The organism is Streptomyces sp. NPDC127197, from assembly GCF_042672405.1.
GTDB classification, from domain to species: Bacteria; Actinomycetota; Actinomycetes; order Streptomycetales; family Streptomycetaceae; genus Streptomyces; species Streptomyces flavusporus.
In genome coordinates this window covers 340,193-541,179 of the sequence record NZ_JBHXVG010000002.1, presented here as the reverse complement: position 1 = coordinate 541,179, position 200,987 = coordinate 340,193, and the positions used below count along the sequence as shown (strand labels likewise).

Here is a 200,987-nt window from a genome sequence, read left to right as displayed (position 1 = left end):
CTTTTTTTAATAACATACCGGCCTTTTGTTTAAAAAAAAAACCCCTTGGTAATGCGGCGGCGTAATTGTTTTATATATCAACGGGGGGGGCGCGCCACCCGATCGGGGCCGCCCCCACCCGTTTCTTCGTCTGGCTGCACGCTGCCTATTTGTCGTTGCTCCGCAGCGCGTCCATTGCGCGCTTGGTGACTTCGTCCACCTTGCCGAGGGCCGAGATCGTCACTACCAGACCCTGAGCCTTGTAGTAGTCGATGATCGGCTCGGTTTGCGTGTGGTAGACCTCCAGCCGCTTGCGGACAGTCTCCTCGGAGTCGTCGTCCCGCTGGTACAGCTGGCCACCACAGACGTCGCACACGCCCTCCGTCTGCGGCCGGCTGTACGTCATGTGGAAGACGTGGCTGGAGTCCTTGCGGCAGATCCGCCGCCCGGCGATCCGCTTGACCACTTCTTCCTCGGGGACCTCGAGGTCCAGCACCGCGTCCAGCTTCATGCTCTCGGACTGGAGCATCTCGTCGAGCGCCTCGGCCTGGGAGACATTGCGCGGAAAGCCGTCCAGCAGGAAGCCGTTCTCGGCGTCCGGCTTCTCCATGCGGTCCTTGGCCATCCCGATGGTGACCTCATCCGGTACCAGGTTGCCCGCGTCCATGTAGGACTTCGCGAGTTTCCCGAGCTCCGTCTGCTGGCTGATGTTGGCTCGGAACAGGTCGCCCGTGGAGATGTGCGGGATCGACAGGTTCTTGGCCAGGAACGCGGCCTGCGTTCCCTTCCCGGCACCCGGCGGTCCGACGAGGACGATTCGCATCAGCGGAGGAACCCTTCGTAATTGCGCTGCTGGAGCTGGCTCTCGATCTGCTTCACCGTCTCCAGGCCCACACCCACGATGATCAGGATGCTGGTCCCGCCGAACGGGAAGTTCTGGTTTGCCCCAAAACCAGCCAACGCCATCGTCGGCACGAGAGCGATCAGACCCAAGTACAGCGAGCCCGGCCAGGTGATCCGGTTGAGCACGTAGGAAAGGTACTCAGCGGTCGGTCGGCCAGCCCGGATGCCCGGGATGAAGCCACCATACTTCTTCATGTTGTCCGCGACTTCCTCGGGGTTGAACGAGATGGCCACGTAGAAGAAGGCGAAGAAAATGATCAGGACGAAGTAGAGGACAATGTGCGTCGGGGCGCCCGGATCCGCGAGATTCCTTTCGATCCAGGTCTTCCAGCCGGAGGTTCCACCGGCGAACTGCGCGATCAGCGCCGGGATGTAGAGCAGCGACGAGGCAAAGATCACAGGGATGATGCCCGCCTGGTTGACCTTCAGCGGAATGTACGTCGACGTACCGCCGTAGGACCGACGGCCGATCATGCGCTTCGCGTACTGGACCGGAATACGGCGCTGAGCCTGCTCGACGAAGACCACCAGGCCGATCACGACCAGGCCGACGGCGATGACGGTGCCGAACTCGATCCAGCCGTCGGCCAGGGAGCCCTGCTGCTTGATGGCCCACAGCGCGGACGGGAAGGTCGCGGCGATCGAGATGAACATCAGGATCGACATGCCGTTGCCGATGCCGCGGTCGGTGATGAGCTCACCGAGCCACATGACGACGGCCGTACCGGCGGTCATGGTGATGACCATGGTGATGGTGATGAAGATCGACTGGTCGGGCACGATCTGGTTGGCGACCTGGCAGTTCTGGAAAAGCGCGCCGCTTCGGGCGGTGGCCACCAGGCCGGTGCCCTGGAGGATGGCGAGCGCCACGGTCAGGTAGCGGGTGTACTGAGTGATTTTCGCAGTACCGGCCTGTCCCTCCTTCTTGAGGGCTTCCAGGCGGGGAATGACCACGGTCAGCAACTGCAGAATGATGCTCGCCGTGATGTACGGCATGATGCCGAGCGCGAAGATCGTGATCTGAAGCAGCGCGCCGCCACTGAACATGTTGACCAGACCGAACAGGCCTTGGCTGGCGTTCGCCTGGTCGATGCAGGTCTGGACGTTCCTGTAGTCGACACCCGGGATCGGAATGTGCGTACCGACCCGGTACACCACGATGATGCCGAGCGTGAAGAGCAGCTTCTTGCGCAGGTCGGGCGTCTTGAACGCCCGGGCGAACGCGGTGAGCACGGTGCCTCCTGCGACCCCCGCGCTACTGCGCCAGAGGTGACGGTCTGAGGTTCGACGAGTACATATCGGTCAAAGGCTGCCTGGTGTGCTCTGAATGCACGCCAGGCAGAAGTTAACAGTGAGAGCCACCTTACCGGCGAGGACGCTTCCCTCGGAACGACCGGCCATGGATGGCCCTCCATGCCGTGACCGTGCCCTCAACGCGCCGGGTGCGTAGACGCCGTGAGGCGTCCCCGGCAGTCACGGCTGTACGGGCTCTTGGGGCTCCACAACTTGCCGCAGGGCCGCGTCTGACGTAGGGATCCATGCTCCCGGATGTTGCTTTGCCCCCATGTGATCCCATGGCCAGGGCGCAGTGGCCTTATCGTGGAGGCGGACTCTCGCTCGTTCGTAGTAACCAAGCTCCAAACTGCTGGTCAAGAAAGGCCCCCGTCCCCATGGTGCAGATCAAGTCCCCCGAGCAGATCGCCAAGATGCGTGAGGCGGGGCTGGTCGTCGCCGCCATTCACGCGGCCACGCGCGAGGCCGCGGTGCCCGGGGCCAGCACCAAGGATCTGGACGAGGTCGCCCGCAAGGTGCTCGCGGAGCACGGAGCCAAGTCGAACTTCCTCGGCTACGGCGGTTTCCCCGCGACGATCTGCACCTCGGTGAACGACGTCGTCGTCCACGGCATCCCGTCCGAGGACGTCGTCCTCAAGGACGGCGACATCATCTCCATCGACTGCGGCGCGATCATCGACGGCTGGCACGGCGACGCCGCCTACACCGCCTTCGTGGGCTCCGGTCACGCTCCGGAGCTGATCGAGCTGTCGCGGGTGACCGAGGAGTCCATGTGGGCCGGCATCGCCGCGATGAAGCAGGGGAACCGGCTCGTCGACATCTCGCGGGCCATCGAGACGTACATCCGCCGCCAGCCGAAGCCCGGCGGGGGCCGCTACGGGATCATCGAGGACTACGGCGGTCACGGCATCGGCTCCGAGATGCACATGGACCCGCACCTGTTGAACTATGTCGAGCGGCGCCGGGGCAAGGGCCCGAAGCTGGTGCCGGGCTTCTGCCTCGCGATCGAGCCGATGGTCTCGCTGGGCACCCCGAAGACGGAGGTTCTCTCGGACGACTGGACGGTGATCACGACCGACGGTACGTGGTCGTCCCACTGGGAGCACTCGGTTGCGCTGACCGAGCAGGGGCCGCTGGTGCTGACGTCTCCCGACGGGGGTAAGGCGAAGCTGGCGGAGTACGGGGTTGTGGCTGCGCCGGATCCGCTGGCCTGAGCGCCTTCCAGGGGGCGGTCCTGCCGGCTGGCGGCTGCGGGCTCCTGGGGGCTGGTCGCGTCCATGCGGCGGAGCCGCATGCCGACAGAGCCCCGCGCCCCTTTGGGGCGCTTAATGATCTGCCTGCTGGGCAGACTTCCCCGATTCGTCTTTCCGGTTGCGCTGACGTAGACTGACTCGTCGGCTCTTGTGCACCCGCATGTCTGCATGCGCCCCGTAAGGGAAAGTGCAGGGGTCGATCAAGGTAGTCGATTCCGAAGGGCGAAGCGTGGCCAAGAAGCAAGGTGCCATCGAGATCGAGGGCACTGTCGTCGAGTCTCTGCCGAACGCCATGTTCAAGGTCGAGCTCCAGAACGGCCACCAGGTCCTGGCACACATCAGCGGCAAGATGCGTATGCACTACATCCGCATCCTCCCTGACGACCGGGTCGTGGTGGAGCTGTCTCCGTACGACCTGACGCGTGGCCGGATCGTCTACCGGTACAAGTAGATCTTGCCCCACGTCCCGCGTTCCCCGCGGGGCCGCCGGCAACTGACCCGGAGAACCTCACATCCCATGAAGGTCAAGCCGAGCGTCAAGAAGATCTGCGACAAGTGCAGGGTGATCCGCCGTCACGGTCGGGTCATGGTGATCTGCGAGAACCCGCGCCACAAGCAGCGCCAGGGCTGATCGCAGGCCATTTCCCTCTGCATGCGCAGAGATTCGCGCGACGCGAGCTGAATATGTTCATACGCAGGGCCCGAGCCCTACGGCTCGACACCCCCGGTTCGGAGGCCGGGGACCCAGTTCGTACCTCGTACGGCGGCTGGGAGTCGGTTCTGCGGAAGACCTCCGAAGATCAACTGGAGCCATTGAATGGCACGCGTTTCCGGTGTTGACATCCCGCGCGAAAAGCGCGTGGAGGTCGCCCTCACCTACGTGTTCGGCATCGGCCGGACCCTTTCGCAGCAGACGCTGGCAGCCACCGGCGTCGACCCGAACACCCGCGTCCGCGACCTCTCCGAGGAGCAGCTCGTCGCGATCCGCGAGTACGTCGACAACAACATCAAGACCGAGGGTGACCTCCGTCGCGAGATCCAGGCCGACATCCGCCGCAAGGTCGAGATCGGCTGCTACCAGGGTCTGCGGCACCGCCGCGGTCTGCCCGTCCGCGGTCAGCGCACCAGCACCAACGCCCGCACCCGCAAGGGCCCGCGTCGCGCCATCGCCGGCAAGAAGAAGCCGGGCAAGAAGTAGTCCGCAGCGGACCAAGTCCACGGTCTTCGCTGTAGGACCGACCACCTCCCGTAGGAGTTAAGAGATGCCCCCCAAGGGACGTCAGGGCGCTGCCAAGAAGGTGCGCCGCAAGGAAAAGAAGAACGTCGCTCACGGCCACGCGCACATCAAGAGCACGTTCAACAACACGATCGTCTCCATCACGGACCCGTCCGGCAACGTGATCTCCTGGGCCTCCGCCGGCCACGTCGGCTTCAAGGGCTCCCGGAAGTCCACGCCGTTCGCCGCGCAGATGGCCGCCGAGTCGGCTGCCCGCCGCGCTCAGGAGCACGGCATGCGCAAGGTCGACGTGTTCGTCAAGGGCCCGGGCTCCGGTCGTGAGACCGCGATCCGCTCCCTGCAGGCCACGGGCCTCGAGGTCGGCTCCATCCAGGACGTCACCCCGACCCCGCACAACGGCTGCCGTCCGCCGAAGCGCCGCCGCGTCTGAGGCTCGGCTGCTTTCAGGATTCGGGCGGTACGGCTCCCTTCCCCGCGCAAGCGGAGTGAACCGGGGCCGTATCGCCCGTACCCTTGCAGTACCCGCCCCTTTTTGCCGGGGGCGGTTCCGTCGGGCGTCATATAGCGGGCGCCCACGACTGAAGGATCTGATCCACACATGCTGATCGCTCAGCGTCCCTCGTTGACCGAAGAGGTCGTCGACGAATTCCGCTCCCGGTTCGTGATCGAGCCGCTGGAGCCGGGCTTCGGCTACACCCTCGGCAACTCCCTGCGTCGTACGCTCCTGTCGTCGATCCCCGGTGCGGCTGTCACCAGCATCCGGATCGACGGTGTCCTGCACGAGTTCACCACCGTGCCGGGCGTCAAGGAGGACGTCACCGACCTGATCCTCAACATCAAGCAGCTGGTCGTCTCCTCGGAGCACGACGAGCCGGTCGTGATGTACCTGCGCAAGCAGGGCCCGGGTCTGGTCACCGCCGCCGACATCGCGCCTCCGGCCGGTGTCGAGGTGCACAACCCCGACCTCGTCCTCGCCACGCTCAACGGCAAGGGCAAGCTGGAGATGGAGCTCACGGTCGAGCGTGGCCGTGGTTACGTCTCCGCCGTGCAGAACAAGCAGGTGGGCCAGGAGATCGGTCGTATCCCGGTCGACTCCATCTACTCGCCGGTTCTGAAGGTCACGTACAAGGTCGAGGCCACGCGTGTCGAGCAGCGCACCGACTTCGACAAGCTGATCGTCGACGTCGAGACCAAGCAGGCGATGCGTCCGCGTGACGCCATGGCCTCCGCCGGTAAGACGCTGGTCGAGCTGTTCGGTCTCGCCCGCGAGCTCAACATCGACGCCGAGGGCATCGACATGGGCCCGTCCCCGACGGACGCGGCCCTTGCCGCCGATCTGGCGCTGCCGATCGAGGAGCTGGAGCTCACCGTTCGGTCGTACAACTGCCTCAAGCGTGAGGGCATCCACTCCGTGGGTGAGCTGGTCGCCCGCTCCGAGGCCGACCTGCTCGACATCCGCAACTTCGGTGCGAAGTCGATCGACGAGGTCAAGGCGAAGCTGGCGGGTATGGGGCTGGCGCTCAAGGACAGCCCGCCTGGATTCGACCCGACCGCTGCGGCGGACGCGTTCGGCGCGGACGACGACGCGGATGCGGGCTTCGTCGAGACCGAGCAGTACTAAGAGCTCGGGTCAGACGGTCCCTTTTCGGGCGCGGGTGCGCTGTGCTTGATCGCGCAGTTCCCCGCGCCCCTTCCGGACGAGCCCCTTCGGGGCTCTGTCCGGATCTCCGACAGGCGACCGCCTGCTCGGATACTGACCCCGGTACCTGACACGGCCGGGGCAGACACCTAGGAGAAACACAATGCCGAAGCCCACCAAGGGTGCCCGTATGGGCGGCAGCGCCGCGCACGAGAAGCTGCTTCTTGCGAACCTCGCGAAGTCGCTGTTCGAGCACGGTCGTATCACCACCACCGAGGCGAAGGCCCGCCGGCTGCGGCCGTACGCCGAGCGTCTGATCACCAAGGCGAAGAAGGGTGACCTTCACAACCGCCGTCAGGTGCTTCAGGTGATCACGGACAAGAGCATCGTCCACACGCTCTTCACCGAGATCGGCCCGCGCTACGAGAACCGTCCGGGTGGCTACACCCGTATCACCAAGATCGGTAACCGTCGTGGCGACAACGCGCCCATGGCTGTCATCGAGCTGGTCGAGGCGCTGACGGTCGCGCAGGAGGCCACGGGTGAGGCCGAGGCCGCCACCAAGCGTGCGGTCAAGGAGGCCGAGGAGGCCAAGGCCGAGGAGACCAAGGTCGACGTCACCAAGGATGTCGCCGAGGCTCCGGCCGAGGAGTCCAAGGACGCCTGAGGCTGAGCTCTCGCTGAGCGGGCCCGCCCTTGACGGGGCGGGCCCGCTTTCGCGTACCTGAGAGGATCAAGGAGTGAGTGACGAAGTACAGCCCGGGTTCGTACGCCTACGGCTCGATCTGTCCTATGACGGCACCGACTTCTCCGGCTGGGCCAAGCAGGCCGGCGGGCGGCGGACCGTGCAGGGGGAGGTCGAGGACGCGCTGCGTACCGTCACGCGGTCGCGGGACACGTACGAGCTGACCGTCGCCGGACGGACCGACGCCGGGGTGCATGCGCGCGGGCAGGTGGCGCACGTGGATCTGCCGGAGGCTGTCTGGCGTGAGCATCACGAGAAGCTGCTCAAGCGGCTCGCCGGGCGGCTGCCCAGGGACGTGCGGGTGTGGGCCCTCAGGGATGCGCCCAGTGGGTTCAATGCTCGGTTCTCGGCTGTCTGGCGGCGGTATGCGTATCGCGTCACCGACAATCCCGGCGGTGTCGACCCGCTGCTGCGCAATCACGTCCTCTGGCACGACTGGCCCCTCGACGTCGACGCCATGAACGAGGCGGCGCGAGGGCTACTCGGGGAGCATGACTTCGCCGCCTACTGCAAGAAGCGGGAGGGGGCCACCACGATTCGTACGCTGCAGGAGCTGAGCCTGGAGAAGGGCGACGACGGGATCATCACCGCCACCGTTCGCGCCGACGCCTTCTGCCACAACATGGTGCGGTCGCTCATCGGGGCGCTGTTGTTCGTGGGGGACGGACATCGGCCCGCCGACTGGCCCGGGAAGGTGCTTGCCGCCGGTGTGCGGGACTCCGCCGTGCATGTCGTACGGCCGCATGGGCTGACGCTGGAGGAAGTCGGGTATCCCGCCGACGAGTTGCTGGCGGCGCGGAACAAGGAGGCGCGCAACAAGCGGTCGTTGCCGCCGAGCGCGGGGTGCTGCGGCTGACGGCCTGTCCGGTGGGAGAGCCCGCCGGACAGGCCGGGTGGCGTCAGGACTTCAGGGACGCGGCCAACTGCTCCTCCAGCCACGGGGCGACGAACCGGAGGCCGGCCTTGGAGAGGTGGACGTCGTCACCCTGGGGGTAGAGGCGTGCGCCGTCGTCCGTGGTCTGGCGACAGCCCTTGGTGTCGCACAACAGCCCGTCGAGGTCCACCAGATGCACCTTGGTCTTGGAGGACTCGGCGAACTCGGCGACGACCTCGTTGAAGCAGGTTCCCCAGTCGGACGTGATCGCGCCGTTGTAGTTCCGCTCGTTCATGAGCAGGATCTCGGTGTCGGGCGACTCCGTGTGGATCAGCTTCACGGCCTTGCCGAGCTGCTTGACGTAGCGGGCCTTGTAGGCGGGGCTGCAGGCGCTCAGCCACTTGCCGTCGATCTTCTGTTCCGCCGCGTCCCAACCCAGGTGGATGAGTGTCGCATCGGGCTGGGAGCCCTCGAGTTGGTCGGTCCAGAACTCCTCCCACTTGAGACAAGAGTCCCAGTTCTCGAAGACCTCGTCGGTACGGTCGCGGACCGCCTGGGGTGTCATGACACCGCAGCCGCGCTGGCCGCCGTCGACCACGGCGTACTTGTCACCGTGGTCGGCCAGCGCCGTCGCGAAGTCCTCCGCCATCGAGTCGCCCAGGGTCAGCACCAGCGGCTTGCCGTCGGGGCGCATCGAGTCGGCGATGTAGGTGGGCAGGTACCAGGAGCCGAAGCCGATGACCAGCGAGGCCGCGGTGAACAGGGGGACCGCCTTGGCGGGGCGCCAGTCGCGGACCCGGTACTGCTCGATCGTGTAGTGCATGACCATCGACAGCAGCCAGGTCAGCCCGGTGCCCAGCAGGAACAGGGCGTACGGCTTCATGTCGGGGTAGACCATCAGCAGCAGCCAGTACACCGGCAGGTGGAGCAGGTAGAGGCTGTAGGAGATCTGGCCGATCTCCATGAGCGGCTTGAGCTGAAGGGCTCGGGCCAGCGGGCCGCGGTCCGTGCTGAGGCAGGCCGCGGTGAGCGCGATCAGGAACGCCACGGCCGCCAGGCCGCCCTGGTACAGGAGAGGCTCGTGGTAGGTGCTCACTTTGATGCTGAGGTAGACCACCGCGGCCAGGGAGAGGATCCCGGTCACCGTCGCCAGGTGGTACCCGGCACTGCTCTCGCTGTCGCGGCGCGCCGCCCGGCGCTGCACCAGGTGCACCACGAACGCGGCGGCCCCGCCCGCCATGAAGGCCACGGCACGCGTCTGCGTCGCCAGGTACAGGAAGTCGGTGTCGTGGTTGCCGCCTCGCCACAGCACAGGCGCGACCAGCGCCGACACGCCGAACAGCAGCACCGTGAGCACGGCGACCGGCAGCACGCGCCGGCGGAAGGCGGCGAAGGCGACGACGAGGACCAGCGGCCACACCACGTAGAACTGTTCGGTGATGCTCAGCGACCACATGGCCGACAGCGGCTGGATGGCCCCGAAGTGGTCCCAGTAGGCGTCACCGCGGGCGATCTGGGCCCAGTTGCCGATCTGCAGCAGCGCGCCGAGTGCCTGTTCGGAGACCGTGTTGGCCTCCTTCAGCGGGCTGGTGAGATAGGAGATCCCGACCACCAGGGCGAGCGTCACCATCAGGCCGGGCAGCAGGCGCTTGAAACGGCGGCGGTAGAAGCGTCCGATGCGGATACGGCCGGTGCGCTCGACCTCGCGGATCAGCAGCAGTGTGGTGAGGAAGCCGGACAGCACGAAGAAGGCGTCCACGCCGAACAGGCCGTTGCTGAACCAGTTGGTGTGGTACAGCAGCACCGACAGGATGGCGATGCCGCGCAGACCGTCGACTGCCTGGAAGCGGGAGCGCAGCGGGGCCGGCTTGGACTCCGGCTCGGGTGCCAGTTCGGGCTCCGGCTTCGCGACGGGTTCCGGCGCCCGCTCCGGGGTCGCGATCAATGTGTCGTACGGGGGGTATGACTGGTCCAGCTCCGGCTCCGGCTGCTGGGGGATGTGGGGTACGACGTACTGCTGCGGGACGGGCGGGCGGCCGTACTGGTCGCCGCCGTACTGCTGGGCGTAGCCCTGCTGCCCGCCGGGGTGGGGCTGCTGGCCGTAGCCCTGTTGCCCGTATCCCTGCTGCTGGTAGCCCAGGTACCCCTGCTGACCTTGGCCGTCCGGGACCGGAGGGTCAGTGGGCGGCTGACGATGCATGGGGTACTCCAGAGTGAGCGATGCCCTGCGCGGTGCAGGGAACGGGGGAGGCGGAGATGCGCACACCGTGGGCGGGCAGGTGGGCTCCGCAGGCGATGCGCAGGCCGGGCGGGAGTTCGTTGCCCTCGGCCACCCGGGCGGCGTCGCCGATGACCACGGAGTCCAGGACGCAGCCCTCGCCGACACGGGCGTGCCGTCCGACCACGGAGCGGTGCAGGCTGGCCCGGGGGGCGATCTCGGCGCCGGCCAGCAGCACGCTGCCCTCGACGACGGCGCCCTCGCCGACCAAGGCACCGGCGGCCACGACCGTGCCGCCGCTGAGCACGGCGCTGGGATGCACCCGGGCGCCGGGCAGGACCAGGGCGTCGCCCACCGGGCCGGGCAGCGCCGGGGACGTGACCTTGCCGCGGACCAGGTCGGCCGAGCCCTGGACGAAGGCGGCCGGGGTGCCGAGGTCGAGCCAGTAGGCGTCGTCGACGACGCCGCGGACGTGCGCGCCGGAGGCGAGCAGCTCGGGGAACGTCTCGCGTTCCACGGAGACGACCCGGCCGGCCGGGATGCGGTCGAGCACGGAGCGGGTGAAGACGTAGCAGCCCGCGTTGATCTGGTCGGTGGTGATCTCCTCCGGCGTCTGGGGCTTCTCCAGGAACGCCTGGACCCGGCCCTCGGCGTCGGTGGGCACCAGTCCGAAGGCGCGGGGGTCGGCCACCCGCTTGAGATGCAGGGTGACATCGGCCCCGGAGGCGCGGTGGCCGTCGCGCAGGGCGGCGATGTCCACGCCGGAGAGGATGTCGCCGTTGAAGACCAGCACCGGCTCGCCGGGGGCGCTGCGCAGCCGCTCGGTGGCGTTGCGGATGGCGCCGCCGGTGCCGAGGGCGGTCTCCTCGACGACGTACTCCAGCTCCAGGCCGAGGCGGCTGCCGTCGCCGAACTCCTCCTCGAAGAGTTCCGCCAGGTAGGAGGTGGCGAAAACGATCCGGGTGACCCCCGCGGCGGCCGCGCGCGCCAGTTGGTGCGTGAGGAACGGCACCCCGGCGACGGGGAGCAGCGGCTTGGGGATGTGGCTGGTCAGGGGCCGGAGTCTGGTGCCCTGACCGCCCACGAGAAGGATCGCTTCAGTCATGTGGTGTCCGCCTTGGGTTGCGGGGACGGGTGATGGAGGCGTGGGGGGATCTCCAGTGCTGGTTGTTATTGGGCTGCGTTGCCCGGACCTGCGTAGTCGGAGGTAAAGCAGGACTTGATGGCCTTCTCGCTCTGCGGGCGGCCGGCGAAGTCCAGACGGGACGCGGTCTTGTCGTCCGGAGGGGTGTTCGGGTCGTCGTCGAACCAGATCGACCACCAGTAGACGCCCTGCATACGGCGTTCCTGGACGACCTGACAGACGGCCGTGTACCAGGTGGCCTGCACCTTCGGGTTGACGGCGTTCTTGTTGTAGAAGTCGCCGGGTGCGTGGTAGGCGCCGTCCATGGCGCCGATGCCGGCCTCGGCGATCGTGACGTTGGGCAGGTCGCCAGTGGCCTTCCTGTCCAGCCAGTCGTTCCAGCCCTCGACCAGCCGGTCGACGGAGGCGGTGTCGGGCACCTTGACGGGGAAGTAGGCGTCCACGCCGAGGTGGCTGACCGGCATGTTGATGCGCCGGGCGACGTAGTTGTCCCAGTTGGCGTCGTAGGCCACCTCGCCGGAGAAGGTCTTCTCCGCGGAGGCGACCAGTGCGTCCCAACCGGGGTCGCCCTCCATGGAGTTGAGCTCGGTGCCGATGACGAACGTGTTCACCTTCGTCTGCTCGGCGACCTTCAGATACGGCGTGAGGAAGTCCTCGTAGGAGCCGAACCAGGCGGAACGGGAGGCGGGTTCGATGCTGCCGCGCCAGCCGGTGGGCGGGTTCAGGGCCGCCTCGTCCATGATCGGGCGGATGCTGGTGCGGAAGCCGGCGTCCTCGAACACCTTCAGGACCCGCTGCAGTCGCTGCGGGGACGGGGTCTTGTCCTCGGCTGAGATCTCGTTGGACGTGAGGCCCCCGGTGAAGAAGGGGAAGGAGACGGATACCGAGTTCGCGCCCAGGCCGACGAGGTACTCGGCGTGTTTACGGGCCTGGTTCGCGATGAAGGTGTCAGAACGTTTCTTCTTCTCTTCCTCCCAATAGATCTGGACCCCCCACTGCGGCATGCCGGGCTTCCAGGCCTTGGTGACCTGAAGGGCCTGGCCGTCGGAGGAGTCGGCGGAGGAACCGGGGGACGTCGTACCGGAGGAGCCGCCGGAGGGGTTGTCGGATTCGGCGGAGCCGTCCCTGACGATCCGGGGCAGGGCGGAGCCCGACTCCCAGCGCACCGGGTGGTCGCCGAGGACGAAGGGAGCGCCCAGCACCAGGCTGAGGACGGTCACCGGGAAGATGGCGAGAAGGGGCAGTCGTGAACGCATATCAGTCGTCTTCCGGGCGGTCAGGCGGGCTTGGCGATCACGACGAACTTGTTCTCCTCGCGGCGGACGAACTTCAGGAAGCCCTTGAAGCCGCCGAGTCCCTCCAGGACCGAGAAGACGGGGATGAGCGCGACCACGACGATCGGTTCCCACCACTTGCGCCGGCCGCTGACCGACGCCAGAGCGTTGAGCCGCAGCCCCTCCCAGTAGGTCCAGATCACGTAGGCGAAGTTGAGGGCCCAGAGGATGACGACGGACTGGGTGACGGGGGAGGTGTTCATGTCGCCGACGAGGAGACCGATGCAGAGCACCGCGACGATGTGCTGGAGCGGGCCCAGGATCCAGGTGGTCACACAGATCGACAGGAACCAGCGGTAGCGCCAGGGGACGGCCTTGTTGAAGCAGAGGGCGACCAGGCCCCAGGCCCAGCGGTCGCGCTGCTTGACGAAGTCACGGGCGTTCGCCGGGGAGGCGCCGTAGCAGCGGCCGTTGAACCAGTCGCTGCGGCCGGGGTACTTGCGGCAGAAGGTGAGGGCGAGGCGGGCGTCCTCGACGATCTCCTTGGGGCCGAAGTCCCAGCCGATGGTGGCCTCGATGGACGCGCGGATGACCAGCAGCTCGCCGTGCACGCCGGCGGCCGGGGTGCCCAGTCCGGTCAGCGCGCGGAAGCGGGCGATGTCGTCGGCGGGGCGTACCGCGTCGGCGAGCCAGGTGAAGAGGCTGACCGCGTTCTCGCGGGGGTAGGTCAGGATGCCCTGCGCCATGTGCTTGGCCTCGTCGGGGTGGGCACGGCGCTGGCGGTTGATGAACTGGGCGAGCGAGGAGGCGGTGTCGGGGCCGACGCCGGTGTCGTCGTCCATGTGCAGCACCCAGACGTGGTCGAGGGCCTCGCCCTCCTCGATGCGCAGCTCGTGGGCGTAGTGGTTGGCGCGGGCCTTGAATCGGGTGCCGTTCGCTGGCACATAGGCCTTGGGGACGGTGATCACCCGGATCAGCGGGTGGGAGGCGGCGAGCCGGTCGATGGCCTCCGCCGCCTCACAGCCCTCCTCGGTGAGGATGTCGACGCGCATGTATGGAAACCACTCCGGCATGTGCTCGACGTAGGAAAGGACCGAGCGCTCCAGGGCCGGGTAGGTGTCGTGCCGCCCGATGGTCGGGCACAGGACGATCAGGAAGTCCTGGTCGGCCGGCGCGGGCGGGATCATCCGGTCGCTCTGGCGCACCCGGCGGCGGATGAGCAGGGCGCCCTGGATGCCGACCAGCACGCCGACGACCGGCAGGGACCAGACGACTGTCAGAGCCCAGCTCAGCGGAGAGGAACTGGGGCGGTAGGACCAGAGCCCGAAGGCGACCAGCAGCACGAAGGGCAGCAGGAAGGGCAGAATGCCCGGTTTCCAGGACGCTGTGCGCTTGGCCAGCTTCGCGTTGTGCCGCGAATGCGGCATACCCCCGTCGACCAGTGTCGATGCCATGACGACTGCGGAACTCCCGTGAGATCGATAGTGCGTTGAGGCAACAGATCTCGGTCATGGCACGGCGCAGCGCACCGCGACAGACTTGCTCCGGGTTTCTGCCCCCCGACGCCACCCTTGGCGTACGGCACGCGCCGCTCAGATGCCCCCCCAGGCGCCCAGAACTACGTGCCAAACAGGTGCACGATCCTGGCATGTGCGGACGGACATGTGAACACCTGTGAGGGAGATGTGTTCAAAAGTTAACCAAGTGAGGTCTGACGTGGTGATCTGATGTCGAATCCGCCGGTCTGTGTCGCCCCACCCTTGATCACCCGGCTCGAGCCGTACGTGCGCTTCACATCGGCGCCGGTGTTCTTGCCCCGTGGCTCGGAGACGTTGTCGTACGTGAGGGCCTGGCCCCACACCGTCCACAGCACCCACGGAGTTCTGGCCAGGGTGCTCGGCTGGGCCGCGTTGAGCGGGACGTGGAAGGACTCGGTGACGGCACGGGGTTTGCCGTACGGCTCCAGCCCCCGGTGCCAGACCTCGGTCCAGCCCTCGCCGCGGAACGGCCGGGCGGGGGTGTCGCTGTAGTCGTCGACACCGACGACATCGACGTAGCGGTCGCCCGGGTAGTAGGGCCGGGGCTCCTTGCCGTAGCGGCCGTCCCAGGAGTTCGGCGCCCACACGAAGATCAGGTTGTGCAGTCCGCGGCGGCCCACGAGGTAGTCGTACGTCAGACGCCACAGTCTCCGGAACGCGTCCGGGTCCTGGCCCGCCCACCAGAAGCCCCGACCCGGCGCCGTGTTCATCTCGTGGTACGGCCGCAGCAGCACCGGCACCCCGCGGTCGGCGAGGTAGCCCAGGTGGTCGGCGAGGAAGCCGAGGTCGTGGAGCAGCGCCCCGTGCTCGGCGGTGCCCGGGGTGACGACCCGGGCGAACCAGCCGGGATCCCGTGCGCCGGGGGAGTTGCGGTGCTTGGTCTGCTCGAAGCCCTTGACCGGGCTGCCCGGGTACGGCTGGTGGAAGGAGAAGCCGACCAGACCCGACGGACCGCCGCCGTTGTGCGGCAGGGACACTTCGGCGCCGGAGGCGCAGTCCGTGTGCGTGCCCGAGGGGCGGTGGGAGCCGTCGGCCGGCCGGGGCAGGCCCGCCCACACGCCGACCGCCAGGTCGACGGCGTCGTCGACGTATCCCCAGTACCGGCGGCAGCCCGGCCATGCGCTGGAGTAGGAGCGGGTCCGGCCCACCGCCCAGCCGGGCTGGCCGTAGCCCGGGCCGAGGTCCAGCTCGACGAAGCCCGGCAGCCGGCCGGTGATGTCCCGGACCTTGCGGTAGTAGTAGCCCGGCTGCTTGGTGCCCCGGTAGTCGCCGTACGCCGGGTTGTACCGCTCGTTGTGCAGCTCCACGTGCTGGCCGATCACCGTGCGGCTCGGCCGGCCTCGGCGCGCGTCGTTCTCCAGGCTCGCCAGCAGGGCGTACACCCGGCGCGCGGCAGGGGTGGCGTGCGGGTCCCGTTTCCGCAGGTCGGTGGGCACCGGCCGGTCGTTGTCGCCGCCCGGTTCCCCGTCCGGCCAGGCTGCCCATATCCCGAGCGGCGCGAGCAGTGCCGCGCCGGCCCCGGCGCCGATCAGCCCGAGACGTCCGCGCATCCGCATCGCGTCACGTACCGGAGTGGGTGCGCGGGCTGGTGGGACGCGTCACTCGTTGGCCGCCGCCGACGCCTGGGCCTCGCCGCGGCGGCGGATCTGGCGGAACGTGAACTCGGCCAGGTCGTCGCCGGCGGAGAAGACTTCCGTGTTCTTCGGCGTCACGTCGTTGCCGTTGGTGTAGCCGGCGATCGTGAAGTAGGCGTAGCGGCCGTAGGAGTTGGTCGTCGTGCGGCAGACCGCGGCGTTGCAGAAGTCCTTGATCCCGCCGCCGGACAGGGACTTGACTCTGCTCTTGCTGTCGGCCTCGTCCTTGGCCTTGGCCGCCTGGGCCTCGGTGTCGAAGACGGCCACGCCGACCGTCACCGCGACACCGCCCTTGGTGTAGGTGACACGGAGCAGACGGGTGCAGTCGTTCGCGTCGAGGACCTTCGGCAGTGTCCCGCTGGCCGCGTTGGCGCAGCTCTTCGTGTCGGCCGTCGGGCCCTTCTTGTACACGGTCTCGCCCATGGTCAGCTGGGTGCCCGGGAAGAGCCGGTCCGCGCTGAGCGGGGCCTTGTCCTTGTTCTTGCTGGAGACGAAGTCCTTCGGGTCCAGCGGCGGCGGGGCGCTGGTCGGCGCGAACGACGGGGCCGTGGCGGACTCGCTCGGGAGGTCGGCGGTGGCCGGCAGCTGGGAGCTCGGCCGGTTCGAGGCCTGGCTGTCGCCGTTCGCCGAGACGACGGCCACGGCGACGGCAGCACCTATCGCGACGGTGGCGAGTGCTCCGCCGCCGATGAGCAGCAGTCTGCGGCGCTTGTTGCGCGCTTCGGACGCCTCGGCGAGGGCAGCCCAGTCCGGGCTCTGGCCACCGGCGTCGTTCCAGGGCTGCTGCGAATGCGGTTTCCAGGGATCCCACTGGGACTGGGGTCCCCCCTGCCCAAAGCTCATGGGGCGCATCTTAGACGGGCCGAGGGGTGTGCTGGTCCGTCTCAACCGGCCCTGGAGCCCCTAGCGTTCGCTCCATGAGGACGGGCAAATGCGGCATCTCCGGGTGGTTGGGGCGAAGGGCTTCGTGGCTGGCGCGTGCGGTGCTCGTCGACGTCGTGGTGGGGGTGCTGCTCTCCGGGTTCCCGGCGGCCTGCTCGTCGTACGGCTACTGCGTCCCGTTGGTGTCCCGCTGCTGGTCGCCGGGGTTGCGCAGGCGCCTGAGGCGGGCGGTCACGTTCTGTGTTGCGGCGATCGCGGTCCCGGGTGCGGGTGCGAGGCCCTAAACTGGGGGGTCGAGCAGGCTGCCGGGCGGTGTCGACCCGTTTTGACCGGGTGGGCGCGCCGCAGGTATCCTGCATGTTCGTTGTGTATTGGCTTGCTCATTCTCACGGGACGGGCCCTTACACCGGTCCACCGGGCCGATGACCAGCGACCCCACGTACGCGGTTTGCGTCGCCGCCGTGCGGTCCAGGCTGTCGTGATCGTTTCGGTGACCTTGTTTAGGACCATTCACTCGAAGCGAAGGCTACGAACCGTGCGTACGTACAGCCCCAAGCCCGGCGATGTGACGCGCCAGTGGCACGTCATTGACGCTCAGGACGTCGTCCTGGGCCGTCTCGCCACCACTGCCGCCACCCTTCTCCGGGGCAAGCACAAGCCGATCTACGCGCCGCACGTCGACGCTGGTGACTTCGTCATCATCATCAACGCCGACAAGGTGCACCTCTCCGGCAACAAGCGGACCCAGAAGATGGCGTACCGCCACTCCGGCTACCCGGGTGGTCTGCGCTCCGTCCGCTACGACGAGCTGCTCGAGAAGAACCCCGAGAAGGCCATCGAGAAGGCCGTCAAGGGCATGCTCCCGAAGAACACCCTGGGCCGTCAGATGCTCTCGAAGCTGAAGGTCTACCGCGGCGAGAACCACCCCCACGCTGCTCAGCAGCCGGTTCCGTTCGAGATCACCCAGGTCGCGCAGTAAGTCCGGCCACCCCCTAAGACCGAAGAGAATCTGAGGAGAATCGTGGCCGAGACCACTGCCGAGCAGCCGCTCGAAGAGCTTGACATCGACAGCTACACCACCGAGTCCGAGGTCCCCGTCGAGGGCGAGTACACCTCGGAGTCCATGGCCTCCCGCTTCGGCGAGCCCCAGCCGGCCGCCGGCCTGGGCCGCCGTAAGAACGCCATTGCCCGCGTCCGGATCGTTCCGGGCTCCGGCAAGTGGAAGATCAACGGTCGCACCCTCGAGGACTACTTCCCGAACAAGGTGCACCAGCAGGAAGTCAACGAGCCCTTCAAGGTGCTCGAGCTCGAGGGCCGCTACGACGTCATCGCCCGGATCGCCGGTGGCGGTGTCTCCGGTCAGGCCGGTGCGCTCCGTCTCGGTGTCGCCCGTGCGCTGAACGAGGCCGACGTCGACAACAACCGTGGCCCGCTCAAGAAGGCCGGCTTCCTCCGCCGCGACGACCGTGCGGTCGAGCGCAAGAAGGCCGGTCTGAAGAAGGCCCGCAAGGCTCCGCAGTACAGCAAGCGCTAAGCTTCGCTGCCTGCTGGTACGTACCCCGTACGTACTCCGAACGCCCCGGCGGCACGCCACTGTGCCGCCGGGGCGTTCGTTTATCACAGCCCACAGGCGTATAACGGCACAAGACGCTCAAAGGCTGGTGTGATCGGATGGCCAGGCATCGAATGCCTGGGACACGGGAGCCATGTGCGCGGGCCGCACCCGCACGGCGACCGGAACTGACGCTTCCTCAGGAGGACAAGTGGGACGACTCTTCGGCACGGACGGCGTGCGCGGTGTCGCCAACGCGGATCTGACGGCCGAGATGGCGCTCGGTCTGTCGGTCGCGGCGGCCCACGTGCTGGCCGAGGCGGGCACCTTCGCAGGCCACCGGCCCACGGCGGTGGTCGGGCGTGACCCGCGCGCGTCCGGGGAGTTCCTGGAGGCCGCCGTGGTCGCGGGCCTCGCCAGCGCCGGTGTGGACGTGCTGCGCGTCGGCGTGCTGCCGACACCGGCCGTGGCGTATCTGACGGGTGCGCTGGGGGCCGACCTGGGTGTCATGCTCTCCGCCAGCCACAACGCCATGCCGGACAACGGCATCAAGTTCTTCGCCCGCGGCGGGCACAAGCTCGCCGACGAGCTCGAGGACAAGATCGAGGCCGTGTACGAGGCGCACCGGCACGGTGAGCCATGGGAGCGGCCCACCGGGGCCGGTGTCGGGCGTGTCCGGTCGTACGAGGAGGGCTTCGGCCAGTACGTCGGCCACCTGCTCGACGTACTGCCGAACCGGCTGGACGGGCTGAAGATCGTCCTGGACGAAGCGCACGGCGCGGCCTCGGGGGTCTCGCCGGAGGCGTTCGCGCGGGCCGGTGCCGAGGTCGTCACGATCGGAGCCGAGCCGGACGGGCTCAACATCAACGACGGGTGCGGGTCGACGCACCTGGGGCAGCTCAAGGCCGCGGTCGTCGAGTACGGGGCCGATCTCGGTATCGCGCACGACGGTGACGCGGACCGGTGCCTCGCCGTGGACCACACCGGTGAGGAAGTCGACGGCGACCAGATCCTGGCCGTGCTCGCGCTGGCGATGCGGGAACGCTCCGCTCTGCGGGCCGAGACCGTGGTGGCGACCGTGATGTCCAACCTCGGCTTCAAGCTGGCCATGGAGCGTGAGGGTATCGCGCTGGTGCAGACCGCGGTCGGTGACCGGTATGTGCTGGAGGAGATGAAGGAGCACGGCTTCGCGCTCGGTGGTGAGCAGTCCGGGCACGTGATCATCCTGGATCACGCGACGACGGGTGACGGCACGCTGACCGGGCTGCTGCTGGCCGCGCGGGTCGCCGAGACCGGTCGTACGTTGCGCGAGCTGGCGGGCGTGATGGAGCGGCTGCCGCAGGTGCTGATCAATGTGCCGGATGTGGACAAGTCCCGGGTCGGGAGCTCGGCCGACCTCGCTGCTGCCGTTGCTGAGGCGGAGCGGGAGCTGGGGTCCACCGGGCGGGTGCTGTTGCGGCCGTCGGGGACGGAGCCGCTGGTGCGGGTGATGGTTGAGGCGGCGGATATTGATCAGGCCCGGTCTGTGGCGGGGCGGTTGGCTGATGCGGTGAAGTCGGCGCTGGGGTAGTTGCTGGTTCCGGGTTCAGGGTGGGGGTTCTGTGCGCGGCGGGCTTGCGGGTTCGTTGTGGCTGGTCGCGCAGTTCCCCGCGCCCCTAGGGCGTTGCCCCTAAGCGGTGTTCTTGCGCTGACGTTGTTTGGACCAGAGCCACTTCTGGGTCAGCAGCGTGAGCGTTCCCGCCAAGATGATGCCGAGCAGGTTCAGCAGGAGTTGCTCCGTGGAGCCCCAGGTCTGCTTGGTGTCGCCGTAGCTGAGGGCCACTGCGGCATTGGCAGCCGCCGGTACCGTCGTCACCGAGATGGCGACGCCGACCAGCGCGCCCGACTTGGCGGACGTCAGGGAAAGGGTGCCGGCGGCACCGGCGAGGACCGCGACGACGAAGGAGAACCAGTCGGGGGCGTAGACGAAGCCGGTCTGCGGCCGTTCGCCCTCCAGTTGCTCCTTGGTGAACAGGCCGACGGCGTCCATGAAGAGGCTGAAGCCCACCGTCACCGCCATCGCCACCGCGAAGCCCACGAGCAGCGCGATCAGTGAGCGCAGGGCCAGGTGCGGCCTGCGCTGCACCACCGCGGTGGAGATGCCCGCCAGCGGGCCGAACTCCGGGCCGACCGCCATCGCGCCCACGATCAGGATCGCGTTGTCGAGCACCACACCGCAGGCCGCGATCATCGTGGCCAGGGTGATGAACGCGAGATACGTGACCGACAGCGTCGACTCCTCGTGCGTCGCCTCCGTCAGGTGCTCCCACAGCACGGCGTCCGCGGCCTCGCCCGGGGCCTCCGCCTCGGCCTTCTCGGCGCGCTTGGACAGGGAGAGGTCGATGTTCTCGACGGCGATGGAGCCGGTGTCGTCGAGGCCTATCTGCTGCAGTTCGGTGAGCAGCTCGTCGCCCGCCTCACGCGCCACGTCGCACAGGACGACGTCCCCCGCGGGGTTGCGGGCGGCGCCCGGCATCACGACCAGGTGCGTGGTGCCGACCGTCTTCTCGATCAGGCGGATCACGTCCCCGGTCTTCTCGGGCGGCGTGATCAGGCGCAGATGCAGCATGGCGGCAGCGTAACCGTCAGAGCTTGCGCAGGCTCAGGCGCTGCACCTTGTGGTCCGGGCCCTTGCGGATGATGAGGGTGGCGCGGCCGCGGGTGGGAGCGACGTTCTCGACGAGGTTGGGGCGGTTGATCGTGCGCCAGGTGGTGCGGGCGTAGTCGAGCGCCTCCTCCTCGGAGACCTGGGTGTACTTGCGGAAGTACGAGGACGGGTTCTGGAAGGCGGTCGCGCGCAGTTTCCTGAACCGGTTGAGGTACCAGCTCTCGATGTCCTCGGTGCGGGCGTCGACGTACACGCTGAAGTCGAAGTAGTCGGCGAGGCCGACCCGGGTGCGGCCGTCCTTGCCGGGGAGGGCGGGCTGGAGGACGTTCAGGCCCTCGACGATCAGGATGTCCGGGCGGCGGACCACGAGTCGCTCGCCGGGGACGATGTCGTAGATGAGGTGCGAGTAGACGGGGGCCGTCACCTCGTCCTTGCCGGCCTTGATGTCGGCGACGAAGCGGGTCAGGGCACGGCGGTCGTACGACTCGGGGAAACCTTTCCGCGACATCAGGCCGCGGGCCTGGAGCTCCTTGGTGGGCAGCAGGAAGCCGTCCGTCGTCACCAGCTCCACGCGCGGGTGCTCGGGCCAGCGGGAGAGCAGGGCCTGCAGGAGGCGGGCGACCGTGGACTTGCCCACGGCCACCGAGCCGGCGACGCCTATGACGAAGGGGGTGCCCGACTGCGAGCCCTGTTCGCCGAGGAAGGTGTTGAGCGCGCCTCTGAGGCCGTCCGTGGCGCCGACGTAGAGGTTGAGGAGCCGCGACAGCGGGAGGTAGATGTCCCGCACCTCGTCGAGGTCGATGACATCGCCGAGACCGCGCAGCTTCTCGACCTCCTCCGCGGTGAGCGGCAGCGGCGTCTTGTCCCGCAGCGCGCTCCACTCCGAGCGGGTGAGGTCGACGTAGGGAGTCGCCTCCGGCCTGGGCCGGTGGGCGCTCCGGGGCATCGAGGAGACCGGAGAGATCACAGTCCATTGTTACGGGAGTACGAACGGACGGTGGGGTGGGATCCGTCACGCCGCTCCAGGGTGCTGCTCGGCGGGTCGGCCCCGTTGCGGTGTTCGTACCGGCGTGGGAATTTCCGAATTCGGGCACGCTACGACCGGTTCGGCGCCGAAAGCGATCGTAGGCTGCCGGTCATGTGCGGAATCGTGGGATACGTGGGAGCGCAGTCGGCGCTCGATGTCGTGACGGCCGGGCTGAAGCGGCTGGAGTACCGGGGATACGACTCGGCGGGCGTCGCCGTGCTCGCGGACGGCGGGCTGGCGGCGGCGAAGAAGGCCGGGAAGCTGGTCAACCTGGAGAAGGAACTGGCGGACCGGCCGCTGCCGACGGGCACGACGGGGATCGGGCACACGCGGTGGGCCACGCACGGCGGGCCGACGGACGCGAACGCGCATCCGCATCTCGACAACGCCGGGCGGGTCGCCGTCGTGCACAACGGGATCATCGAGAACTTCGCCTGTCTGCGGGCGGAGTTGGAGGAGCGCGGGCACTCGCTGACGTCCGAGACCGACACCGAGGTCGTCGCGCATCTGCTGGCCGAGGAGTTCTCGTCGTGCGCGGATCTCGCGGAGGCGATGCGACTGGTGTGCCGGCGGCTGGAGGGGGCGTTCACGCTGGTCGCGGTGCATGCCGACGAGCCGGATGTGGTGGTGGGGGCGCGGCGGAACTCGCCGCTGGTGGTGGGCGTTGGAGAGGGCGAGGCCTTTCTCGCCTCGGACGTCGCCGCGTTCATCGCCCACACGCGGTCGGCGATCGAGCTGGGTCAGGACCAGGTGGTGGAGCTGCGCCGGGACGGGGTGACGGTGACCGGCTTCGACGGCCGGCCGGCGGAGGTCCGGTCGTACCACGTCGACTGGGACGCGTCGGCCGCGGAAAAGGGGGGCTATGACTACTTCATGCTCAAGGAGATCGCCGAGCAGCCCAAGGCAGTCGCCGATACGTTGCTGGGGCGCATCGACGCGGCCGGCTCACTGACGCTGGACGAGGTGCGGATCCCTCCGGGGGTGCTGCGGGAGGTCGACAAGGTCGTCATCGTGGCGTGCGGTACGGCTTTCCACGCCGGGTTGATCGCGAAGTACGCGATCGAGCACTGGACGCGGATTCCGTGCGAGGTGGAGCTGGCGAGCGAGTTCCGCTACCGGGATCCGATCCTGGACCCGCAGACGCTGGTGATCGCCATCTCCCAGTCCGGCGAGACCATGGACACGCTGATGGCGCTACGGCATGCCCGCGAGCAGGGCTCCAAGGTGCTGGCGATCTGCAACACCAACGGTTCGACGATTCCGCGTGAGTCGGATGCGGTGCTGTACACGCATGCCGGGCCGGAGGTGGCGGTTGCGTCCACCAAGGCGTTTCTGACACAGCTGGTGGCCTGCTACCTGGTCGCGCTGTATCTGGGGCAGGTGCGGGGCACCAAGTGGGGGGACGAGATCCGCGCGGTCGTCCGGGACCTGTCCCAGATCTCCGGTGAGGTCGAGCGGGTGCTGGGGACCATGGAGCCGGTGCGGGAGCTGGCGCGCACGCTGGCTCACAAGAACACGGTGCTGTTCCTGGGGCGGCACGTGGGATATCCGGTGGCTCTCGAGGGCGCGCTGAAGCTGAAGGAACTCGCCTACATGCACGCCGAGGGGTTTGCGGCGGGTGAGCTGAAGCACGGTCCGATCGCGTTGATCGAGGAGGATCTGCCGGTGGTGGTGGTCGTGCCGTCGCCGCGGGGGCGGTCCGTGCTCCACGACAAGATCGTGTCCAACATCCAGGAGATCCGGGCGAGGGGTGCGCGGACGATCGTGATCGCGGAGGAGGGGGACGAGGCGGTGGTGCCGTACGCCGACCATCTCGTTCGGATTCCGGTGACGCCGACGTTGCTTCAGCCGCTGGTGGCTACGGTGCCGTTGCAGGTGTTCGCGTGCGAGTTGGCTACTGCGCGGGGGAACGAGGTGGATCAGCCTCGGAATCTGGCGAAGTCGGTGACGGTGGAGTGAGTCGACTTCACCTCGTCGAGGAAGGCTGAGAAGGCCCCGGCCGGGAAGGTGAGCATTGCCCTGGCCGGGGCCTTTGAGTCGCGTACGGCGACGTGGGTGGGCGAGTTCGCGATCTCCACGCAGTTGTTGCCGTCGTCCGGGCCTGAGTAGGACGACTTCCGCCAGTTGTCCATGGGGTGCCTCACAGCTCCTTCGCCAGCCGGTTGATGAAGTCTCGCGACCGTTCAGGGTCAAGCGATACTGCCTCCACTTTACGGAAGCGCGTTCGAAAGACATTGAGCTGCGCTTCGGAGTCGATGAATGCTGAGCCATGGGGTACGTCGCGCACCACCGTGTCCAGTTTGGGAACCGTACCCCCCACGTACGACATGGTGCTGGCGGCCCTGGCGAAGCCGTCCAGGTCGAAGGGGATGACGCGCAGGGTGATGTTGTCCGCTTCGGAAAGTTCCAGGAGTTTGATGAGTTGCGCTCGGGAGGCGGCGCGGTCGCTGACCCTGATGCGCAGCGCCGACTCGTGGATCACCAACTTGTACGGACGGATGACCTGCTGACGTCTCATCCGGTGGTGGACGCGCAACTCGAGTTCATCGTTGGTGAGTTCGGGGACCCTTCCGGAGAAGACGGCGCGGGCGTACTCCTCCGTCTGCAGCAAGCCCGGTACGTACAGAATCGCTACCTCGTGCAGGGATGTGGCGTGGTGGTCCAGTTCGGCGAGATCCAGGAATGACGTGGGCAGCCGACCCCGGTACTCCTCCCACCAGCCGCGTGTTCGGTCCGTGGCCATGGCGACCAGCGCGTTGATGAACTCCTCGTCCGTGCATGCGTAATGGGACGCGAGGCGACGCAGTCGCTGCTCGCTCACGCCCGTAATCCCGGATTCGATTTGGGTGATCTGGACTCGATTCACCCCAAGCAGCGCTGCTGCCTCGATGGTGGTGAGCCCTGCCGCTTCGCGGAGCCTGCGCAGCTCGACCGCCAGGCGCATCTGACGCACAGTTGGTTCGCGCCTCGGGACCATCCACTGCTCCTTGGTTCAACGTGCCCGTCAGTGTGGCTCGTTCGGGGTCAGATTACGCGATCGGCTTGTCTTGCGTTACATGTAAACCCTACCGTCGGTGATGCGACGCGCACGCTGCGGAAGCGCACCGCTCCGTCCTGCCGTGACGGCTGCGGCAATGACACCGCCCGTACCGCATCAACCCCTCACCATCGACCGGAGGTTGCCGCATGCCCGAAAACGAGTCCTGGGAGTACTCCCTCTACATCCCGAACGACCTGCGAGCGGTCACCGTCAGTCGCCGTACCCTCCGGCTGATCCTCACGATGCACGGCCTGATCCGGCTGGTCGACGTCGCCGAACTGCTGGCGACCGAGCTGGTCTCCAACGCCGTACGCCATACCAAGGGGCCTGCGGCGCTGCGGGTGCGCTGGTCGGCCGGGGTGTTGCGCATCGGCGCGTGGGACGCCGACCCCGCACCGCCCGAACCGCCACGGCCGCTCGGGCAGCTCGCCGAGTCGGAGGAGGGGCGTGGGCTGGCGCTCGTGCGGGCCTGCGCCGATGTGTGGGGGTGGCAGCCGCTGGCCAGGGACGGTAACCGGGGCAAATTCGTGTGGTGCGAGTTGGCCGCGGTCGCGTGAACGTTTTCTCGCCCCCCGAAAGGGTGAACGCATCCCGATCACCCGGACAATCCATCCCTTGATCCACCTAGGTTGCGCACATGGTCACATCAGCTCACGAGGGCATGCACCGGATCTTCCAGGAGCGGCCCGAGATTCTGTCTCCCGTGTTCGGGGTGCTGGGTGTCCCGTTATCCGCGAAGGCGGCCGTGGACGCTGTCACCACGGACGTGACGGAGACCCGGCCGCTCGAGCGACGCGTGGACACTGTGCTGCGCATCGGCCCGTCCGACGGCGAGGACTTCCTGCTCGCCATCGAGTCGCAGTCGTGCAAGGTTGCCGGCAAGGAGTCGAGTTGGGGGTACTACATCGCCTACCTCCAGGCGAAGTACGGGCTGCCTGTGTTGCTTCTCGTGGTCTGTCAGGACAGGGCCACGGCCAAGTGGGCGGCCGGTCCCTTCGACTGCGGCACGCGCGGCTGGACGGCTCAGCGGACGTATCCACTGGTGGCCGGCCCGGACAACCTGCCGGTGATCACCGACGCCCGGACTGCGGCGAAGAACCTCGCACTGGCTGCGCTCTCTGCCGTGGCACACGCCCGCAGCGCCGACTGCGACGCCATACTGAAGGCAATCACAACGGCCCTTCAGAAGATCCGGGAGACGGACCCCGAGACCGCCGACTACTTCTTCGACTTCCTGGAAATCAGCCTGGGTAACAGCCCAGCCGGAAAGAAATTGAAGGAAATCATGTCGTTCGTCAGCTACTACCCCGGCCGCGGGACGGTCCGTGAGACGGCCTACCTCGAAGGCAAGGCCGAAGGCGAGGCGAAGGGGATCCTGTCCGTACTGGAGGTACGCGGCATCCCCGTACCGGCCAGTGTGCGCGAGCGCATCACGACCTGCACCGATCTCGAGCGTCTCGACGCGTGGCTGGAGCGTTCCCGCACCGTCGCGCACGCGGAGGACCTGTTCGCCGAGGACCCGGAGGCTCCGGGGACCAGTCCTGAACAGGCCTGAGCGTTGGTCGACCAGCGAGACGGCCAAGATTGTGCCGTCACCGCGACACACGAGGCCGATCTGATCAGCGGGGAGTCGAGCCTGGGGTCGGCCGACGGATCGTAGAGTGCCCGGATGAGCATCATCGGGGTCGGTATCGACGTGGCCGAGATCGATCGGTTCGCGGCGTCGCTGGAGCGGACGCCCGGGCTGGTCGACCGGCTGTTTCTGCGGAGCGAGTTGCTGCTGCCCAGCGGTGAGCGGCGGGGTGTTGCCTCGCTCGCTGTGCGGTTCGCCGCCAAGGAGGCGCTCGCCAAGGCGCTCGGTGCGCCTCCCGGACTGCACTGGACCGACGCCGAGGTCTTTGTCGAGGACAGCGGGCAGCCTCAGCTGCGGGTGAAGGGGACCGTGGCGGCGCGGGCCGCCGAACTCGGCGTACGGTCCTGGCATGTGTCGTTGAGCCATGACGCGGGAGTGGCCTCGGCGGTCGTCATCGCGGAGGGGTGAGCCTCGCCGAGGCCGCTCCTCGTGCGTCCGTCAGCAGATCGACTGGCTGCTGTTCACCAGCGTGTTGTTGCGGAACGTGGTGTTCGTGCCGCAGGGGCTTTCGCGGATCGCCGAGTTCGTCACCGTCAGGTTCTGGATGGTGATGTCGGAGTTGTTCGGGAACTCCGAGCGGGCCGCCAGGCGGATCTCGCCGCCGCCGGTGACGCTGCCGCTCTGGGCGGCGATGTTCACGTTGTAGCAGTTCTCGATCAAGATCGAGTTGTTGCCGGTGTTGGAGATGTTCACCCGGTCGATGACCGCTCCGCCGCTCTCGGAGACGCAGAACACGCCGCGTCCGCCGCCTCGGGCGATCACTTCGCCCACGCGGATGTTGGTGGGATAGCCGCTGCCCACGCGGCCGTTGCGGTTGGCCATGCGGAACGCGGCGTACCCCGTGCCGGTGCCCGCGCCGTCCGCGTCGACCTTGGTCACCGTGGCGTTGATCGTCTGGTTCAGCAACAACCCCGATTCGCCCACGTTGCGGGCGGTGACCGTGCCGATGGTGATGCCGTCCACGCCGTACGTCTCGACCGCATGGCTGCTCGCACCGGAGACGTAGACGTTGTCGATGCGGACGTTGCGCGTCCACTGGCTCGTGTCGCCGCGATTGTCGATGCGGATGCCGAGGCCGGCCGACAGGCGCATGTCGATCTGACCGAGGATCACGTTCTGGACGTTGCGCAGGAAGACGCCGTACAGCGGGCTGCCGGTGACGTTCAGGTGCTGGACCTCCACGTCCCTGGTGCCGCGGGAGTAGACCGGCGCTTGATCGCCGGAGCCCGTGCCGGTGACGTTGATCGTGCCGCAGACGTCGAGGGCGGTGTAGCTGGGGAGGGAGATGCGGGATCCGGCGGACATCGAGCCCGAGCCGCGTACGACCACGCGCTCCTTGGAAGTACGGCCCGCGGTCAGGCTGTTGACGGCCGCCTGGACCGCTGCCCGCATGTCGGTGCCCGTGTGGACGACGCTGCTGCCGCGGCGGGCGGTCCAGGTGCTGCCGCTCTGCACGGCCTCCGCCTGGTACGAACCCTCTCCGCAGGCGGCGGCCGCCCGGGACGGAGCGGCGGTGGCCTGGGTGGGGGCGGTGAGCGTGCCTGCGGTGGTGAGGAGGGCGACCGCGCCGGTGGCGGCGAGAAGTGCGGCTCTGCGTCCCATGGGGATTGGGTCCTCTCGTCGAATCGTTCGACTGAATCGATTCATCCTGGGGGGCCGGTGAGTTTGGCAACGCGGTGGCACAGCGTCAATGGGTGCGACGAGGTTGGTGATGTGGGGGAGACTCGGGCGTATGCGGACTGCGTACAGCGTGGAGACGGTCAGGGCAGCTGAACGGGACTTGATGGCGCGGCTTCCGGAGGGGGCGTTGATGCAGCGGGCGGCCGCCGGGCTCGCCGCTGCCTGCGCGGACCTGCTGGGGCGCGTGTACGGCAGCCGGGTCGTGCTGCTGGTCGGCAGCGGGGACAACGGGGGTGACGCGCTGTATGCCGGGGCGCGGTTGGCCCGGCGCGGTGCGGGGGTGACGGCCGTGCTGCTGTCGCCCGAGCGGGCTCATGCGGGTGGGCTCGGGGCGTTGCGGCGGGCGGGGGGTGTCGTCGCGGGGGCCGGTGGCGCCGAGGAGTTGATCGGGCGGGCCGACCTCGTCGTGGACGGGATCGTCGGGATCGGGGGCAAGGGCGGGCTGCGGGCGGAGGCGGTGCCGCTGGCGGAGGCGGCGGCGCGGGGGCGGGCCCCCGTGGTTGCCGTGGACCTGCCGAGCGGGGTCGATGTCGACACCGGCGAGGTACGGGGGGCGGCCGTACGGGCCGATCTCACGGTGACGTTCGGGACGCACAAGCCGGGGCTGCTGGTGGATCCGGCGCGGGAGTACGCCGGGTCGGTGCGGCTCGTCGACATCGGGCTGGAGCTGCCTGCCGAGGCCGAGCTTGAGGCGTTGCAGCACGCTGATGTGGCGGCGCTGCTGCCGATGCCGGTGTCGGAGAGCGACAAGTACCGGCGGGGCGTTGTGGGGATCGCCGCCGGGTCGGGGCGGTATCCGGGCGCCGCGGTGCTCGCCGTCGCCGGGGCCCTGCGGGGCGGGGCGGGGGCCGTGCGGTACGTGGGGCCGGCCGGGGATGCGGTGATCGCGCGGTTTCCGGAGACGCTCGTGTCCGATCAGGGGCCTCGGCGGGCGGGGCGTGTGCAGGCGTGGGTCGTCGGGCCGGGGGCCGGGGACGACGCGGGGACGGTGGCCGAGGTGCTGGCGGCCGACGTGCCGGTGCTGGTGGATGCGGACGGGCTGCGGCTGGCCGACGCCGGGGCGGTACGGGGGCGTGGCGCGCCGACGTTGATGACTCCGCATGCCGGGGAGGCGGCGGCGTTGCTGGGGGTTGCGCGGGAGGAGGTCGAGGGGGCTCGGCTTGCGGCGGTGCGGGAGTTGGCGGGGCGGTATGGGGCGACCGTGCTGTTGAAGGGGTCGACGACGTTGGTTGCCGGTGCGGGGGGTGGGCCCGTACGGGTGAATTCGACGGGGACGCCGTGGCTTGCCACGGCCGGGAGCGGGGATGTGTTGTCCGGGCTTGCCGGGTCCTTGCTGGCGGCGGGGCTGTCTGCGGTGGATGCGGGGAGTGTGGCGGCGTATCTGCATGGGCTGGCCGGTCGGTATGCGGCGGATGGGGCGCCGGTGGGGGCGCATGATGTGGCGGGGGCGATTAGGGGGGCTTGGCGGGATGTGTGTGGGTGAGTGGGGAGCCCTGGGGTGAGTGGGGTGCGTCACCCGGCGACTGAGTGGTGACCGCCGGGGCAGTGGGCGGCGGGTGGGGTGCGTAACCCGGCGTTGCGGGGTGCCGCTGCGCCCACCCGTGCCGCCCTGGGGGTCCCCCCAGGCCCTTAAGGCACTGGGGGAGGCACGACTGCCCGCAGCTACGGGCGGCGCGACCGCCCGCAGCTGCGCTAGCACGGTGTCGAAGGGATGTCCGACCGCTCTGAGACACTAAGCGCGATGAGTACGACTGCGCATCTGCCCAGCGCCCCGTTGCGTGCCCGGGCCGAGATTGATCTGGGGGCCCTTCGGGCCAATGTGCGTGCCCTGCGTGCGCAGGCGCCCCGTGCGGCTCTGATGGCCGTGGTGAAGTCCGAGGCGTATGGCCACGGGGCGCTGCAGTGCGCCCGTGCGGCGGTGGACGCGGGGGCGACCTGGCTGGGTACGGCCACGCCCGAGGAGGCGCTGGCGCTGCGCGCGGCGGACGGGCTGCCGGCGGACGTCAGGATCATGTGCTGGCTGTGGACGCCCGGCGGGCCCTGGCGGGAGGCGATCGAGGCCGATCTCGACGTCTCTGTCAGCGGGATGTGGGCACTGCGGGAGGTCACCGAGGCGGCGCGCGGGGCCGGCCGGCCGGCGCGGGTGCAGCTCAAGGCCGACACCGGGCTCGGGCGGGGCGGCTGCCAGCCGGGCGAGGACTGGGCCGAGCTCGTCGGGCAGGCGGTCGGGGCGGAGGCCGAGGGGCTCGTCCGGGTCACCGGGCTGTGGTCGCACTTCGCCTGCGCCGACGAGCCCGGGCATCCGTCCATCGCCCTCCAGCTCGGTCGGTTCCGGGAGATGGTGGCGTACGCCGAGGGGGCGGGCCTGCGGCCCGAGGTGCGGCACATCGCGAACTCGCCGGCCACGCTCACGCTTCCCGAGGCCCACTTCGACCTCGTACGGACCGGGATCGCGTTGTACGGCATCTCGCCCAGCCCCGAGATCGGCACCCCGGCCGACTTCGGACTGCGCCCCGTGATGACGCTGTCGGCCTCGCTTGCGCTGGTCAAGCAGGTCCCCGGGGGGCACGGGGTCAGCTACGGGCATCGATACACCACCCCCGGCGAGACCACCCTCGGCCTCGTCCCGCTCGGCTACGCGGACGGCATCCCGCGGCACGCCTCGGGGACCGGCCCGGTGCTGATCGGCGGCAAGTGGCGGACCGTCGCGGGGCGGATCGCGATGGACCAGTTCGTCGTCGACCTGGGGGGCGACGTGCCCGGGACGGGGGCGGAAGCCGTACTGTTCGGGCCCGGCGACCGCGGGGAGCCCACCGCCGAGGACTGGGCGCAGGCCGCGGGGACCATCGCGTACGAAATCGTCACGCGCATCGGAACGCGTGTTCCCCGCGTCTATGTGACCGGGGAGCAGGACGGGTAACCCGCCCAGAGGTCCCGCAGCAGTACATCGACATCGTGTGTGACGGACACCGGAACCACCCGACCCACCAGCCCGGCGAAGAGGAGCGGTACGTGAGCGAGAGCAGTGCGGAGGGCGTAGCGAGCGCCGCCGCGGCGGCCGTCGCCTCCGCAACGGGGGCGGCCGGCAACTGGCGCAAGGTCACCGGCATCGCGGGCGCCGCCATAGGAGTCATCGCCGCGGGCGCGGCGGCCGGCGTCGCGATAGAACGGATGACCGTCGGCCGCGGCATACGGAAGAAGGCGCGGCTCGCCCTCGACTCGGCGGGGCCGTACGGCGCCCTGCGCGGCACGCCCGGCCGCGCCTACGCCGAGGACGGCACCGAGCTGTACTACGAGATCGACGAGGTCGAGACCGAGGCGGGAGTGGCGCCGCGCCGCCGTCGCCTCTTCGGCCGCAAGGCGCCCGCGCCCGTCACCGTCGTCTTCAGCCACGGCTACTGCCTCAGCCAGGACTCCTGGCACTTCCAGCGGGCCGCGCTCCGCGGTGTCGTACGGACCGTCCACTGGGACCAGCGCAGCCACGGCCGGTCGGGCCGGGGGGCGGCGCAGGTGCAGGACGGCGTGCCGGTCAACATCGACCAGCTCGGCAGCGATCTGAAGGCCGTCCTCGACGCGGCCGTGCCCGAGGGGCCGATCGTGCTGGTCGGGCACTCCATGGGCGGGATGACGTTGATGGCCCTGGCCGACCGGTATCCGGAGCTGATCCGCGAGCGGGTCGTCGCCGTGGCGCTCGTCGGTACGTCGTCGGGGCGGCTCGGCGAGGTCAACTTCGGGCTGCCCGTCGCGGGCGTCAACGCGGTGCGGCGGGTGCTGCCGGGGGTGCTGAGGGCGCTCGGGCAGCAGGCCGAGCTGGTGGAGAAGGGGCGGCGGGCCACCGCCGATCTGTTCGCCGGGATCATCAAGCGCTACTCCTTCGCCTCCCGGGACGTCGACCCTGCGGTCGCCCGGTTCGCGGAGCGGATGATCGAGGGCACGCCGATCGACGTGGTCGCCGAGTTCTACCCGGCGTTCACCGACCACGACAAGACGGAGGCGCTCGCCCTCTTCCAGGACATGCCGGTGCTCGTGCTGGCCGGGGTCAAGGACCTCGTCACGCCCAGCGAGCACAGCGAGGCCATAGCCGATCTGCTGCCGGAGGCCGAGCTGGTGCTCGTGCCGGACGCCGGGCACCTGGTGATGCTGGAGCACCCGGCGCTCGTCACCGATCGCCTCGCTGATCTGCTCGCCCGCGCGGGGGCGGTGCCAACCACGGCTACGGTGGGTGGCTGTGACTCCGCCTCCTCCTGACGGAGGTGGCTTCCAGCCTTCGGCTGCGGTCCAGCCCGAACCGGCCCCTCGCGGGGCGTAACCAGTGTACTACTGCAAGTGAGTGACGATGGAAGAAATCGCAGTGCCAATTCCGCCTGCCGAGCTGACCGTCACGTCCCCCGAGCAGATGCGCCAGCTCGGCCGCCGTCTGGCCAAGCTGCTGCGCGCCGGCGACCTGGTGCTGCTCAGCGGGGAGCTCGGCGCGGGCAAGACGACGCTGTGCCGCGGACTCGGCGAGGGCCTCGGGGTGCGCGGCGCGGTCACCTCGCCGACGTTCGTGATCGCCCGGGTGCACCCGTCCCTGGGGGGCGGGCCTCCGCTGGTCCACGTCGACGCGTACCGGCTGGGCGGCGGCTTGGACGAGATGGAGGATCTCGACCTCGACGTCTCGTTGCCCGATTCGGTGATCGTCGTGGAGTGGGGCGAGGGCAAGGTCGAGGAACTGACCGACGACCGGCTGCACGTCGTGATCCACCGGGCCGTCGGGGACACGACGGACGAGGTGCGGCACGTGACGCTCACCGGGATCGGGGAGCGCTGGGCCGCGGTGGACCTGAGCGTGCTCTCGGCCTGAGAGGCCGTGTGGCCTGGGAACTTCATGAACGTTCCGACAATACGTCGGCAAGATGTTGCGTCCGGCCGCTCGGGCGTGGTCACATGGTATCCAGTCCGTAGTTAGGTGTACCTAACTACGTCCGCCCCCGGGCCTCAGGAGGCGTCCATGTCGGCTACGGAACGAGACGAGACGGTGCCGCGCGTGGTGGCCGGGGTGTCGATGCGCGACCTGCTGGCGTCCTGCGCCGCCGCGCACACGATCTCGACGCCGCCGCGCGACCCCGAGCCGAGGGCGCCGCAGGTACCGCGCGTACGCCAGGCCCCCGAGGGCCACCGCGAGGCGGCGTAGCCCTATCGGATGACGACGACCTTCTGGCCGATCGTCGCGAACTTCCACATTTCGTTGCCGTCCGCTCGGGACTGGCGGATGCCACCGGTCCGCGCCTTCGGGTCGGGCCGCGGGGTCAGGCCGTTCTTCGCCGCGCTGAAACCGATGGGCACGTGGTCCACGCTGGTGAAGCGGACGACGTGCTCGACGGGGATGCCGTCGGATCCGGTGACCGCGCCCGAGCGGGACGTGACGTAGTAGGTGTCCGGCGCGGGGTCGACGGTGCTGGGGGTGACCCGGAACGTACGCATGACCCTGTTGTCCGGGCCGACCAGCCACACCCGGTCGTCGTCCAGGGAGTACACGACCCGTTCGCCGGTGCCGGAGTTGCCGGGCAGGGCGGTGGGGTTGTTCCTGTCCCGGGGGGCCTTCGACGCAGCCGTCGACCTGCCGCCCGCCGCGCTCAGCTCCGCCGGGATGTTCGCCGACGCCTGATAGCCGAGATACCCGACCGTCACGAGGGCCGCCGTCGTGAGACCGGTGACGAGTCCGGCGCTGGTGCTGGACACGGACGTCCACCTCCGGGTCGTTTTGTCCATATCTGTGGTGACGCTAGCAGTAGCGGAGGCGTGGGCCGGGGTGCCCCGAGGAGCCGTAGGCTGTTTGCGTGCTCTTGCTCGCTCTCGATACCGCAACTCCCGCCGTGACCGTCGCGCTGCACGACGGTACGGACGTCATCGCCTCGTCGAGCCAGGTGGACGCCCGCCGGCACGGTGAGCTGCTGCTGCCGGCCGTCCACCGTGTGCTCGGCGAGGCGGGGCTCACGCTGGACGCCGTCACACGGATCGTCGTGGGGATCGGCCCGGGCCCGTACACCGGGCTGCGCGTCGGGCTGATGACCGCCGACACCTTCGGGCTCGCGCTCGGCGTGCCCGTGCACGGCGTGTGCACGCTGGACGGCCTCGCCTACGCCGCCGACATGGAGGGCCCCTTCGTCGTGGCGACCGACGCCCGGCGCAAGGAGGTCTACTGGGCGCGGTACGCCGACTCCCGCACCCGCGTCACGGACCCGGCCGTCGCCCGCCCCGCCGACATCGCCGCGCAGGTCGACGGGCTGCCCGCGGTCGGTGCGGGCGCGCTGCTGTACCCGGACACCTTCCAGGTCGTGCACGAGCCCGAGCACGTGTCCGCGGCCGCCCTCGCCCGGCTGGCCGTGGAGCGGCTCGGCAAGGGCGAGGAACTCCCCGCACCCCGCCCGCTGTATCTGCGCCGGCCGGACGCCCAGGTGCCCAAGAACTACAAGGTGGTCACCCCGAAGTGACCGAGCCCGTGACGCCCGTGCTGCGTGAGATGCGCTGGTGGGACATCGATCCCGTGCTGGAGCTGGAGCGGGACCTGTTCCCCGAGGACGCCTGGTCGCGGGGCATGTTCTGGTCCGAGCTCGCTCATGCGCGCGGCCCCGGGGCGACCCGGCGGTACGTGGTCGCTGAGGACGAGGCCGGCCGGATCGTCGGGTACGCGGGCCTCGCGTCCGCCGGTGACATCGGGGACGTCCAGACGATCGCCGTCGCCCGTGACCACTGGGGCACCGGACTCGGCGCGCGGCTGCTGACCGAGCTGCTGCGGGCCGCGACCGCCTTCGAGTGCGCCGAGGTGATGCTCGAGTGCCGGGTGGACAACGTCCACGCCCAGAAGCTGTACGAGCGCTTCGGTTTTGAGCCCATCGGCTTCCGGCGTGGCTACTACCAGCCGGGGAACGTGGACGCCGTGGTGATGCGCCTGTCGACCGCGTCCGACAGCGGCTCCGCCGCGGGTGTGCCCTCGGCCCCCTCTGCACCCTCCGAACAAGGAACCGAGATCCATGACTGACGAACCCCTGGTCCTGGGGATCGAGACCTCCTGCGACGAGACCGGCGTCGGCATCGTCCGCGGTACCACCCTGCTCGCGGACGCCGTCGCCTCCAGCGTCGACGAGCACGCCCGCTTCGGCGGGGTCGTGCCGGAGGTCGCGTCCCGCGCGCACCTGGAGGCGATGGTGCCGACCATCGACCGGGCGCTGAAGGAGGCAGGGGTCAGCGCGAAGGACCTCGACGGCATTGCGGTGACCGCAGGTCCGGGGCTCGCGGGCGCGCTGCTCGTCGGGGTCTCGGCGGCGAAGGCGTACGCCTACGCGCTGGGCAAGCCGCTGTACGGCGTCAACCACCTCGCCTCCCACATCTGCGTCGACCAGCTGGAGCACGGGGCGCTGCCGGAGCCGACGATGGCGCTGCTGGTGTCCGGCGGGCATTCGTCGCTGCTCCTCTCCTCCGACATCACCTCCGACGTCCGCCCGATGGGCGCGACCATCGACGACGCGGCCGGCGAGGCCTTCGACAAGATCGCCCGGGTGCTGAACCTCGGCTTCCCGGGCGGCCCGGTCATCGACCGGTACGCGAAGGAGGGCGACCCGGACGCCATCGCGTTCCCGCGTGGTCTGACCGGCCCGCGCGATCCGGTGTACGACTTCTCCTTCTCCGGACTGAAGACGGCCGTGGCCCGCTGGATCGAGGCCAGACGGGCGGCGGGGGAGGAGGTGCCGGTGCGGGACGTGGCGGCGTCCTTCCAGGAGGCGGTCGTGGACGTGCTGACCCGCAAGGCCGTACGGGCCTGCAAGGACGAGGGCGTCGACCACCTGATGATCGGCGGCGGTGTGGCCGCCAACTCCCGGCTGCGGGCGCTGGCCCAGGAGCGGTGTGAGGCGGCCGGGATCCGGCTGCGGGTGCCCCGGCCGAAGCTGTGCACGGACAACGGCGCGATGGTCGCGGCGCTGGGTGCCGAGATGGTGGCCCGGGGTCGTGCGGCGTCGAGCTGGGACCTGTCGGCGGACTCGTCGCTGCCGGTGACGGACCCGCATGTGCCCGGGCACGATCACGTCCACGAGGTCAGCAAGGACAACCTGTACTCATGACCGTCGCGTTGATGTGGGAGGCCCGGGCGGTGGACGGGCGCGGCGAGGAACTGCTGGCCTGGGCGCGGAAGCAGGAGCTGGCCGAGCAGCCCCTGCGCCGGGAGACCTTCCGTGCCCCGCAGGACCGCGTCCTCGTCATCACCTGGTGGGACGCGGCCTACGACGCCGACCTCCCCGAACTTCCGGACCCGGACGGGGAGTTGGTCACTCGGGCGGTGCATCGGTGGCGGTTCGAGTCGGTGCGGGCGGACTGACCGGCGTGCAGGAGGTCACCCCACGCCGGACATCTCCGTCTCGCAGCGCAGTCGGCGATCCGGACCCAGCACCCTCACCGGTCCCGTGAGAGTCAGCTGTGCCGTGTGCCGTACGTCCGCGCTGGATGCCGCCAACCGCAGTTCCAGCGCGCCCGGTTCGACCACCCTTCGGCCGGACCGGTCGGTGAAGGCCGAGAGATCCGCATGGAAGCGGAAGGTCACGCGAGCCGCGTCCCCCGGCTCCAGCTCCACCCGGCGGTAGCCGATCAGACGGACGTCCGGGCGGGTCACGGAGGCCACCGGGTCGTGCAGGTAGAGCTGGACGACCTCCGCGCCCGCGCGGTCGCCCGTGTTGCGGACGACGACCGAGACGTCGTACGAGCCGTCCGTGCCGATGCCGGGATGCGTGCCCTCGACCGGCTCCCAGGCGAACGTCGTGTACGAGCGGCCGTGTCCGAAGGCGTACAGCGGGGTCGGGTCCAGGTTGCTGACCTCGCCCGCCAGGCCCAGCGGCGGCTGGAGGTACGTCCACGGCTGCCCGCCGGGCAGGTGCGGGACGCTCACCGGGAGCCGGCCGGAGGGGTTGACGCGGCCCGACAGGACTCCCGCCACCGCCGGGCCGCCCTCCTCGCCCGGGAAGAACGCCTGGACGGACGCGGCGAGCCGGCCGTGCCAGCGGCCCAGGGCGTACGGCCGGCCGGTGAGCAGGACCAGCACCACCGGGACGCCGGTCGCCACCAGCGCGTCCAGCAGATCGCCCTGGACACCGGGCAGACCGAGGTCGGCGGCGTCGCAGCCCTCGCCCGAGGTGCCCCGGCCGAACAGGCCCGCCCGGTCGCCCAGGACCGCCACGCACACATCCGCCTCCGCCGCCCGCGCCACCGCCTCCTCGAAGCCGGAGGTGTCGGGGTCGGCGACCCCGCAGCCCTCCGCGAACGTCACCTTCGCGTCGGGGAGTTCGGTGCGCAGCGATTCGAGAAGGGTCGGGATCTCGATGCCCGTCGGGACCTCGGGGTGGGAGGGCAGGACGTGGGAGGGGAAGGAGTAGCAGCCGAGCATCGCCAGGGCGTCCGCGGCCCTGGGGCCCACCACGGCGACACGGGTGTCCGGGGCCAACGGCAGCACGCCGTCCGGGTTGTCCAGCAGGACCACCGACTCCTCGGCCAGACGCCGGGCGAGCGCACGGTTCGCCGCCGGGTCCAGGTCGATCGACTCCTGCGTCTCGGGCTGCCAGTCCTCGTCCAGCAGGCCCAGCTCGCACTTCTGGAGCAGGACGCGGTGGGCCGCCCGGTCCACGAGTTCCTCCGGGACCGCCCCCGCCCGCACGGCGGCCACCAGCGGCTCCCCGAAGCACTTCAGCGTCGGCAGCTCGACGTCGATCCCGGCCGCCAGCGCCCGGTGCGCCGCCTCGGCCGGGGTGCCCGCCACGCGGTGCAGGGTCTCAAGGAATCCGACGCCGAAGTAGTCCGAGACGACGGTTCCGGTGAACTGCCATTCCTCCCGGAGGAGTTCGGTCAGCAGCCAGGGATCAGCGGACGCCGGTACGCCGTCCGTCTCGTTGTACGCCGCCATCACCGAGCGTGCGCCGCCCTCGCGCAGCGCCAGCTCGAACGGGGGCAGGGTGACGTCCGCGAACTCCCGTACGCCCGCCCGCACCGGGGCCAGGTTGCGGGCGCCGGCCGAGGACGCGTATCCGGCGAAGTGCTTGAGGGTGGCGACGATCCCGGCCGACTCCAGGCCCCGCACATAGGCGGCGCCGATCGTGCCGACCAGGTACGGGTCCTCGCCGATCGTCTCCTCGACCCGGCCCCAGCGCAGATCCCGTACGACGTCCAGGACCGGGGCGAGGCCCTGGTGGACGCCGACCGAGCGCAGGTCGGCGCCGATCCGCCGGGCCATCTCCTCGACCAGCGCCGGGTCGAAGGTCGCGCCCCAGGCGAGCGGGACCGGGTACGCCGTCGCCTGCCAGGCCGTGAACCCCGCCAGGCACTCCTCGTGGGCGATCGCCGGGATGCCGAAGCGACCGGCCTCGACGATCCGGCGCTGGGCCTGCGCCAGGGAGCGGGCACCGGCCGCCGGATCGACGGGGGCCGTGCCGAAGGGGCGGGTGAGCTGGCCCAGGCCGTGCCGGATCAGCTCGTCGAGATCGAAGGCATCGGTCATGTCGTGCTGGTGGGGGGCGACTCCGGCGCCGTCCGTGTCGGCCCCCACCCACACGCCGTACAGCTGGGCGGTCTTCTCCTCGAGGGTCATCCGGGAGAGGAGGTCGGCCACACGGGTGGCGGCGGGCAGGGCGGGGTCACGCCAAGGGGCGGTGCTCATGAAACTCCTGTCGGGAGGGTGGGGTCACGTACCGCTGGTCACTTGCCGCCCACGCCCATCAGGCCGCCCACCAGCGCGCGGCGGGCCACCAGGTAGACGGCGAAGATCGGGATGCCGGAGAGGACGACCGAGGCGAGCAGGGCGGGGATGTTCACGCCGAACTGGCTGACGTAGTTGAACAGTCCGAGGGTCAGGACGCGCGGACCGTCGGACTGGGTGAAGATCAGCGGGAAGAGGAAACCGTTCCAGGCCTGGAGCGCGGAGTAGATGACGACGGTGCCGATGCCGCCCTTGGCCAGCGGGACGGTCAGCTGGAACAGCATCCGCAGCGGTGAGGCACCGTCCAGAGCCATCGCCTCGTACAGCTCCTCGGAGATGTCCCGCAGCGTGCCGGTCAGGATCAGCACCGCCACCGGCATCGCGAAGGCCGCCGTCGGCAGGATGACCGCGAGCAGACTGTCGTAGAGGTTCAGCTTGGCGATCATCAGGTAGAGGGGCACCACGACCGCCTGCGCCGGGATCGCCACCCCGAGCAGGAAGAGCCGGAACGCGGCTCCCGACCAGCGGTTGCGGGTGCGTACGGCGACGTAGGCGAGCGGTACGCACAGCACCAGGACGATGGCCACGACCGCCGCCGCCACGATCGCCGTGTTCGTCAGGAAGTGGCCGAAGCCGTTGTTCAGGACGGTGTTGTAGTTCTCGAGGGTCGGATGCGTGGGCGGTTCGAGAGCGCCCTGGCCCAGGGCCTCGTCCTGGCGGGTGAGGGAGGCCGAGATCATCGCGTAGATCGGGATGATCACGACCGCGAGCCAGATCAGGGAGCCGAGGCCCGCTAGGGGGTTGGCGCGCCGGGTCCAGTGCCGGGGGCGGTGGCGGGCCGGCGGCGGTGGTGTGCCGGGGCCGGTGGTCTTCACAGGGCGGGGCAGCGTGTCGTGCGACATTCCGTCACATCCCTTCCCGGGTGCTGCGCATGGCGCCGAAGCCGGTCAGCCGCACCAGGAGCAGGGACAGCCCGGTCGCCGTCGCGACCAGGAAGGAGGCGATGGCGCTCGCGTAGCCGAAGTCGTAGCTCTTGAAGCCCGCCTCGTACATCAGGTACGGCAGGATCGCGGTGTCCGTGCCGGGGCCGCCCTGGGTGAGGATCAGCACCGTCTCGAAGTACGTGAGGGAGCCGACCACCATCAGAACGCCGGACGTGGCCATGGTGTTGCGCAGCTGGGGCAGGGTGATGGAGAAGAACTGGCGGTAGCGGCCCGCTCCGTCGATCGCCGCCGCCTGGTAGAGGATGTCCGGGATCTGGCGGGCGCCGCCCTGGTAGATCAGCGTGTGGAACGGGATGAACTGCCAGCCGCCGACGAAGACGATCGCGAGGAAGGCGCCGCTGGAGGAGCCGAGGGTGTCCTGCCGGACGATGCCGAAGTTCGGGTCGAGCAGGGCGTAGAAGAGCAGGGCGATCGCCGTCGAGGACAGCAGGAACGGCACGAAGAAGATCGCGGAGAGAACGGCCCGGTTGCGCTGCCGGCCCGCCGCCCACACGCCGAGCAGCAGGGCCACGACGGTCTGGAAGGCCCAGCTGACGACCGTGAGCAGGACCGTCAGCCACAGGGACTGGGTCAGACGGGGGTCGTCCAGCAGCTTCTGCCAGTTGGCCAGGCCGACCGGCCTCGGATCGCCGAGGCCGTTCCACTCGGTGAAGGAGAGGTAGAACGCCAGGGCCATCGGCGCCACCGCGAAGAACGCGAAGAACAGCACCCCGGGAAGGGCCCAGCCGGCGTGCGGCCGGCCGGCCCGGGTGCGCATGCTCATCGCCCGGGTGCTCGCGCTCACCGCAGCTCCTTGAGCGCCGAGACGAACCGGCTCGGCGTCGACTTGCCCACGAACAGCTTGTTGATCTCCGTGAGCATCGGCGTCTGGACACTCGGGTCGACCGCCTGGTCCCAGCTCAGCGTGAAGGCGGGGGCCTGCTCGACCATCTCGTACTGGAACTTGGCGAACTCGGGGTTCGGCGCGGCGTCCAGCAGCGCGGCCGCGTTGGACGTCGTCGGGATGTCGCCGTTGGCGACCAGGTCCTTGGCGTACGCCTCGGACGCGCAGTCCTTGAGGAAGGCGATCGCGGCGTCCTTGTTGCGGGTGCGGGCGTTGACGGACCAGTAGTTGGTGGGGTTGCCGACCACGTTGCGCACATCGCCGGAGCCGCCCTCGACCGTCGGGAAGGCCGCCCAGCCCAGGTCTTTCTTCGCGAAGTCGGGGAACTTGCCGAGCTGCGTGGAGTACTCCCAGGAGCCCATCAGATGCATCGCGGCCTTGCCCTTCGCGAAGACCGCGGGCGCGCCGCCGTTGACGTAGGACACGGAGCTGAAGCCCTCGCCGAAGGCGCCGTCGTCGATGAGATCCCGTACGGTCTCGGCGGCCTTCAGGACGGCCGGGTCGCCCCAGCCCGACGCGTCGCCGTTCTTGATCCGCTCGAAGACCTCGGGGCCGCCGATGCGGTCGACCAGGTACTCCAGCCACATCAGCTCGGGCCAGATGTCGGAGCCGCCGAGCGCGAAGGGGGTGATGCCGGCCTTCTTGAGCTTGGCGTTGTTGTCGAGCAACTGGTCCCAGGTGGTGGGCGGTTGCAGCTTGTGCTCGGTGAACACCGCCTTGTTGTAGAAGAGGATCACCGGCTGCATGCCGCGCATCGGTATGCCGTAGTTGCGCCCGTCGAGGCCGCCGGCCGCCAGCACCGAGGGCAGGAAGCCGTCCTTGAGGACCGGGTCGTTCTTGATGGTGTCGGTCAGGTCGACGAGCTGATCGGCCTCCTGGTACGCCTTGATCGAGCCGCCTCCCCAGTTGAACAGGACGTCGGGGGCGTTGGGCGAGCCCATCGCCGTGCGCAGCTTGGCCGGGTACTCGGTGCCCGGGATCTTCTGCAGCTTGACCGTGCCCTTGGCCGACTTCGCGGCGGCCGAGCCGTTGAAGCGGGCGACGGCCTTCTCCTGCACCTTCACGGCGTCGTCGCCGTACACGAGGGCGGTGAGGGTGCCGCCGCCGCTGCCGGAGCCACCGCCGGAGCCGCAGGCGGTGAGCCCGGTGGTGAGCAGGGTGGTGGCACCGGCGCCGAGCACCCAGCGCCTGCTGAACGTTCGCCCGCCATTGGACGACGTGGTGGACCCCATGACAGCACGCACCTCTCGAATGTTTCGTGCATCTTCTCGAATGTTCCGGGAACTTAAAGCGGTGCAGGAGGCCCGTCAAGAGGTCGCGCAGAGATACGATCGCCGCCATGACTCCCCCGGAACGCGCAGAAACCCAGACGACAGGGCGGTCCGCGCAGACCGCGACGCTCGCCGAGATCGCCCGCGAGGCCGGCGTCTCCGCTCCGACTGTTTCGAAGGTCCTCAACGGCCGCGCCGACGTGGCCCCGGGCACCCGCAACCGCGTCGAGGAGCTGCTGCGCACCCACGGCTACCGGCGGCGCCGGGCCGAGTCGTCCCGCTCGCCCCTGCTCGACCTGGTCTTCCACGAGCTGGAGAGCGCCTGGGCGCTGGAGGTCATCCGGGGCGTGGAGAACGTGGCCAGGGACGCCGGGCTGAGCGTCGTGCTCTCCGAGAGCGCGGGGCGGCTGACGCCCGGGCGGACCTGGGCCGACCAGGTCGCCGCCCGCCGTCCGCACGGCGTGATCCTCGTGCTGTCCGAGCTCGACGAGGCCCAGCGTGCGCTGCTGACCAGCAGGTCCATCCCGTTCGTGGTGATGGACCCGGCGGGCGATCCGGGCGCCGACGTGCCGTCGATCGGCGCCACCAACTGGCAGGGCGGACTGGCCGCCACCCGCCACCTGGTCGAGCTGGGGCACAGCAGGATCGGGGCGATCAGCGGGCCGTCGCGGATGCTGTGCAGCCGGGCCCGGGTGGACGGTTACCGGGCGGCGCTGGAGACGGCGGGGCTGCCGGTGGACCACTCGCTCGTCGCGGTCGGCGACTTCCACCACGAGTCCGGCTACCGGCTGGGCCTGGAGCTGCTGCGCCGCCCCGACCGGCCGACGGCGGTCTTCGCCGGGAACGACCTCCAGGCGCTCGGGCTGTACGAGGCGGCACGCGAGCTGGGGCTGCGCGTGCCGGAGGACCTGAGCGTGGTCGGGTTCGACGATCTGCCGGTGGCGCGCTGGGTGGGGCCGCCGCTGACGACCGTACGGCAGCCGCTGACGGAGATGGCCGAGGCGGCGGCCCGGCTGGTGCTGGAGCTGGGGCGCGGGGAGGGGGCTCAGGCCGCCACCCGGGTGGAGCTGGCGACCAGCCTGGTGGTGCGCAGCAGTACGGCGCCACCGGCCTCGTGACGGGAGTGGCCGGAAGCTGACGTATTGACGCATGGGGCGGCTGCCTCAACACTCCTCCGAAGCCAATCGGATGCACCACCGAAACTTTCGGAGGCACCCGCACATGAGATCTCTGAGATCAGGCCGGCCCCTGGCGTCGCTGTTCACCGGCCTCGCCGCACTCGGCGCCTTACTGGTCGCCGCCCCCTCGGCACACGCCGCCGACACCCCGCTGCGCGACCTCGCCGACGCCAAGGGCAAGATCATCGGCACCGCGGTCACCGGCTCCAAGCTCACCGGCACCTACGGCGACATCGCGGGCCGCGAGTTCAACTCGCTCACGCCCGGCAACGCCATGAAGTGGGAGTCGGTCGAGCCGAGCCGCGGCACCTACAACTGGGCCGAGGCCGACCGGATAGTGGACTTCGCCGAGGCGCACGACCAGCAGGTGCGCGGCCACACCCTCGTCTGGCACAGCCAGAACCCCGGCTGGCTGACGAACGGCTCCTGGACGCCGGCGCAGCTGAGCGGCATCCTCCAGGACCACATCACCACCGAGGTCACCCGCTACAAGGGCCGCCTCGCCGCCTGGGACGTGGTCAACGAGCCGTTCAACGAGGACGGCACCTACCGGCGGACCCTCTGGTACGACAACCTCGGCCAGGACTACATCGCCCAGGCCCTGACCTGGGCCCGGGCTGCCGACCCGGCTGCCAAGCTGTACATCAACGACTACAACGTCGAGGGCGTGAACGCGAAGAGCACCGCCCTGTACAACCTGGTCAAGTCGCTGAAGGAGCGCGGCGTCCCGATCGACGGGGTGGGCCTGCAGGCGCATCTGATCCTGGGGCAGGTGCCGTCGACGATGCAGCAGAACATCCAGCGCTTCGCCGACCTCGGGGTCGACGTCGCGATCACGGAGCTGGACATCCGGATGCAGCTGCCGGCCACGGAAGCGAAGCTGGCCCAGCAGGCCGCCGACTACCGGGCGGTCATGAACGCGTGCCTGGCGGTGTCCCGCTGCACCGGCGTCACCGTCTGGGGCTTCACCGACTCCGACTCCTGGATCCCGGACGTCTTCGAGGGCTACGGGGCGGCGACCCCGTACGACGAGAACTTCGCGCCGAAACCGGCGTACCACGCGATCGCGGAGTCCCTGGGCGGGAGCGGCACGCCCACCGGCGGGTGCTCGGCGACGTACGGCATCGCCGGTCAGTGGAGCACCGGCTTCACCGGGCAGGTCAGGATCGCCTGCTCGGGCGCGTCGCTGTCGTCCTGGAAGGTGAACTGGACGTACGGCGCGGGCCAGCGCATCACCCAGGCCTGGAACGCGACCTGCGCACAGTCGGGCGCGGCGGTCAGCTGCTCCAACGCCTCCTACAACGGGACGGTGCCGGACGGAGGTTCGGTGACGTTCGGGTTCAACGGGACGTGGAACGGGAGCAACACGGTGCCCGTGGTGACCCTGGGCTGAGAATCCTCAGCGGAATATGAGATTTCCGGAAGAAAACACGGCCTGACGTCCCTGCTCGTAATAATTCGGACTTACGTTCCTCCCTGTGACGGGACTTGACGAGGACGGGGACGACGGCAGAAGAGCGGGCCGGCGGTCGGGTGGGTGGAAGACCGCCGGCTTCGCACTGGCGGGCGTCCTGCTGCTGGGCGCCGCCGCGGGGGGCTGGGTCTACTGGCACCTGAACGACAACATCGAGAGCGTCGACATCAACAGCGCGCTCGGCGACGACCGCCCGCCGAAGCCGACGCCCTCCGTCTCCCCGTCCGCCTCGATGCCGCCCGGCGAGGCCCTCAACATCCTCGTGCTGGGCTCCGACTCGCGCAGCGGCGCCGAGAACCAGGCGCTCGGCGGCGGCGACAGCTCCGGCGGCGCCCGGTCCGACACGGCGATGGTCGTGCACCTGGACGCCGGACGCACCGATGCCACGGTGGTCAGCATTCCGCGCGACACGCTGGTCACCCGGCCGTCCTGTCCGCTGGCGTCCGGCGGAGAGACGGCCGAGGCGTACAACGCGATGTTCAACAGCGCGTACTCGGTGGGCGGTCCGGTGTGTGCGGTGAAGACCGTCGAGTCGATGACGAACGTCCGCATGGACCACTACATCGAGATCGACTTCTCCGGCTTCGCGAAGCTGGTGGACGCACTCGGCGGGGTCACCGTCACCACGGACGAGGACATCGACGACGAGGACAGCCACCTGACCCTGCCGGCCGGCACCCACCACCTCGACGGCGAACAGGCCCTCGGCCTGGCCCGCACCCGGCACGGCATCGGCGACGGCAGCGACCTGGGCCGCATCGGCCTCCAGCAACAGCTCGTGAAGGCGCTGCTGGAGCAGATCGCATCGACGAGCCTGCTCTCCGACCCGACCCGGCTCTACGAGGTCGCGGACACCGTCACCGGCAGCCTCACCACCGACACCGGCCTCGACTCCCTCGGCGAACTGGTGAGCCTCGGCCGGAGTCTGCAGGGCCTGTCCGCCGACCGGGTCGAGACGGTGACCATGCCGGTCGTCCCGGCCGCCGCGGACCGCAACCGGGTGGTGGCGCAGGAGCCGGAGGCGGGGGAGCTGTGGGAGTCGTTGCGGTAGGGCCGCCGGTCACCCGGCCCGGCCCGTTTTCGACGGTGGGCTGTGCACCAGCAGCCCGCCGCCGACCTGCGCGGCCCTGCGGGGGCGGGGTCCCTCACGTCTGGGGACCTCCAGTCGGGCCTGGATGGTCCGATGCCCCACAGCATCGCTCTGGTGCTGTGGGGGCGGTGCCGTCCTCCCCCAGTGCCTTAAGGGCCTGGGAGGTACCCCCAGCCGGATCGGGTGCCCGAGGGCGCGCCTGCCGATCGCCACGGCGGCCGCGTCGTGGCGAGTAGTCTTGCGGTTCTTCGTGGTGAGGGGCTTTTGCCAGTGCTGGGCGCCCCGCTTCGAGGTGTACGCGGGGTCGACCGCGATGACCGGCCTGAAGGCTGTGGATGTGGGCGAGCTGACACGGGCGGGCCAGCGCCCACTGGTCGTGCGATGCTTTAGTGATTGCCCCGGCCCAGCGCGAAGACGCCACCGGCGTCAGCACACGCTTGCGCGCCGCCCACCTGTCGGTGGAGTGCTCCAGGCCGTCCGCGCACCGCACCTTCAGGTCCTTCGAGGCCAGTGCGCCCAGATGCGCGCCCACTAGACGCACCACCTGCTCATCCTCGGCCGTCAGCTGTTTGATTCGGGTGCGGATCGCGACACCGGTCGGACCGGACGCGAGGAACGGCTTTGCCACATTCCGCAGCTCGCCCATCTGTCACCTCCGCCCCGAAAATCCCAGCCCCGTCACCGCATCCAACGAAGCCAGCCCGCAAAGGTCACGCATTCGAGACCAGTACTTCCGTTCCCCTCCCGAGGGATCGGCATGACGGCCGACAGGCGCGTCACGCCGCAGACTGTCAAGGCTCACTCCCGCTCACCTGGGCAGGCTTGAGCACATTCCGGCTGGAACAGCTCGCTACCCCAACGGGTGGCCCACCAGCATCGCCGGATGACCCGCGACCCGGGTCAGGAAGACGGTGGCCGCGTTGGGTCCGTGAGGCTTGACCTTCTTGCGCAGTTCTTCCGGCGCGACGGCCGAGCCCCGCTTCTTGACGGTGAGGATCCCGACCTCCCGCTCCCGCAGCAGCGCCTTCAACTTCTTGACGCTGAAGGGGAGTTGATCGGTGATCTCGTAGGCGGAGGCGTACGACGTGACACGCGCCTCGTCGGCCGTGACGTACGCGATGGTCTCGTCGACCAGCCCGCCGCCCAGCTCGTCGGCCACCTCGGCGACCAGATGGGCGCGGATGACGGCGCCGTCGGGCTCGTAGAGAAAGCGCCCGACGGGACGCACCGGGGGATCGGGCAGCCCGCGGGAGTGCAGTGTGCGCGGCCCCGGCAGCAGGGTGGCTCGCACCAGGCCGGGCTCGGTGCCGAACCACAGCACCGCTTCCTTCACGTCCCCGCCGTCCGAGATCCACTCGGCCTCGGCCGTGTCGGGCACGGCCTCGTGCGGAATGCCCGGCGCGACCTTCAGCGCGGCGTGCGGGGCCCGGGCGGCCGCCTGTACGGCCCACGACAGCGGCGGCGAGTACGCCTCCGGATCGAAGATCCGGCCCCGTCCGCCCCGCCGCGCCGGATCCACGAAGACCGCGTCATACGCCGACACGTCCACCTCCGTGACATCCGCCTGACGCACCTCGATCAGCCCGTCGAGCCCCAGCGCCTCGGCGTTCGCACGCGCCACCGCCGCCGTCAGTGGATCCCGGTCCACGGCGAGGACCCGGATCCCGGCCCGGGCGAGCGCGACCGCGTCGCCGCCGATCCCGCAGCACAGGTCGGCCACGGAGGTCACGCCCAGCTCCTGGAACCTCCGCGCGCGGTACGCCGCCACGCTCGCCCGCGTCGACTGCTCCACGCCGTCGGGGGTGAAGAACATCCGCTCCGCGTCCTCGGCCCCGAACTTCGCCACCGCCCGCTGCCGCAGCAGCGCCTGGCCGAGGGCCGCCGACACCAACTCGGCCGGGTGCTCGCGACGCAGCCGGGTCGCGACGGCGAGTTCCTGGGCGGGGTCCGTGCCGCGCACCTCGTCGAGGAGGGCCCGGCCTTCGGGGGTGAGCAGGGGAGCGAGGAGGTCGTTCACCAGGCCATTGTCGGCCAGTCGGTGGATGGTGCGCCTCCGGCGGCGGTGTCGGCCGGGGTTCGCGAGCCGGTCCTGCGAGGATCCGCAAGCATGCGAGTAGTACTACAAAATGACAAAAACCGGTCGCGTTGGCGTCCGGGGGCCAGGGCCTCGGTCGCCGCACTGACCCTCGCCGCCATCGCCTCCGGCTGCGTGCAGGGCGGCTCGGAGGTGCCGCCCGCTCCCGGCCAGCCCCCGCCGCTCAAGGCGCCCCCGGCCCGCGCCCTGGACGGCTACGCCGCCAAACTCCGCGCCGAGTACGCCGTCCGCGCCGCCGCCGCGAAGCGCTGGGGTCTGAAGGAGGTCCCCCTCAAGCCGCCGCCACCCCCGGTGAAGAAGCCGAGGATCACGACGCGTGAGGGCTTCGAGGTCGACGGCCACCTCGAGGACGACCTCCCGCCGGTCTTCACCACCATCCCCACCCAGCACAAGATCGTCTTCCTCACCATCGACGACGGTGCGGAGAAGGACCCGGCGTTCCTGCGGATGATGAACGACCTCGATGTCCCGTACACGGCCTTCCTCAGCGACTACCTGGTCAGCGAGGACTACGCCTACTTCAAGCGGATGCAGGACAACGGTGTGGCCCTGAACAACCACACCCTGAACCACCCGTACCTGCCCGGCCTCTCCTACGACGACCAGAAGCGCGAGATCTGCGGCATGCAGGACGTCATCGAGAAGCGCTACGGCAAACGCCCGCTCCTCTTCCGCCCGCCCTTCGGCAACTACAACAAGGACACCCTGCACGCCGCCAAGGCCTGCGGCATCAAGTACGCCCCCCTCTGGAACGAGGAGGTGTTCGTCGACCACTGGGACTACCGCGAATGGGACCAGGACCTGCACCCCGGCGACATCGTCCTCAGCCACTTCCGCGGCCGGGACGACTGGGAAGGCACGATGCCCGACATGATCCGCCGGTTCCTCGACAAGGTCACGGCCCAGGGGTACGCGGTGGCCCCGCTGGAGGACTACCTGTGACCAGGGCCTGTTCGGCGGATGGGGAGTCGGCGACTGACGACAACGCCGCAGAAGGGCGTGCCAGACCCCGCGTCTGCGACCTGATCCGCCGGACAGGCCCCAGGCGCAGACGGCTGGCCGGCCCCGCACTGCTGCTGATCCTGCTGACCGGCTGCGCCCTGACCGTCACCCCCGCCGAGCGCTCCGCCCAGGGGCCGTCGGACCGGGCGGGAGCCCCCGGTTCGCCCTCGGAAGCCCCGGCCCACGTCCGCTGGGGCCTGACCGCCCCCCTGGCTCCGGCCCCACAGCCGTCCCTCTCGCTCCCCTCCCGGCGCCCGGGCAGCCTCCCACCCGTCGTCGACCGCGTCCGGACCCGCGACAAGGTCGTCTTCCTGACCTACGACGACGGCGCCGAGAAGGACCCGCGGTTCGTCGACATGGTCCGCGAACTGCGCCTGCCGGTCAGCATGTTCCTCACGGACAGCGTCGTCGGACCGGGCTACGGCCACTTCGCCCGCCTGCGCTCGGTCGGTGCTAGCGTCCAGAACCACACCCTCGACCACGCCGCCCTGCGCGGACTGCCGTACGCCGGTCAACGCGCCGAGATCTGCGGCCAGCAGAACAAACTCCGGTCCCGCTTCGGCATCCGTCCCCGCCTCTTCCGCCCGCCCTACGGCACGTACGACACGACCACCCTGCGCGCCGCCGCCGACTGCGGCATCGCCGCCGTGGTCCTCTGGCGCGCCACCATGAACGCCGACACCCTCGCGTACACCGACGGAGCCCCCCGCCTCCACCCCGGCGACATCATCTCCGTCCCCGCAACAGAAACCCCCACCCCGACCCTGCGGTCCCGCACGACCCACCTGCTGCGCCTGATCCAGCAGGCGGGCCTGACGGTGGGACGGCTGGAGGACTACCTGTAGGGGGCTGGGGAGCAGCCCCCGGGTCGCTCCGACGCAGGGCACCGAACAACCGTCGGCCACAGAAACCCCGCGCCGCGCCGCACGGCAATTGGCACTCCGCTTGACCGAGTGCTAACCCCGGTCATAGTCTCGGCTCTGGCACTCGACACAGGAGAGTGCCAACAAAGCGACGGGCAGGTCCGGCACCCGCGACGACGGATCGACCTGGTCGCCACCTCAGACAGTTAACCCCGTGAGATCTCCGAAGGGGGAGGTCGGATCGTGACGACCGCCAGCTCCAAGGTTGCCATCAAGCCGCTCGAGGACCGCATCGTGGTCCAGCCGCTGGACGCCGAGCAGACCACGGCCTCTGGCCTGGTCATTCCGGACACCGCCAAGGAGAAGCCCCAGGAGGGCGTCGTCCTGGCCGTGGGCCCGGGCCGCTTCGAGAACGGCGAGCGCCTTCCGCTCGACGTCAAGACCGGCGACATCGTGCTGTACAGCAAGTACGGCGGCACCGAGGTGAAGTACAACGGCGAGGAGTACCTCGTCCTCTCGGCTCGCGACGTGCTCGCGATCATCGAGAAGTAAGACCACCTCAAGTTTTTGAGCTGCGCCCCTGGCCCCCGCGACCACTGAGAAGCCGGGCGCCCGGGGCGCAGCGTCATTTCATCCAAGATTTCCGAGAGGGCTCACGCTGTCATGGCGAAGATCCTGAAGTTCGACGAGGACGCCCGTCGCGCCCTCGAGCGCGGCGTCAACAAGCTCGCCGACACGGTCAAGGTGACGATCGGCCCCAAGGGCCGCAACGTCGTCATCGACAAGAAGTTCGGCGCCCCCACCATCACCAACGACGGTGTCACCATCGCCCGTGAGGTCGAGGTCGAGGACCCGTACGAGAACCTCGGCGCCCAGCTGGTGAAGGAGGTGGCGACCAAGACCAACGACATCGCTGGTGACGGTACGACCACCGCCACCGTGCTGGCCCAGGCGCTGGTCCGCGAGGGCCTGAAGAACGTCGCCGCCGGTGCCTCCCCGGCCGCCCTGAAGAAGGGCATCGACGCCGCCGTCGCCGCCGTCTCCGAGGACCTGCTGGGCTCCGCCCGGCCGATCGACGAGAAGTCCGACATCGCCGCCGTCGCCGCGCTGTCCGCCCAGGACCAGCAGGTCGGCGAGCTGATCGCCGAGGCGATGGACAAGGTCGGCAAGGACGGTGTCATCACCGTCGAGGAGTCCAACACCTTCGGTCTGGAGCTGGACTTCACCGAGGGCATGGCCTTCGACAAGGGCTACCTGTCGCCGTACTTCGTGACGGACCAGGAGCGCATGGAGGCCGTCCTCGACGAGCCGTACATCCTCATCCACCAGGGCAAGATCGCCGCGATCGCGGACCTCCTGCCGCTGCTGGAGAAGATCATCCAGGCCAACTCCTCCAAGCCGCTGCTGATCATCGCCGAGGACGTGGAGGGCGAGGCCCTGTCCACCCTCGTCGTCAACAAGATCCGCGGCACCTTCAACGCCACCGCCGTCAAGGCCCCCGGCTTCGGCGACCGCCGCAAGGCGATGCTGCAGGACATGGCGGTCCTCACCGGCGCCACGGTCATCTCCGAGGAGGTCGGCCTCAAGCTCGACCAGGTCGGCGTCGACGTCCTCGGCACCGCCCGCCGCGTCACCGTCACCAAGGACGACACCACGATCGTCGACGGTGCCGGCAACAAGGCGGACGTCGAGGGCCGGATCGCGCAGATCAAGGCCGAGATCGAGGCCACGGACTCCGACTGGGACCGCGAGAAGCTCCAGGAGCGCCTCGCCAAGCTGGCCGGCGGCGTGTGCGTGATCAAGGTCGGCGCCGCCACCGAGGTGGAGCTGAAGGAGAAGAAGCACCGTCTGGAGGACGCCATCTCCGCGACCCGCGCCGCGGTCGAGGAAGGCATCGTCTCCGGTGGTGGCTCCGCGCTCGTCCACGCCGTGAAGGTGCTCGAGGACAACCTCGGCAAGGAAGGCGACGAGGCCACCGGTGTCGCCGTCGTCCGCAAGGCCGCCGTCGAGCCGCTGCGCTGGATCGCCGAGAACGCCGGCCTGGAAGGCTATGTCATCACCTCCAAGGTCGCCGAGCTCGAGAAGGGCCAGGGCTTCAACGCCGCCACCGGCGAGTACGGCGACCTGATCAAGGCCGGCGTCATCGACCCGGTCAAGGTCACCCGCTCCGCCCTGGAGAACGCCGCCTCCATCGCCTCCCTGCTGCTGACGACCGAGACCCTGGTCGTCGAGAAGAAGGAAGAGGAGCCGGAGGCCGCGGCTGCGGGCCACGGTCACGGCCACGCGCACTGACGTCGGCCGCCACCCGGCAACAAGGGCCCGGCGTCCCCTCGGTGAGGGGGCGCCGGGCCCCGCGCGTTGCCGTGCCGTCTACCGCTCCAACTCCTCGAACGCGCCCAGTTGCGTCATCAGCCCCATCCGGTCGTACTCCCACCAGCCCTCGGCGAGCTTTCCGTCCCCGCCGCACCGGAAGATGGTCGTCCCCGTCATGGAGACCTGCTTCCCGGTGGCCGGGATCCCCAGGAAGTCGCCCTTGTGGGTGCCCTTCCAGAACCACCGCGCGCACACCCGGTCGCCCTGCGCGATGAGATCCTCGATGCTGAACTCGAAGTCGAAGGCCGCCCGCCACTCGTCCAACTCGCGCCGGACGTGGTCCATCCCGAGGACGTCCTGCTCATCCGCGGGATTGTGCTCGCGATAGTGCTCCGCCATCACGGCGTTCAGCGGCGGCAGCTCACCCTTCGTGGCGATCACCTCGAAGAACCGCCGCACGGTCGCCGCGTACAATTGCTCGTCGCGCACCACGTCCAGATCGGTGAGCGTCGGCATCTCGTCGCACAGGGCGACCAACTCCTGGAAGACCCGATCGGTCTCCGGCAGAGTGGAATTCCGCATCGCCTCCTCGTACGAGGGGAATTCCACGATCTCGATGACGTGCGACGCGTCGGACCGGTCCTTCCCGATCACACTGTGCGTCGCCGTCCGCTTCCCCTTGGTCTGCTCGACCCAGGTGTCCATCAGCCGGTTCATCTCGTCGAACCGACTGGTCTTGCAGTCGATGACCTGCACGAATGTCATGGAGCCACCTCCCGGCCCCCCTGGTCCGGTTGAACAGCTCCATTGTCCTACGGACTCCCCCCACGGAGTCCTGTCACGGACCGCTACTGCGGCCCGTACTTCCGCCCCGTCCGCGAACTGATCCCCCCGAGCAACCCCCGAGGCGCCACCTTCACCAACCCCATCAGCGCCTTGTACCGCGGATCCGGAATCGACACCGACCTCCCCCGCGCCAGATCCGACAGCGCCGCCGCCACGAGCTTGTCGGCGTCGAGCCACATCCAGCCCGGGATGTTGTCCGTCCCCATCCCGGCCCGCTCATGGAACTCCGTCCGCACGAACCCGGGGCACAGCGCCATCAACCGCACTCCGCTGCCCTCCAGATCGCGCGCCACGCCCTGGGTGAACTGCACGACCCACGCCTTCGACGCGCCGTACGTCCCGCGCGGCAGAAACGCCGCTACCGAGGCGACGTTGACGACACCGCCGCGCCCGCGCTCCCGCATCGCCTCCGTCGCCGCCGACGTCAGCCGCAGCACCGCCTCGCAGTGCACCTTGAGCATCTTCAGCTCGTCGGCCATGGAGACGTCGAGAAAGCGTCCCTTGTTGCCGAAGCCGGCGTTGTTGATCAGCAGGTCGACGGGGTTCTTGCGGTCGCCCAGCCGGGCGGCGACCGCCTCGATGCCGTCGTCCGTCGCCAGGTCCGCCGTCAGCACCTCCGCCTCGATGCCGTGCCGGTCGTGCAACTCGGTGGCCTGCTCGCCGAGCCGCTCGGTGTCCCGGGCCACCAGAACCAGGTTGTGCCCGTCAGCCGCCAGCCGCCGCGCGAACGCGGCGCCGATCCCCGCGGTCGATCCCGTAATCAGAGCCGTTGTCATGGACCAAGAGTAGTGACCCGGAGGTGAAGATTCCGTGCGCGGCGGGCGGGTGAGGACGGCTCAGGGCTCCTGCAGTGGCCACTACCCGCGACGATCCGTCAGGAAGCTTGCTGCTCCGCGTACTTGCGCGCCGCCGCCAGCGTCTCCGGATGCAGCGCCGTCCCCGCCGCGAGCAGCCGGGGCAGCAGCTCCCGCTCGGTGGTGACCGCCCGGAACTGCAGGGCGACCGTCACGTCGTGGTCAGGACGGTGGACGATCTCGACCCGATCCCCGGCACGGATCTCGCCCGGCTCGATCACCCGCAGGTACGCACCCGACGCCCCCTTCTCCGTGAACCGCTTCACCCACCGCTTCTCGCCCAGGTGCCCCTGGAAGGTGCGGCACGGGATCCGCCCGCTGGAGACCTCCAGCACCACCCCGGCACCGATGCGCCAGCGCTCGCCGATCAGCGCGCCGGACACGTCGAGGCCCTCGGTCGTGAGGTTCTCGCCGAACGACCCGTTGGCGAGCGGTCGCCCGAGCTCGCGCTCCCAGTCGTCCAGGTCCTCGCGCGCCACCGCGTACACGGCCTGGTCGTTGCCCCCGTGGTGCTCTCTCTTGCACACCGCATCCCCGGCCAGCCCGCTCCCGCCGATGCCCTTGGGGCCGGGCGCCGCCACCCGCACCGGCCCCTCCACAGGCTGCTTGTCGATGCCGGTCACGCCCTCCGGATTGTCCGTGTACGGCACGGCCTTCGGACGGCCCAGGTTGACTGAGAGAAGCTTCATGAGCGCACGGTAGGCGGCCCGCCGTCAAAGAGTCGACCCAATATTCGGCGTCGTATCAAAGCCTCGCTTATCCTCGAAGTGTGATCGAGGCCCGTCATCTGCGCGTCCTGCGCGCCGTCGCCACCACCGGCTCCTTCTCGGCGGCGGGGCGCGAACTGGGCTGCACCCAGCCCGCCGTCAGTCAGCAGATGAAGGCCCTGGAGGCATCCGTCGGCACGCCGCTGCTGGTCCGCAGCGGCCGCGAGATGCGCCTCACCCAGGCCGGCGAGGCGCTCGTACGGCATGCCTCGGGCATCCTCGCCGGGCTCACCGCGGCCGAGGAGGAGGTCGCCGCGATCGCCGGACTGCGCGCCGGGCGGGTCCGGCTCGTCTCCTTCCCCAGCGGCAGCTCCGCCCTCGTCCCCAGCGCCCTCGCTGCGCTGCGCGCCGCGCACCCCGGCACCCGCGTCTCCCTGGAGGAGGCCGAGCCGCCGAAGTCCGTCGAGCTGCTGCGCGAGGGCGACTGCGACATCGCGCTCGCCTTCCGCTATGAGGAGGGGTGGCGCGAAGCGCCTCCTTGGAAGGGCGGCGGCGGGAGACGGGAGGGAGCGGCGGGCGCCGAGGAGTGGGACGACCTGGTGGTACGGCCGCTGCTGACCGACCGGCTGGTGGGGCTGGTGCCCGAACGGCACCGGCTCGCGCGCGCGGAGTCCGTCGCCATCGGCGAACTCGCCGAGGAACCGTGGATCGCGGGCTGCCCCCGCTGTCGCGGTCAGCTGATCGAGGTGTGCGAGGGGGCGGGCTTCACCCCCCGGATCGACTTCGCCACCGACGACTATCCGGCGGTTGTCGGCCTGGTCGGCGCGGGTCTGGGGGTCGCGGTGCTGCCCCAGCTCGCGATCGAGTCGGTACGGCCGCGAGGGGCGCGTGCGGTGACGCTGGAGCCGGCGGTACGGCGGGAGATCGTCGCCCTCACGCTGCCCGACCTGGCTCAGGTGCCGGCGGTGGTGGCGACGCTGGACGAGTTGACGCGCGCGGCGGCGCGCTGAGCCCCCTGGGCATACGTCGGGTCAAAGGTGTGGGCGCGTGTGCGCGGGTCCTCCTGCAGAAACGTTCCTTCAGATGTTCAGTTGCTCGTGGCGGTGCTTCCGTCGGCCGTCGACGCCGACACCAGCCGGTGCCGTGCCCGCCCCATGAGCTCCTCGCGCTCGTCCTCGGTCAATCCGCCCCACACGCCGTACGGCTCGCGTACCGCCAGCGCATGCGCCGCGCACTCCGCGCGGACCGGGCACCTCATGCAGACCTCTTTGGCCGAGTTCTCGCGAGCGCTCCGAGCCGCCCCGCGCTCGCCCTCCGGATGGAAGAAGAGCGAGCTGTCCACCCCGCGACAGGCAGCCAGGAGCTGCCAGTCCCACAGGTCCGCGTTCGGTCCGGGAAGGCGGGAGAAATCTGCCATTGCGTGACCCCTTGTAGCCGTTCTGGGTGGATACGGTGCCCACGACCGTACAACTACGATCTAAGGAGATGAAAATATGACTCATTGCGAATCTAGCCTCAGACACCAGTGAATGGGAAGAAATAGGGCTAAATGGGGCATGGTTGTGATGAAACGTTGAGGGTCCACTGCGCGCGCCTGCCGCGTGTCCGCACCCTCACGTAGAGTGCCGAAGACGGCACACAGCCCCGTAACTCTTTCGAGTGACCGTCGTTGAGAGTGCGGAGGCGGTTGAAAACACAAGCGCTCGGGCAGGCGTCCGAGACGGTCGACCGCACAGGTGACGATTTCGTACCAGCCTGGAGGCTCAAGGTGACGCGCATCAGCTGCGGAGGGCGGCCATGACTTCCGTCCTCGTCTGCGACGACTCCCCGCTTGCCCGAGAGGCGCTCCGCCGCGCGGTCGCGACCGTGCCCGGCGTCGAGCGTGTGACGACGGCGGCCAACGGCGAGGAAGTCCTCCGCCGCTGGGGTGCCGACCGCTCGGACCTCATTCTCATGGATGTACGCATGCCCGGACTGGGCGGCGTCGAGACCGTGCGGCGGCTGCTGTCCGCCGACCCCGGTGCGCGCATCATCATGCTCACCGTCGCCGAGGACCTGGACGGCGTGGCCCTCGCGGTCGCCGCCGGCGCCCGCGGCTACCTGCACAAGGACGCCTCGCGCGCCGAGCTGCGCGCCACCGTCACGCAGGCCCTCGCCGACCCCACCTGGCGGCTCGCCCCGCGTCGGCTGCGCTCCGCCGAGATGGGCGCCGCGCCCACGCTCACCGCGCGCGAGATCCAGGTGCTCGAAGGCATGAGCCACGGCCGCTCCAACGCCGAGATCGGCCGCGAGCTGTTCCTCTCCGAGGACACCGTCAAGACCCACGCCCGACGCCTCTTCAAGAAGCTCGGCGCCTCGGACCGGGCACATGCGGTGGCGCTTGGGTTCCGGTGGGGTCTGGTGCGGTAGCGCTCCGCTGGGCAGGCGGTTACAGGGCTGCGGGTCGTAGTCGTGGGCTGCGGGCCTCTGCGGGGTGCGGGTCCGTTGTGGCTGGTCGCTCCCCTGCTCTCGGCTTCGCTCGAGCGGGGGGACCCCCATCGCGGCGGAGCCGCAGGTCGATACAGCCCCGCGTCCCTGGCGCCCGTTGTGGGGCGCGGTGGCGAAGCGTCGGTGCGGTAGCGCGGTCGGTGCCCGCTGCTCGTTTCGGCGCGGATGCCGCATCCTTGGAGGTGTGGAGTTCCTCGGGGACGAGTCGGTCGAGCGGAAGGGGAGGGCGCAGGGGATGAGTTCCGGCGCACCTGCTCATAACGCTTCGGTGCACAACAACGGAGGCAGTGCCGCGGAGTATCCGGCCGCAGGGCACCATGGACCGATGCGTGACGACGAGGCGGCCACTGCCCAAGGGGCGATCGGTGCGCTCGTCCACCGCGCGGTCGACGGGGACGAGCAGGCCACGCACGACCTGCTCGCCCATGTCCACCCACTGGCGCTGCGCTACTGCCGCACCCGGCTGTCGCGCCTCCCGGGTGATGCGCGCCACTTCGTCGAGGACCTGGCCCAGGAGGTCTGTGTGGCCGTCCTCCTCGCCCTGCCGCGCTACCGGGACACCGGGCGCCCCTTCGAGGCCTTTGTCTTCGCCATCGCCGCCCACAAGGTCGCCGACCTGCAGCGGGCCGCGATGCGGCACCCCGGCTCGACGGCGGTCCCGTCCGACGAGATGCCGGAGCGTCCGGACGACTCGCTGGGCCCGGAGGAGCGGGCGCTGCTCAGCAGCGACGCCGAGTGGGCCAAGAAACTGCTGGCCAACCTCCCGGAGAACCAGCGTGAACTGCTGCTGCTCCGCATCGCCGTGGGTCTCACGGCGGAGGAGACTGGACAGATGTTGGGAATGTCACCCGGAGCGGTCCGGGTGGCCCAGCACAGGGCGCTGAGCAGGCTGAGGGCCCTGGCCGAGCAGTGAAGCCGGCCACGGATGAACAGGCTTCTGCTCGGTTCCGTACGAACATACGAAGCCCGCGGCGGCCCAGAACCGTGGAATGAGAGAGCCATGCTTCCCGTTAGCATGGACATCCGCACCGATCAAGGCCATTTGGGGAAGGTGTCATGACTGCCAACGTCGACGGAGTGCCCGGGAAATTCGCGACACTCGGGCTGACCTACGACGACGTGCTGCTGCTGCCGGGCCCGTCGGACATGGCACCCGACGAGATCGACACCGCCTCGTACGTCTCCAAGAACGTGCGGGTCAACATCCCGCTCCTGTCCGCCGCCATGGACAAGGTCACCGAGTCGCGCATGGCGATCGCGATGGCCCGCCAGGGCGGCGTCGGTGTGCTGCACCGCAACCTGTCCATCGAGGACCAGGCCAACCAGGTCGACCTGGTCAAGCGCTCCGAGTCCGGGATGGTCACCGACCCGATCACCATCAACCCGGACGCCACGCTCGCCGAGGCCGACGCGATCTGCGGCAAGTTCCGGATCAGCGGCGTCCCGGTCACCGACCCGGCCGGCAAGCTGCTCGGCATAGTCACCAACCGCGACATGGCCTTCGAGACCGACCGTTCCCGCCGGGTGCGCGAGGTCATGACGCCGATGCCGCTGGTCACCGGCAAGGTCGGCATCTCCGGCGTCGACGCCATGGAGCTGCTGCGCCGGCACAAGATCGAGAAGCTGCCGCTGGTCGACGACGCAGGTGTCCTCAAGGGCCTGATCACGGTCAAGGACTTCGTCAAGGCCGAGAAGTACCCGAACGCCGCCAAGGACGCCGAGGGCCGTCTCCTCGTCGGCGCGGCGGTCGGTGTCGCGGGCGACGCCTTCGAGCGCGCCCAGGCCCTGATCGAGGCGGGCGTCGACTTCATCGTCGTCGACACCGCGCACGGCCACTCCCGGCTGGTCGGCGACATGGTCGCCAAGATCAAGTCGAACTCGTCCGGCGTCGATGTCATCGGCGGCAACGTCGCCACCCGCGACGGCGCCCAGGCGCTGATCGACTCCGGTGTGGACGGCATCAAGGTCGGTGTCGGCCCCGGCTCCATCTGCACCACCCGCGTGGTCGCCGGCGTGGGCGTCCCGCAGGTCACGGCCATCTACGAGGCCGCGCTCGCCGCCAAGGACGCCGGCGTTCCGGTGATCGGCGACGGTGGTCTGCAGTACTCCGGCGACATCGCCAAGGCCCTGGTCGCGGGCGCCGACACGGTGATGCTGGGCTCGCTGCTCGCGGGCTGCGAGGAGTCGCCGGGCGAGCTGATGTTCATCAACGGCAAGCAGTTCAAGTCGTACCGCGGCATGGGGTCGCTCGGCGCCATGCAGACCCGCGGCGACCGCAAGTCGTTCTCCAAGGACCGCTACTTCCAGGAGGGCGTCGCCTCCGACGAGCAGCTGGTCCCCGAGGGCATCGAGGGCCAGGTGCCCTACCGCGGCCCGCTGTCCTCCGTCGTCCACCAGCTGGTGGGCGGTCTGCGCCAGTCGATGTTCTACGTCGGCGGCAGGGACGTGCGCGCCCTGCAGGAGCGGGGCCGGTTCGTCCGGATCACCTCGGCGGGCCTGAAGGAGAGCCACCCGCACGACATCCAGATGACCGTCGAGGCGCCGAACTACAGCCGTAAGTGAGACGCACGCGCGCGTGAAGCACATTCGAGGGCGGCTCCGGATGCTCCGGGGCCGCCCTTGGCGTACCCGTCGGGGATACTGGAAGGCGCTGCAACGCATCAGGGAAAGGCCTCACAAGTGACTGAGATCGAGATCGGGCGCGGCAAGCGCGGCCGCCGGGCGTACGCCTTCGACGACATTGCCGTCGTCCCCAGCCGCCGTACGCGGGACCCGAAGGAGGTCTCGATCGCCTGGCAGATCGACGCCTACCGCTTCGAGCTGCCCTTCCTGGCAGCCCCCATGGACTCGGTCGTCTCGCCGGCCGCGGCGATCCGCATCGGCGAGCTCGGTGGCCTCGGCGTGCTGAACCTCGAAGGCCTGTGGACGCGGTACGAGGACCCGCAGCCGCTGCTCGACGAGATCGTCGGCCTGCCGGTCGAGGCCGCGACGCGTCGCCTGCAGGAGATCTACGCCGCTCCCATCAAGGAGGAGCTGATCGGGCAGCGCATCAAGGAGGTGCGCGACTCCGGCGTGGTCACCGCCGCCGCGCTCTCCCCGCAGCGCACGGCCCAGTTCTCCAAGGCCGTGGTGGACGCGGGCGTGGACATCTTCGTCATCCGCGGTACGACGGTCTCCGCGGAGCACGTCTCGTCCTCGCACGAGCCGCTGAACCTGAAGCAGTTCATCTACGAGCTCGACGTCCCGGTGATCGTCGGCGGCTGTGCCACCTACACCGCGGCCCTGCACCTCATGCGCACCGGCGCGGCCGGCGTCCTGGTCGGCTTCGGCGGCGGCGCCGCGCACACCACGCGCAACGTCCTGGGCATCCAGGTGCCGATGGCCACCGCGGTGGCCGACGTGGCGGCGGCCCGCCGGGACTACATGGACGAATCCGGCGGGCGGTACGTGCACGTGATCGCGGACGGCGGCGTCGGCTGGTCCGGCGACCTGCCCAAGGCGATCGCCTGCGGCGCCGACGCGGTGATGATGGGCTCCCCCCTGGCGCGCGCGACGGACGGGCCGGGCAAGGGCCACCACTGGGGCATGGAGGCCGTCAACGAGGAGCTGCCGCGCGGCAAGAAGGTCGACCTCGGCACGGTCGGCACGATCGAGGAGATCCTCACGGGCCCGTCCCACACGCCCGACGGCTCGATGAACTTCTTCGGCGCGCTCCGGCGGGCCATGGCCACGACCGGGTACAGCGAGCTGAAGGAGTTCCAGCGGGTCGAGGTGACGGTGGCCGATTCGCAGCATCGACGGTAGGGCCTACGGCTGGGAAGGGCCGGTCATCCCGGGTGGGGTGACCGGCCCTTTTGCGTGCCCAAGGGTTCCTGCCACCCCACGTGCTCCCTTCACAACCGATGCGCTGCCCCCGTGGGTGTGGCCCCCCGCGTGTCCAGCAGTAGCTGGGCCTTCACCGACAGGCCCTGGAGGTCGTACGTGCGGTGGTTCTGGAGCAGGATCGTGAGGTCGGCGTCGGCGGCGGCCTCGTAGAGGGAGTCCGCGCGGGGGACCGGGCGGTCGAGGACGCTCCAGGACGGGATGTGCGGGTCGTGGTAGCTGACGGCGGCGCCGAGCTCCATCAGGCGGATCGCGATCTCCTGCGCCGGGGTGCCCTGCTGGTCGGCGAGGTCGGGCTTGTAGGTGACGCCGAGCAGCAGTACGCGCGCGCCGCGCGCCGATTTGCCGTGCTCGTTGAGGAGGGTGGCGGCGCGCTGGACGACGTAACGGGGCATCCGGCTGTTGACCTGCTGGGCCAGCTCCACCATGCGCAGCCCGCGGCCCGAGCGGACGGTCAGGTCCTGCGGGACGGCGTGGCCGCCGACGCCGGGGCCGGGGCGGAAGGCCTGGAAGCCGAACGGCTTGGTCTCCGCGCAGCGGATGACGTCCCACAGGTCGACGCCCAGGTCGTGGCACAGGACGGCCATCTCGTTGACCAGGGCGATGTTGACGTGCCGGTAGTTGGTCTCCAGGAGCTGCACGGTCTCGGCTTCGCGGAGTCCACGCGCGCGTACCACCTTGTCGGTGAGCCGGCCGTAGAAGGTGGCGGCCGACTCCGTGCAGGCCGGGGTGAGGCCGCCGATGACCTTCGGGGTGCCGGCCGGGGTGAAGTCGCGGTTGCCGGGGTCGACCCGACTGGGCGAGTAGGCGAGGTGGAAGTCACGGCCCGCGCGCAGGCCCGAGCCCTCCTCGAGGAGCGGACGCAGGAATTCCTCCGTCGTCCCCGGGGATACGGGCGACTCCAGGATGACCGTGGTGTGCGGGCGCAGCCGTGTTGCCAGGATGTGGGCGGCCATCTCCACCTGGCTCAGGTCGAGCCCGCCGTCCGCGTTCCTGGGCGCCGGTGCGCAGATGACCGCGGTGCGCACCCGGCCGAGCTCGGCCGGTCCCGCGGCGTGCCGGAAGCCCCCCGAGAGCATCCGGCGCAGTTCGGCGGGGCTGAGCGAGCCGGGCTCGGGGCCGGTCTTGTAGCCGACGGTGGAGATGCCGGCGGCGACGGCGGCCTGGGCCAGCGGCAGGCCGAGCGGGCCGAGTCCGATGACGGCGAGATCTGCGGGCATGGCGTGGGCCGTCCTTCCCAGTGACCGAAGCGGGACAGGTGCGCAACCCCTGTGGACAGTTCAGGACGCAGCGCAATGTCACACTAGGAGTAAATATGACCGATTTGCGGGATTGATCGGGCGCGTTTCCGCGAGTGTTGTCCACAGGCTGGGGGCGCGTGGTGGCTGAAGTCGGGCAACCCGGTCAGAATCTGGGCATGGGGATACGGGTCGGGCGATCAGCGGGAGGCAGTGGTGAGGACAGGGACACTGGGGCCGGCGCAGCGCGCCGAGTCCCTTGCGGCAATGGCCGAGCGGGAACTGGACGTGCTGGTCGTGGGCGGTGGCGTGGTCGGCGCGGGCACCGCGCTGGACGCCGTGACACGCGGGCTGTCCACGGGCCTGGTCGAGGCGCGTGACTGGGCGTCGGGCACGTCGAGCAGGTCCAGCAAACTGATCCACGGCGGCCTGCGCTATCTGGAGATGCTCGACTTCGCGCTCGTCCGGGAGGCGTTGAAGGAGCGCGGGCTGCTGCTGGAGCGGCTCGCCCCGCATCTGGTGAAGCCGGTGCCGTTTCTGTATCCCCTTCAGTACAAGGGCTGGGAGCGGCTGTACGCCGGGTCGGGCGTCCTGCTCTACGACGCGATGTCCATGGCCCGCGGTCACGGCCGGGGCCTGCCCGTGCACCGGCATCTGAGCCGCGGTCACGCCCTGCGCGTGGCGCCCGCACTGAAGAAGGAGGCGCTGGTCGGGGCGTTGCAGTACTACGACGCTCAGATGGACGACGCCCGTTACGTCGCCACACTCGTGCGTACGGCGGCGTCGTACGGCGCGAAAGTCGCCAACCGTGCGCGCGTGACCGGATTTCTGCGCGAGGGCGAGCGCGTCGTCGGCGCCCGGGTGCAGGACGTCGAGGCGGGCGGGGAGTACGAGGTCCGAGCCAAGCAGATCGTCAATGCCACCGGCGTATGGACCGACGACACGCAGGCGATGGTGGGGGAGCGGGGGCAGTTCCACGTCCGGGCGTCCAAGGGCATCCACCTGGTCGTGCCCAAGGACCGGATCCACTCCACCACCGGGCTGATCCTGCGTACCGAGAAGTCCGTGCTGTTCGTCATCCCCTGGGGCCGGCACTGGATCATCGGCACCACCGACACCGACTGGGACCTCGACAAGGCGCACCCGGCCGCGTCCAGCGCCGACATCGACTATCTGCTGGAGCGTGTGAACTCGGTGCTGGCGGTGCCGCTCACGCGCGACGACGTCGAGGGCGTGTACGCGGGACTCCGGCCGCTGCTCGCCGGCGAGTCGGAGGCCACCAGCAAGCTGTCCCGCGAGCACACCGTGGCGCACCCCGTGCCAGGGCTGGTCGTGGTGGCGGGCGGCAAGTACACGACGTACCGGGTGATGGCCAAGGACGCGGTGGACGCGGCCGTGCACGGGCTCGACCTGCGGGTCGCCGAGTGCGTCACCGAGGACGTCCCGCTGCTCGGCGCCGAGGGGTACCGGGCTCTGTGGAACGCGCGGGCCCGGATCGCCGCGCGCACCGGACTCCATGTGGTGCGCGTCGAGCACCTGCTGAACCGGTACGGGTCGCTGGCCGAGGAGGTGCTCGAGCTCATCGCCGCCGACTCCTCGCTGGGCGAGCCCCTGCACGCAGCGGACGACTATCTGCGCGCCGAGGTCGTGTACGCCGCCTCGCACGAGGGCGCACGGCACCTGGACGACGTACTGACCCGGCGCACCCGTATCTCCATCGAGACCTTCGACCGGGGCACTCGCAGCGCCCGTGAGGCCGCCGAGCTGATGGCGCCGGTGCTCGGCTGGGACAAGGACCACATCGAGCGGGAGATCGAGCACTACAACAAGCGGGTGGAGGCGGAGCGGGAGTCGCAGCGCCAGCCGGACGACCTGACGGCGGACGCGGCGCGGCTGGGGGCGCCGGACATCGTGCCGCTCTAGCCGCTTCTCGCCGGGGTCGCTCAGAGGGGGGCGGGATGCCGGCGGTCAGGGAGAGGAGGGCGGTGAGCGCACGTCCGGACAGCCGTGTGCGGGGCAGTGGCGGCGCGCGGGCACCCTGGGCGTCGGGCACTTGTCGGGTGAGGGACAATGGAGGCTCTGTCAGGGCGGGTTGCATGAGGGGACGCATGTCGGAGGCGGAGCGGGCGGGGACATCCCGTCAGGACACTCGTCAGGACAAGAGCGAGCGTCTTCTCGCGGGGCGGTACCGGCTGGGAGAAGTACTGGGCCGCGGCGGCATGGGCACGGTGTGGCGCGCCGAGGACGAGACGCTCGGCCGGACGGTCGCCGTCAAGGAGCTGCGGTTCCCGTCGAACATCGACGAGGAGGAGAAGCGCCGGCTGATCACGCGCACGCTGCGCGAGGCCAAGGCCATTGCGCGGATCCGCAACAACAGCGCGGTGACGGTCTTCGACGTGGTCGAGGAGGACGACCGGCCGTGGATCGTGATGGAACTCGTCGAGGGCAAGTCCCTTGCCGAGGCCATCCGCGAGGACGGCCTCCTCGAACCGAAGCGTGCCGCCGAGGTCGGCCTCGCCATCCTCGACGTACTGCGCTCGGCGCACCGCGAGGGCATCCTGCACCGCGACGTGAAGCCGTCGAACGTACTGATCGCCGACGACGGCCGGGTCGTGCTCACCGACTTCGGTATCGCCCAGGTCGAGGGCGACCCGTCCATCACCTCCACCGGCATGCTCGTCGGCGCCCCCTCCTACATCTCGCCCGAGCGCGCCCGCGGACACAAGCCCGGCCCGGCCGCCGACCTGTGGTCGCTCGGCGGTCTGTTGTATGCGGCGGTCGAAGGCGTGCCGCCGTACGACAAGGGCTCCGCGATCGCGACCCTCACCGCGGTGATGACCGAGCCGCTGGAGGAGCCGAAGAACGCCGGACCCCTCAAGGACGTCATCCACGGACTGCTCACCAAGGACCCCGCTGAGCGGCTCGACGACGCGGGTGCCCGCGCGATGCTCAACGCGGTCATCCACGCGCCCGAGCCGAAGACGGCTGAGCCGGCCGACGCGACGAAGGTCGTCCCGCTGCCCCCGCAGCCGCCCGCGACGCAGGGGAGTTCGGCGGGGGCCGGTAGTAAGGAGGCGGCTGATCGGCTGCGCGGGGCGTTGCGCTCGGCGCGCAAGGCCGCGGCCGCGGCGGGTGCGGCCACCTCGGCCCGTACGAAGACCACGAGCTCCGCATCGGCGGAGGCCGGCGCGCCCGTGACTGCCTCCCCGTCGCCGTCGTCCGACGCCGGTGAGCAGGCGACGAAGGGCGCACAGGGCAAGCAGGCCGCGAACGCCGGTTCCGGCGGCCGGAGTTCGGGGTGGCCCGTGATGACGCCGCCCGACCTGCCGCCACGGCCCGCGCCCAGGGCACCGCTCACCGACGTGGTGCCCCGGCGGACGCTGGTCATCATCGCGGTGGCCGTGCTGGTCGTCGTGCTCGGCATCGTGCTGGCCGTCTCGCTCGGCGGGGACGACGAGGGGGCCGACGGGTCCGGCAGCGCTGGCAACAAGGCCGTCGCCGGGGCGAGCAGAAGCGCCGACACCAAGACGGACGACGGCGGCGGGGTCCGTACGGACCCGGAGGCGGCGCAGTCGGCGACGGCGGGCGCCACACCGGACAACACGCCGGGCGCAAGCGGTGGTGCGGGCGCCGAAGGGGACGAAGGCTCGGACGACGCCTCCGACTCCTCCGACGGTACTTCGGCGGTGTCGACGTACCAGGGCGGCCAGGGCTACTCCATCGGGTTGCCCAAGGGATGGAAGTACCAGTCGTCGGACGGGGCCGGGGACCGGTTCACCGGGCCGAACGGTCAGAAGCTGCTCGTCGCCTGGACCTCCACACCGCAGGACGACCCCGTCGCGGACTGGAAGAACCAGGAGCGCTACATGACGCGCTCGCAGTACGACCGGATCCGCATCGAGAAGGTGGACTACCGCGACTGGAACACGGCCGACTGGGAGTTCACCTATGTCGACGGGGGAACGAAGTACCGGACGATCGACCGCGGGTTCGTGGTGAACGACCATCAGGGCTACGCACTGATGTACACGGCGAAGGCCGCGGCATGGGACGGCGAACTGCGCCGGACCACATGGCGGACGCTGACGAAGACCTTTGAACCGAAGAAGTGATCGGGGCGGCATGCGGGTTGGGGATGTGAGATCTCCCGTCCGCTCTGTGCGGGTTGCCTCCGGCACGTATCGTGAGTGCTTGCGAACCGTACGCATCCGGAACGGGACGCCAGACGAACGGAATTGACCAGCCGGGCGGCCGGGGGAGGCAATGTGGACGACTATGCGGGCCGGGTGCTCGCCGACCGCTACCGCCTGCCGCTGCCGCCGTCCGATGAGTACGAACTCACCGAGACCCGGGCTTTCGACACCTACAGCGGGCAGGAAGTCCTGGTCAGGCAGGTGCCGTTGCCGGAGGTCGTCGAGGCGGAGGTGCTCGACGCGGAGGGACTGCCGGAGGGTTTCACGGCACGGGACCGCGGGGCGCGGCGAGGGCCGGCGGCGCGTACGGGGGCTCGGCGGCCGACTGATCCGGCGGTTCGGCGGGCGGTGCAGGCCGCGCAGGCGGCGGCCCGGATCCCCGACCATCCGCGGCTCGACCAGGTCTTCGACGTGTTCGCCGAGGGCGGTTCGCTGTGGATCGTCAGCGAGTTGGTGGCGGCCCGGCCGCTGGCGGCTCTGCTGGCGGAGCAGCCGTTGACGCCTTACCGGGCGGCCGAGGTCGCGTCCGATGTGCTGATGGCGCTTCGGGTGCTGCATGCGCATGGCTGGGTCCACCGGAACATCACCGCCCGCACGATCCTCGTCTGCGACGACGGCCGCGTCATGCTGACCGGCCTGGCGGTCGGGGCGGCGGAGGAGGCGCTGTGCGGGTACGACCCCGTGCCGGCGTGGATGTACGACGGGGGTGACGGCGACGGGGGAGTTCCTGGGGGCGGTGCGTCCGGGGACTCCCGCAGGGCCACTGGGGCCGGTGGCGGAGGCGGTGTCGATGGTTCCGGCGGCTTCGGTGGCGGGGACCCCGAGGGCGCCCGGCGTGCCGCCATCGAGGCGCGGGCGGCCGGGGGGCTGCCGGTGCCGGGTGCGGACGGGGCCCACGGGGCCGGGGGCTCGGCCGCGTTGGCCCGCAGGGCGCAGGAGACCGGCGGGGACATCCGGGCCGCACGAGCCGGGGCGATCGCCGCTTATCGCGCGGGGGCGCGGGCGGCAGCCCAGGTCCAGGAGACGCAGCAGAGCGGGCGGGCGGCGTTGCCCGGGGCGCGTCCGGCGTCCGAGGGTGGCGTGGCGCAGTCGCCGTACCCCTCCGGTCCAGCCGTGCAGCAGAACCGGTCGGCGCTGCCCGGCGCGCGGTCCGAGAGCGGCGCGGTGGAGTCGCCGTACGCCTCCGGACCCGGCCCGCAGCGCACGCCTGACGGCACGCCGCCCGGCCAGATCGCCGACCCCTACGGCGTACGCGCCACGCCCTGGCACGGCGCCGCACCCCGCGGTGCGGCCGGCGCCAACGGGCACACGCAGGTCGGGCCGGTCCCAGGTCAGGAAACCCAGCCGGCTCGTACCGCTCTCCCGCCCGGAGGGCCCGCCGCGGATACCCCGTCGCCCAGCCGTTGGGACGACCTCGTTGCCGGGACGCCCGCTCCGCGGCGGGGGCCGGCCACCGCGCTGGCCGCCGAACGGGCGCGGCAGGCGCGGATGGCCGTGGTCGGGCCGGTGACGGAGCGGTGGGCGCCGGAGCAGGCGGGGCCGGTGCACGAGAACTGGCAGTTGGCGCCGCCCATCGGACCCGCGACCGACCTGTGGGCGCTCGGAGCGCTGCTCTTCAGGGCCGTACAGGGGCATGCGCCGTACCCGGAGGAGTCGACGGCCGAGCTGGTGCAGATGGTGTGTGCCGAGCCCCCGGCGTTCGCGGAGGAGTGCGGACCGCTGCGGCCGGTCGTGGAGTCGCTGCTGCGCCAGGACCCCACCGAGCGCCTCGACTTCGAGGAACTGCGCGGCTGGCTGCGCTCGCTGGTGCGCTCCGCGCCCGAGCCGGAGGCCGGCGTGCATGTCGTGGCCGCGCCGCCGCCCGACGCGAGCCGGCTTCCGATCGTGCGCCGCAAGGGCGAGCTGGTGCGTCGGCGGCGCGCCGGGCTGCCCGCGCCGCACGGGCGGCACAAGCGGGACAGGCCGAAGGCCCGCTCGCCGCGCAGCCTGGGCCGTACCCTGCTTCTGCTGGTGCTGCTCGCGCTGGCCGGCGCGATCGCGTACGCCATGCTGTTCATGCCGAAGGCCGACGAGACCGGCAGCGGTGCGGACGGCGCCGACCGCACCGGAGCCGCCGGCCAGGTCGACCAGGCGCCCGCACAGACGCCGGACGCGAGCAGTGAGCCACGGCCCGACCAGAACGCCTCCGACGGTCCCACGGAGTCGGCCGGCTCCACCGACACCGAGACCCAGACCGACACCCCCGACGTCGCCGACGGCTTCACGCTGCGTACGGACCCGGAGGGCTTCCGCGTCGCCGTCGCCGAGGGCTGGCAGCGCACCCCGGAGAACGGCAGCGGCCAGGTCGTATACGGCAAGGGCGACTTCGAGCTGATCGTCGTGGCGGGCCGGGACGGCGCGGACGAGTACGGCAGCGATCCGATGACGTACCAGCGCGAGCGGGAGCCGGAGTTGCGGCCGTACCGTGAGTCGAGCTGGGCCACCTCCACCGGCCTGAAGACCATCGAGGTGGGCGGGCGGACCATGGCCGAGGGGCAGTTCACCTGGACCGACGAGGACGGGCGCGAGCTGTTCGTGCGCAACCTCGCGATCCTGGTCGACGACCGCTACCACGTGGTGCAGATCCGCGGCCCGGAGGCCGAACGGGACGAGGTGACACGGCTCTTCGAGCAGGCGGCGGCGACCTACCGGTCCACCGGCTGAGCGGCGCGCGTCATACGCGGTTCGCACCGCGGTTCCCTCCCGTCCCCGAAAGCGACAACCGTCACAGTGCTGTCTCCTTGAGGCCCCCGGTGGTTCCCCGTTCGCGGACCGGTCCTTACGCTGACCCTGTCAAGAACATTGCGGGGAAACGTGAATCAGATGCAGGGCCTGCTCCTCGGGGGCCGCTACCGGCTCACCGACGCCATCGGCAGCGGTGGCATGGGCCGGGTGTGGCGCGCGCACGACGAGGTGCTGCACCGGGTCGTCGCGATCAAGGAGTTGACCGCCGCGCACTTCGTCTCCGAGAGCGACCAGGAGCGGCTCCTCGCCCGCACCCGGGCGGAGGCGCGCGCGGCGGCGCGGATCAACCACTCCGCGGTCGTCACCGTGCACGACGTGCTCGATCACGACGCCCGGCCGTGGATCGTGATGGAGCTGGTCGAGGGCCGCTCACTCGCCGACGCGGTCAAGCAGGACGGCCGCGTCGAGCCGACCGAGGCCGCCCGGATCGGCCTGTGGGTACTGCGCGCCCTGCGCGCCGCGCACTCCGCCGGCGTCCTGCACCGCGACGTCAAGCCCGGCAACGTCCTCATCGGCGACGACGGCCGCGTCCTGCTCACCGACTTCGGCATCGCCCAGATCGAGGGCGACAGCACCATCACGCGTACGGGCGAGGTCGTCGGATCCGTCGACTACCTCGCCCCCGAACGCGTCCGCGGGCACGATCCAGGACCCGCCGCAGACCTGTGGGCGCTCGGCGCGACGCTGTACACGGCGGTGGAGGGCAAGTCGCCGTTCCGCCGCACCTCGCCGTTGGGCACCATGCAGGCCGTCGTGGAGGAGCAGCCCGCCGAACCCCGGTACGCCGGCCCGCTCGGGCCCGTCATCACCGCACTCCTGCGCAAGGAACCGGCCGCACGGCCCGCCTCGGCCGAGGTCGAGCGGCTGCTCGCCGAGGTGGCCGAGGGACGGCGACCGCAGGTGACGGAGGTGTACGAGCCGACGGCCCGGCACACGGACACCCGCCCGATCGGCCAGGACACGCAGGTCCACTCCGGGCCGACCGCCCTTGCCCCGGCCCCTGCTCCGGCCGGACGGCGCCGACTGCGCACCCTGGCCCTCGTGGTCGCCCTCGCGGCCCTGGTCGGCGGGGCCGCCGCGGTGGGACTGCAGAAATGGGACGAGGGCCGGAGCCAGAACCGCGCCACCACCTCACCGACGAGCGCACACCCCAGCTCGAGCCCCAGCCCGAGCCCGAAGGAGTCCGTCTCCGCGAGCTGGGAGCGGGTCGAGGACCCGGTGGGTTTCGGTCTCTCCGTGCCTGGCAAGGACTGGACGCGGAAGGTGTACGGCGTCGACGGCGACCTCACACAGATCGACTACACGCCGGACGGCGGCATCCACTTCATCCGCATCGCCGTCGACACCTCCCCGGACTTCGACGACCCGTACGAGCACCAGCGCGATCTGGAGCCGCAGCTCCAGGGGCTGGCCGACTACGAGCGGGTGACGATGGAGGAGAACGTCTACCGGGACCGCAAGGGCGCCCTGTGGGAGTACACCTGGACCGCGCTGGAGAGCGACCCCGGGGTCCACGTGGGCCCGCGGCGGGCGATCGACCAGATGTACATCGCCCGGGACGGCGTCGAGTACGCGATCTACATGTCCGGGCCGGCGGAGGACTGGAAGACGATCCGCCAACAGTTCGACGCGGTGCTGCGGGGATGGCGGCCGATACCGTCCTGATGCCCTGACAGGCTCTGCCCGGTTCCGACTGCCGGGGTCGCTTGTCGGCCAACCCCGCCGCCGCGTCCCGGAGGGGCCGCCTCCGGCGGGGCATGATGGGGCGCATGGGCAGTGAGGGGGAGGGCGGGCGGATCGTCGCGGGCCGCTACCGGCTTCACACGAGGCTGGGACGCGGTGGTATGAGCGTCGTCTGGCAGGCCACCGACCAACTGCTCGGCCGGCAGGTGGCCGTCAAGGAGATCGACCAGGACGACTCCCGCTCGGCCGCCGAGGCCCGGTCCCGGCGCGAGGGCACACTGCGCGAGGCGCGGGCCCTTGCCCAGCTGCGCCATCCGCACGTCATCGTCGTCCATGACGTCGTCGAGGACGACGAACGCCCCTACATCGTCATGGAGTTGATCGACGGCGGCTCCCTCGCCGACCGCATCGCCGGACACGGCCCGGTCGACGCCTACGAGGCAGCCCGGATCGGCATCGCCCTGCTCGGCGCCCTGCGCGCCGTCCACGCGGCCGGCGTCCTGCACCGCGACCTCAAACCGGCGAACGTCCTCATCGAGTCCGGCACCGGCCGGGTCGTCCTCACCGACTTCGGCGTCGCCCACGTCGAGGGCGCCAGCACCCTCACCGAGGCCGGCTCCTTCGTGGGCTCGCCCGAATACACCGCGCCCGAGCGGATCTCGGGGTCCGGCACCGGGCCGGCCTCCGATCTGTGGTCGCTCGGCGTGCTGCTGTGCACGGCGGTCAGCGGCAGCTCGCCGTTCCACCGCGACTCGTTGGGCGGCATCCTGCACGCCGTCCTGTCCGACGAGATCCGGCCGCCCGCGCAGACGGGCTCGCTCCTGCCCGTCGTACAAGGACTGCTGGAGCGCGATCCGCAGCGACGGCTGGACGCGGCGCAGGCGGAGCGGATGCTGCGGGCCTTCCGGGAGACCGGCCGTACGCCGTCGGTACCGTCCCGTGCCCAACGCTCCTCGCGGGACAGGCTGGTGACGGCGCTGCTGGTGGCCGCGATGGCGGCGGCGGGGTTGTCCGCGGCGGCGCTGCTGCTGAGCGGGGGCGGTGACGGCGGGGGCGGTACGCCGGTGAGTCCGACGCCGAGTACGTCCGTGAGTACGCCGGGGACAACGCCGTCGCCGTCCCTGTCTCCCAGCGCCTAGAGCAGGCAACAGGACGCATAATTAGGAGATAAGCGACGACCTGGGTCACGGGTCTGTGACCGCAGTGGATGCAGAAGCGCTTGCCGCGATATGCATGGACGCATGAGCAACAACGGGGGAGCCCACCACGGGGCCGACGAGCCAACGAGTTTCGGTCTGCAACCGCCGGGTCAGCCCGCTGCGGTACCGCATCCGAACAACCCGTACGCGGCGCCCACGCAGGTCGTCCCGCAACACCAGTCCGCGCCCCAGCCCGCTGCGCCGCAGCCCGCGCCCCAGGCCCCGCAGGACCCCGGCGCCGGGCGGCTCATCGCCGGCCGCTACCGGCTGCTCGCCAAGCTCGGGCACGGCGGCATGGGCACGGTGTGGCGCGCCAAGGACGAGACGGTGGACCGTGAGGTCGCGGTCAAGGAACCGCGGGTTCCGGACCACCTTCCCGAGCGCGAACGCGCCAACGCCTTCGAGCGGATGCGCCGCGAGGCCCGCGCCGCGGCCCGGCTCGACCACCCGTCGGTCGTGAACGTGCACGACGTCGCCGTCGTGGACGGCCAGCCGTGGATCGTGATGGAGCTGGTGCAGGGCCGTTCCCTCGGCGCCGCCCTGCAGGAGGGCACCCTGTCCGCCCGCGAGGCGGCCAAGGTCGGCCTGGAGGTGCTCGGCGCGCTGGAGGCGGCGCACGCGGCCGGCATCCTGCACCGCGACGTCAAGCCGGACAACGTCCTCCTCGGCCGCCACGACCGCGTCGTCCTCACCGACTTCGGCATCGCGCAGATCGAGGGCGAGACGAACCTGACCGACACCGGCGGCTTCGTCGGCTCGCCCGAGTACATCGCGCCGGAGCGGGTCCTCGGCCAGCGCCCGGGACCGGCTTCGGACCTCTGGTCGCTCGGAGTGGTGCTGTACGCGGCCACCGAGGGCGTGTCCCCCTTCCGCCGCAGCAACACCCCGGCCACCCTCCAGTCCGTCCTCAACGCCACGCCCGCACCGCCCGCTTCGGCCTCCGGCCCGCTCGCCGACGCCATCAACGGCCTGCTCCAGAAGGACCCGGCACACCGCCCGAACGCCGCCCAGGTCCGCGCCCTGCTGGAGGCGGCCGCCAATCCGCCGGCCCCGGCGCCCGTGCCCACGCAGGTCGTGACGGTCGCCGCGAGCGACGGCGGCAAGGGCGGGATCCGGCTCGGGCGGAAGGCGCTGTACGGCCTCGGTGCGGCGGTCGTCGCGGCGGCGGTGGCGGCGTATCTGGTGACCGCCGATCCGTTTGCGGGGCCGTTGCCCGAAGGGTGGACGAACCGCGCCCACCCGAAACTGGGCGTGACGCTGAGTGTTCCCACGAACTACCAGCCGAGCAAGCCCGATGCCGACGACACCGACAAGAACTGGGTCACGTACTCCGACTGGAGCGGCAGCATCTGGGTCGGGCTGACCCTCGACAAGAAGTCCGAGGACACCGGCGGCCAGATCGCCGACCGCGCGGCGGCCGAAATGTACGACGACGACGCCGATTTCAAGGAGAGCGGCGACTACAACCTGGGGATGGAGAAGCCGAAGAGCACGAAGCCCGAGGAGACGACGTACAAGGACAAGAAGGCCGCCCAGAACACGATCGTCTACACCACCAACGACACCCAGAACCCCCGCCCCCGCGAGCTGCAGATCTTCTACTACAAGACCTCTGCCGGCGACATGTACAAGCTCACCATCAGCTACCCGGGCAAGGGCGACTTCACCGAGCGAGGCCGCGAGGTGGCGAAGGCGGCGATCGCGAACCTGGACATCCACAAGCTCTGACCCACGTCGACAAGAAGGCGCCCCGCACGGTAGGCATGGGACATGAGTGACGGCGGCGAACACCAGCGCGACGGTCGGGTGATCGGTGGGCGCTATCGGCTGATCGAGCGCGTCGGCTCCGGCGGTATGGGCACCGTGTGGCGGGCCCACGACGAACTCGTCGAGCGGGAAGTCGCCGTCAAGCAGCCCCGGTTGCCGGGCGACCCGGAGGGCGAGGGCCACCGGCGGGCCGCCCACCGGCTGCACCGCGAGGCCCGGGCCGCCGCGCGCGTCGACCATCCGTCCGCCGTCTCCATCCACGACGTCGTCGAGGAGGACGGAATCCCCTGGATCGTCATGGAGTTGATCCGGGGCGAGTCCCTCCACGAGGTCCTCGGGCGCGGCCCGCTCCCGCCCGCCGAGTCCGCCCGTATCGGCCTCGCCGTCCTCGGCGCCCTGCGCGCCGCACACGCCGTCGGCATCGTGCACCGCGACGTCAAGCCCGCCAACGTGCTGCTCGGGCAGCACGGCCGGGTCGTCCTCACCGACTTCGGCATCGCCCACGTCCAGGGCGAGGAATCCCTCACCATGAGCGGCGAGTTCGTGGGCTCGCTGGAGTTCATCGCGCCCGAGCGGATGTCGGGCCGGGGTGCCGGACCGGCCTCCGACCTGTGGTCCCTGGGCGTACTGCTGTACGCCGCCGTCGAGGGCTGGTCCCCGTTCCGCCGTACGGCCCTGGAGTCGACGCTCGCCGCGATCCTCGCCGCCGACCCGCCCGAACCCCAGCACGCCGGGCCGCTCGGGCCGCTGATCGTACGGCTGCTGGCGAAGGACCCCGAGCGGCGGCCGGATGCGGACGAGGTCGCCGTGGGTCTGGAGGCGGTGGCCAAGGGGTGGCCGGGGGTGCCCGGCGGTGACGTGGGGGAGGCTCAGGAAGCCGCGGATCTGGAGGGGTTCGCGGACGATGCGGGGACGGTCCGACTGGGGGTCATGGGTACACCGGATGAACCCCGAACGGACCGGGCACCCGAATCCGGGCCTGAGGCCGACACTGAACCGGAGCCCGAACCCACCCCCGCACCACAAACCACCCCAACCCCCCACCCCAGGCCCCGCCCCACCCTCCGCCGTCCCGCCCCCGCCGCCCTGCTCGGCGCTCTCCTCGTCGGCGGAATATGGCTCGGCATATCGTCCTTCACCGAGGTCGAGGGCAAGGGAGCCAGGGAGCAGACGGCCACGCTGACCCAGGCCCCGACCGCCTCCGAAACCACTCCCACGCCCACTCCCAGCCCCACACAGGACCCTTGGACCCCGCACCGCGAGAAGGACATGGACGCGGTCCTCTCCCTCCCGAGCCGCTACAAGGAGTACGTCCGTGAGGGCGGCCCGGACGACCAGCCGCGGCTCGTGGCGTACGAGGCCGGCCCGGTCGACGTCCGCCTCACCCAGTGGGACAAGGCGCCGCGCTCCGCGATGGAGCAGGCGCGGGAGGCGCACGCCACCTGGGCCCTCTACGACCCGGACGCGCGCACGCAGTACACCCGGACCAGCTTCCACGACAGCGATGCGGTCATCGCCGATACCACCTACGAGTCCAACGGCATCAGGACCCGGGTCATGGAGCTGATGATCCTCACCGACGACAGCCGGATGTACGAGCTCCGCGTCGACATGCCCAAGGGCACGGCCGACGAGAAGAAGGGCACCGCCGTGTTCAAGGGAGCGCGCGATCGCCTGGAGATCGGCGGGAACTGACGCTCGAGATCGACAGTCACCGACGTCTTGCTGATCAACCCCGCTCAACGCCCTGATCAGCGCATTCGTTGCCAGTGATCACTGGCGGTGTGTGAGCACTCCGTGAATCCCGATTACCGACGGGTACACAAAGCCTCGGCTCCGGCATACCCTGCGCCTCATGACGGACGCGCAGGCCCCGGCCAAGACCGGCACGAACCCCCTCGCCCCCGCCCCCGAGGGCGCCCGCACCGCCGCGGACGTGGTCACACCCGAGCTGGTCGCCCAGCTCACCAAGGGCGTGGCCGGCTCCGGACGGACCGCCAACCACACGCCGTTCACCGGCGAGAAGCTGGCCGACCTGCCCGAGTCCACGCCGGAGGACGTCCAGAAGGCGTTCGACGCGGCCCGTGTGGCCCAGGCCGTCTGGGCGCAGACGCCGGTACGGCAGCGCGCCGCCGTCCTGCTCCGCTTCCACGATCTGGTCCTGGAGCGCCAGGCCGAGGTCCTCGACCTGATCCAGCTGGAGACCGGCAAGGCCCGCCTGCACGCGCACGAGGAGGTCCAGGCCGTCGCCGTGGCCGCCCGCCACTACGGTCGCAAGGCGCCTGCCTACCTCCGTCCCAAGCGGCACGCCGGCGCCATGCCCACCCTCACGCGTGTCACCGAACTGCGCCACCCGCGCGGCGTGATCGGCCAGATCGCCCCCTGGAACTACCCGTTGGAGCTGTCGGTCGGCGACGCCCTCCCCGCCTTCGTCGCGGGCAACGCGGTCGTGATGAAGCCCGACACGGAGACCTGCCTGACCGCGCTGTGGGCGCGCGACCTGCTCATCGAGGCCGGACTGCCCGCCGAGGTCTTCCAGGTCGTCCTCGGTGAGGGCCCCGTCGTCGGCCCCGAGGTCGTCAAGCACGCCGACTACGTCTCCTTCACCGGCTCCACCCGCACCGGCCGCGAGGTCGCCCAGGGCGCCGCCGCCCGCCTGGTCGGCGTCTCCCTCGAACTCGGCGGCAAGAACGCCATGCTGGTGCTGGAGGACGCCGACATCGAGAAGGCGGCCGCGGGTGCGGTGCGTGCCTGCTTCTCCTCCGCGGGCCAACTGTGCATCTCCATCGAGCGGTTGTACGTCCACGAGTCGATCGCCGACGCCTTCCTGGAGCGCTTCGCCGCCCGCACGAAGGCCATGCGCCTCGGCAGGTCCCTCGCCTACGGCGCCGACATGGGCAGCCTGGTCGGCGAACGCCAGCTGGAGACCGTCAAGCGGCATGTCGAGGAGGCGGTGGCCAAGGGTGCGAAGGTGGTGGCCGGCGGAGTGGCCCGCCCGGACATCGGCCCGTACTTCTACGAGCCGACCATCCTCGACGGCGTCGAGGCACCCATGGCCGTCTGCACGGAGGAGACCTTCGGCCCGGTGGTCTCCCTCTACCGCTTCACGTCGGACGACGAGGCGATCGAGCACGCCAACTCCACGCCGTACGGCCTGAATTCCTCGGTCTGGACGAAGGACGGCCGCCGCGGCCGGGACATCGCCGCCCGCCTGCGCACCGGCACGGTCAACATCAACGAGGGCTACGCCCCCGCCTACGGCAGCGTCCAGTCCCCGATGGGCGGCATGAAGGACTCCGGCCTCGGCCGCCGCCACGGCTCGGAGGGCATCCTCAAGTACACGGAGGCCCAGACGGTCGCGCAGCAGCGGCTGCTCCCGATGGCGCCGTCACTTGGAATGGACGACGAGAAGTACGCGGCTTTCATGAGCCGCAGCCTGCGCCTGATGAAGGCGTTCCGTTTCCGCTAGACAGCACCCGTTCTCAACGAGGAGAGCACGTGTCGCAGGAGAAGTCTGTCCACACCCGGGACGAGGACGGGTACGACTACGACGTGATCGTCGTCGGATCAGGATTCGGCGGCTCCGTCACCGCCCTCCGCCTCACCGAAAAGGGCTACCGCGTCGGCGTCCTGGAAGCCGGCCGCCGCTTCACCCGCGAAACGCTCCCCAAGAACTCCTGGGACCTGAAGAACTACCTCTGGGCCCCCAAGCTCGGCATGTACGGAATCCAGCGCATCCACCTGCTGGGCAACGTCATGGTCCTGGCCGGCGCAGGCGTGGGCGGCGGCTCCCTCAACTACGCCAACACCCTCTACGTACCGCCGAAGCCGTTCTTCGAGGACCCGCAGTGGCGGCACATCACCGACTGGCAGGAGGAGCTGGCGCCGTACTACGACCAGGCGCAACGCATGCTCGGTGTCCGCCTGAACCCGACGATGACGCCCTCCGACGTCCATCTGAAGGCGGCCGCCCAGCGGATGGGCGTCGGCGACACCTTCCACCTCGCGCCGGTCGGAGTGTTCTTCGGCGACGGAAAGGACGCCGACGGGACGGCGCGGGCCAAGCCCGGCGAAAAGGTCGCGGACCCCTACTTCGGCGGCGCGGGCCCCGCGCGCAACGCCTGCAACGAGTGCGGCGAGTGCATGACCGGCTGCCGCCACGGCGCCAAGAACACCCTCAACGAGAACTACCTCCACCTCGCCGAGAAGGCGGGCGCGGTCGTACACCCGCTGACGACGGTCGTGTCGGTCACGGACGACTCGCGCGGCGGCTACGCCGTCACGACCCTCCCCACCGACAACCGCAAGAAGGGCAAGGGCCGCACCTTCCGGGCTCGTCAGGTCGTGCTGGCCGCCGGCACCTACGGCACCCAGACGCTGCTGCACCGGATGAAGGCGACCGGCCGACTCCCGTACGTCTCCGACCGGCTCGGGGAGCTGACCCGCACCAACTCCGAGGCCCTGGTCGGTGCCCAGACCACCAACCGCCGCTACCGCAAGGTCACCGGCGAGAAGAAGGTCGACTTCACCCGCGGCGTCGCCATCACGTCCTCGGTCCACCCCGACGCCAACACCCACATCGAACCGGTCCGTTACGGCAAGGGCTCCAACTCGATGGGCGGCCTGGCCATCCTCCAGATCCCGTACACGGAGGGTTCGTCCCGCGTCCTGGCCTTCCTGCGCAACGCCGCCCGCCACCCCTTGATGATGCTCCGCTCGTTCAACAACCACCGCTGGTCGGAGCGGACGATCATCGGCCTGGTGATGCAGTCGCTGGACAACTCCCTGACGACGTATCTGAAGCCGGACGGAGTCGGCAAGGGCCTGCTGACCGCCCGTCAGGGCCACGGCGCCCCCAACCCCAAGCAGATCAGGGCCGCTTCGGAGGGCGCGTCGGCGATCGCCGCCGAGATCAACGGGTTCCCGGGCAGCAACATCGGCGAACTGATGGGCACCCCCCTCACCGCGCACTTCCTCGGCGGCTGCCCGATCGGCGACTCCCGCGAGACCGGCGTGATCGACCCGTACCACCGCCTGTACGGCCACCCCGGCATCTCGGTCGTCGACGGGGCGGCGGTCTCGGCGAACCTGGGCGTGAACCCGTCCCTGACGATCACCGCGCAGGCCGAACGCGCGATGTCGTTCTGGCCCAACAAAGGCGAGGCCGACCCGCGTCCGGCGCAGGGAACGGCGTACGAACGTCTGAAGCCGGTGGAGCCGCAGTCCCCGGCGGTCCCGGCAGAGGCGTTCGGTGCGCTGAAGCTGCCGTTCCTGGGGATACCGGCGGTGCCGCCCAAGCCGTAAGGCAACAGAGAGAGGGACCTGCGCCCCCCTCCGAGCGCAGGTCCCTCTCTCTGTCTTGCGGTGAAGCCCCTACCGGGCCGCGTCAGGCGCCTTACGCCTGCGCACCCGCCTTGTTGCGCCGCACGACGAACACCGCACCCGCACCGGCGACGACGGCGACACCGCCGACCAGGCCGATCATGGGCAGCGCGGAGCTGGAGCCGGTCTCGGCGAGGCTGCCGGTGGCGGAGACGGAGTTCACGTCGTCCAGCTCGGCCATCCCGCCCTGCGGCTTGGCGTCCGGGGGGTTACCGGCGTCCGAGCCCGCGGCGAGGATGTCGAAGAAGTAGACCCAGCCGTTCGGGTCGTCGGCCATCCAGCAGCCGTCGGCGTCTGAGTACTGCGCGAAGCCGCCGGTCACGCCGATGGCGTCGGGCACCTTGCCGCTGACACTCAGCCGCAGCGGGTACGAGGTCGACTGACCCGCGCCGAGCGAGAATGCGGTGAACGTCGCACCCTCACCGGCCGCGTCCGCGAGCGTCTGCCAGCCGCCGGCGGCCTTGTCGTAGACCTGGACGGTGATCTGGCCGGAGTAGTCCTGCTCGTCCCAGCCGAGCGCGGCGACGCCGATCAGCGGCTTGATGTTCTTGATCTCCTCGTCACCGCTGTTGGAGACGTTGAAGGAGAACTCGGTCCACCCGCTGCCGGCCACGATGGTCTCGGGCAGCCCCGACAGACCGCTGCGCAGGTCCTCGCTGAGGCCGACGGACTCGTCGTCCGCGTTCTCGCAGAGGTCGGGCTCCTCCTCCGGGGTGGAGGCGCTCGGGCTGGGCGTGGCGGAGGCAGACGCCGACGCGGAGGCCGAACCGGTCGGCGTGGCGGTGGCGGTCTCGGTAGCCGTCTCGGTCGCGGTTGCCGACGGCTCCTCGGTGGGCGTGTCGGTCGCGGACTCCGTCGGCGTGGCGGTGGCGGTCTCGGTGGCCGTCTCGGTCGCGGTTGCCGACGGCTCCTCGGTGGGCGTGTCGGTCGCGGACTCCGTCGCGGTCACGGACGGGGACGCGGAACCCGTGTCTTCGGTCGCGTACGCGGCCGGTGCCGCGAGCAGCGCCATCGGGGCTATCGCTGCCGTCGCGGCGGCCACTGCCAAGGCACGGCGAAGCTTCATGAAGTCCTCAAGAAGTCCGGTGTGCTGCGGCGTCGCAGCACGCGTGGGCGGAGGGCTCCGCGTGTGGGGCGCGGGTGTGACCCTTGGTTCAGCAGGTTTGATCCACGAGGCCTGTGAATGGTTGTCCCGCACTTCACGCAATTCTTATGTGACCTGAGTCACTCATGGTGATCCGGCCGTACACACGCGAAGGGCCCCGCGGGACGGAGCCGCGGGGCCCTTCTTTCGTCAGCACCGGCGTCAGGGCTGCGCCGGTGCCTGGGAGCGACGCCGGGGGGTTGCGCCGCTGGCCTTGATGAAGCCCTGGACATTTCCGCCGGTCGGCCCCGGGCGTCCCCGGAGCCGACCGTTCTCTTGGGTGACCGGCCTGCTGTCCCCTGCCGTCCGGTCACTTCCCTGAAGCGAGGTCCCACGACGCACGGCACGATCCGTACGTCTCATCGCTCCAGCGAGCCACGCGTGGTTCTTTCGGGCCCGCCCCTGGCTGGCACGGACACCGGGACCAACGAAGCGTCTCGCGCGGCGGTCACGCGCCGTACGGGTGAGAGGCATGCGTACGTGCGTACACGGAACGCCGATTCAGATCCGGCCGCGACACAGTTCGAGCAGGGTCATCGCGAGTGCCGTACCGGGCTTGCCGAGCGCCTCCCGGTAGTGGCCGAGGATCTCCATCTCCCGGGAGAGGTTCACCCGGCGGCCGCCGGAGGTGATCCGGGCTTCCTGAATGACGGCCGAGACGGCCATCCGTTCCTGGATCAGGCCGATGATCCGGTCGTCGAGTGCGTCGATGCGCTCGCGCGCGCCGGTGATCACGTCGGTGGCCTCGGGCGTGTGCGCGCCGGTCTTCTCCGCTGCGGTGGCAGTCATGTCGTGGGCTCCTCGTGGAAGGTGGCCCCCGGAACTGACAAGCCCCGGAAAACGCCAGGCGCCCCGGACCTTGTCGGCCCGGGGCGCCTGGGAAGTCGCTTGTCAGTTGCTCAAGCGGCACGACCATGGCAGCCGGCGGGCCGGTTGCCATAGGTAAAGAGGAAGGTCGCGTACGTGAGCATGGGGTCAGTATGCCGTGACCTCCGGTGACGGCCAACCCCGTTCGCATCCTGAGACGGGAGCCACCTGCGGCAGCCCCGTTAGAATCGGTGGTACAGCCCCTTTCAAGCCGCCGGAAGGCAACCCGTGTCATCAGCGACCCCCGCCGCCCCCGACACCGTCCTGGTCGTCGACTTCGGTGCGCAGTACGCCCAGCTCATCGCCCGACGCGTCCGCGAGGCCCGGGTCTACAGCGAGATCGTGCCGAGCACCATGCCGGTTCAGGAGATGCTCGCCAAGAACCCGGCGGCGATCATCCTCTCCGGCGGGCCCTCGTCCGTGTACGAGGAGGGCGCGCCCCGCCTGGACCGCGAGATCTTCGAGTCCGGTGTCCCCGTCTTCGGCATGTGCTACGGCTTCCAGCTGATGGCCCAGGCCCTCGGCGGCACCGTCGACAACACCGGCGCCCGCGAGTACGGCCGTACCGACCTGCACATCTCCAAGTCGTCCTCCACCCTCTTCGAGGGCACCCCGGCCGAGCAGGCCGTGTGGATGTCGCACGGCGACGCCTGCTCCGCCGCCCCCGAGGGCTTCACCGTCACGGCGTCCACGGACGTCGTCCCGGTCGCCGCCTTCGAGAACGACGAGCAGAAGCTGTACGGCGTCCAGTACCACCCCGAGGTCATGCACTCCACGCACGGCCAGCAGGTGCTGGAGCACTTCCTCTACCGTGGTGCCGGCCTGACCCCGTCCTGGACGACCGGCAACGTCATCGAGGAGCAGGTCGAGGCGATCCGCGCGCAGGTCGGCGACAAGCGCGCGATCTGCGGTCTGTCCGGCGGTGTGGACTCCGCCGTCGCCGCCGCCCTCGTCCAGAAGGCCATCGGTTCCCAGCTGACCTGCGTCTACGTCGACCACGGCCTGATGCGCAAGGGGGAGACCGAGCAGGTCGAGAAGGACTTCGTGGCCTCGACCGGGGTGAACCTGAAGGTCGTCGACGCCGAGGAGCGGTTCCTCAAGGCGCTCGCCGGGGTCAGCGACCCCGAGGAGAAGCGGAAGATCATCGGCCGGGAGTTCATCCGGGTCTTCGAGCAGGCGCAGGCCGAGATCATCGCGGACGAGGGTCCCGCGGTCGAGTTCCTCGTCCAGGGCACCCTCTACCCCGACGTGGTCGAGTCCGGCGGCGGCACCGGCACCGCCAACATCAAGTCCCACCACAACGTCGGCGGCCTGCCCGAGGACCTCGAGTTCCAGCTGATCGAGCCGCTGCGCAAGCTGTTCAAGGACGAGGTCCGGATGGTCGGCCAGGAGCTCGGCCTGCCGGAGGAGATCGTCCAGCGCCAGCCGTTCCCGGGCCCCGGCCTGGGCATCCGTATCGTCGGCGAGGTGACGAAGGAGCGGCTCGACCTGCTCCGCGAGGCCGACGCCATCGCCCGCGAGGAACTGACCGCGGCCGGTCTCGACCGGGACATCTGGCAGTGCCCGGTGGTCCTGCTCGCGGACGTCCGCAGCGTCGGCGTCCAGGGCGACGGCCGGACGTACGGCCACCCGATCGTGCTGCGCCCGGTCTCGTCCGAGGACGCGATGACGGCCGACTGGTCGCGGCTGCCGTACGACGTCCTCGCGAAGATCTCCACCCGGATCACCAACGAGGTCCGGGACGTCAACCGCGTCGTCCTCGACGTGACGTCGAAGCCGCCGGGGACGATCGAGTGGGAGTGATCCCTACGTGCGCTTGATCGTGCGCAGGGGCTCGCCTGGCTTCCAGACCTGGACGACCAGATAGGTGTCGTCCTCGACGTAGGTCCGTACGACCTCCGTCAGCTCGGTGCGGAAGAGGTGGAACGGCTCCGGCGGTTCCACCTCTTCGCCGTACGCGGCCTTCGTCTCGGGATCGTCGATCTCGACCGCCCGCCCGCTGATCCGTACGTCCCCGCCGCCCATCCCGGTGCCTTCTCCCGGGTTCGCCTGGAGTACGAAGCGTGGGTCGCGGCGCAGGTCGAGGGCCTTGCGGGAGTCCGGCATCATGCCGAGCCACAGCTCGCCGTTCAGGAACCGCACCTCGAGGCCGGTGGTGCGCGGTGAGCCGTCCTTGCGCAGGGTCGCGAGGACGTGGTGGGTGAACGCCTTGAAGCGCTCCTCGACGGTCTTCGCGAGGTCGGGTTCGGCGGCGACGAACGATGCCCAGTTTGCTGTCATACGACGAGTGTGCCGCCGAAACCCGACATCTTCTGTCGTGATTCACATAAGTCGCCGAAGCCCTGTTCTCCTGCGCTGACCGCGGGTAACTTCCGCTCCGTACCGGAACCCAGCGCCGGAGGTCCCATGCCCGCGCCCATCCCGCCCCAGCCCCTGCCCACCGACCGGCTGCAGTTCGCGATGCCGCCGATGTACGAGTCGGTCGACGACGAACGCCGACACCGCAAGGAACGGCTCGCCGGGGCGTTGCGGATCTTCGGGCGGTACGGGTTCGAGGACGGCGTGTCCGGGCACATCACCGCCCGCGACCCGGAGCACACCGACTGCTTCTGGGTCAATCCGTTCGGGATGCCGTTCAAGCACGTCACCGTGAGCGACCTGGTGCTGGCCAACCAGGACGGGCAGGTGATCGACGGCCGTTACCACGTCAACCAGGCGGCGTTCACCGTGCACGCGCAGGTCCACGCCGCCCGCCCGGATGTCGTCGCCGTCGCCCACTGCCACTCCGTGCACGGCCGCGCCCTGTCCGCGCTCGGCGACCTGCTCGACCCGATCACCCAGGAGAGCTGTGCCTTCTATGAGGACCACGCCCTGTACGACGCCTACTCCGGCGTCTCTGTCGACCTCGCGGAGGGCCGCCGGATCGCCGCCGCGCTCGGTTCGCACAAGGCGCTCGTCCTGCGCAACCACGGACTGCTGACCGTCGGCGACTCGGTGGACGCGGCGGCCTGGTGGTTCCTGTCGATGGAACGCTCCTGCCAGGTGCAGCTCACGGCCAAGGCGGCCGGGCGCCCCGTGCTCATCGACCACAAGTCGGCGGTGGCGACGCGCGAGCAGCTCGGCGGTGACCTGGTCGCGTGGATCAACTACCAGCCGCTGTGGCAGGACATCAGCCGCGGTGAGCCGGATCTGCTGTCGTAGTGTCGTGGCGGACGGTTCCTGGTGTGGGTTCGGGTTCCGTCACGCCGGATGATCTCGGCCTTACGGAAGTTCTCGGGGTCGGGTCAACATGGCGGCCGTCCTTTCACCCGCGCTGACCAGACCTGCCGGACCCGAGCCGGGTTGGCGTAGGGCACAATTCGCTGTCGTCGCACGGGAGTTGTACGCCCTGGATGTACGACTCCGTTCTACGGTGATGCGCGGGAAGGCAGGCGTCGGGCGTGGCGGTGCAGGAAGCGAGACAGGACGCGGACGCGAGTGCGCGCGCGGGCGCCCACGGAGGCGGCTGCACCTGCGGGGACTGCCCGCACGGGGCGCGTACGGGACACCGGCGGGCCGTCGCCGAATTCCTGCTGAAGCGCGATCAGTTCGCGGCCGGGCAGGGCCTGCCGGCAGCCGTGGCCCACTCGGTCTCGGCCTCCCGCCAGTGGGTCTCCGAGGAACTGACCCAGTCCGCGGCGGTCGTCGCCGAACGCGGCCGGGCGGAGGGCGAGGCCTGGCTGGCGCGCCTGTGGTGCCGTACCGCCTGCGCGGCCTGGACGCTGGTCCTGCTGTTGCTGCTGATGCAGTCGCTGACCGCGATCGGCGCGGGCTGGACGACGGCCCGCACGGCCGGGCTGTGCGCCGCGCTGGTGGTGGCGGGGGTGCTGACGGCGGCTTCCTGGTTCCACCGGACGCGCGGCGGAGTACTGGCCCCGGTCATCGGCGAGGACAACCGCCTGTCCACCTCCCGCGCCGTGGCCGCACTTTGGGTGCTGTTCGTCGCCTACGCGGTGCTCGTGCTGGCGGGGCAGCTGGCGGCGGCCTCCGCGCCCGGCGAGCGCGACGCGCTGATCGCCGGGCTCGAACTCGCCCACGGCGCCGGGGTGGTGACCGTCCTCGCCGTCACGTGTGCGATCGCGGTACTGGTGCGGCGGGTGGTCGGCCTGCGCGTCCTCGGGCAACGGCTGCAGAAGGTCCGCGCGGACCGGCCGAGGGCTGCCGACCTGCTGACGGACGATTCGGGGCGCGGCACCTTCGCCGACATCCAGTACGTCGTCATCAGCGCCGTCGCCCTGCTCTTCGCGGCGGTACGGCTGGCCCGACGCCCCGACCAACTGCCCGACCTGCCCTGGGGGCTCGCGGTGGTGGTGCTGGTGTCGGCGGCCACCTACCTGGCCGGCAAGTACGCCGAGGGCGGCCGCCCGGTCGTCCTCTCCGTCGTCCGCGCCCGCGAGGCCGGTGACCTGGACGCACCGATCCGCACCGGCGAGGACATCGAGATCCGCGGCGCGGGCTTCGTCCCACCGGGTGCCGACGGTGCCGACCGCCTGTCCCGGATGGTGGTCCGCATCGGTGCGGTCCACGTTCACGTCCCCCTCGTCCCCGTGGCCGGCGGCTTCAGCAACCCCACGGACGGCCTGCTGACCGTGCCCGTGCCGGCGGATGTGGAGCCCGGGCGGGTGGAGGTACGCGTGGTCACCGCGGCCGGGGTCGAGACGAATGCGTATGCGATCGACGTGACGGAGTGACAGAAGGGCCGACGCCCCCGCCAGGAGCCGGGCGTTGCTGCTGAGGCCAGTTCACCGAAATCCGGCCGGAACGCGATTGAGCCGGTCCTCCCTTGCGTACGTATCGTCTGATGAGGGCCCACGGCACGGCGTCCGAGAGGCGGCTATCAGCGATGACTCACGGTATTCGTACGGACACGCACACCCCCCATCTCAACGGCGACCGCGACTGGCGGGACACCGCCACCCGTTACGCCCTGCTGCCCCTGCGCATCTTCCTCGGCGTCACCTTCATCTACGCCGGCCTCGACAAACTCACCGACAGCGCCTTCATGAAGGACGCCGGCTCCGGCTCCGTCGGCGACATGATGCGCACCGTGCGGGATTCCTCGGCCATCCCGGCGCTGGTCGACATGGCACTGGAGAACCCCGTCGCCTTCGGCTACGCCATCGCCTTCGGTGAACTCGCCGTCGGTATCGGCACCCTCCTCGGCCTCCTCACCCGCCTCGCCGCCCTCGGCGGTGCACTGATCTCCCTCAGCCTTTGGCTGACGGTCAGTTGGGCCTCCGACCCTTACTACTACGGCAACGACCTCCCCTACCTCATGGCCTGGCTCCCCCTCGTCCTCGCGGGCGCGCCCATGCTCTCGCTGGACGCGGCACTCCGCTCCCGGCGACGCCGACGGGCCTATCAGTAGGCCGACTCTCGAGGCCGGGCGGTACCCCGGCCGCTCAACGACCGGCACTGTCAGCGGGGCGGCGCGCCGACGGGCGTGTCCTGCCGGGGGGCGCGGTCCGTCCCGCGGCGCCGGCGTATGGCGCGGCCGGCCATCCCCGCGATCCCGGCGAGACAGAGGCCGCCCACGACCACGGGGATCACCACGAACCACGGTGTCTCCCAGGCGTCGCCCGCGTCACCGGCGTAGATGACGCCCGCGACGGTGACGAAGAAACCGGCGACCAGCCTCCCGGGCTGGAACTCATGACGCAGCACGGCTCACCTCCACCTGTCCGACACCCACATGGAGGTCCAGCTCGACCGTGCCCGCGCTCTTGGTGCCCGAGGCCGGCTTCAGCGTCACCTCCTGGTACCTGCCCGGCTGCACATCCACGTCCTGTGCCTGCTCGCCCGGCAACTGGATGTCACCCAACCCCACGTCGATACTCGCCTTCACAGTCACGTCCGGCGGGACGATCACCAGCAGCCGGCCGGCGCCCACGTCGGCGCCCGTGGACACCGTCTGGCCCCTGGCCGGGTTCAGCCGGGTCAGGTCCAGGGTGCCGACGCCGGTACCGAGGTCGTAGGCCGGCGCCACGTCCGCCACCGCGGCCGGCCGCCAGGTCGTCCGTATCCACTCCGTGCCGATGTCCTTGGGCAGTGCCGCCGCCCCAGCCAGCAGGCCCGCCGTGACGACCGCCAGGAAGATCGACCCCGCTCCCGTACGGCCCAGGAACGCGCTGACCGCGATGCCCAGACCGATGACGGCGAGCGCGCACGCAAGGCCGGTCTGCAGGCTGGTGCCCAGCGGCTGCTCGTCCCAGGTCCCGCGGGTGCCGAGGGCAGCGGCGAGCAGGGCGAACAGGAAGACCCAGCCGCCTATCCAGCGCGGGCCGCGCGGTCTGGGGGGCGCGGGGCGCGGGGTGCGAAGGTCCTCGTGGCCGCTCCCGCGGGTGCTGATGTTGACGGCCGCCGCGATGTCGCGGTCGCGGGATTCGTGCGGTCCCCAGAGATAGCCGGTGCCTCCGACGTGCGTGCCGTCCTTGACGATCGGGTCGCGCCACCAGGACGGGTAGGCGGCCGCAACCGGGGGAGCCTGGGCCTCCGGCGGCGCGTCGGCGGCCGCCTGCGCGGCCAGCGGGTCGGGGTCGGGGGCGCCGCGGCGCTGCGACCAGTACCCGGCGCCCGCGAGGAGGAGGGACAGCACGACGGCGAAGGTCAGCACGCCGCCGTTGTTCAGCATCGTCAGGAAGACACCGCAGCCGACCAGCGCGAACAGCACCGCCGTGAGCGCCTGCCCGTCGACACGGCCGGTCAGGAGCTTGTGCACCTCGTTCTGGTCCTCGTCGTCGTACGGGACGAAGAGCCAGGCGAAGCCGTAGAAGATGAGACCGAGACCGCCGGTCGCGGCGAGCACCGCGAGTGTGATCCGGAAGATCACCGGGTCCATGTCGAACTGCCGCCCAAGACCGGCGCACACCCCGGCGAACACCTTGTGCCGTCGGTCCCGCCGGAGCCTCAGGGGCGGCTCGGACACCTCGGCATCCTCGGGCGCCCCGGCAGCGTGAGGCGCTCCGGCGCCGCCGGTCGTCGTCTTCCCGTTCATGTGCCCGGTCCCGCTCGTCTCTCCTGCCGCGCCGGCCCCTTCGTCGGTCCTGCCCGGCTGTCCGTCCTCGCCCTGCGTGCTCGTTTGCTCGGGTGCGCCCGCACCGTCGGGCGCGCGCGGTTCCTCACCTGCGCCCGTCGCGGCCGCCGCGTCGGACGGGGTGGCCGCTGCGGGCAGGGCATCCGCGTCGGGCACGGCGTCTGCGGCGCGCTGGTGATCAGTCATGAGTCCATGGTGACGGGCGGGCCGCCGCGGCGGGAGTCGGAATGACCCTGGCCGGACCCTGATATCGCCCCTGAGCCGACGCCGGGGAGGCGTTCGACGGGCCGGCCCGCCGAAGATCAGGGGAGTCTCGGGGGTCGACCCTGATGCTCCCGCCCGCCGACCGTGTGACCATCAATGGCATGCCGGAAGCCGCAACCGCAGCAGCGCCACTCGCCGAACCGCGGCCGCCGCGCAAGCTCTACCGCAGCAGTGACGGACGCTGGCTCGGTGGCGTGGCGCGGGGGCTCGCCGGGCACCTCGGCCTGCCCGTGATCTGGGTACGCCTGGTCTTCGTCGGCCTGTTCATGGCCGACGGCCTCGGCGCGCTGCTCTACGCCGCGTTCTGGTTCTTCGTGCCGCTCGGCGTCGGTGGCGTCGAAGCACAGAAGCCACCGTCCCTGGTCACCACGGAGACCTCTCCCGACGGCCGGCGCAAACTCATGGCCCGCAAACCGGACAAGGGCCAGATGGTCGCCCTGCTGCTCATGGTCGTCGTGGCCATGGTCTTCGTGGGCAACGTCAACCTGGGCACCGGCGCCCAGGCCTACCTCTGGCCGACCGTGCTCGTCGGCGCGGGCGTCGCCCTGGTGTGGCGCCAGGCGGACAACGCCCGCCGGGCCCGCTGGGTCGAGGTCGGCCGCCGCAAACGAACGCTCACGCTGCTGCGCGCAGTGGCCGGCGTCCTGTTGGTCACGGCCGGTGTCACCGGCATCTTCGTGCTGCAGGGCTCCGCAGCCCACCTCGGCTCCGTCCTGCAGGCGGCCCTCGCGGTGCTCGTCGGGATAACACTCCTCGCCGGCCCCTACCTCGTGCGCATGACCCAGGACCTCTCCGAGGAGCGTCTGATGCGCATCCGCGCCCAGGAGCGGGCGGAGGTCGCCGCCCATGTCCACGACTCCGTGCTGCACACCCTGACCCTGATCCAGCGCAACGCGGAGAACGCCGGCGAGGTGCGCCGCCTCGCCCGCGCCCAGGAGCGCGACCTGCGCACCTGGTTGTACAAGCCCGAGGGCACCGGCAAGGACGAGGCCGACGAGCCGACCGCCCTCGCCGACGCGGTGCGGCGCAACGCCGCCGAGGTCGAGGACAAGCACGGCGTCCCCATAGAGGTCGTCGTGGTCGGCGACTGCCCGCTCGACGAGAAGATCGGCGCACAGATGCAGGCCGCACGCGAGGCAATGGTCAACGCCGCCAAGTACGGTGGCGAGGGCGGCGCCGTGCAGGTCTACGCCGAAGTCGAGGGGAAGACGGTCTTCGTGTCCGTGCGGGACCGTGGCCCCGGCTTCGACCTCGACTCGATACCCGCCGACCGCATGGGCGTCAGAGAATCGATCATCGGCCGCATGGAGCGCAACGGCGGTACGGCCCGGTTGCGGGCGGTACCGGGCGGCGGCACCGAGGTCGAGCTGGAGATGGAGAGGGCGGAGAAGACGTCATGAGCGACCCGACCGAGGCGAACGGCACGGCAGGGGAGGCGGCCGAGTCCGCTCAGTCGCCGGGCGGCGGTGCCGTGCGGCGTCACGTGCGCGTGGTGCTCGTCGACGACCACCGGATGTTCCGCACGGGAGTCCAGGCCGAGATCGGCCAGACCGAGCAGACCGGCGTCGAGGTCGTCGGCGAGGCGGCGGACGTCGACCAGGCGGTCACGGTCATCACCGCGACCCGGCCCGAGGTCGTCCTTCTCGACGTGCACCTCCCGGGCGGCGGCGGGGTGGAAGTCCTGCGCCGCTGCGCCACGTTGATGGCTGACGCCGAGCAGCCCGTCCGCTTCCTCGCGCTGTCCGTCTCGGACGCGGCAGAGGACGTGATCGGTGTGATCCGGGGTGGCGCCCGGGGGTACGTGACGAAGACGATCACGGGTACGGACCTGGTCGACTCCATCTTCCGGGTCCAGGAAGGCGACGCGGTCTTCTCCCCGCGCCTCGCCGGCTTCGTCCTGGACGCCTTCGCCTCCACCGACGCGCCTCCCGTCGACGAGGACCTCGACCGCCTCACCCAGCGCGAACGCGAGGTCCTCCGCCTGATCGCCCGCGGCTACGCGTACAAGGAGATCGCCAAGCAGCTCTTCATCTCCGTGAAGACGGTGGAGTCCCATGTCTCGGCGGTCCTGCGCAAGCTCCAGCTGTCCAACCGGCACGAGCTGACGCGGTGGGCGACGGCACGACGGCTGGTGTGAGGGCCCGGCCTCATACCACCCGGGTCGCTCCGGAGAAGGGCATCTCGTCGATCGGGGCCAGCCGTACCGGCGCCGAGGGGTTCGGGGCGTGGATCATCTGGCCGTTGCCGACGTAGATGCCGACGTGACTGATGCCGGAGTAGAAGAACACCAGGTCGCCGGGGAGGAGTTCGGAGCGGGAGACACGGTGGCCGGTGTCGATCTGGGCGTAGGTGGTGCGGGGCAGGGAGATGCCGGCGGAGCGGTACGCGGCCTGGATCAGGCCCGAGCAGTCGAAGGCGTCCGGGCCGGTCGCGCCCCAGACGTAGGGGCTGCCGAGCTTCTGGTAGGCGTACGAGACGGCCGCCGCGGCACGCGAGTTGGGCGCCGCGGCCGTGGCGGAGAGGCTGTCGCGCCCGGCCGTGGCGGCCCGCGAGGCGCGGTCCGTGCCATCGCCCTCCGCGAGTCGCGTCCGCTCCTCGGCCGTCAGCCGGGACAGCAGCCGCCTAGCCGCGTCCAGCTTCCCGGTGATGGTCTTCTTGTGGCGTTTCAGCTCGGCCTGCCGCGACTGCAGCGAGGTCAGCTCGACGCGTGCGGCGCCGCGCAACTGCTCGATCTCGCGCAGCTGTCTGCGTACCCGTGTCACGGCCGCGGACTGCCGGTCGCCCGCGCGTTCGGCGAACGTGGCGCCGTCGAGGTACCGGTCGGGGTCCTCGGAGAGCGCGAGTTGCAGCGCAGGGTCGAGACCACCGCTCCGGTACTGCGCCGCGGCGAACGAACCGAGCGCATCCCGCGACGAGTTGAGCTGCTCCTCCTTGCGGGCGGCCTCGTCCTGCAGCGACTGAAGCCGTTCCTCCGCCGTCTTGGCCTTCTCCTTCGCCCCGTTGTACTTCTCGGTGGCGACCTCGGCCTCCTGATACAGCTTGTCCACCTTGGCCTTGACCTGCCCCGGCGTCAGCTGCGGCTCGGCGTGCCCGATGCCGTCGACGCCGGTCGCGCTCGCCGCTCCCGCGATAGCGATCGTCGCCGCCGTACGGGCCCTGGTGCCGCCCGCCGAGCGTTGTCGGGGCTTGCGGTGCGCTGCCACTGGACTGCACGTCCTTTCGTACGACTCGGACGACCTGGACGCCCCGGACGACCGCTGGTCCGTACGGCCACCGGCGGACCGTGGGCCGCTCCGATGCGGTCTCCGCGTCCGGCGGCAGCCCGTGCAGGGGGAGCGGGGCCACCGCCGGACCTTCTCGGCGGAGGTGTCCGGCTGCCGCCCCTGGCCCGGACGGCGGTGGGGAGCCGGTCACCTGGTGCAGGACGCTAGACCTGGGTGTGTCGGACCGGTAACGCGTTGTGCGGAACTGACAGGAGGGGACCGCGGGGTGACCGTATGCGACCGTGATCCCGGTCCGTGGCCGTCGCCTTCACGCAGCGCGATGACCGATGTGCGGTTTACGGGGTATACGTGCATGCAGAGGTGCTATGGCGCGCATATATGCATCCGCGTCCCGCGCCCCAGACCGCCGGGCGCCGGGTCGGCGGGCCGGTGCCGGGCGGGGTCCGGGCCCTGATTAGGCTCCGGCTCCATGGACGTACTCATCAACCTCTTCGTCGGCCTGCACATCATCGGCATCGCCGCCCTGCTCGGCGGTTTCTTCACCCAGATGAAGGCGATGGGCGAGGGCACCGCCCGATTCGGCCCGGGGATGCTGCACGGTGCGCTGACCATGCTGGTCACCGGTGTGATCCTGGTCGGTCTCAACCAGGCCGACGACCAGTCCGTCAACAACATCAAGATCGGTGTGAAGCTGGCCCTGCTGATCGTGATCCTCGGTCTCGTCTATGTGAAGCGGGACGAGGAGAAGGTGGACAAGGGCCTGTTCGGCCTGGTGGGCCTGCTGACCACAGCGAACGTCTTCATCGCGGTGCTCTGGACCTGAGCCCCGGCCGAGGCCCGCGGCTCACGGTCTGGGGTGCCCGGGCGCCGCGGGGCGTACGGCCTCCCGGGCGGCCGCGACCGCCCCGACCGCGACCGCGAGCCACGCCGCCACCGCGATCCACAGCAGCACCTCCCCGGGCCACTCGAGCCATGAGACGTCGACGGCGGCGGCGACGGCCAGCGTCGCCGCCGCCGTCATACCCATCGGGAAAACCGTGGACCAGCGGCACACGTCGTAGCGCAGACGCGGCCGGACCACCTCGGCGACGAGCAGTACGGCGTACCAGCCCAGGTCGAGGACGAGCAAGGCGACGGTCACGGTCCGCAGGACGCCGCTGTTGTCGTCGTTCCAGAGGTACAGGCCCGGTCCGTCGGCGGCGATGAGTTTCGCCCCGGCGAGCGCCGAGATCGCCGCCGCGCCGCCCGCGACCCACTGGTCCCCCGGCCCCTCGATCACCTGCCGCAGATCGAAGCGGGCCAGTGCGAGGCCGTACAGCACCAGGCCCAGCCAGAACAGTACGAGCGCCGCGTGTGCGAGCCACGCCGCCGACTCGGCCTTCGCGAGGGTCGCGCCGAGCACGGCGAGCCCCTGCGTGGCCACGGTCCCGAGGAACACCGCCCCCGGCATACGCCGCCGCTGCCAGTGCCGCACGACGGGCACCAGCAGCACCGGCCACAGCAGCGTGGCCAGCGCCAGCAGCGCCGCGGCCAGGAGCTGCCAGTCCAGCGCGGACAGGCGGGTCCCCAGCACGGTGGTCGCGGCGACGGCGGTGAGCGCCGCCGGCGTTCCCGCCTCCCTCACCCAGCGCTCCCGCTGCCGCAGCAGCCGCGTGAGGAAGTCCGCCGCCAGGGCCAGCCATGCCGCGCAGGCCATCACGAGGAGGATTCGGGACAGGACCTCGTAGCCCGTCAGGTGCAGGCCGACCGAGACGATGCCGGTCGCCATGACGGCGGCCCCGGCCGCCGGCGGATGCTGCGCCCACCAGGCGCGGAGGGGGGAGGAGCCGGGCATGCGCCGATGCTAAGGAGCCCCGCGCGTCGCGCGAGCGGGCCACGCGCGCCGACACTCGAAAACCACGCGGGCGCGCGGCAACGGGCTCACACCGAGCGTGCGCCGTTTCGGGGGCGCGCGAGCCTGCAGGCGCCTCTCGTACGCGCCTGCCCAACAGCACCCCACGCGCGCGTGCCTGCGGAAAACGCCCCCACGCGCGTGCCCACGGAAGCCTCCCCGGGCGTGCCATCCGGCCCGCCCCTTGCCTCCGCCTGTCAGGCCGGTCGTACCACGCTGTGGATGGACGACTCCCCGTCGTAGTAGATCGACTCCTCGCGCACGTACGTGCCGGGCTTCGGGGCGTGGATCATCATGCCGTTGCCGATGTAGATGCCGACGTGGGTGACGTCGTCGTAGAAGAAGACCAGGTCGCCGGGCTGGGCGGCCGCGAGGGAGACCGTGGTGCCCGCGTTCACCTGGTCGTAGGTGGTGCGCGGGAGGGAGACGCCGGCGGCCTTCCACGCGCCCTGGGTGAGGCCGGAGCAGTCGTAGGAGTCCGGGCCGGTCGCGCCCCAGACGTACGGCTTGCCGATCTGCGCGCGGGAGAAGGCGAGCGCCTTCTCGGCCTTGGTGGCGTACGAGGAGTCGGGGGCCGAGGTGTCGGAGCCCGTCTCGGTCCCTGTGCCCGTATCCGTGGAGGAGCCGCTTCCGGTCTCCTCCTGCTGCGCGGCGGCCTCCTGGCGCTGCCGCTCCTCCTCCGCCTGCTGCCGGGCGAGCTCCGCGGCCTTGCGCTCGGCCTCCTCCTGCTTCTTCTTCTCGATCGCCGCCAGCCGCGCCTTCTCCTCGGCGGTCAGCTGCGACAGCAGTTCGCGCGCGTCGGCGAGCTTCTTCTGGACGGTGGCCTTGGCCGTCTTCAGATCGCTCTGCGACTCCGTGAGCGTCTCGAGGCTCTCGGTGGCCTCCTGGCGCTTCTCCATCGTCGCGGACTGCTGGGTGAAGTAGTCGTCGACCGCGCCCTTCTGACGGCTGGTCAGCCTGCCCATCAGCTGGGTCTGGTCGAAGTAGTCCTGCGGCGAGTCCGCGAGCAGGAAGGTCGCGGTGTCGGGGGCGGAGGCGCCGGTCCGGTACTGAGCCGCTGCGTACGAGCCCAGCTCCTCGCGCGCCTCGTTGAGCTTCTGGGTGCGCTGGGCGACGTCGTCGAGGAGGGTGTCGACCTGCTTGCGCTGTTTCGCGGTCTTCTCTTTGGCTGCGTTGTACTTCTCGGTCGCCGACTCCGCCTGGCGGTAGAGATCGTCGACCTTCTTCTCGACTTCTTCGAGGCTCGGCTTGTCGTCGGCCGAGGGGGTGGCATTGGCCGTCTGGGAGAGCAGGGCCACAGACGTGAGGGCAGCCGTGGCAAGCGCGGGGGTCCGTATGCCTGCGACGCGCGCGCCCGTGGGACGCGACTTACGGTGCGACGCCAAGGGAGGCGACTCCTTCCATGGGCCGCCTACCGGGTTAGCTGTCGGGTTCGGGCGGGTGGTTCGGAAGGGTTGCCCTACGGTCCCCTCCCGGGAAGGGAGTCGGACCGATTCACCCCAGAGTCGGTTGGGTCCCCGGCTCCGGCAGCCACGGGGGCGCACCGGACTCGGCGGAGGCCGTGCGGCCCGGCGACGTTCGCCGGTGGGGGTCGTACGGCCTGCCCGGCACGGTAGCCAACTCGTGTGGTGCGTGTGAAGGTTGGTGGGTGATATGCCCGATACATTTTCGTGACTTTCAGTCAGTGGTCGCGGGTGGTATTGGGGTGGGCTCGGAGAGTGAGCCGACGTCGAGGTGGGTAGGGACGAAAGATCGCCGGCCGCTGCATCCGATGTGATTCCGGCCGCACTACCAAGATCGACGGTATTCCGGCCGGGGATGTTCTCGGGGCGGCCGCGGGTTGTCAGTGGGGCGCCCTAGACTCGGAGAGCGATGAGCAGCCTCTTTGACGACAGCTTCCTGGCGGACCTCCAGGCCCCGCGGGCCCACGAGGAGCACCCGCCGCCGCCCGAGGACGATCACGTTCCGGAGCCGATCCCGGACGATCTGTTCGGCGGGAAGTTCGACGTGCCCCCGGACCGGGACATGTACTACCGCGACGGCGCCCCGCGTCCGGCCATGGACGCGGCAGCGCTCCTGGAGGGGCTGAATGACAACCAGCGCGCCGCCGTCGTCCACTCCGGCTCCCCCCTGCTCATCGTGGCCGGCGCCGGCTCCGGCAAGACCCGCGTGCTCACCCACCGCATCGCCCACCTCCTCGCCGAGCGGGGCGTGCACCCGGGCCAGATCCTCGCGATCACCTTCACCAACAAGGCCGCCGGCGAGATGAAGGAGCGCGTCGAGCAGCTCGTCGGCCCGCGCGCGAACGCGATGTGGGTCATGACCTTCCACAGCGCGTGCGTGCGCATCCTGCGCCGGGAGAGCAAGAAGCTCGGCTTCACGTCGTCGTTCTCGATCTACGACGCCGCCGACAGCAAACGCCTCATGGCCCTGGTCTGCCGCGACCTGGACCTCGACCCCAAGCGCTACCCGCCCAAGTCCTTCAGCGCCAAGATCAGCAACCTCAAGAACGAGCTGATCGACGAGGAGGACTTCGCCGCCCAGGCCACCGACGGCTTCGAGAAGACCCTCGCCCAGGCCTACGCTCTGTACCAGTCGCGGCTGCGCGAGGCGAACGCCCTCGACTTCGACGACCTGATCATGACGACGGTCAATCTGCTCCGCGCCTTCCCGGACGTCGCCGAGCACTACCGCCGCCGCTTCCGCCATGTACTCGTCGACGAGTACCAGGACACCAACCACGCCCAGTACGCCCTCGTACGCGAACTCGTCGGCACCGGCGAGCACGACGAGGACGTACCACCCGGCGAGGGCAACCTGCCGCCCGCCGAGCTGTGCGTGGTGGGTGACGCCGACCAGTCGATCTACGCCTTCCGCGGGGCGACCATCCGCAACATCCTTCAGTTCGAGGAGGACTACCCGGACGCGACGACCATCCTGCTGGAGCAGAACTACCGCTCCACCCAGACGATCCTCTCCGCCGCCAACGCCGTCATCGAGCGCAACGAGTCCCGCCGCCCGAAGAACCTCTGGACCAACGCGGGTGCGGGCGCGCGCATCACCGGCTATGTCGCCGACACGGAGCACGACGAGGCCCAGTTCGTCGCCGACGAGATAGACCGCCTCACGGACGCGGGCGAGGCGAAGGCCGGGGACGTCGCCGTCTTCTACCGGACGAACGCCCAGTCCCGTGTGTTCGAAGAGATCTTCATCCGCGTCGGCCTGCCCTACAAGGTCGTCGGCGGCGTGCGCTTCTACGAGCGCAAGGAGGTCCGGGACGTCCTGGCCTACCTGCGCGTGCTGGCCAACCCGGAGGACTCGGTCCCGCTGCGCCGTATTCTCAACGTCCCCAAGCGGGGCATCGGCGACCGCGCGGAGGCGATGATCGACGCCCTCTCCCAGCGGGAGAAGATCAGCTTCCCGCAGGCGCTGAAGCGCGTGGACGAGGCGTACGGCATGGCCGCGCGCTCCACGAACGCCGTCAAGCGGTTCAACACGCTCATGGAGGACCTCCGAACGATCGTCGAGTCCGGCGCCGGCCCCGCGACGATCCTGGAGGCAGTGCTCGAACGCACCGGCTACCTCGCCGAGTTGCAGGCCTCCACCGACCCGCAGGACGAGACCCGGATCGAGAACCTCCAGGAACTCGCCGCCGTGGCCCTGGAGTTCGAGCAGGAGCGCAGTGAGGGCGAGCAGGGCACGCTGGCCGACTTCCTGGAGCAGGTCGCGCTGGTCGCCGACTCCGACCAGATCCCGGACGAGGAGGAGGGCGACGGCGTCATCACGCTGATGACCCTGCACACCGCCAAGGGCCTCGAATTCCCGGTCGTCTTCCTGACCGGCATGGAGGACGGCGTCTTCCCGCACATGCGTGCCCTCGGCCAGACCAAGGAACTGGAGGAGGAGCGCCGCCTGGCGTACGTCGGCATCACGCGCGCGCGTGAGCGGCTGTATCTGACGCGCTCGGCAATGCGGAGCGCGTGGGGGCAGCCCTCGTACAACCCGCCCTCCCGCTTCCTGGAGGAGATCCCGGCGGCGCATGTGGACTGGAAGCGCACGGGTGGTTCCCTGGCTCCGGCGGGCCCGGTCTCGGGTGTGGCGGCTTCGCTGTCCTCGTCCCGCTCGCGCTCGTCGGCGTCAGGCGCGTCCGGGTTCGCCACGCGCCGGACCGCCGAGAAGCCCGTGGTCTCCCTCGCGGTGGGGGACCGGGTGACGCACGACCAGTTCGGGCTCGGGACCGTCGTCGCTGTGAAGGGCACCGGCGCGAACGCGGAGGCGACGATCGACTTCGGGGACACCAAGCCGAAGCGACTGCTTCTGCGGTACGCGCCGGTGGAGAAGCTGTAGCTGTTCCGGGTGGTACGAAGTGAGCCCCCGCTCACTCGGCGGGGGCTCAGGGGAAGCTTCGGGGCTTACGTCGGCTCGAGCCCGTGGCTGCGCAGCCAGGCCAGCGGGTCGACCGCCGAACCGCCGCCCGGCCGCACCTCGAAGTGCAGGTGCGGTCCGGTCGAGTTGCCGGAGTTGCCGGAGAGCGCGATCGGGTCGCCGGCCTTGACGGTCGTACCGGACGCGACCTGGTAGCTGGAGAGGTGGCAGTACCAGGTCTCCGTGCCGTCCATCGCCGTCACGATCATCATGTTGCCGTACGCGCTGTTGTACTCCGTACGGACGGTGCCGTCGGTCGCGGCCATCACGGTCGAGCCGTACGAGACCGGGAAGTCGATGCCGGTGTGCACGGACATCCAGTTGATGCCGGCCTGGCCGTAGTAGGCGCTGAGCCCGTGCTGTGCGACCGGCAGGGCGTACTTGGGACGCAGCCGTTCCTTGCGGGCTGCCTCCGCCGCAGCCCTCTTCTTCTCGGCCGCCTGCTGCGCCTTGAGGTCGATGCGCTCCTGGGTACGGCTGGCCCGGTCGGCGAAGTCGTCGGCTTCCGCGGTGAGGCTCTCGAGCTGGGTGTCCAACTGGTTGTTGGCGGCCGACGGCTTCACCGCAGGGGCGTCCGCCGCGGTCGTCGACGCGTCCTGGTCGTCGCCGCCGAGGTTGCCGACGGAGGCGGCGGCGATGCCCGCCACGCCCATGACACACGCCGAGGGCACGGCGACGGTCAGCAGTGCCGAGCGCTTCGCGGGCGTACGGCGACGGGAGCGGGCCCCACTGCGGGAGGCCGCCCGCGAGACCGGGGCCGGGGTGACCTCCTCCTGGTCGTCGAGGAGGGACGGGGTCGTGGCGGGCATCTCGCCGGTCACGCCCGACTCGCCGTCACCCGCGTTCGGTTCGTCGTAGTCGACGTGCTCGAAGGTGGCAGTCGCCTGCTGATCGAAGGGCTCGGCGTGCGAGCCGAAGTTCTCGGCGTGGTGCTCGTAGGACTCGGCCTGCTGCGGAAAGGGTTCGGCGTGCTGCTCGTAGGCGTCGGTCGTGGTGCCCGTGGTGCCGTCGGAGTTCCACTGCGTGGCGTCGTACGCGCCGGAGTCGAAGGTCTGCGTGCCCCATTCCCACTGGTGGGTCTGGTCGGCGGGGCCGCCGGGCTGCTGCTCCGGCTGGAGCCATGCGCTCGCGTCCCACTGGCCGCTGGCATCGGGCGCTCCCGCCTGCTGCGGGATGAGGGGGAGCTGCTGGTGGCCGGTGGTCCAGGCGGTTGTGTCGTAGGCGCCGGTGTCGTAGGAGGCGTGATGCTGGGCCGCGTACGGGTCGTAGTCGAGAGTCTGATGGCTGCCGGTGGACCACTGCGTGGCGTCGTACGCGCCGGTGTCGTGACCACTGCCCGTGAGGTCGCCGAAGAGGGGGTCGGTCTCGAACGTCGTGGTGGTGGCCGCGGTGGCGTGGCTGCCGGTGTCAAATCCGTTGGCGGTGTAGGCGCCGTATGTGGTGAAGTCGCCGTACTGGGCCTCCTGCGTGCCGTACGGCGCGTAAGGCGCCGAGGCGGCTTCGGAAGCCGGAGCCGGGGTGGTCATGATCCCCGACGGGTGACGGTCGTTCACCAACTTCTCTTTCGCCTCGACAACAGGGGCTGGCAGAGCAGTGCGGCGACTGTACCCGGCGGTACGCGGGCACGACAATCTTCTGCAGGTTTCGCGCGCGCAGGAAACGGGCAATCGGCCGTGTTTCGGGGGACTGCGGGCACGGGTTTGGGTTTGTGTTCGAAGATTGTTCGATGTCGTACTGGTCGGCCACCGTCGTGTTGTCAGGCCACGGTGAGGTCGTCGGAGTGCGCTGCAGGCCCGCTTCCCTGCTGGGTGGTGTCGTAGGTGCCGTCCAGGGCCTGCCGTATGCCGGCCGCCACGGCCGGGTGCACGGGCAGGGCCAGATGGCCGATCCCGCTCACCCGCACGTTCTGCGCCAGCAGGTCGGGGTGGTCGACGCAGGCGGACTCCAGCGGATCCATCAGGTGGTCGAGGTCGCTCCAGAAGCTGACGAAGTGCGTACGGCAACCGGGCGTCGGGCCGGCCAGCTCCTCGATGACGGCTGAGCCGGGGCGCATCTGGCGCACTATGGGGTGCGCGTTCGCCAAGGGGGCCACTCGGGTGCCGGAGTGCGGGGTGCCGAGCGTGACCAGGGTCCGGACGCGAGTGTCGCCGCCGAGCAACTGGACGTAGTAGCGCGCTATCAGCCCGCCGAGGCTGTGTCCGACGATGTCGACCTGAGTGCTGCCCGTGCGCTCGCAGATCTCCTCTATGTGCCGGCCGAGCAGCTTGGCCGCCGTACGAATGTCGCAGGTCAGGGGGGAGTAGTTCAGTGACTCGATGTGCTGCCTGCCGTGCTGGGCGAGGGAACGGCGCAGCAGGACGAAGACGGAGCGGTTGTCGATGAAACCGTGCAGGAGGACCACCGGGGGTTTGGCCTGCGTCGGCAGGCGCGCCGCGCCGTCCTGGGAGGGGACCAGGGCGGGCGGCGTACGGCGTTCCTGAATGATGCCGGAGGGGTAAAGGAGCAGGTGGCCCGCGAGGATCGCGACCTCGAGGGCGGCCGCCTTCAGGATGGCCAGTGAGAGCCCCGCCAGGCTGCTCGGGAGCAGGCGGTGGCAGAGCGGTTGAAAGGGCAGCAGTGCCCTGGTGACCTGCGTGACCTTCATGGCCGACCTCCTGTCGGCACGCGGAGGACGGCTCTGTCCCCCGTGTGCGCCCGTGCGAGCCGCGACGGAGGTGGTGACGGGGCGCGAGTGGGGTTGTTTCGGCGGGTGAGTGGGGCCGGCCCCTGTATGGCGTATGTGGCGCCGTTGGGGGTGGGGTGGGGGGTCTGCCCTACGTGCCCTGTCTGCTTATCGTGCCCTTCGTTTCCGGTCGATGCGCCGCACCCCACGACGCGCGGCCTGCGGCGTGGAGGTACGGCGACCTCGTTGCGGCTCTCTGTGCGCGTGTTCCCCTCCACGCCCCCTGGTCCGCGTGGGTGCGCGGGGGTGGCCGCGGAGACTTGGAACACTGCGCGGCGAATATGTCCCACTGTGTGATTTCCCCCTCGGTCTGCCTCGCGAAACTGCCGGTTGCGGGATGCTGGAGATAACGTTCGTTCACTTCCCCGGTGGTTGCGGGGTGGATGGCCTTGTCCTGGTGGGCACCGTTCTGTGCGGTACTTGTCGATAGTGGCCGGTACTTGTCGGTACGGGTTGATGTAATCGCTTCTTGGAGGCAGTGATGGGTGTGGCAGCCGGTCCGATCCGCGTGGTGGTGGCCAAGCCGGGACTCGACGGCCACGATCGGGGGGCGAAGGTGATCGCACGGGCACTGCGGGATGCCGGCATGGAGGTCATCTACACGGGCCTCCACCAGACGCCCGAGCAGATCGTCGACACCGCGATCCAGGAGGACGCGGACGCGATCGGGCTGTCCATCCTCTCCGGGGCGCACAACACGCTCTTCTCAGCCGTGATCGACCTGCTCAAGGAGCGCGACGCGGAGGACATCCTGGTGTTCGGCGGCGGGATCATCCCCGAGGGGGACATCCCTGCGCTGAAGGAGAAGGGCGTCGCGGAGATCTTCACGCCGGGGGCCACGACCGCGTCGATCGTGGACTGGGTACGGGCGAACGTACGGCAGACGACGGGGGCGTAGGTCCGGGGCGGGCGCGGGTGGCGTTCGCGTGGTTGTGTGGCTTGGGTTTGGGCGGTGGTCTGTGGGTGTGGACCGGGTCCGGACGGTGGGCCGTTGGTGTGGCGTGTGTCTGGGCGTGGGCCGTTGGTGTGGTGTGTCCGGGCGGGGGCCGTTGGAGTGACGGTGTTCGGACGGTGGTCTGTTGGAGTGGCTCGTGGCCGGATGGCGGTTCGGCTGCGGGTGCGCGTCTGGGTGCCGGCCCGTTTGCGGGTGCGGGTCCGGATGACGGCCGGTCCGCCGCTCAGGCAAGGCCCCGCGGCCCTTCCTCCTGCTCCGCTCCCAGTTCCTCGGCCATGGCGGCACGCAGACGCAGCGTGGTGACCAGGCGCTGGAAGGCCTCGGCCCAGTAGCCGCCGGCTCCCGGTGACGCGTTCTCGGGTTCGTCCGGTACTGCCAGCAGCCCGTCGAGGCGGTTCGCCTCGGAGGGGGACAGACAGCGTTCGGCCAGGCCCATCACTCCGCTGAAACTCCATGGATAACTCCCGGCGTCCCGCGCGATATTGAGCGCGTCGACGACCGCGCGCCCGAGTTGCGGCGCCCACGGCACGTCACACACGCCCAGCAGTTGAAACGCCTCGGACAGACCGTGCGCCGCGATGAAGCCGGCCACCCACTCGGCGCGTTCGTCGGTGCCCAGCGTGCTCAGCAGCTTGGCCCGCTCGGCCAGGGACACCGCCCCCGGGCCGCCGGCCTCGGGTGCCCTGGGCGCTCCCAGGAGGGCCCGCGACCAGTCGGCGTTCCGCTGTCTTACCGCCGCCCGACACCAGGCGGCGTGGAGTTCACCCTGCCAGTCGTCCGTGACCGGCAGAGCGACGATCTCCTCGGGCGTCCGGCCGCCGAGCCGACCCGGCCACGTTTCGAGCGGCGTGGCCTCAACTAACTGGCCGAACCACCAGGACCGTTCACCCCGTCCTGCCGGTGCCTTGGCGACGACCCCGTCCCGCTCCATGCCCGCGTCGCACTCGTGCGGCGCCTCGACGATGATCGTCGGGGTGTCCCGCGTGTGGTCGACGGCAACGCAGGCACCGGCCCGCACCGCCATGCGTGCGGCCAGCGCCGAGCCGGGCAGCGCCGACAGCAACTCCGCCGCCGTCGCCCGGACGTTGCGGCTGCGGTCGGACAGGGCCTGCTCCAGGAACGCCTCGTCCTCGTCGCCGAGATTCGTGCGCAGTGAGTCGAGGAACATCAGCCGGTCCTCGGCCCGCTCCGTCGCCCAGGTTGTCGCGAGCAGCTCGCGTGCGGTGCCGGGTTCATGGGCGCGTATGGCTGCCAGGAGGGCTACGCGTTCGGCGAACAGGCCCTCCTGCCACAGCTGTTGCACCTGCTCCGTGTCGTCGAGGTGCGGCAGCGACGTGCCTCCGCCTGGTGTCGTGCGCAGCGCGAATCGCCAGTCCGGGTTGAGCCGGGCGAGCCACAGGGCACGGGGTCCGGCGAAGGTCAGTGCCGCCGGCCGCAGATCCGTACGGCCCCGGGCCGCGTCCAGCAGGGCGGGCAGGGCCTCCGGGGGTGCCGCGAAACCGCGGGCGTTCGCCGTCGCGAGCCACTGGGGCAGCAGCTCCATGAGGTCCGGTGCGGTGCCTCTGCGGCCGCCGCCCGCGGTGTCGGGACGGTCGGCCAGCAGCATCGCGAGCCGGTGGGCCGCCGCTGCGGGCAGCGGGGGGCGCGGGTCCTCGGGGGCCGGTGCCGGGCGCTGGGCCGACCGCGCCGGGCGCAGTCCGGCTCGCCGACGTACGGTCTCCATGGCCGCGGCGTCCAGCAGCGCCACGGGCGCCTCCCGGCCGGGCGTGGCGCCGGGTGGCGTACGCCGGTCCGTGCCGAGCAGTGCGGTGGTGACGAGCTCCTCCCAGACGCCCGACGTGGGCGAATCCACAGGAGCGGAAGTCCTGTTCACAAGGGTCCTTTCAAGGGCGGATGCCGTGCGGTGGTTCGGAGTGGGCCAGTTCGGAGCCGGTCGGCGTCACTGTGGGCCGCTTCCCCTGGAGTCGTGTCGGAGGCGTCGAGAGGCCGCGGTTCAGCACAGCTGGACCGCCGTGCCCGCTCCCGTCGGCCAGGCCGCCAGCGGGGTGAAGCCCTGGTGGCCGCACTCGCCGAAGACCTTGACAGGGGTGCCGCCGGACAGGGCTACGAGCCGCCAGAGGCCAGGGCGTGAGCGGGCGGTGGGCGTGAGCGGCAGAGCCGCGTCCTCGTCGGCGTCCGCCAGTTGCCATGAGTCGCCGTCCGGAGTCGGTATGACCCGGTCCAGCGTCACCGGGACCGAGTCGAGCCACGGGTCGGCGCGGAGGGCGTCGCCGTAGCGGGCTACCGCCTGTGTCGTCGTCGCTCCTGGTGGACGTATCGAGGTGGACGTGGGCGCCGCGAACCGTTCCCCCAGGGCGGCGCGCTGCCGGCTCCCACCCGGGTAGGCGGACACCTCCGCCTCCAGGGTCAGACCCACCGGCAGTGCGAGCTCGGGGGCCCGGCCGGCGGCGCCGTAGGAGAGAAGGAGAGCGGTGCGGTCGGATTCGGCGCCGTACAGCCAGATCCGGCGGGTCGTCAGACGGGCGTCCGCCGTGTCGTACTGGGCCAGGACCAGCCAGCGGTCGCGCACCGGCGGGCCGTCCGCCGACGCGGGCAGACCGATACGGGAACGGACCGTCGCCGCCAGTCCCTCGGGCAGGCCGTCGCGCCGCAGCCAGCCCTGGTCGAGGAGGTGGAGCAGCGCGCACTCCTCCAGCAGCCGCACCGGCCAGCCCGGACCGGACGCCGGGATCGCACCCAACTCCCTTACACGACCGGCCAGTCCGGGAGCCTGGGCGTCGACCATACGGGCCGCCGTCTCCTCCCACAGCCCGTACCCCGCCTGCTCCGCCGCGGCCAGCCCGCCGCGCAGCAGGTCCGTCAGGCGCTGCTCCAGCTCGGTCGCACCCGCTGTGATCCGCTCGGCCCGGCGCTCCGCCCGGCGCCGCGCCGCCTCCGGATCAGCGGAGCCGGACGGGGAACCGCCCGCGCCCGCCGCTCGTTTCTCCGCAGCACGCTTCCTTCTCCCCTCTGTCCACTGCTCGGCCCAGTCCGGCGCTTTGCCCGGTGGCACCGCGCCGTCGCCGCCCGCCCAGAGCAGCAGCAGCCCCAGCGCGTGCTTGCACGGGAACTTGCGGCTCGGACAACTGCACTTGTACGCGGGACCGGACGCGTCCGCGATGTCGATGACCGTCTGATACGGCTTGCTGCCGCTGCCTTTGCACAGCCCCCACAGCGTCCCCTCGTCAGAACTGCCTGCCTCGGACCACGGCCCCGCCGTACCGAGTTTGCTTCCCGCTTTGCGCGACGCTGCGTCAGGCGCCAGTGCCAGCACCTGATCCGCAGTCCAGCGCACCCCCTGCTGAGTCATGACATCGAAGGTAGATCCCCCCACTGACAATCGGCCTCGCGAGCGCGGTCGCCAGCACGTTTTCGCAGGTCAGATCGCATTGTCAGTGGCGTGGTGCACCGTGGATGCCAGAACCGAACCGGCCGAGCTGGAGGGGGACTCAGCCATGCCTGTGTCCGTAGAACCGACGTCCGTCGACCCGAGCCAGAACGGGTCCGCGCCCGCGAACACGGGCGTGGACACACCTACAACCGCGAGCGCGGGTGCGCGCACCTCCGCGCCCGCGGCAGAAGCGCTGCGCCCGCACGCCGAGGACGCCTTCGCGGACGAACTCGCCGCGCTGGCCGCGCAGGACGACCGGCCGCGGCCGACCCGCTGGAAACTGTCGCCGTGGGCCGTCGCGACGTACCTGCTCGGCGGCACCCTGCCCGACGGCACGGTCATCACACCGAAGTACGTGGGCCCGCGCCGCATCGTCGAGGTCGCCGTCACCACGCTCGCCACCGACCGCGCACTGCTCCTGCTCGGCGTGCCCGGCACCGCGAAGACCTGGGTGTCCGAGCACCTGGCCGCAGCGGTCAGCGGTGACTCGACCCTGCTGGTGCAGGGCACCGCCGGCACGCCGGAGGAGGCGATCCGGTACGGGTGGAACTACGCGCAGCTGCTCGCCCACGGCCCGAGCCGGGACGCGCTGGTGCCCAGCCCCGTCATGCGGGCCATGGCCGAGGGGATGACCGCACGCGTCGAGGAGCTGACCCGCATCCCGGCCGACGTTCAGGACACGCTCATCACAATCCTGTCGGAGAAGACACTGCCGATACCGGAGCTGGGCCAGGAGGTGCAGGCGGTCCGCGGCTTCAACCTGATCGCCACGGCCAACGACCGCGACCGAGGGGTCAACGACCTCTCCAGCGCACTGCGCCGCCGCTTCAACACCGTGGTGCTGCCGCTGCCGGAGAGCGTCGAGGCCGAGGTCGACATCGTCTCGCGCCGCGTCGACCAGATCGGCCGCTCCCTCGACCTGCCGGCCGTACCCGACGGCGTCGACGAGATCCGTCGTGTGGTGACGGTCTTCCGGGAGCTGCGCGACGGTGTCACGTCCGACGGCCGTACGAAGGTGAAGTCGCCCAGCGGCACGCTGTCCACCGCCGAGGCCATCTCCGTCGTCACCAACGGCCTTGCGCTGGCCGCGCACTTCGGCGACGGCGTGCTGCGACCGAGCGACGTCGCCGCGGGCATCCTCGGCGCCGTCGTCCGGGATCCGGCGGCCGACCGGGTCGTCTGGCAGGAGTACCTGGAGGCGGTCGTCCGTGAGCGGGACGGCTGGAAGGACTTCTACCGGGCCTGCAGGGAGGTGAGTGCGTGAGCGACAACCGGTGGGATTTCGCGCAGGGGAGTTCGACGGAGGGCGGATCGATGGAGGTGACGGGGGACGTCCAGGCTGCGGTCGACGACGACCTGGGGTGGCCTCGGAGGCGAGGGGGACGGCGTGACAGGCGTTGAGGAGGCAGGGAGCAGGCGGCCCGGGACCGAGCCGCTGCTGCTCGGCGTGCGGCATCACGGGCCGGGTTCGGCGCGGGCCGTGCGGGCAGCGCTGGACGCGGCCCGGCCGCAGGTGGTGCTGATCGAGGGCCCGCCCGAGGCGGACGCGCTGATCCCGCTGGCCGCCGACGAGGACATGCGCCCACCGGTCGCCCTCCTCGCCCACGCCGTGGACGATCCCGGCCGTTCGGCTTTCTGGCCGTTGGCCGAGTTCTCGCCGGAGTGGGTGGCGATCCGGTGGGCCCTGGAGCACGAGGTGCCGGCTCGCTTCATCGATCTGCCGGCCACGCACACGCTGGTGTGGGGCAGGGAGACGGTGACGAGTCCCGAGGGGGAGGCGGAGGCCGCCGACGTCGCGGAAGCAGAGGCGAACGATGCGGATGCCGGGGGCGCTGCCGTACCGGAGGCGGATGCCGGCGATGCCGCCGAACCGGAGATGACCGAGGCGGACGTTCGGGTCGATCCGCTCGCCGTGCTTGCCGATGCCGCAGGTTATGACGATCCCGAGCGTTGGTGGGAGGACGTCGTCGAGCACCGGGGGTTGGGCGAGAGGGATGCGTTCGCTCCGTTCGGCGTGCTCGAGGAGGCCATGGGCGCCTTGCGGGAGGCGTACGGGAGTGGCGGGCACGAGCGGGATCTCGTGCGGGAGGCGTACATGCGGCTCCAGGTGCGGGCTGCGCAGCGGGAGTTCGGGGGTGGCGTGGCGGTCGTGTGCGGGGCGTGGCACGTGCCCGCACTGCGGCAGAAGGCCACGGTCGCCGCCGACCGGGCCCTGGTGAAGGGGCTGCCCAAGGTCAAGGCCGACATGACCTGGGTGCCGTGGACGTACCGCCGGCTGGCCCGGGCGAGCGGATACGGCGCGGGTATCGACTCGCCGGGATGGTACGGGCATCTGTTCGCGGCGCCGGACCGGCCGGTGGAGCGGTGGATGACCAAGGTGGCGGGGCTGCTGCGTGCGGAGGACAGGATCGTCTCCTCGGCGCATGTCATCGAGGCGGTGCGGCTGGCCGAGACGCTCGCGGCGATGCGCGGGCGTCCGCTGGCCGGCCTCGGCGAGACCACCGATGCCGTGCGTGCCGTGATGTGCGAGGGCTCGGACGTGCCGCTGGTGCTGGTGCACGACCGGCTGGTCGTGGGGGACGTGCTGGGGGAGGTGCCGGAGGCGGCGCCTGCGGTGCCGTTGCAACGCGACCTCGCCCGGCTCCAGCGGCGGCTGCGGCTCAAACCGGAGGCGCTGGAGCGGGAGCTGGAGCTCGACCTGCGCAAGGAGACCGACGCCGGGCGCAGTCGGTTGCTGCACCGGCTGCGGCTGCTCGGCGTCGCCTGGGGCGAGCCGACGGTGTCGCGCGGCAGCACCGGGACCTTCCGGGAGACGTGGCGGCTGCGCTGGGAGCCGGAGCTGTCCGTGCGGGTCGCCGAGGCCGGGGTGTGGGGGACGACCGTGCTCGCCGCGGCGACCGCCAAGGCGGAGGCCGACGCGACGGCGGCACAGGGCCTCGCCGAGGTCACCGGGCTCGCCGAGCGCTGTCTGCTGGCCGAACTGCCCGACGCCCTCCCGGCGGTGATGCGGATCCTCGCCGACCGCGCGGCGCTCGACACGGATGTCGGCCACCTCGCCCAGGCGCTGCCGGCCCTGGTCCGCTCGCTGCGCTACGGCGACGTGCGCGGCACCGACACCGGAGCGCTGACCGAGGTCGCCGCCGGCCTCGCCGAGCGGATCTTCGTCGGCCTGCCCCCGGCCTGTGCCGCTCTCGACGCGGACGCGGCCCAGGAGATGCGGGGCCATGTGGACGCGGTGCACACCGCCGTGGGGCTGCTCGGCGAGGCCGGCACACCGGAACACGGTGGCCTGCGCGGCCGCTGGCACGCGGTGTTGCGGGTCCTGTCCGCTCGGGACACCGTGCCCGGCGTCATCCAGGGGCGCGCGGTGCGGCTGCTGCTGGACGACGGGGAGCTGGTCCAGGAGGAGGCGGCGCGGCTCATGGGGCTGGCGCTCTCCCCAGGGACGGCGCCGGCGGACGCGGCCGCATGGATCGAGGGCTTCGTCGGCGGAGGCGGCGGGGGCGGGATGCTGCTCATCCACGACGAGCGGCTGCTCGGACTGGTCGACGGCTGGCTGACCCGAGTGCCGGCGGAGGCGTTCACGGACGTGCTGCCCCTGCTGCGGCGCACCTTCTCGGCGTACGAACCGGGGGTGCGCAGAACGCTCGGCGAGCTGGTGCGGCGCGGGCCGGGACAGCGGGGGAGCACGCAGGCGGCGGGAGCGGGCATACCCGGCTTCGGGGTCGGTCTCGACGCCGAGCGCGTCGCAGCAGTGGAGCCGCTGGTGCGGCTGCTGTTGGGGCTGGACGGGTCGGGAGCAGGCGAAAGCGCCGGCCTGGTGGGGGTGGCGGGATGAGCAGGAGCGTCGGCGGACGCAGGACGAGTCGAACCGGCCGCACCAGTGGACCGGGCGGCGGAGCGCGTGGGGGAGGAGGACGTATGACGACGGAGTCCACGGCCGTGGCCGAGTCGGACGACGCCGCCCGGGAGCGGTTGCGGCGCTGGCGGCTGGTGCTGGGGGGTGAGGCAGCGGACGGTACGGGGTGTGCGCTCGGCGGGCGGGACGCCGCGATGGACGGGGCGCTCGCCGCGCTCTACGGAAAGGGGGACAAACCGCAGACGGGGAAGGACCGTTCGGCGGGGCTCGGGGCGTCGGCGCCGTCCGTGGCCCGCTGGCTCGGGGACATCCGTACGTACTTTCCGTCGTCCGTCGTGCAGGTCATGCAGCGCGACGCCATCGACCGGCTCGGGCTGTCCGCCCTGCTGCTGGAGCCGGAGATGCTGGAGGCCGTGGAGGCGGACGTGCACCTCGTCGGCACGCTGCTGTCGCTGAACAAGGCGATGCCGGAGACGACGAAGGAGACGGCACGAGCCGTTGTGCGCAAGGTCGTCGAGGACCTGGAGAAGCGGCTCGCCACCCGCACTCGGGCCACCCTCACCGGCGCCCTCGACCGCAGCGCCCGCATCAACCGGCCGCGCCACCACGACATCGACTGGAACCGCACGATCGCGGCCAACCTCAAGCACTACCTCCCGGAGTACCGGACGATCGTGCCGGAGCGGCTCATCGGCTACGGGCGAGCATCCCAGTCGGTGAAGAAGGAGGTCATCCTCTGCATCGACCAGTCGGGATCGATGGCGGCGTCCGTCGTGTACGCGTCCGTGTTCGGAGCGGTGCTGGCGTCCATGCGGTCGATCAGTACGCGGCTCGTCGTCTTCGACACGGCGGTCGTCGACCTCACCGACCAGCTCGACGACCCGGTCGACGTCCTCTTCGGCACCCAACTCGGCGGCGGCACCGACATCAACCGGGCGCTGGCGTACTGCCAGTCGCAGATCACCCGGCCCGCGGAGACGGTGGTCGTGCTGATCAGTGACCTCTATGAAGGGGGGATACGGAACGAGATGCTGAAGCGGGTGGCGGCGATGAAGGCGTCAGGGGTGCAGTTCGTGACGCTGCTCGCGTTGTCGGACGAGGGGGCGCCCGCCTACGACCGGGAGCACGCGTCCGCGCTGGCGGGGCTCGGCGCGCCGGCGTTCGCCTGTACGCCGGACCTGTTCCCGGAAGTGATGGCGGCAGCCATCGAGAAGCGTCCGCTTCCGATACCGGACACCACATGACGACCGGGGAGCACCGGGTGAGTTCGCCTCGAAAGGGGATATGACTGCCCATCGGTAACGAGGGGCTTGCGCAACCTCGGGAGTCCCGTGCAAGGATCGATGCCTCGTCAGCGGTGCGCCGCGCTCCGCCCGCCCGTACCGCGTCGTCCACTACGCGACTCGTTCCGCCGCACCAAAGGACCCTCCCTCTCTTGATCTGGTCAGCAGCCCTGTCCGGTGCCGCTGTGCGTGTGCTGCGCGCGGCGGCCGGGCGGCGTGCGCTCCAGATGGTGTTGCTGGTGGGTGGGTTGTTCGTGCTCGGGGTGCTGTACGGAGGGCAGGCACGGGCGACGGACGGCACGGCCTCGGCGACATCGGCGACCTCTCCGGCCCTGGTGACTGTCTCGGCTTCGGTCGACTCGCCAGGTTCGGTGACTTCGGCGAAGGCGAGGCCGGACGACGTCGGGAAGTCGACTCCGGCAGAGGGCGCCGCGTCGTTGGCGCAGGGTCTTGTGGGCGGGACCGACCACGACTTCGGCGGCTCTCAGGATCCCGCCGACCGCGGCGGTGCCCCGGTCACGGACGTGTCGCCGGGACCGGTAGGGCGTCCCGCTGCCGAGGCTCCTCACGGCCGGGACAGCGAGTCGATCGTGCGGCCGGTGACCGAGGACCTCGTGGGGTCCGTGGGTGAGCGAGTGATACGGCCGGTCGGTGGCGTGGTGGAGACCGTGACCGCGCAAGCCGAGGTGCCGCCGCTGTCGTCGTTGCCCGTGTTGCCGTCGCTGCCGGGGCTGTCCGACTCACCCTCGCTGCCCGTCCTCCCCGAGCTGCCCGGCCTTCCGGAGCCTCCTCCCGGGTACCTGCCCGCGCCCCCCGCCCTCCCCGAGCTGCCGGGGCAGTTCCCGCCGCTGCCCGGGGCGGTGACGCCCCAGCCGGGCGCTGCGGGGACGCCGCCGTCCCCCGAGGGGCGCGGCGGCAAGGCGGGCGGCGACGGCATCCATGGGCCGCGTCTCGGCGGCTCGTCCGGCGAGGTCGTGGCCGCCGTCCACGGCAGCGGGCAGCACGATCGGGCCGGCGATCAGTACGCCCCGGTGCATCAGGTGCCGGCGGGGCGCGGTGACGGCATGCTGGGCCACCGTTCGGCGGCGGACAGCGGCACGTCCCGGAACGGCGACGCGCACGCCGTGACCTCGAACGACCGGGCGCGGCTGTGGCTCGTGTCCGGCGCCGCCGTGCGCGTCGAGTCGGACGGGACACGGGACCGGCACCGGGACATCCCGGTATTCCCCGGCTAGGGCAGGCCTTTCCCGCGCCGTAGACCTGCCGCGCGGGGGCGGAACAGGTCTGCCCGACCGTCCGGACCTCCCCCGGTCCCCGGACGGAAGCCGCCGGAGTCGTCTTTGCAGCCGTCGGTCCCCACTCCCCGGACCGCGAGCGGAAGACGGCGCCGGAAGGTCCCCAAGTCCCCTGGCACGAGCCCGAGCACGAGGTTGCCCCTCCCGGTGACCTGCTTGCGGGCTCGCGCTTCCGACGTCGAGTCCCGAAGGATCAGACGCACGCAATGAACAAGAACATCCGCCGTTCCATCGTCATAGCCGCCGGAGTCACCGGCGCGTGGGCGCTCGGTTCCGCTGTCGCGAGCGCCGACGAACTGCCCATCTCCTCCCTCTCCGTGTCGGACGCGACCACGGATGCCGAGAGCACGCTCGGTGAGGTCACCGACGCCGTCGACGGAGTCGTCTCCGACCTCGCCGACGCCGACGCGCAGGACACCGGCGTGACGGACGCCCTCACCGGTGCCGGCGTCGGCAAGGCGACCTCCACCGTCACGGACGTGCTCGGCACCGCCCGGACGACCACGGACGGGGTCCGTGCGACCGCCGCGTCGTCCGGCGACGGCGGTGCCGTGGAGCAGGCCCGCCGGTACGTCGACGCCGACGTGAGCCTGCCGAAGGCGGCCAAGGTCCGGGGCGCGCAGGCCGTCCAGGGTGCCCAGGCCGCCCGAGCCGCGCAGGCCAAGGCCGAGGTCACCGCCGACGAGGTCGCCGGCACGGCCGGGGCCACCGTCGCCGACACCGCCGCGGCCGCCCCGACCACCCCCCAGGACACGGTCGACTACCTCTTCGGCCCCCTCTCCGCCTTCGCGCCCGAGCTTGAGCAGGCGCTGGCCGCGGCGCAGACGAGGCTTCAGGGCACCCAGGCGGCGGCGCGGTCGCAGGCGCAGGGCGTCGAGGGTGTCGTACGGACGAAGGCGCAGTACGCGGTGGCGGGCGCGGGCCGCACCGCGGCGGGCGTGACGCATGCCGCGCAGTCCGCGGTCGCCGGGGCCGACGCGCGGACCGCCGGTGCGGTCACCACCGCTCAGGGCCAGGTCGGTGCCGTCAGGACCGCCGCCGAGGCGAGCGTCGCCTCCGTGCCGGGCCATGTCACGGGCACCGTCGGCGGGGTCGAGCAGCGCGTGGTCGGCACGGTCACCGCCGTGCCGGGCGCGGTCACGCCGGTGGTGGAGCAGACGGCCGCGGCTGCCGTGCCGCCGGTCGCCTCCTCCGCCGTGGCCGGCGTGCGGCCGGTCGCCGACCGGGCGGTGACGGGTGTGGTGCCGGTCGCCGGGCAGGCCGTGGCGGGCGTCGTGCCCGCCGCCACCGGCGCGGTGCACGGCGTTGGGCCGGCCGCGACCGGAGCCGTGTCCGGGGTGACCCCGGTCGCCGGCCACGCCGTGCACGGAGTCGCGCCCGCCGTGACCGACGCGGTGCACGGAGTGATGCCGGTCGCCACCGGTGCCGTCGCCGGGGTCGCCGCGGTCGCCGGTCATGCCGTGGACGCCGCGACCGCGCTGGCGTACGGAGTGGTCGCCGACGTTCAGCCCGTCGTGGGCGGCGTCGTGCAGGGCGTGCAGCCGGTCGCCGGCGGTGCTGTCACGGACGTGCATGCGGTGGCGGGCGGTGCGGTGGCGGGCGTGCAGCCGGTCGCCGCAGAGGCCGTCACGGACGTGCAGTCCCTCGCCTGGGGTGCGGTCGGGGACGTGCGGCCGGTGGCCGAGGGCGTGGTGGCGGACGTACCGCCGTATGCGACCGGTGTCGTCGACGAGGTGCCGCCGTACGCCGCGGGCCTCGTCGGGCAGGTCACCGGCGACGCCACGGGTACCGCGCTGCCGCCGGTCGCGCACACCGCGGTGCAGGGTGTCGTGCCGGTCGCCGGGCAGGCCGTCGCCGACGCGGGCGGGCTGGCGTACGGCGTCGGGGGCGATGCGGAGTACTTCACCGGCGGGGTCGCCGGGGGTGTACCCCCGCTGGCGTACGGCGTGACAGAGCAGGCCGGGGGCTTCGCCGAGGGCGTGGCGGGCGAGGTGCCGCCGTTCGCACAGGGCGTCACCGGTGCGGTCCAGCCGCTCGTCGACACCGTCACCGAGACCGTATGGCCGGTCGTCGAGGGTGTCGGCGGCAGCACCACGACGCTGGCCCACGGCGTGGTGGGCGACGTCGCTCCGTTCGCGGGCGGCGTGGCCGGCGAGGCCACCCCGTTCGTGCACGGTGTCGCCGGGCAGGTCGCGCCCTTCGCGCAGAACGTCACCGGCACCGTCCAGTCCACCGGCGGTTCGCTGACCGGCCACGCCGTCTCCGGCGGGGAGGGCATCGCCGAGTCGGTCACGCCCGGTTACGTCCAGGACGTACGCCAGGGCGGCACGTACAGCATCTGACCGAGCCTGCTCTCGCAGGGCGGAGGCCCTGCACCCAGACCCGCAGGGCCCCGCTCCACGGCGGCCGAAAGCCGTCGGTCCGTCTGGACGGAAACCTGCGGTCCGGGCCCGGCGGTCCCCATTGGGGTGGGGATCGCCGGACCCGCGCCCGGGGGCCGTACGTCAGGCCCCTCGGGGATGCTCAAGGGGCCTCACCGGGTCAACCCCAGCCCGGTGAGGCCCTGTGCCGTCCCTGGCGTGTTCGCTGCCCGGTCACCCTCTGTTCCCTCACCGACGGCACGCCGTGCCAGTGAGTGCGGCATCATGTGACAGGTATCACCGCTCAGGTGTGACCCGCGATTTAGAGACCCCCAGCAAGCGGGGATAACCTGCGAGACGGACATGCCGCGCGCTCGGACACCGTGTGCGCTTCCCTTGTGACACATGCGGTCGTCACGTTGCCCTTCGCGGCACGCCCACGCATCCAACGAACCGCGAGATCACTGATAGGGACGGAAGCGCGTGGACCTGTTCGAGTACCAGGCGAGGGACCTCTTCGCCAAGCACGATGTACCGGTGCTGGCCGGTGAAGTCATCGACACGCCTGAGGCGGCGCGCGAGATCACCGAGCGTCTGGGCGGCAAGTCCGTCGTCAAGGCGCAGGTGAAGGTCGGTGGCCGCGGCAAGGCCGGTGGCGTGAAGCTGGCCGCCACCCCGGACGAGGCCGTTGCCCGCGCGACGGACATTCTCGGCATGGACATCAAGGGCCACACGGTCCACAAGGTCATGATCGCCGAGACGGCCCCGGAGATCCTCGAGGAGTACTACGTCTCCTTCCTCCTCGACCGTGCCAACCGCACCTTCCTCTCCATTGCCTCCGTCGAGGGCGGCATGGAGATCGAGGAGGTGGCGGCCACTCGCCCGGAGGCCGTCGCGAAGATCGCTATCGACGCCATCGACGGCGTGGACGAGGCGAAGGCCCGCGAGATCGTCGAGGCCGCCAAGTTCCCGGCCGAGGTCGCCGACAAGGTCGTGAACGTCCTCGTCAAGCTGTGGGACACCTTCATCAAGGAGGACGCCCTCCTGGTCGAGGTCAACCCGCTGGCCAAGGTCGCCTCCGGTGACGTCATCGCCCTCGACGGCAAGGTGTCGCTCGACGACAACGCCGAGTTCCGTCACCCCGACTTCGAGGAACTCCACGACAAGGCCGCGGCCAACCCCCTCGAGGCCGCCGCCAAGGAGAAGAACCTCAACTACGTCAAGCTCGACGGCGAGGTCGGCATCATCGGCAACGGCGCGGGTCTCGTGATGAGCACCCTGGACGTCGTCGCGTACGCCGGTGAGAAGCACGGCAACGTCAAGCCCGCCAACTTCCTGGACATCGGCGGCGGCGCCTCCGCGCAGGTGATGGCGAACGGCCTGGAGATCATCCTCGGCGACCCGGACGTCCGCTCCGTGTTCGTCAACGTCTTCGGCGGCATCACCGCCTGTGACGAGGTCGCCAACGGCATCGTGCAGGCCCTGAAGCTGCTGGAGGACCGCGGCGAGGAGGTCACCAAGCCGCTCGTCGTCCGCCTCGACGGCAACAACGCCGAGCTCGGCCGGCAGATCCTCACGGACGCCAACCACCCGCTGGTCCAGCGCGTCGACACCATGGACGGCGCGGCCGACAAGGCCGCCGAGCTCGCCGCAGCCGCCAAGTAAGCACCGAGGACGAGGACATCCACACACCATGGCTATCTGGCTCAACAAGGACAGCAAGGTCATCGTCCAGGGCATGACCGGCGCCACCGGCATGAAGCACACCAAGCTCATGCTCGGTGACGGCACGAACGTCGTGGGCGGCGTGAACCCGCGCAAGGCGGGTCAGACCGTGGACTTCGACGGCACCGAGGTACCCGTCTTCGGCACCGTCAAGGAGGCCATCGAGGCCACCGGCGCCAACGTCTCCGTCATCTTCGTGCCGGAGAAGTTCACCAAGGACGCCGTCGTCGAGGCCATCGACGCCGAGATCCCGCTCGCCGTCGTCATCACCGAGGGCATCGCCGTGCACGACACGGCCGCCTTCTGGGCGTACGCCGGCAAGAAGGGCAACAAGACCCGCATCATCGGCCCGAACTGCCCCGGCATCATCACCCCGGGCCAGTCCAACGTCGGCATCATCCCGGGCGACATCACCAAGCCGGGCCGCATCGGCCTGGTCTCGAAGTCCGGCACGCTGACGTACCAGATGATGTACGAGCTCCGTGACATCGGCTTCTCGACCGCCGTCGGCATCGGTGGCGACCCGATCATCGGCAGCACGCACATCGACGCCCTGGCCGCCTTCCAGGCCGACCCCGACACCGACCTGATCGTCATGATCGGTGAGATCGGCGGCGACGCCGAGGAGCGGGCCGCGGCCTTCATCAAGGAGAACGTGACCAAGCCGGTCGTCGGCTACGTCGCGGGCTTCACCGCGCCCGAGGGCAAGACCATGGGCCACGCGGGCGCCATCGTCTCCGGCTCGTCCGGCACCGCCCAGGCGAAGAAGGAGGCCCTGGAGGCCGCGGGCGTCAAGGTCGGCAAGACCCCGACCGAGACGGCGAAGCTGGCGCGCGAGATCCTCGCCGGCTGAGTCCTCTGACCGACCGTCGATGGGCCCGTTCCCCTGGTGGGGACGGGCCCATCGGCGTTTTCGTTCGTCCCGCCTCACCTCGGTTCCGGCACCAGCCGCTCCGGTCCGCCGGCCGTTTCCATGCGCAGCTTCTCCAGCAGCTCCAGCTGCTGCTCCGACAACGGCCCCGGCGCCGCCCGCGGCGGTACCCCGCGTACCGTCTCGCCCGGTGCCACCGGCGGCTCGTACTGTGTCGGGGCCGTGCGCAGGGTCAGGGCTGTCGCGCCGATGAGGGTGACCGTGAAGGCGATGGCGGCTCGGGTCCAGAAACGGGCGCGGCGTTCACTGCCGTTGCGCACCGTGAACGGTTTGGCGGCCCGTAGTCGTTCCGTGTCGGCCAGGCGGGCGAGCCGCCGGTGCAGTTCGGCCGGGTCGGACAGCTCCGGCAGCCGCGCGGCGACGGCCTCGCGCGCATGCAGCAGCCGGTTCGCCGCCGCCGGGGTGCTCGCCTCCGTCTCCGCCGCGGTCTCCGGCAGGTCGAGGCCTACGACGTCGTACAGCAGGAGCGTGCGGCGGTGCGGCGGCGGGAGTCTCAGGAGTACGTTCAGCAGCGTACGGTCGGACGCGTCGGCCGGTGGCGCCTCGGGGTGGCGATGGCGCGGGCGGAACCGGTGCCAGGGGGAGAGGGCGTACTCGTACGCCGCCGCCCGGACCCAGCCCGTCGGATCGCGGTCGACGGCCACCTCGGGCCAGCGCTGCCAGGCGAGTTGGAACGCCCGCTCGACCGACTCACGAGCCAGCTCGCGCCGCCCGGTCAGCAGGTACGTCTGCCGTACGAGGGCGGGGGCACAGAACGCGTAGAGGGCGTCGAAGGCCTGAGCGGGGGTCAGGGAGGACGGTGACGACGGCGCGAAGGGGTCGGGCTGGGCCTCGGGTTCCGGCTGACCGTGACGTACCGTTACATCTGTCTTCCTCGCAGGAATTTCACGATCGGTGACGGTCTCGATGCCGGTCTCGGTCGTCAGCGCGTTCAGCAATTCCGCGTACACCTCCCGTTTCCGGCCGCGTGGAGTCGCGCGGCCGGCCTCCCAAGCCCGCACCGTCCGACGGGAGACACCCATGCGCTCCGCGACCTGAGCCACAGTCAGCGAACCTGTCTCGCGCAGGCGGCGGCGCTCCTTGGGCGAGGGGAGCGGGGTCGCAGGGCTGCTCTGCCTCACAGGACACCCCTTCGTACGAAAAAGTACATAAACACATATTGGGCGACACATCGGAGGTTCGCCTGTTACGACGGGAAAGCGCGTGTCGTTGGGAGCATGACGGTCGTGATTCAGATGTCCGACCGCCGATCGCCGCTGTCATCCCTGCTCACCCGTTTGCGTCGCCGATCGCCCGGACTGGCCGCCAGCCTCCTGGGTGGCGCGGTCGCGGCCGGGCTGGGGCTCGGCTCGTTCGCCGTGCTCGTGATGGTGCTGTGGATCACCTCGCCCTACCCGGACAGCGGGCCGGGGGGCGCGCTGCATGTCGCCGCGGGGCTGTGGCTGCTGGCGCACGGCGCGGAGCTGATCCGCACCGACACGCTCTCCGGCGTTCCCGCGCCGGTCGGCGTCACGCCGCTGCTGCTGCTCATGCTGCCGGTGTGGCTGGTGCACCGGGCGGCGCGGGACGCGGTGGACGGGGAGCTGGCGGGTCGGGCACCGGTGGGCGTCCGTACGGCGTGGGCGGGGGTGGTGCTGGGGTACCTCGCCGTCGGGGGGCTGGCCACGGTGTACGCCTCGGGAGGCGGCTCGCTGCGGGCCGACTGGGTGTGGGCCGCAGTGTGTCTGCCGGTGGTCGCCGTGGGGGCGGCGGGAGCGGGAGTGTGGACTGCGTACGGGCGGCCCCTTGAGCCGGTGGACGGTGCGCTGATCCTGCCGCGCGGTCTGCGGCGGCTGTTCCTCGGGGCGGCGGCCCGGGAGGGGCTGGGTGTCTCGGCGCGGGCAGCCGCGGCCGGGGCCGCGGTGCTGGTCGGGGGCGGGGCGTTGCTGGTGGCGGTGTCGCTGGTGTGGCACGGCGGCGCGGCCCGCGAGGCCTTTGCCCAGCTGACGCAGGGGTGGTCGGGGCGGTTCGCGGTGCTGCTGCTGTGCGCGGCGCTCGTGCCGAACTCGGCGGTGTGGGGTGCGGCCTATGCCCTCGGCCCCGGGTTCACGCTCGGCGTCGGGCACACGACGACCCCACTGTCCACCGACACCGCCCCGCTGCTCCCGCCGTTCCCCCTGCTGGCGGCGCTACCGGAGGCGGGCCCCGGGACGCCGCTGAACTGGGCGGCCGCGGCGGTGCCGGTGGCGGCCGGAGTGACGGTCGGGTGGTTCACGGGGAGGGCGGCGGTCCGGGGTGGGGAGGATGAGGATGCGAGGGGAATGCCTTGGTCGTGGGGGCGTACGGCGGGCTGCGCCGGTCTGGCGGCTGTGTGGTGCGCGGCGGGACTCGCCGTGCTGGCCGGGCTGGCGGGCGGGCCGCTCGGGGTGGCCGCGCTGGCTCGGTTCGGGCCGGTGTGGTGGCAGGTGGGGGTGGCGACGCTGGCGTGGACGGCGGTCGTGGCGGTTCCGACCGGGGTGGGGGTACGGGCGTGGCGGTGCCGGAGGCGTGAGCAGGGAGCGACGGCGACCATCACCGGGCAACGGGAAGGGGCGGTGCCGGGCGGAACGGAGGGCGCTGGGGTGGGGGCGTCGGCTTCGGGGGAGGGCGCGGCGAAGGCTCGGGCGGGGATGTCGGATTCCGGGCCAGGCGAATTGGAGGCGTGGGCCGGGGCGGTTGATTCTGCGGCCGGAGGGTCGGATGTCCGGGCTGGAGCGGCTGGCTCTGCGGCGAGTGAGTTGGACGTGTGGGCCGGGGTGATTGATCCCGTGGTGGGGGAGCCGAGCGTCGGGATGGGAGCGGCGGATGCGGGGGCGGTTGGGGCGAAGGGGCGTGTGAAGAGCCCGGAGTTCGCCTCGGCCGCGGCGAACGTTCGGACGGACGTGGCCGATGCCGGGGAGGCGGCGGCGAGGGTTGGGCCGCGGGCGTCGGACTCCGGGGAGGGGCCGGCGACGGGGCGGAAGCGGGCGTCGGACTCCGGCGAGGGGTCGGCGAAGCGGCAGGCGCGGGTGCCGGAATCCGGCGTGGACGCGGCGAACAGCCGGACGGAGATGGCGCATCCCGGCGCGGTGACCTCGAACTCCGGGACGCAGAGGCCGGAGGCCCGCGCGGAAGCGTCGGACACCGGTGTGCGGCGACGTCGACGGCGGTGGCCCTTCTCCGGCGGCTCGTCATCCCGCAAGCGCGACGGTGTCGGCCCGGATCCTCGGTCGACCGCATCGCAGGCCGCGCCCTACGCAGGCCGCCCGGACACCCCGTACGACCCCACCCTCGAGCCCTACGACTTCCTGCCCGTCGACCCCTCGATGCCCTGGCGCGACGACACCCGCGAGGCCCGCTGGGCGGCGTTGAAGGAGGCGTCCAGGAAGGCGGAGCCACCGGTGGCGGACGACTCTTGAGGCCAGGCGTCTCCCGGAGGCCTGCGTGTCCAGCGCCTTCCAAACGCCCGAGCCTCCGAAGGCGCACCCCTAAGCGTTAGCCCCCAGAACCCCCCGCAACTCCTCCGGCAGCAGCTTGGTGCACGCCTGTCTGGCCTCGTTGGTGAGGGCGTCGTTGGTGCAGGTGTAGTAGTCGCGGTACACGAACTGTGCGGTGAAGGTCGCGGCGACGAGCATGATGGCCAGGGACGCCGTGACCAGGCCGCTCACTGCGGCCGCGGTCTGTGGGCGGGCCGGTGTCGTGAGGGCCGGGGTGTCGGGGCTGGGGGTGCGGGGCTTGGTGCGCAGGGAGCTGATGCCCCAGTAGAGGGCCAGCGCGCCGAGCAGCAGTGCCACGTACGGCCAGCTGAAGAGGGCGAAGAAGAAGGCCCACATGCCGGCCAGCAGCGTGTAGCGCGCACGGCGCTGTGCCGGGTCCGTGGGGTCCCAGCGCAGTCCGCCCTGGCCCGGACCGCCGCCCGGCCCCTCGGGGCTGCGGCCGGGCCGGTCGCCGAAGCCGCCGCCGGAGGAGCGGCCGGGCTGCCGGTCGCTCCACTGGCTGCCCCACACGGGGCGGCCGCCCTCACCCTGCGAGCCGGAGGAACCCGAGGAGTCGGGGGAGCCCTGCGAGCCCCGTGAGTCCCCTCCGTCGCCGGACGGGCGCCGCGGCTGCCACGGCCGGTCCGGCGTGCCCTCCGGCGGTGGCGCGAACGGGTTGTCGTCCTGGGCCGCACCGCTCCGCCGGTCGTCGGCGTCGCCCGAGGGCGCGCCGGGCGGCGTCGAGGGGCGCTCCCGCAGCAGCACGCCGGCGCGCTCCCCTCCCCGTGCCGACTGAGGGGGGAGTGTGAGGAGTCGCAGGCTGCGGTCCGACATCAAGTGAGCGTCTTCCCCTTGGTGAATACGACTGGTCTGGCGTGAGCTGTCCTCTCGTGAACGCACCGCACCCCGGCCGCGTTCCCGAGCCCGCTCCTCCCAGACGCTACCTTCCGGCCACGCCCCCGTCCCGTGGGGGCTGCCCGGTGTGCCGGTATCGTTGCTGACGGTCGGCCGCTTCGTAGGCTTCCCCGTATCCGGGGGCGTGAAGCATTCGTACGAACGCACATACCGGCGCCGTACCCGGCCGACTGTGCACACGCTTCCCCGAGAAAGGGCCCCACCGTGGCCGCCAAGCCCGTGGTCAAGCGCCTCGTCGTGCTGGTCTCCGGATCCGGCACCAATCTGCAGGCGCTCCTCGACGCCATCGCGACCACCGGCGCCGAGGCGTACGGAGTCGAGATCGTGGCCGTCGGAGCCGACCGCGCCGGCATCGAGGGGCTGGCGCGGGCCGAGCGCGCCGGGCTGCCCACGTTCGTGTGCCGGGTCAAGGACTACGACACCCGCGAGGAGTGGGACGCGGCCCTCGCCGAGGCCGTCGCCGCGTACGAGCCCGATCTCGTCGTCTCCGCCGGGTTCATGAAGATCGTGGGCAAGGAGTTCCTCGCCCGTTACGGCGGGCGGTTCATCAACACCCACCCCGCGCTCCTCCCCAGTTTTCCCGGCGCCCACGGTGTCCGCGACGCGCTCGCGTACGGCGCCAGGGTCACCGGCTGCACCGTCCACTTCGTCGACGACGGCGTCGACACCGGGCCGATCATCGCGCAGGGCGTGGTGGAGGTCCGGGACGAGGACGACGAGAGTGCGCTGCACGAGCGCATCAAGGAAGTCGAGCGAAGGCTGCTCGTCGATGTCGTGGGGCGGCTCGCCCGCAACGGCTATCGCATTGAGGGACGAAAGGTAGTTATCCAGTGACCGCCACCGCCGAGAGCAACAAGCGGGCCATTCGACGGGCGCTCGTCAGCGTCTACGACAAGACGGGTCTGGAAGACCTCGCGCGTGGTCTGCACGAGGCCGGCGTCGAGCTTGTCTCCACCGGCTCCACCGCCGCCCGCATCGCCGCCGTCGGCGTTCCCGTCACCAAGGTCGAGGAGCTCACCGGCTTCCCCGAGTGCCTGGACGGCCGGGTCAAGACCCTGCACCCCAGGGTCCACGCGGGCATCCTCGCCGACCTGCGCCTGGACAGCCACCGGCAGCAGCTCGACGAGCTGGGCGTCGCGCCCTTCGACCTCGTGATCGTCAACCTCTACCCGTTCCAGGAGACCGTCGCCTCCGGTGCCTCGCCCGACGAGTGCGTGGAGCAGATCGACATCGGTGGGCCGTCCATGGTGCGCGCCGCAGCCAAGAACCACCCCTCGGTCGCCGTGGTCACCAGCCCGGAGCGGTACGCCGACATCCTCGCCGCCGTGCGCGACGGCGGCTTCGACCTCCCCACCCGCAAGCGGCTGGCCGCCGAGGCCTTCCGCCACACCGCCGAGTACGACGTGGCGGTCGCGGGCTGGTTCGCGGGCGAGTACGCCGGTGACGGCGAGGAGTTCCCGGAGTTCATCGGGGTGACGTACGAGCGCAAGCAGGTGCTGCGCTACGGCGAGAACCCGCACCAGTCCGCCGCCCTCTACACCGGCGGCTGCGGCGGCCTGGCCGAGGCGGAGCAGCTGCACGGCAAGGAGATGTCGTACAACAACTACGTCGACACGGACGCCGCCCGCCGTGCGGCGTACGACCACGCGGAGCCCGCCGTCGCGATCATCAAGCACGCCAACCCGTGCGGCATCGCGATCGGCGCGGACGTCGCCGAGGCCCATCGCAAGGCGCACGCCTGCGACCCGTTGTCGGCGTTCGGCGGTGTCATCGCCGTCAACCGGCCGGTCAGCAAGGAGATGGCCGAGCAGGTCGCCGAGATCTTCACCGAGGTCGTCGTCGCCCCCGACTACGAGGAGGGCGCGCTCGAAGCCCTCACCAAGAAGAAGAACATCCGCGTGCTGCGCTGCCCCGAGGCACCGCAGCCGCCCGCCGAGTTCCGCCCGATCGACGGCGGTGGCCTGGCCCAGGTGAAGGACGTCTTCCAGGCCGACGGCGACGACCCCGCCAACTGGACACTGGCGACCGGCGAGGCCCTGAGCGCCGACGAACTGCGCGAGCTGGCCTTCGCGTGGAAGGCCTGCCGTGCGGTGAAGTCCAACGCGATCCTGCTCGCCAAGGACGGTGCCTCGGTCGGCGTAGGCATGGGGCAGGTCAACCGCGTCGACTCGGCGAAGCTGGCCGTGGAGCGGGCGGGCGCCGAGCGCGCGCAGGGTTCCTACGCCGCCTCGGACGCGTTCTTCCCCTTCCCGGACGGCCTGGAGATCCTCACCGAGGCCGGCGTCAAGGCGGTTGTCCAGCCGGGCGGTTCGGTCCGTGACGAGCAGGTCGTCGAGGCCGCGAAGAAGGCGGGCGTGACGATGTACTTCACGGGGACGCGGCACTTCTTCCACTGATGACATGCGACACGGGTGCCCCCCGTTCGGGGGCACCCGTCGAGCGGTGGGCGGCCAGCCGCAGTTGAACGCGCCGGAGGTGCTGGACCCGAGCACCACGTCCGCGCCGCCGAGCGCGGTCAGATACGCCGGGGTCCTCGGCGCGGTGGGCCTCATCCTCGTCGCCGGGACGTGGACGGTGCTGTCCCGCTCCGAGCCGTCCCGAGCCCCCGGTGCTCGCCGCCGACGTATCGGCTCCCGCGCCCGGTCCCGGCTGCCACGGCGACTCCTGTACCGGCAAGGATCCCGAGGACCTGGAGTGCTCCAGCGGGGTGAGCAGGGGGACCAGGTGGAGATCCTGGGACGTCAGCTGCAGCCGCTGTTGTTCTTGTACGTCGCGTAGTGCCACACGTTCTTGTGGTAGAAGCGGTACTTGCCGTCCCCGGTGCGGAAGATGTCGAAGTAGTAGCGCGAACCGTGGTACCGGATCTTGGACTTGGTGGCGTTGGTCGAGCCCGTACTGCGGTACTCCAACTCACCGGCGCGCGTGGAGGAGTTCCACTTGTCGTCGGCCGCGCCGAACGTCTTGTTGCCGACCTTGCCGTCCTGCGTCAGACCCCAGGCCTTCTGCAGCTGCTTGGTGGCGTACGCCGTGTTCGAGCCGAACTTGCCGTCGATGTCGGCGTAGTCGAACTGGGAGCCGTTGCTCTCCTTGACGCCCTCCGCGTACAGGATGATCTGCCACAGGCAGGTCGCGTTGGTGTCCTTGTACGACGAGGTCGACAGCGTGCCCTCGTCGCCGAAGTCGTCGTAGAACGAGCCGCCGCCGCTGATGTAGCCGTTGGACGCGGAGGCCGAGGCCGGCGAGGCACTGACGGCCAGGGCGCCGGCGGCCGCGGCGCTCACCGCGGCGGTGGCCAGACGGGCCCGAGTCGTACGGAAGTTCATGGTGTTCCTTCCCCGTTGGTGATGCGATGATCATATTGATCAAGGTCGGAGTGTAGGGGACCCCGAGCGCGGGCCGCGGCGCCCGAAGGCGGGACGCCGCGGCTGTTACGCGTTAGTTGCAGGAGCGGTTCTTGTAGTAGGCGATCTTGTTGCCGCCGTCCTGGGCGAACAGGTACTGACCGTTGCCGTTGCGGGTCACGGAGAAGCTTTCCTTCGTGCCCACGTACTTCAGCTTCAGCGTCCTGCCTGCCGCTGTGCTGCCGGAGATGTACCTGAGCCTGGTGTTCGCCCTGATCCAGGTCCTCGAGCCGATCTTGCCGTCGGCGACCAGGCCCCAGCGCTTCTGCAGCTGCGCACTCGCGTACGCAGTCCTCTTGCCGAAGTCGCCGTCGATGTCGGAGCCGCCGAAGTCCACGGGGCTGCCGGGCCCCCTGTCGACGCCTTCGGACTGCAGGATCCGCTGCCACAGGCAGGTGGCGTTGGACTTGGCGTAGGAGGAGCTGGACAGGGTGCCCTCGTCCTCCCAGTCGTTGCCGTGGGTGCCGCTGCCGTTGATGACCCCGGCAGAAGCGGACGCCGAGGCCGGCGAGGCGCCGAAGGCCAGGACGCCCGCGAGGGCGGCGCCGAAGGTGGCCGTGGCCAGCCTGGCCCGGGGCGTACGAAGGGTCATGGTGTGTCCTTCCCCGTTGGATTCGTGCTGCGTTGTGCGCGGGGTCGTGCGGCCTTTGCACGACGCAGGCGTAATTGTGGGACACCCGCGGTGTGCGGGGGTACCTCGAACGTTTCAGGGTGGTCGCCGAGGACATGGTGATCAGGCGTCCCCGTACAACTCGCACCACACCGTCTTGCCCCGGGGCTCCTGGTGGACGCCCCAGGGCACCGCGACCGAGTCGAGCAGCAGGAGGCCGCGGCCCGATGCGCCGTCACCGGCAGGGCGGTGCAGTACGAGCCAGGCGTGCGGGTCGGTGTCGGTGACCGCCGGTCGGGTGCGGTCCTCGGCCGTGCGGTTCCACCCGGAAGCCGCAGCGGATCCGCAGCGGGCTCTCCGGCTCGGCGGGGTTGAGGTGCTCGCGGCAGATCGCGGTCGTGAGCCGGCCGTGTTTGCGCAGACGGCGTTCACGCCGTGACCGCGGGTGGCGATCAGGGCGGTCAGAGCGCCGAGTACCGCGCAGACGATGCCCCGCTTCAGCAGCACGACGCCTCCGTCCAGCGGATGCCGACACCTGGGTCTCCGGCTCCGCCGCCGTTCTCCGGGTGGTGCCCCCGGCCACTGCGGTGGGGGCGGAGAACGGCGGGAGCCCGAAACCTCTCCGGGGCGCGGCTGAGACGTGCCGCGCCCGGTGAGGACCAACTATTGCCGTGCCACGCCCGCTCCGGCCATGCTGTTGCGGCTGAACGCAAAAGCTGAGTTCACCGGGGGAGAACGACATGCTCCGCGTCCACTTCACCGATGCCGACCTGGCCAGAACCAGGTTGAGCACCGCCTCGGACCCGCTCTGGGACATCGCCGTCAGCCTGCACCGCTTCCAGACCCGGCAGGGCCGCTGGGCCTATGCGGAATGGCACCGCACCACCCGGCAACGGCTGCGTGAGAAGGGACTGGAACGCGCCCTGCGCAGCGTGCTGTTACCGCTGTATCCGAGGGCCGCCTACTTCCCGGACTTCCTGACGCCGTTCCAGTCCGCCGCCGAAGGGCTGGACGCCGGTCTCGAAGCCATCCTGGCCACACCGCCGCGCCGGATCCGGGAGGAAGTCGCCCGTCTCGACCGGGTCGTGGGGGCTCCTCCGTGGGCCGTGCGGCTGGCCGAGCCGGCAGCCCGCAAGGAATTCGTACGGCTGATGCGCGCCTACCACGACGTCGCCGTCGCCCCGTACGAGGACCAGGTCCAGGCCCGTGTCGAGGCCGAGCGGGCGGCCCGGTCCCGGCAGCTCATGGACGGCGGCGTCGAGGGGCTCCTCGCGGGCCTCGGCTCCTGGACGCGCTGGGAACGCCCCGTCCTGCACGCCGTCTATCACCCGTCCGTGGACCGGGACCTGTACCTGGACGGCCGCGGCATGCTGCTGGTGCCGTCGTACTTCCTCCTGGAGAAGCCGATCAGCGTCGCCGACCCCGGCCTGTCCCCGGTACTGGTCTGCCCACTCGCCCGCGAGCCGTCCGCACCGCTGCCGCCGGCTCTGGCGGACGCTCCCGCCGCACCCCTCACCGCCCTGCTCGGCCGCGCCCGCGCCGTGGCCCTGTTCGCCATCACCGCCGGTGCCACCACCGGCGAGATCGCGCGCGCCGCGGGCGTGTCCGCGTCCGCGGCCAGCCGGCACGCCACCGCGCTCAGGGACGCCGGACTCATCACCAGCCAACGGCACGGCGCGACCGTCCTGCACACCCTCACCCCCGCGGGCGCGTCCCTGCTCCGCGCCGCCACACGGAAGAACGCCGGTGGCGGCCGGCGCGCTTCCGCGTGAGCGGCCTCACCAGAGCGACGACAACACCCCCCACAACGACACCTTGTACGAGCAGCTGTTCACCAGCTTGTGCGAGCGCGGCGCGTACGTCCCCGCCAGGTTCCCCATGCTGTTGACGTTGGTGCAGCCGGTCCGCTGGGCCGTGCGCTGACGGTCGTAGCCGGCGGGTTCGAAGCCGGTGCCGCGGTAATACACCACACCGTCGAACTCCCGCTTGTCCGCGATGTTGTTGAACACCGAGCGGACGGGGGCGCCCGCGGCCCATGGGCAGGTCTGCTCGCCCGACTGCCAGTCCGTGTCGTCGCCCCGCCAGTGGCACATCTCGCCGTTGCCGTTGTGCTCGCTGAAGAAGCAGACGCTGTCCTCGGGGCAGCGGTCGTAGCCGTAGGTGCTCTTGGCGAGCCTCGCCTCCTTCGGCAGGGCCACGTACTCCGGCGTCCCGTCGTCCAAGGTCGCGGCCCGGTGTGCCACCATCGACGCGACCGTGAGCCCCGTCGTCACCAGGAGCACGCCCGAGAGGGTCCCCGCGAGAACGGGGTGCCGGCGCCAGAAGCGCGGGCGCGGCTTCGGCAGGCGAACCGAGCGGACCGTGCGCGTCCCCGCCGCCGCCTCGATCCGCCGCAGCAGCGCCTCGGTGCCGACGCGCTCGGCGTGCGTGGGAGCGAGACAGTCCCGGACGATCTCCCGCCAGCCGTCCGGCAGTTCGGGCGACAGTCGCAGCTCCTCCGCGCCCCGCGCATACCGCATGGCCGCGTCGCAGCGCGCCTCCGTCGTGCCGCCCGGCAGCGGGAAGGCGCCGGTCAGAACGACGTGGGCGAGGACCCCGAAGGCCCACACGTCGGCGGAGGGACGGATGCGGGTGCCCCGCTCGTCCATCTCCGGCCACAGCAGTTCCGGCGGGGTGTAGTCCGGGGTCGCGAAGGAGGGGGCGTAGGCGTGCGTGCCCTCCATCTCCGCGGCCATGCCGAAGTCGGCCAGCCGTACCGAACCGTCCTTCATCAGCAGCACGTTGGCCGGCTTCAGGTCCCCGTGCACCCATCCGGCGCGGTGCAGCTGGGCCAGCCCTTCGCAGATCTGCGCGAGAACGGCACCGGGGTCCGGCACCGGTTCCGGTACGGCGTCCAGAGAGCCCTCGGCCCGTTCCAGTACGAGGACGGTGGCGCCGTCGAGCTCCGGGTGGTCCGGGGCGTCGACGGTGAGCGTGTCGTACATCCGGATCAGCCGCGGCGAGCGCAGTCGGCCCAGGAACTCCACTTCCCGCTCTGCCAGTTCGCGCAGGTGGCGCAGCTGGCGCGGGGTGCGGGTGCCGGTGGGCAGGAACTTCAGCGCGGCCCGCCGGGGCAGGTCCGCCTCGGCGTCCCCGACGAATCTGCCCGCGTAGACGGTCGCGAACGCCCCGGACGCGATCGGCTCGCGCACTTCCCACTGGCCGACCCGGTGGCCCTTCGGCACGTGAACCACGTACGGCTCCCGGCTCACCGGCGCACCTCGCTCGCGGGCGCGGCGAGTACGACCAGGTCGTCCTCGCGGACCAGGTCGAAGCGGAGCGCCAGCGAGACCAGCGTCTCCTTCTTGCCGTTGACGCGCCGACCGGGTTCCGCCGTGTCCGGGCCCGGCCGCAGGCGCAGTTTCAGCGCCAGGTAGTCGATGTTCCAGTAGACCGCCGAGCGGCTGACCGACGGCCACACCGGGCGCAGCCGCTCCACCAGCTGCTCGACCGCCGGCAGCGCGGCGTGCGGTGCTCCGCGCAGGCGGGGCTCGCACAGGGCGGCCAGGACCGCGAAATACCGCTTGGTGCGGTCGAGGGTGAACGCCGGTGCGGTGAGGGTCCCGGAGAGCCCGTGGCGCTCCACGCTGCGGAAGGCGTGCCGCGGCGCCCAGACGTCGAAGGCGAGCAGGTCGCCCGCGGCGGGCAGGACCACCCGCGAGAACTCGAACGGCACCGGAGCGTCCAGCCGGCCCGGCCCGACCTTGATGTGCTCTCCCGCGCCCTCCGGGTTCTCCACGACGTAGGTCTGGTCCTCGCTGAGATTGCTCAGCAGCCAGAAGGTCCGGTGTGCGGTGATCTCCCCGGCGACCCGGGGCACCCCCTCGTGCGTGATGGTGAGGCCGCCGGCGGCGGCCCTGCCGAACTCCAGCCGCTCACCTGTGGCGATCCTGATCTGACCGTCCGGCCTCGCGCAGGCCGGCGGCACGACGATGACGCTGTACATGGACTCGTCCCCTCGCCCGATTCCATGAGGGCCACCCTCCCCCAGTCCCACGAAGGTGAGGGTAAGGGACGATCCTCGAAGAGCCCGAAGGGTTGTCCGTGATACGGCGCGTCTGTGGAGAGTCCGGGGAGAAAACGTCCCGGACTCTCCAGTTCCAGGGGGCCTGTCGGCCGGTACCTCAGACCTCTCAGGGTCACTTCTTCTTGGTCGACGTCCGGTAGGCGGCGGCCGGCAGCACCCTGCGGTCGCCGGTCAACCCGGTCTGCTCGAGGCGGGGTTCCATGAAGCGGAGACAGCGGCCCACCGCCGGGATGGACTCCGCGGGGGTGAGGGGAGGCCTGGGGGTCTCCTGCGCGGGGACGCCGTCCGCGCGGATGTGCCAGCGCAGGATGCTGGGGGTCGAAGTTGCTCTCCGCCTTGAGCAGCACGGCGATCAGCGCCGGGGTCACCTCCGGCCGGACGCAGTCGTGGGCGGAGTCGACGATCAGCCGCCGGTAGGCCACCGGGACGCCCTTGTTCGTACGGAGTTCGGAGGCGCCGTAGTTCCGGCCGTGACCTTCCGGGGCTCGGGATCCGTGTCGTCGGCCCCGGCCCAGGTACTGATGCCGTAGCCGAGCACGGCCACGGCGACCGTGGTGGCCGCGGCGGTCAGGGCCGTCGTACGGCGGGGCGGCGGCGCGGCAGCCGGGGCGAGCGGCCCGTGCCCGCCGCAGCAGCGGCTGGGTGCCGATGCGCTCGGCATGCGTCCGGGCCAGACACTCGCCTCCGGCAGTTCGGGCGACAGACGCAGGGGAGGGGGATGCACCTGGGCCGTGTCCCCCCGTGTGCGGGTGAGACACGGCCCTCGGGTGTGAACGGCGCGAACCGTTCTGTCGCGCGGCGCGTCGAGCGGCGCGGCCGGCGGCTCAGTAGCGCGGGCGGCGGAACCATTCGGCGCTGGCGCGCTTCGCGGAGAAGACGATCACCAGGATGGAGATCGCGATGATGATCAGGCCGATGCCATAGGCCGCGATCATGAAGATGCCCGTGACGATCGCGAACGAACCGTAGACGATCGAGCAGACGCGGACGCCGTTGCCGCCCTTGGCGTACTGGAGCAGCAGCGCAAGACCGAGGATCGCGAACACGGTGGCGAGACCGAGGAAGAAGACGACGACGCCCTTGCCCAGATCGGCGATCGCCTCAGCCTCGGAGTCACCGGTGACACCCGCCTCGGCCATGGTCTCGTCCCACTGGCCGAGCGCGACCCCGTACAGCACGGCGATGACCGCATGGGCCAGCGCGATCACACCGAGCATGATCTGCGAGGCGCGGGTGATGCCCGGCATCTGCGCGGGAGCACCGGGCATGTAGCCGCCGCCGTACGGCTGCTGGACGGGCGGGGCCGCCGGGTATCCGTAGCCCTGCGGCGGGGCGCCGGGCGGCGTCTGCTGGGGGTAGCCGTAACCGGGAGCGGGGGCCTGGGGCTGCTGGGGCGGCTGCCCGTGCCCGTAGGGGTTGTTCGGGTCGCCGAAACTCATGGCGGTCTTTCCTCCGTTTTGCCTGGAGTGCGGGGACGAGGCGCGGCCGGATTCGGAGGAAGGTTCTACAGATGCGGTTCGTCCCCCCGGTACTGCCCGCGGCACTGTTCCGACAATCGTTCTTCAGCCACCGTCGGCTTGTCCAGCCGCATTCCGGATGTGTTGTGCAAGTGCAACATCATCGATCATGAGGGACCATGAGGGGATTCATGAGTTGATTCGTCAGGGGACCATGAGGGCCTACGGCGGGACGGGCTCCGGAGCACCCGGATTGGAACCAGGACCCAGTCATCCGGGAGGATGGGGTTCATGACCGCCCAGATTCTCGATGGCAAGGCCACTGCAGCCGCGATCAAGTCCGATCTGACCGCCCGCGTGGCGGCGCTGAAGGAGAAGGGCGTCACGCCCGGCCTCGGCACGATCCTGGTCGGGGACGACCCCGGCAGCCAGAAGTACGTCGCCGGCAAGCACCGCGACTGCGCCGAGGTCGGCATCGCCTCCATCCAGCGCGAACTGCCCGGCACGGCGACGCAGGACGAGATCGAGGCGGTCGTACGGGAACTGAACGAGGACCCGGCCTGCACCGGCTACATCGTCCAACTGCCGCTCCCCAAGGGCATCGACGAGAACCGCATCCTCGAACTCATGGACCCCGACAAGGACGCGGACGGGCTGCACCCGATGAACCTCGGGCGGCTGGTCCTGAACGAGCCGGCGCCGCTGCCCTGCACGCCGAACGGTGTGCTGACCCTGCTGCGCCGCTATGGCGTGGAGATCAAGGGTGCCGAGGTCGTGGTCGTCGGCCGCGGAGTGACCATCGGCCGTCCGATGCCGCTGCTGCTCACCCGGCGCAGCGAGAACGCGACGGTGACCCAGTGCCACACGGGCACGCGTGATCTGTCTTCGCACCTGAAGCGTGCGGACATCATCATCGCCGCCGCAGGCTCCGCCCACCTCATCCGTCCTGAGGACGTCAAGCCGGGCGCGGCCGTCCTCGACGTCGGTGTCTCGCGCAGCGCCGAGGGCAAGATCGTGGGCGATGTCCACCCGGGCGTGGCCGAGGTGGCCGGCTGGATCTCCCCGAATCCTGGCGGCGTCGGCCCGATGACCCGGGCCCAGCTGCTGGTCAACGTGGTCGAGGCGGCGGAGCGCAGTGTCGACTGAGCGCCCGGAGGACGACATCGAGGTGCGGGACGCGGTCAGCGCGCCCGATGCCGAGGGCATACCGCGCCGCGTCACCCGCCGCTTCCCGCTGTTCACGCGGGACACCGCGCGTCCCGAGGGCGGCGGCAGGGCGGCCTCCGGCGCCGCCCCGGCACCGGCCCGCCAGTGGCCGGTCCTGCTGGTGCTCGCGCTGGTCGGCCTCGGCCTGCTGCTGACCGCCCTGGACGCCTTCCGGATCGGGACGCTGCTGGTCGGCGTCGCCCTGCTGGGCGGCGCGGTGCTGCGCTGGATGCTGCCGGACGTCGGCATGCTCGCGGTCCGCTCCCGCTTCACCGACATCCTCACCTACGGCGTGCTGGGCTCGGCCATCGTCCTGCTCGCGATGATGGTCCAGCCGAAACCCTGGCTGGAGATCCCGTTCCTGAAGGACACGCTGCACTTCACGGTCAGCAGTTAACCGCACGGCGGCGACCCGTCCCCTCCCCCGAGCAAGGACGGGCCGCCACCGCACTCAAACTCCCGCACGGCGAACGGGCTGTTCAACAGCTGTCCGTACGCTGTGGCTCGGAGGTGACCGTTCCGCTACCGTGTCCGCGCCCTGCCACAGTCCTCGGCGTCCTCGGCGCGGTGGCGTCTGGGTGGGAGCGGCACCGATGGGGCGCCCGAGGTCACCGGTGTGTGTCCGTTGTGTCGATGTATTGACAGTTCCGGGATCCGGGACCAAGACGCTGCACAGCGGGGCTAATCTGCCCAATCGGGACGGTCCGGGACGTCCCGAGCTGGACCGCGGGCCAGTGGGCGTGCAACGGTGCATGCCCGCGGCGCCAACGCCCCCGTGCGCCCCCACCCCGGGAACTGAGATCCTGACCGGGCGCATCCCTGTGGGTAGCCAGAACGGGGACTCGGCAGAGGGCAGCACGCGCGGGGGAAGAACCAGCACGAACCGGGGGGAAGAGGGGGAAGCAATGCCTCGTTGGAGGGCCTTGCCGGACGAACTCGATCCGCAGGTCAGGGAGTTCACGAGCCAGTTGCGGCGGCTCGTGGACCGCAGCGGCCTGAGCGTCGCGGCGGTGGCCGACCGCACGGGCTACAGCAAGACGTCCTGGGAGCGTTATCTCAACGGCCGGCTGCTCGCGCCCAAGGGTGCGATCGTCGCCCTGGCCGAGGTCACCGGCACCAATCCCATCCACCTGACGACGATGTGGGAGCTCGCCGAGCGCGCCTGGAGCCGTTCGGAGATGCGCCACGACATGACCATGGAGGCGATACGGATCTCCCAGGCCCGTGCGGCACTGGGCGAGTTCGGGGCGCCCCCCGCGAACGCCAAGGGCGGCAAGTCGGCCCGCCGGGGCGGCAGCGCGACGGCGACCCCCGGCATCGCGGGACCGGCGGGCGTGTCCCCGACGGTGCCGCAGCAGCCCACGCCGTCCGACGCGGACGCACGCGAGGGCACCGCACGGGCGGCCGGCCCGGGGGCTTCCTCGGGCGGCAACTCGTGGGGGCTCGCGGGATACGCGGGACCCTCGCAGACCGGTGGCCGCGGAGCGGGTGCGCGCACCGGAGCGGGCTCCGGTGCCGGTCGTAGCGCCGGAGCCGGGGCCGGAAACGAGAATGGGGCCGGAGCGGGAACCAGCGCCGGTGCCGGATTCGGGACCGGCGCCGCACCGTCGGCGACGCCCGCCGGCCACCCCGGCCACTCCGGCCGCCCCCCGTCCGGTGGTCGCCCGGCCTCCGGCAGGTCGTCGGGCAGGCGCCGGCTGACGATGTTCCTCGCGGGAGCCGTCGGCGTGGTCGTCGTGGCCGCCGCCGCGTTCTACCTCACCAACGGCGGCGACGGCGACAAGAACAACGACGCGTCGCCCTCCCCGTCGCCCTCCGTCACCGCCGACGCCAACCTGCCGCCGGGCGTGAAGTGCAGCGGCGACAGCTGCACCGGCAAGGACGCGGAGAGCATGGGGTGCAGCGGGGACCTGGTGACCACCGCCAAGACGGCGACCGTGGGCACGACCGTCGTCGAGGTCCGCTACAGCAAGACCTGCGGGGCGGCCTGGGGGCGCATCACCCAGGCGGCGCAGGGTGACGAGGTCCAGGTGACCGCGGGCGACGCCAAGCAGAGCGGCTCCATCACGGTCGCCGGCGACGCCATCGCGTACACGCCGATGGTGGCGGTGCGGGACGCGGGCGAGGCGACGGCGTGCGCGACGCTGGCGTCGGGACAGGAGGGGTGCACGGACTGACGCAGGTCAGCGAGTCGAGCCCGTCCGGTGGAAATTGGCCGGGGGACAGAGGAATGGCCGCCGTATTCCTGGGCACGCGAACCGTACCCCCACGGGAGTCCGGCAACGGTACCCCCACTCGGCGGCCGTCCCGTCTCTCCTCTCCCGGACGGGCGGCCGCCGCCTTTCGTGGTGCTGTGGGCTGGGCCACACCGACCCGGACGTCCGGGATCCCGGATGCGCGATAGCCTGACGCTGGATCTCTCTTGACGCCAAGAGATCGATCAAAATAGCCGGGGCAGGGACGCCCCACCGCCAGCTGTCATACGGAGAACGCCATGACCCGCACTCCCGTGAACGTCACCGTCACCGGCGCGGCCGGCCAGATCGGTTACGCCCTGCTCTTCCGCATCGCCTCCGGCCAGCTGCTCGGCGCGGACGTGCCGGTCAGGCTTCGCCTCCTGGAGATCACCCCGGCGCTGAAGGCCGCCGAGGGCACCGCGATGGAGCTGGACGACTGCGCGTTTCCGCTGCTCCAGGGCATCGACATCAGCGACGACCCGAACGTCGCCTTCGACGGCGCCAACGTCGCCCTCCTGGTGGGCGCCCGCCCACGCACCAAGGGCATGGAGCGCGGTGACCTGCTGGAGGCCAACGGCGGCATCTTCAAGCCGCAGGGCCAGGCCATCAACGCGCACGCCGCGGACGACATCAAGGTCCTGGTCGTCGGCAACCCGGCCAACACCAACGCGCTGATCGCGCAGGCCGCCGCCCCGGACGTACCGGCGGAGCGCTTCACCGCGATGACCCGCCTCGACCACAACCGCGCGCTGACCCAGCTGTCGAAGAAGACGGGCACCCCGGTCTCCGAGATCAGGAAGCTGACGATCTGGGGCAACCACTCCGCCACGCAGTACCCCGACATCTTCCACGCCACGGTCGCCGGCAAGAACGCCGCCGAGGTCGTGAACGACGAGAAGTGGCTCGCCGAGGACTTCATCCCGACCGTGGCCAAGCGCGGCGCCGCGATCATCGAGGCCCGCGGCGCGTCCTCCGCGGCCTCCGCCGCCAACGCCGCCATCGACCACGTCTACTCCTGGGTCAACGGCACCCCGGAGGGCGACTGGGTCTCCATGGGCATCCCGTCCGACGGCTCCTACGGCGTCCCGGAGGGCCTGATCTCCTCCTTCCCGGTCACCACGAAGGACGGCAGGTACGAGATCGTCCAGGGCCTGGAGATCAACGACTTCTCCCGTGCCCGTATCGACGCCTCCGTCAAGGAGCTCGAGGAGGAGCGCGAGGCGGTCCGCTCCCTCGGCCTCATCTGAGCCGGACTTCTGCCGTGATCCCCGGGCCGCCGTGCGCGGCCCGGGGATCATCGCTTTCCGTTCCCGACGACGAGATCCGCCAGCTGAAGGAACGCGCGCGTGGTCGCCGGACGGAGCCGGCCGAGGCCCTGGAAGCCGTTGTACCGCAGCGGTGGGTCGTACGGGATACGGACCACCTGGCCGTCGCCGACACGCAGGCGCTCGGCGACGTCGGGGGACCCGCGGCGCCCGCCCTCCACGTCGGTGACGACCACGATCACGTCGTCCGTGAGGGCACCGTGCCGGGAGTCGCGCAACTCGTCCAGTGTCTCCACCGCGCGTCGGACACCCCACGGCGAGGCGCCGCAGCACAGGATCAGCCGGTCCGTCTGACCCAGCACCACGTCCGCAGGACGGTCCGGCACCGCCCCGGCCCAGTCGGTGAGCACGAACGAGTAGTAGGGATCCACCTGCCCCAGCACCCGCGTGTACTCCTGTGCGTGTGCGGGATTGGGCCCGGACACGCCTCCGCGGTGCGCAGCCACCTCCAGACCCGAGTCGAGGCGCGTGGTGCGGCGGCGGATGTCCTCGTACGAGGCACCGGCGGGCAGCAGCGCGAGGTCATGCACCGTGCCCGGGGCAGGGTTCGTCAGGAAGCTGTGCAGCGCCCCGGACGTCGGTGCCCCGTCGAGGGCGAGGACGGGCTCGCCGCGGACCGCGGCGAGCAGTGAGCCGAGGACGACCGTCGTGGTGGCGCCCCCGCAGCCGGCGTGTGCGCCGAGCACGGTCAGCCGTATGCCCCGGCGCAGCGGTGCGCGCAGCCGCTCCAGCCGCGCCTCGCTGTCCCGGCGCGCGGCGCCGAAGCGGGGCAGCCGCAACGGGAGTTCGGTCGCGGGCCCGGTGCCGGGCGGCGGGTTCAGCGGCACCCGCGCCGAGGGGCGGAACGGGGCCGATTCGCTCGGCTGCGGGATGTCCCGCGCCGCCCGCTGCAGGTCGATGTAGCGGGCGAGGACGTCCGCGACCTCGCCCGCCGCCGGGCGTTCGGCCGGATCGGCGTCGAGACAGCGCAGGACGAGCTTGCGCAGCCGCCCCCAGGTGTCGCCCTGCCACAGGTGCATGCCCTCGGGCAGGGCCGGCAGGTACACGCCGGCCTTGCTGCTGATCAGCTGCAGCAGCTCGCCCAGCGCACGCACGTTGTCCGCTGCCGTGGGCACCGGGCCCGTGCCCGCGAACCGCCCGTCGACCGCACAGTCCGACAGATCACCGAGCACCACCGAACGGCGCAGCACGAACACGCTGTCGGCGCTGAGGTCCGTGGGCACGACCCCGTTGAGATGACACACGTTGAGGGCGCTCGCCAGATGCCAGGAGACGAGCAGCCCGGCGAGCACGTCGAAGGGCGCGGTGCCGTCCGTGACCGACCGGGCCACCAGGTCCGCAAGGCGCGGTGGCTGCTTGGCGGGCGCGTCGGCGTCGGCGACCGGGGTCATGGCCAGCCAGGGCGGGCTGTCGTCGAGTTCGGTGCCGAGCAGGGTGGGCGCGTACCGTCCGTGCAGCCGGGTGAGCACCTCGGCCTCGACCTCGAGCAACCGGGCATTGACGGTGGGCAGATCGGGCCGCGGGATACGCAGCACCACCCACTGGCCGCGCTCGTCGATGCCCCGGTACACCACGGTCCGACGGCCGCGCCGCCGCCCCCGCAGCTCGTACGGGCCGAGGCGGCGGGGGTCGGTGTCGGTGAGCGGAGCCCAGTCGTCGTCGGCAGCGGCCGACTGCTCCGGCTCGTACCGGCTCGGTCCGTCGGACCGCCGTCCGGCCGATACGCCGAGCCGGGTCAGCAGCCGCCGCTCGATGTGGGTGAACGGCCGGTGGGAGACGGGCAGTTCGGCCGAGCCGTCCGGGTGGGCGAGCCAGGCGGGGAAGTCGGGAGAGTTGCCCGCCAGTTGCTCCAGGCGGCGACCGATGCTGCGGCTGGTGCTGATGAGTTCGGCCTGCGGTACGGCGTCGAGCAGCACCGCCTTGGCGTCCTCGCTGAAGTCGAAAACGAGGTGCTTGGCGGGCAGCGGGCCCGGCACCGGCGCCGGATGCGGCCGGACCAGACCGCCCAGGAACACCTCCGCGAGATGCGAGGTCCGCGCCGGCCACGGCACCGCCGTCTGCACCAGCCGCATCACCGGCACCGACAGCGGCGACACGGCGGCGAGATGGGCGGCCAGCCGGTACGCCTCCGGGGTGGCCGCGTCCCGGAAGTGCTGCGCGCTGTGCAGATCACCGGCGGCGGTGACGGCGGCGTACGGGCTGGGCCGGGACAGCAGCGGCAGCTCCAGCGTCGTGCCCGGCGAGGCGAGCAGCCGCGCCCAGTCGCCGAGTGCCCGGGCGGTGGGCTCCAGGACAGGCACCGGTACGCCGTCGAAGCGGGCGAGGTCGGCGGGCAGTACCGGGTCGGTGATGTGCCAGGAGGTGTTGGCGCCACCGATGTGCCGGGTCGTGGCCTGCCAGCGCTCGGCGCGGATGCCGGACGCCTCCCACATGTCGGGCGGCAGAGTGTGCAGCAGTGCGACGGGCCCGCGGGCCGCCCAGGTGTGCAGCAGCTCGTACAGTGCGCGATGCCGCCAGGCCGCGCCCATGCCGTCGCTGACGACGAGGACGAGGGTGCGGCCCGTCGGATCGTTGACGGTGGTCGTCGGCAGGGGCGTGCTGCCCTGCTCGAACGGCCGGGCGTGCAGCCGGGGTTCGCCCGCGCTGCGGGTGTCCAGGCCGAGGACGCGGGTGGTCGCGAAGGCGCCGAGACGCTCCAGCAGGGCGCGCAGTTCGGCGCCGAGCCGATGCCACAGCAGCATCGACAGGCCGTCGTCGACGAGGAGCACGAGATGCAGCCAGCGCTCCTGCACCGGCCGCTGCACCACGTCGGGCAGCCGGGTCTCGGCGAGCTCCGCAGCCGTGCGCTCCTCGTCTATCTCACGGCGGTGCCGGCTGGCGTGCCGGCGGCGCAACGGCCGCAGGGCACGGCCGAGTTCCAGCTCGCTGCCCAGCGCCTTGCTCTCGGGCACGCGCACCGGCATCGCCGACCGCGGCTGAGGAGCGGTCCGCCGCAACTCGGGGGCGGGGATCCGGGGCGGCGTGTGGCGGGCCGCCGCGTACAGGGAGGGCGCGGTGAGGTCGGGCAGGTCATCGCCCTCGGGCCGCGGTGCGGGCTCCTGAGGCGCCTCGGCGTCCGGTTCGGCGGTGGGCGCCTCGGACGGGGCCGGCCGCGCGGTCGCCAGGTCCCGGCTCAGCGGGGCGACCTCGCCCGTGGGCAGCCGGCGGGCGAGCCAGAGCACGTCGAGGACCTGGTCGGCGTCCAGGTCGTGGCCGCACGCCCGCAGGACGCGCAGCGCCTCGGCGAGCCGCTCTCCACCGGCCATGGTCACAACGCCCCTGGCACGTGCCGGTCGGCGTCGCGGCCGGCCCGGCGCGCCCGCGACTCCTCGGCGAGAGGCTTTCCCCCGGCCATGTCACAACGCCCCGGTGAGCTGGTGCAGTACGGCGTCGAGCAGGCCCTCCGCCCTGAGGTCGACCCCGCCGGCCCGCAGGAAGACGGCGTTGAGCAACTGGTCGGTGGCCAGCTCGCCCGGCGCGCGGCGGCGCAGGAACGCCTCCAGCAGGTCGTCGGCCTCCCGCAGCGCCTCCTCCCCGAGGTGCGCGGCGACGATCGCACGCAGCCGTTCCTCGTCGGGCACGGGCAGGTCGAGGCGGATGCAGCGGCGCAGGAAGGCGGGCGGGAAGTCGCGCTCGCCGTTGCTGGTGATGACGACGACGGGGAACTCGTCGCACTGGATCCGGCCCTGCCGCACCCGGACCGTGCCCCGGTGGTCGGCGGTCTGCACCTCCACCTCGATGACGTCCTCGGGAAGCCGGGTCAGCTCGGGGATCTCGAAGACCCCCTCCTCGAAGACGGTCAGCAGATCGTTCGGCAGGTCCACGTCGCCCTTGTCCATCTCGTCGATGAGCAGCGCACGCGGGGTGGGGCCCGGCACCAGGGCGGTGCCGAGCGGGCCGAGCCGGATGAACGTGCCGATGGACGGCTCGGTTTCGCCCCGGTCGCGGCTGAGCGTGGTCTCGCGCAGCCGGCCGATCGCGTCGTACTGGTAGAGGGCCTCCCGCACGGTGGAACGGCTGTTGACCGGCCAGCGCAGCAGCGTGCCCAGGCTCAGCTCGTGTGCGACGGCCCGCGCGAGCGAGGACTTTCCGGTGCCGGCGGGGCCGGTGACCAGCAGCGGGCGGCGCAGATGCAGCGCGGCGTTGACGACGTCCGCGTGCTTGCGCTCGATCAGATACGGCAACTCCGGCCGCCCGCCCTCGACCGGAGCGAAGCGGCGCCACGGCGGGGCCGGCGGGAGGGCGACGGCACGGGGCACGCCGTCGCCGCGGAAGAGGCGCCAGTCGGCCTCGGCAGCGGGGGTCATGCGCTCTCCTGGGGTTCGGTCAGGTGCAGTCGGGGCACGGTGCGGTCGGCGTCGGCCCAGGCGAGGACGGGACGCCCGGGGTACTCCTGCGGGTGGAGCATGGTGTTGGCGCGGTAGGAGCGCACCCCGTCGGGCAGTTCCCGCGTGGCGACCTCGGCCAGGCGTTCGACGACGTGCGAGTCCTTGTCCCGGGCGCGGTCCCACACCACCACCGGTATGCCCACGGCGAGACAGATCTGCACGATCCGGTCCCTGAGGTCCCCGGGCGCATCGACGGAGACGCGGACCGTGTCGAGACGGTCCATCAGCTCGTAGTAGATCCTGTTCGGGTCAATGGACGCGTCCGAGACGACGAGGGTTGCTCCGGAGTCGAGCAGGCGCCAACGGCGCTGCCAGTCGTGCCGGAAACGCTCGTGCCGGCGCAGCAGTTCGGGGCAGTGCACGACCAGCGGGAACTCGACTCCGAGGACGCCGGGGACGATCTGGTCGGGGGCCTGGGCCTCCCATTCGTCGACCGGCAGGTTGAGGCTCGACCGGTCCACGAGGACCTCCACGAGCGGTCGTTCGTCGTCCACCGCGGCCGGGGAGAGCGACTCCAGGACCTGGAGCAGCTCGCGGGCGGCCTCCTGCGCCGAGTACGACGCGGACGTGTCGGTCGACACCTGGCGGGGGCCGGTCCCCTCGTCGCACCAGATCCGCAGCCGATGCCGGCCCGGCTCCGCCCCGGTCACCTGCACCAGCACCCGTACGCGCGACCGGTTGCGGACCGCGCGTGCCCACTCCAGGCCGTCTGCGCGCCGCTCGGCGAGCGCGGAGCGGGGGATGCCGAGCCGGGCCGCGACCCCGTCCGACCACAGGCGCACTCTGGCGCGCTGGTCCTGCGGGCAGAGCGCGCCTACGTACTCCAGCACGCGCAGCAGCGCCGGGACCCGGGGTTCGCCGTCCTCGGAGCGTCCGTCGCCGGGCAGGGTCTCCAGGTGGTCGATCAGCGTGTCGAGCGTCTCACCGCCGGGGAACGCGGCAGCGAGGGGCAGCGCGGCGCGCACCGCCTCGGCGAATCGCCCGAGCACACCGGGGTCCAGGCCGCGCAGCAGCCCGTGCAGCCGCTGGTACTCCTGTGAGGAGAGCAGCCGCGGTACGCGCGAGAGGCGCCCGGCGACCAGGATGCGGTCGGCCGATTCGGGGTGGTCGCGCCGCAGCAGACCGGTCAGGACGGGTAACGCACGCGGGTGCTTCAGGAGGAATGCAGCGAACTCCTCGACCGCGGGCGGCGTCACGTCACCGCCGTGCCCGACGCCGCACGCCCCGGCCAGCCGCTTGGCCACGTTGCCGAGCTCGGAGCCGGTGGGCAGCGCGGCGTTGATCGCCTCCGTGAGCAGGGCGAACGCCGGGTCGTCGGGGCCGGGCGGCGCAGGCTCGGCCGGGTCGAGGACGCCCGCGGCGCGCAGCTCGGCCTCGATGCGCTGCCAGGGAATGCCCCAGCTGCGGCGGATCAGATGCTGCGGGCTGGGCGGGTGCGGCAGCCCGGTCGTGGGGTCGCGGGGCGGCATGAAGTGGGCGGCGACCAGCCCGACGACCGCCTTCTCGTGCAGGCTCCACAGCGGGCCGCCGCTGTAGCCGGGGCCGACGGCCATGCCGGTGGCCTCCCCGTCGAGGTAGGCGATCGGCCCGTCGTCGGTCTTGACCTTCAGGTCGGCGAAGGTGGCGTCATGGCCGCTGGCGTGCCAGGCGCGCACCTCCTGCCCGGCCCGCAGCGCGATGCGGTGGGGCGGCGCCGGGGTGGTGCCCGGCGGTGCGTCGACCCGCAGCACGGCGAGGTCGCCGAGCCATTCGTCGGCGTGGTGGTCCACCGGGCCGCCGTTCCTGGCACGAGGCGGGATCCAGTGGGCCACGCGCGCGGGGCAGCGCTCGGACGCGCCGTGCGGCGTCCGGATGACGACGTACAGCTCGCCGGGGCCCGGTGTCCGCACCTCGAACGGGTGTCGGCCGAGGGCGTCGTTGACGACGTGGGCGCAGGTCAGCACGGTGTCCGTGGCGAGGAAGAGACCCGCCCCCGAACAAGCGCCGTCCGGGCCGCCGATGGACACCGCGTACCGGGCCGGATCGTGGAACGCGGGCGAGGGGGCTCTGAACCACCCCACGCTCACTCCGTGTCCGGAGCCGGGGCGGGGGCGGCGGCCTCCGTGGGGTTCCAGGTGGCGGTGACGGTGAGGTGGGCCTGCCCGTTGCCCCCGACGATGCCCAGCTTGAGGTCCTGCCCGACCTGGACCCCGAAGGTCACGCTCAGCTCGGACGGCGGCCGGGGCGCGGCCGAGACCGCGTCGTGGACCTCTTGCAGCAGCGGTCCGAGCGGCCGGAGCGCCCGGCGCAGCGTGTCGGCGGCCAGCGAGGCGACGGCCCTGCCGCCGGTGGCCACGGGCACGGCGCGCCCCATGCCCTCGGGGAGCTCCCCGCCCGGCTCGGGAGGGGTCTGCGCGGCGGGGGCGAGCAGGAATCTGACCGGCGTACCGTCTTCGAACTGCAACTCTGCGGAGGTGGACACCGGAACATTGTGGCCGAGCCGGGACCATGACACGAGCAGGTGTGGTCAACTCGGTTACCGACCCGATGTATTGAGCAGCCGGGCGCGGGCGGGATCTCAGAAGCAGCTCAACCCGGTGGCCTGCGCGGCGGGTTGAGCGCGAGGACGGCCGCATGTTCGGACGAGACAGGCCCCCGGCGCGCTCCATCCTCTTCGCGCGCGACGCCGACGTCGCCGTCGCGAGCCTGCGGCAGGCCCTCGCCGGGGCGAGCCCCGAGGAACGCCCCGGTCTGGAACGGGCTGTCGCGGTCGCCGAGCAGGCCGTTCGACGCGCCGGTCAGCCGGTAGGGGGCTGCGTCAGCCGCTTCTCGTTCCAGCCGTCGCAGCCCGCCGCAGGTGACCGGACGTCCCCCCGTCGAGGGCCCGATCCGGGAATTGGTTTCACCCTGTTTGTCCGGATGTTCAGTGACACGGCCCACTTTTGGTCGCCGATTTCGCATGCCCCTGCAGACCCGGGGCAGGTGGTCCCGGTCCTGAACAGGAACGGAAGGCAACACCAGGCATGGCGGACAGAGCGGAACACCCCAAGGATCAGGAACTCCGGGGGCGCGGCACCCTCCACATCGCAGGGGAGTGGCGGCACGCCGTCTCCGGTGCCACGCGCGAGATCCTCGACCCCGCGGACGCCCGGCCGTTCGCCGTGGTCGCCGAGGGTGACGAGAAGGACACGGATCTGGCCGTCGCGGCCGCCCACCGCGCCTTCGACGGAGGCCAGGGAGAGTGGCCGCGCACCCCCGTCGCCGAGCGCGCCGCCCTGCTGCGCCGCGTCGCCGACCTCCTGGTCCGCGACCGGGAGCGGCTCGGCCTGCTGGAAAGCCGGGACGCCGGCAAGACCCTCGAAGAGGGCCGCGTCGACATCGACTGCGTCGCCGACGCCTTCCGCTACTTCGCCGACCTGGTGGCCGCGGAGGCCCCGGGACGGGTGGTCGACGCGGGCTCGCCCGACATCCACAGCGTGGTCGTGCACGAGCCGGTCGGCGTCTGCGCGCTGATCACGCCCTGGAACTACCCCCTCCTCCAGGCCAGCTGGAAGATCGCCCCCGCGCTCGCGGCCGGCAACACCTTTGTGATCAAGCCGAGCGAGATCACCCCGATGACCACCATCGCGCTGATCGAGCTGCTGGCCGAGGCAGGCCTGCCGGCCGGGGTTGCGGGCATCGTCACGGGCCCCGGCCACACCGTCGGCGCCCGCCTCGCCGAGCATCCCGACGTCGACCTGGTCTCCTTCACCGGCGGCCTGGTCAGCGGCACCAAGGTGGCCGCGGCCGCCGCACCGACCGTCAAGAAGGTCGCCCTCGAACTCGGCGGCAAGAACCCCAACGTCGTCTTCGCCGACGCCTGCGCCACCGAGGCGGACTTCGACACCGCCGTCGACCAGGCCCTCAACGCGGCCTTCATCCACAGCGGCCAGGTCTGCTCGGCGGGCGCTCGGCTCATCATCGAGGAGAGCGTCAGGGAGCGGTTCGTCGCCGAACTCGCCCGCCGCGCCGCGAAGATCCGCCTGGGCCGCGGCACCGAGCCGGGCGTCGAGTGCGGCCCGCTCGTCTCCGAGCAGCAGCGCGCGAAGACCGAGGACCACGTCGCCTCCGCGCTGGCCGAGGGCGCGGTGCTGCGCTGCGGCGGCAAGCGCCCCGACCCGGCCCCGGAGCGGCCCGCGACCGGCTGGTTCTACGAACCGACGGTGCTCGACCAGTGCCACCGCGACATGAGGGTCGTACGGGAAGAGGTCTTCGGGCCGGTCCTGACGGTGGAGACCTTCCGCACGGAGGACGAGGCCGTCGCGCTCGCCAACGACACCGAGTACGGGCTGGCCGGCGCCGTCTGGACCGCCGACGCCGGACGGGCCCGCCGGGTCGCGGGCCGGCTGCGGCACGGCACCGTCTGGATCAACGACTTCCACCCCTACCTCCCGCAGGCGGAGTGGGGCGGCTTCGGCAAGAGCGGCGTCGGCCGCGAACTCGGCCCGGCCGGACTCGCCGAGTACCGCGAGGCCAAGCACATCTACCAGAACCTCGCGCCCAAGCCGGTGCGCTGGTTCGCGGGCTGAGCCCGCCCCCCTTCTTCGAACCCCCCACTGGAGTACCACCCCATGTCCGAGAACACCCACGTCTACGACTACGTCGTCATCGGCGGCGGCACGGCAGGCTCCGTCATCGCCTCCCGGCTGACCGAGAACCCCGACGTCACCGTCGCCGTCATCGAGGGCGGCCCCAGTGACATAGGCCGCGACGACGTCCTCACCCTGCGCCGCTGGATGGGCCTGCTCGGCGGCGAGCTGGACTACGACTACCCGACCACCGAGCAGCCGCGCGGCAACTCCCACATCCGGCACAGCCGCGCCCGCGTCCTCGGCGGCTGCTCCTCCCACAACACCCTGATCGCCTTCAAGCCGCTGCCGTCCGACTGGGACGAGTGGGAGAACGCCGGCGCCAAGGGCTGGGGCGCCGTCCCGATGGAGGCGTACTTCGCCCGCCTGCTGAACAACATCGTCCCGGTCGACGAGAAGGACCGGAACGCCATCGCCCGCGACTTCGTCGACGCCGCCCAGTCCGCGCTCGGTGTGCCGCGCGTCGAGGGCTTCAACAAGAAGCCGTTCACCGAGGGCGTCGGCTTCTTCGACCTCGCCTACCACCCCGAGAACAACAAGCGGTCGTCGGCCTCGGTGGCGTATCTGCACCCGGTCATGGACGAGCGGCCCAACCTGACGATCCTCCTGGAGACCTGGGCGTACCGGCTGGAGCTGAACGGCACCCGCGCCGAAGGCGTCCACGTCCGCACGAAGGACGGCGAGGAGATCCTCGTACGGGCCCGCAACGAGGTCGTCCTGTGCGCCGGCGCAGTCGACTCCCCGCGGCTGCTGCTGCACTCGGGCATCGGCCCGAAGGCCGACCTGGAGGCGCTCGGCATACCCGTGGCGCACGACCTGCCCGGCGTCGGCGAGAACCTGCTCGACCACCCCGAGTCGGTGATCGTCTGGGAGACCCACGGCCCCATCCCGGAGAACTCCGCGATGGACTCCGACGCCGGCCTGTTCGTCCGCCGCGACCCCGAACACGCGGGCCCGGACCTGATGTTCCACTTCTACCAGATCCCGTTCACGGACAACCCGGAGCGGCTCGGCTACGAACGCCCCGCGCACGGTGTCTCGATGACCCCGAACATCCCGAAGCCCAAGAGCCGGGGACGGCTGTACCTGAAGAGTGCGGACCCTGCCGAGAAGCCCGCCCTCGACTTCCGCTACTTCACCGACGAGGACGACTACGACGGCCGCACCCTCGTCGACGGCATCCGTATCGCCCGCGAGATCGCGAAGTCCGAGCCGCTCGCGCACTGGCTCAAGCGGGAGGTCTGCCCCGGCCCGGAGATCACCAGCGACGAGGAGCTCAGCGAGTACGCCCGCAAGGTCGCGCACACCGTGTACCACCCGGCGGGCACCTGTCGCATGGGCGCCGCAGACGACGAACTCGCCGTGGTCGATCCGAAGTTGAGGATCCGCGGCCTGGACGGCATCCGGATCGCCGACGCCTCCGTCTTCCCGACCATGACCGCCGTGAACCCGATGATCGGGGTGCTGATGGTCGGTGAGCGGGCCGTGGACCTGATCGGGGGTGGTGCGTGATGAGTACGTCCGTGTTCTCGGTGGACGGCCTGTGGAAGGTCTTTGGCCCGAAGGCCGACCGTGTCCCGGCCGACCCCGAGCTGACCGCCCTCACCCCCGCCGAACTGCGCGCCCGCACCGGCTGCACGGCCGCTGTCCGGGACGTCTCCTTCGACGTGCGCAAGGGTGAGGTCTTCGTCGTGATGGGGCTGTCCGGCTCCGGCAAGTCCACGCTGGTGCGCTGTCTGACCCGGCTCATCGAACCGACGGCCGGCACCATCGCCATCGACGGCGAGGACGTCCGCGCCATGGACAAGGCCCGGCTGCGCGAACTGCGCCGGCACCGCGCCGCGATGGTCTTCCAGCACTTCGGCCTGCTCCCGCACCGCACGGTCCTCGACAACGTGGCCTACGGCCTGGAGATCCAGGGTGTGGGCAGGGCGGAGCGGCGCGCCAAGGCCGCCGAGGTCGTCGCCAAGGTCGGCCTGGAAGGCATGGAGCAGCGCAGGCCCGGCCAGCTGTCGGGCGGCCAGCAGCAGCGGGTCGGGCTGGCCCGTGCGCTGGCCGTCGACCCCGAGGTGCTCCTGTTCGACGAGCCGTTCAGCGCACTGGACCCCCTCATCCGGCGGGACATGCAGGAGGAGGTCGTCCGGCTGCACCGCGAAGAGGGCCGCACGATGGTCTTCATCACCCACGACCTGAGCGAGGCCCTCAAACTCGGTGACCGCATCGCCCTGATGCGCGACGGCCGCATCGTCCAGCTCGGCACCCCGGAGGAGATCGTCGGCTCCCCGGCCGACGACTACGTCCGCGAGTTCGTCCGGGACGTGCCCCGTGAGCAGGTCATGACGGTCCGTACCGCCATGCGGCCCGCATCGGCGGACGAAGCGGACAGTGGCCCGGCGGTGGCGCCGGGGGCGACGGTGTCGGAGGCGATCGAAGCAGTCGCCCGCACCGGCGGCCCGGTCCGCGTGATGGACAACGGCCGCTGCGTCGGCATCGTGGATCACACGGGCCTGCTGGACGTGGTGGCCGGCGTAGCCGCCGCAGCTGACGTGGCCGCCGCCGTAGCTGCGGGCTCCGATGCCGCCGTAGCTGCGGGCAGTCGTGCCGCTGGGGCGGCACGGGTGGGCGCAGCGGCACCCCGCCAACGCGGGCAAGCGACCAGCCCCGCCGGCACCAACAAGGAGCCGGTCTGATGGCCACGCTCACCGCAACGCCCTCTCGCACGCTCCCCGGCGCCCTCAAACACCCCGCTGCACGCAAGCTCCTCCTGCTGGCCCTCGCCGCGGCGATCCTTGTGCCGTTGGCCAACGCGCGTTGGACAAGCGGCAGTTGGCCCGACGCCCTCACCGTCGACCTCACCCAGCCGCTCACCGACGTCAGCGACTGGATCATCGACAACCGCGACAGCCACCCCCTGTTCCTCTACTTCTTCGGCCACATCAGCAACGCGGTCGTCCTCTCCGTACGCGCCGTCTACCTCACCCTCCTGACCATCGGCTGGGCAGGCGTGACAGCACTGGGAGCCCTCGTCGCCTGGCGGGTCGCCGGCGTGAAGCTCGCGCTCGGCACGGCGGCAGCCTTCCTCGCCTGCGGACTGCTCGGCATGTGGGTGCCGACGATGCAGACGCTGGCCCTGATGGTGGTCGCGGTGCTCGCGTCGGTCGTGGTCGGCGCCCTGCTCGGCCTCGCGGCGGGACTGTCCGACCGTATGGACCGAGCGCTGCGCCCGGTCCTGGACACCATGCAGGTGCTCCCGGCGTTCGCGTACCTGCTGCCCGTCGTGCTCGTCTTCGGCATCGGCGTCCCGGCCGCCGTCCTCGCCACCGTCGTCTACGCCGCCCCGCCCATGGCCCGTCTCACCGCCCTCGGCCTGCGCGGCGCCGACAGGGGTGTCCTGGAGGCGGTCGAGTCGCTGGGCGCCACCGCCCGCCAACGCCTGTTGACCGCCCGTGTCCCGCTGGCCCGCAAGGAACTCCTGCTCGGCCTCAACCAGACGATCATGATGGCGCTGTCCATGGCCGTCATCGCCTCGGTGATCGGCGCGGGCGGCCTCGGCGACCGCGTCTACCAGGCACTGGCCTCGGTGGACGTGGGCGCGGCGCTGGCCGCGGGCATCCCGATCGTGCTCCTCGCGGTCGTCCTGGACCGCGTGACGGCGGCGGCCGGGAACGGCGGCACGGAACACCCCCGCGCGGGATGGCCGTACGCCCTGGGCGCTGCCCTGGCTGTGGCGGTCGCCGGCCGCCTGCTCGGTCGTACCGACTGGCCCGACTCCTGGACCCTGAACATCGCCGAGCCGGTGAACCGGGCCGTCGACTGGATGACCGCCCACCTGTACTCGGGCGTGCCGGTCGTCGGCGGCACCGCCGACTGGGCGGGCCACTTCACCACCTGGGTCCTGGACCCGGTGCGCGACGGTCTGCAGTGGCTGCCCTGGTGGTCGGTGCTGCTCGTCGTGGCCGCCCTCGCCTGGCTGATCGGCACCTGGCGCACCGCGCTCACCGCCGTCCTCGCCATGGCCGCGATCGGCGTGCTCGGCGTGTGGGAGCCGGCGCTGGACACGCTCTCCCAGGTGCTGGCGGCGGTCGCCGTCACCCTCGTCCTGGGCATCGCGACCGGCATCGCGGCGGCCCGCAGCGACCGCTTCGAGCGGCTGCTGAGGCCCGTCCTGGACGTGTTCCAGACGATGCCGCAGTTCGTGTACCTGATCCCGGTCGTCGCGCTGTTCGGTGTGGGCCGTGCCCCCGCCGTCGCCGCGGCCGTCGTCTACGCGCTCCCGGCCGTCGTCCGTATCACCGCGCAGGGCCTGCGTCAGGTCGACCCCGCGGCCATGGAGTCGTCCCGCTCGCTCGGCGCGACCAGCGGACAGCAGCTGCGCCAGGTCCAGCTCCCGCTCGCCCGGCCGGCGTTGCTGCTGGCGGTCAACCAGGGCGTGGTCCTGGTCCTCGCCGTGGTCATCATCGGCGGGCTGGTCGGCGCCGGCGCGCTCGGCTACGACGTCGTCTTCGGCCTTGCGCAGGGCGACCTGGCGACCGGGCTGGTGGCCGGTGCCGCGATCGTCTGCCTCGGGCTGATGCTCGACCGGGTGACACAGCCGACCGGCCGCCGTGCGAAGAAGGGAGCCTGAGATGCATCGCAAGCGGATGATGACGGCGGGCGCTCTTGCCCTGCTGGTACTGACCACCGGCTGCGGCGCCGCCGACATGACCAAGCAGGCCTCGCCCTTCGCGAACGCGCAGGGCGCCAAGACCGTGACCCTGTCCGTGCAGTCGTGGGTGGGCGCGCAGGCGAACGTCGCCGTCGCCCAGTACCTGCTCGAACACGAACTCGGCTACCGCGTCGACACCGTCCAGGTCGACGAGGTCCCCGCCTGGGACGCCCTCAGCCAGGGCCGCGTCGACGCGATCCTGGAGGACTGGGGCCACCCCGAGCAGGAACAGCGGTACGTCGACGACAAGAAGACGATCACTCGGGGCGGCGACCTCGGGGTCACCGGGCACATCGGCTGGTACGTCCCCACGTACTTCGCCAAGCAGCATCCCGACGTCACGGACTGGAAGAACCTCAACAAGTACGCCGACCAGTTCCGCACCCCGGAGAGCGGCGGCAAGGGCCAGTTGATGGACGGCTCCCCCTCCTACGTCACCAACGACAAGGCGCTGGTGAAGAACCTGAAGCTGGACTACCAGGTCGTCTTCGCCGGTTCGGAGGCCGCGCAGATCACCCAGATCAAGCAGTTCGCCAAGGAGAAGAAGCCCTTCCTGACGTACTGGTACTCCCCGCAGTGGCTCTTCAAGAAGGTCCCCATGACCGAGGTGAAGCTCCCCGCGTACCAGGAGGGCTGCGACGCGGACCCGGCGAAGGTCGCCTGCGCCTATCCGCACACGCCGCTGCAGAAGTACCTCAACACGGACTTCGCCCGGGACGGCGGCAAGGCCGCCGCCCTGCTGAAGAACTTCAAGTGGACGACCGAGGACCAGAACGAGGTCTCCCTGATGATCGCCGAGCAGAAGCTGACGCCCGAGGAAGCGGCGAGGAAGTGGGTGGACAGCCACGAGTCGACCTGGCGGGCGTGGCTGCCCTGACCGCTCCCCGGACTTCCCCAGGTCCGCCGCGATCTCCCGCAGCGCGTCCGTGGCGCGCTGCGGGAGGCCGGGGTCACCTCTGGCTCACCACTCGGCACTCCCCGCGGGGATCCGCCGGCTCACCATCAGCCTGTTCCAGCCGTTGATGACGCTGATCAGGGCGATGAGATGGGCGAGTTGACCGTCGTCGAAGTGCTTCGCCGCCCGCTCGTACACCTCGTCCGGGACGAAACGGTCCGTTCCGCCCGTCAGCACGGTCACCGCCTCGGTCAGCGCCAGCGCGGCCCGCTCGCGGTCACTGAAGAGATCCCCGCTCTCCTCCCAGGCCGCGAGCAGATCGAGCTGCCGCTCGTTCACTCCGTGCTTGCGGGCGATCGTCAGATGCATGTCCAGGCAGAACGCACAGTGGTTCAGCTGCGAGGCGCGGATCTGCACCAGCTCGGCGAGTGCGGGATCACCGAGGCCCTGCTTCGCGGCGGCGCTCAGCTCCCGCATCGCGGAACGGACCCCGGCATCCAGCAGGGTCGTACGAGCCGTCATGCATGTCCGCCCGGCTGGTAGTGACCCGGCACCCGACGGCAGGTCACCCCGAAGCGGTTCCAGGCGTTGATCACCGTGATCGAGGCGATCAGCTGCACCAGCTCGGCCTCCTCGAAGTGCTTCGCCGCCCGCTCGTACACCTCGTCCGGCACGAACCCGTCCGTCAGGACGGTCACCGCCTCGGTCAGCTCCAGCGCCGCCAGCTCCTTCTCGGTGTAGAAGTGCGCCGACTCCTCCCACGCGTTGAGCTGGATGATCCGCTCCACGCTCTCCCCGGCCGCGAGCGCGTCCTTGCTGTGGATGTCGATGCAATAGGCGCAGTGGTTGAGCTGGGAGGCGCGGATCTTCACCAGCTCGCGCAGCTTCGGATCGAGGCCCTGCTGAGCGGCCGCGTCGAGCCGGACCATCGCCTTGAAGACGTCGGGGGCGACTGCGGCCCAGTCGAGACGGGGCGTGGGCTCGGGGGCGTACTCCACGGGCGTGGGGGCGTTGTCGTTCGTGGTCATGTTCTCGACCCTACGAGCGAGGCAGCCCAGGAGTATGGTCCATTTCCATGGCAAAACCCCGGGCCACTTTGGGCATCGACCTGCACCTCGAACCCTCCGGACCCGGCCTGCGGCGCGGCCTGACCGAGGCGCTGCGCGAGGCCGTGCGCACCGGCCGGCTCGCCCCCGGCACCCGGCTGCCCTCCTCCCGCTCCCTCGCCGCCGACCTGGGCATCGCCCGCAACACCGTCGCCGAGTCCTACGCCGACCTCGTCGCCGAGGGCTGGCTCACCGCGCGCCAGGGCTCCGGCACCCGGGTCGCCATGGGGGTACCTCCCACGCCCTTCGGGCAGTGGGGGAGGGCCGTACCCCGGCCGCCCGAGCGCACCGCAGCGTACCCGCGCGTCCCCGGCCGACCCGCCTACAACCTGATCCCCGGCACCCCCGACCTGGCCTCCTTTCCTCGCGCCGAGTGGCTCAAGGCCACCCGTCGCGCCCTTGCCTCGGCCCCGAACGACGCCCTCGGCTACGGCGACCCCCGCGGCCGCATCGAACTGCGCACCGCCCTCGCCGGGTACCTCTCCCGCGCCCGGGGCGTGCGCGCCGACCCCGACCGGATCGTCGTCTGCGCCGGATTCGCCCACGGTCTCGAACTGCTCGCCGGAGTCCTCCACGCCCGCGGCCTGCGCACTCTCGCCGTGGAGTCCTACGGCCTCGACGTGCACTGGAACATCGTGGAACGAGCAGGCCTGCGGACCGCCCCGCTCCCGTTCGACACCGGCGGCACCGTCGTCGAACGTCTCGGCCCCGCCGGGGCCGGGAACACCCCCGTCGATGACGATGACGGCCTGGCCGGCGCACGGGCCGTGCTGCTGACCCCCGCGCACCAGTTCCCGATGGGCGTGGCGCTGCTCCCCGAGCGCCGGGCCGCGGTGGTGGACTGGGTGCGCAGCACCGGCGGACTGATCCTGGAGGACGACTACGACGGCGAGTTCCGCTACGACCGCCAGTCCGTCGGCGCCCTGCAGGACCTCGACCCCGACCACGTCGTTTACCTCGGCACCGCCAGCAAATCCCTTGCCCCCGGACTACGCCTGGCCTGGATGGTCCTGCCGCCGTCCCTCGTCACGGAGGTCACCCGGCACGGTGGCGGCCGGTCCGCCGGCGTCCTGGAACAGCTGACCCTCGCCGAGTTCCTCACCTCCGGCGCCTACGACCGCCATGTCCGCGCCGCCCGCCTGCGCTACCGGCGCCGCCGCGACGACCTGGTCGCCGCCCTCGCCGAACGCGCCCCGGACGTGCGCGCCACCGGCATCGCGGCCGGCCTGCACGCCGTACTCCAACTCCCGCCCGGCACCGAACAGTCGGTGGTCCGCGCTGCCACCTGGCAGGGCGTCGCCGTCCACGGCCTGTCCCGCTACCGCCACCCCACCGCCCCGGCCCAGCCCCTCGACGCCCTGGTCGTCGGATACGGCACCCCACCCGACCACGCCTGGGCGGGAACACTGGAAGCGCTGTGCAAGGCCCTGCCCTGATGTGATCGCGCACAGTCAAGCCCCTATGATCATGGGTCGAACTACTGCCAACGGGGAGACAAGGACATGGCGGAAACCAGGCGTCGGCTGCGCTCCAGCACCGTCGTACTCGGCGGCATGGGCGTCATCGCCGCGGCCCTCACCTCCTGCGGATCCGAACCGGACCGCCGCTGCGTGGACCGCGACAGCTATGACTACATCAACGGCTACAAGATCGTCGCCGACAAGAACTGCAAGTCCTCCTCGTCCGGTTCGTCGTCCGGTTCCTCGTACGGCAAGGGCAGAAAGAGCACCGGCAGCAGCACCGGCAAGCGGGTCGACGCCGACTGGTACTACGACGCCGACGTCAGCGGCGGCTACGCCGACTACGGCACCTTCAGCCGCAGCGAGGCCGTCGACCGCGGCGGCTTCGGCTGCTCGGGCGGCTCCGGCAGCGGCGGCGGCTGAGCCGGCGGAACCGCACGGGATCCGACGGGCACGTAAGGAAGCCTCTTCGTGGAACGCCGCACCATCGAGCCCCGCCCCGGCTGGCAGCAGACCGTCGAGGAACAGGGGCTCATCTACCCGCTCACCCGCTATCCCGACAACTCCCTGCGTCCCTACTGGGACGAGAGCGCGTACTACGTCTTCTCCCTCGCGGAGGTGGAGGCGCTGGAGGACGTGGTCGAGGAACTGCACCGCATGTGCCTCGCCGCCGCCGAGCACATCGTCACCGCCGACCGCTTCGCCGACCTCGGCATCACCGACCCGCGCATCGCCCGGGCCGTCGCCGAGGCCTGGCACCGCCGCGCCGAACTCCCCTCCGTCTACGGCCGCTTCGACCTGCGCTACGACGGCACGGGCCCGGCCAAGCTGCTCGAATACAACGCGGACACACCTACCTCTCTGGTCGAGGCCGCCTCCCCCCAGTGGTTCTGGATGGAGGAGCGCTTCCCGGGCGCCGACCAGTGGAACTCCCTCCACGAACGCCTCATCGCCGCCTGGAAGAAGCAGTCCGCCCTCCTCCCGCCCGGCAGCCCCCTGTACTTCGCCCACTCCAGCGCCGACGAACTCGGCGAGGACCTGATGACGGTCGCCTATCTCAAGGAGACCGCGGAGCAGGCCGGCCTCGACACCGACTGGATCTCCATGGAGGAGATCGGCTGGGACCGCCTCTCCGGACGCTTCGTCGACAACCACCTCCGCTTCATCCGCAGCTGCTTCAAGCTCTACCCCTGGGAATGGCTCACCACCGACCGCTTCGCCGACCACGTCCTCGACACCCTCGACAACGGCGGCGGCACCGGCACCACCCTGTGGATCGAGCCCGCCTGGAAGATGCTGCTGAGCAACAAGGCACTCCTCGCCATCCTCTGGGAGCTGTATCCCGGACACCCGAACCTGCTGCCCGCCTACCTCGACGGCCCCCGCGAACTGGCCACGACCAGCGGCTACGTCGCCAAGCCCCTGCTCGGCCGCGAGGGCGCCGGAGTGACGGTCCACCAGCCGGGCGCGGACCCGGTCGTGCGCGAAGAGCAGTGCTGCTATCAGGAGTTGGCCCCCCTGCCCGACTTCGACGGCAACCGCGTCGTTCTCGGCACCTGGGTCGTCGAGGACGAGTCGGCCGGCCTCGGCATCCGCGAGTCCACCGGCCTGATCACGGACGAGTACGCCCGCTTCCTGCCGCACGTCATCCTCTAGGACAGGCCCTACAGGCCCAGCACGCCGCGGAGTTGGGCCAGCCCCCAGTCCAGGTCCTCCTTCCCGATGACCAGCGGTGGCGCGATCCGGATGGTGGAACCGTGGGTGTCCTTCACCAGCACGCCCCGGTCCATCAGCTTCTCGGACACCTCCCGCCCGGTGCCGTACCTCGGGTGGATGTCCACACCCGCCCACAGCCCGCGCCCGCGCACCTGCGACACCCGCCCGGTCCCGGCCAGCGCCGCCAGCTCCCGGTGCAGATGCTCGCCGAGTTCCGCCGCCCGCGCCTGGTACTCGCCCGACCGCAGCATCGCGATCACCTCCAGCGCCACCGCACAGGCCAGCGGGTTCCCGCCGAACGTCGACCCGTGCTCCCCGGGCCGGAACACCCCGAGCACCTCCGCCGACGACACCACCGCCGACACCGGCACGATCCCGCCGCCCAGCGCCTTCCCCAGCACATAGACGTCCGGCACGACCCCCTCGTGCTCGCACGCGAACGTCCGCCCCGTACGCCCCAGGCCCGACTGGATCTCGTCGGCGATGAACAGCACATTCCGCTCCCGGGTCAGCTCCCGCACCGCCGGCAGATAACCCGGCGGCGGCACGATCACCCCCGACTCGCCCTGGATCGGCTCGAGCAGCACCGCGACCGTGTTCTCGGTCATCACCTCCCGCATCGCCGTCAGATCCCCGTACGGCACGATCGCGAAGCCCGGCGTGTACGGTCCGAAGTCCGCCCGCGCCTCCGGGTCGGTGGAGAAGCTGATGATCGTCGTTGTCCGGCCATGGAAGTTGCCTCCGGCGACCACGATCTTCGCCATCTCCGCGGGCACGCCCTTGACCCGGTACCCCCACTTCCGGGCCGTCTTCACCGCGGACTCCACCGCCTCCGCGCCCGTGTTCATCGGCAGCACCATCTCCATCCCGCACAGCTCCGCCAGCTCCGCGCAGAACGCCGCGAACCGGTCGTGATGGAAGGCGCGCGACGTCAGCGTCACCCGCTCCAACTGCGCCTTCGCCGCCTCGATCAGCCGCCGGTTGCCGTGCCCGAAGTTGAGCGCCGAGTAACCGGCCAGCAGATCCAGATAGCGTCGGCCCTCCACGTCCGTCATCCACGCCCCGTCGGCGCTGGCGACAACCACCGGCAGCGGGTGGTAGGTGTGCGCACTGTGGGCTTCGGCGGCAGCGACAAGACTTTCCGTAGCGGTCACGGCAACTCCCGAACATGAGGGTGCCCCCTTCCTATCCTCGCTCGCATGGTGGACTCGGGAACTTGATCGTCCGGCGCGCCCGGTAGGCTGACTCGCGGGCCGTGACTGGCGCGCTGGGATGGGACCGACCATCGGGGAGCGGCCCCCGAGGGCCTGCGACGGGCCTGACGAGCGAGTGCCGTGCGCCTGGGCCGAACCGTGAACCGCGAACGCTGAAAGCCACGCCGCCCGGAGGCCGACATGTCAGAGCAGCAGCCCCTCTCCACTGAATCCACCGCCTTCCGTTCCGCCCTTGATGTGATCCGCGCCGTCGAGCCGCGCGTCGCCGACGCCATCGGCCAGGAGGTCCACGACCAGCGCGAGATGCTCAAGCTGATCGCGTCCGAGAACTACGCCTCCCCGGCCACCCTCCTCGCGATGGGCAACTGGTTCAGCGACAAGTACGCCGAGGGCACCATCGGCCGCCGCTTCTACGCCGGCTGCCGCAACGTCGACACCGTCGAGTCCCTGGCCGCCGAGCACGCCAAGGAGCTCTTCGGCGCCCGCCACGCCTACGTCCAGCCGCACTCCGGCATCGACGCCAACCTCGTCGCCTTCTGGGCCGTCCTCGCCCAGCGTGTCGAGGCCCCCTTCCTGGAGAAGACCGGCGCCCGCCAGGTCAACGACCTCTCCGAGGCCGACTGGGCCGAGCTGCGCCAGGCCTTCGGCAACCAGCGCATGCTCGGCATGTCCCTGGACGCCGGCGGTCACCTCACCCACGGCTTCCGCCCGAACATCTCCGGCAAGATGTTCGACCAGCGCTCCTACGGCACCGACCCCGCCACCGGCCTCCTCGACTACGAGGCCCTGCGCGCCTCCGCCCGCGAGTTCAAGCCGCTGATCATCGTCGCCGGCTACTCCGCCTACCCTCGTCTGGTGAACTTCCGGATCATGCGGGAGATCGCCGACGAGGTCGGGGCGACCCTGATGGTCGACATGGCGCACTTCGCGGGTCTGGTGGCCGGCAAGGTGCTGACCGGCGACTTCGACCCGGTCCCGCACGCCCAGATCGTCACCACCACCACCCACAAGTCGCTGCGCGGCCCGCGCGGCGGCATGGTCCTGTGCGACGACTCCCTCAAGGACCAGGTCGACCGCGGCTGCCCGATGGTCCTCGGCGGCCCGCTCCCGCACGTCATGGCCGCCAAGGCCGTCGCCCTCGCCGAGGCACGGCAGCCCTCCTTCCGTGACTACGCCCAGCGCATCGTCGACAACTCCCGCGCCCTCGCCGAGGGCCTGATGCGCCGGGGCGCGACCCTGGTGACCGGCGGCACGGACAACCACCTCAACCTGATCGACGTCGCCTCCTCCTACGGCCTCACCGGCCGCCAGGCCGAGGCCGCGCTTCTCGAGTCCGGCATCGTCACCAACCGCAACGCCATCCCGGCCGACCCCAACGGGGCCTGGTACACCTCCGGCATCCGCATCGGCACCCCCGCCCTGACCACCCGTGGTCTGGGCACCGCCGAGATGGATGAGGTCGCCGGCCTCATCGACCGTGTCCTCACCTCCACCGAGCCCGGCACCACCGCCAAGGGCACGCCCTCCAAGGCCCAGCACATCCTCGACCCGAAGATCGCGGACGAGATCTCCCACCGGGCCACCGACCTCGTGGCCGGTTTCCCGCTCTACCCGGAGATCGACCTCGGCTGACGCTTCCGACGGAGCTCACGGATCGGTCGGCGCTCACAGACCGCTCACAGATCCACGGGCGCTCAGAGATCGATCAGCTCCTGGCGTGGTTCCGCCCGCGGCGGTCCGGCCATCGGCCGGGCCGCCGCGCGGCGTATCAGCAGCGTGCCGCCCGCCCCGAGGGCCAGCCCCACGACCAGGCCGGGTATTGCCCACCAGGCGCCGGACGCCCTGCCCGCCCTCGCGCCGGGCCCCGCCGCCCCCGTCCCGTCCTGGCCGCCGAGCAGTCTCGCCCCGTCCAGCCGCTCGAACACCGAGCGCGGTGCCCGGTGCCAGCGGATGTCGTCGTCCTCCACATCCGGCGATGGATCCGAGCGCACCCACGGCGTGCCGTCCTCGGTCACGAACAGCTGATCCTGCCGTTGGACGGCCACGTCACCGCCCGGCGGCCGGTTCGACTGCGGCCAGCCTCCGACCCCCGTCAGCCCCCAGAGCACGGTGATCCGCACCGGCGGATACCGGCCCTCGGCCCAGCCGTCCGACACCCGCTCGGTCCCGGCGAAGGTGGGTTCCAGCAGCTGCCAGAGGCGGGCGAACTCCGGCTCGCCGGAGCGCAACGCCGTCGTCCGGCCGCTACCGCCCGCAATGACCACTGCCAGATCGGGGATGTCCCCGCCCGGCCCCGGCGCGGCCGCCACGGTGGCCGGCCCTCCCCACAGGGCCAGCGCCACCGACACCGATACGAGCACTGGGAGCCGTACCCTCGCGCGTCCCCCACGGTGTGCCATCCGTCCCCCCTCTGATCTCACGTCCATTTCCCCTCCCGATCTCACGTCCGTCCCCGGATCTCACGCACGTCCCCCCGGTTTCACGCCCGTCCCTCTCCCGATCTCATACGTCGTGCAGCTCCTGCCGCGGCCCCGGCTCCCGCCGCAGGCGCTTCAGCGGCAGTGGCAGCCGCGTCGCGAACGGCCGCAGCACCAGGGCCAGCACGGCTCCCGCCGCCGCGCCCGGGAGCGACCACCACCAGTCGGTGGCGTCGGCCGGGCCCGCAGCGGTCGTCCGTGTCGCGGTCACCGCCTTGTCTGACTGCGCTGCCTCGTCGATCTCATCGGTCTTGTCCGCCGTGCCCGCCGCGGCCTCGTCCGACTGCGCCGGCGGCGCCGGGGCGACGCCGGTGGATCCCTGGTCCGGAGCTTTGCCGAGCACGCCCAGCTCCGTGAGCAGCGCGCGGAGCTGAGCAGGCTCCTGCGGCTTGTGCCACTTGCCGTTCTCGTCGGGCGGGTAGCCGATCGCCGTGAGGATCCATATGTCCTCGGTGGCGGCACCCGCGACCACCGCGTCCTGCCGCCAGGGCGACACATCGTGGACCATCCAGGTGATGTTGATGTGCTCGCCCGAGCCGTCGCCCAGCGTCGGCGGCTGAGACTCAGCGTCGTCCATCGCGCTGTCCGGCTGGCCGAGCAGCTTCTCCAGTCGGCCGTACTTCGCGTCCGTGTAGTACAGCCCCGTGGCCCGCTCACTGGTGGGCGACGCCAGGTACACGCTCGTCGGTCCACCGGCAGACGCGGGCTGCGCCCCCAAAAGGGTCAGGGCCAGTGCCGCGGCCAACGCCCCTGCCATTGCGATCAGTTGATGCAGCCTCACCATGTGGTCCCCCACCGGTCCGGTGCGGCCCGTCCGCGAGCCGCGTGTCACTTCTGGTACACCGCCAGAACCGCCGGGGTTCCCGCCTCGGCCGCGCTAATCGGAGGACTTCTCCAGCGACTTCGCGATCTTCACCGCCCGCGCCTTCGACGCCACCCCCTCCAGCCGCAGCGTCACCTCCTCGCCGCCGGCTTCATGCATCCACAGCAGCGTCGGCCCGGCGGTCCGCTCCGTGCGCGTGTAGCGATCCCCGTCCGCGTCCACCAGCCAGAAACTCAGCAGATGCGGTCGCGGGAACCACAGGGCGGGATCCGATGTGCCGCCCAGGCCGGGCGACAGCCGCTCCGGCTGCTCGCGCACGGTCTTGGTGAAGGTGAAGTCCAGGGCCTCCGGGAACTCGTCCAGCCGGATCGTGCGCCCGTCCTCCCGCCAGCACAGGCTCACCAGGAACCGTCCCTGTGGCTCGCTCGTCACCGCCACCGCTTCGGGGGCGCCGAGCGCGTCCGGCACCACTGGAGCGAACCCGGCCCGGCGCTCGGCCTGCGCGAGCGACACCGACCGGCCGCATCCGGGCACCTCGGTGCCGGGAGAAGGCGCCGCCGACGGGTCGTACCGCACCTCGACCCCGCCGAAGCCAAACCAGTCGAAGACCGCGGCCCGCACCGGAGGCGTGAGCACGAGTACCGTCAGCAGACCGCACAGGGCCGCGGTCAGCGAACGCCACCGCACGCGCGTCCACCGCCGAACCGCACGCAACCGCTCACCGGCTCCCGGAGGCTCGGCCACTGGGACCGGCACGTGCTCGGCCAGTATCTGCCCCAGCACCCGCTCGACCATCGCCTCGGAACCGTCGGCCCCGTCCAGCGAACGCCCCAGGGCACGCAGCTCCTCAGGCAGCCGGGAAGCCTCCCCGCGCCGGCGCCACTCCCGTCCGTCACTCATGCTCATCACCCCCTTCCCGAGGCTGAAAATCCGGCAGCAGTCTGCCCAGCTTGCGCAGCGCGCGGTTCAGCCGGGACTTCACCGTGCCCCGCGGCCAGCCCAGCGCCTGGGCCGTCTCTGGCTCGTCCATCTCCAGGAGGTAGCGGTAGGTGACGACCAGGCGGTGCTCCTCGCTCAGCTGCTCCAGGGCGGCCAGGAGTGCCGCGCGGCGCTCCGTCTCCAGCGTCGCGACCGCCGGGTCCGCCGATTCCGGTATCAGCGGCTCCGCCTCCACGAAGGCGGCCTCCCGGCCGGCGAGCGTGCGTTGGCGCGCCGCCGTCCGCACTGTGTTCCTCGTCTCATTGGCGACGATCGACAGCAGCCACGGCTTGAACGCCGCGCCGTCCCTGAACCGGTCCAGCGCGCAGTACGCCTTGACGAACGCCTGCTGCACCACGTCCTCCGCGTCCGCACCCGCCCCGAGCGCCGCGGCCGCCCGCAGTGCGATGCCCGTATGGGCCCGCACCAGCTCCGCGTACGCCTCCGGCTCTCCGGCTCGTACGCGTGCGATCACCGCGGCCTCATCGACGATGCGGCCCCCCTCCCGCGTCCTCACACTCTTGGTACACCGCGGAAGCCGAATCGGTTCCCACCTGTTTCGCATCAGTTCCGGACCGGTCCGCGAGACCTGAGAGAATGGTGTGCATGGCCTCTGATCGACCCCGCGTGCTCTCCGGAATCCAGCCCACCGCAGGCTCGTTCCACCTCGGCAACTACCTCGGCGCCGTCCGCCAGTGGGTGGCCCTGCAGGAGACCCACGACGCGTTCTACATGGTCGTCGACCTGCACGCGATCACGGTTCCGCAGGACCCGAAGGAGCTGCGGGCCAACACCCGCCTCGCCGCCGCCCAGCTCCTCGCCGCCGGGCTGGACCCCGAGCGCTGCACGCTTTTCGTCCAGAGCCATGTCCCCGAGCACGCCCAGCTCGCCTGGATCATGAACTGCCTCACCGGCTTCGGCGAGGCGTCCCGCATGACCCAGTTCAAGGACAAGTCCGCCAAGCAGGGCGCGGACCGGGCGTCCGTCGGCCTGTTCACGTACCCGGTCCTCCAGGTCGCGGACATCCTGCTCTACCAGGCCAACGAGGTCCCGGTCGGCGAGGACCAGCGCCAGCACATCGAGCTCACCCGCGACCTCGCCGAGCGCTTCAACGGGCGCTTCGGCGAGACCTTCACGGTCCCGAAGCCGTACATCCTCAAGGAGACGGCGAAGATCTACGACCTTCAGGACCCGTCGATCAAGATGAGCAAGTCGGCGTCCACGCCGAAGGGCCTCATCAACCTCCTCGACGAGCCCAGGACCACCGCCAAGAAGGTCAAGAGCGCCGTCACCGACACCGAGACCGTCATCCGCTACGACGTCGAGAACAAGCCGGGCATCAGCAACCTGCTCACCATCTACTCGACCCTCACGGGCACGGGAATCGCGGAACTGGAGCAGAAGTACGAGGGCAAGGGCTACGGTGCGCTCAAGACCGACCTCGCCGACGTCATGGTCGAGTTCGTGACGCCGTTCCGGGAGCGGACCAACCAGTACCTGGACGACCCGGAGACGCTCGACTCGGTCCTGGCCAAGGGCGCGGAGAAGGCGCGCGCCGTCGCCGCGGAGACGCTGGCGCAGGCCTACGACAGGGTGGGCTTCCTCCCGGCCAAACACTGAGCCGAGCAACCGAGCCGAGCGACCCAGCCGAGCAACCGGCCGCGCGCCGCAGCGAGCACGGATCCGGACACGGATCCGGCCCCGGGCCGGCTCTCGGCGCGCGGCCCCGCACAGCGCTGCACATCACTACGGCCACGCCTGCCCAGGGCGCAGCCGTGGCCGTACAGTCGATAGCCGGGCAGCCGCAACTCGCGGCCACCCGCCCCGCACGGGACGTACCGACACGACGACAGGAGAAGACGTGGGGACCGTAACGATCGGTGTGTCGATCGCGGTCCCGGAGCCGCACGGCAGCCTGCTCCAGCAGCGGCGCGCGGGCTTCGGCGACGCCGCGGCTCACGGTATCCCCACGCACGTCACCCTGCTGCCGCCGACGGAGGTCGAGGCCTCGGAGCTGCCCGCGATCCAGGCGCACCTCGCGGAGGTCGCGGCCGCCGGGCGCCCCTTCGCGATGCGGCTGTCCGGCACCGGCACCTTCCGGCCTCTCTCGCCGGTCGTGTTCGTGCAGGTGGTCGACGGTGCCGAGGCCTGCGCCCGGCTGCAGAAGCGGGTGCGTGACACATCGGGGCCGTTGGCGCGCGAACTGCAGTTCCCTTATCACCCGCACGTCACCGTGGCACACGGCATCGACGACGAGGCCATGGACCGCGCCTACGAGGAGCTTGCCGACTACCGGGCGGAGTGGGCCTGCATCGGCTTCGCCCTCTACGAGCAGGGCTCTGACGGAGTGTGGCGCAAGCTGCGCGAGTTCACCTTCGGGAGCGCGGTCGTGCCGCCGCAGGCGGGTCCTGTGGAGCGCGGCACCATTCCCAGTCGGTAGAAGCCGGCCGGCCCATACATGCCGGCCGCTCTAGATCGGCAGGCGCCGGAACACCGCGCGCGGGGTGTGCCTCAGCGCCGACATGAGCAGGCGCAGCGCCCCCGGTACCCACACCGTCTCCGAGCGTCGGCGCAGACCCAGCTCGATCGCGGTCGCGACCGCCTCCGGGGTGGTCGTGAACGGGGCCTGAGCCGGTCCGGCGGTCCTCCTCGACCGTACGACCCCGGGGCGTACGATCATCACGTGCACGCCTGTGCCGTACAGCGCGTCGCCCAGGCCCTGGGCGAAGGCGTCCAGGCCGGCCTTGCTGGAGCCGTAGATGAAGTCGGCGCGGCGGGCGCGCTCGCCGGCCACCGAGGAGAGCACGACGAGAGAGCCGTGGCCCTGGGCCTGCAGCGCACGGGCGCAGACCAGGCCTGCCGACACGGCGCCCGTGTAGTTGGTCTGCGCGACGCGCACGGCGTTCACCGGCTCCCGCTCGTCGTGCGCCTGGTCGCCGAGCATCCCGAACGCGAGCAGCACCATGTCGATGCCGCCCTCGGCGAAGACCTTGCCGAGCACCGTCTCGTGGGACTCGGGGTCGAGCGCGTCGAAGGCGGCCGTGCGCACGTCGGCGCCCAGGGCGCGGAGATCCTCGGCGGCCCGTTCGAGGGCGGGTGAGGGGCGTCCGGCCAGCCATACCGTGCGGGTACGGCGGGCGATCAGGCGGCGGGCGGTGGCCAGCCCGATCTCGGACGTACCGCCGAGGACGAGGAGGGACTGGGGGAGGCCGTTGGCGTCCTTCACGACGATCACGCTCCTTATGGAGGGCCGGGCATTGCGGCGACCGTAGCGCCCTGTATGCGGCAAGAGTCATGAAACATCCCCTGTCTCCCCGGAATGGCTGATTAATGGGGGCGTCACGAAGGGCAAGGACGGTTCATGGACTGGCTGAAGAAGCTCCCCGTCGTCGGCCCCGTGGCCGCCCGCCTGATGGCCACGCACGCATGGCGGTCGTACGAGCGGCTGGACCGCGTGAAGTGGACGCGGCTGGCCGCGGCGATGACCTTCACCAGCTTTGTCGCGCTGTTTCCGCTGCTCACCGTGGGCGCCGCGATCGGCGCCGCCACGCTCAGCGCCGAGCAGCAGCAGGAACTGCAGGACAAGATCGCCCAGCAGGTCCCCGGCATCTCCGAGCAGCTGAACATCGGCGCCCTGGTCGACAACGCCGGCACCATCGGTCTCATCGCCGGTGCCCTGCTGCTGTTCACCGGCATCAGCTGGGTGGGCTCGATGCGCGACTGTCTGCGGGCGGTGTGGGAGCTGCCGGACAGCGAGGAGAACCCCGTTCTGGTCAAGGCCAAGGACGCGGGTGTCCTGATCGGTCTCGGCGGCGCGCTGCTGGTCACCCTCGCCGCGTCCACCGTCGCCTCGGCCGCCGTCACCTGGATCGCCCGCCAGCTGGGCCTGGCCGAGCACGGCTGGGGCAGCCTCCTGCTGCGTATCGCCGCGTTCGCGGTCGCCGTACTGGCCGACTTCCTGGTCCTGCTGTACGTGCTCACGCTGCTGCCGGGCGTCGAACCGTCCCGGCGCCGGCTGATCGTGGGCGCGTTGATCGGCGCGATCGGCTTCGAGCTGCTGAAGCTGCTGCTGAGCGGCTATATGCAGGGCGTGGCCGCGAAGAGCATGTACGGCGCGTTCGGCGTCCCCGTCACCCTGCTGCTGTGGATCAACTTCACGGCGAAGCTGGTGCTGTTCTGCGCCGCCTGGACGGCGACGCAGAGCAAGGAGGCCGAGAAGGCCGAGGTCACCGGCGGCGACGCACCAGATCCGGCAGCGGCCAGCGGCGATTGACCAGGAACGCCCCGCCCGCGAGCAGCACCAGCAGCCCACCGGTGATCGCGAGCGCGACCCCGATGCCGCTGGACCCGCCCTCGGTCCTGGCGCTCGCCACGGGCTTGGCCGAGCCGCCGCCGGAGGTACCCGCGCCACCGGCCTGGCCCGCCTCGCCGGAAGCGGTCGCACCGGGCTCGGGGCCGGCCTGCGCGGCCCCCTTCGGCGGCACCAGCTCACCGACCGGCTCCACCTTCCCGGCCGCCTTGAAGCCCCAGTCGAACAGCCGCGCGGTCTCCTTGTAGACCTCGTTGTGCTCGTCGTTCTGCGGGTTCATGACGGTGACGAGCAGCACCCTGCCGTCGCGCTCGGCGACGCCGGTGAAGGTGGCCCCCGCGTTGGTGGTGTTGCCGTTCTTGACGCCCGCGATGCCCCGGTACTGGGAGAGGCCGTAGTCGCCGGTCAGCAGCCGGTTGGTGTTCTGTATCTCGAAGGACTTGCGGACGGGCTTGCCCTTCTTGTTCTTCGCCGTCTCGCCCGGGAACTTCGCGGTCGCCGTCGCGGCGTACTCGCGGAAGTCCTTCTTCTGCATCCCGGAACGGGCGATCAGTGTCAGGTCGTACGCGGAGGAGACCTGGCCGGGGGCGTCGTAGCCGTCGGGGCTGACCACGTGCGTGTCGAGGGCCTGGAGCTCCTCGGCGTGCTCGTTCATCTCTTTGACGGTGTTGTCGACGCCCTTGTTCATCGCGGACAGCACGTGCACCGCGTCGTTGCCGGAGCGCAGGAAGACGCCGAGCCACAAGTCGTGGACCGTGTAGGTCTCGTTCTCCTTTATCCCGACCATGCTGGAGCCGGCGCCGATGCCCGCCAGGTCGGAGACGGCGACCTTGTGCTTCATCGTCTTGGGGAACCTGGGCAGCACCGTGTCGGCGAACAGCATCTTCAGGGTGCTCGCCGGGGCCAGCCGCCAGTGCGCGTTGTGCGCGGCGAGCACCTCGCCGGACTCGGCGTCGGCGACGATCCAGGAACGGGCGCTGACGTCCTTGGGCAGCACCGGGACCCCGTCGGCGAGGTTCACCTGCGTGCCCGGCCGGCCGAGCCGCTCGCCGCCCACGGTCGACATGTTCGCCGGGGGAGTGGCCGACGGGCTCGCCGTGGAACTGGGCGACGGGCGCGGCGCCGCGAGAGCCGCGGGCGCGGTCAGCGAAACGGTCAACAAGGTTGCGGATGCGAGCAATAGGGATCGCCTGGCGGTCTTCTTGGGTGCGGGCACGAGCGAGAACGTACATGCCCGGGTTCGGGAAGTCCCGCCCCCCTCCCCACCCCGGGAACGGAACCGGACATCCGGCGGCGATACTGAACGTATGAAACTCAGCCGCCCGATCTCCTGGTTCCTGCTCGCCTTCGGGGTGTGGAGCTGGGTCATCTGGGTCACTTTCGTCAAGAACCTGATCAAGGACAGCAGCGGGCTCGCGTTCGACGACGGAGACCCGACGGCGTACTTCTGGGTGCATCTGACGCTCGCCGTCGTCTCCTTCGTATTGGGGACGGTCGTCGGGGCCATCGGGTTGCGCGGACTGCGCGCACTGCGCCGTACGTCATAGCAACCGGCACCCGGTCGAAGAGAGAAGCAACAGCATGGTGATCGTCTTTCTGCTCGTCGTCGTGAGTGTCCTCGTGGTGGCGAACTGGTATCTGTGGCGCCGCCTGTTCCGCGACACGACGCAGAGCCCGGGCCCGGTGCGCCGCGCGGGGGCGGTGCTGGTCGCGGGCGGCTGGGTGCTCGCCATCGGCGCGCTCGTCGCCGAACGCACGGGCGCCCCCTTCTGGCTCCAGCGCACCCTCGCCTGGCCGGGATTCATGTGGCTGGCACTGTCCATCTACCTGCTGCTGGCCCTGCTCGTGGGTGAGGTCGTACGACCGCTGCTCCGCCGCTTCCTCGAACGCCGGGACCACGAGCGGGCGTCGGCCGTGGCCGACATACCGCAGCCGGAACCTGAACCCGTCACGGCGGGCAGTGCCGCCGCGCAGCCGGACGCCACCGACCCCCCGCAGCCGCCGGACCCCATCTCCACCCCCGCACCCGCCCCCTCTCGTCGTCTGTTCGTCTCCCGGGTCGTCGCCGGCGCCGCTGCCGCGGCGGCCGTCGGAACCGTCGGCTCCGGCACGTACGGCGTCCTGAACGGGCCAAGTATGAAACGCGTCACCGTCCCGCTGGCCAAACTCCCGCGCGCGGCGCACGGTTTCCGGATCGCGGTGGTCAGCGACATCCATCTGGGCCCGGTCCTCGGCCGGGGCTTCGCCCAGAAGGTCGTGGACACGATCAACTCGACGCAGCCCGACCTCATCGCGGTCGTCGGCGACCTCGTCGACGGCAGTGTGAAGGACCTGGGGCCCGCGGCCGCGCCCCTCGCCCAGCTGACGGCCCGCCACGGCGCCTACTTCGTCACCGGCAACCACGAGTACTTCTCCGGCGCCGAGCAGTGGGTGGAGGAGGTACGGCGACTCGGCCTGCGCCCCCTGGAGAACGCCCGTACGGAACTGCCCCACTTCGACCTCGCGGGCGTCAACGACGTGGCCGGTGAGGAGGAGGGCGACGGTCCGGACTACGCCAAGGCCCTCGGCGACCGGGACACGGCACGCGCATGCGTGCTCCTGGCCCACCAGCCGGTGCAGATCCACGACGCCGTCGAGCACGGCGTCGACCTCCAGCTCTCCGGCCACACCCACGGCGGCCAGCTCTGGCCCGGCAACCTCCTTGCGGCGGCCGCGAACCCGACCCTGGCGGGCCTGGAGCGCTACGGCGACACCCAGCTGTACGTCAGCCGCGGAGCGGGCGCCTGGGGGCCGCCCACGCGCGTCGGCGCACCCTCCGACATCACGGTGATCGAGCTGGCCTCGCCCCGGTGACAGGGCGAAGAGAGCGACGGCGGATCTGAGCCCCTACACGGGCGCAGCCGTCCGGGCCGGCAGGGTCACCGTCACCGCCAGCCCTCGCCCGGCGCCGTACGCACCGCCACTTCGCCGCCGTGCGCATGGACCACCCCCTGCACGATCGCCATGCCCAGCCCGCTGCCGGCGCCGCCTCCCGCGCGGAAGAAGCGGTCGAATATGCGGGCCGCGTCCTCCGTGTCGAGGCCCGGCCCCTCGTCGGCGACGCACAGCCGTACCACGCCGTCGGAGCGCTCCACGCCGAGCCGCACCGGCACGTCGGCGGGTGTGTGGATACGGACGTTGCCCAGGAGGTTGCCGAGTATCTGGCGCAGCCCGGACTCGTCGGCGTGCACCAGCAGGGAGCCGTCGGCGCCGACCGTGATGGGCCGTTCGGGCTGCTGTACGCGCAGGTCCTGAGCCGCCTCCCGCACCAGCCGGCTCAGGTCGACGTTGTGGAAGCGCAGTTCGGGCTGCTGGTCGAGGCGGGCGAGGATGAGCAGTTCGTCGACGAGCCGGCCCATGCGGTCCGCCTCCGCCATCACCCGCTCCCAGGCCCGCTTGCGGTCCGCCGGGTCGCGCAGCATGCCCTTGTCGTACAGCTGGAGGTAGCCGCGTATCGTGGACAGCGGGGTGCGCAGTTCGTGCGAGGCGTCGGCGACGAAGCGGCGCAGCTGGGCGGCGCTGCGTTCACGCGTGCGGTACGCCGACTCGACCTGGTGGAGCATCGAGTTGAGGGCGAGGCGGAGCTGCTCGACCTCCAGGGTGGCCTCGCGGCTGGACGGCACGCGCCGGGTCAGGTCGCCCTCGGCGATCGCCGTCGACGTCTCGACCATGTCCTCCAGGGGCTGCATCCGGCGGCGCACGCTGAACATCGTGAGGCAGGCCAGCAGGGCCAGCAGCAGGGTGCCGACGGCGAGGTCGAGCTTGAGGGCTCTGGTGAGGACCTGGGTCAGCGCCTCGGTCGAGGTGGCGAGCAGGACGGTGGTGCCGTCGGCGAGTCGGCCGGCGGTGACGCGGTAGTGGTCGCCCTGGACCTGGAGGTCGTGGGGCTCGGTGTCGGCCACGAGGACCGCGGGTTCCTTCACCGCGGCGGCCAGCGCGCGCTGGGTGTCGGTCGGCGCGAAACCGCCTATGGTCAGGGGACGTCCGGCCTTGTCGACGGCCGCGAAGACGGAGCCCTGCACGAGCGAGTCGGCGTCGCCGCCGGAGGAGTCGGGAGCCAGCTTTTCACTGAGGGCGAACAGCGCGGTCAGCGAGTCGACCTGCTCGAAGGTGAGCGGGGCGTCGCCGATCGAGGTGCGGGACGTCATCAGCTCGCGGTCCACGGTGTCCAGCAGGTAGATCCGCATGCCCATCAGGCTCACGGCGGTCGCCACGACGATGGAGAGCGCCAGCAGCACCACGTTCGCCAGCGTCAGCTTGCCGCGCAGCGAGTGCAGGCTGCGTCCGCAGCGGCCTTTGTACGGCCTCATGCCAGCCCGTACCCGACGCCCCGCCGGGTGGTGATCACCGGCGGTCCCAGCGCGTCCAGCTTGCGCCGCAGATAACTGATGTAGGTCTCGACGACCGTCGACTCGAGCGGGACATGCTCGTACTGCCAGACGTGGCGCAGGAGTTGCTCCTTGGGCACGATCCGGCCGCCGTTGCGCACCAGGAAGCGCAGCAGGGCGTACTCGGTGGGGGTGAGCTCGACCGTGCGGCCGGCACGGCGCACCGAGTACGTCGTCTCGTCCAGCTCCAGGTCGCCGTACCGCAGCGGCGGGCGGTGGGGCAGCACGTCGGCGGGGCGGGTGCGGCGCAGCACCGCGGTGACCCGGGCGACGACCTCGTCGATGTTGAACGGCTTGGTGATGTAGTCGTCGCCGAAGCCGAGGGCGCCGACGACCTCGGCGGGCGAGTCGCGCGCGGTGAGGAACACCAGCGCCAGGTCCGGGCGCCGCTCGCGCAGTTCACGGCCGAGGGCGCGGCCGTCGCCGTCCGGGAGCATGACGTCGAGCAGCGCCGCGTCGGGGCGGGTGCGCTCGGCGAGGGTGAGCGCCTCGCGGACGGTGCCCGCGGTCATGACCTCGAAACGGTGGTAGCGCAGGGCGATCGCGAGGACGTCGGCGATGCTCACCTCGTCCTCCACGACCAGCACGGTGCCGGGAGCCGTCGTCATGCCCCCAGTATCGGCGCGGGCACTGACAACCGTGCCGCCTTCGCTTTGGAGTTCGTTGAGAGTCATGGGCCGGTCGTGTTCACGCGCGCGCGGCGCCGCCGATCCTGGTGCGCAGGACCTGGGGGACCAACCGACAACGGATGAAGGAGCGTTGAGCGTGGCGACATTGGCACGATGGTGCTATCGGCACCGGCTGGTGGTCCTGTTGCTGTGGGTGGGGGCATTGTTCGGCCTGGGCTTTTCGGCCTCGAGCGCGGGCACGAACTACGCGGAGGTCTTCTCCCTGCCGAACACGGACTCCAAGAGCGCGTACGACCTGATGCAGAAGGCCTTCCCGCAGCGCTCCGGGGACGTCGACACGGTGGTCTGGAAGGTCGACGAGGGATCGGTGCGGGACGAGGACGTACGGTCCCGGATGGAGCCCGCGCTGCGGGAGATCGGGGAGATGGACGGGGTCGGCGAGGTCGCCGGCCCGTACGGGGACCGGGGTGCGGCGCAGATCAGCGAGGACGGGCGAACCGCCTACGCCCAGGTCACCTTCGCCGAGCAGGCGAACGCCGTACCCAAGGAGCTGGTCCAGGACGTCGTCGACACGGCACAGGACGCGGGAGGCGACGGCCTGCAGGTGGAGCTGGGGGGCCAGGCCATCACCCGCGTCCAGGAGCCGCCCACCGGCACCGCCGAACTGGTCGGCATCGTGGCGGCGGCCGTCGTGCTGTTCCTCGCCTTCGGTTCGCTGTTCGCGATGCTGCTGCCGCTCGTGGTCGCGATCTTCGGCGTGGGTACGGGCATGTTCTCCACCCAGCTGCTCAGCCATGCCACGAACGTGCCCGAACTCGCCTCGTTCCTGTCCACGTTGATCGGTCTCGGCGTCGGCATCGACTACGCCCTGTTCATCGTCACGCGGCACCGGCGCGGCATCCTGCGCGGCATGGCCCCGGAGGAGTCGGCGGCCACCGCCCTCAACACCTCCGGCCGGGCCGTGCTGTTCGCGGGCGGCACGGTGTGCATCGCGCTCGCCGGGATGCTGGTGACGAACCTGCGCTTCCTCGACGGTGTCGTCATCGGCACCTCGCTGACCGTCGTCCTGAGCGTGCTCGCGGCGATCACCCTGCTGCCCGCGATGCTCGGCTTCCTCGGCCACCGGGTGCTCAGCCGCCGCCAGCGCCGCAAGCTGGCCGCGCAGGGGCCCGAGCCGGAGCGGGCGAGCGGGCTCGCGGCCCGCTGGTCCGCGACCGTCCAGCGGCGCCCGCGTTCCGTCGCCGCGCTGGGGCTCGTCGTGATGGTCGTCCTCGCGCTGCCCGTGCTGTCGCTGCGGCTCGGCACCGTCGACCAGGGCAACGACGAGGCGTCGACGACCACCAGGAAGGCCTACGACCTGCTCGCAGAGGGATTCGGCCCCGGTTTCAACGGCCCGCTCCAGGTCGTGGTGGACGGCGACGGGACCGACGGGCTGGTCACCGCCATCCGGGAGACGGAGGGCGTCGCCCAGGTCGCCGCGGCACCGCCCGCGAACGGCGTCACCGTGATCCAGGTCGTACCGACCACGTCACCGCAGGCCGTGGAGACCGACCGCCTCATCGACACCCTGCGCGACGACGTCATCCCGGATGCGGGGGCGCAGGCCCATGTCGGTGGGGTGACCGCCGTGTCGAAGGACTTCGCGACCGTCACCGGTGACCGGCTGCCGTTGTTCATCGCGACGATCATCGGACTCGGCTTCCTGCTGCTGATGGTCGCCTTTCGCTCCCTCGTCGTACCGCTGACGGCGGCCGTGATGAACCTGATCGCCGCCGCCGCGTCGTTCGGGGCGCTCGTCGCGATCTTCCAGTGGGGCTGGGGCCTGGATCTGCTGGGCCTCGGCAAGGAGGGCCCGATCGCCGCGTTCCTGCCGATCATCATGCTCTCCCTGCTCTTCGGCCTCTCCATGGACTACCAGGTGTTCCTGGTCAGCCGGATGCACGAGGAGTGGGTGCACACGAAGGACAACGCGCGCGCGGTGCGCGTCGGCCTCGCGGAGACCAGCCGGGTCATCAACTCCGCGGCCCTGATCATGGTCTGCGTCTTCCTGGCCTTCGTGCTCAGCGGCGACTACGCGGCGGCCATGGCGGGCGTGGGTCTCGCGGCCGCGGTGGCCCTGGATGCGTTCATTCTCCGTACGGCCCTGGTGCCGGCCGCGATGCACCTGCTGGGCCGCGCCAACTGGTGGCTGCCGGCGGGGCTGGAGAAGCGGCTGCCGCATCTGGCGGTGGAGCCGCGGGAGGAGGCGGTGGAGACGGTGCCTGAAGGGCCTTCATCGGTGATCCACGGCTTCATCCGTACGGCGGAGGGCGAGCCGGTGGAGGGGGCGGCGGTGACACTGCTGTCGCGGGGCGGGCGTCAGCTGGACCGGGTCACGTCCCTGGCGGACGGCTCGTACATCGTGGCGGTGCCGGGACCGGGGGCTTATCTGCTGGCGGCGACGGCGAGCGGTCTTGGCTCCCGGGCACGGCATGTGGTCGTGGAGGAGGGGCCGTTGGTGTACGACGTGGAGCTGGCAGAGGTGGCGGAGGGGGAGGTGGACGCGGTCAACTAGCCTTCCTCTGCCCGGCCTTGATGATCTGCTCCACGTCGAGGGTGACTTCGGTGCCGATCGTGTCGGGCAGCGTGACGGTCTCGCCGGGAGCGTGTACGCGATGGTTCGCGTACACGCTCCCGTCCGGGTCGGTGAGGACGTGGAGGCGCTGGTGCTTGCGGTCGACGACGAGGTAGACGGGGACCTTCGCCTCGGCGTAGGCGTCGACCTTGGTCTTCAGGTCGTCCTTCCAGTTGCTGGAGGTGACCTCCAGGACGAGACGGAAGCAGACCGGGTCGTACGCGTTGTTCTCGACGAAGTGGTCGTCGATGTCGGCGTCCACCACCACGAGGTCGGGGATGGCGTAGTCCTCGGGGCCGGTGGGCAGCCAGAGGCCGACGTTCTGGAGGACCTCGGTTTCCGTTCCGTGCAGGCCGGCGGCAATGAAGGGGATCATGAGGCTGGTCAGAGCGCGGGCGTGGGGGGCATCCGGTGATGGGGTCACGAGGAGATGGCCTCCGATGATCTCGACGCGGTAGCCCGGATGGCGCTCCATGATCTCGTCGGCGATGGCCGTGAGCGAGAACGGCTCGTCGTCGAAGGGCTGCTCGACGGATGCAGCGGACATCGCGTGCCTCCTAGGGGCTGGTGTCGAGAGCATCATCGTAGGCAGGCCGCAGGCGCTCCGTCCCGTTCCGGCTCGTTCACCCGAAAGTGATCACCCGGTCCGGCCCTCACGTCCCGGATCCGGCAGCACCTTCGTCATCCCCGGCAGAAAGTCCGTGAACAGCTCGTGCACCTCCAGCACCAGCGGCCGCAGCACCCGGAACCGCGCCAGGGCCACCCCGCGCGCGGTGAGCCGGGCCCCCCGCTCGGCCAGCCGGTAACTGCGCTCGCGCCCCTCGGTCCGGTCGAAGATCCAGTACAGGCACAGGCCCATCTGAGCCAGCCACATCAACTCGGGAAGGACGTCCCGCAGTTCCTCCGGCACCTTCGCCCTGGACCCGGCGAGCACCTCCCGGTGCACGCTGACCGCCTCCACGCGCGCGTGCTCCGACTCCGGCGAGAAGGGGCTGAGCGGGCTGTCCGGGTCGGCGGCGTTCTTGAAGAACTGCACCGCGAACTCGTGGTACGGCGTCGCGACGTCCAGCCACGCCTTCAGGACGCCCGCGAGCCGCGCCTCCAGGTCGGTCTCCCGGTCCAGGACGTCGCGGACCGCCGCCTGGTGCTCGGCGGCGATCCGGTCGTAGAAGCCCTGGACCAGGTGCTCCTTGCCGGCGAAGTAGTAGTACGCGTTGCCGACGGAGACCCCGGCCTCCTCGGCGATGGCCCGCATGGTGGTCCTGTCGTACCCGCGTTCCCTGAACAGCCGCATCGCCGTCTCCAGGATCAGCGCACGCGTCTGCTCGGACTTGGTCGGCGTACCGCTCCCCTCGGGGTGGTCGCTCGGCGCGGGACTGTCGTTCTTCGCGGGCACGAAGAGAGCCTAGCCAGTGGGATTCAGGGCCTCCGCCCCAGCTCCGGCCGCTTGCTGTAGTCCGTGAATCCGAGGATGTTCCCCCATGGATCGGCGATCTCGACGGTCCAGCCGGTGGCCACGGGGGAGGGGGCGTCCAGGAGGGGGATGCCGGCCTCGGTCAGGGCATGGGCCGCCGTGCGCGCGTCCGGCACCTCGAGCCACACCCGCGGCGACGGCCAGGGCGGCGTACGGTGCCCGAACTCCTCCTCCCGCCGCAGCAGAATCCCGGGCGTCTCACCTCCGACCTTCAGCAGTGCGATCCCGGCCTCGTCGAGCCGGAAGTCCGTCGCGAACCCGGCCCGCTCGTACCACCGCACGGCCTCGTCGAGGTCCCCGACGGGCAGCAGTACGTTGTCGAAACCGAGCAGCTCGTACGACTGGTCATCTGACATGCCCTCAGGTTAGGTGCACGCCGAAGCCCGGCCACGGACACCGGACCGCGGGCCGGTCATGTGATCACCCGTTGAGGTGAGGCCGAGGCCGGAGGGCCCGTTGTCAGTGCGGATCTCCGGGAGCCCGACACAGCGAGGGCTCCCGGCCCGGCGTACCGGACGGGGAGCCCTCGCTGTGCTGACGGAAGGTCAGAAGCGCCGGGTGATCAGCGCCCTCTTCACTTCCTGGATCGCCTTGGTGACCTCGATGCCGCGCGGGCAGGCGTCCGTGCAGTTGAAGGTCGTGCGGCAGCGCCAGACGCCGTCGCGGTCGTTGAGGATCTCCAGGCGCTGCTCGCCGGCCTCGTCACGCGAGTCGAAGATGAAGCGGTGCGCGTTGACGATGGCCGCCGGGCCGAAGTACTGCCCGTCGTTCCAGAAGACCGGGCAGGACGACGTGCAGGCGGCGCACAGGATGCACTTCGTCGTGTCGTCGAAGCGCTCGCGGTCCTCCGCGGACTGCAGACGCTCACGCGTCGGCTCGTTCGTGTCCTTCGTGATGAGGAAGGGCATGACGTCCCGGTACGCCTGGAAGAACGGTTCCATGTCCACGACCAGGTCCTTCAGGACCGTCAGGCCCTTTATGGGCTCGACCGTGATCGGCTTCTCGGGGTTGATGTCCTTGATCAGCGTCTTGCAGGCCAGGCGGTTCTTGCCGTTGATCCGCATGGCATCCGAGCCGCAGATGCCGTGCGCGCAGGAGCGGCGGAACGTGAGCGTGCCGTCCAGGTCCCACTTGATCTTGTGGAGGCCGTCGAGGACGCGCTCCTTGGGGTCGATCTCCAGCTGGAAGTCTTCCCAGGTCGCCTCCGCCGAGACCTCCGGGTTGAACCGGCGGACCCGGAAGGTGACGGTGATGTACGGGGTGGCCGTGGACTCCGCCTCGGCCTTGTCCAGAACAGGGGTAGCCATCAGTACTTACGCTCCATCGGCTGGTAGCGGGTCTGGACGACCGGCTTGTAGTCGAGACGGACGGACTCGGTCCCGTCGGCGCCGACCTCGCGGTACGCCATGGTGTGGCGCATGAAGTTGACGTCGTCGCGGTTGGGATAGTCCTCGCGGTAGTGACCGCCGCGGGACTCCTTGCGGGCCAGCGCGGACACCGCCATGACCTCGGCCAGGTCGAGCAGGTTGCCCAGTTCGACGGCCTCCAGGAGGTCCGTGTTGAACCGCTTGCCCTTGTCCTGGATCGCCACGTTCTTGTAGCGCTCGCGCAGCTCGGCGATCTTCTCCACCGCCGTCTTGATCGTCTGCTCGGTGCGGAACACCATGACGTTGGCGTCCATGGTCTCCTGCAGCTCCCGACGCAGAGTCGCCACGCGCTCGGTGCCCGTCGACGTCCGCAGCCGCTCGATCTGCTCGACCACGAACGACTCCGGGTTCTCCGGCAGCTCGACGAAGTCCGCCGTCTGCGAGTACTCCGCCGCCGCGATACCGGCCCGCTTGCCGAACACGTTGATGTCCAGCAGCGAGTTCGTGCCGAGACGGTTCGCGCCGTGCACGGACACGCACGCGACCTCACCGGCCGCGTACAGGCCCGGGACGACGGTGGTGTTGTCGGCGAGGACCTCGCCCTCGACGTTGGTCGGAATGCCGCCCATCGCGTAGTGCGCCGTCGGCTGGATCGGGATCGGGTCCGTGTACGGCTCGATACCGAGGTACGTCCGCGCGAACTCGGTGATGTCGGGCAGCTTGGCGTCCAGCTGCTCCGGCGGCAGGTGGGTCAGGTCCAGGTAGACGTGGTCGCCCTCGGGACCGCAGCCGCGGCCCTCACGGATCTCGGTGTAGATCGACCGCGACACCACGTCTCGCGACGCGAGGTCCTTCATGACCGGCGCGTACTTCTCCATGAAGCGCTCGCCGTCCTTGTTGCGGAGGATGCCGCCCTCACCACGGGCGCCCTCCGTCAGCAGGATGCCCATGCGCCAGATGCCGGTCGGGTGGAACTGGAAGAACTCCATGTCCTCCAGCGGCAGACCCCGGCGGTAGACCGCGGCCTGGCCGTCACCGGTCAGCGTGTGCGCGTTCGACGTCACCTTGAAGAACTTGCCGCAGCCGCCGGACGCGTAGATCACGGCCTTCGCCTGGAAGACGTGGATCTCGCCGGTGGCGAGTTCGTACGCCACCACACCGGCCGACTTCTTGATGCCGTCGACCTCGGTGATCAGCTGGTCCAGGACGTAGAACTCGTTGAAGAACTCCACGCCCTCCTTGACGCAGTTCTGGTACAGCGTCTGGAGGATCATGTGGCCGGTGCGGTCGGCCGCGTAGCAGGAGCGGCGGACCGGGGCCTCGCCGTGGTTGCGGGAGTGACCGCCGAAGCGGCGCTGGTCGATGGTGCCGTTCGGGGTGCGGTTGAACGGCAGGCCCATCTTCTCCAGGTCGAGGACCGAGTCGATGGCCTCCTTCGCCAGGATCTCGGCGGCGTCCTGGTCGACCAGGTAGTCACCGCCCTTGACCGTGTCGAAGGTGTGCCACTCCCAGTTGTCCTCCTCCACGTTGGCCAGCGCAGCGGCCATGCCGCCCTGCGCGGCGCCCGTGTGGGAGCGGGTGGGGTAGAGCTTGGTCAGCACGGCGGTGCGGCTGCGCTTCGTCGACTCGATGGCGGCGCGCATGCCCGCGCCGCCGGCGCCGACGATGACGGTGTCGTACTTGTGGATCTTCATGAGTGGATACCTCAGCCCGTGCCTAGCGGATGTCCGGGTCGAAGGTGAAGATCACCAGCGTGCCCAGCAGGATGGTGAACACCGTTGCGGTGTACAGCAGGCCCTTCAGCCACAGGCGCGTGTTCGCGCGCTCCGCGTAGTCGTTGATGATCGTGCGCAGACCGTTGGCGCCGTGCAGCATCGCCAGCCACAGCATCAGCAGGTCCCAGACCTGCCAGAACGGCGACGCCCAGCGGCCGGCCACGAAGGCGAAGCCGATCTTGGAGACGCCGCCGTCCAGCACGAGCTGGATCAGCAGGTGCCCGATGACCAGGACGACCAGGACGATGCCGGACAGGCGCATGAAGAGCCAGGCGGCCATCTCGAAGTTGCCGCGCGTGGTCTTCGGGGTCTTCTTGGTGCGCTTGCGCGGGGGCTCGATGAGCGGTGCGGGGTTGTCGACCGTGTAGACGGAGCCGCCCTCGACGGGGCCGATCCCGGAAGCGGTCTTTTCAGTCGTGGACATTGGCGTCAGCTCCCGAACACTTCACGAGCGGCGTGGCCGAGGACGGGGTAGATCGCCCCGAGCATCAGCACGACCCAGATGCCCACGACCGTCCAGAACATCTGCTTCTGGTAGCGCGGGCCCTTCGACCAGAAGTCGACGGCGATGACACGCAGGCCGTTGAGCGCGTGGAAGAGGATGGCGGCGACGAGGCCGTACTCCAGCACGGCGACGATCGGCGTCTTGTACGTTGCCACGACCTCGTCGTATGCCTCGGGGGAGACACGGACGAGTGCGGTGTCCAGCACGTGTACGAACAGGAAGAAGAAGATGAGGACGCCGGTGACTCGGTGAGCCACCCAGGACCACATTCCTTCCCGGCCGCGGTACAGCGTTCCAGCCGGCACGGAAGAACCCTCCGGGAGCGGGGATTGGGGCCTGCCGGCTTCGTTGGTCGGACGGGCCCGGCCGGGTACGGTCCACCGGCCCCCAGCATCGTAGCCAGGCGCTGCCGCTGGGCTGACAGGGGGCCTACGGATGTGATCAAAGTGGCAGTCGAACGGGCTATTCGGGGTGGGATGTGCTGTTATGTGCCGGCTGCGGGTGTGTTGTGGCTGGTCGCGCAGTTCCCCGCGCCCCTGAGGTAGGTCACCAGCCGCCCTCTCGCCAGGCGCCGCAGCTCCTCTGCCGACACCAGTCGTTCTTCCTCCGGATCGTTTGCCAATCGTGACCGGATCGATGCCAGGACCTGGTCGAGGGCCTCGTTCGGCGGGAGATCATCCACGTAGATGACGAACGCGTGTCCGAATCGGGACTCGTATGCCGCCTGGGCCGCGCTCAGTGCCGTGTGGGCGGCGGAGTACGCGCCCTCGGGCAGTTCGGGCAGGGCTTCCGCCGCCAGCGCCTCCGCCAGGTCCCCCGGTGTCAGGTCGTACGCCGCCTCGTCGGATGCGGCGAGCAGGGCGTCCAGGTCGGGGTAGGGGCGGTGGGCGGTGAGGCGGTGGGCCCAGTGGGGGCTGCGCAGGCAGGTGAGGAGGATGCGCTGCACCGCCTCGGCGGGGGCCGTGTTGAACAGGTCCAGCGGGGCAGGGGTGCCGCGGGTCTGTTCCGGTAAGGCGACTTGGCCGGGGAGGTCTGGGAGACGGTGCGCAGGCAGCGTGGGTCCTCGTGGGCGTCACGTGTGTGTCGGCAGGGGATCTTGTGAGAGGCGTGTCGTCACGTTATCGAGAGTGGTCACGGACTGTCCGATGGATGCGCGAATTTCACCCCAACGGCAGAGTTTGGAAGCGCGTGGTGGACGCTCGACGCCTTAGGTTGGCGGAGTGAGTCAGCGCAGGCGCCGGGCACCGGCGACGAAGGTGAAGCGGAGGCGGGTGCTGATCACGGCGGCCGTCGCCGGCGTGATCGCGGTCGGGCTGAGCCTGGGCGTGTGGGCCGTGGAGGGCGGCAGCGGTCCGGCCGGTTCGGCGGCCCGGCCCGCGGACACCGCCGCTCCGACGGCCTCCGACCCCGATGCCGCCGCCGCGCCGACCCCGACCCCGTCGCCCACCCGCTCGTACCCCCTGTCCACGGCCCCGCGCACGATCCCCGCCGTCCGCGACCACACCCCGGGGCGCGGCCCCGGATGGCGCCCGGCGCGTGGGTACCGCGTGGTGGTGAACGACGCGGACCTGGCCGACGAGGGGCGGCTGATCGCCGGTGAGCTGGGGCTGTCGTACGGCGGTGAGAAGGATGACGTGCGCGCCGGGGACGTACGGCTGGCGCTCGGCGGGGAGGCGGGTGCGGACCCGGAGTCGTACACCATGACCGTGCGCGGCGGGCGGGTGACGATCAGCGGGCCCGCCGACGCGGGCGTCTTCTACGGCACCCGCACGCTGAAGCAGACCGTGCACGGTGGTGGCACGGCGCCGGAAGGCATCGTGCGCGACGAGCCGGCCAAGCCGCAGCGCGGGCTGATGCTGGACATCGCCCGCAAGCACTTCACCGCCGACTGGATCGAGGACCGGGTGCGGGAGCTGGGCGACCTGAAGTTCAACCAGCTGGGCCTGCACTTCTCCGACGACCAGGGCTTCCGCATCGAGTCCGACAAGCATCCGGAGATCGTGTCCGAGGAGCACCTGACCAAGGCGGAGGTCAGCAGGATCGTCGACCTCGCGGAGAGCCGGCACATCACGGTCGTGCCCGAGATCGACTCGCCGGGGCACCTGGGCGCGGTCATCGCCGCCCATCCCGATCTGCAGTTGCGCAACGCGCAGGGCGTGGCGGCGCGCGGTGCGGTGGACATCTCGAAGCCGGCCGCCGGCGAGATCGTCGACGAACTGATCGACGAGTACGCCGGCCTCTTCCCCGGCGAGCAGTGGCACCTCGGCGGTGACGAGTACCGGGCGCTGACGGCCTCCGACCCCCAGGCCTCGTACCCGCAGCTCGCGGCCGCCGCTCGGGAGGCGTACGGCTCCGGCGCGACCGTTGCCGACCTCGCCACCGGCTGGCTCAACGACCGCGCCGCCACCGTCCGCGCCCACGGCCGCACCCCGCGCGCCTGGAACGACGGGTTCTATGCCGGTACGACCGTGCAGCCCGCCAGGGACATCAAGGTCGCGTACTGGACGGGCAAGGAGATCGGCGCGCGCATCCCGGTCGAGTATCTGAGGGCGGGCCGCGAGGTCATCAACTACAACGACGAGTTCCTGTACTACGTCCTCGGGCAGCCGCAGACCTTCGTCTATCCGACGGGGCAGCGGATCTACGAGCAGTGGACGCCGCGCGTGCTGCGCGGGACCCAGGCGGTTCCGGCGCAGTACGACGACCAGATCCTCGGCGGCTCCTTCGCGGTGTGGTGCGACCTCGCGAACTCCCAGACGCAGGCCCAGGTGGCCGCCGGCATCCGGATGCCGCTGCGGGCGACGGTCCAGAAACTGTGGGATCCGGATCAACCCGAGCTTTCCTGGGCAGAGTTCCGCAAACTGGCCGACCGGCTCGGCTGAAGGCGCGAAGGGCTGCGAAGTCCCCCGGGGTTGTGGTGTATTCGGCCCACAGGGCCGAGTCGAAACGCCGGGGGAACGGACATGGGCTACTGGGGATACTTCGTCGTGGGACGCGACGAGCGACCGCTCGCGGAGCTGGCTGCGCTGTCGGGGGTGCCGGGCGGTGAGCTGCGGAAGTCGGCGCCGGGTGGCTGGCAGGTGTGGGAGTACGCCGGCGGCGACGGTGACGTCGGCAGCATGAACGCGCTGGCCGCCGAGACCGGGGCGCCCGCGCTCTTCGGGTACGTCATGGACAGCGCCTGCGTGGTCGTGGAGGCGGCGGCACCGCAGAGCGGGGCGTGGACGGCCTGTCTGGCGCGGGCAGCGATGGCCGGGTACCTCGGCGCGGACAGTGAGGGGCTGACGCTGGAGGACTACTTCCTCGACCCCCGCGACGCCGCCGAACGGGCCGTCGCCTGGGCCGCGGAGGCCGGTCACACCGTGCCCGCCGAGCCGCTGCTCGACGTCCTGACCGCCGACCCCGACCCGGCCCCGCTCCCGCGGGACCCCCTGGCCGAAAACCTCTTCTTCCGCTTCCTCGACCGGCTCGGCGTGGTACCCCTGTGACATTGCGGCGGCGTTGCGCGCAGTAAGGGGAAGTGCGGGCTCCGTAAGGGATGGCGCCCCGGAGCAGGAGGCGTGGATGAGCCTGGTGGAACTGATCGCGCAGGCCGACGAACGCGGACTGGTCGCCAGTGGGCTGGCTTGTTTGGATCGGTGTGTGCCCTTGTTGGGCGGTGACGACGAGGTGCTGCGCCCGCTGTGGGCGAACCTCGCGGACGGCTCGGACACGCACGAGTGGGGCGCTCTGCTGGACAAGACGCGCGCACAGCTGGGCGTCGCGGACGTCATGGACGCCGAGGACATCGAGGACGAGGCCGCGTTGCTGGTCCGGCGGATGCTGGCCGCCGCCCCGGGTGTCCGGTCGGCCGCAGAGGCGCGGGTGTGGGCCGACGGCTGCTCGGTCGCCTCCCTGCAGATCCACCGCCTCCTCGACCCCGCCGAGGACGGCGCGGACTCGGTCGACTCCCGCCGCGCGGGCCGTACGGAGGGCATGTCGCCGCTCGTCGCCGCCGAACTGCGCCGCCAGATCACCGTCCTGGAACTGCTCGCCGAGCACGGCTCGGGCGGATTGCGCCGGGCGCTGGAGGTCTCCACGGAGGGGCGGCGGGTGCTGCGGGCGGTCGTGTCGCGCCGGGCGCGTCACGCGTAAACCGGGTTGCGGGAAAGTATCCTGTGACCGTCCTGGGGTGGCGTTGGGGCGGTCCTGCGCCGGTTGCGGGAAACCGCCGGATCCGGGTGACGAATCCTCGCGCCGCCGCGCTCTTCGGAGTGTGACGACTGTGACGACAGAGCAGGAAACCAGGCCCTCAGCTGCGACGAAGCCGGTGCGCTGGGCGGCGGACGCGGTGGCGACGCTGCGCGAGGGGGCGCGGCTGCATCTCGACTACTCGGCGCAGAGCCTGTGGCGCGTCGACCGGCTCATCGACGAACTGCGCCGGGAGGAAACGCCGTACGCCGCCGTGGAGAGCGTGCTGCGCGGCCTGGGCGCGTACGCGGGTGAGGTGATCATCCGTCAGACCGGCGCCGAGTGGTGGGCGACCGGGGGCGACCACTGGGTCCGCACCCCCGACGGCCGCCTCTGGGACCCGGTCGACGAGGCCCGCCGCTGCTTCACGGGCGACGGTTCGCTGCGGCTGCTCTGCCGGGACGCGACGCTCGGTACGACCGGGCGGTGACGGCCGGGGCCCTGTGCAGTGCGGGCCCCGGCCGTCGGATCCGCGGCTACGGCGTCAGGGTCTGGCCCAGCATGCCGTCCGTGGGGGTGCCCAGGGCGGACTTGCTGAGGATGACCGCCTGGGCGTAACCGAGGCCCGTGCTGTTGCTCGGCAGGTACATCAGGATGCCGTCGCCGCCGTCCTCGCCCGAGGCGCCGAACGTCAGGTCGGCGCGCCCGTATCCGGACAGGTCGGTGAGCGAGACGGCTGAGCCGAACCCGTCGTTGGACTCGGTCGAGCCGGGGACGCCGGTGGTGTCCTGTGAGATCGCGAGCGAGCCGGAGCCGGTGAGGCCGGTCGAGCTGCCCCTGATCAGGAGCGCGCTGCCCGCGTTGACCTGGTTCACCCCGCTGCGGGTGAGGTCCTCGTTCTTGGCGCCGGCGAGGACGTCCGGGTAGCCGTCCGCGTCGTAGTCGCCGATGGAGACGGAGATGCCGAGGGCGTCGCCGGATTCGTTGCCGCCGGGGACACCGGCGGTGTCCTGGTGGACGACCTTCATGCCGGTGGTGGTGAAGCCGGTCGACGTGCCGAACAGCATGGTGACCTGGCCGCCGGAGATGGCGCCGGACTCGGAGGCGACCGCCTGGCCGATGACGATGTCGTCATAGCCGTTGGCGTTGATGTCGCCCGCGGCGATGGAACGGCCGCCCTTGACGGAGATGACGCCGGCCTTGGTCAGACCGGTCGCGGAGCCCGCGAACCGGAGCACCCGCCCGATGCCCGCGGTGTCCCGGTAGTTGAGGGCGACGTCCGCGTAGCCGTCCCGGTTGAAGTCGCCGGTCGCGGCGTCGAGGTGGGCGAGCGAACCCGTGGCACTGGTCAGCGTGCCGGACGCGGTGGCGCCGCCGGACAGCCGCACGTGCCAGTTGCCGCCCTTGCCGGTGCCCGCCGAGAAGACGTCCGCCTTGCCGTCGGCGTTGAAGTCGCCGACCGTGACGGTGGAGCCGAGCCTGGCACCGGCGGCTGTGACCGTGCCGGACGTGGTGTACGAGAAGCCCTTGGTGAGCGTGGGGCCGTACATCACCGTGACCTGGCCGCGGTCGGTGTTGCCGCCGGTGTCGTCCTCGCCGGGGGAGCCGATCGCGAGGTCGGCGTGGCCGTCGCCGTTGTAGTCGCCCCACGCGGTCGAGGCGCCGAAGGAGTCACCGGCCTCGGAGGAGTCGGGGACGCCGGCGCTGTTCTGGGTGAGGCCGATGCGCGACGCCGTGACGGGGCCGTCGATGCCGCCGGGGATCACGGTGACCCGGTTGGCCACCGGCGTACCGGCGACGAGGTCGCTGACGCCGTCCCGGTTGTAGTCCGAAGTGGCCAGAGCGTGCGAGATGCCCGGGGTCTTGGCGAGGGCGCGGATCAGGCCCAGCTTGGGGTACAGGTTGGCGCCGGGGCAGGCCGTGGCGTTGGTGTCCTTGTGCCCGAAGACGCGCGGCAGGGTGATCTGTTCGCCCAGCGGCACGTTGTTGCCGCTGTAACCCTTCTCCGCGCGGGAGGTCAGCGTGACGCTGGTCGTCGGGTCGATGCCGTACATCCCGAACTTCCAGGCGATGATCCGGGCCATGGCGTCGAGCGCGGCCCGGCTCGGCTTGGCGGTCTCGAAGTTGCCGATGTACGAGATGCCGAGCGTGTCGGTGTTGAACCCGGCGTCGTGCCCGCCGATCACCGGCAGGTCCATGCCGCCGCTGCGGCCCTCGAAGATCTGGCCGCACCTGTCGACGACGAAGTTGTAGCCGACGTCGAAGTAGTCCTGGGCGAGGTGCGCCTGCTGGATCGTCCGCATCCGGGCCCGGGACTCGGCGCAGGAGAGCGTGTTGTCGGGGTCCGTTCCGGTGTGGTGGATGACCGCGGCCTTGATGTCCGTGCCGTAACTCGGGGTGCCGTTGTAGTCCGTCGACGCACCCCATTCGGCCTGCGTGATGATCGGCGGCTTGACGACGGTGGAGGGGCGCGGCGCGGGCACCGTGGGTGTCGGCGTGGGGGAGGCGGACGGCGAGGCCGACTCCGACTCCGACTCCGACGGCGACGCCGACACCGACTCCGAAGGTGAGGGGGTGACCGTCGGCGTCGGGCTCTCCGTGGCCGGAGACTCCGTCACCGGCGCGCTGGTCTCCGCGGCGAACGCGGCGGGTTCCATACCCGCCTCCGTGCCGGTGGTCGCCGAGTCGGTTCCGGGGTCGAGCAGTTTGACGTCCATGCCGGCCGGCTGACCGGTCGCCTCGCTGCCGTCGGCGTTCACGAGGCGGACCTCGATGCCGTCGGAGTCGCCGGTCCACAGGGACTCGGTGCCACCGCGGGCGGCGGCGCGCTCCCCCTCGGCGCCGTCGGCCTGGATCGGCTCGGCCGCCAGATCCTGCCACGTCGACCACTTGCCGGTCTCGATGTCCCGAGTACGCACCTGGGGCCTGCCCTTGGCCTTCGCCTCCGGGTCGTCCCAGGTCAGCACCACGGCGCTGAACCGGTCCGTGTCCCGTCGGTCCAGGCCCTTGCGGCCCCTGCCCTCGTCCTTCAGCTTCAGCGTGTGCACGGACGGCTTGCGGCTCTCCCCCTTTGCGTCGGCCGGCGCGGACGGATCCGCGATCGCGTACGTCACGACACCGGCACCGCTGAGCGCGACGGCTCCCACCGTCAGCCACGCACGTCTCTTGAGACTGAGCGGTTTGTATGCATGCGACGTACGACGCATACGTCGAGTACGACGACTCAAGACGAATCCACCCCAAAGAAGGCCGTACAAGGCCAGAGAAGAAGAAAGTCACGTGAGGCACATCCGTCACACGGATGGCCTGCTTCACCCAGCGATTCGCGCCGGGTAAACGTCACAGCCCGGCGAGTTTAGTGACGTAGATCACGTCAGACTGCTCAGCCGATAGCGATCCGGGGCCGAACTGCCCGCCGACTACAAGCAGTTGGGCCAGGCTTTCGGCGTCGGCGAGTTCTCGCAGGAGGTGTCGGTGCTGTGCGCCGACGAGACCCGGGTGGGGGACCTGCTGCTTTGGTGGCGCGGACTGCTGGAGAGCGATGACAGTTCGGACGGCCCGTTCGCGCCCTACCGGATCCATGAGCCCGGCACGACCGGGGGCCTGATCCCATGGGGAACCACGCGTTCGGCCGACAGGTTCTTCTGGCAGGTCACGGACGGTGCGGTGGACGCATGGCCGGTCCTCGCCATGCAGGTGGACACCCAGGGTGGAACCGTTACGAGATGACCGCCACGGAGTTCCTGTACCGGATCCTCACCGATACCGGGTTCCGGCCCTACACCGTGGCCGATGCCGTGCCCGAGCCGTTCTTCGAGCCTGCCTGAAGTGCCGTGACGGAGCGGAGGGAACTTAGCCTGATGGACGACGTGTGGAAGCCGCCCGCGTACGAGTCCCAGCAACCAACATCCGCACCGTATGTGTGGCCACACACGCCGGCGGCGGACCGTGTGGGCAGTCGCATACCAATGGTGGTGGCGTTGTCTTCATGATGCGGGTGATAGGTGTCGGCGGCGATCACGTCGTCATCGACGAGACCGGGACGAGGGTGAGCGTCAACGGCAAGACCCTGCGGGAGCCGTACCTGTCCGAGGGGGAATCCCGGTTTCGGCCTTCCTGTGAAGGCCACCGTCCCCGTGGGTCGGCTCTTCCTCCTCGGCGACCACCGGGACATCGCGGCCGACTCACGCGCCCCCCACTACGAGCACAGCGGAACCATCGCTCGCTCCGCCGTCGTCGGCATAGCGGTGGACCCCGCAAGTGTTCCCTCCCCCGATCGTCCGTGGACGTGGGTGGGCGCGGCAACAGCCGCCGCGGGCCTGGCCACCACCGTCCCGGCCGGCCAATGAGGAGGCGGAGCCGGGTCCTTGGCGGACGCGGCCCCACTGGTCCGAAGGGCGTCAGCTCGCCCAGACCTCCGCATCGTCGGCCGGGACGGTGGTGGCCAGGCCCAGTTCCTTGCGGGCGGCGACCGTCTTGTTCGGGTCGAGGCCGGTGAAGGCCGGGTCGTAGGCGAGGTAGAACGCGTCGGCGTCGGTGGCGTTCGCGGCCTTCTTCCAGTGCTCGGCGGTCTTCTTCAACTGCTCGCGGAGCTTGCCGATCTCCGTGCCCTCGATGTCCTGCAGGCCCTCGAGGTGCGCATCGAGGGCGGCTGCGACGGCTTTGGCCTGCGCCTTGTAGCCGTCCAAGTCGTCCTCGACGTAATCCTCTTCGGACTGGTTCGCCCACAGAGCGTCGTAGACGGCGTTCGCACCCTTCAGGTAGGCGGTCTGCTCGGGCTTCAAGGTCTTTGCGTCGGCCTTCAGTGAGCCGGTGAACTTGCCCGATTCCTTGGTGTAGGTGCAGGTCACGGCGCGGTCACCCGTCGCCCAGCTCTCCTTGGTCGGGGTGTAGTAGAAGAGGTCGACCCCCTTGGGGAGCGCCCAGGTGTCCTGGGCGAACTTCCCCGCCTCGACCGGGCACCGCTCGTCGGCGATCGCCGAGACCGCGTCGTCGCCGGGGTATGTCTTCTCTTCGTCGATCTTGAATTCGCCGACGACCTGACCCGCGTGCGCCTCACCGCAGGGCACGATCTCGACGGCGAACGTATCGCCCTCGACCTTGCCGTTCGGGTTGTAGCAGTCCCCGATGTTCAGCGAGAACACCGATCGCTGGCGGGCCACCTTCTTCGCGCCGTCCTTGGCGCTGTCGACGGCATCCGAGACATCCGAGCACCCCACCGCGCCGATCGCGAGCAGGGCGACGACGGCAGATATGCCACGAAGGGGACGGTATGGGGTACGGATTGCCATGACGTGTACATCCTCTTATGAGAACTTTATGAGGGGCGGCGTGCGCATCGTATGCCACTCTGTGACGGGACTGCGCGAAGGTCCTTGCCGGTCAGGACGGGTGCACGGCAAGTCCCAGCCCTCCGGGGCTTCGTGCCGACGCTCGGCCCGTTTCAGTCAGCGGCGATGTCGCGCTCCGTGCCGGGCCAGTACTCGGACAGCCGGTCCAGCGCCGGCAGGCCGCCGTCCTGCACTCTCCTCTTGGCTCGTCACAGCCTCTCTGACTCTCGACGAGCCGCAGTGGTTGTATGCGATCGCTGCAGGTACGGTCCACGGCACGGCGAAGAGTTCGATGCGGCCGAAGCCTTGCAGGGCGGGGTCCCCGGCCGGGAACGGGTCGGGATTCTGGGGGCGTGGCCGCCGTGACCTCCGCTCGGGGGCTCGGCCCCTCGGTGGGCCGGGACGGCTTCGTGGGCGGACCCGCCGTTCCCTGAGATGCGTCGCGGACTCACGAGAAGTCAAAAGGTTGTACGTGTCCTGCGACCTTGCTGTGTGCGAATGAACACGCTCGTTACCCGTGATGCTCGTGAGGCGACGTCCGCTTGGTCGGCGGGAGGACCAGAAGGAGTCCTTCCGCCGGCCAAGCCAAAGGGGTGGGGTCCCCATGAGCACAGTGGACGAACGCACACCGCGCGCACGTGAGATGCGCCCCTACGCCGCGGCCTTCGTCACCCGCGTCACCGCCCGTAATCGCCTGCCGCTGGACTACTCGGTGGCCAGCCTGCGCATCGTCGACTTCCTGATCGACGGACTGCGCAGGGGCGACGCCGACCGGGAGCGCGTGCGGGAGACGCTGTCGGGGCTCGGGGCGTACGTCGGTGAGGTGCTCGTGCGCCGCGCGGGGGCGGTGTGGATGGACTTCGACGCCGACCAGTGCGCCTACTTCGGCCAGCCGGTGGGGTGCGGATGCCGGACGGGCGGGTCTGGAACCCGCTCGGCAAGGTCCACAACCGGTTCGACGTCGGCGGCCCCGGGGAGTCGCTGCAGATCTTCTACCTGACCCTGCACGGGCGGGCACGGAGAGCCGTGGCATGAGAAGACGCATCGCCGCGACGACCGCGCTTCTCGTCTCCGCCGCACTCACGGGGTGCTCGGTGGATGACGCGCCGCCCTCCGAGCCGAGCCGCCGGGCCGCCGCACCCGCCAAGACCGAGCCCGCACCCGCCCCCGAGACCCCCGCCGAGTTCCTCGCCCTGGCCGAGGAGGCGATGGCCGCGGAGCAGGGCTGGACCTTCACGGTGAAGGGCACGAGGGCCTGGTCCTGCGAGGGCAGGAGAACGCCGCGACCTACACGGCCACCGTGCACCGGACCACCGGCGACCCGTGGGCGCTGCACTCCACCGGCACGATCCGCGGCAGGAACGGGGCCAAGCCAGAGGAGATCTACGTCGTCGACGGGACGGCGTACGTCAACGAGGGCGGCGGCGCCTGGGAACACGGGCCGCTCTCCGACCCGGAGTTCGCGGACAAGGTGGAGGACCCCCTCGCCGCGCTCGACGGGTTCCGGGGATACGGCGACGGGATCACCCTCGCCGAGCCGGACGGCCCCGAGGGCCGGGTCGAGTTGCGCGTCCGTACCACGACCGCCCGGCTGACCGGTGTACGGGACGAGGGCGTCGTACAGAAGGCGCTGCGCGAATTCACCCCGACCCTGGAGCAGTTGCGCGCGGCCGGTGTCACCGCCCCCGAGAGCCGGATCATCGTGGCGGGCACCGAGGAGTCCTTCGTGCTCGACGCCTCGACGTACCGCGTCACCGCGCACACCTTCAAGTGCACCTTCCTGATCCCCCACGAGGGACGGCAGATCCGCTACGACCAGGAGGTGACGGAGCGGACCGCGGGGACGTACGAGGGCACCGTCGTGCTTCCGGACGGAGTGGGCTGATGAGCGCCCTGTGACACTTCTGTGAGGCCGGGCGCTGTTGACCGTGGGGGTAGGTGGGCAAAGTGCGGCCGTACCCCGGGGCACGGATTCGCCACGAACCAGTACGGACGAGGACAGTTCTTGGGCCGAGGAGGGGAACCCCGCCGCGTGCACGCGCACGACGGGGAATTGGGCGCGGCCGTCGCGCGGGCCCAGGAAGGCGACGAGGCCGCCTTCGCGGTCGCGTACCGGCTGGTGCAGCCAGGACTGCTCGGGTACCTGCGCGGGCTGGTCGGGGACGACGCGGAGGACGTGGCGTCCGAGGCCTGGCTGGAGATCGCCCGGGACCTGGGCCGGTTCAAGGGTGACGGAGCCGGGTTCCGGGGCTGGAGCGCCACCATCGCCCGGCACCGGGCGCTGGACCATCTGCGCCGGCAGAAGGTGCGGCCCCGGTCGTCGGCGCTGGAACAGGACGTACTGGACCTGGCCGGTCCGCACAGCACGCACGACCAGGCGCTGGAGTCGATCTCCACGGAGCACGCCGTGGAGCTGGTCCGCGGGCTGCCGCGGGACCAGGCTGAGGCCGTGCTGCTGCGGGTGGTGGTCGGCCTCGACGCCCCGGCCGCGGCCCGCGTCCTCGGCAAGCGCCCGGGCGCGGTGCGGACGGCCGCGTACCGGGGGCTGAAGCGCCTGGCCAAGCAGCTGGGCGTCGAAGGTGTGACGGATGGCGGCCCCCAGACGCTGGGGGAATCGAAATGAACAGTGAGTGACGGCGGCGGCCAAGGCGGCGCATCGGCGAGGCAGGCCGGTCGGGTGCGGCGGCTCCAGGAAGGGCGCCGGTGGCCGGTCGGCGGACGGGCGCGTGAGTCGTACGGGCGTGCGCGCCGTACAGGCTCTCGTGGGCGCCTTACAGGCTCTACGGAAGCCGCGAGTCACAGCTGCCACATAGGACACATGGCGCACATGGTCACAGAGACCACGTGGGCCAGGGGGCCATACCGGCCCCACAGGCGTGTGAGTCACAAGAGTCCACAGGCCACACATGACTTGAACAGGTCGGACAGAGACGGGAAGCGGACATGGGTGAACAGCAGAGCGGCGGTGGGTCCCCCGGCCGTCGGCGTGTGCACCCTGACGGCATGGCCTCCGGCCACACGTCCGGTCACGCGTCCGGCCCGGCCGTGGCACTCGACGACGCCGAGCTGGAGGCGCTGCTCTCCGCCGTCATGCTGCGCGGGCACCACGTGGACGCCGAGGGCGAGCAGCGTGCCGTGGCCGCGTTCCAGGCCGCGCGGGACGCGGGGGCACACCGAGCGCGCACCCGGCGCCGGGACGACTGGCGGCCCCGCAAGCAACGGCGGCTGGCGCTCTCGGTGAAGACCACGCTCTCCCTGTTCATTGCGAGTCTCACGCTGGGCGGCGTAGCGGTCGCCACGATCGGCTCGTCCGACTCGTCGGACGGCCCTGCCGCCGACCGGGGCAGGCCGACCCGGTCGACCAGCACCTCCGACCTGCCGGCCGCCGAGCGCTCCTCCGCGGCGTCCGACGCCGCCTCCGGGAAGCCCGACCACCCGTCCACCGCCCAGGACACCGAGGCCCAGTGCCGCGCCTACGACCAGGTCAAGGACCGCGGTAACGCGCTGGACTCGACGGCCTGGCAGCGGCTCGTCACGGCGGCGGGCGGCGAGGACAAGGTGGCCGAGTACTGCGCCGAGCAGCCGGCGCGGGCGGCGGCCACGAGCAGGCCGAGCCAGGCGGCCACGCCGGGCGGCGGAGCGGCGGGCGCGACGAACGGTGCCGACGACAACCGTGCCGACAATGGGGAGAGCCGCGCGGGCAACGTGAACAGTGGCGCGGGCGGCGACCAGGCCGACAAGGCCACCGAGAACGGGAAGAAGAACTGACCCACAGGGAAAGAGCCCTGACCTCGCGCGCTCCGGTACCTCCACTCGCCAGGCGGCGCAGGCCCTGCGCCGAGGCAACGGCCGGGGCCGCCACCCCCCACAGGAGAGGCCCCGGCCGTCGCGCGGCACGGGCCGCGCGGCGGCCCGTACTCTCTACAGCGCCATGGGTGCGTTTTCTGTCACACCCTGGCGTGTCACGAGTTAGTTGCATCTTCTACGGACATGGACTGGGAGCGGTTTCAGGACGTAACGTGCCTTTCGCGCCAGACGGCGGAGGAAGGAAGACCACCGCAACCACTGCGGTCCTCGAAACCGCAACCATCAATCGAGTAACCACGACGGCGAGAACCCGGTCCGCGAGAGCGGCGCCGGTTTAGGCGCAAGAGGGGCGCGGTGCTGGGGGACGACGCGGAGCTGACAGCCGCGGTGCTTGCGGCACAGGACGGGGACGAGACCGCGTTCCGGACTGTGTACCGCGCGGTGCATCCACGGTTGCTCGGATACGTACGGACGCTGGTCGGCGACCCGGACGCCGAGGACGTGGCGTCCGAGGCCTGGTTGCAGATAGCGCGGGACCTGGAGCGGTTCAGCGGGGACGCCGACCGGTTCCGGGGGTGGGCCGCCCGGATCGCCCGCAACCGTGCGCTGGATCACATACGCATGCGGGGACGCCGCCCCGCGATAGGCGGCGACGAGACGGAACTGACCGGCCGGGCCGCCGAGTCCGACACTGCGGGCGAGGCCATCGAGGCCCTGGCCACCGACCGGACCCTCTCCCTCATCGCCCGGCTGCCGCAGGACCAGGCCGAGGCCGTCGTCCTGCGCGTGGTGGTGGGCCTGGACGCGAAGACCGCTGCCGAGACGCTGGGCAAGCGCGCGGGTGCCGTACGCACCGCGGCGCACCGAGGTCTGAAGCGGCTTGCCGAGCTCCTCGGCGAGGCGGGAGCCGATCCGGAATCGGCCGGCGTCCTCGACGCCCTGCCGCCGCAGCGAGAACCGCGCGACCGCGCGGTGACGTCCGCGAGTGTGACGCCTACGCGCGCGCGGACGCAGAAGGACATGTGATGGCCGACGAGCAGTACAAGTGGCTGGACCGTGATACGGCGGAGCGTTTGCTGAGCGGAGAGCCACTGGACGCTGTCGACGCCGCCGCCGGGGACCAGGCCGCAAGGCTGGCCGAAACGCTGGGTGCGCTGTCCGTGAGACCCGCGCTGACCAGCGAGGAACTCCCCGGTGAGGCCGCCGCGCTGGCCGCTTTCCGCAAGGCGCGGGCGGACCGGGACAGTGAGCGCGCCGACCTCGGTGCGCCCGGCGATGCACACCCCTCCGACGCCGGGCTCGTGCGGATCGGCGGCCGCTCCCGCCGGCGTACGCCCGCTGTTCGCGGCCCGCGCTGGGCCCGCCCCGTGCGTCTGGGGCTGGCCGCCGCGCTGGCCGTCGGCATGGTCGGCGGGGTGGCTGTCGCGGCCGGAACCGGAGTCCTGCCCACGCCCTTCGACGACGAACCCGGCCCGGCCGCCTCGGTCTCGGCCGCCGAACCGCCGGATCCGGAGCGCCCGCTCGTCTCGCCTCCGTCGGCGCAGGGCGGCGAGACCGGCGCGCCCGCGCCCGACGCCACCACGAGCGGCCCCGCCGTCGAGGAGTCCACCCCGGCCGACAAGAGCACGGCCGAGGAGCGGGACGGCGCCGAGAGCCCGGCCGGCCGGCCCGGCGGCTGGTGGGAGGCGGTCACCTCGGCGTGCCGTGATGTGCGCAACGGCAAGGACCTGGACCTAGGCCGCAAGCGGACCCTGGAGGGGGCGGCCGGTGGTTCGTCGCGCGTCGGGAAGTACTGCGACGACGTCCTGAAGAACGCCGGCGGTGCCGGGACCCAGGTCGACAAGGGCCGCAGCGACGGCGATGACGACGCCGGGAGCGGCGACAAGGACGACGAGGGCAACGGCGGCGAAGGCGACGACGGCAAAGGCAACGACGACGACAAGGACAAGGGCGAGGACGACATAGCCCCCGGCATCCCCGGCGACCGGGACGGCGTGTCGTCCTCGCCGCCGGCCTTCGCGCCCAGTCGCCCGGAGCAGCCGGCGACCTCGCCGCAGCCGACGCCCAGCCCGTCGCGTTCGGCCCTCTGACCTGCGGTTTCGTTCCGCGTTGAACTTTTCGCCGCGCGGGGTGTGACATTTTCGGCCGCGATGGCGCAGTACTGAATGAGCCGACTGGTCATCGGCCGTCGCACAGAGCCGGGGTTCCCCCCGTACCTACGGCTCGTGCATTCGGCGCGGGCGGGACACGTTCCCCCGGTCCCGCCCGCGCCCCGAAACCCTCCCTCGCCTCACCAGTGCACGACGACCTTGTCGCCGTTGCGTACCTGGGCGAACAGATTCGCGATCGCCGCCTCGTCCCGCACGTTGACGCATCCGTGCGAGGCTCCGGCGTATCCACGGGCGGCGAAGTCGGACGAGTAGTGCACGGCCTGTCCGCCGCTGAAGAACATGGCGTACGGCATGGGCGAGTCGTACAGCGTGGAATGGTGGTGCCGGGACTTCCAGTAGACCTGGAACTCGCCCTCCCGGGTGGGGGTGTACGACGACCCGAAACGCACCGGCATCGTCGAGACCGTCCGCCCGTCGATCATCCAGCGCAGGGTGCGGCTCGACTTGCTGATGCACAGCACCCGGCCGGTCAGACAGCGCGGATCCGGGGCGTCGGCGGACTGGCCGCCCATCAGATACAGGTCCCACTGGCCCGGCTCACGCGTCATCTTCAGCAGCCGCTGCCAGGTGACCGTGTCGGTCTCCCCTGTCTGCGGCAGCCCGCGCTTTCCCTGGAAGCCCCGGACGGCCTGCTCGGTCAGGTCGTCGTACGTCCCCGTCGGCCCGTCGAACAGCCAGGCGACCTGCCGCAGCCGCGCCTGCAGCTCACGCACGTCCCGGCCCGTGTCACCGGGTGACCAGAGGACCTTCGGCGGCGCGGCGGGCGGGGACGGGGTGCTGGATCTGTCGTCCTGGTCTTCGCCTTTGTCTTCGGTGGGCCGGGAGGACGGGGTGGGCGTCGCCGGCCTGGTGCCGGTGATGTCGATGTGCACCGGCCCGCGGGGCTTTCCGTCCGCGTCCACCGCCTGCGCGGTGCAGCCGCCCACCGTCACCAGCGCCGCCAGCACGGCTATCGCTCTCCCCATGCCCGCAGTACGCATGACAGCCCCCCCGTCGTCTCACGGCCGCCCCACCCCAGGACGCCGACGTCACCTGAGATGTTCCCCGCGCATGACGGGTTGCGAACGGCGCGGCATCGTTATGAACAAGAAGTGAGTCGGTGCTCGGCGGGAGGCACACCATGGCGCGCGAGTCGGAGTCCGGACTGCCCATCGAGCCGGTGTACGGGCCGGACACCCTGCAGAACTGGGACCCGGCCGAGAAGCTGGGCGAACCGGGGTCGTATCCCTTCACCCGTGGCGTGTACCCGACGATGTACACGGGCCGCCCCTGGACGATGCGTCAGTACGCGGGCTTCGGTACGGCGACGGAGTCCAACGCCCGCTACCGGGACCTGATCGCCCACGGCACGGCCGGCCTGTCCGTCGCCTTCGACCTGCCGACCCAGATGGGCCACGACTCCGACGCGCCCCTCGCGCACGGCGAGGTCGGCAAGGTGGGGGTGGCCATCGACTCGATCGACGACATGCGGGTGCTGTTCGGCGGGATCCCGCTGGACAAGGTGTCGACGTCGATGACGATCAACGCCCCGGCGGCGCTGCTTCTGCTGCTGTACCAGCTGGTCGCGGAGGAGCAGGGGATCAGCGCGGACCAGCTGACCGGCACGATCCAGAACGACGTACTGAAGGAGTACATCGCGCGCGGGACGTACATCTTCCCGCCGAAGCCCTCCCTGCGCCTGATCGCGGACATCTTCAAGTACTGCAAGGCCGAGATCCCCAAGTGGAACACGATCTCGATCTCCGGCTACCACATGGCCGAGGCGGGTGCCTCGCCCGCGCAGGAGATCGCGTTCACGCTGGCGGACGGCATCGAGTACGTGCGCACGGCGGTCGCGGCGGGCATGGACGTGGACGACTTCGCCCCCCGCCTGTCCTTCTTCTTCGTCGCGCGTACGACGATCCTGGAGGAGGTCGCCAAGTTCCGTGCCGCGCGCCGGATCTGGGCGCGGGTGATGCGGGACGAGTTCGGCGCGAAGAACCCCAAGTCGCTGATGCTGCGCTTCCACACACAGACGGCGGGCGTGCAGCTGACGGCCCAACAGCCGGAGGTGAACCTGGTCCGCGTCGCCGTCCAGGCCCTCGCGGCGGTGCTCGGCGGCACCCAGTCCCTGCACACCAACTCCTTCGATGAGGCGATCGCGCTGCCGACGGACAAGAGCGCGCGGCTGGCTCTGCGGACGCAGCAGGTGCTGGCGTACGAGACGGACGTGACGGCGACGGTCGACCCCTTCGCGGGCTCGTACGCCATCGAGCGGATGACGGACGAGGTCGAGGCGGCGGCGGTCGAGCTGATGGGCAAGGTGGAGGAGCTGGGCGGCGCGGTCGCGGCCATCGAGCGCGGCTTCCAGAAGGGCGAGATCGAACGCAACGCGTACCGGATCGCGCAGGAGACGGACGCGGGCGAGCGGGTCGTGGTCGGCGTCAACCGCTTCCAGCTCGACGAGGAGGAGCCGTACGAGCCACTCCGCGTGGACCCGGCCATCGAGGCCCAGCAGGCGGAACGGCTCGCGAAGCTGCGCGCCGAACGCGACCAGGCGGCGGTGGACTCGGCGCTCGCAGAACTGAAGAAGGCGGCCGAGGGGACGGACAACGTCCTGTACCCGATGAAGGACGCCCTGTGCGCCCGCGCCACCGTCGGCGAGGTCTGCAACGCGCTGCGCGGGGTTTGGGGGACTTATGTGCCCAGCGATGCGTTCTGAGAGGCCACGACTGGCGTAGGCCCGGCATTTCGGTGAGCCGTACACAGCTGCGGGTGTGTACAGTTCTTGTATGGAGACATATCCGCTCGTGGAAGCGCGCAACCGGCTCGGGCAGCTCGTCGGCCGGGTCCGGCACGGGGGCGAGCACATCTTGATCAGCGAGTACGGCAAGCCTGCGGCAGCTCTGGTCCCGATAGAGGAGCTGGAGGAGCTCGAGCGCCTTCGCGATCAGGCAGACATCGCTGAGGCGCGTGCCCGCGAGGCGGCTCCGGCCGGGCCGGCCATGACACATGACGAGTTCATGGCCCAGCTGGAGGCCGAGGATCGGCAGGCCGAACGGTGAGCTACACCGTCGTGTGGGAGCACCAGGCCATGGGGGAGTTCCGCCGTCTCCGCCAGGCCGACCCCGTGGGAGCCAAGGCCTGTGCGGCGGCGGTACGAGCGTTAGGGGACTCTCCCAGGCCGGAGGAGGCGCGCGCCCTGGGCGGTTCCGGCTACTACCGGATGTCTGTCGGGGCCTGGCGTGTGCTGTACCGACCGGACGACGTCAGCATCACCGTGTACGTCATCAAGGTGGGCCGGGTCGCCTGAGGAATCCGGAAGAGGAGTGTCGTACCCGCATGCGACACTCCTTTTCATGTTCGGTGTCATCGATCTGCCCACCTACCTCGCAGGACTCGTCCTGATCGTCCTGCTGCCCGGCCCCAACTCCCTGTACGTCCTCTCCGTGGCCGCCCGCCGAGGCGTCCGGGCCGGATACACCGCCGCGGCCGGCGTCTGGTGCGGTGACACCGTGTTGATGACACTCTCGGCTGCCGGAGTGGCGTCTCTTCTCCAGGCCAACGCCGTGTTGTTCGGCATCGTGAAGTACGCCGGTGCCGGATATCTGACCTGGCTGGCGATAGGGATGCTGCGGGCCGCGTGGGGGATGTGGCGGACCCGGCGGGAGCAGTCCGCCGGCGACAGCGCGGCCGCCGTCGGCGACGAGCGGCCCTACCGCCGTGCCCTGGTCATCAGCCTGTTCAACCCCAAGGCGATCCTGTTCTTCGTCGCCTTCTTCGTGCAGTTCGTCGACCCGGGATACGCCTACCCCGCCCTGTCCTTCGTCGTCCTCGGCACCTTCGCCCAGCTCGCCAGCGTCCTCTACCTCAGCGCGCTCATATTCAGCGGCACGAAGCTGGCCGCCGCCTTCCGCCGCCGCAGGCGCCTGTCGGCGGGGGCGACCTCGGCGGCGGGCGTGCTCTTCCTCGGCTTCGCGGCGAAGCTGTCCCTGGCGAGCGCGTAGGCGCTTCGCTGGAGGTGCAGCTAGGTGCCGTCGGTCGTCTGCGGTGCCATCGTGGCTGGTCGCTCCTCCACTCTCGGCTTCTCCCCCACGCTCGGCTTCGCTCGCGCGGGGGGACCCCCATGAGCGGGGGGACCCCCATCGCGGCGGAGCCGCATATTGATACAGCCCCGCGCCCCTTCAGGGCGCTGCCGAACCGCAGGCGACTTCGCCCGGCCCGCTGAGCGGACGACGGCCTGGCCGACGCCCGCCTGGCAGGGTCTCCGCCGTCGCGTCAGCGTCGCGGTGACTGTCTGGCGGCGCGGGCGTTGACGATGGCGCGGGTCAGGACGGGCGGCAGCAGGTCGACCGCGAGGCTGCGGGTGCGGCTGCGCCGGTGCCGGTGCCGGGCCGGCCGGGCCGGCCGGGTCGCCTCCGCTGCGGACGCTTTCTCCGGCCGCTCGGCCACGGCGAGTTCGGGCTCGGGCTCGTCCGCGTGGCGGGAGAGCGGAAAGCCGGGAGCCTTCATGCCCCTGGACTTCAGCCGGACGAGACGGTGTCCGGCCGCGTGCTGCACGCTGAGCGCGCAGTCGTCCCGGCCACGCACCATCGTCAGCAACTCCTCCTGCACAGGCCCGGGATCGCCCCAGGTGCCGTACAGCTTCTGCGTGCTCAGACAGATGGGCCGCAGCCCGCGCGTGAGCACGGCCTCCCACACGGCGACGGAGACGCCGGGCGTGTGCTCGGAGCGGAAGTCGTCCAGGACGACGATCCCGTCGGGCAACAGGACATCACACGCGGCGCCGATGTCGTCGTACACATGCTCGTAGAGATGCGAGCCGTCGATATGGACGAACCGGCACGAGCCGGGCTCGACCTCCGAGGGCACCATCGAGCTGGGGCCCTGCAGGATGCGGGGCAGTTCGTCATGGAAGGAGAGGTAGTTGGTCTCGAAGGCCTGGCGGGTGAGTGCGCTGTACGACTTCGTCGACTCGGCGCGGTTGGCGTCGTCCGGTGCGTCGCCCTCGAAGAGGTCGCACACCGTGTACCGCTCGCCGTGCTGTAGGCGGCGCCCCAGGAAGATCGCGCTCTTGCCCATGTAGACCCCGACTTCCAGCAGGTCGCCGCGGACTCCCGCGGCCTCCTGCCGGTCCAGGAGCCAGTCGAAGAGGACCTGGTCGAGTACGGGGAACCAGCCTGGAACATCGTCGAGCCGTCGGGGTCGCGGGGGTGCCTCATGTGCAGTGGTCATGGAAGGAGAACGCCCTTCCTCGTGCGAATGGTGCGGTCAGGGACTGCCCCAGCGCCTGCCCGGGGGGCCAACCTGCCCAAACCAGTCGACAGGTGAACAACAGGTCAATTCCCTACGTACCGTACGCCGACAGCGCCCGCCCACCGAGTAACCGAGGCCCGTGGCTACCCGGCTGCCCCGGTCCGGGCCGCGTACTCCACCAGTCCGACGCCCGTCTCACCCGCCCAGCCCACATAGCCGTCGGGGCGGACCAGGAAGACGCCCGTGCCGTAGGCCTGGTGCACCTGCTGCGCCTTGTGCGCCGGAATGCGGACGGTGGGGACGGGGAGCGCCGGGAGGTCCGCTTCCGCGCCCACGGTCAGCAGCGTCCAGTGCGGCCCACGGAAGGAGTCGAACAGTCGCCCGCCTTCCGTGATCCCGTCCGGCGCGCGGTCACCCGCGCGGATCCCGGCGCCGACGTCCGTACGGGTCTCCTCGGTGAGCGAGGAGTCGCGGTAGCCGAGGCCGAGTTGGCGGGTCGCCGCGCCGCGTCGGGTCTCGCCGCGGTGCACGCGGGTCGACAGTCCGAGCATGTCGGCGGCGATCGGGTGGCGCTCCTCCTCGTAGGTGTCCAGCAAACCCGCCGGGGCGCCCGCGCGCAGTACCGCGCCCAGCTTCCAGCCCAGGTTGTAGGCGTCCTGGACGCTGGTGTTCAGGCCCTGCCCGCCGGCCGGCGAGTGCACGTGGGCCGCGTCCCCGGCGAGAAACACCCGGCCGTCCCGGAACCGGTCCGCCAGCGCCGTACGCGGCCGGAAGTCGGAGGCCCACCGCACCTCGGTGACGTCCTCGGGGGTCAGATGCGACCGCGCCGCGACCAGCTTGCGCACCCCGTCGAGCGACGGGTCGGGCGTGGCGCCCTCCGGGAACTGGGCCACCACCTGGAAGTCCTCCGTGCCGGCGAGGGGGCAGACGGCGAGGAAGCCCTCGCCCTCCCCGCGCGGCGGGAAGATGTGCCAGTTGTCGCGGTCCAGGCCGGTGATCCGCACGTCCGCCACGAGCATCGGGGCCGGATCGACGTTCTCGCCGGTCATGCCGATACCGAGCGCGCGGCGCAGCGCCGAGCGGCCGCCGTCGCAGGCGACCGCGTATCGGGCGCGCACGTCCTCGCCGGAGGTGAAACGCACGGTCACGCCGTCCGCGTCCTGCTGGACGCCGACGGCCTCGCGGCCGAAGGACACCCGCCCGCCCAGCTCCTCCAGCCGGGCGTGGAGGATCTCCTGCGTGTGCCACTGCGGCACCATCCACGGCTCGGCGTAGGGCGAGTCCTCGGTGGTGTCGGCCGGGTCGATCATCCGGTGCTCGCCGATCCGCTCACCGTTCTGCCAGATCATGCCGACCGGGTAGCCGCCGCCCGCCGCGAGGATCGCGTCGACCACGCCGAGGTCGTCGAACACCTCCATCGTGCGGGGCTGGATGCCTTTGCCCCGCGAGCCCGGGAACAGCCCGTCGGCCCGCTCCACGACCAGCGCCCGCACACCGCGCCGGGCCAAGTCGATGCCGAGGGCGAGGCCGGTCGGGCCCGCGCCCACGATCAGTACGTCGGTGTGCACAGCCATACCCATCTCCTTAACGTTGTTAAGTAGTGACGTCCATGAGCGTGCCCTTAACGTTGTTAAGTTGTCAAGCGCGGGATAGGTTGACGGGCGTGAGCAACACGGAACGACGAGCACCGCTGGACCGGCGACGCGTCGCGGACACCGCCCTGCGGCTCCTCAATGAGGTCGGTCTGGAGGGCCTGACCCTGCGCGCCATCGCCAGGGAGCTGGACGTCAAGGCGCCCGCCCTGTACTGGCACTTCAAGGACAAGCAGGCGCTTCTCGACGAGATGGCCACGGAGATGATGCGGCGCATGAGCGCCGACCTCATGGAGGAGCCGGAGGTGCCGCACGAGGACTGGCGGGAGTTGTTCTTCCGGCGGATGAGCGGCCTGCGGGCGCATCTGCTGCGCTACCGCGACGGCGCCAAGGTCTACGCCGGCACCCACTTCACGGACCTGTCCTACGCGGAGCCCATGGAGGCCAACCTGCGGATGCTGACGCAGGCCGGGTTCACCCCAGGCCACGCAGCCCGGGCCTGGTTCACGGCCTACAGCTACACCATCGGGTACGCCATCGAGGAACAGGCCATGGGCCCGGACCCGGCCGCGGGTGCCGAGGGCTACGACCTCGACGCCCGTGCCGAACGCCTGGCCGCGCACCCGTTGGCCGCGGCGGCCGGCCTCGAGATGTTCCAGGACCGCGACCGGGGCTTCGAGACCGGCCTCCGGGCGGTGATCGAGGGCATCGCGGCGACCCTGCGGACCCCCGCGACACCCGACTGAGACAGCGTCAGACCTTCGGCACCTGGACCTGGGTCAGTGACCGCCGCAGCAACGGCGTCGCCCACTTCTCCACATACCGGTTGAAAAGCCATGCCAGGGTCAGCATGATCGCCAGCGTGGTGGCCAGGGTCGCCCAGGACGTCAGGGCGAAGTCCCGGTGGAGGACCTCGATGACCGGCCAGCCCAGGTGCTCGTGGACCAGGTAGAAGGGGTACGTCAGGGCGCCCGCGACCGTCAGCCAGGGCCAGTCGGCCCAGCTCAGCCAGCCCAGCGCGACGGCCAGGACCGCGACGAAGCCGAAGGTGACGATCAGGATGATGACTGAGGCGGAACGGTAGGAGAACTGGTCCGGGTAGGGGCTGTGCCAGAGGCTGTCCACCGCCTCGTGCTGCCCGATCAGCCAGCTCACCGCCACGATGCCCCACGCGGTGACGTCCCGCCGGTTGCGGTACACCAGGTAGATGCCCATGCCGCCGATGAAGAACGGCGCGTACTCCGGCATCACGACCAGGTCGAGGAACGGCTGGTCGGCGGCCTTGGTGATGGCGGCGAGCAGGGTCCACACGGCACACAGGAGCACCACGCGCCGGCGGTTCGCGCCCGGCAGCACGATGCACACGGCGAACAGCGCGTAGAAGCGGATCTCCACCCACAGCGTCCAGCACACGCCCAGCACGCGCTCCGCGCCCAGCGGCTGCTGGAGCAGCGTCAGATTCACCAGCGCGTCACTCGGCGTCACCGCCTCGTACGCCACCCCCGGCAGGGCGAACACGGCCGTCACCAGGACGACCGCCACCCAGTACGAGGGCATCAGCCGCGCGACCCGGGAGGCGAAGAACGACCGCAGCGGGCGGCCCCAGCCGCTCATGCAGATCACGAAGCCGCTGATCACGAAAAAGATCTGGACACCGAGACAGCCGTAGGCGAACCACGAGTGCAGCGTCGGGAACTGGACCTTCGGCGACGATCCCCACGCATGGGTGACCTCACCGCCCCGGCCGCCGTAGTGATAGAGCGCGACCATCAGCGCGGCCAGCAGCCGCAGCCCGTCCAGGGCGCGCAGCCGCCCTCCGGAGCTTCTCGTCCGTGGTCGGCCGCTCGCGGCCTCCCGCGGTCTCTCCGGCGCGGGAGCAGCGGGTCGGGGCTTCGCTGTGCTGACGACCGTCTCGGTCACGCTCGTATACCTCGGC

General features: G+C 70.9%; 174 protein-coding genes, 5 pseudogenes and 1 riboswitch. Of the genes and pseudogenes, 104 read left to right on the top strand and 75 right to left on the bottom strand.

All coding sequences use genetic code 11. The annotated features are described in order from the left end of the window. Positions 1-145: 145 nt before the first annotated feature. Positions 146-802, bottom strand: coding sequence for an adenylate kinase (locus ACFVJQ_RS05115; protein WP_385512409.1), 657 nt, complete (start codon positions 800-802; stop codon positions 146-148). Continuing rightward, the gene (secY, locus tag ACFVJQ_RS05110; RefSeq protein ID WP_385512407.1) at positions 802-2,115 is read right to left on the bottom strand and encodes a preprotein translocase subunit SecY; all 1,314 of its coding nucleotides are present in this window, start codon (positions 2,113-2,115) and stop codon (positions 802-804) included. The genes ACFVJQ_RS05115 and secY overlap by 1 nt, the downstream gene beginning before the upstream one ends. Before the next feature lie 437 nt (positions 2,116-2,552). Here secY and map point away from each other — a divergent pair, with 437 nt between their 5' ends. The 8 genes from map to truA all read left to right on the top strand — a co-directional run bounded on the left by map (position 2,553) and on the right by truA (position 7,905). Continuing rightward, on the top strand, positions 2,553-3,389 hold the full coding sequence (gene map / locus ACFVJQ_RS05105) for a type I methionyl aminopeptidase (protein WP_385512405.1): 837 nt from the start codon (positions 2,553-2,555) through the stop codon (positions 3,387-3,389). A 268-nt stretch (positions 3,390-3,657) separates the two neighbouring features. Beyond that, positions 3,658-3,879, top strand: coding sequence for a translation initiation factor IF-1 (gene infA, locus ACFVJQ_RS05100; protein ID WP_003948620.1), 222 nt, complete (start codon positions 3,658-3,660; stop codon positions 3,877-3,879). Between the two features lie 66 nt (positions 3,880-3,945). Beyond that, entirely contained in the window at positions 3,946-4,059 is a 114-nt protein-coding gene (rpmJ, locus tag ACFVJQ_RS05095) for a 50S ribosomal protein L36 (protein WP_003998809.1), read from the top strand. 186 nt (positions 4,060-4,245) lie between these two features. Then, positions 4,246-4,626: a 30S ribosomal protein S13 gene (gene rpsM, locus ACFVJQ_RS05090; protein WP_037858429.1), complete on the top strand. Its 381-nt coding sequence runs from the start codon at positions 4,246-4,248 to the stop codon at positions 4,624-4,626. 64 nt (positions 4,627-4,690) lie between these two features. Then, positions 4,691-5,095, top strand: a complete 405-nt coding sequence (gene rpsK, locus ACFVJQ_RS05085; RefSeq protein ID WP_003956432.1) for a 30S ribosomal protein S11 — start codon at positions 4,691-4,693, stop codon at positions 5,093-5,095. Positions 5,096-5,263: 168 nt separating this feature from the next. Next, complete coding sequence (locus ACFVJQ_RS05080) at positions 5,264-6,286, top strand: DNA-directed RNA polymerase subunit alpha (RefSeq protein WP_003966937.1); 1,023 nt, start codon at positions 5,264-5,266, stop codon at positions 6,284-6,286. Positions 6,287-6,467: 181 nt separating this feature from the next. Then, complete coding sequence (gene rplQ / locus ACFVJQ_RS05075; RefSeq protein WP_224733582.1) at positions 6,468-6,971, top strand: 50S ribosomal protein L17; 504 nt, start codon at positions 6,468-6,470, stop codon at positions 6,969-6,971. Positions 6,972-7,044: 73 nt separating this feature from the next. Further along, complete coding sequence (truA, locus tag ACFVJQ_RS05070) at positions 7,045-7,905, top strand: tRNA pseudouridine(38-40) synthase TruA (RefSeq protein WP_385781006.1); 861 nt, start codon at positions 7,045-7,047, stop codon at positions 7,903-7,905. Positions 7,906-7,948: 43 nt separating this feature from the next. Here the strand turns inward: truA and ACFVJQ_RS05065 are convergent, their stop codons facing one another. From ACFVJQ_RS05065 to ACFVJQ_RS05040, 6 genes are all read right to left on the bottom strand, one after another. Next, positions 7,949-10,123 carry an acyltransferase family protein gene (locus ACFVJQ_RS05065; RefSeq protein WP_385512401.1) on the bottom strand — a complete coding sequence of 725 codons (2,175 nt, stop codon included), beginning with the start codon at positions 10,121-10,123 and terminating at the stop codon, positions 7,949-7,951. Next, the gene (locus ACFVJQ_RS05060; protein WP_385781003.1) at positions 10,101-11,246 is read right to left on the bottom strand and encodes a sugar phosphate nucleotidyltransferase; all 1,146 of its coding nucleotides are present in this window, start codon (positions 11,244-11,246) and stop codon (positions 10,101-10,103) included. The genes ACFVJQ_RS05065 and ACFVJQ_RS05060 overlap by 23 nt, the downstream gene beginning before the upstream one ends. Positions 11,247-11,311: 65 nt before the next feature. After that, positions 11,312-12,541, bottom strand: a complete 1,230-nt coding sequence (locus ACFVJQ_RS05055) for a glycoside hydrolase family 113 (protein ID WP_385512398.1) — start codon at positions 12,539-12,541, stop codon at positions 11,312-11,314. A gap of 20 nt (positions 12,542-12,561) precedes the next feature. Further along, entirely contained in the window at positions 12,562-14,013 is a 1,452-nt protein-coding gene (locus tag ACFVJQ_RS05050; protein ID WP_385781000.1) for a glycosyltransferase family 2 protein, read from the bottom strand. A gap of 242 nt (positions 14,014-14,255) precedes the next feature. Beyond that, entirely contained in the window at positions 14,256-15,647 is a 1,392-nt protein-coding gene (locus ACFVJQ_RS05045) for a glycoside hydrolase family 26 protein (protein ID WP_385780997.1), read from the bottom strand. Positions 15,648-15,695: 48 nt separating this feature from the next. Then, a complete protein-coding gene (locus ACFVJQ_RS05040; RefSeq protein WP_385512393.1) occupies positions 15,696-16,574 on the bottom strand; it encodes a hypothetical protein in 879 nt (292 codons plus the stop codon). 74 nt (positions 16,575-16,648) lie between these two features. Between ACFVJQ_RS05040 and ACFVJQ_RS05035 the strand changes: the two genes are divergently transcribed. The 4 genes from ACFVJQ_RS05035 to glmM all read left to right on the top strand — a co-directional run bounded on the left by ACFVJQ_RS05035 (position 16,649) and on the right by glmM (position 19,735). After that, positions 16,649-16,897 carry a hypothetical protein gene (locus ACFVJQ_RS05035; protein ID WP_385780994.1) on the top strand — a complete coding sequence of 83 codons (249 nt, stop codon included), beginning with the start codon at positions 16,649-16,651 and terminating at the stop codon, positions 16,895-16,897. Between the two features lie 251 nt (positions 16,898-17,148). Next, positions 17,149-17,592: a 50S ribosomal protein L13 gene (gene rplM, locus ACFVJQ_RS05030; protein ID WP_385512390.1), complete on the top strand. Its 444-nt coding sequence runs from the start codon at positions 17,149-17,151 to the stop codon at positions 17,590-17,592. A gap of 42 nt (positions 17,593-17,634) precedes the next feature. Continuing rightward, a complete protein-coding gene (gene rpsI / locus ACFVJQ_RS05025) occupies positions 17,635-18,147 on the top strand; it encodes a 30S ribosomal protein S9 (RefSeq protein ID WP_129799256.1) in 513 nt (170 codons plus the stop codon). Between the two features lie 229 nt (positions 18,148-18,376). Further along, on the top strand, positions 18,377-19,735 hold the full coding sequence (gene glmM, locus ACFVJQ_RS05020) for a phosphoglucosamine mutase (RefSeq protein ID WP_385512388.1): 1,359 nt from the start codon (positions 18,377-18,379) through the stop codon (positions 19,733-19,735). Between the two features lie 99 nt (positions 19,736-19,834). Here the strand turns inward: glmM and ACFVJQ_RS05015 are convergent, their stop codons facing one another. Further along, on the bottom strand, positions 19,835-20,773 hold the full coding sequence (locus tag ACFVJQ_RS05015; protein ID WP_385512386.1) for a DUF389 domain-containing protein: 939 nt from the start codon (positions 20,771-20,773) through the stop codon (positions 19,835-19,837). Positions 20,774-20,789: 16 nt separating this feature from the next. Beyond that, complete coding sequence (coaA, locus tag ACFVJQ_RS05010; RefSeq protein ID WP_224733572.1) at positions 20,790-21,758, bottom strand: type I pantothenate kinase; 969 nt, start codon at positions 21,756-21,758, stop codon at positions 20,790-20,792. A gap of 192 nt (positions 21,759-21,950) precedes the next feature. Between coaA and glmS the strand changes: the two genes are divergently transcribed. Next, entirely contained in the window at positions 21,951-23,798 is a 1,848-nt protein-coding gene (glmS, locus tag ACFVJQ_RS05005) for a glutamine--fructose-6-phosphate transaminase (isomerizing) (protein WP_224733571.1), read from the top strand. On the opposite strand, the gene ACFVJQ_RS05000 is transcribed toward glmS, so the two are convergent. Continuing rightward, entirely contained in the window at positions 23,759-23,971 is a 213-nt protein-coding gene (locus tag ACFVJQ_RS05000; RefSeq protein ID WP_385780988.1) for a DUF397 domain-containing protein, read from the bottom strand. The genes glmS and ACFVJQ_RS05000 overlap by 40 nt on opposite strands. A gap of 8 nt (positions 23,972-23,979) precedes the next feature. After that, the gene (locus ACFVJQ_RS04995; protein ID WP_385780985.1) at positions 23,980-24,816 is read right to left on the bottom strand and encodes a helix-turn-helix domain-containing protein; all 837 of its coding nucleotides are present in this window, start codon (positions 24,814-24,816) and stop codon (positions 23,980-23,982) included. A gap of 209 nt (positions 24,817-25,025) precedes the next feature. On the opposite strand from ACFVJQ_RS04995, the gene ACFVJQ_RS04990 reads away from it, so the two are divergent. From ACFVJQ_RS04990 to ACFVJQ_RS04980, 3 genes are all read left to right on the top strand, one after another. Further along, on the top strand, positions 25,026-25,436 hold the full coding sequence (locus tag ACFVJQ_RS04990; protein ID WP_385780982.1) for an ATP-binding protein: 411 nt from the start codon (positions 25,026-25,028) through the stop codon (positions 25,434-25,436). Positions 25,437-25,516: 80 nt separating this feature from the next. Next, the gene (locus ACFVJQ_RS04985) at positions 25,517-26,434 is read left to right on the top strand and encodes a hypothetical protein (RefSeq protein WP_385780979.1); all 918 of its coding nucleotides are present in this window, start codon (positions 25,517-25,519) and stop codon (positions 26,432-26,434) included. Positions 26,435-26,548: 114 nt separating this feature from the next. Continuing rightward, a complete protein-coding gene (locus ACFVJQ_RS04980) occupies positions 26,549-26,920 on the top strand; it encodes a holo-ACP synthase (protein WP_385512578.1) in 372 nt (123 codons plus the stop codon). A 30-nt stretch (positions 26,921-26,950) separates the two neighbouring features. Here the strand turns inward: ACFVJQ_RS04980 and ACFVJQ_RS04975 are convergent, their stop codons facing one another. Further along, complete coding sequence (locus tag ACFVJQ_RS04975) at positions 26,951-28,114, bottom strand: hypothetical protein (RefSeq protein ID WP_385512579.1); 1,164 nt, start codon at positions 28,112-28,114, stop codon at positions 26,951-26,953. Positions 28,115-28,244: 130 nt separating this feature from the next. On the opposite strand from ACFVJQ_RS04975, the gene ACFVJQ_RS04970 reads away from it, so the two are divergent. The 5 genes from ACFVJQ_RS04970 (at position 28,245) to ACFVJQ_RS04950 (ending at position 33,365) form a co-directional block, all read left to right on the top strand. Continuing rightward, on the top strand, positions 28,245-29,675 hold the full coding sequence (locus ACFVJQ_RS04970; RefSeq protein ID WP_385512580.1) for an NAD(P)H-hydrate dehydratase: 1,431 nt from the start codon (positions 28,245-28,247) through the stop codon (positions 29,673-29,675). A gap of 258 nt (positions 29,676-29,933) precedes the next feature. Next, entirely contained in the window at positions 29,934-31,112 is a 1,179-nt protein-coding gene (alr, locus tag ACFVJQ_RS04965; RefSeq protein ID WP_385780974.1) for an alanine racemase, read from the top strand. A 92-nt stretch (positions 31,113-31,204) separates the two neighbouring features. After that, positions 31,205-32,440, top strand: a complete 1,236-nt coding sequence (locus tag ACFVJQ_RS04960) for an alpha/beta fold hydrolase (RefSeq protein WP_385512582.1) — start codon at positions 31,205-31,207, stop codon at positions 32,438-32,440. Positions 32,441-32,528: 88 nt separating this feature from the next. Beyond that, positions 32,529-33,035 (top strand): tRNA (adenosine(37)-N6)-threonylcarbamoyltransferase complex ATPase subunit type 1 TsaE, encoded by a 507-nt coding sequence (tsaE, locus tag ACFVJQ_RS04955; protein ID WP_385780970.1) that lies wholly within the window; start codon positions 32,529-32,531, stop codon positions 33,033-33,035. 147 nt (positions 33,036-33,182) lie between these two features. Continuing rightward, positions 33,183-33,365 (top strand): hypothetical protein, encoded by a 183-nt coding sequence (locus ACFVJQ_RS04950; protein ID WP_224735457.1) that lies wholly within the window; start codon positions 33,183-33,185, stop codon positions 33,363-33,365. A gap of 2 nt (positions 33,366-33,367) precedes the next feature. On the opposite strand, the gene ACFVJQ_RS04945 is transcribed toward ACFVJQ_RS04950, so the two are convergent. Beyond that, positions 33,368-33,913 (bottom strand): hypothetical protein, encoded by a 546-nt coding sequence (locus ACFVJQ_RS04945; protein WP_385780967.1) that lies wholly within the window; start codon positions 33,911-33,913, stop codon positions 33,368-33,370. A gap of 98 nt (positions 33,914-34,011) precedes the next feature. On the opposite strand from ACFVJQ_RS04945, the gene tsaB reads away from it, so the two are divergent. From tsaB to ACFVJQ_RS04925, 4 genes are read left to right on the top strand one after another with little or no spacing between them, the layout of a single operon-like run. After that, positions 34,012-34,665 (top strand): tRNA (adenosine(37)-N6)-threonylcarbamoyltransferase complex dimerization subunit type 1 TsaB, encoded by a 654-nt coding sequence (gene tsaB, locus ACFVJQ_RS04940; protein WP_385512585.1) that lies wholly within the window; start codon positions 34,012-34,014, stop codon positions 34,663-34,665. 29 nt (positions 34,666-34,694) lie between these two features. Further along, positions 34,695-35,213, top strand: coding sequence for a ribosomal protein S18-alanine N-acetyltransferase (rimI, locus tag ACFVJQ_RS04935; protein WP_385512704.1), 519 nt, complete (start codon positions 34,695-34,697; stop codon positions 35,211-35,213). Then, positions 35,206-36,291: a tRNA (adenosine(37)-N6)-threonylcarbamoyltransferase complex transferase subunit TsaD gene (gene tsaD / locus ACFVJQ_RS04930; RefSeq protein ID WP_385512586.1), complete on the top strand. Its 1,086-nt coding sequence runs from the start codon at positions 35,206-35,208 to the stop codon at positions 36,289-36,291. The genes rimI and tsaD overlap by 8 nt, the downstream gene beginning before the upstream one ends. Then, the gene (locus ACFVJQ_RS04925; RefSeq protein ID WP_385512587.1) at positions 36,288-36,545 is read left to right on the top strand and encodes a hypothetical protein; all 258 of its coding nucleotides are present in this window, start codon (positions 36,288-36,290) and stop codon (positions 36,543-36,545) included. The genes tsaD and ACFVJQ_RS04925 overlap by 4 nt, the downstream gene beginning before the upstream one ends. 15 nt (positions 36,546-36,560) lie before the next feature. On the opposite strand, the gene ACFVJQ_RS04920 is transcribed toward ACFVJQ_RS04925, so the two are convergent. From ACFVJQ_RS04920 to ACFVJQ_RS04905, 4 genes are read right to left on the bottom strand one after another with little or no spacing between them, the layout of a single operon-like run. After that, positions 36,561-38,867 carry a glycoside hydrolase family 3 N-terminal domain-containing protein gene (locus tag ACFVJQ_RS04920; RefSeq protein WP_385780963.1) on the bottom strand — a complete coding sequence of 769 codons (2,307 nt, stop codon included), beginning with the start codon at positions 38,865-38,867 and terminating at the stop codon, positions 36,561-36,563. A 38-nt stretch (positions 38,868-38,905) separates the two neighbouring features. Then, positions 38,906-39,808, bottom strand: coding sequence for a carbohydrate ABC transporter permease (locus tag ACFVJQ_RS04915; protein WP_385512589.1), 903 nt, complete (start codon positions 39,806-39,808; stop codon positions 38,906-38,908). A gap of 4 nt (positions 39,809-39,812) precedes the next feature. Further along, positions 39,813-40,667 (bottom strand): carbohydrate ABC transporter permease, encoded by an 855-nt coding sequence (locus ACFVJQ_RS04910; RefSeq protein ID WP_385512705.1) that lies wholly within the window; start codon positions 40,665-40,667, stop codon positions 39,813-39,815. Between the two features lie 23 nt (positions 40,668-40,690). After that, on the bottom strand, positions 40,691-42,025 hold the full coding sequence (locus ACFVJQ_RS04905; protein ID WP_385512590.1) for an ABC transporter substrate-binding protein: 1,335 nt from the start codon (positions 42,023-42,025) through the stop codon (positions 40,691-40,693). Between the two features lie 107 nt (positions 42,026-42,132). Here ACFVJQ_RS04905 and ACFVJQ_RS04900 point away from each other — a divergent pair, with 107 nt between their 5' ends. The 3 genes from ACFVJQ_RS04900 (at position 42,133) to ACFVJQ_RS04890 (ending at position 45,767) form a co-directional block, all read left to right on the top strand. Further along, on the top strand, positions 42,133-43,182 hold the full coding sequence (locus tag ACFVJQ_RS04900; RefSeq protein ID WP_385512591.1) for a LacI family DNA-binding transcriptional regulator: 1,050 nt from the start codon (positions 42,133-42,135) through the stop codon (positions 43,180-43,182). A gap of 103 nt (positions 43,183-43,285) precedes the next feature. Then, on the top strand, positions 43,286-44,635 hold the full coding sequence (locus ACFVJQ_RS04895; protein WP_385512592.1) for an endo-1,4-beta-xylanase: 1,350 nt from the start codon (positions 43,286-43,288) through the stop codon (positions 44,633-44,635). 85 nt (positions 44,636-44,720) lie between these two features. Next, positions 44,721-45,767 carry an LCP family protein gene (locus ACFVJQ_RS04890; RefSeq protein ID WP_385780958.1) on the top strand — a complete coding sequence of 349 codons (1,047 nt, stop codon included), beginning with the start codon at positions 44,721-44,723 and terminating at the stop codon, positions 45,765-45,767. Between the two features lie 348 nt (positions 45,768-46,115). Here the strand turns inward: ACFVJQ_RS04890 and ACFVJQ_RS04885 are convergent. After that, positions 46,116-46,452, bottom strand: a pseudogene (locus tag ACFVJQ_RS04885) (IS200/IS605 family accessory protein TnpB-related protein); the annotation flags it as partial. Between the two features lie 204 nt (positions 46,453-46,656). Continuing rightward, the gene (locus tag ACFVJQ_RS04880) at positions 46,657-47,823 is read right to left on the bottom strand and encodes a methyltransferase domain-containing protein (protein ID WP_385512594.1); all 1,167 of its coding nucleotides are present in this window, start codon (positions 47,821-47,823) and stop codon (positions 46,657-46,659) included. A gap of 90 nt (positions 47,824-47,913) precedes the next feature. Between ACFVJQ_RS04880 and ACFVJQ_RS04875 the strand changes: the two genes are divergently transcribed. The 4 genes from ACFVJQ_RS04875 to groL all read left to right on the top strand — a co-directional run bounded on the left by ACFVJQ_RS04875 (position 47,914) and on the right by groL (position 52,058). After that, entirely contained in the window at positions 47,914-48,843 is a 930-nt protein-coding gene (locus tag ACFVJQ_RS04875) for a polysaccharide deacetylase family protein (protein ID WP_385780955.1), read from the top strand. A gap of 83 nt (positions 48,844-48,926) precedes the next feature. Beyond that, the gene (locus tag ACFVJQ_RS04870) at positions 48,927-49,748 is read left to right on the top strand and encodes a polysaccharide deacetylase family protein (RefSeq protein WP_385781029.1); all 822 of its coding nucleotides are present in this window, start codon (positions 48,927-48,929) and stop codon (positions 49,746-49,748) included. Between the two features lie 261 nt (positions 49,749-50,009). Beyond that, complete coding sequence (gene groES / locus ACFVJQ_RS04865; protein ID WP_055493212.1) at positions 50,010-50,318, top strand: co-chaperone GroES; 309 nt, start codon at positions 50,010-50,012, stop codon at positions 50,316-50,318. A gap of 111 nt (positions 50,319-50,429) precedes the next feature. Next, positions 50,430-52,058, top strand: coding sequence for a chaperonin GroEL (gene groL, locus ACFVJQ_RS04860; protein WP_385780951.1), 1,629 nt, complete (start codon positions 50,430-50,432; stop codon positions 52,056-52,058). A 78-nt stretch (positions 52,059-52,136) separates the two neighbouring features. Here groL and ACFVJQ_RS04855 read toward each other — a convergent pair whose 3' ends face one another. The 3 genes from ACFVJQ_RS04855 to ACFVJQ_RS04845 all read right to left on the bottom strand — a co-directional run bounded on the left by ACFVJQ_RS04855 (position 52,137) and on the right by ACFVJQ_RS04845 (position 54,468). Further along, positions 52,137-52,844, bottom strand: a complete 708-nt coding sequence (locus ACFVJQ_RS04855) for an ester cyclase (protein ID WP_385512597.1) — start codon at positions 52,842-52,844, stop codon at positions 52,137-52,139. 83 nt (positions 52,845-52,927) lie between these two features. Further along, complete coding sequence (locus ACFVJQ_RS04850) at positions 52,928-53,701, bottom strand: SDR family NAD(P)-dependent oxidoreductase (protein WP_385512598.1); 774 nt, start codon at positions 53,699-53,701, stop codon at positions 52,928-52,930. Positions 53,702-53,799: 98 nt separating this feature from the next. After that, complete coding sequence (locus ACFVJQ_RS04845) at positions 53,800-54,468, bottom strand: MOSC domain-containing protein (protein WP_385512599.1); 669 nt, start codon at positions 54,466-54,468, stop codon at positions 53,800-53,802. A gap of 80 nt (positions 54,469-54,548) precedes the next feature. On the opposite strand from ACFVJQ_RS04845, the gene ACFVJQ_RS04840 reads away from it, so the two are divergent. After that, a complete protein-coding gene (locus ACFVJQ_RS04840) occupies positions 54,549-55,496 on the top strand; it encodes a LysR substrate-binding domain-containing protein (RefSeq protein ID WP_385512600.1) in 948 nt (315 codons plus the stop codon). Between the two features lie 77 nt (positions 55,497-55,573). Here ACFVJQ_RS04840 and ACFVJQ_RS04835 read toward each other — a convergent pair whose 3' ends face one another. Next, positions 55,574-55,903 (bottom strand): WhiB family transcriptional regulator, encoded by a 330-nt coding sequence (locus tag ACFVJQ_RS04835; RefSeq protein ID WP_129799231.1) that lies wholly within the window; start codon positions 55,901-55,903, stop codon positions 55,574-55,576. 380 nt (positions 55,904-56,283) lie between these two features. Here ACFVJQ_RS04835 and ACFVJQ_RS04830 point away from each other — a divergent pair, with 380 nt between their 5' ends. From ACFVJQ_RS04830 to ACFVJQ_RS04815, 4 genes are all read left to right on the top strand, one after another. Next, positions 56,284-56,895 (top strand): response regulator transcription factor, encoded by a 612-nt coding sequence (locus ACFVJQ_RS04830; protein ID WP_003948568.1) that lies wholly within the window; start codon positions 56,284-56,286, stop codon positions 56,893-56,895. Positions 56,896-57,298: 403 nt separating this feature from the next. Continuing rightward, entirely contained in the window at positions 57,299-57,886 is a 588-nt protein-coding gene (locus tag ACFVJQ_RS04825) for a sigma-70 family RNA polymerase sigma factor (RefSeq protein ID WP_196460273.1), read from the top strand. A 143-nt stretch (positions 57,887-58,029) separates the two neighbouring features. Further along, positions 58,030-59,535, top strand: a complete 1,506-nt coding sequence (gene guaB, locus ACFVJQ_RS04820) for an IMP dehydrogenase (protein WP_385512601.1) — start codon at positions 58,030-58,032, stop codon at positions 59,533-59,535. Positions 59,536-59,652: 117 nt separating this feature from the next. Beyond that, positions 59,653-60,777, top strand: coding sequence for a GuaB3 family IMP dehydrogenase-related protein (locus tag ACFVJQ_RS04815; protein ID WP_129799228.1), 1,125 nt, complete (start codon positions 59,653-59,655; stop codon positions 60,775-60,777). 89 nt (positions 60,778-60,866) lie between these two features. On the opposite strand, the gene ACFVJQ_RS04810 is transcribed toward ACFVJQ_RS04815, so the two are convergent. Continuing rightward, positions 60,867-62,075: a nucleotide sugar dehydrogenase gene (locus tag ACFVJQ_RS04810; protein WP_385512602.1), complete on the bottom strand. Its 1,209-nt coding sequence runs from the start codon at positions 62,073-62,075 to the stop codon at positions 60,867-60,869. A gap of 234 nt (positions 62,076-62,309) precedes the next feature. Between ACFVJQ_RS04810 and ACFVJQ_RS04805 the strand changes: the two genes are divergently transcribed. The 9 genes from ACFVJQ_RS04805 (at position 62,310) to ACFVJQ_RS04765 (ending at position 79,023) form a co-directional block, all read left to right on the top strand. Next, entirely contained in the window at positions 62,310-64,016 is a 1,707-nt protein-coding gene (locus tag ACFVJQ_RS04805) for a glycerol-3-phosphate dehydrogenase/oxidase (RefSeq protein WP_385512603.1), read from the top strand. A 185-nt stretch (positions 64,017-64,201) separates the two neighbouring features. After that, the gene (locus ACFVJQ_RS04800; protein ID WP_385780943.1) at positions 64,202-66,205 is read left to right on the top strand and encodes a serine/threonine-protein kinase; all 2,004 of its coding nucleotides are present in this window, start codon (positions 64,202-64,204) and stop codon (positions 66,203-66,205) included. Positions 66,206-66,358: 153 nt separating this feature from the next. Further along, entirely contained in the window at positions 66,359-68,989 is a 2,631-nt protein-coding gene (locus tag ACFVJQ_RS04795; RefSeq protein WP_385512604.1) for a protein kinase, read from the top strand. A 159-nt stretch (positions 68,990-69,148) separates the two neighbouring features. Then, positions 69,149-70,735: a serine/threonine-protein kinase gene (locus tag ACFVJQ_RS04790; protein ID WP_385781027.1), complete on the top strand. Its 1,587-nt coding sequence runs from the start codon at positions 69,149-69,151 to the stop codon at positions 70,733-70,735. A 104-nt stretch (positions 70,736-70,839) separates the two neighbouring features. Then, entirely contained in the window at positions 70,840-71,892 is a 1,053-nt protein-coding gene (locus ACFVJQ_RS04785) for a serine/threonine-protein kinase (protein ID WP_385780940.1), read from the top strand. A gap of 102 nt (positions 71,893-71,994) precedes the next feature. Then, positions 71,995-73,680 carry a serine/threonine-protein kinase gene (locus ACFVJQ_RS04780; RefSeq protein WP_385780937.1) on the top strand — a complete coding sequence of 562 codons (1,686 nt, stop codon included), beginning with the start codon at positions 71,995-71,997 and terminating at the stop codon, positions 73,678-73,680. Between the two features lie 42 nt (positions 73,681-73,722). Then, positions 73,723-75,414, top strand: coding sequence for a serine/threonine-protein kinase (locus ACFVJQ_RS04775; protein WP_385512607.1), 1,692 nt, complete (start codon positions 73,723-73,725; stop codon positions 75,412-75,414). 160 nt (positions 75,415-75,574) lie between these two features. Continuing rightward, entirely contained in the window at positions 75,575-77,188 is a 1,614-nt protein-coding gene (locus tag ACFVJQ_RS04770) for a succinic semialdehyde dehydrogenase (protein WP_385780934.1), read from the top strand. Positions 77,189-77,217: 29 nt separating this feature from the next. Then, the gene (locus ACFVJQ_RS04765; RefSeq protein WP_385780931.1) at positions 77,218-79,023 is read left to right on the top strand and encodes a GMC family oxidoreductase N-terminal domain-containing protein; all 1,806 of its coding nucleotides are present in this window, start codon (positions 77,218-77,220) and stop codon (positions 79,021-79,023) included. A gap of 91 nt (positions 79,024-79,114) precedes the next feature. Here ACFVJQ_RS04765 and ACFVJQ_RS04760 read toward each other — a convergent pair whose 3' ends face one another. After that, on the bottom strand, positions 79,115-80,167 hold the full coding sequence (locus ACFVJQ_RS04760; RefSeq protein WP_385780928.1) for an LAETG motif-containing sortase-dependent surface protein: 1,053 nt from the start codon (positions 80,165-80,167) through the stop codon (positions 79,115-79,117). 579 nt (positions 80,168-80,746) lie between these two features. Then, complete coding sequence (locus ACFVJQ_RS04755) at positions 80,747-81,034, bottom strand: chorismate mutase (RefSeq protein WP_385780925.1); 288 nt, start codon at positions 81,032-81,034, stop codon at positions 80,747-80,749. A gap of 306 nt (positions 81,035-81,340) precedes the next feature. Here ACFVJQ_RS04755 and guaA point away from each other — a divergent pair, with 306 nt between their 5' ends. Continuing rightward, positions 81,341-82,915: a glutamine-hydrolyzing GMP synthase gene (gene guaA / locus ACFVJQ_RS04750; protein WP_385780922.1), complete on the top strand. Its 1,575-nt coding sequence runs from the start codon at positions 81,341-81,343 to the stop codon at positions 82,913-82,915. A gap of 3 nt (positions 82,916-82,918) precedes the next feature. Here the strand turns inward: guaA and ACFVJQ_RS04745 are convergent, their stop codons facing one another. After that, a complete protein-coding gene (locus ACFVJQ_RS04745; RefSeq protein ID WP_385780919.1) occupies positions 82,919-83,392 on the bottom strand; it encodes a pyridoxamine 5'-phosphate oxidase family protein in 474 nt (157 codons plus the stop codon). 126 nt (positions 83,393-83,518) lie between these two features. Between ACFVJQ_RS04745 and ACFVJQ_RS04740 the strand changes: the two genes are divergently transcribed. The 3 genes from ACFVJQ_RS04740 (at position 83,519) to ACFVJQ_RS04730 (ending at position 86,519) form a co-directional block, all read left to right on the top strand. After that, positions 83,519-84,313: a class II aldolase/adducin family protein gene (locus ACFVJQ_RS04740; RefSeq protein ID WP_224734649.1), complete on the top strand. Its 795-nt coding sequence runs from the start codon at positions 83,519-83,521 to the stop codon at positions 84,311-84,313. A 239-nt stretch (positions 84,314-84,552) separates the two neighbouring features. Then, on the top strand, positions 84,553-85,842 hold the full coding sequence (locus tag ACFVJQ_RS04735) for a hypothetical protein (RefSeq protein WP_385780916.1): 1,290 nt from the start codon (positions 84,553-84,555) through the stop codon (positions 85,840-85,842). Positions 85,843-85,994: 152 nt separating this feature from the next. After that, complete coding sequence (locus ACFVJQ_RS04730; protein ID WP_385780913.1) at positions 85,995-86,519, top strand: DoxX family membrane protein; 525 nt, start codon at positions 85,995-85,997, stop codon at positions 86,517-86,519. Between the two features lie 50 nt (positions 86,520-86,569). Here the strand turns inward: ACFVJQ_RS04730 and ACFVJQ_RS04725 are convergent, their stop codons facing one another. Both ACFVJQ_RS04725 and ACFVJQ_RS04720 read right to left on the bottom strand, forming a co-directional pair. Next, positions 86,570-86,815: a hypothetical protein gene (locus tag ACFVJQ_RS04725; RefSeq protein WP_385512614.1), complete on the bottom strand. Its 246-nt coding sequence runs from the start codon at positions 86,813-86,815 to the stop codon at positions 86,570-86,572. Beyond that, entirely contained in the window at positions 86,802-88,370 is a 1,569-nt protein-coding gene (locus ACFVJQ_RS04720; RefSeq protein WP_385780910.1) for a PspC domain-containing protein, read from the bottom strand. The genes ACFVJQ_RS04725 and ACFVJQ_RS04720 overlap by 14 nt, the downstream gene beginning before the upstream one ends. A gap of 179 nt (positions 88,371-88,549) precedes the next feature. On the opposite strand from ACFVJQ_RS04720, the gene ACFVJQ_RS04715 reads away from it, so the two are divergent. Continuing rightward, complete coding sequence (locus ACFVJQ_RS04715; RefSeq protein WP_385780907.1) at positions 88,550-89,848, top strand: PspC domain-containing protein; 1,299 nt, start codon at positions 88,550-88,552, stop codon at positions 89,846-89,848. Then, entirely contained in the window at positions 89,845-90,585 is a 741-nt protein-coding gene (locus ACFVJQ_RS04710; RefSeq protein WP_224734655.1) for a response regulator transcription factor, read from the top strand. The genes ACFVJQ_RS04715 and ACFVJQ_RS04710 overlap by 4 nt, the downstream gene beginning before the upstream one ends. 10 nt (positions 90,586-90,595) lie before the next feature. On the opposite strand, the gene ACFVJQ_RS04705 is transcribed toward ACFVJQ_RS04710, so the two are convergent. After that, a complete protein-coding gene (locus ACFVJQ_RS04705; RefSeq protein ID WP_385512617.1) occupies positions 90,596-91,651 on the bottom strand; it encodes an NlpC/P60 family protein in 1,056 nt (351 codons plus the stop codon). 490 nt (positions 91,652-92,141) lie between these two features. Here ACFVJQ_RS04705 and ACFVJQ_RS04700 point away from each other — a divergent pair, with 490 nt between their 5' ends. Then, positions 92,142-92,495: a hypothetical protein gene (locus tag ACFVJQ_RS04700; protein ID WP_385780904.1), complete on the top strand. Its 354-nt coding sequence runs from the start codon at positions 92,142-92,144 to the stop codon at positions 92,493-92,495. Positions 92,496-92,516: 21 nt separating this feature from the next. On the opposite strand, the gene ACFVJQ_RS04695 is transcribed toward ACFVJQ_RS04700, so the two are convergent. Both ACFVJQ_RS04695 and ACFVJQ_RS04690 read right to left on the bottom strand, forming a co-directional pair. Beyond that, positions 92,517-93,506 carry a tellurite resistance/C4-dicarboxylate transporter family protein gene (locus ACFVJQ_RS04695; RefSeq protein WP_385780901.1) on the bottom strand — a complete coding sequence of 330 codons (990 nt, stop codon included), beginning with the start codon at positions 93,504-93,506 and terminating at the stop codon, positions 92,517-92,519. Positions 93,507-93,760: 254 nt separating this feature from the next. Continuing rightward, complete coding sequence (locus tag ACFVJQ_RS04690) at positions 93,761-94,948, bottom strand: NlpC/P60 family protein (protein ID WP_385512620.1); 1,188 nt, start codon at positions 94,946-94,948, stop codon at positions 93,761-93,763. A gap of 7 nt (positions 94,949-94,955) precedes the next feature. Next, positions 94,956-95,128, bottom strand: a riboswitch (cyclic di-AMP (ydaO/yuaA leader). A 307-nt stretch (positions 95,129-95,435) separates the two neighbouring features. On the opposite strand from ACFVJQ_RS04690, the gene pcrA reads away from it, so the two are divergent. Then, positions 95,436-97,910: a DNA helicase PcrA gene (gene pcrA, locus ACFVJQ_RS04685; RefSeq protein ID WP_385780898.1), complete on the top strand. Its 2,475-nt coding sequence runs from the start codon at positions 95,436-95,438 to the stop codon at positions 97,908-97,910. A 65-nt stretch (positions 97,911-97,975) separates the two neighbouring features. Here pcrA and ACFVJQ_RS04680 read toward each other — a convergent pair whose 3' ends face one another. After that, entirely contained in the window at positions 97,976-99,541 is a 1,566-nt protein-coding gene (locus tag ACFVJQ_RS04680) for a M23 family metallopeptidase (protein WP_385780895.1), read from the bottom strand. A 203-nt stretch (positions 99,542-99,744) separates the two neighbouring features. Next, complete coding sequence (locus ACFVJQ_RS04675) at positions 99,745-100,632, bottom strand: esterase/lipase family protein (protein WP_385512623.1); 888 nt, start codon at positions 100,630-100,632, stop codon at positions 99,745-99,747. A 559-nt stretch (positions 100,633-101,191) separates the two neighbouring features. Here ACFVJQ_RS04675 and ACFVJQ_RS04670 point away from each other — a divergent pair. Beyond that, positions 101,192-101,608, top strand: coding sequence for a cobalamin B12-binding domain-containing protein (locus ACFVJQ_RS04670; protein WP_224735418.1), 417 nt, complete (start codon positions 101,192-101,194; stop codon positions 101,606-101,608). Between the two features lie 280 nt (positions 101,609-101,888). Here the strand turns inward: ACFVJQ_RS04670 and ACFVJQ_RS04665 are convergent, their stop codons facing one another. Together ACFVJQ_RS04665 and ACFVJQ_RS04660 are read right to left on the bottom strand one after the other, a co-directional pair. Then, the gene (locus ACFVJQ_RS04665; RefSeq protein ID WP_385780892.1) at positions 101,889-103,538 is read right to left on the bottom strand and encodes a DUF5691 domain-containing protein; all 1,650 of its coding nucleotides are present in this window, start codon (positions 103,536-103,538) and stop codon (positions 101,889-101,891) included. 120 nt (positions 103,539-103,658) lie between these two features. Next, positions 103,659-105,014 carry an SWIM zinc finger family protein gene (locus tag ACFVJQ_RS04660; RefSeq protein WP_385512625.1) on the bottom strand — a complete coding sequence of 452 codons (1,356 nt, stop codon included), beginning with the start codon at positions 105,012-105,014 and terminating at the stop codon, positions 103,659-103,661. A 145-nt stretch (positions 105,015-105,159) separates the two neighbouring features. On the opposite strand from ACFVJQ_RS04660, the gene ACFVJQ_RS04655 reads away from it, so the two are divergent. The 7 genes from ACFVJQ_RS04655 to sucD all read left to right on the top strand — a co-directional run bounded on the left by ACFVJQ_RS04655 (position 105,160) and on the right by sucD (position 116,470). Continuing rightward, positions 105,160-106,359, top strand: coding sequence for an AAA family ATPase (locus ACFVJQ_RS04655; RefSeq protein ID WP_385512626.1), 1,200 nt, complete (start codon positions 105,160-105,162; stop codon positions 106,357-106,359). A gap of 123 nt (positions 106,360-106,482) precedes the next feature. Next, positions 106,483-108,933 (top strand): DUF5682 family protein, encoded by a 2,451-nt coding sequence (locus ACFVJQ_RS04650; protein WP_385780890.1) that lies wholly within the window; start codon positions 106,483-106,485, stop codon positions 108,931-108,933. Positions 108,934-109,016: 83 nt separating this feature from the next. Beyond that, the gene (locus tag ACFVJQ_RS04645; protein ID WP_129799189.1) at positions 109,017-110,198 is read left to right on the top strand and encodes a VWA domain-containing protein; all 1,182 of its coding nucleotides are present in this window, start codon (positions 109,017-109,019) and stop codon (positions 110,196-110,198) included. A gap of 191 nt (positions 110,199-110,389) precedes the next feature. Further along, positions 110,390-111,472, top strand: a complete 1,083-nt coding sequence (locus ACFVJQ_RS04640; protein WP_385780887.1) for a hypothetical protein — start codon at positions 110,390-110,392, stop codon at positions 111,470-111,472. A 266-nt stretch (positions 111,473-111,738) separates the two neighbouring features. Beyond that, a complete protein-coding gene (locus tag ACFVJQ_RS04635) occupies positions 111,739-113,874 on the top strand; it encodes a hypothetical protein (RefSeq protein WP_385780885.1) in 2,136 nt (711 codons plus the stop codon). Positions 113,875-114,375: 501 nt separating this feature from the next. Next, on the top strand, positions 114,376-115,557 hold the full coding sequence (gene sucC, locus ACFVJQ_RS04630; RefSeq protein ID WP_224733353.1) for an ADP-forming succinate--CoA ligase subunit beta: 1,182 nt from the start codon (positions 114,376-114,378) through the stop codon (positions 115,555-115,557). Positions 115,558-115,585: 28 nt separating this feature from the next. Further along, positions 115,586-116,470, top strand: coding sequence for a succinate--CoA ligase subunit alpha (gene sucD / locus ACFVJQ_RS04625; protein WP_129799186.1), 885 nt, complete (start codon positions 115,586-115,588; stop codon positions 116,468-116,470). Positions 116,471-116,544: 74 nt separating this feature from the next. Here sucD and ACFVJQ_RS04620 read toward each other — a convergent pair whose 3' ends face one another. Continuing rightward, positions 116,545-117,669 (bottom strand): helix-turn-helix domain-containing protein, encoded by a 1,125-nt coding sequence (locus tag ACFVJQ_RS04620; RefSeq protein ID WP_385780882.1) that lies wholly within the window; start codon positions 117,667-117,669, stop codon positions 116,545-116,547. A gap of 96 nt (positions 117,670-117,765) precedes the next feature. On the opposite strand from ACFVJQ_RS04620, the pseudogene ACFVJQ_RS04615 reads away from it, so the two are divergent. After that, positions 117,766-119,076, top strand: a pseudogene (locus tag ACFVJQ_RS04615) (DUF6350 family protein); the annotation flags it as partial. Between the two features lie 957 nt (positions 119,077-120,033). Here ACFVJQ_RS04615 and ACFVJQ_RS04610 read toward each other — a convergent pair. After that, the gene (locus tag ACFVJQ_RS04610) at positions 120,034-120,855 is read right to left on the bottom strand and encodes a hypothetical protein (RefSeq protein WP_385780879.1); all 822 of its coding nucleotides are present in this window, start codon (positions 120,853-120,855) and stop codon (positions 120,034-120,036) included. Positions 120,856-121,140: 285 nt separating this feature from the next. On the opposite strand from ACFVJQ_RS04610, the gene purN reads away from it, so the two are divergent. From purN to ACFVJQ_RS04595, 3 genes are read left to right on the top strand one after another with little or no spacing between them, the layout of a single operon-like run. Continuing rightward, positions 121,141-121,770, top strand: a complete 630-nt coding sequence (gene purN, locus ACFVJQ_RS04605; RefSeq protein ID WP_385780876.1) for a phosphoribosylglycinamide formyltransferase — start codon at positions 121,141-121,143, stop codon at positions 121,768-121,770. Further along, on the top strand, positions 121,767-123,332 hold the full coding sequence (gene purH / locus ACFVJQ_RS04600; RefSeq protein WP_385512634.1) for a bifunctional phosphoribosylaminoimidazolecarboxamide formyltransferase/IMP cyclohydrolase: 1,566 nt from the start codon (positions 121,767-121,769) through the stop codon (positions 123,330-123,332). The genes purN and purH overlap by 4 nt, the downstream gene beginning before the upstream one ends. A gap of 4 nt (positions 123,333-123,336) precedes the next feature. Beyond that, positions 123,337-123,714, top strand: a complete 378-nt coding sequence (locus ACFVJQ_RS04595; protein ID WP_385780873.1) for a hypothetical protein — start codon at positions 123,337-123,339, stop codon at positions 123,712-123,714. On the opposite strand, the gene ACFVJQ_RS04590 is transcribed toward ACFVJQ_RS04595, so the two are convergent. The 3 genes from ACFVJQ_RS04590 to ACFVJQ_RS04580 all read right to left on the bottom strand — a co-directional run bounded on the left by ACFVJQ_RS04590 (position 123,678) and on the right by ACFVJQ_RS04580 (position 125,454). Further along, entirely contained in the window at positions 123,678-124,259 is a 582-nt protein-coding gene (locus ACFVJQ_RS04590; RefSeq protein WP_385512636.1) for a peptidoglycan-binding protein, read from the bottom strand. The genes ACFVJQ_RS04595 and ACFVJQ_RS04590 overlap by 37 nt on opposite strands. 112 nt (positions 124,260-124,371) lie before the next feature. Further along, on the bottom strand, positions 124,372-124,929 hold the full coding sequence (locus ACFVJQ_RS04585; protein ID WP_385512637.1) for a peptidoglycan-binding protein: 558 nt from the start codon (positions 124,927-124,929) through the stop codon (positions 124,372-124,374). A gap of 141 nt (positions 124,930-125,070) precedes the next feature. After that, positions 125,071-125,454, bottom strand: a complete 384-nt coding sequence (locus ACFVJQ_RS04580) for a hypothetical protein (protein ID WP_385512638.1) — start codon at positions 125,452-125,454, stop codon at positions 125,071-125,073. A 233-nt stretch (positions 125,455-125,687) separates the two neighbouring features. Here ACFVJQ_RS04580 and ACFVJQ_RS04575 point away from each other — a divergent pair, with 233 nt between their 5' ends. Beyond that, positions 125,688-126,719, top strand: coding sequence for an ArsR family transcriptional regulator (locus ACFVJQ_RS04575; protein WP_385512639.1), 1,032 nt, complete (start codon positions 125,688-125,690; stop codon positions 126,717-126,719). Positions 126,720-126,725: 6 nt separating this feature from the next. Here ACFVJQ_RS04575 and ACFVJQ_RS04570 read toward each other — a convergent pair whose 3' ends face one another. The 4 genes from ACFVJQ_RS04570 to ACFVJQ_RS04555 all read right to left on the bottom strand — a co-directional run bounded on the left by ACFVJQ_RS04570 (position 126,726) and on the right by ACFVJQ_RS04555 (position 130,452). Next, entirely contained in the window at positions 126,726-128,198 is a 1,473-nt protein-coding gene (locus ACFVJQ_RS04570) for a protein kinase (protein WP_385780868.1), read from the bottom strand. Then, positions 128,195-128,932 (bottom strand): FHA domain-containing protein, encoded by a 738-nt coding sequence (locus ACFVJQ_RS04565; RefSeq protein WP_385512641.1) that lies wholly within the window; start codon positions 128,930-128,932, stop codon positions 128,195-128,197. The genes ACFVJQ_RS04570 and ACFVJQ_RS04565 overlap by 4 nt, the downstream gene beginning before the upstream one ends. A gap of 484 nt (positions 128,933-129,416) precedes the next feature. Then, a complete protein-coding gene (locus ACFVJQ_RS04560; protein WP_385780866.1) occupies positions 129,417-129,737 on the bottom strand; it encodes a hypothetical protein in 321 nt (106 codons plus the stop codon). A 100-nt stretch (positions 129,738-129,837) separates the two neighbouring features. Then, positions 129,838-130,452: a hypothetical protein gene (locus ACFVJQ_RS04555; RefSeq protein ID WP_385512643.1), complete on the bottom strand. Its 615-nt coding sequence runs from the start codon at positions 130,450-130,452 to the stop codon at positions 129,838-129,840. 309 nt (positions 130,453-130,761) lie between these two features. Here ACFVJQ_RS04555 and ACFVJQ_RS04550 point away from each other — a divergent pair, with 309 nt between their 5' ends. The 4 genes from ACFVJQ_RS04550 (at position 130,762) to ACFVJQ_RS04535 (ending at position 135,160) form a co-directional block, all read left to right on the top strand. Then, positions 130,762-131,616 carry a bifunctional methylenetetrahydrofolate dehydrogenase/methenyltetrahydrofolate cyclohydrolase gene (locus tag ACFVJQ_RS04550; protein WP_385512644.1) on the top strand — a complete coding sequence of 285 codons (855 nt, stop codon included), beginning with the start codon at positions 130,762-130,764 and terminating at the stop codon, positions 131,614-131,616. Beyond that, complete coding sequence (locus ACFVJQ_RS04545) at positions 131,606-132,073, top strand: DUF3017 domain-containing protein (protein WP_385780863.1); 468 nt, start codon at positions 131,606-131,608, stop codon at positions 132,071-132,073. Before ACFVJQ_RS04550 ends, ACFVJQ_RS04545 begins: the two co-directional genes overlap by 11 nt. Before the next feature lie 526 nt (positions 132,074-132,599). Then, positions 132,600-133,853, top strand: a complete 1,254-nt coding sequence (locus tag ACFVJQ_RS04540) for a DUF2690 domain-containing protein (protein WP_385780860.1) — start codon at positions 132,600-132,602, stop codon at positions 133,851-133,853. A 317-nt stretch (positions 133,854-134,170) separates the two neighbouring features. Next, positions 134,171-135,160 carry a malate dehydrogenase gene (locus ACFVJQ_RS04535; RefSeq protein WP_385512647.1) on the top strand — a complete coding sequence of 330 codons (990 nt, stop codon included), beginning with the start codon at positions 134,171-134,173 and terminating at the stop codon, positions 135,158-135,160. Positions 135,161-135,207: 47 nt separating this feature from the next. Here ACFVJQ_RS04535 and ACFVJQ_RS04530 read toward each other — a convergent pair whose 3' ends face one another. The 4 genes from ACFVJQ_RS04530 to ACFVJQ_RS04515 form a co-directional block, all read right to left on the bottom strand. Continuing rightward, positions 135,208-138,543, bottom strand: coding sequence for an SAV_2336 N-terminal domain-related protein (locus ACFVJQ_RS04530; RefSeq protein WP_385780857.1), 3,336 nt, complete (start codon positions 138,541-138,543; stop codon positions 135,208-135,210). Positions 138,544-138,633: 90 nt separating this feature from the next. Further along, positions 138,634-139,584 (bottom strand): AAA family ATPase, encoded by a 951-nt coding sequence (locus ACFVJQ_RS04525; RefSeq protein WP_385512649.1) that lies wholly within the window; start codon positions 139,582-139,584, stop codon positions 138,634-138,636. Next, positions 139,581-141,725 carry a trypsin-like peptidase domain-containing protein gene (locus tag ACFVJQ_RS04520; RefSeq protein WP_385780854.1) on the bottom strand — a complete coding sequence of 715 codons (2,145 nt, stop codon included), beginning with the start codon at positions 141,723-141,725 and terminating at the stop codon, positions 139,581-139,583. The genes ACFVJQ_RS04525 and ACFVJQ_RS04520 overlap by 4 nt, the downstream gene beginning before the upstream one ends. A 2-nt stretch (positions 141,726-141,727) precedes the next feature. Beyond that, positions 141,728-142,126, bottom strand: a complete 399-nt coding sequence (locus ACFVJQ_RS04515) for a CU044_2847 family protein (RefSeq protein WP_385780851.1) — start codon at positions 142,124-142,126, stop codon at positions 141,728-141,730. Between the two features lie 541 nt (positions 142,127-142,667). Here ACFVJQ_RS04515 and ACFVJQ_RS04510 point away from each other — a divergent pair. The 5 genes from ACFVJQ_RS04510 to ACFVJQ_RS04490 are packed head-to-tail and all read left to right on the top strand — an operon-like array spanning position 142,668 to position 149,854. Continuing rightward, a complete protein-coding gene (locus tag ACFVJQ_RS04510) occupies positions 142,668-144,212 on the top strand; it encodes an aldehyde dehydrogenase family protein (protein ID WP_385512653.1) in 1,545 nt (514 codons plus the stop codon). 42 nt (positions 144,213-144,254) lie between these two features. Then, complete coding sequence (locus ACFVJQ_RS04505; protein ID WP_385780848.1) at positions 144,255-145,784, top strand: GMC family oxidoreductase; 1,530 nt, start codon at positions 144,255-144,257, stop codon at positions 145,782-145,784. Beyond that, positions 145,784-146,962 carry a glycine betaine/L-proline ABC transporter ATP-binding protein gene (locus tag ACFVJQ_RS04500; protein ID WP_385512655.1) on the top strand — a complete coding sequence of 393 codons (1,179 nt, stop codon included), beginning with the start codon at positions 145,784-145,786 and terminating at the stop codon, positions 146,960-146,962. The genes ACFVJQ_RS04505 and ACFVJQ_RS04500 overlap by 1 nt, the downstream gene beginning before the upstream one ends. Next, on the top strand, positions 146,962-148,896 hold the full coding sequence (locus ACFVJQ_RS04495; RefSeq protein ID WP_385780845.1) for an ABC transporter permease: 1,935 nt from the start codon (positions 146,962-146,964) through the stop codon (positions 148,894-148,896). Before ACFVJQ_RS04500 ends, ACFVJQ_RS04495 begins: the two co-directional genes overlap by 1 nt. 1 nt (position 148,897) lies before the next feature. Next, on the top strand, positions 148,898-149,854 hold the full coding sequence (locus ACFVJQ_RS04490; RefSeq protein WP_385780842.1) for an ABC transporter substrate-binding protein: 957 nt from the start codon (positions 148,898-148,900) through the stop codon (positions 149,852-149,854). An 84-nt stretch (positions 149,855-149,938) separates the two neighbouring features. On the opposite strand, the gene ACFVJQ_RS04485 is transcribed toward ACFVJQ_RS04490, so the two are convergent. Both ACFVJQ_RS04485 and ACFVJQ_RS04480 read right to left on the bottom strand, forming a co-directional pair. Beyond that, positions 149,939-150,394 carry a carboxymuconolactone decarboxylase family protein gene (locus ACFVJQ_RS04485; RefSeq protein ID WP_224737541.1) on the bottom strand — a complete coding sequence of 152 codons (456 nt, stop codon included), beginning with the start codon at positions 150,392-150,394 and terminating at the stop codon, positions 149,939-149,941. Then, complete coding sequence (locus tag ACFVJQ_RS04480) at positions 150,391-150,900, bottom strand: carboxymuconolactone decarboxylase family protein (protein ID WP_385780839.1); 510 nt, start codon at positions 150,898-150,900, stop codon at positions 150,391-150,393. The genes ACFVJQ_RS04485 and ACFVJQ_RS04480 overlap by 4 nt, the downstream gene beginning before the upstream one ends. Before the next feature lie 47 nt (positions 150,901-150,947). Here ACFVJQ_RS04480 and ACFVJQ_RS04475 point away from each other — a divergent pair, with 47 nt between their 5' ends. From ACFVJQ_RS04475 to ACFVJQ_RS04465, 3 genes are all read left to right on the top strand, one after another. Then, the gene (locus ACFVJQ_RS04475; protein WP_385780837.1) at positions 150,948-152,414 is read left to right on the top strand and encodes a PLP-dependent aminotransferase family protein; all 1,467 of its coding nucleotides are present in this window, start codon (positions 150,948-150,950) and stop codon (positions 152,412-152,414) included. 66 nt (positions 152,415-152,480) lie between these two features. Continuing rightward, the gene (locus tag ACFVJQ_RS04470; protein WP_385512660.1) at positions 152,481-152,861 is read left to right on the top strand and encodes a hypothetical protein; all 381 of its coding nucleotides are present in this window, start codon (positions 152,481-152,483) and stop codon (positions 152,859-152,861) included. Between the two features lie 48 nt (positions 152,862-152,909). Beyond that, positions 152,910-154,094, top strand: a complete 1,185-nt coding sequence (locus ACFVJQ_RS04465; protein WP_385780834.1) for a glutathionylspermidine synthase family protein — start codon at positions 152,910-152,912, stop codon at positions 154,092-154,094. 8 nt (positions 154,095-154,102) lie between these two features. Here the strand turns inward: ACFVJQ_RS04465 and rocD are convergent, their stop codons facing one another. After that, positions 154,103-155,308, bottom strand: a complete 1,206-nt coding sequence (gene rocD, locus ACFVJQ_RS04460) for an ornithine--oxo-acid transaminase (RefSeq protein WP_385780831.1) — start codon at positions 155,306-155,308, stop codon at positions 154,103-154,105. 240 nt (positions 155,309-155,548) lie between these two features. Here rocD and ACFVJQ_RS04455 point away from each other — a divergent pair, with 240 nt between their 5' ends. Beyond that, positions 155,549-157,000: a glycine hydroxymethyltransferase gene (locus ACFVJQ_RS04455; protein ID WP_385512663.1), complete on the top strand. Its 1,452-nt coding sequence runs from the start codon at positions 155,549-155,551 to the stop codon at positions 156,998-157,000. 62 nt (positions 157,001-157,062) lie between these two features. Here ACFVJQ_RS04455 and ACFVJQ_RS04450 read toward each other — a convergent pair whose 3' ends face one another. From ACFVJQ_RS04450 to ACFVJQ_RS04435, 4 genes are all read right to left on the bottom strand, one after another. After that, positions 157,063-157,767 (bottom strand): hypothetical protein, encoded by a 705-nt coding sequence (locus ACFVJQ_RS04450; protein WP_385780828.1) that lies wholly within the window; start codon positions 157,765-157,767, stop codon positions 157,063-157,065. Positions 157,768-157,870: 103 nt separating this feature from the next. Then, the gene (locus tag ACFVJQ_RS04445; RefSeq protein WP_385780826.1) at positions 157,871-158,602 is read right to left on the bottom strand and encodes a hypothetical protein; all 732 of its coding nucleotides are present in this window, start codon (positions 158,600-158,602) and stop codon (positions 157,871-157,873) included. 120 nt (positions 158,603-158,722) lie between these two features. Beyond that, the gene (locus ACFVJQ_RS04440; RefSeq protein ID WP_385512666.1) at positions 158,723-159,574 is read right to left on the bottom strand and encodes a hypothetical protein; all 852 of its coding nucleotides are present in this window, start codon (positions 159,572-159,574) and stop codon (positions 158,723-158,725) included. After that, complete coding sequence (locus ACFVJQ_RS04435) at positions 159,561-160,121, bottom strand: RNA polymerase sigma factor (RefSeq protein ID WP_385780824.1); 561 nt, start codon at positions 160,119-160,121, stop codon at positions 159,561-159,563. The genes ACFVJQ_RS04440 and ACFVJQ_RS04435 overlap by 14 nt, the downstream gene beginning before the upstream one ends. Before the next feature lie 131 nt (positions 160,122-160,252). Here ACFVJQ_RS04435 and trpS point away from each other — a divergent pair, with 131 nt between their 5' ends. Then, entirely contained in the window at positions 160,253-161,266 is a 1,014-nt protein-coding gene (gene trpS, locus ACFVJQ_RS04430; protein WP_385512668.1) for a tryptophan--tRNA ligase, read from the top strand. Between the two features lie 241 nt (positions 161,267-161,507). Further along, on the top strand, positions 161,508-162,086 hold the full coding sequence (locus ACFVJQ_RS04425; RefSeq protein ID WP_385512669.1) for a 2'-5' RNA ligase family protein: 579 nt from the start codon (positions 161,508-161,510) through the stop codon (positions 162,084-162,086). A 30-nt stretch (positions 162,087-162,116) separates the two neighbouring features. Here ACFVJQ_RS04425 and ACFVJQ_RS04420 read toward each other — a convergent pair whose 3' ends face one another. Further along, a complete protein-coding gene (locus tag ACFVJQ_RS04420) occupies positions 162,117-162,872 on the bottom strand; it encodes a decaprenylphospho-beta-D-erythro-pentofuranosid-2-ulose 2-reductase (RefSeq protein ID WP_385780820.1) in 756 nt (251 codons plus the stop codon). A 135-nt stretch (positions 162,873-163,007) separates the two neighbouring features. On the opposite strand from ACFVJQ_RS04420, the gene ACFVJQ_RS04415 reads away from it, so the two are divergent. Continuing rightward, positions 163,008-163,919 carry a YihY/virulence factor BrkB family protein gene (locus ACFVJQ_RS04415; RefSeq protein ID WP_385780818.1) on the top strand — a complete coding sequence of 304 codons (912 nt, stop codon included), beginning with the start codon at positions 163,008-163,010 and terminating at the stop codon, positions 163,917-163,919. Here the strand turns inward: ACFVJQ_RS04415 and ACFVJQ_RS04410 are convergent. Next, positions 163,873-165,171 (bottom strand): D-alanyl-D-alanine carboxypeptidase family protein, encoded by a 1,299-nt coding sequence (locus ACFVJQ_RS04410; protein ID WP_385780815.1) that lies wholly within the window; start codon positions 165,169-165,171, stop codon positions 163,873-163,875. The two genes, ACFVJQ_RS04415 and ACFVJQ_RS04410, sit on opposite strands and share 47 nt — an antisense overlap. 91 nt (positions 165,172-165,262) lie before the next feature. Between ACFVJQ_RS04410 and ACFVJQ_RS04405 the strand changes: the two genes are divergently transcribed. Together ACFVJQ_RS04405 and ACFVJQ_RS04400 are read left to right on the top strand one after the other, a co-directional pair. Next, complete coding sequence (locus ACFVJQ_RS04405; protein ID WP_129799148.1) at positions 165,263-165,502, top strand: SCO4848 family membrane protein; 240 nt, start codon at positions 165,263-165,265, stop codon at positions 165,500-165,502. A 34-nt stretch (positions 165,503-165,536) separates the two neighbouring features. Continuing rightward, a complete protein-coding gene (locus tag ACFVJQ_RS04400) occupies positions 165,537-166,808 on the top strand; it encodes a metallophosphoesterase (RefSeq protein WP_385780812.1) in 1,272 nt (423 codons plus the stop codon). Between the two features lie 33 nt (positions 166,809-166,841). Here ACFVJQ_RS04400 and ACFVJQ_RS04395 read toward each other — a convergent pair. Both ACFVJQ_RS04395 and ACFVJQ_RS04390 read right to left on the bottom strand, forming a co-directional pair. Next, positions 166,842-168,304, bottom strand: a pseudogene (locus ACFVJQ_RS04395) (ATP-binding protein). After that, positions 168,301-168,990: a response regulator transcription factor gene (locus ACFVJQ_RS04390; protein WP_385512674.1), complete on the bottom strand. Its 690-nt coding sequence runs from the start codon at positions 168,988-168,990 to the stop codon at positions 168,301-168,303. The pseudogene ACFVJQ_RS04395 and the gene ACFVJQ_RS04390 overlap by 4 nt, the downstream one beginning before the upstream one ends. 166 nt (positions 168,991-169,156) lie before the next feature. Between ACFVJQ_RS04390 and ACFVJQ_RS04385 the strand changes: the two genes are divergently transcribed. Beyond that, on the top strand, positions 169,157-171,565 hold the full coding sequence (locus ACFVJQ_RS04385) for an MMPL family transporter (protein ID WP_385781024.1): 2,409 nt from the start codon (positions 169,157-169,159) through the stop codon (positions 171,563-171,565). Here the strand turns inward: ACFVJQ_RS04385 and ACFVJQ_RS04380 are convergent. The 8 genes from ACFVJQ_RS04380 to ACFVJQ_RS04345 all read right to left on the bottom strand — a co-directional run bounded on the left by ACFVJQ_RS04380 (position 171,558) and on the right by ACFVJQ_RS04345 (position 177,800). Next, positions 171,558-172,172, bottom strand: a complete 615-nt coding sequence (locus ACFVJQ_RS04380; RefSeq protein ID WP_385780809.1) for a Uma2 family endonuclease — start codon at positions 172,170-172,172, stop codon at positions 171,558-171,560. The two genes, ACFVJQ_RS04385 and ACFVJQ_RS04380, sit on opposite strands and share 8 nt — an antisense overlap. A gap of 90 nt (positions 172,173-172,262) precedes the next feature. Then, on the bottom strand, positions 172,263-173,021 hold the full coding sequence (locus ACFVJQ_RS04375; protein WP_385780806.1) for a TetR/AcrR family transcriptional regulator: 759 nt from the start codon (positions 173,019-173,021) through the stop codon (positions 172,263-172,265). A 23-nt stretch (positions 173,022-173,044) separates the two neighbouring features. Continuing rightward, a complete protein-coding gene (locus ACFVJQ_RS04370) occupies positions 173,045-173,455 on the bottom strand; it encodes a VOC family protein (protein ID WP_224737949.1) in 411 nt (136 codons plus the stop codon). A gap of 189 nt (positions 173,456-173,644) precedes the next feature. Then, positions 173,645-174,406, bottom strand: coding sequence for a succinate dehydrogenase iron-sulfur subunit (locus ACFVJQ_RS04365; RefSeq protein WP_129803663.1), 762 nt, complete (start codon positions 174,404-174,406; stop codon positions 173,645-173,647). Beyond that, positions 174,406-176,160 (bottom strand): succinate dehydrogenase flavoprotein subunit, encoded by a 1,755-nt coding sequence (sdhA, locus tag ACFVJQ_RS04360; RefSeq protein ID WP_385512677.1) that lies wholly within the window; start codon positions 176,158-176,160, stop codon positions 174,406-174,408. Before sdhA ends, ACFVJQ_RS04365 begins: the two co-directional genes overlap by 1 nt. A gap of 22 nt (positions 176,161-176,182) precedes the next feature. Next, positions 176,183-176,665: a succinate dehydrogenase hydrophobic membrane anchor subunit gene (locus ACFVJQ_RS04355; RefSeq protein WP_385512678.1), complete on the bottom strand. Its 483-nt coding sequence runs from the start codon at positions 176,663-176,665 to the stop codon at positions 176,183-176,185. 5 nt (positions 176,666-176,670) lie between these two features. Next, on the bottom strand, positions 176,671-177,051 hold the full coding sequence (gene sdhC / locus ACFVJQ_RS04350) for a succinate dehydrogenase, cytochrome b556 subunit (RefSeq protein ID WP_385512679.1): 381 nt from the start codon (positions 177,049-177,051) through the stop codon (positions 176,671-176,673). A gap of 179 nt (positions 177,052-177,230) precedes the next feature. Then, positions 177,231-177,800 (bottom strand): 2-oxo-4-hydroxy-4-carboxy-5-ureidoimidazoline decarboxylase, encoded by a 570-nt coding sequence (locus ACFVJQ_RS04345; protein WP_385512711.1) that lies wholly within the window; start codon positions 177,798-177,800, stop codon positions 177,231-177,233. Positions 177,801-177,966: 166 nt separating this feature from the next. On the opposite strand from ACFVJQ_RS04345, the gene ACFVJQ_RS04340 reads away from it, so the two are divergent. The 4 genes from ACFVJQ_RS04340 to ACFVJQ_RS04325 all read left to right on the top strand — a co-directional run bounded on the left by ACFVJQ_RS04340 (position 177,967) and on the right by ACFVJQ_RS04325 (position 181,406). Beyond that, the gene (locus ACFVJQ_RS04340; protein WP_385780801.1) at positions 177,967-179,628 is read left to right on the top strand and encodes a glycoside hydrolase family 20 protein; all 1,662 of its coding nucleotides are present in this window, start codon (positions 177,967-177,969) and stop codon (positions 179,626-179,628) included. An 81-nt stretch (positions 179,629-179,709) separates the two neighbouring features. Then, on the top strand, positions 179,710-180,234 hold the full coding sequence (locus tag ACFVJQ_RS04335) for a hypothetical protein (protein ID WP_385512681.1): 525 nt from the start codon (positions 179,710-179,712) through the stop codon (positions 180,232-180,234). A 76-nt stretch (positions 180,235-180,310) separates the two neighbouring features. Then, on the top strand, positions 180,311-180,880 hold the full coding sequence (locus ACFVJQ_RS04330; protein ID WP_385512682.1) for a hypothetical protein: 570 nt from the start codon (positions 180,311-180,313) through the stop codon (positions 180,878-180,880). A gap of 130 nt (positions 180,881-181,010) precedes the next feature. Beyond that, complete coding sequence (locus ACFVJQ_RS04325; protein ID WP_385512683.1) at positions 181,011-181,406, top strand: hypothetical protein; 396 nt, start codon at positions 181,011-181,013, stop codon at positions 181,404-181,406. 46 nt (positions 181,407-181,452) lie between these two features. Here the strand turns inward: ACFVJQ_RS04325 and ACFVJQ_RS04320 are convergent, their stop codons facing one another. Next, the gene (locus ACFVJQ_RS04320; protein WP_385780798.1) at positions 181,453-184,122 is read right to left on the bottom strand and encodes an FG-GAP-like repeat-containing protein; all 2,670 of its coding nucleotides are present in this window, start codon (positions 184,120-184,122) and stop codon (positions 181,453-181,455) included. 223 nt (positions 184,123-184,345) lie between these two features. On the opposite strand from ACFVJQ_RS04320, the gene ACFVJQ_RS04315 reads away from it, so the two are divergent. From ACFVJQ_RS04315 to ACFVJQ_RS04305, 3 genes and pseudogenes are all read left to right on the top strand, one after another. Then, entirely contained in the window at positions 184,346-184,645 is a 300-nt protein-coding gene (locus ACFVJQ_RS04315; protein WP_385780796.1) for a hypothetical protein, read from the top strand. A 259-nt stretch (positions 184,646-184,904) separates the two neighbouring features. Continuing rightward, positions 184,905-185,012 (top strand): annotated as a pseudogene (locus ACFVJQ_RS04310) (S26 family signal peptidase); the annotation flags it as partial. A 22-nt stretch (positions 185,013-185,034) separates the two neighbouring features. Next, a complete protein-coding gene (locus ACFVJQ_RS04305) occupies positions 185,035-185,265 on the top strand; it encodes a S26 family signal peptidase (protein ID WP_385512686.1) in 231 nt (76 codons plus the stop codon). A 51-nt stretch (positions 185,266-185,316) separates the two neighbouring features. Here ACFVJQ_RS04305 and ACFVJQ_RS04300 read toward each other — a convergent pair whose 3' ends face one another. Continuing rightward, the gene (locus tag ACFVJQ_RS04300; RefSeq protein WP_385780793.1) at positions 185,317-186,207 is read right to left on the bottom strand and encodes a septum formation family protein; all 891 of its coding nucleotides are present in this window, start codon (positions 186,205-186,207) and stop codon (positions 185,317-185,319) included. A gap of 643 nt (positions 186,208-186,850) precedes the next feature. On the opposite strand from ACFVJQ_RS04300, the pseudogene ACFVJQ_RS04295 reads away from it, so the two are divergent. The 6 genes and pseudogenes from ACFVJQ_RS04295 (at position 186,851) to ACFVJQ_RS04270 (ending at position 192,143) form a co-directional block, all read left to right on the top strand. Continuing rightward, positions 186,851-187,281 (top strand): annotated as a pseudogene (locus tag ACFVJQ_RS04295) (hypothetical protein). 265 nt (positions 187,282-187,546) lie between these two features. Continuing rightward, positions 187,547-188,131: a hypothetical protein gene (locus tag ACFVJQ_RS04290; protein ID WP_385780790.1), complete on the top strand. Its 585-nt coding sequence runs from the start codon at positions 187,547-187,549 to the stop codon at positions 188,129-188,131. A gap of 120 nt (positions 188,132-188,251) precedes the next feature. Continuing rightward, positions 188,252-188,869, top strand: a complete 618-nt coding sequence (locus ACFVJQ_RS04285; protein WP_385512690.1) for an RNA polymerase sigma factor — start codon at positions 188,252-188,254, stop codon at positions 188,867-188,869. 380 nt (positions 188,870-189,249) lie between these two features. Beyond that, complete coding sequence (locus ACFVJQ_RS04280) at positions 189,250-190,014, top strand: hypothetical protein (RefSeq protein ID WP_385512691.1); 765 nt, start codon at positions 189,250-189,252, stop codon at positions 190,012-190,014. A 393-nt stretch (positions 190,015-190,407) separates the two neighbouring features. After that, positions 190,408-191,079 (top strand): RNA polymerase sigma factor, encoded by a 672-nt coding sequence (locus ACFVJQ_RS04275; protein ID WP_385512692.1) that lies wholly within the window; start codon positions 190,408-190,410, stop codon positions 191,077-191,079. After that, on the top strand, positions 191,079-192,143 hold the full coding sequence (locus tag ACFVJQ_RS04270) for a hypothetical protein (RefSeq protein WP_385512693.1): 1,065 nt from the start codon (positions 191,079-191,081) through the stop codon (positions 192,141-192,143). The genes ACFVJQ_RS04275 and ACFVJQ_RS04270 overlap by 1 nt, the downstream gene beginning before the upstream one ends. Before the next feature lie 200 nt (positions 192,144-192,343). Here the strand turns inward: ACFVJQ_RS04270 and ACFVJQ_RS04265 are convergent, their stop codons facing one another. After that, entirely contained in the window at positions 192,344-193,189 is an 846-nt protein-coding gene (locus ACFVJQ_RS04265) for a L,D-transpeptidase family protein (RefSeq protein WP_385780787.1), read from the bottom strand. Between the two features lie 155 nt (positions 193,190-193,344). Between ACFVJQ_RS04265 and ACFVJQ_RS04260 the strand changes: the two genes are divergently transcribed. The 4 genes from ACFVJQ_RS04260 (at position 193,345) to leuE (ending at position 196,210) form a co-directional block, all read left to right on the top strand. Continuing rightward, positions 193,345-194,925, top strand: a complete 1,581-nt coding sequence (locus tag ACFVJQ_RS04260) for a methylmalonyl-CoA mutase (RefSeq protein ID WP_385512695.1) — start codon at positions 193,345-193,347, stop codon at positions 194,923-194,925. Positions 194,926-194,995: 70 nt separating this feature from the next. Further along, a complete protein-coding gene (locus ACFVJQ_RS04255; RefSeq protein ID WP_385512696.1) occupies positions 194,996-195,268 on the top strand; it encodes a type II toxin-antitoxin system Phd/YefM family antitoxin in 273 nt (90 codons plus the stop codon). After that, the gene (locus ACFVJQ_RS04250; protein ID WP_385780784.1) at positions 195,265-195,516 is read left to right on the top strand and encodes a type II toxin-antitoxin system RelE/ParE family toxin; all 252 of its coding nucleotides are present in this window, start codon (positions 195,265-195,267) and stop codon (positions 195,514-195,516) included. The genes ACFVJQ_RS04255 and ACFVJQ_RS04250 overlap by 4 nt, the downstream gene beginning before the upstream one ends. A gap of 46 nt (positions 195,517-195,562) precedes the next feature. After that, positions 195,563-196,210: a leucine efflux protein LeuE gene (gene leuE, locus ACFVJQ_RS04245; RefSeq protein ID WP_385512698.1), complete on the top strand. Its 648-nt coding sequence runs from the start codon at positions 195,563-195,565 to the stop codon at positions 196,208-196,210. 271 nt (positions 196,211-196,481) lie between these two features. On the opposite strand, the gene ACFVJQ_RS04240 is transcribed toward leuE, so the two are convergent. Both ACFVJQ_RS04240 and ACFVJQ_RS04235 read right to left on the bottom strand, forming a co-directional pair. Further along, positions 196,482-197,438 carry a class I SAM-dependent methyltransferase gene (locus ACFVJQ_RS04240; protein ID WP_385780781.1) on the bottom strand — a complete coding sequence of 319 codons (957 nt, stop codon included), beginning with the start codon at positions 197,436-197,438 and terminating at the stop codon, positions 196,482-196,484. A 164-nt stretch (positions 197,439-197,602) separates the two neighbouring features. Next, a complete protein-coding gene (locus ACFVJQ_RS04235) occupies positions 197,603-199,033 on the bottom strand; it encodes an FAD-dependent oxidoreductase (RefSeq protein ID WP_385780779.1) in 1,431 nt (476 codons plus the stop codon). A 35-nt stretch (positions 199,034-199,068) separates the two neighbouring features. Here ACFVJQ_RS04235 and ACFVJQ_RS04230 point away from each other — a divergent pair, with 35 nt between their 5' ends. Next, a complete protein-coding gene (locus ACFVJQ_RS04230; RefSeq protein WP_385780776.1) occupies positions 199,069-199,797 on the top strand; it encodes a TetR/AcrR family transcriptional regulator C-terminal domain-containing protein in 729 nt (242 codons plus the stop codon). Between the two features lie 7 nt (positions 199,798-199,804). Here ACFVJQ_RS04230 and ACFVJQ_RS04225 read toward each other — a convergent pair whose 3' ends face one another. Next, on the bottom strand, positions 199,805-200,971 hold the full coding sequence (locus ACFVJQ_RS04225; RefSeq protein WP_385780773.1) for an acyltransferase family protein: 1,167 nt from the start codon (positions 200,969-200,971) through the stop codon (positions 199,805-199,807). Positions 200,972-200,987: the final 16 nt, after the last annotated feature.

Excerpts from the sequence above, each read along its gene's own strand:
- ACFVJQ_RS04610 (WP_385780879.1), bottom strand. The coding sequence starts at position 120,855 with ATGTCGGACCGCAGCCTGCGACTCCTCACACTCCCCCCTCAGTCGGCA.
- ACFVJQ_RS04530 (WP_385780857.1), bottom strand. The coding sequence starts at position 138,543 with ATGGCCGGTGGAGAGCGGCTCGCCGAGGCGCTGCGCGTCCTGCGGGCG.
- ACFVJQ_RS04550 (WP_385512644.1), top strand. The coding sequence starts at position 130,762 with ATGACCGCCCAGATTCTCGATGGCAAGGCCACTGCAGCCGCGATCAAG.
- groL (WP_385780951.1), top strand. The coding sequence starts at position 50,430 with ATGGCGAAGATCCTGAAGTTCGACGAGGACGCCCGTCGCGCCCTCGAG.
- ACFVJQ_RS04450 (WP_385780828.1), bottom strand. The coding sequence starts at position 157,767 with ATGGCACACCGTGGGGGACGCGCGAGGGTACGGCTCCCAGTGCTCGTA.
- ACFVJQ_RS04390 (WP_385512674.1), bottom strand. The coding sequence starts at position 168,990 with ATGACGACGGCTCCCGGCACCGTGCTGGTCGTGGAGGACGAGGTGAGC.
- ACFVJQ_RS04855 (WP_385512597.1), bottom strand. The coding sequence starts at position 52,844 with ATGACATTCGTGCAGGTCATCGACTGCAAGACCAGTCGGTTCGACGAG.
- pcrA (WP_385780898.1), top strand. The coding sequence starts at position 95,436 with ATGAGCAGCCTCTTTGACGACAGCTTCCTGGCGGACCTCCAGGCCCCG.
- rimI (WP_385512704.1), top strand. The coding sequence starts at position 34,695 with ATGCGCTGGTGGGACATCGATCCCGTGCTGGAGCTGGAGCGGGACCTG.
- ACFVJQ_RS04660 (WP_385512625.1), bottom strand. The coding sequence starts at position 105,014 with ATGACTCAGCAGGGGGTGCGCTGGACTGCGGATCAGGTGCTGGCACTG.
- map (WP_385512405.1), top strand. The coding sequence starts at position 2,553 with ATGGTGCAGATCAAGTCCCCCGAGCAGATCGCCAAGATGCGTGAGGCG.
- ACFVJQ_RS04850 (WP_385512598.1), bottom strand. The coding sequence starts at position 53,701 with ATGACAACGGCTCTGATTACGGGATCGACCGCGGGGATCGGCGCCGCG.
- ACFVJQ_RS04400 (WP_385780812.1), top strand. The coding sequence starts at position 165,537 with ATGGTGATCGTCTTTCTGCTCGTCGTCGTGAGTGTCCTCGTGGTGGCG.
- ACFVJQ_RS04710 (WP_224734655.1), top strand. The coding sequence starts at position 89,845 with ATGAGCGACCCGACCGAGGCGAACGGCACGGCAGGGGAGGCGGCCGAG.
- ACFVJQ_RS04320 (WP_385780798.1), bottom strand. The coding sequence starts at position 184,122 with ATGCGTCGTACGTCGCATGCATACAAACCGCTCAGTCTCAAGAGACGT.
- ACFVJQ_RS04755 (WP_385780925.1), bottom strand. The coding sequence starts at position 81,034 with ATGACTGCCACCGCAGCGGAGAAGACCGGCGCGCACACGCCCGAGGCC.
- ACFVJQ_RS05050 (WP_385781000.1), bottom strand. The coding sequence starts at position 14,013 with ATGGCATCGACACTGGTCGACGGGGGTATGCCGCATTCGCGGCACAAC.
- ACFVJQ_RS04790 (WP_385781027.1), top strand. The coding sequence starts at position 69,149 with ATGCAGGGCCTGCTCCTCGGGGGCCGCTACCGGCTCACCGACGCCATC.
- ACFVJQ_RS04975 (WP_385512579.1), bottom strand. The coding sequence starts at position 28,114 with ATGGGACGCAGAGCCGCACTTCTCGCCGCCACCGGCGCGGTCGCCCTC.
- ACFVJQ_RS04810 (WP_385512602.1), bottom strand. The coding sequence starts at position 62,075 with ATGCCCGCAGATCTCGCCGTCATCGGACTCGGCCCGCTCGGCCTGCCG.
- ACFVJQ_RS04920 (WP_385780963.1), bottom strand. The coding sequence starts at position 38,867 with ATGAGCACCGCCCCTTGGCGTGACCCCGCCCTGCCCGCCGCCACCCGT.
- leuE (WP_385512698.1), top strand. The coding sequence starts at position 195,563 with ATGTTCGGTGTCATCGATCTGCCCACCTACCTCGCAGGACTCGTCCTG.
- ACFVJQ_RS04525 (WP_385512649.1), bottom strand. The coding sequence starts at position 139,584 with ATGACCCCCGCTGCCGAGGCCGACTGGCGCCTCTTCCGCGGCGACGGC.
- ACFVJQ_RS04270 (WP_385512693.1), top strand. The coding sequence starts at position 191,079 with ATGGCCGACGAGCAGTACAAGTGGCTGGACCGTGATACGGCGGAGCGT.
- ACFVJQ_RS04780 (WP_385780937.1), top strand. The coding sequence starts at position 71,995 with ATGAGCAACAACGGGGGAGCCCACCACGGGGCCGACGAGCCAACGAGT.
- ACFVJQ_RS04925 (WP_385512587.1), top strand. The coding sequence starts at position 36,288 with ATGACCGTCGCGTTGATGTGGGAGGCCCGGGCGGTGGACGGGCGCGGC.
- ACFVJQ_RS05040 (WP_385512393.1), bottom strand. The coding sequence starts at position 16,574 with ATGAGCTTTGGGCAGGGGGGACCCCAGTCCCAGTGGGATCCCTGGAAA.
- ACFVJQ_RS04265 (WP_385780787.1), bottom strand. The coding sequence starts at position 193,189 with ATGGGGAGAGCGATAGCCGTGCTGGCGGCGCTGGTGACGGTGGGCGGC.
- ACFVJQ_RS04475 (WP_385780837.1), top strand. The coding sequence starts at position 150,948 with ATGGCAAAACCCCGGGCCACTTTGGGCATCGACCTGCACCTCGAACCC.
- ACFVJQ_RS04590 (WP_385512636.1), bottom strand. The coding sequence starts at position 124,259 with ATGAACTTCCGTACGACTCGGGCCCGTCTGGCCACCGCCGCGGTGAGC.
- ACFVJQ_RS04835 (WP_129799231.1), bottom strand. The coding sequence starts at position 55,903 with ATGGCAGATTTCTCCCGCCTTCCCGGACCGAACGCGGACCTGTGGGAC.
- ACFVJQ_RS05045 (WP_385780997.1), bottom strand. The coding sequence starts at position 15,647 with ATGCGCGGACGTCTCGGGCTGATCGGCGCCGGGGCCGGCGCGGCACTG.
- tsaD (WP_385512586.1), top strand. The coding sequence starts at position 35,206 with ATGACTGACGAACCCCTGGTCCTGGGGATCGAGACCTCCTGCGACGAG.
- ACFVJQ_RS04240 (WP_385780781.1), bottom strand. The coding sequence starts at position 197,438 with ATGACCACTGCACATGAGGCACCCCCGCGACCCCGACGGCTCGACGAT.
- ACFVJQ_RS04445 (WP_385780826.1), bottom strand. The coding sequence starts at position 158,602 with ATGGCAGGGGCGTTGGCCGCGGCACTGGCCCTGACCCTTTTGGGGGCG.
- ACFVJQ_RS04695 (WP_385780901.1), bottom strand. The coding sequence starts at position 93,506 with ATGCCCGGCTCCTCCCCCCTCCGCGCCTGGTGGGCGCAGCATCCGCCG.
- ACFVJQ_RS04910 (WP_385512705.1), bottom strand. The coding sequence starts at position 40,667 with ATGCGCACCCGGGCCGGCCGGCCGCACGCCGGCTGGGCCCTTCCCGGG.
- ACFVJQ_RS04415 (WP_385780818.1), top strand. The coding sequence starts at position 163,008 with ATGGACTGGCTGAAGAAGCTCCCCGTCGTCGGCCCCGTGGCCGCCCGC.
- ACFVJQ_RS04740 (WP_224734649.1), top strand. The coding sequence starts at position 83,519 with ATGCCCGCGCCCATCCCGCCCCAGCCCCTGCCCACCGACCGGCTGCAG.
- ACFVJQ_RS04355 (WP_385512678.1), bottom strand. The coding sequence starts at position 176,665 with ATGTCCACGACTGAAAAGACCGCTTCCGGGATCGGCCCCGTCGAGGGC.
- ACFVJQ_RS04745 (WP_385780919.1), bottom strand. The coding sequence starts at position 83,392 with ATGACAGCAAACTGGGCATCGTTCGTCGCCGCCGAACCCGACCTCGCG.
- ACFVJQ_RS05015 (WP_385512386.1), bottom strand. The coding sequence starts at position 20,773 with ATGCTGCATCTGCGCCTGATCACGCCGCCCGAGAAGACCGGGGACGTG.
- rpmJ (WP_003998809.1), top strand. The coding sequence starts at position 3,946 with ATGAAGGTCAAGCCGAGCGTCAAGAAGATCTGCGACAAGTGCAGGGTG.
- ACFVJQ_RS04230 (WP_385780776.1), top strand. The coding sequence starts at position 199,069 with ATGAGCGTGCCCTTAACGTTGTTAAGTTGTCAAGCGCGGGATAGGTTG.
- ACFVJQ_RS04775 (WP_385512607.1), top strand. The coding sequence starts at position 73,723 with ATGAGTGACGGCGGCGAACACCAGCGCGACGGTCGGGTGATCGGTGGG.
- ACFVJQ_RS05065 (WP_385512401.1), bottom strand. The coding sequence starts at position 10,123 with ATGCATCGTCAGCCGCCCACTGACCCTCCGGTCCCGGACGGCCAAGGT.
- ACFVJQ_RS04505 (WP_385780848.1), top strand. The coding sequence starts at position 144,255 with ATGTCCGAGAACACCCACGTCTACGACTACGTCGTCATCGGCGGCGGC.
- ACFVJQ_RS04715 (WP_385780907.1), top strand. The coding sequence starts at position 88,550 with ATGCCGGAAGCCGCAACCGCAGCAGCGCCACTCGCCGAACCGCGGCCG.
- rpsK (WP_003956432.1), top strand. The coding sequence starts at position 4,691 with ATGCCCCCCAAGGGACGTCAGGGCGCTGCCAAGAAGGTGCGCCGCAAG.
- ACFVJQ_RS04700 (WP_385780904.1), top strand. The coding sequence starts at position 92,142 with ATGGACGTACTCATCAACCTCTTCGTCGGCCTGCACATCATCGGCATC.
- ACFVJQ_RS04825 (WP_196460273.1), top strand. The coding sequence starts at position 57,299 with ATGCGTGACGACGAGGCGGCCACTGCCCAAGGGGCGATCGGTGCGCTC.
- ACFVJQ_RS04585 (WP_385512637.1), bottom strand. The coding sequence starts at position 124,929 with ATGACCCTTCGTACGCCCCGGGCCAGGCTGGCCACGGCCACCTTCGGC.
- trpS (WP_385512668.1), top strand. The coding sequence starts at position 160,253 with ATGGCCTCTGATCGACCCCGCGTGCTCTCCGGAATCCAGCCCACCGCA.
- ACFVJQ_RS05080 (WP_003966937.1), top strand. The coding sequence starts at position 5,264 with ATGCTGATCGCTCAGCGTCCCTCGTTGACCGAAGAGGTCGTCGACGAA.
- glmS (WP_224733571.1), top strand. The coding sequence starts at position 21,951 with ATGTGCGGAATCGTGGGATACGTGGGAGCGCAGTCGGCGCTCGATGTC.
- ACFVJQ_RS05115 (WP_385512409.1), bottom strand. The coding sequence starts at position 802 with ATGCGAATCGTCCTCGTCGGACCGCCGGGTGCCGGGAAGGGAACGCAG.
- ACFVJQ_RS04405 (WP_129799148.1), top strand. The coding sequence starts at position 165,263 with ATGAAACTCAGCCGCCCGATCTCCTGGTTCCTGCTCGCCTTCGGGGTG.
- ACFVJQ_RS04670 (WP_224735418.1), top strand. The coding sequence starts at position 101,192 with ATGGGTGTGGCAGCCGGTCCGATCCGCGTGGTGGTGGCCAAGCCGGGA.
- ACFVJQ_RS04330 (WP_385512682.1), top strand. The coding sequence starts at position 180,311 with ATGAGCCTGGTGGAACTGATCGCGCAGGCCGACGAACGCGGACTGGTC.
- ACFVJQ_RS04900 (WP_385512591.1), top strand. The coding sequence starts at position 42,133 with ATGACTCCCCCGGAACGCGCAGAAACCCAGACGACAGGGCGGTCCGCG.
- ACFVJQ_RS04655 (WP_385512626.1), top strand. The coding sequence starts at position 105,160 with ATGCCTGTGTCCGTAGAACCGACGTCCGTCGACCCGAGCCAGAACGGG.
- ACFVJQ_RS04260 (WP_385512695.1), top strand. The coding sequence starts at position 193,345 with ATGGCGCGCGAGTCGGAGTCCGGACTGCCCATCGAGCCGGTGTACGGG.
- ACFVJQ_RS04280 (WP_385512691.1), top strand. The coding sequence starts at position 189,250 with ATGGCCTCCGGCCACACGTCCGGTCACGCGTCCGGCCCGGCCGTGGCA.
- ACFVJQ_RS04300 (WP_385780793.1), bottom strand. The coding sequence starts at position 186,207 with ATGGCAATCCGTACCCCATACCGTCCCCTTCGTGGCATATCTGCCGTC.
- ACFVJQ_RS04950 (WP_224735457.1), top strand. The coding sequence starts at position 33,183 with ATGTCGGCTACGGAACGAGACGAGACGGTGCCGCGCGTGGTGGCCGGG.
- ACFVJQ_RS05055 (WP_385512398.1), bottom strand. The coding sequence starts at position 12,541 with ATGCGTTCACGACTGCCCCTTCTCGCCATCTTCCCGGTGACCGTCCTC.
- sucD (WP_129799186.1), top strand. The coding sequence starts at position 115,586 with ATGGCTATCTGGCTCAACAAGGACAGCAAGGTCATCGTCCAGGGCATG.
- ACFVJQ_RS04845 (WP_385512599.1), bottom strand. The coding sequence starts at position 54,468 with ATGAAGCTTCTCTCAGTCAACCTGGGCCGTCCGAAGGCCGTGCCGTAC.
- ACFVJQ_RS04485 (WP_224737541.1), bottom strand. The coding sequence starts at position 150,394 with ATGACGGCTCGTACGACCCTGCTGGATGCCGGGGTCCGTTCCGCGATG.
- ACFVJQ_RS04255 (WP_385512696.1), top strand. The coding sequence starts at position 194,996 with ATGGAGACATATCCGCTCGTGGAAGCGCGCAACCGGCTCGGGCAGCTC.
- ACFVJQ_RS04980 (WP_385512578.1), top strand. The coding sequence starts at position 26,549 with ATGAGCATCATCGGGGTCGGTATCGACGTGGCCGAGATCGATCGGTTC.
- ACFVJQ_RS04770 (WP_385780934.1), top strand. The coding sequence starts at position 75,575 with ATGACGGACGCGCAGGCCCCGGCCAAGACCGGCACGAACCCCCTCGCC.
- ACFVJQ_RS04595 (WP_385780873.1), top strand. The coding sequence starts at position 123,337 with ATGCGACACGGGTGCCCCCCGTTCGGGGGCACCCGTCGAGCGGTGGGC.
- ACFVJQ_RS04730 (WP_385780913.1), top strand. The coding sequence starts at position 85,995 with ATGACTCACGGTATTCGTACGGACACGCACACCCCCCATCTCAACGGC.
- ACFVJQ_RS04455 (WP_385512663.1), top strand. The coding sequence starts at position 155,549 with ATGTCAGAGCAGCAGCCCCTCTCCACTGAATCCACCGCCTTCCGTTCC.
- ACFVJQ_RS04380 (WP_385780809.1), bottom strand. The coding sequence starts at position 172,172 with ATGTCCGCTGCATCCGTCGAGCAGCCCTTCGACGACGAGCCGTTCTCG.
- ACFVJQ_RS04645 (WP_129799189.1), top strand. The coding sequence starts at position 109,017 with ATGACGACGGAGTCCACGGCCGTGGCCGAGTCGGACGACGCCGCCCGG.
- ACFVJQ_RS04720 (WP_385780910.1), bottom strand. The coding sequence starts at position 88,370 with ATGACTGATCACCAGCGCGCCGCAGACGCCGTGCCCGACGCGGATGCC.
- ACFVJQ_RS04800 (WP_385780943.1), top strand. The coding sequence starts at position 64,202 with ATGTCGGAGGCGGAGCGGGCGGGGACATCCCGTCAGGACACTCGTCAG.
- ACFVJQ_RS04760 (WP_385780928.1), bottom strand. The coding sequence starts at position 80,167 with ATGAAGCTTCGCCGTGCCTTGGCAGTGGCCGCCGCGACGGCAGCGATA.
- ACFVJQ_RS04500 (WP_385512655.1), top strand. The coding sequence starts at position 145,784 with ATGAGTACGTCCGTGTTCTCGGTGGACGGCCTGTGGAAGGTCTTTGGC.
- ACFVJQ_RS04985 (WP_385780979.1), top strand. The coding sequence starts at position 25,517 with ATGGTCACATCAGCTCACGAGGGCATGCACCGGATCTTCCAGGAGCGG.
- ACFVJQ_RS04365 (WP_129803663.1), bottom strand. The coding sequence starts at position 174,406 with ATGGCTACCCCTGTTCTGGACAAGGCCGAGGCGGAGTCCACGGCCACC.
- rplQ (WP_224733582.1), top strand. The coding sequence starts at position 6,468 with ATGCCGAAGCCCACCAAGGGTGCCCGTATGGGCGGCAGCGCCGCGCAC.
- ACFVJQ_RS04555 (WP_385512643.1), bottom strand. The coding sequence starts at position 130,452 with ATGAGTTTCGGCGACCCGAACAACCCCTACGGGCACGGGCAGCCGCCC.
- ACFVJQ_RS04990 (WP_385780982.1), top strand. The coding sequence starts at position 25,026 with ATGCCCGAAAACGAGTCCTGGGAGTACTCCCTCTACATCCCGAACGAC.
- ACFVJQ_RS04875 (WP_385780955.1), top strand. The coding sequence starts at position 47,914 with ATGCGAGTAGTACTACAAAATGACAAAAACCGGTCGCGTTGGCGTCCG.
- ACFVJQ_RS04490 (WP_385780842.1), top strand. The coding sequence starts at position 148,898 with ATGCATCGCAAGCGGATGATGACGGCGGGCGCTCTTGCCCTGCTGGTA.
- ACFVJQ_RS04510 (WP_385512653.1), top strand. The coding sequence starts at position 142,668 with ATGGCGGACAGAGCGGAACACCCCAAGGATCAGGAACTCCGGGGGCGC.
- ACFVJQ_RS04480 (WP_385780839.1), bottom strand. The coding sequence starts at position 150,900 with ATGACCACGAACGACAACGCCCCCACGCCCGTGGAGTACGCCCCCGAG.
- ACFVJQ_RS04675 (WP_385512623.1), bottom strand. The coding sequence starts at position 100,632 with ATGAAGGTCACGCAGGTCACCAGGGCACTGCTGCCCTTTCAACCGCTC.
- ACFVJQ_RS04370 (WP_224737949.1), bottom strand. The coding sequence starts at position 173,455 with ATGTCAGATGACCAGTCGTACGAGCTGCTCGGTTTCGACAACGTACTG.
- ACFVJQ_RS04915 (WP_385512589.1), bottom strand. The coding sequence starts at position 39,808 with ATGTCGCACGACACGCTGCCCCGCCCTGTGAAGACCACCGGCCCCGGC.
- ACFVJQ_RS05000 (WP_385780988.1), bottom strand. The coding sequence starts at position 23,971 with ATGGACAACTGGCGGAAGTCGTCCTACTCAGGCCCGGACGACGGCAAC.
- ACFVJQ_RS04235 (WP_385780779.1), bottom strand. The coding sequence starts at position 199,033 with ATGGCTGTGCACACCGACGTACTGATCGTGGGCGCGGGCCCGACCGGC.
- ACFVJQ_RS04785 (WP_385780940.1), top strand. The coding sequence starts at position 70,840 with ATGGGCAGTGAGGGGGAGGGCGGGCGGATCGTCGCGGGCCGCTACCGG.
- ACFVJQ_RS04635 (WP_385780885.1), top strand. The coding sequence starts at position 111,739 with ATGAACAAGAACATCCGCCGTTCCATCGTCATAGCCGCCGGAGTCACC.
- ACFVJQ_RS04535 (WP_385512647.1), top strand. The coding sequence starts at position 134,171 with ATGACCCGCACTCCCGTGAACGTCACCGTCACCGGCGCGGCCGGCCAG.
- ACFVJQ_RS04895 (WP_385512592.1), top strand. The coding sequence starts at position 43,286 with ATGAGATCTCTGAGATCAGGCCGGCCCCTGGCGTCGCTGTTCACCGGC.
- ACFVJQ_RS04335 (WP_385512681.1), top strand. The coding sequence starts at position 179,710 with ATGGGCTACTGGGGATACTTCGTCGTGGGACGCGACGAGCGACCGCTC.
- coaA (WP_224733572.1), bottom strand. The coding sequence starts at position 21,758 with ATGCCCCGGAGCGCCCACCGGCCCAGGCCGGAGGCGACTCCCTACGTC.
- tsaE (WP_385780970.1), top strand. The coding sequence starts at position 32,529 with ATGGAAGAAATCGCAGTGCCAATTCCGCCTGCCGAGCTGACCGTCACG.
- ACFVJQ_RS04575 (WP_385512639.1), top strand. The coding sequence starts at position 125,688 with ATGCTCCGCGTCCACTTCACCGATGCCGACCTGGCCAGAACCAGGTTG.
- ACFVJQ_RS04495 (WP_385780845.1), top strand. The coding sequence starts at position 146,962 with ATGGCCACGCTCACCGCAACGCCCTCTCGCACGCTCCCCGGCGCCCTC.
- ACFVJQ_RS04440 (WP_385512666.1), bottom strand. The coding sequence starts at position 159,574 with ATGAGCATGAGTGACGGACGGGAGTGGCGCCGGCGCGGGGAGGCTTCC.
- ACFVJQ_RS04830 (WP_003948568.1), top strand. The coding sequence starts at position 56,284 with ATGACTTCCGTCCTCGTCTGCGACGACTCCCCGCTTGCCCGAGAGGCG.
- ACFVJQ_RS04970 (WP_385512580.1), top strand. The coding sequence starts at position 28,245 with ATGCGGACTGCGTACAGCGTGGAGACGGTCAGGGCAGCTGAACGGGAC.
- alr (WP_385780974.1), top strand. The coding sequence starts at position 29,934 with ATGAGTACGACTGCGCATCTGCCCAGCGCCCCGTTGCGTGCCCGGGCC.
- guaB (WP_385512601.1), top strand. The coding sequence starts at position 58,030 with ATGACTGCCAACGTCGACGGAGTGCCCGGGAAATTCGCGACACTCGGG.
- ACFVJQ_RS04905 (WP_385512590.1), bottom strand. The coding sequence starts at position 42,025 with ATGGGGTCCACCACGTCGTCCAATGGCGGGCGAACGTTCAGCAGGCGC.
- ACFVJQ_RS04470 (WP_385512660.1), top strand. The coding sequence starts at position 152,481 with ATGGCGGAAACCAGGCGTCGGCTGCGCTCCAGCACCGTCGTACTCGGC.
- rpsM (WP_037858429.1), top strand. The coding sequence starts at position 4,246 with ATGGCACGCGTTTCCGGTGTTGACATCCCGCGCGAAAAGCGCGTGGAG.
- sdhA (WP_385512677.1), bottom strand. The coding sequence starts at position 176,160 with ATGAAGATCCACAAGTACGACACCGTCATCGTCGGCGCCGGCGGCGCG.
- ACFVJQ_RS05035 (WP_385780994.1), top strand. The coding sequence starts at position 16,649 with ATGAGGACGGGCAAATGCGGCATCTCCGGGTGGTTGGGGCGAAGGGCT.
- ACFVJQ_RS04565 (WP_385512641.1), bottom strand. The coding sequence starts at position 128,932 with ATGTACAGCGTCATCGTCGTGCCGCCGGCCTGCGCGAGGCCGGACGGT.
- ACFVJQ_RS05060 (WP_385781003.1), bottom strand. The coding sequence starts at position 11,246 with ATGACTGAAGCGATCCTTCTCGTGGGCGGTCAGGGCACCAGACTCCGG.
- ACFVJQ_RS04995 (WP_385780985.1), bottom strand. The coding sequence starts at position 24,816 with ATGGTCCCGAGGCGCGAACCAACTGTGCGTCAGATGCGCCTGGCGGTC.